Source organism: Streptomyces sp. 1222.5 (assembly GCF_900105245.1).
Lineage (GTDB): Bacteria > Actinomycetota > Actinomycetes > Streptomycetales > Streptomycetaceae > Streptomyces > Streptomyces albidocamelliae.
Map to the genome: position 1 here is coordinate 6,528,594 of NZ_FNSZ01000001.1, position 226,185 is coordinate 6,754,778.

Annotated in this window: 210 protein-coding genes, 3 rRNA genes and 1 riboswitch (2 of these 214 running past the window's edge); of the genes, 118 read left to right on the top strand and 95 right to left on the bottom strand. The window is 72.5% G+C overall.

The window, feature by feature from the left end:
• From BLW57_RS29485 to BLW57_RS29515, 7 genes are all read right to left on the bottom strand, one after another.
• On the bottom strand, positions 1–157 hold the 5' end (the start) of the coding sequence (locus BLW57_RS29485; RefSeq protein ID WP_093478663.1) for a TerD family protein. Its footprint begins 1,043 nt before the window's first position; 157 of the gene's 1,200 nt are visible here — the first part of the coding sequence; the start codon lies at positions 155–157; the stop codon falls past the left edge of the window.
• Positions 158–217: 60 nt separating this feature from the next.
• Entirely contained in the window at positions 218–1,207 is a 990-nt protein-coding gene (locus BLW57_RS29490) for a zinc-dependent alcohol dehydrogenase family protein (RefSeq protein WP_093478664.1), read from the bottom strand.
• Positions 1,204–2,028: a carbohydrate ABC transporter permease gene (locus BLW57_RS29495; RefSeq protein ID WP_093478666.1), complete on the bottom strand. Its 825-nt coding sequence runs from the start codon at positions 2,026–2,028 to the stop codon at positions 1,204–1,206. The genes BLW57_RS29490 and BLW57_RS29495 overlap by 4 nt, the downstream gene beginning before the upstream one ends.
• Positions 2,025–2,963: a carbohydrate ABC transporter permease gene (locus BLW57_RS29500; RefSeq protein ID WP_093478667.1), complete on the bottom strand. Its 939-nt coding sequence runs from the start codon at positions 2,961–2,963 to the stop codon at positions 2,025–2,027. Before BLW57_RS29500 ends, BLW57_RS29495 begins: the two co-directional genes overlap by 4 nt.
• A complete protein-coding gene (locus tag BLW57_RS29505) occupies positions 2,960–4,330 on the bottom strand; it encodes an ABC transporter substrate-binding protein (RefSeq protein WP_093478669.1) in 1,371 nt (456 codons plus the stop codon). The genes BLW57_RS29500 and BLW57_RS29505 overlap by 4 nt, the downstream gene beginning before the upstream one ends.
• Before the next feature lie 87 nt (positions 4,331–4,417).
• Positions 4,418–5,188: a DeoR/GlpR family DNA-binding transcription regulator gene (locus BLW57_RS29510; RefSeq protein ID WP_093478670.1), complete on the bottom strand. Its 771-nt coding sequence runs from the start codon at positions 5,186–5,188 to the stop codon at positions 4,418–4,420.
• A 297-nt stretch (positions 5,189–5,485) separates the two neighbouring features.
• Entirely contained in the window at positions 5,486–6,295 is an 810-nt protein-coding gene (locus BLW57_RS29515) for an NAD-dependent epimerase/dehydratase family protein (protein ID WP_093478672.1), read from the bottom strand.
• Positions 6,296–6,518: 223 nt separating this feature from the next.
• On the opposite strand from BLW57_RS29515, the gene BLW57_RS29520 reads away from it, so the two are divergent.
• Positions 6,519–7,460: a 5-dehydro-4-deoxyglucarate dehydratase gene (locus BLW57_RS29520; RefSeq protein ID WP_093478673.1), complete on the top strand. Its 942-nt coding sequence runs from the start codon at positions 6,519–6,521 to the stop codon at positions 7,458–7,460.
• Complete coding sequence (locus BLW57_RS29525) at positions 7,457–8,620, top strand: hypothetical protein (RefSeq protein WP_093478675.1); 1,164 nt, start codon at positions 7,457–7,459, stop codon at positions 8,618–8,620. The genes BLW57_RS29520 and BLW57_RS29525 overlap by 4 nt, the downstream gene beginning before the upstream one ends.
• Here the strand turns inward: BLW57_RS29525 and BLW57_RS29530 are convergent.
• Positions 8,557–9,789 (bottom strand): MFS transporter, encoded by a 1,233-nt coding sequence (locus tag BLW57_RS29530; RefSeq protein ID WP_093478676.1) that lies wholly within the window; start codon positions 9,787–9,789, stop codon positions 8,557–8,559. The genes BLW57_RS29525 and BLW57_RS29530 overlap by 64 nt on opposite strands.
• Positions 9,790–9,943: 154 nt before the next feature.
• Here BLW57_RS29530 and BLW57_RS29535 point away from each other — a divergent pair, with 154 nt between their 5' ends.
• The 9 genes from BLW57_RS29535 to BLW57_RS29575 all read left to right on the top strand — a co-directional run bounded on the left by BLW57_RS29535 (position 9,944) and on the right by BLW57_RS29575 (position 18,450).
• Positions 9,944–10,390 (top strand): DUF6010 family protein, encoded by a 447-nt coding sequence (locus BLW57_RS29535; protein ID WP_093478678.1) that lies wholly within the window; start codon positions 9,944–9,946, stop codon positions 10,388–10,390.
• A gap of 3 nt (positions 10,391–10,393) precedes the next feature.
• Positions 10,394–10,987 carry a TIGR03086 family metal-binding protein gene (locus BLW57_RS29540; RefSeq protein WP_093478679.1) on the top strand — a complete coding sequence of 198 codons (594 nt, stop codon included), beginning with the start codon at positions 10,394–10,396 and terminating at the stop codon, positions 10,985–10,987.
• 70 nt (positions 10,988–11,057) lie between these two features.
• Positions 11,058–11,435: a hypothetical protein gene (locus BLW57_RS29545; protein ID WP_093480946.1), complete on the top strand. Its 378-nt coding sequence runs from the start codon at positions 11,058–11,060 to the stop codon at positions 11,433–11,435.
• 119 nt (positions 11,436–11,554) lie between these two features.
• Complete coding sequence (locus tag BLW57_RS29550; RefSeq protein ID WP_093478681.1) at positions 11,555–12,316, top strand: MBL fold metallo-hydrolase; 762 nt, start codon at positions 11,555–11,557, stop codon at positions 12,314–12,316.
• 132 nt (positions 12,317–12,448) lie between these two features.
• Positions 12,449–13,126, top strand: a complete 678-nt coding sequence (locus tag BLW57_RS29555; protein ID WP_093478682.1) for a GntR family transcriptional regulator — start codon at positions 12,449–12,451, stop codon at positions 13,124–13,126.
• The gene (locus BLW57_RS29560) at positions 13,123–14,034 is read left to right on the top strand and encodes a dihydrodipicolinate synthase family protein (RefSeq protein WP_093478684.1); all 912 of its coding nucleotides are present in this window, start codon (positions 13,123–13,125) and stop codon (positions 14,032–14,034) included. Before BLW57_RS29555 ends, BLW57_RS29560 begins: the two co-directional genes overlap by 4 nt.
• Positions 14,031–15,764, top strand: coding sequence for an L-arabinonate dehydratase (araD, locus tag BLW57_RS29565; protein WP_093480947.1), 1,734 nt, complete (start codon positions 14,031–14,033; stop codon positions 15,762–15,764). Before BLW57_RS29560 ends, araD begins: the two co-directional genes overlap by 4 nt.
• Positions 15,765–16,011: 247 nt before the next feature.
• Positions 16,012–16,809 carry an HAD family acid phosphatase gene (locus BLW57_RS29570; protein ID WP_093478685.1) on the top strand — a complete coding sequence of 266 codons (798 nt, stop codon included), beginning with the start codon at positions 16,012–16,014 and terminating at the stop codon, positions 16,807–16,809.
• 189 nt (positions 16,810–16,998) lie between these two features.
• A complete protein-coding gene (locus tag BLW57_RS29575; RefSeq protein ID WP_093478687.1) occupies positions 16,999–18,450 on the top strand; it encodes an NCS2 family permease in 1,452 nt (483 codons plus the stop codon).
• Between the two features lie 69 nt (positions 18,451–18,519).
• Here the strand turns inward: BLW57_RS29575 and BLW57_RS29580 are convergent, their stop codons facing one another.
• The 3 genes from BLW57_RS29580 to BLW57_RS29590 all read right to left on the bottom strand — a co-directional run bounded on the left by BLW57_RS29580 (position 18,520) and on the right by BLW57_RS29590 (position 21,376).
• Positions 18,520–19,974 carry a peptidoglycan D,D-transpeptidase FtsI family protein gene (locus BLW57_RS29580; RefSeq protein ID WP_093478688.1) on the bottom strand — a complete coding sequence of 485 codons (1,455 nt, stop codon included), beginning with the start codon at positions 19,972–19,974 and terminating at the stop codon, positions 18,520–18,522.
• Positions 19,975–20,066: 92 nt separating this feature from the next.
• Positions 20,067–20,537, bottom strand: coding sequence for a GNAT family N-acetyltransferase (locus BLW57_RS29585; protein ID WP_093478690.1), 471 nt, complete (start codon positions 20,535–20,537; stop codon positions 20,067–20,069).
• A gap of 65 nt (positions 20,538–20,602) precedes the next feature.
• Complete coding sequence (locus BLW57_RS29590) at positions 20,603–21,376, bottom strand: IclR family transcriptional regulator (RefSeq protein WP_093478691.1); 774 nt, start codon at positions 21,374–21,376, stop codon at positions 20,603–20,605.
• A gap of 156 nt (positions 21,377–21,532) precedes the next feature.
• Here BLW57_RS29590 and BLW57_RS29595 point away from each other — a divergent pair, with 156 nt between their 5' ends.
• Positions 21,533–23,062: an aldehyde dehydrogenase (NADP(+)) gene (locus BLW57_RS29595; protein WP_093478693.1), complete on the top strand. Its 1,530-nt coding sequence runs from the start codon at positions 21,533–21,535 to the stop codon at positions 23,060–23,062.
• A gap of 50 nt (positions 23,063–23,112) precedes the next feature.
• Positions 23,113–23,721 carry a DUF1349 domain-containing protein gene (locus BLW57_RS29600; protein WP_093478694.1) on the top strand — a complete coding sequence of 203 codons (609 nt, stop codon included), beginning with the start codon at positions 23,113–23,115 and terminating at the stop codon, positions 23,719–23,721.
• A gap of 227 nt (positions 23,722–23,948) precedes the next feature.
• On the opposite strand, the gene BLW57_RS29605 is transcribed toward BLW57_RS29600, so the two are convergent.
• On the bottom strand, positions 23,949–24,911 hold the full coding sequence (locus tag BLW57_RS29605) for an SDR family NAD(P)-dependent oxidoreductase (RefSeq protein ID WP_093478696.1): 963 nt from the start codon (positions 24,909–24,911) through the stop codon (positions 23,949–23,951).
• A 155-nt stretch (positions 24,912–25,066) separates the two neighbouring features.
• Here BLW57_RS29605 and BLW57_RS29610 point away from each other — a divergent pair, with 155 nt between their 5' ends.
• Together BLW57_RS29610 and BLW57_RS29615 are read left to right on the top strand one after the other, a co-directional pair.
• The gene (locus BLW57_RS29610) at positions 25,067–25,789 is read left to right on the top strand and encodes a DsbA family oxidoreductase (protein WP_093478697.1); all 723 of its coding nucleotides are present in this window, start codon (positions 25,067–25,069) and stop codon (positions 25,787–25,789) included.
• A 95-nt stretch (positions 25,790–25,884) separates the two neighbouring features.
• Positions 25,885–26,946 carry an aminotransferase class V-fold PLP-dependent enzyme gene (locus tag BLW57_RS29615; RefSeq protein WP_093480948.1) on the top strand — a complete coding sequence of 354 codons (1,062 nt, stop codon included), beginning with the start codon at positions 25,885–25,887 and terminating at the stop codon, positions 26,944–26,946.
• A gap of 76 nt (positions 26,947–27,022) precedes the next feature.
• Here BLW57_RS29615 and thpD read toward each other — a convergent pair whose 3' ends face one another.
• From thpD to BLW57_RS29640, 5 genes are all read right to left on the bottom strand, one after another.
• Positions 27,023–27,925: an ectoine hydroxylase gene (gene thpD, locus BLW57_RS29620; protein ID WP_093478699.1), complete on the bottom strand. Its 903-nt coding sequence runs from the start codon at positions 27,923–27,925 to the stop codon at positions 27,023–27,025.
• 5 nt (positions 27,926–27,930) lie between these two features.
• On the bottom strand, positions 27,931–28,335 hold the full coding sequence (locus BLW57_RS29625) for an ectoine synthase (protein ID WP_093478701.1): 405 nt from the start codon (positions 28,333–28,335) through the stop codon (positions 27,931–27,933).
• 20 nt (positions 28,336–28,355) lie between these two features.
• Positions 28,356–29,627 (bottom strand): diaminobutyrate--2-oxoglutarate transaminase, encoded by a 1,272-nt coding sequence (gene ectB / locus BLW57_RS29630; protein ID WP_093478702.1) that lies wholly within the window; start codon positions 29,625–29,627, stop codon positions 28,356–28,358.
• A 13-nt stretch (positions 29,628–29,640) separates the two neighbouring features.
• Positions 29,641–30,159, bottom strand: coding sequence for a diaminobutyrate acetyltransferase (ectA, locus tag BLW57_RS29635; RefSeq protein WP_093478704.1), 519 nt, complete (start codon positions 30,157–30,159; stop codon positions 29,641–29,643).
• 580 nt (positions 30,160–30,739) lie between these two features.
• Positions 30,740–31,834, bottom strand: coding sequence for a pyridoxal-phosphate-dependent aminotransferase family protein (locus tag BLW57_RS29640; protein WP_093480949.1), 1,095 nt, complete (start codon positions 31,832–31,834; stop codon positions 30,740–30,742).
• Positions 31,835–32,029: 195 nt separating this feature from the next.
• Between BLW57_RS29640 and BLW57_RS29645 the strand changes: the two genes are divergently transcribed.
• From BLW57_RS29645 to BLW57_RS29665, 5 genes are all read left to right on the top strand, one after another.
• A complete protein-coding gene (locus BLW57_RS29645; RefSeq protein ID WP_093478705.1) occupies positions 32,030–32,878 on the top strand; it encodes a transporter substrate-binding domain-containing protein in 849 nt (282 codons plus the stop codon).
• A complete protein-coding gene (locus BLW57_RS29650) occupies positions 32,875–33,708 on the top strand; it encodes an amino acid ABC transporter permease (protein ID WP_093478707.1) in 834 nt (277 codons plus the stop codon). Before BLW57_RS29645 ends, BLW57_RS29650 begins: the two co-directional genes overlap by 4 nt.
• Entirely contained in the window at positions 33,705–34,499 is a 795-nt protein-coding gene (locus BLW57_RS29655) for an amino acid ABC transporter ATP-binding protein (RefSeq protein ID WP_093478708.1), read from the top strand. Before BLW57_RS29650 ends, BLW57_RS29655 begins: the two co-directional genes overlap by 4 nt.
• Before the next feature lie 18 nt (positions 34,500–34,517).
• Positions 34,518–35,609 carry an amidohydrolase family protein gene (locus tag BLW57_RS29660; protein WP_093478710.1) on the top strand — a complete coding sequence of 364 codons (1,092 nt, stop codon included), beginning with the start codon at positions 34,518–34,520 and terminating at the stop codon, positions 35,607–35,609.
• 180 nt (positions 35,610–35,789) lie between these two features.
• Complete coding sequence (locus BLW57_RS29665) at positions 35,790–36,698, top strand: SCO1860 family LAETG-anchored protein (RefSeq protein ID WP_093478712.1); 909 nt, start codon at positions 35,790–35,792, stop codon at positions 36,696–36,698.
• A gap of 73 nt (positions 36,699–36,771) precedes the next feature.
• Here BLW57_RS29665 and cobC read toward each other — a convergent pair whose 3' ends face one another.
• From cobC to cobM, 6 genes are read right to left on the bottom strand one after another with little or no spacing between them, the layout of a single operon-like run.
• Positions 36,772–37,842: an Rv2231c family histidinol phosphate aminotransferase CobC gene (gene cobC, locus BLW57_RS29670; protein ID WP_093478713.1), complete on the bottom strand. Its 1,071-nt coding sequence runs from the start codon at positions 37,840–37,842 to the stop codon at positions 36,772–36,774.
• Complete coding sequence (locus BLW57_RS29675; protein WP_093478715.1) at positions 37,832–38,764, bottom strand: sirohydrochlorin chelatase; 933 nt, start codon at positions 38,762–38,764, stop codon at positions 37,832–37,834. The genes cobC and BLW57_RS29675 overlap by 11 nt, the downstream gene beginning before the upstream one ends.
• Positions 38,761–39,348, bottom strand: coding sequence for a precorrin-8X methylmutase (locus BLW57_RS29680; RefSeq protein WP_093478716.1), 588 nt, complete (start codon positions 39,346–39,348; stop codon positions 38,761–38,763). Before BLW57_RS29680 ends, BLW57_RS29675 begins: the two co-directional genes overlap by 4 nt.
• Positions 39,345–41,036, bottom strand: coding sequence for a precorrin-3B C(17)-methyltransferase (gene cobJ / locus BLW57_RS29685; RefSeq protein WP_093478718.1), 1,692 nt, complete (start codon positions 41,034–41,036; stop codon positions 39,345–39,347). Before cobJ ends, BLW57_RS29680 begins: the two co-directional genes overlap by 4 nt.
• Positions 41,033–42,286 (bottom strand): precorrin-6y C5,15-methyltransferase (decarboxylating) subunit CbiE, encoded by a 1,254-nt coding sequence (cbiE, locus tag BLW57_RS29690; protein WP_093478719.1) that lies wholly within the window; start codon positions 42,284–42,286, stop codon positions 41,033–41,035. Before cbiE ends, cobJ begins: the two co-directional genes overlap by 4 nt.
• On the bottom strand, positions 42,283–43,101 hold the full coding sequence (gene cobM / locus BLW57_RS29695; RefSeq protein ID WP_093478721.1) for a precorrin-4 C(11)-methyltransferase: 819 nt from the start codon (positions 43,099–43,101) through the stop codon (positions 42,283–42,285). The genes cbiE and cobM overlap by 4 nt, the downstream gene beginning before the upstream one ends.
• Before the next feature lie 143 nt (positions 43,102–43,244).
• On the opposite strand from cobM, the gene BLW57_RS29700 reads away from it, so the two are divergent.
• The gene (locus BLW57_RS29700; RefSeq protein WP_093478722.1) at positions 43,245–43,979 is read left to right on the top strand and encodes a ZIP family metal transporter; all 735 of its coding nucleotides are present in this window, start codon (positions 43,245–43,247) and stop codon (positions 43,977–43,979) included.
• Positions 43,980–43,993: 14 nt separating this feature from the next.
• Here BLW57_RS29700 and cobI read toward each other — a convergent pair whose 3' ends face one another.
• The 10 genes from cobI to BLW57_RS29750 all read right to left on the bottom strand — a co-directional run bounded on the left by cobI (position 43,994) and on the right by BLW57_RS29750 (position 57,632).
• Positions 43,994–44,725: a precorrin-2 C(20)-methyltransferase gene (gene cobI / locus BLW57_RS29705; RefSeq protein ID WP_093480951.1), complete on the bottom strand. Its 732-nt coding sequence runs from the start codon at positions 44,723–44,725 to the stop codon at positions 43,994–43,996.
• Positions 44,722–46,098 (bottom strand): cobyrinic acid a,c-diamide synthase CobB, encoded by a 1,377-nt coding sequence (locus tag BLW57_RS29710; protein WP_093480950.1) that lies wholly within the window; start codon positions 46,096–46,098, stop codon positions 44,722–44,724. The genes cobI and BLW57_RS29710 overlap by 4 nt, the downstream gene beginning before the upstream one ends.
• Positions 46,095–46,694, bottom strand: a complete 600-nt coding sequence (cobO, locus tag BLW57_RS29715; protein WP_093478724.1) for a cob(I)yrinic acid a,c-diamide adenosyltransferase — start codon at positions 46,692–46,694, stop codon at positions 46,095–46,097. The genes BLW57_RS29710 and cobO overlap by 4 nt, the downstream gene beginning before the upstream one ends.
• Positions 46,694–48,697 (bottom strand): putative cobaltochelatase, encoded by a 2,004-nt coding sequence (locus BLW57_RS29720; protein ID WP_093478725.1) that lies wholly within the window; start codon positions 48,695–48,697, stop codon positions 46,694–46,696. Before BLW57_RS29720 ends, cobO begins: the two co-directional genes overlap by 1 nt.
• Positions 48,694–52,344, bottom strand: a complete 3,651-nt coding sequence (gene cobN / locus BLW57_RS29725) for a cobaltochelatase subunit CobN (protein ID WP_093478727.1) — start codon at positions 52,342–52,344, stop codon at positions 48,694–48,696. The genes BLW57_RS29720 and cobN overlap by 4 nt, the downstream gene beginning before the upstream one ends.
• Complete coding sequence (locus BLW57_RS29730) at positions 52,341–53,849, bottom strand: cobyric acid synthase (protein WP_093478728.1); 1,509 nt, start codon at positions 53,847–53,849, stop codon at positions 52,341–52,343. Before BLW57_RS29730 ends, cobN begins: the two co-directional genes overlap by 4 nt.
• On the bottom strand, positions 53,846–54,790 hold the full coding sequence (locus tag BLW57_RS29735; protein WP_093478730.1) for a cobalamin biosynthesis protein: 945 nt from the start codon (positions 54,788–54,790) through the stop codon (positions 53,846–53,848). Before BLW57_RS29735 ends, BLW57_RS29730 begins: the two co-directional genes overlap by 4 nt.
• Before the next feature lie 101 nt (positions 54,791–54,891).
• Positions 54,892–55,033: riboswitch (cobalamin riboswitch) on the bottom strand.
• Positions 55,034–55,177: 144 nt separating this feature from the next.
• A complete protein-coding gene (locus tag BLW57_RS29740; protein ID WP_073892368.1) occupies positions 55,178–55,405 on the bottom strand; it encodes a hypothetical protein in 228 nt (75 codons plus the stop codon).
• 34 nt (positions 55,406–55,439) lie between these two features.
• Positions 55,440–56,708 (bottom strand): inorganic phosphate transporter, encoded by a 1,269-nt coding sequence (locus BLW57_RS29745; RefSeq protein WP_093478731.1) that lies wholly within the window; start codon positions 56,706–56,708, stop codon positions 55,440–55,442.
• Between the two features lie 156 nt (positions 56,709–56,864).
• Complete coding sequence (locus tag BLW57_RS29750) at positions 56,865–57,632, bottom strand: lysozyme (RefSeq protein ID WP_093480952.1); 768 nt, start codon at positions 57,630–57,632, stop codon at positions 56,865–56,867.
• A gap of 885 nt (positions 57,633–58,517) precedes the next feature.
• On the opposite strand from BLW57_RS29750, the gene BLW57_RS29755 reads away from it, so the two are divergent.
• The 3 genes from BLW57_RS29755 (at position 58,518) to BLW57_RS29765 (ending at position 62,110) form a co-directional block, all read left to right on the top strand.
• Positions 58,518–59,246: a class II aldolase/adducin family protein gene (locus BLW57_RS29755; RefSeq protein ID WP_093478733.1), complete on the top strand. Its 729-nt coding sequence runs from the start codon at positions 58,518–58,520 to the stop codon at positions 59,244–59,246.
• Between the two features lie 151 nt (positions 59,247–59,397).
• Positions 59,398–60,525, top strand: coding sequence for an alpha/beta hydrolase (locus BLW57_RS29760; protein ID WP_093480953.1), 1,128 nt, complete (start codon positions 59,398–59,400; stop codon positions 60,523–60,525).
• A 169-nt stretch (positions 60,526–60,694) separates the two neighbouring features.
• Positions 60,695–62,110: a hypothetical protein gene (locus tag BLW57_RS29765; protein WP_176985773.1), complete on the top strand. Its 1,416-nt coding sequence runs from the start codon at positions 60,695–60,697 to the stop codon at positions 62,108–62,110.
• A gap of 16 nt (positions 62,111–62,126) precedes the next feature.
• Here the strand turns inward: BLW57_RS29765 and BLW57_RS29770 are convergent, their stop codons facing one another.
• Both BLW57_RS29770 and BLW57_RS29775 read right to left on the bottom strand, forming a co-directional pair.
• The gene (locus BLW57_RS29770; protein ID WP_093478736.1) at positions 62,127–62,540 is read right to left on the bottom strand and encodes a VOC family protein; all 414 of its coding nucleotides are present in this window, start codon (positions 62,538–62,540) and stop codon (positions 62,127–62,129) included.
• A gap of 69 nt (positions 62,541–62,609) precedes the next feature.
• Entirely contained in the window at positions 62,610–63,500 is an 891-nt protein-coding gene (locus tag BLW57_RS29775) for a KPN_02809 family neutral zinc metallopeptidase (protein WP_093478737.1), read from the bottom strand.
• A 355-nt stretch (positions 63,501–63,855) separates the two neighbouring features.
• Between BLW57_RS29775 and abc-f the strand changes: the two genes are divergently transcribed.
• From abc-f to BLW57_RS29790, 3 genes are all read left to right on the top strand, one after another.
• The gene (abc-f, locus tag BLW57_RS29780; RefSeq protein ID WP_093478739.1) at positions 63,856–65,454 is read left to right on the top strand and encodes a ribosomal protection-like ABC-F family protein; all 1,599 of its coding nucleotides are present in this window, start codon (positions 63,856–63,858) and stop codon (positions 65,452–65,454) included.
• 335 nt (positions 65,455–65,789) lie between these two features.
• Positions 65,790–66,011 carry a helix-turn-helix domain-containing protein gene (locus BLW57_RS29785; protein WP_010355597.1) on the top strand — a complete coding sequence of 74 codons (222 nt, stop codon included), beginning with the start codon at positions 65,790–65,792 and terminating at the stop codon, positions 66,009–66,011.
• Positions 66,012–66,157: 146 nt separating this feature from the next.
• Positions 66,158–66,961 (top strand): enoyl-CoA hydratase/isomerase family protein, encoded by an 804-nt coding sequence (locus BLW57_RS29790; RefSeq protein ID WP_093478740.1) that lies wholly within the window; start codon positions 66,158–66,160, stop codon positions 66,959–66,961.
• A gap of 159 nt (positions 66,962–67,120) precedes the next feature.
• On the opposite strand, the gene BLW57_RS29795 is transcribed toward BLW57_RS29790, so the two are convergent.
• Complete coding sequence (locus tag BLW57_RS29795) at positions 67,121–67,846, bottom strand: nucleopolyhedrovirus P10 family protein (RefSeq protein WP_093478742.1); 726 nt, start codon at positions 67,844–67,846, stop codon at positions 67,121–67,123.
• Between the two features lie 85 nt (positions 67,847–67,931).
• Here BLW57_RS29795 and BLW57_RS29800 point away from each other — a divergent pair, with 85 nt between their 5' ends.
• Genes BLW57_RS29800 through amaP form a run of 5 tightly spaced genes read left to right on the top strand, consistent with a single transcriptional unit; the run spans position 67,932 to position 70,224 of the window.
• Complete coding sequence (locus tag BLW57_RS29800) at positions 67,932–68,405, top strand: Asp23/Gls24 family envelope stress response protein (RefSeq protein WP_093478743.1); 474 nt, start codon at positions 67,932–67,934, stop codon at positions 68,403–68,405.
• 47 nt (positions 68,406–68,452) lie between these two features.
• Positions 68,453–68,647 carry a hypothetical protein gene (locus tag BLW57_RS29805; protein WP_073892346.1) on the top strand — a complete coding sequence of 65 codons (195 nt, stop codon included), beginning with the start codon at positions 68,453–68,455 and terminating at the stop codon, positions 68,645–68,647.
• A 4-nt stretch (positions 68,648–68,651) separates the two neighbouring features.
• Complete coding sequence (locus BLW57_RS29810) at positions 68,652–69,026, top strand: Asp23/Gls24 family envelope stress response protein (protein ID WP_093478745.1); 375 nt, start codon at positions 68,652–68,654, stop codon at positions 69,024–69,026.
• Positions 69,023–69,637 (top strand): DUF6286 domain-containing protein, encoded by a 615-nt coding sequence (locus tag BLW57_RS29815; RefSeq protein WP_093478746.1) that lies wholly within the window; start codon positions 69,023–69,025, stop codon positions 69,635–69,637. The genes BLW57_RS29810 and BLW57_RS29815 overlap by 4 nt, the downstream gene beginning before the upstream one ends.
• Entirely contained in the window at positions 69,634–70,224 is a 591-nt protein-coding gene (gene amaP, locus BLW57_RS29820; protein WP_176985774.1) for an alkaline shock response membrane anchor protein AmaP, read from the top strand. Before BLW57_RS29815 ends, amaP begins: the two co-directional genes overlap by 4 nt.
• A gap of 9 nt (positions 70,225–70,233) precedes the next feature.
• Here the strand turns inward: amaP and BLW57_RS29825 are convergent, their stop codons facing one another.
• The 6 genes from BLW57_RS29825 to BLW57_RS29850 all read right to left on the bottom strand — a co-directional run bounded on the left by BLW57_RS29825 (position 70,234) and on the right by BLW57_RS29850 (position 75,828).
• Entirely contained in the window at positions 70,234–70,989 is a 756-nt protein-coding gene (locus BLW57_RS29825) for an SDR family oxidoreductase (RefSeq protein WP_093478749.1), read from the bottom strand.
• A gap of 5 nt (positions 70,990–70,994) precedes the next feature.
• The gene (locus BLW57_RS29830) at positions 70,995–72,779 is read right to left on the bottom strand and encodes a glycoside hydrolase family 15 protein (RefSeq protein WP_093478750.1); all 1,785 of its coding nucleotides are present in this window, start codon (positions 72,777–72,779) and stop codon (positions 70,995–70,997) included.
• 95 nt (positions 72,780–72,874) lie between these two features.
• The gene (locus tag BLW57_RS29835; RefSeq protein ID WP_093478752.1) at positions 72,875–73,672 is read right to left on the bottom strand and encodes an SURF1 family cytochrome oxidase biogenesis protein; all 798 of its coding nucleotides are present in this window, start codon (positions 73,670–73,672) and stop codon (positions 72,875–72,877) included.
• A gap of 49 nt (positions 73,673–73,721) precedes the next feature.
• Positions 73,722–73,955 (bottom strand): hypothetical protein, encoded by a 234-nt coding sequence (locus BLW57_RS29840; RefSeq protein WP_093478753.1) that lies wholly within the window; start codon positions 73,953–73,955, stop codon positions 73,722–73,724.
• Positions 73,956–74,076: 121 nt separating this feature from the next.
• On the bottom strand, positions 74,077–75,060 hold the full coding sequence (locus BLW57_RS29845; protein WP_093480954.1) for a DEDDh family exonuclease: 984 nt from the start codon (positions 75,058–75,060) through the stop codon (positions 74,077–74,079).
• 123 nt (positions 75,061–75,183) lie between these two features.
• Positions 75,184–75,828, bottom strand: coding sequence for a TetR/AcrR family transcriptional regulator (locus BLW57_RS29850; protein ID WP_093478755.1), 645 nt, complete (start codon positions 75,826–75,828; stop codon positions 75,184–75,186).
• Between the two features lie 115 nt (positions 75,829–75,943).
• On the opposite strand from BLW57_RS29850, the gene BLW57_RS29855 reads away from it, so the two are divergent.
• From BLW57_RS29855 to BLW57_RS29880, 6 genes are all read left to right on the top strand, one after another.
• On the top strand, positions 75,944–76,747 hold the full coding sequence (locus tag BLW57_RS29855; RefSeq protein ID WP_093478756.1) for an acetoacetate decarboxylase family protein: 804 nt from the start codon (positions 75,944–75,946) through the stop codon (positions 76,745–76,747).
• On the top strand, positions 76,747–77,631 hold the full coding sequence (locus BLW57_RS29860) for an SDR family NAD(P)-dependent oxidoreductase (protein ID WP_093478758.1): 885 nt from the start codon (positions 76,747–76,749) through the stop codon (positions 77,629–77,631). Before BLW57_RS29855 ends, BLW57_RS29860 begins: the two co-directional genes overlap by 1 nt.
• A 13-nt stretch (positions 77,632–77,644) precedes the next feature.
• Complete coding sequence (locus BLW57_RS29865) at positions 77,645–78,940, top strand: amidohydrolase family protein (protein WP_093478759.1); 1,296 nt, start codon at positions 77,645–77,647, stop codon at positions 78,938–78,940.
• Entirely contained in the window at positions 78,937–80,166 is a 1,230-nt protein-coding gene (locus BLW57_RS29870; RefSeq protein ID WP_093478761.1) for an amidohydrolase family protein, read from the top strand. Before BLW57_RS29865 ends, BLW57_RS29870 begins: the two co-directional genes overlap by 4 nt.
• Positions 80,167–80,263: 97 nt before the next feature.
• Positions 80,264–80,974, top strand: coding sequence for a VIT1/CCC1 transporter family protein (locus BLW57_RS29875; protein ID WP_093478762.1), 711 nt, complete (start codon positions 80,264–80,266; stop codon positions 80,972–80,974).
• Between the two features lie 164 nt (positions 80,975–81,138).
• Entirely contained in the window at positions 81,139–82,188 is a 1,050-nt protein-coding gene (locus BLW57_RS29880; RefSeq protein WP_093478764.1) for a zinc-dependent alcohol dehydrogenase family protein, read from the top strand.
• A 4-nt stretch (positions 82,189–82,192) separates the two neighbouring features.
• On the opposite strand, the gene BLW57_RS29885 is transcribed toward BLW57_RS29880, so the two are convergent.
• The 4 genes from BLW57_RS29885 to BLW57_RS29900 form a co-directional block, all read right to left on the bottom strand.
• Positions 82,193–83,197 carry a CopD family protein gene (locus BLW57_RS29885; RefSeq protein ID WP_093478765.1) on the bottom strand — a complete coding sequence of 335 codons (1,005 nt, stop codon included), beginning with the start codon at positions 83,195–83,197 and terminating at the stop codon, positions 82,193–82,195.
• 100 nt (positions 83,198–83,297) lie between these two features.
• Positions 83,298–84,674 (bottom strand): CoA transferase, encoded by a 1,377-nt coding sequence (locus BLW57_RS29890; RefSeq protein ID WP_093478767.1) that lies wholly within the window; start codon positions 84,672–84,674, stop codon positions 83,298–83,300.
• Between the two features lie 73 nt (positions 84,675–84,747).
• A complete protein-coding gene (locus BLW57_RS29895; RefSeq protein ID WP_093478768.1) occupies positions 84,748–86,265 on the bottom strand; it encodes a S8 family peptidase in 1,518 nt (505 codons plus the stop codon).
• A gap of 75 nt (positions 86,266–86,340) precedes the next feature.
• Positions 86,341–87,867 carry a S8 family peptidase gene (locus BLW57_RS29900; RefSeq protein WP_093478770.1) on the bottom strand — a complete coding sequence of 509 codons (1,527 nt, stop codon included), beginning with the start codon at positions 87,865–87,867 and terminating at the stop codon, positions 86,341–86,343.
• A 287-nt stretch (positions 87,868–88,154) separates the two neighbouring features.
• On the opposite strand from BLW57_RS29900, the gene BLW57_RS29905 reads away from it, so the two are divergent.
• From BLW57_RS29905 to moaA, 3 genes are all read left to right on the top strand, one after another.
• Entirely contained in the window at positions 88,155–88,508 is a 354-nt protein-coding gene (locus BLW57_RS29905; RefSeq protein WP_093478771.1) for a DUF485 domain-containing protein, read from the top strand.
• Entirely contained in the window at positions 88,505–90,130 is a 1,626-nt protein-coding gene (locus BLW57_RS29910; protein ID WP_093478773.1) for a solute symporter family protein, read from the top strand. Before BLW57_RS29905 ends, BLW57_RS29910 begins: the two co-directional genes overlap by 4 nt.
• Positions 90,131–90,309: 179 nt before the next feature.
• Positions 90,310–91,299, top strand: coding sequence for a GTP 3',8-cyclase MoaA (moaA, locus tag BLW57_RS29915; protein WP_093478774.1), 990 nt, complete (start codon positions 90,310–90,312; stop codon positions 91,297–91,299).
• A 9-nt stretch (positions 91,300–91,308) separates the two neighbouring features.
• Here moaA and BLW57_RS29920 read toward each other — a convergent pair whose 3' ends face one another.
• A complete protein-coding gene (locus tag BLW57_RS29920) occupies positions 91,309–91,521 on the bottom strand; it encodes a hypothetical protein (protein ID WP_176985775.1) in 213 nt (70 codons plus the stop codon).
• Between the two features lie 228 nt (positions 91,522–91,749).
• The gene (locus BLW57_RS29925; protein ID WP_093478777.1) at positions 91,750–92,145 is read right to left on the bottom strand and encodes a DUF3099 domain-containing protein; all 396 of its coding nucleotides are present in this window, start codon (positions 92,143–92,145) and stop codon (positions 91,750–91,752) included.
• Positions 92,146–92,388: 243 nt separating this feature from the next.
• On the opposite strand from BLW57_RS29925, the gene BLW57_RS29930 reads away from it, so the two are divergent.
• Positions 92,389–92,670, top strand: a complete 282-nt coding sequence (locus BLW57_RS29930) for a GlsB/YeaQ/YmgE family stress response membrane protein (RefSeq protein ID WP_093478779.1) — start codon at positions 92,389–92,391, stop codon at positions 92,668–92,670.
• Positions 92,671–92,751: 81 nt separating this feature from the next.
• On the opposite strand, the gene tyrS is transcribed toward BLW57_RS29930, so the two are convergent.
• Genes tyrS through BLW57_RS29945 form a run of 3 tightly spaced genes read right to left on the bottom strand, consistent with a single transcriptional unit; the run spans position 92,752 to position 96,992 of the window.
• Positions 92,752–94,020 (bottom strand): tyrosine--tRNA ligase, encoded by a 1,269-nt coding sequence (gene tyrS, locus BLW57_RS29935; protein WP_093478780.1) that lies wholly within the window; start codon positions 94,018–94,020, stop codon positions 92,752–92,754.
• A gap of 57 nt (positions 94,021–94,077) precedes the next feature.
• Complete coding sequence (locus BLW57_RS29940; protein WP_093478782.1) at positions 94,078–95,472, bottom strand: metallopeptidase TldD-related protein; 1,395 nt, start codon at positions 95,470–95,472, stop codon at positions 94,078–94,080.
• Positions 95,469–96,992: a TldD/PmbA family protein gene (locus BLW57_RS29945; RefSeq protein ID WP_093478783.1), complete on the bottom strand. Its 1,524-nt coding sequence runs from the start codon at positions 96,990–96,992 to the stop codon at positions 95,469–95,471. The genes BLW57_RS29940 and BLW57_RS29945 overlap by 4 nt, the downstream gene beginning before the upstream one ends.
• Before the next feature lie 248 nt (positions 96,993–97,240).
• On the opposite strand from BLW57_RS29945, the gene fabG reads away from it, so the two are divergent.
• The 3 genes from fabG (at position 97,241) to BLW57_RS29960 (ending at position 99,277) form a co-directional block, all read left to right on the top strand.
• The gene (gene fabG / locus BLW57_RS29950) at positions 97,241–97,945 is read left to right on the top strand and encodes a 3-oxoacyl-[acyl-carrier-protein] reductase (protein ID WP_093478785.1); all 705 of its coding nucleotides are present in this window, start codon (positions 97,241–97,243) and stop codon (positions 97,943–97,945) included.
• Between the two features lie 5 nt (positions 97,946–97,950).
• The gene (gene fabI, locus BLW57_RS29955; RefSeq protein WP_093478786.1) at positions 97,951–98,718 is read left to right on the top strand and encodes an enoyl-ACP reductase FabI; all 768 of its coding nucleotides are present in this window, start codon (positions 97,951–97,953) and stop codon (positions 98,716–98,718) included.
• Positions 98,719–98,926: 208 nt separating this feature from the next.
• Entirely contained in the window at positions 98,927–99,277 is a 351-nt protein-coding gene (locus BLW57_RS29960; protein WP_093478788.1) for a hypothetical protein, read from the top strand.
• Here BLW57_RS29960 and BLW57_RS29965 read toward each other — a convergent pair.
• A complete protein-coding gene (locus BLW57_RS29965; protein WP_093478789.1) occupies positions 99,255–99,947 on the bottom strand; it encodes a FadR/GntR family transcriptional regulator in 693 nt (230 codons plus the stop codon). The two genes, BLW57_RS29960 and BLW57_RS29965, sit on opposite strands and share 23 nt — an antisense overlap.
• Positions 99,948–100,017: 70 nt before the next feature.
• Here BLW57_RS29965 and BLW57_RS29970 point away from each other — a divergent pair, with 70 nt between their 5' ends.
• The 4 genes from BLW57_RS29970 to BLW57_RS29985 all read left to right on the top strand — a co-directional run bounded on the left by BLW57_RS29970 (position 100,018) and on the right by BLW57_RS29985 (position 102,492).
• Positions 100,018–101,349: a CynX/NimT family MFS transporter gene (locus tag BLW57_RS29970; RefSeq protein WP_176985776.1), complete on the top strand. Its 1,332-nt coding sequence runs from the start codon at positions 100,018–100,020 to the stop codon at positions 101,347–101,349.
• Positions 101,350–101,399: 50 nt separating this feature from the next.
• Positions 101,400–101,519, top strand: coding sequence for an SGM_5486 family transporter-associated protein (locus tag BLW57_RS42570; protein WP_093478792.1), 120 nt, complete (start codon positions 101,400–101,402; stop codon positions 101,517–101,519).
• Positions 101,520–101,688: 169 nt separating this feature from the next.
• Complete coding sequence (locus BLW57_RS29980; protein WP_093478794.1) at positions 101,689–101,895, top strand: hypothetical protein; 207 nt, start codon at positions 101,689–101,691, stop codon at positions 101,893–101,895.
• A gap of 78 nt (positions 101,896–101,973) precedes the next feature.
• Positions 101,974–102,492 (top strand): SixA phosphatase family protein, encoded by a 519-nt coding sequence (locus BLW57_RS29985; RefSeq protein WP_093478795.1) that lies wholly within the window; start codon positions 101,974–101,976, stop codon positions 102,490–102,492.
• A gap of 114 nt (positions 102,493–102,606) precedes the next feature.
• On the opposite strand, the gene serB is transcribed toward BLW57_RS29985, so the two are convergent.
• Together serB and BLW57_RS29995 are read right to left on the bottom strand one after the other, a co-directional pair.
• A complete protein-coding gene (gene serB, locus BLW57_RS29990; RefSeq protein WP_093478797.1) occupies positions 102,607–103,815 on the bottom strand; it encodes a phosphoserine phosphatase SerB in 1,209 nt (402 codons plus the stop codon).
• A gap of 254 nt (positions 103,816–104,069) precedes the next feature.
• The gene (locus BLW57_RS29995) at positions 104,070–105,950 is read right to left on the bottom strand and encodes a streptophobe family protein (protein WP_093478798.1); all 1,881 of its coding nucleotides are present in this window, start codon (positions 105,948–105,950) and stop codon (positions 104,070–104,072) included.
• Positions 105,951–106,191: 241 nt separating this feature from the next.
• Between BLW57_RS29995 and BLW57_RS30000 the strand changes: the two genes are divergently transcribed.
• A complete protein-coding gene (locus BLW57_RS30000) occupies positions 106,192–108,762 on the top strand; it encodes an ABC transporter ATP-binding protein/permease (RefSeq protein WP_093478800.1) in 2,571 nt (856 codons plus the stop codon).
• An 88-nt stretch (positions 108,763–108,850) separates the two neighbouring features.
• Here the strand turns inward: BLW57_RS30000 and BLW57_RS30005 are convergent, their stop codons facing one another.
• The 3 genes from BLW57_RS30005 to BLW57_RS30015 form a co-directional block, all read right to left on the bottom strand.
• On the bottom strand, positions 108,851–109,624 hold the full coding sequence (locus BLW57_RS30005) for a transglycosylase SLT domain-containing protein (protein ID WP_093478801.1): 774 nt from the start codon (positions 109,622–109,624) through the stop codon (positions 108,851–108,853).
• A gap of 298 nt (positions 109,625–109,922) precedes the next feature.
• Positions 109,923–111,008, bottom strand: coding sequence for an S-adenosylmethionine:tRNA ribosyltransferase-isomerase (locus BLW57_RS30010; RefSeq protein WP_093478803.1), 1,086 nt, complete (start codon positions 111,006–111,008; stop codon positions 109,923–109,925).
• Complete coding sequence (locus BLW57_RS30015) at positions 111,005–111,700, bottom strand: SDR family NAD(P)-dependent oxidoreductase (protein ID WP_093478804.1); 696 nt, start codon at positions 111,698–111,700, stop codon at positions 111,005–111,007. The genes BLW57_RS30010 and BLW57_RS30015 overlap by 4 nt, the downstream gene beginning before the upstream one ends.
• A gap of 281 nt (positions 111,701–111,981) precedes the next feature.
• Between BLW57_RS30015 and BLW57_RS30020 the strand changes: the two genes are divergently transcribed.
• From BLW57_RS30020 to BLW57_RS30030, 3 genes are all read left to right on the top strand, one after another.
• Complete coding sequence (locus tag BLW57_RS30020) at positions 111,982–113,127, top strand: GAF domain-containing sensor histidine kinase (protein WP_093478805.1); 1,146 nt, start codon at positions 111,982–111,984, stop codon at positions 113,125–113,127.
• Positions 113,120–113,761 (top strand): response regulator, encoded by a 642-nt coding sequence (locus BLW57_RS30025; RefSeq protein ID WP_093478807.1) that lies wholly within the window; start codon positions 113,120–113,122, stop codon positions 113,759–113,761. Before BLW57_RS30020 ends, BLW57_RS30025 begins: the two co-directional genes overlap by 8 nt.
• Before the next feature lie 172 nt (positions 113,762–113,933).
• Positions 113,934–114,179: a chaplin gene (locus tag BLW57_RS30030; RefSeq protein ID WP_093478808.1), complete on the top strand. Its 246-nt coding sequence runs from the start codon at positions 113,934–113,936 to the stop codon at positions 114,177–114,179.
• Between the two features lie 73 nt (positions 114,180–114,252).
• Here BLW57_RS30030 and BLW57_RS30035 read toward each other — a convergent pair whose 3' ends face one another.
• The gene (locus BLW57_RS30035) at positions 114,253–115,041 is read right to left on the bottom strand and encodes a hypothetical protein (RefSeq protein ID WP_093478810.1); all 789 of its coding nucleotides are present in this window, start codon (positions 115,039–115,041) and stop codon (positions 114,253–114,255) included.
• A gap of 150 nt (positions 115,042–115,191) precedes the next feature.
• Here BLW57_RS30035 and BLW57_RS30040 point away from each other — a divergent pair, with 150 nt between their 5' ends.
• From BLW57_RS30040 to BLW57_RS30050, 3 genes are all read left to right on the top strand, one after another.
• Positions 115,192–115,989, top strand: a complete 798-nt coding sequence (locus BLW57_RS30040) for an ABC transporter ATP-binding protein (protein WP_093478811.1) — start codon at positions 115,192–115,194, stop codon at positions 115,987–115,989.
• Between the two features lie 104 nt (positions 115,990–116,093).
• Positions 116,094–116,525: an NfeD family protein gene (locus BLW57_RS30045; RefSeq protein WP_073892240.1), complete on the top strand. Its 432-nt coding sequence runs from the start codon at positions 116,094–116,096 to the stop codon at positions 116,523–116,525.
• 111 nt (positions 116,526–116,636) lie between these two features.
• Positions 116,637–117,602, top strand: a complete 966-nt coding sequence (locus BLW57_RS30050; protein WP_093478813.1) for an SPFH domain-containing protein — start codon at positions 116,637–116,639, stop codon at positions 117,600–117,602.
• Positions 117,603–117,666: 64 nt separating this feature from the next.
• Here the strand turns inward: BLW57_RS30050 and BLW57_RS30055 are convergent, their stop codons facing one another.
• From BLW57_RS30055 to BLW57_RS30065, 3 genes are all read right to left on the bottom strand, one after another.
• Positions 117,667–118,173, bottom strand: coding sequence for an HNH endonuclease (locus BLW57_RS30055; RefSeq protein WP_093478814.1), 507 nt, complete (start codon positions 118,171–118,173; stop codon positions 117,667–117,669).
• Positions 118,174–118,341: 168 nt separating this feature from the next.
• The gene (locus tag BLW57_RS30060; RefSeq protein ID WP_093478816.1) at positions 118,342–118,881 is read right to left on the bottom strand and encodes a YbhB/YbcL family Raf kinase inhibitor-like protein; all 540 of its coding nucleotides are present in this window, start codon (positions 118,879–118,881) and stop codon (positions 118,342–118,344) included.
• Positions 118,882–118,925: 44 nt separating this feature from the next.
• Positions 118,926–119,708 carry a sporulation protein gene (locus BLW57_RS30065; protein ID WP_093478817.1) on the bottom strand — a complete coding sequence of 261 codons (783 nt, stop codon included), beginning with the start codon at positions 119,706–119,708 and terminating at the stop codon, positions 118,926–118,928.
• 101 nt (positions 119,709–119,809) lie between these two features.
• Here BLW57_RS30065 and BLW57_RS30070 point away from each other — a divergent pair, with 101 nt between their 5' ends.
• From BLW57_RS30070 to rrf, 4 genes are all read left to right on the top strand, one after another.
• On the top strand, positions 119,810–120,460 hold the full coding sequence (locus BLW57_RS30070) for a DNA-3-methyladenine glycosylase (RefSeq protein WP_093478819.1): 651 nt from the start codon (positions 119,810–119,812) through the stop codon (positions 120,458–120,460).
• A gap of 598 nt (positions 120,461–121,058) precedes the next feature.
• Positions 121,059–122,584, top strand: a 16S ribosomal RNA gene (locus BLW57_RS30080).
• A 304-nt stretch (positions 122,585–122,888) separates the two neighbouring features.
• Positions 122,889–126,009: ribosomal RNA gene (locus BLW57_RS30085) — 23S ribosomal RNA — on the top strand.
• Between the two features lie 103 nt (positions 126,010–126,112).
• Positions 126,113–126,229 (top strand): 5S ribosomal RNA (gene rrf, locus BLW57_RS30090).
• Together the 16S, 23S and 5S rRNA genes form the textbook arrangement of a ribosomal RNA operon.
• Positions 126,230–126,258: 29 nt before the next feature.
• Here rrf and BLW57_RS41830 read toward each other — a convergent pair.
• Positions 126,259–127,086, bottom strand: coding sequence for a hypothetical protein (locus BLW57_RS41830; RefSeq protein WP_218138138.1), 828 nt, complete (start codon positions 127,084–127,086; stop codon positions 126,259–126,261).
• A 429-nt stretch (positions 127,087–127,515) separates the two neighbouring features.
• Here BLW57_RS41830 and BLW57_RS41835 point away from each other — a divergent pair, with 429 nt between their 5' ends.
• Entirely contained in the window at positions 127,516–128,343 is an 828-nt protein-coding gene (locus tag BLW57_RS41835; protein WP_256339853.1) for a hypothetical protein, read from the top strand.
• Between the two features lie 70 nt (positions 128,344–128,413).
• On the opposite strand, the gene BLW57_RS30100 is transcribed toward BLW57_RS41835, so the two are convergent.
• Positions 128,414–129,697, bottom strand: coding sequence for a DUF1015 domain-containing protein (locus tag BLW57_RS30100; protein ID WP_093478820.1), 1,284 nt, complete (start codon positions 129,695–129,697; stop codon positions 128,414–128,416).
• Positions 129,698–129,771: 74 nt separating this feature from the next.
• Between BLW57_RS30100 and BLW57_RS30105 the strand changes: the two genes are divergently transcribed.
• From BLW57_RS30105 to BLW57_RS30120, 4 genes are all read left to right on the top strand, one after another.
• On the top strand, positions 129,772–130,803 hold the full coding sequence (locus BLW57_RS30105) for an HAD hydrolase-like protein (RefSeq protein ID WP_093478822.1): 1,032 nt from the start codon (positions 129,772–129,774) through the stop codon (positions 130,801–130,803).
• 105 nt (positions 130,804–130,908) lie between these two features.
• Positions 130,909–131,952 (top strand): FecCD family ABC transporter permease, encoded by a 1,044-nt coding sequence (locus BLW57_RS30110; protein ID WP_093478823.1) that lies wholly within the window; start codon positions 130,909–130,911, stop codon positions 131,950–131,952.
• A complete protein-coding gene (locus BLW57_RS30115; RefSeq protein ID WP_093478825.1) occupies positions 131,949–132,995 on the top strand; it encodes a FecCD family ABC transporter permease in 1,047 nt (348 codons plus the stop codon). The genes BLW57_RS30110 and BLW57_RS30115 overlap by 4 nt, the downstream gene beginning before the upstream one ends.
• Before the next feature lie 74 nt (positions 132,996–133,069).
• Positions 133,070–133,873: an ABC transporter ATP-binding protein gene (locus BLW57_RS30120; RefSeq protein ID WP_093478826.1), complete on the top strand. Its 804-nt coding sequence runs from the start codon at positions 133,070–133,072 to the stop codon at positions 133,871–133,873.
• Here BLW57_RS30120 and BLW57_RS30125 read toward each other — a convergent pair.
• A complete protein-coding gene (locus BLW57_RS30125; RefSeq protein ID WP_093478828.1) occupies positions 133,857–134,204 on the bottom strand; it encodes a sterol-binding protein in 348 nt (115 codons plus the stop codon). The genes BLW57_RS30120 and BLW57_RS30125 overlap by 17 nt on opposite strands.
• Positions 134,205–134,246: 42 nt before the next feature.
• Here BLW57_RS30125 and BLW57_RS30130 point away from each other — a divergent pair, with 42 nt between their 5' ends.
• The 6 genes from BLW57_RS30130 (at position 134,247) to BLW57_RS30155 (ending at position 140,307) form a co-directional block, all read left to right on the top strand.
• Positions 134,247–134,552, top strand: a complete 306-nt coding sequence (locus tag BLW57_RS30130) for a hypothetical protein (protein ID WP_093478829.1) — start codon at positions 134,247–134,249, stop codon at positions 134,550–134,552.
• 7 nt (positions 134,553–134,559) lie between these two features.
• A complete protein-coding gene (locus BLW57_RS30135) occupies positions 134,560–135,375 on the top strand; it encodes a TlyA family RNA methyltransferase (RefSeq protein WP_093478831.1) in 816 nt (271 codons plus the stop codon).
• Positions 135,372–136,277: an NAD kinase gene (locus BLW57_RS30140; RefSeq protein WP_093478832.1), complete on the top strand. Its 906-nt coding sequence runs from the start codon at positions 135,372–135,374 to the stop codon at positions 136,275–136,277. The genes BLW57_RS30135 and BLW57_RS30140 overlap by 4 nt, the downstream gene beginning before the upstream one ends.
• Positions 136,278–136,352: 75 nt before the next feature.
• Positions 136,353–138,095, top strand: coding sequence for a DNA repair protein RecN (gene recN, locus BLW57_RS30145; protein WP_176985777.1), 1,743 nt, complete (start codon positions 136,353–136,355; stop codon positions 138,093–138,095).
• Positions 138,096–138,145: 50 nt separating this feature from the next.
• Positions 138,146–138,832: a hypothetical protein gene (locus BLW57_RS30150; protein ID WP_256339854.1), complete on the top strand. Its 687-nt coding sequence runs from the start codon at positions 138,146–138,148 to the stop codon at positions 138,830–138,832.
• A gap of 338 nt (positions 138,833–139,170) precedes the next feature.
• The gene (locus tag BLW57_RS30155) at positions 139,171–140,307 is read left to right on the top strand and encodes a glycosyltransferase family 4 protein (protein WP_093478835.1); all 1,137 of its coding nucleotides are present in this window, start codon (positions 139,171–139,173) and stop codon (positions 140,305–140,307) included.
• Between the two features lie 12 nt (positions 140,308–140,319).
• On the opposite strand, the gene BLW57_RS30160 is transcribed toward BLW57_RS30155, so the two are convergent.
• The 3 genes from BLW57_RS30160 to BLW57_RS30170 form a co-directional block, all read right to left on the bottom strand.
• A complete protein-coding gene (locus tag BLW57_RS30160) occupies positions 140,320–141,966 on the bottom strand; it encodes a PucR family transcriptional regulator (RefSeq protein ID WP_093478837.1) in 1,647 nt (548 codons plus the stop codon).
• 66 nt (positions 141,967–142,032) lie between these two features.
• Complete coding sequence (locus tag BLW57_RS30165) at positions 142,033–143,415, bottom strand: FAD-binding oxidoreductase (RefSeq protein ID WP_093478838.1); 1,383 nt, start codon at positions 143,413–143,415, stop codon at positions 142,033–142,035.
• Positions 143,416–143,484: 69 nt separating this feature from the next.
• Positions 143,485–145,287: a glycoside hydrolase family 15 protein gene (locus tag BLW57_RS30170; protein WP_093478840.1), complete on the bottom strand. Its 1,803-nt coding sequence runs from the start codon at positions 145,285–145,287 to the stop codon at positions 143,485–143,487.
• A 545-nt stretch (positions 145,288–145,832) separates the two neighbouring features.
• Here BLW57_RS30170 and BLW57_RS30175 point away from each other — a divergent pair.
• The 11 genes from BLW57_RS30175 to BLW57_RS30225 all read left to right on the top strand — a co-directional run bounded on the left by BLW57_RS30175 (position 145,833) and on the right by BLW57_RS30225 (position 158,971).
• A complete protein-coding gene (locus tag BLW57_RS30175) occupies positions 145,833–147,482 on the top strand; it encodes a CTP synthase (RefSeq protein WP_093478842.1) in 1,650 nt (549 codons plus the stop codon).
• A gap of 100 nt (positions 147,483–147,582) precedes the next feature.
• Positions 147,583–148,209: an NUDIX domain-containing protein gene (locus BLW57_RS30180; RefSeq protein WP_093478843.1), complete on the top strand. Its 627-nt coding sequence runs from the start codon at positions 147,583–147,585 to the stop codon at positions 148,207–148,209.
• A 163-nt stretch (positions 148,210–148,372) separates the two neighbouring features.
• Positions 148,373–150,430: a tetratricopeptide repeat protein gene (locus BLW57_RS30185; RefSeq protein ID WP_093478845.1), complete on the top strand. Its 2,058-nt coding sequence runs from the start codon at positions 148,373–148,375 to the stop codon at positions 150,428–150,430.
• A gap of 135 nt (positions 150,431–150,565) precedes the next feature.
• Entirely contained in the window at positions 150,566–151,690 is a 1,125-nt protein-coding gene (ald, locus tag BLW57_RS30190) for an alanine dehydrogenase (protein ID WP_093478846.1), read from the top strand.
• A gap of 414 nt (positions 151,691–152,104) precedes the next feature.
• Positions 152,105–153,238 carry a ParA family protein gene (locus tag BLW57_RS30195; protein WP_093478848.1) on the top strand — a complete coding sequence of 378 codons (1,134 nt, stop codon included), beginning with the start codon at positions 152,105–152,107 and terminating at the stop codon, positions 153,236–153,238.
• Entirely contained in the window at positions 153,223–153,774 is a 552-nt protein-coding gene (locus BLW57_RS30200; protein WP_093478849.1) for a hypothetical protein, read from the top strand. The genes BLW57_RS30195 and BLW57_RS30200 overlap by 16 nt, the downstream gene beginning before the upstream one ends.
• Before the next feature lie 537 nt (positions 153,775–154,311).
• Positions 154,312–155,424, top strand: a complete 1,113-nt coding sequence (locus BLW57_RS30205) for a segregation and condensation protein A (RefSeq protein WP_371127816.1) — start codon at positions 154,312–154,314, stop codon at positions 155,422–155,424.
• The gene (gene scpB, locus BLW57_RS30210) at positions 155,421–156,071 is read left to right on the top strand and encodes an SMC-Scp complex subunit ScpB (protein WP_093478851.1); all 651 of its coding nucleotides are present in this window, start codon (positions 155,421–155,423) and stop codon (positions 156,069–156,071) included. The genes BLW57_RS30205 and scpB overlap by 4 nt, the downstream gene beginning before the upstream one ends.
• Before the next feature lie 13 nt (positions 156,072–156,084).
• A complete protein-coding gene (locus BLW57_RS30215) occupies positions 156,085–157,146 on the top strand; it encodes a pseudouridine synthase (protein WP_093478852.1) in 1,062 nt (353 codons plus the stop codon).
• Between the two features lie 63 nt (positions 157,147–157,209).
• Positions 157,210–158,217, top strand: a complete 1,008-nt coding sequence (locus tag BLW57_RS30220) for an ADP-ribosylglycohydrolase family protein (protein WP_093478854.1) — start codon at positions 157,210–157,212, stop codon at positions 158,215–158,217.
• Positions 158,218–158,221: 4 nt separating this feature from the next.
• Positions 158,222–158,971, top strand: a complete 750-nt coding sequence (locus BLW57_RS30225; RefSeq protein WP_093478856.1) for a nucleotidyltransferase domain-containing protein — start codon at positions 158,222–158,224, stop codon at positions 158,969–158,971.
• Here BLW57_RS30225 and BLW57_RS30230 read toward each other — a convergent pair.
• On the bottom strand, positions 158,897–159,685 hold the full coding sequence (locus BLW57_RS30230; protein ID WP_093478857.1) for a nucleotidyltransferase domain-containing protein: 789 nt from the start codon (positions 159,683–159,685) through the stop codon (positions 158,897–158,899). The genes BLW57_RS30225 and BLW57_RS30230 overlap by 75 nt on opposite strands.
• Positions 159,686–159,707: 22 nt before the next feature.
• On the bottom strand, positions 159,708–160,172 hold the full coding sequence (locus BLW57_RS30235; protein ID WP_093478858.1) for a Rieske (2Fe-2S) protein: 465 nt from the start codon (positions 160,170–160,172) through the stop codon (positions 159,708–159,710).
• Positions 160,173–160,330: 158 nt separating this feature from the next.
• On the opposite strand from BLW57_RS30235, the gene aroH reads away from it, so the two are divergent.
• The 5 genes from aroH to der all read left to right on the top strand — a co-directional run bounded on the left by aroH (position 160,331) and on the right by der (position 164,778).
• Entirely contained in the window at positions 160,331–160,693 is a 363-nt protein-coding gene (aroH, locus tag BLW57_RS30240) for a chorismate mutase (RefSeq protein ID WP_093478860.1), read from the top strand.
• Positions 160,690–161,775, top strand: coding sequence for a prephenate dehydrogenase (locus BLW57_RS30245; protein WP_093478861.1), 1,086 nt, complete (start codon positions 160,690–160,692; stop codon positions 161,773–161,775). Before aroH ends, BLW57_RS30245 begins: the two co-directional genes overlap by 4 nt.
• Before the next feature lie 96 nt (positions 161,776–161,871).
• A complete protein-coding gene (gene cmk, locus BLW57_RS30250) occupies positions 161,872–162,567 on the top strand; it encodes a (d)CMP kinase (protein WP_093478863.1) in 696 nt (231 codons plus the stop codon).
• Between the two features lie 62 nt (positions 162,568–162,629).
• Positions 162,630–163,217: a lysophospholipid acyltransferase family protein gene (locus tag BLW57_RS30255; RefSeq protein ID WP_371127868.1), complete on the top strand. Its 588-nt coding sequence runs from the start codon at positions 162,630–162,632 to the stop codon at positions 163,215–163,217.
• A gap of 82 nt (positions 163,218–163,299) precedes the next feature.
• Entirely contained in the window at positions 163,300–164,778 is a 1,479-nt protein-coding gene (gene der, locus BLW57_RS30260; RefSeq protein WP_093478866.1) for a ribosome biogenesis GTPase Der, read from the top strand.
• A 70-nt stretch (positions 164,779–164,848) separates the two neighbouring features.
• On the opposite strand, the gene BLW57_RS30265 is transcribed toward der, so the two are convergent.
• Together BLW57_RS30265 and BLW57_RS30270 are read right to left on the bottom strand one after the other, a co-directional pair.
• Complete coding sequence (locus tag BLW57_RS30265) at positions 164,849–165,256, bottom strand: hypothetical protein (RefSeq protein WP_093478868.1); 408 nt, start codon at positions 165,254–165,256, stop codon at positions 164,849–164,851.
• A 76-nt stretch (positions 165,257–165,332) separates the two neighbouring features.
• Positions 165,333–166,124, bottom strand: a complete 792-nt coding sequence (locus BLW57_RS30270) for a hypothetical protein (protein ID WP_093478869.1) — start codon at positions 166,122–166,124, stop codon at positions 165,333–165,335.
• Between the two features lie 539 nt (positions 166,125–166,663).
• On the opposite strand from BLW57_RS30270, the gene BLW57_RS30275 reads away from it, so the two are divergent.
• From BLW57_RS30275 to BLW57_RS30285, 3 genes are all read left to right on the top strand, one after another.
• On the top strand, positions 166,664–167,356 hold the full coding sequence (locus tag BLW57_RS30275; protein ID WP_093478871.1) for a LysM peptidoglycan-binding domain-containing protein: 693 nt from the start codon (positions 166,664–166,666) through the stop codon (positions 167,354–167,356).
• A gap of 74 nt (positions 167,357–167,430) precedes the next feature.
• A complete protein-coding gene (locus tag BLW57_RS30280) occupies positions 167,431–168,450 on the top strand; it encodes a helix-turn-helix transcriptional regulator (RefSeq protein ID WP_093478872.1) in 1,020 nt (339 codons plus the stop codon).
• 324 nt (positions 168,451–168,774) lie between these two features.
• Positions 168,775–168,990 carry an I78 family peptidase inhibitor gene (locus BLW57_RS30285; protein ID WP_093478874.1) on the top strand — a complete coding sequence of 72 codons (216 nt, stop codon included), beginning with the start codon at positions 168,775–168,777 and terminating at the stop codon, positions 168,988–168,990.
• A gap of 110 nt (positions 168,991–169,100) precedes the next feature.
• On the opposite strand, the gene BLW57_RS30290 is transcribed toward BLW57_RS30285, so the two are convergent.
• The gene (locus BLW57_RS30290) at positions 169,101–170,123 is read right to left on the bottom strand and encodes a phosphatase PAP2 family protein (RefSeq protein WP_093478875.1); all 1,023 of its coding nucleotides are present in this window, start codon (positions 170,121–170,123) and stop codon (positions 169,101–169,103) included.
• 237 nt (positions 170,124–170,360) lie between these two features.
• Positions 170,361–171,728, bottom strand: a complete 1,368-nt coding sequence (locus BLW57_RS30295; RefSeq protein ID WP_093478877.1) for a mannosyltransferase family protein — start codon at positions 171,726–171,728, stop codon at positions 170,361–170,363.
• 260 nt (positions 171,729–171,988) lie between these two features.
• Between BLW57_RS30295 and BLW57_RS30305 the strand changes: the two genes are divergently transcribed.
• Positions 171,989–173,614 carry an MFS transporter gene (locus BLW57_RS30305; RefSeq protein ID WP_093478880.1) on the top strand — a complete coding sequence of 542 codons (1,626 nt, stop codon included), beginning with the start codon at positions 171,989–171,991 and terminating at the stop codon, positions 173,612–173,614.
• Positions 173,615–173,713: 99 nt separating this feature from the next.
• Positions 173,714–174,904 carry an acyl-CoA dehydrogenase family protein gene (locus tag BLW57_RS30310; RefSeq protein WP_093478881.1) on the top strand — a complete coding sequence of 397 codons (1,191 nt, stop codon included), beginning with the start codon at positions 173,714–173,716 and terminating at the stop codon, positions 174,902–174,904.
• A gap of 38 nt (positions 174,905–174,942) precedes the next feature.
• Here the strand turns inward: BLW57_RS30310 and BLW57_RS30315 are convergent, their stop codons facing one another.
• A complete protein-coding gene (locus BLW57_RS30315; protein WP_093478883.1) occupies positions 174,943–175,380 on the bottom strand; it encodes a cell division protein SepF in 438 nt (145 codons plus the stop codon).
• A 311-nt stretch (positions 175,381–175,691) separates the two neighbouring features.
• Here BLW57_RS30315 and BLW57_RS30320 point away from each other — a divergent pair, with 311 nt between their 5' ends.
• Positions 175,692–176,867 carry a DUF5685 family protein gene (locus tag BLW57_RS30320; protein WP_093478884.1) on the top strand — a complete coding sequence of 392 codons (1,176 nt, stop codon included), beginning with the start codon at positions 175,692–175,694 and terminating at the stop codon, positions 176,865–176,867.
• A gap of 22 nt (positions 176,868–176,889) precedes the next feature.
• Here the strand turns inward: BLW57_RS30320 and BLW57_RS30325 are convergent, their stop codons facing one another.
• Positions 176,890–177,837, bottom strand: a complete 948-nt coding sequence (locus BLW57_RS30325) for an ABC transporter substrate-binding protein (RefSeq protein WP_176985778.1) — start codon at positions 177,835–177,837, stop codon at positions 176,890–176,892.
• A 418-nt stretch (positions 177,838–178,255) separates the two neighbouring features.
• Here BLW57_RS30325 and BLW57_RS30330 point away from each other — a divergent pair, with 418 nt between their 5' ends.
• The 7 genes from BLW57_RS30330 to BLW57_RS30360 all read left to right on the top strand — a co-directional run bounded on the left by BLW57_RS30330 (position 178,256) and on the right by BLW57_RS30360 (position 186,153).
• Positions 178,256–179,113 (top strand): amino acid ABC transporter permease, encoded by an 858-nt coding sequence (locus BLW57_RS30330; protein ID WP_093478886.1) that lies wholly within the window; start codon positions 178,256–178,258, stop codon positions 179,111–179,113.
• Positions 179,110–180,870: an FAD/NAD(P)-binding protein gene (locus BLW57_RS30335; RefSeq protein ID WP_093478887.1), complete on the top strand. Its 1,761-nt coding sequence runs from the start codon at positions 179,110–179,112 to the stop codon at positions 180,868–180,870. Before BLW57_RS30330 ends, BLW57_RS30335 begins: the two co-directional genes overlap by 4 nt.
• 39 nt (positions 180,871–180,909) lie before the next feature.
• Positions 180,910–181,671 carry an amino acid ABC transporter ATP-binding protein gene (locus tag BLW57_RS30340; RefSeq protein WP_093478889.1) on the top strand — a complete coding sequence of 254 codons (762 nt, stop codon included), beginning with the start codon at positions 180,910–180,912 and terminating at the stop codon, positions 181,669–181,671.
• A gap of 52 nt (positions 181,672–181,723) precedes the next feature.
• Positions 181,724–182,818, top strand: a complete 1,095-nt coding sequence (locus BLW57_RS30345) for an LLM class flavin-dependent oxidoreductase (RefSeq protein WP_093480958.1) — start codon at positions 181,724–181,726, stop codon at positions 182,816–182,818.
• Between the two features lie 13 nt (positions 182,819–182,831).
• A complete protein-coding gene (locus BLW57_RS30350) occupies positions 182,832–183,614 on the top strand; it encodes a DUF1684 domain-containing protein (protein WP_093478890.1) in 783 nt (260 codons plus the stop codon).
• Positions 183,615–183,839: 225 nt separating this feature from the next.
• Positions 183,840–184,739, top strand: a complete 900-nt coding sequence (locus BLW57_RS30355; protein WP_093478892.1) for a S1 family peptidase — start codon at positions 183,840–183,842, stop codon at positions 184,737–184,739.
• Between the two features lie 331 nt (positions 184,740–185,070).
• A complete protein-coding gene (locus BLW57_RS30360) occupies positions 185,071–186,153 on the top strand; it encodes a S1 family peptidase (protein ID WP_093478893.1) in 1,083 nt (360 codons plus the stop codon).
• 510 nt (positions 186,154–186,663) lie between these two features.
• Here the strand turns inward: BLW57_RS30360 and BLW57_RS30365 are convergent.
• From BLW57_RS30365 to BLW57_RS30375, 3 genes are all read right to left on the bottom strand, one after another.
• A complete protein-coding gene (locus BLW57_RS30365) occupies positions 186,664–187,644 on the bottom strand; it encodes a DNA polymerase Y family protein (RefSeq protein ID WP_093478895.1) in 981 nt (326 codons plus the stop codon).
• Positions 187,641–191,093: a DNA polymerase III subunit alpha gene (locus tag BLW57_RS30370; RefSeq protein WP_093478896.1), complete on the bottom strand. Its 3,453-nt coding sequence runs from the start codon at positions 191,091–191,093 to the stop codon at positions 187,641–187,643. Before BLW57_RS30370 ends, BLW57_RS30365 begins: the two co-directional genes overlap by 4 nt.
• Before the next feature lie 183 nt (positions 191,094–191,276).
• Positions 191,277–191,651: a cupin domain-containing protein gene (locus BLW57_RS30375; RefSeq protein WP_093478898.1), complete on the bottom strand. Its 375-nt coding sequence runs from the start codon at positions 191,649–191,651 to the stop codon at positions 191,277–191,279.
• 99 nt (positions 191,652–191,750) lie between these two features.
• Here BLW57_RS30375 and BLW57_RS30380 point away from each other — a divergent pair, with 99 nt between their 5' ends.
• The gene (locus BLW57_RS30380) at positions 191,751–192,197 is read left to right on the top strand and encodes a MarR family winged helix-turn-helix transcriptional regulator (protein WP_093478899.1); all 447 of its coding nucleotides are present in this window, start codon (positions 191,751–191,753) and stop codon (positions 192,195–192,197) included.
• Between the two features lie 183 nt (positions 192,198–192,380).
• Complete coding sequence (locus tag BLW57_RS30385; protein ID WP_093478901.1) at positions 192,381–193,241, top strand: esterase/lipase family protein; 861 nt, start codon at positions 192,381–192,383, stop codon at positions 193,239–193,241.
• Between the two features lie 51 nt (positions 193,242–193,292).
• Here the strand turns inward: BLW57_RS30385 and BLW57_RS30390 are convergent, their stop codons facing one another.
• Positions 193,293–194,336: a lytic polysaccharide monooxygenase auxiliary activity family 9 protein gene (locus BLW57_RS30390; protein WP_093478902.1), complete on the bottom strand. Its 1,044-nt coding sequence runs from the start codon at positions 194,334–194,336 to the stop codon at positions 193,293–193,295.
• 165 nt (positions 194,337–194,501) lie between these two features.
• Here BLW57_RS30390 and BLW57_RS30395 point away from each other — a divergent pair, with 165 nt between their 5' ends.
• Positions 194,502–194,960 (top strand): GNAT family N-acetyltransferase, encoded by a 459-nt coding sequence (locus BLW57_RS30395; protein WP_093478904.1) that lies wholly within the window; start codon positions 194,502–194,504, stop codon positions 194,958–194,960.
• A gap of 15 nt (positions 194,961–194,975) precedes the next feature.
• Here BLW57_RS30395 and BLW57_RS42575 read toward each other — a convergent pair whose 3' ends face one another.
• Positions 194,976–195,110, bottom strand: coding sequence for a hypothetical protein (locus BLW57_RS42575; RefSeq protein WP_093478905.1), 135 nt, complete (start codon positions 195,108–195,110; stop codon positions 194,976–194,978).
• A 138-nt stretch (positions 195,111–195,248) separates the two neighbouring features.
• Between BLW57_RS42575 and BLW57_RS30405 the strand changes: the two genes are divergently transcribed.
• Positions 195,249–195,869, top strand: coding sequence for a class I SAM-dependent methyltransferase (locus BLW57_RS30405; protein ID WP_093478907.1), 621 nt, complete (start codon positions 195,249–195,251; stop codon positions 195,867–195,869).
• A 22-nt stretch (positions 195,870–195,891) separates the two neighbouring features.
• Here BLW57_RS30405 and BLW57_RS30410 read toward each other — a convergent pair whose 3' ends face one another.
• Positions 195,892–196,392, bottom strand: a complete 501-nt coding sequence (locus BLW57_RS30410; protein WP_093478908.1) for a ribonuclease FAU-1 family protein — start codon at positions 196,390–196,392, stop codon at positions 195,892–195,894.
• Positions 196,373–197,302 carry a GNAT family N-acetyltransferase gene (locus BLW57_RS30415; RefSeq protein WP_176985779.1) on the bottom strand — a complete coding sequence of 310 codons (930 nt, stop codon included), beginning with the start codon at positions 197,300–197,302 and terminating at the stop codon, positions 196,373–196,375. The genes BLW57_RS30410 and BLW57_RS30415 overlap by 20 nt, the downstream gene beginning before the upstream one ends.
• Positions 197,303–197,373: 71 nt before the next feature.
• On the opposite strand from BLW57_RS30415, the gene BLW57_RS30420 reads away from it, so the two are divergent.
• Complete coding sequence (locus BLW57_RS30420) at positions 197,374–197,742, top strand: GntR family transcriptional regulator (protein WP_073899886.1); 369 nt, start codon at positions 197,374–197,376, stop codon at positions 197,740–197,742.
• Positions 197,743–197,793: 51 nt separating this feature from the next.
• Here BLW57_RS30420 and BLW57_RS30425 read toward each other — a convergent pair whose 3' ends face one another.
• Both BLW57_RS30425 and BLW57_RS30430 read right to left on the bottom strand, forming a co-directional pair.
• Positions 197,794–198,564 carry a DUF72 domain-containing protein gene (locus BLW57_RS30425; protein ID WP_093478911.1) on the bottom strand — a complete coding sequence of 257 codons (771 nt, stop codon included), beginning with the start codon at positions 198,562–198,564 and terminating at the stop codon, positions 197,794–197,796.
• 15 nt (positions 198,565–198,579) lie between these two features.
• On the bottom strand, positions 198,580–199,674 hold the full coding sequence (locus BLW57_RS30430; protein WP_093478913.1) for a DUF5925 domain-containing protein: 1,095 nt from the start codon (positions 199,672–199,674) through the stop codon (positions 198,580–198,582).
• Between the two features lie 300 nt (positions 199,675–199,974).
• Here BLW57_RS30430 and BLW57_RS30435 point away from each other — a divergent pair, with 300 nt between their 5' ends.
• The gene (locus tag BLW57_RS30435) at positions 199,975–200,778 is read left to right on the top strand and encodes an SGNH/GDSL hydrolase family protein (protein WP_093478914.1); all 804 of its coding nucleotides are present in this window, start codon (positions 199,975–199,977) and stop codon (positions 200,776–200,778) included.
• An 18-nt stretch (positions 200,779–200,796) separates the two neighbouring features.
• Here the strand turns inward: BLW57_RS30435 and BLW57_RS30440 are convergent, their stop codons facing one another.
• The 4 genes from BLW57_RS30440 to BLW57_RS30455 form a co-directional block, all read right to left on the bottom strand.
• Entirely contained in the window at positions 200,797–202,440 is a 1,644-nt protein-coding gene (locus BLW57_RS30440; RefSeq protein ID WP_093478916.1) for a serine/threonine-protein kinase, read from the bottom strand.
• Positions 202,441–202,467: 27 nt separating this feature from the next.
• Positions 202,468–204,075 carry a HoxN/HupN/NixA family nickel/cobalt transporter gene (locus tag BLW57_RS30445; RefSeq protein ID WP_093478917.1) on the bottom strand — a complete coding sequence of 536 codons (1,608 nt, stop codon included), beginning with the start codon at positions 204,073–204,075 and terminating at the stop codon, positions 202,468–202,470.
• Positions 204,072–205,739: a tetratricopeptide repeat protein gene (locus tag BLW57_RS30450; protein ID WP_256339621.1), complete on the bottom strand. Its 1,668-nt coding sequence runs from the start codon at positions 205,737–205,739 to the stop codon at positions 204,072–204,074. Before BLW57_RS30450 ends, BLW57_RS30445 begins: the two co-directional genes overlap by 4 nt.
• A gap of 101 nt (positions 205,740–205,840) precedes the next feature.
• The gene (locus BLW57_RS30455) at positions 205,841–207,382 is read right to left on the bottom strand and encodes a DUF4331 domain-containing protein (RefSeq protein WP_093478919.1); all 1,542 of its coding nucleotides are present in this window, start codon (positions 207,380–207,382) and stop codon (positions 205,841–205,843) included.
• 208 nt (positions 207,383–207,590) lie between these two features.
• On the opposite strand from BLW57_RS30455, the gene BLW57_RS30460 reads away from it, so the two are divergent.
• From BLW57_RS30460 to BLW57_RS30470, 3 genes are all read left to right on the top strand, one after another.
• On the top strand, positions 207,591–208,133 hold the full coding sequence (locus BLW57_RS30460; protein WP_093478920.1) for a sigma-70 family RNA polymerase sigma factor: 543 nt from the start codon (positions 207,591–207,593) through the stop codon (positions 208,131–208,133).
• On the top strand, positions 208,130–208,945 hold the full coding sequence (locus BLW57_RS30465; protein WP_093478922.1) for an anti-sigma factor: 816 nt from the start codon (positions 208,130–208,132) through the stop codon (positions 208,943–208,945). The genes BLW57_RS30460 and BLW57_RS30465 overlap by 4 nt, the downstream gene beginning before the upstream one ends.
• Before the next feature lie 126 nt (positions 208,946–209,071).
• Positions 209,072–209,341 (top strand): hypothetical protein, encoded by a 270-nt coding sequence (locus BLW57_RS30470; RefSeq protein ID WP_093478923.1) that lies wholly within the window; start codon positions 209,072–209,074, stop codon positions 209,339–209,341.
• 110 nt (positions 209,342–209,451) lie between these two features.
• Here BLW57_RS30470 and BLW57_RS30475 read toward each other — a convergent pair whose 3' ends face one another.
• Genes BLW57_RS30475 through BLW57_RS30485 form a run of 3 tightly spaced genes read right to left on the bottom strand, consistent with a single transcriptional unit; the run spans position 209,452 to position 212,427 of the window.
• On the bottom strand, positions 209,452–210,648 hold the full coding sequence (locus tag BLW57_RS30475; RefSeq protein WP_093478925.1) for a CaiB/BaiF CoA transferase family protein: 1,197 nt from the start codon (positions 210,646–210,648) through the stop codon (positions 209,452–209,454).
• 43 nt (positions 210,649–210,691) lie between these two features.
• A complete protein-coding gene (locus tag BLW57_RS30480; RefSeq protein ID WP_093478926.1) occupies positions 210,692–211,474 on the bottom strand; it encodes an ABC transporter permease in 783 nt (260 codons plus the stop codon).
• Positions 211,471–212,427, bottom strand: coding sequence for an ATP-binding cassette domain-containing protein (locus tag BLW57_RS30485; RefSeq protein WP_093478928.1), 957 nt, complete (start codon positions 212,425–212,427; stop codon positions 211,471–211,473). Before BLW57_RS30485 ends, BLW57_RS30480 begins: the two co-directional genes overlap by 4 nt.
• Before the next feature lie 63 nt (positions 212,428–212,490).
• On the opposite strand from BLW57_RS30485, the gene BLW57_RS30490 reads away from it, so the two are divergent.
• Positions 212,491–213,201: a TetR/AcrR family transcriptional regulator gene (locus BLW57_RS30490; protein ID WP_093478929.1), complete on the top strand. Its 711-nt coding sequence runs from the start codon at positions 212,491–212,493 to the stop codon at positions 213,199–213,201.
• Here the strand turns inward: BLW57_RS30490 and BLW57_RS30495 are convergent.
• The 4 genes from BLW57_RS30495 to hmgA all read right to left on the bottom strand — a co-directional run bounded on the left by BLW57_RS30495 (position 213,198) and on the right by hmgA (position 216,897).
• A complete protein-coding gene (locus tag BLW57_RS30495) occupies positions 213,198–213,524 on the bottom strand; it encodes a hypothetical protein (protein ID WP_143051629.1) in 327 nt (108 codons plus the stop codon). The two genes, BLW57_RS30490 and BLW57_RS30495, sit on opposite strands and share 4 nt — an antisense overlap.
• A gap of 92 nt (positions 213,525–213,616) precedes the next feature.
• Positions 213,617–214,771 carry a type ISP restriction/modification enzyme gene (locus tag BLW57_RS30500; protein ID WP_176985781.1) on the bottom strand — a complete coding sequence of 385 codons (1,155 nt, stop codon included), beginning with the start codon at positions 214,769–214,771 and terminating at the stop codon, positions 213,617–213,619.
• Positions 214,772–214,796: 25 nt separating this feature from the next.
• Positions 214,797–215,546 carry a GntR family transcriptional regulator gene (locus BLW57_RS30505; RefSeq protein WP_093478934.1) on the bottom strand — a complete coding sequence of 250 codons (750 nt, stop codon included), beginning with the start codon at positions 215,544–215,546 and terminating at the stop codon, positions 214,797–214,799.
• A gap of 37 nt (positions 215,547–215,583) precedes the next feature.
• Positions 215,584–216,897, bottom strand: coding sequence for a homogentisate 1,2-dioxygenase (hmgA, locus tag BLW57_RS30510; protein ID WP_093478935.1), 1,314 nt, complete (start codon positions 216,895–216,897; stop codon positions 215,584–215,586).
• A gap of 151 nt (positions 216,898–217,048) precedes the next feature.
• Between hmgA and BLW57_RS30515 the strand changes: the two genes are divergently transcribed.
• The 8 genes from BLW57_RS30515 to BLW57_RS30550 form a co-directional block, all read left to right on the top strand.
• Positions 217,049–217,606, top strand: a complete 558-nt coding sequence (locus tag BLW57_RS30515; RefSeq protein WP_093478937.1) for a hypothetical protein — start codon at positions 217,049–217,051, stop codon at positions 217,604–217,606.
• A 64-nt stretch (positions 217,607–217,670) separates the two neighbouring features.
• Positions 217,671–218,297: a TetR/AcrR family transcriptional regulator gene (locus BLW57_RS30520; RefSeq protein ID WP_093478938.1), complete on the top strand. Its 627-nt coding sequence runs from the start codon at positions 217,671–217,673 to the stop codon at positions 218,295–218,297.
• A gap of 110 nt (positions 218,298–218,407) precedes the next feature.
• The gene (locus BLW57_RS30525) at positions 218,408–220,639 is read left to right on the top strand and encodes a molybdopterin oxidoreductase family protein (protein ID WP_093478940.1); all 2,232 of its coding nucleotides are present in this window, start codon (positions 218,408–218,410) and stop codon (positions 220,637–220,639) included.
• 124 nt (positions 220,640–220,763) lie between these two features.
• Positions 220,764–222,173, top strand: coding sequence for a CitMHS family transporter (locus tag BLW57_RS30530; RefSeq protein WP_093478941.1), 1,410 nt, complete (start codon positions 220,764–220,766; stop codon positions 222,171–222,173).
• 22 nt (positions 222,174–222,195) lie between these two features.
• Complete coding sequence (locus tag BLW57_RS30535) at positions 222,196–223,431, top strand: MFS transporter (protein WP_093478943.1); 1,236 nt, start codon at positions 222,196–222,198, stop codon at positions 223,429–223,431.
• Between the two features lie 102 nt (positions 223,432–223,533).
• Entirely contained in the window at positions 223,534–224,235 is a 702-nt protein-coding gene (locus BLW57_RS30540; RefSeq protein ID WP_093478944.1) for a hypothetical protein, read from the top strand.
• The gene (locus BLW57_RS30545) at positions 224,222–224,917 is read left to right on the top strand and encodes a class F sortase (protein ID WP_093478946.1); all 696 of its coding nucleotides are present in this window, start codon (positions 224,222–224,224) and stop codon (positions 224,915–224,917) included. The genes BLW57_RS30540 and BLW57_RS30545 overlap by 14 nt, the downstream gene beginning before the upstream one ends.
• A gap of 231 nt (positions 224,918–225,148) precedes the next feature.
• A protein-coding gene (locus BLW57_RS30550; RefSeq protein ID WP_093478947.1) for an ABC transporter ATP-binding protein crosses the window boundary here: on the top strand, positions 225,149–226,185 show its 5' portion. Its footprint extends 304 nt past the window's final position; only the first 1,037 of its 1,341 coding nucleotides appear in the window; its start codon is at positions 225,149–225,151; the stop codon falls past the right edge of the window.

A 226,185-nucleotide genomic window follows, 5' to 3' on the forward strand; every position in this document is an offset into this window, starting at 1 on the left:
CGGGGCCCGCCGGCTGGTTGTAGAAGATGAAGTCGTCGTCCGAGCGCACCTTGCCGTCGGCGGTGAGCAGCAGGCCCGACACGTCGAGCCGCACCGGGGCGGCGACGTCCACCGTCACGCGCGCGGCGGAGAGAGGGATGTTCGAGCCAGGGGTCATAGCTGTCATGCCGGGTGAACGAACGAGGTGGCTTTACCGTTCCCTTACCAGCCGATCGGCCTACGGCACCACGACGATCTTCCGTCCCACCCCGGCCGCGAACTGCTCCAGCGCCTGAGGGTAGCGCTCCAGCGGGATCCGGTCGCTGATGAAGACGTCCGGGTCCAGCACCCCGCCGGCGAACAGTTCGGCGGCCCGCTCGAAGCTGTGCAGCACGGCCATGGAGCCGGTGATGGTGATCTCCTGGTTGTAGACGCGGTACGGGTCGATGGTGACCCGGGTCGCGTAGTCGGCCACACCGAACTGCAGGAACGTCCCGGCCTTCGCGACCCGGTCCAGGCCGTCCTGGATGGCCGCCGCGTTGCCGGTCGCGTCGACCACCACGTCCCAGCCGTGCGGCCGGTCGAGTTCGTCCGCGCCGGCCGCCGCGCCCGAGACGCCGAGCCGGCGGGCCGTCTCCAGGCGGGCGGGGTTCACGTCGACCACGTCGACGCTCGCCGCGCCGGTCCGCTTGGCCAGTTCCAGCATCATCAGCCCCATGGTCCCGGAACCGTAGATCAGGACATGCGCGCCGAGGCGCGACCGGAGCACGTCGTAGCCGCGGACCGCGCAGGAGAGGGGTTCCACCAGGGCCGCGTCCTCGGTGCGCACGTGCTCGGGCAGCTTGACGCAGTTGGCCACCGGGGCGAGGGCGTACCGGGCCGCGCCGCCGGCCGTCGTCACGCCGATCGCGGCCCACCGTTCGCACAGGTTGTTGTGGCCGGTACGGCAGTACCGGCACTCGTAGCAGTACAGCGACGGGTCGACCGCCACCCGGTCGCCGACGGCGACCTCCGTGACCCGGGTGCCGACCCCGACCACCTCGCCGGCGAACTCGTGCCCCGGCACGATCGGCAGCTCGGGGGCGAACTCGCCCTGGAGGATGTGCAGGTCGGTGCCGCACAGGCCGCACGCGGCGACCTCGACGACGACCTCGCGGGGCCCTGGCGTCGGGTCCGGGACCTCGGTGACGACGGCGCGGCCCACGGACTCGATGACGGCGGCCTTCATTTCACGGCTCCCAACGACAGGCCCTGGACCAGTTTGTCCTGGGCGGCGAACCCCGCGGCGAGCACCGGCAGGGAGATGACGAGCGACGCGGCGCACACCTTCGCCAGGAACAGGCCCTGGCTGGTGATGAAGCCGGTCAGGAAGACGGGGGCGGTCTCGGCGACCACGCCCGTCAGGACCCGGGCGAAGAGCAGTTCGTTCCAGCTGAAGATGAAGCAGATCAGGGCGGTGGCGGCGATGCCGGGCAGGGCGATCGGGGCGACCACGCGCGCGAGGATCACGGGCAGTCGGGCGCCGTCGACGCGGGCGGCCTCGATGACGGCGACCGGCACCTCGGCGAGGAAGGACTGCATCATCCACACCGCGATCGGCAGGTTCATGGAGGTGTACAGGACGACCAGGAGCCAGATGTTGTCGAGCATTCCGGCGTTCTTGGCGAAGAGGTAGATCGGCAGCAGTCCCGCGACGGCCGGCAGCATCTTCGTGGAGAGGAAGAAGAACAGGACGTCGGTCCATTTCCGCACCGGGCGGATGGACAGGGCGTAGGCCGCCGGGAGGGCCAGCAGGAGGACGAGGAGCGTGGAGGCCGCGGACGCCACCAGGGAGTTGATCAGGGCGGGCCAGGGGCTCGCCCCGCCGCCGCTGCCGAAGAACTCGCGGTAGCCGTCGAGGGTCAGCGAGGCGGCGAAGGAGGGCGGATTGGCCGCCGCGTCGGCTTCCGAGTGGAAGGACGTCAGCGCCATCCACGCGATGGGCAGGAAGAACACGATCCCGGTCAGCCAGGCCATGAGGCCCAGGCCGCCTCGGCGCAGGGCACTCATGCGCGGGACACCTCCTCGCGGAACAGGGACGACACGACGCGCAGGGCGAAGGTCGCGATGACGATCGAGCCGACGACCACCAGGACGCCCGCGGCGGAGGCGAGCCCGTTCTCGTGGGCCTGGTAGAAGCTCTGGTAGACGGTGTAGGGCAGGTTGGCGGTGCCGAGGCCGCCGGAGGTGAGGGTGAAGACGGCGTCGAAGTTCTGCACGATGTAGATCGACCCGAGGAGGGCGCCGAGTTCGAGGTAGCGCCGCAGGTGGGGCAGGGTGAGATGGCGGAAGATCTGCCAGTCGCTCGCGCCGTCGACGCGGGCGGCCTCGATCTGCTGCTGGTCGCGGCTCTGCAGGCCGGCCAGCAGGATCAGCATCATGAACGGCGTCCACTGCCACACCAGGGAGGCCTCGACCGCGAGCAGCGGGGTCTTCGAGATCCAGTCCGGCTGCGGGCCGCCCACCATGTGCAGCAACCCGTTGAGCAGGCCGTACTCGGGGTTGTAGAGCACGTGCTTCCAGAGCAGGGCGGCGGCCACCGGTACGACCAGGAAGGGGGCGATGAGCAGGGTGCGGACGATGCCGCGGCCGCGGAACCTGCGGTCCAGCAGCAGGGCCAGCGCCAGCCCCAGGACCAGGCTGGCCAGCACCACGGCCGCCGTGAGCAGCACGGTCGTCCACACCGAGTGGCGCAGGTCCGTGTCGGTCAGCACCTGGCGGTAGTTGTCGAGGCCGGTGAAGTGACGGGCCTTCGGGTAGAGGGCGTTCCAGTCGAAGAAGGAGATCACCAGCGTGGCCACGAACGGCAGCTGGGTCACCACGATCATGAAGACCAGGGCGGGCAGCAGCGGGGCCCGGGTGGCCCAGGCGCGCAGCCGGGCCGGGGGCCGGCGTACCGTCCGTGCGGGAGTGGCCGTGAGCGGGGCCGTCGTCGTCGCTGTCATCGTCCCTCGTACTCCTCGGAGATCCGCTCGGCGAGCGCTTGAGACTTCTTCAGGGCCGTGCCGACGGACTGGCGTCCGGCGATGGCCGCGCTGATCTCCTGGGAGACCTTGGTGCCGAGGTCGGTGAACTCGGGGATGCCGACGAACTGGATGCCGGGCGCGGGGCGCGGCTGTACGCCGGGGTCGTTCGGGCGGGCGCTCTCGATGGCCTCCCTGGTCATCTCCTGGAAGGCGGCCGCCTCCTTGCGGTAGGCGGCGTTCTCGTACGTCGACGCGCGTTTGCCGGCCGGGACGTTCGACCAGCCGCCGGTGTCGCCGACCAGTTGCTCGTAGCCCTTGCCCGAGGCCCAGGAGACGAACTTCCAGGCCTTGTCGGGGTTGCGGGAGGCGTGCTGGATGCCCCAGGCCCAGGTGTAGAGCCAGCCGGAGGACCGGGTCTCCTGCACCGGGGCGGGCGCGTAGCCGAGCTTGCCCCTGACCGGGGAGCCGTCGGCCTCCAGCAGTCCGGCGGCGGAGGTGGCGTCGTACCACATGGCGACCTTGCCCTGCGTCATGTTGTTCAGGCACTCGGCGAATCCGGACTGGGCGGCGCCGGACTCGCCGTGCTCGCGGACGAGGCCGACGTAGAACTTCGTCGCCTTCTCGAAGGCCGGGGAGTCGAGGCGCGCCGTCCAGTCCTTGTCGAACCAGGTGCCGCCGAAGGTGTTCACGACCGTCGTCAGCGGTGCCATCAGCTCGCCCCAGCCGGGCAGTCCGCGCAGGCAGATGCCCTTCATGCCGGGCCGGGCGCCGTCCGCCTCGGCGGCGAGCGCGGCGACCTGCCGCCAGGTGGGGTGGGCCGGCATGGTCAGGCCCTTCGCCGCGAACACGTCCTTGCGGTACATCAGGAAGGACGACTCGCCGTAGAAGGGCTGCCCGTAGAGCTTGCCGTCGTCGCCGGTGAGGGACTGGCGCATGGGCTTCAGGACGTCCCCCTCGTCGTACGCGGGGTCCGCCGCGACGTACCCGTTCATCGCGTGCAGCCAGCCGTTGCGGGCGTAGATCGGTATCTCGTAGTTGGAGAGCGTGGCCACGTCGTACTGGCCCGCCTGGTTGGCGAAGTCCTGGCTGATCTTGTCGCGGACGTCGTTCTCGGGCAGCACCGTGAAGTTGACCTTGATGCCGGTCTCCTTGGTGAAGTGCGCGGCGGTCAGCTTCTGCAGCTCGGTCATCTGGGGGTTGTTGACCATCAGGACATTGATGGAGTCGCCGCCGGAACCGGTCCCGCCCGCACCGGCCCAGCAGCCGGAGATCAGCGGGGCGAGCAGCGTCCCTGCGGCGGCCATGGCGAGCGTGGCTCGCGGCCTCCGTCGGCTCGGGGTGCGCATGGATCGCTCCTGGAGGTATGGGGACATAGGGGGCGCTCGGAGGGGTGGCGCGCCCCCAGGGGAGGTGAGTGGAGGTGGGTGGGGCAGTCAGACCCGGATGACCTGCGGGCCCAGCAGGGAGTAGCGGTGGGCCTCGGCGGCCGGGAGCAGGGTGCTCGTCACGATCGCCTCCAGGGCGCCGACCTCGGCGAACCGGCAGAAGCTGACCGCTCCGAACTTGGTGTGGACCCCGGCGAACACGGTCCGCCGGGCGCCCCGGATCGCCTGCGCCTTGACCTCGCCGACGGCGGGGTCGGGGGTGGTCAGGCCGTGCTCGCGGGAGATGCCGTTGGCGCCGATGTAGGCGAGGTCGATGACGAAACCGGCCAGCATCTTCGTGGTCCAGTGGTCGACGGTGGCCAGGGTGCCGGGGCGGACCCGGCCGCCCAGCAGCAGGACGGAGACGTGCTCGGCCTCCACGAGGGCGCCCGCGACCGGCAGGGACGCGGTGACCACGGTCAGCGGCCGGTCCCGGGGGAGGGCCTCGGCGATGAGCTGCGGGGTGAAGCCCTCGTCGACGAAGACGGTCTCGGCGTCCCCGAGCAGCTCGGCCGCGGCACCCGCGATCCGGCGCTTCTCGGGCACGTGGCTGGTGGCCCGGAAGGCGAGCGTCGTCTCGAAGCCGGCGCTCTCCACCGGGCAGGCCCCGCCATGGGTGCGGCGGACCAGGCCGTGGTCCTCCAGCGCGCGCAGATCGCGCCGGACGGTCTCCTTGGCCACGCCCAGCTCGGCGGCGAGCGCGGTGACGTCCACCGAGCCGGTGGCGCGCGCGGCCCGCACGATCTCGCGCTGGCGTTCTTCCGCCGTCCTCGTGCTCATGCCGTCACCCGCTTCCCTGTGGAACTGCCCGTTCGGGCCCATGGAGGAAGTTCTACAGCGGGTGCGTGGCGCTGACCAGGTCTGTTGCGGGCCCGATACTGCCCGGGTGTGCCCGTTCGCCGCGTGCCGTGCCCGTCGCGGACCTGCGACGGCGTGTGCCGCGGGGTGGGAGCGGGCGGCGCGGATGCCCGAACGCGGCGCGGGCGGGCCCGTTCGGTGCCCGCCCACGCGCGTGGGCCGTCCGTTTCCGGCTTGCCGGGCCCGCCGGCGTCACGGCTGTCCGGAGCCGCCGGCGGCTCAGTACGGCCAGATCGGCGGGTCGGTCACGAAGTGCCCGCCGAGGCGGCTCTGGGCGGGGTCCGCCGGGTCCAGCTCGCCCTGCTCGGCGATCAGCTTCGCGGCCCACGGTTCGGAGTCGTCCCGCGGTTCGTAGCCCAGCGCCCGTGCCGAGGTGAGGTCCCACCACAGGCGGGTGTTGGCGGAGGAGCCGTAGACCACCGTGTGGCCGACGTCCTCGGCGGTCAGGGCCGCGTGGAAGAGACGGGCGCCGTCGGCCGGGCTCATCCACACCGAGAGCATGCGCACGCTGGTCGGCTCCGGGAAGCAGGAACCGATGCGGACGGAGACGGTCTCCAGGCCGTGCCTGTCCCAGTAGAGCTGTGCCAGGTCCTCGCCGAAGGACTTGGAGAGGCCGTAGAAGGTGTCCGGGCGGCGCGGCGTGTCGACCGGGATCAGCGGATCGCCCGCGCGCGGGGCGGGGGTGAAGCCGACGGCGTGGTTGGAGGAGGCGAAGACGATCCGGGGCACACCTTCCAGGCGGGCCGCCTCGTACAGGTTGTAGGTCCCCTCGATGTTCGACCGGAGCACGCTCTCGAAGGGGGCCTCCAGGGAGATCCCGGCGAGGTGGAGGACGGCGTCCACGCCCCGCACGGCCTCGCGCAGGGCCTCCTTGTCGGCGAGGTCCGCGGTGATCGCGTCCGGTGCGTCGTCCACGGGGCGTACGTCGAACAGGCGCAGTGTGTGGCCGTGCTCCGGCAGCAGGGACCGCATCAGGGTGCCGAGCCCGCCGGCGGCGCCGGTGAGCAGGACGGTGCGGGGTGCGGGCATCCTCGGTCTCCTTCGACGTCAACGGCCGCGTTCATGGACTGCATTCACATGCGTGGACACGCTAGGGAGCGCTGACTCGCCTCGTCAAGTGTGCCGTGAGCGGGGGAAATCCGCCGTCGATGCGCCCGTTCGCGCGCTTGACCCGCTCCGCGGACGGCCCGTAGCGTGAGATCGTTCAGAAATATAGACGACGATCAGAAGCATGCACCGACAGGGAGCGCTCGTGACGCCTGCCCCTCTCGCCGCCCGGCTCCGCCACCCGAGCGGGCCGCTCTTCTTCCCCGTCACCGCCTACGGCCCCGACGGCGCCCTCGACCTCGACGTCTTCCGCACCCATGTGCGCAGCGGCGTCGCGGCAGGTGCCGCCGCCGTGTTCGCCTGCTGCGGCACCGGGGAGTTCCACGCGCTGCTGCCGGAGGAGTTCGAGGCCTGCGTCCGGGCGGCCGTGGAGGCCGCCGAGGGGCGCGTCCCGGTCGTCGCGGGCGCCGGATACGGCACCGCGCTCGCCGTCCGCTACGCCCGTCTCGCCGAGGGCGCGGGCGCCGACGGCCTCCTCGCCATGCCGCCGTACCTCGTGCTCGCCGGACAGGAGGGGCTGCTGCGGCACTACCGCGAGATCGCCGCCGCCACCGCGCTGCCGGTGATCGTCTACCAGCGGGACAACGCCGTCCTCACCCCGTCGACGGCCGTGGAACTCGCCCGCACCGACGGCGTCATCGGCCTCAAGGACGGCCTCGGCGACCTCGACCTCGTGCAGCGCATCGTCAGCGCCGTCCGTACCGAGGCACCCGGCGAGTTCCTGTACTTCAACGGCCTGCCCACCGCCGAGCAGACCCAGCTCGCCTACCGGGCCCTGGGCATCACCCTGTACTCCTCGGCGGTGTTCTGCTTCGCCCCCGAGATCGCGCTCGCCTTCCACCGGGCGCTCGAAGCGGACGACACGGCAACCGTCCGGCGCCTGCTGGACGGCTTCTACCGGCCCTTCGTCGAACTGCGCGCCCAGGGCTGCGGCTACGCCGTCTCCCTCGTCAAGGCCGGCGTACGGCTGCGCGGCCTGGACGTCGGCGAGGTCCGCCCACCGCTGCACGAACCGGCCGAGGACCACGTCGAACAGCTCGCTCGGCTGATCGAGCGCGGGCACGCGCTGCTGGAGGAGGACGCGTGAGGGCGTCGGCGTTCGTCTACCCCTGGGACGTCAACGGGGACCCCGGGGCCGCGGCACGCATCGCCGGACTCGGCGTCGAGCAGGCGACCCTCGCGTCCGCCTACCACTCCACGCGCGCCCTGACCCCTCGCCACCCCCGCCACCGCGTCGTCACCGCGGAGTACGCGGCCGTCCTCTACCCGCCGGGCGACCGCTGGGCGGGCCGCGGCCTGCGCCCGTACCCCGCAGGCCGCTGGGCGCCCGGCAACGCCTACGGGGAGGCCGCCGACGCGCTTGCGGGCGCCGGTCTGGAGGTGCACACCTGGGTCGTCCTCGCCCACAACTCCCGCCTCGGTGCCGAGCATCCGGACACCTCCGTCGTCAACGCCTACGGCGACCGCTACCCCTGGGCGCCCTGCATCGCCCAGCCCGCCACCCGCGCCTACCTGGTCGACCTCGCCGCCGAGGCCGCGGTACGCCCGGGCGCGCACGGCACCGAACTGGAGTCCCTCGGCTGGTACGGGCTCCAGCACCTGCACGCGCACGACAAGACCTCCGGGATCGCCCTCGGTGACGCCGGGCAGTACCTGATGTCCCTGTGCTTCTGCCCCTCGTGCCGGGACGGGTACGACGCGTACGGCCTCGACGCGGACGGACTGGCGGCGGCCGTGCGCACCGCGCTGGAACCGCTGTGGCGGGGCACGGCGGACGACGGGGGCTGGCCCACGGTCGGCAAGCTGCTCGGCGAGGACACCGCGGCCGCCACGCGCGCGTGGCGTGAGGAAACGGCCGCCGGCCTCCAGGAGGAGGCCGTCTCCGCCGTACGTGCCGCCGCGCCCGAGGGCTTCCAGGTCCTGCTGCACGCCGACCCGGTCTCCTACCACTGCGGTGCCAACGCGGGTGTCGACCCCGCCCGCGTGCTCTCCGTGGCCGACGGCGTGGTGGTGCCCTGCACGGGTGGTACGGCCCTGTTGGCGCCCTTCGCCGACCACGCGGGGGAACGGACGGTGCTGGCCGCCAACCTCACGGTCGTCGCCGGCATGGGCGGCGGTCCCGGCACGCTCGCGGCGGACGCGGCACGCGCGCGTGCCGAGGGCGCGACGGAACTACGGCTGTATCACGCCGGGTTGGCGTCGGACGGCGACCTGGCGGCGGTGCGGGAGGCGCTGTCCGCGCGCTGAGCGAGCACCGCGGCCGTCGCGAGCAGGCCGATGCCGTACAGCGGCAACAGCAGCACGGGGGAGGCCAGTTCGACCAGCCCGGCACCCGCGCCCAGCCCGACGGCGTTGGGCGTGAACACGAGGGTGTTCGCACAGGCCGTCGCGCGGCCCAGCAACGGGCCGGGCGTCCGACGCTGGACGGCGGTGAACACCGCGACGAGCACACAGGGCAGGCCCAGGCCGATCCCCGCGGCGGAGGCGAGCGCGACGGCGTCGCAGGGCACCGCCCGCGCGGCGACCGAGAACGCCGTCAGCGCCGTTCCGGCCGCCGCGAACCGGCGCCCGCCGAGCCGCCGCAGCGCGGCCCCCGCGACGAGCCCGGCCGCCACCGAACCGGCGCCCTGGACGGCGGACAGCACACCCGTCCAGGCGGGGGAGTGTCCGAGGCGGTCCACGACGGCGTACGTAGTCGTGCTGCTCAGCGCGGCCAGCAGCATCGTCGTACCGCCCGCCGGGACCAGCGCGCGCAGCTCGGGGTCGCCCCACAGTTGCCGGACGCCCGCGGCGGTCTCCCGCGACCAGCCGGCGCCGGACCGGACGGGCCGTTCCTCGCGCACCCGAAGCAGCAGGCACAGACCGGCGGCCAGCACGAAGGTGACCGCGTCCAGACAGGCCACGGCCGGGCCGCCGAAGGCCGCGTACAGCGCCGCGCCGGTCAGCGGGGCGACGAGCTTCGTGCCCTCCGCCGCGGTCATCCGCAGCCCGTTGAAGTCGCCCAGGAGCCGGCCCGGGACGGCCGCGGTGACCAGGGCCGACTCCGCGGCCTCGGCGACGGCGCCGACGGTGCCGTACAGGAGCAGGACGGTGAACAGCAGCCACAGCCCGACGGGCGAGCGGACGGCGAAGAGCGTCGTGAGGACGGCGGCGAGCCCCAGGTTCAGGGCGACGAGCAGGGGCCTGCGGCGCACGCGGTCGGCGATCGTGCCCAGCGCCGGGCCGGCGAGGGTGGGCGCCCACGCGGCGAGCATGCACAGGGCGGGCAGGCTGTCGGACCCGGTCAGGTCCTTGACCCACACGCCGACCGCCAGCGACAGGGAGGTGGTGCCGAAGGCGGACACCACCACACTCGCGAGGTACAGCCCGGCGTTGCGGTCCCGCAGGACGCGGCGCACGGTCCAGGAAGTCGTCATGCCAGGTCATCGTGGGCCTGAGGCGGGCACCACCGGATCGGTGAGGTGCCCTATTCCGGGACGGGATCCGCGGCGGCCGCGGCGGCGACAATCCGTCGGAACCTGGCACGGACGCCCCTGGGGCGCAAGCGGGCGGAACCCTACCGTCGAGCGCATGCGCTACCTCGCTCCGGTCCTCATCGGCCTGCTCTACGTCGTCCTCATGTCCCTCGTCCCCGAGCCGCACCGGCGCCGCCTCAACGCCGTCATGGTGGCCGGTGCGGGCGCCGCCTACCTCAGCGGCGGCGGCCTCGGCGGCTGGGAGTTCGCGTTCACGGCGGTCGCCACCTGGGTCGCCTACCGGGGACTGGACTCCTGGACCTTCGTCGGCGTCGGCTGGCTGCTGCACACCGCATGGGACGTCGTGCACCACCTCAAAGGGCATCCGATCGCCCCCTTCGCCCACGACTCCTCGTTCGGCTGCGCGCTGTGCGACCCGGTGATCGCCCTGTGGTGCCTCCGCGGCGGACGCGCGCCGTGGATAGGGGGGCGCGGCACCGATGAGTTTCCGGCCGCCGCCCGGTCAGCACTGGGTACGGGTACCGCACCCTCGAAGGAGTGAGCCATGACCATGGTGGACCTCGGCCCGCAGACCAGGATCCTCGCGGGGCTCGCCGAGTCCGTGCCCGACGACCGGCTTGCGGACGCCACCCCCTGCCCGGATCTCGCGGTACGCAACCTGCTCGGCCATCTGCTGCATCTCTCCGTGGCCTTCCGCGACGCCGCCCGCAAGGACTTCGGGGCGACGACCGACACCAACCCGAACGCCACCCTGCCGGACATCGGCCCCGGCTGGCGCGCGGAACTGCCCAAGGCGCTGGACGAGCTGGCCGACGCCTGGCGCGACCCGGCCGCCTGGACCGGTGACACCCGGGCCGGCGGGGTGGACCTGCCGGGTGCGGTGGCGGGCGCCGTCGTCGCGGACGAACTGGTGATCCACGGCTGGGACCTGGCCCGCGCCGTCGGCGTGCCCTACGCCCCCGACCCGGACGCCCTCGCGTCCGCCCACGGCTTCCTGCAAGCCGCGGCCGACGACCCGAGCCGCGGCGGCGGCATCTTCGGCCCGGTCGTCCCGGTCCCGGCGGACGCACCGCTGCTGGACCGGGCGGTAGGCCTGAGCGGGCGGGACCCGGGCTGGCGGCCGGGGGCGCGCGGCTGAGTATCCGCTCGGCTCGGCATGAGTACCCGGGCCGGTGCGGTGGGCCACCCGGCGCCGGTTCACTGACCCCATGACGACACCGCACCGCACGACGGTCCGGGGCGCGGCGGCCGGGGACGAGCGGGACCCGCGGGCCTGGGTGGCCCCGACGGCCGCGACGGCCCTGATGGTCCCGCTCGGCCCCCTCGCCCTGCTCTTCGGCGGGCTGTCCGCCATGGCGACGGACAGCTGCGGCCCCGACGACTGCTCGACCGCCCTCCAGACCGCACTGGCCTGGATCTACGGCATCCTGCGCATCGGCGGCCCGATCACGTTCGGGGCCCTGCTCGCCGCCTGGCTGCTGCCCTGGAAGCGCCGCTGGTCGGCGGCGCGGGTCTGGGCGGCCCTCGCCGCGCTCGTGCCCCCGCTGGCCGTGCTGTTCCTGGTGTTCACCCTTCCCGCCCCCTGACCGGCCGGGCCGCGCCCCCCTGCGGCACGGCACCGCCGGGATCCGCCCGATCCGGCAACCGGTGTTCCGTTTGCCGGAGTGGCGGGGGTCCGGCCGGTCGGCGTCGTACGCTCCCTTCCATGCCGCTCACCCTCACCGTCCTCGGTACCGCCTCGCCCCACCCCGGGCCGGACCGGCCCTGCTCCGGGTACCTGGTGTCCGGCGGGGGCGCCGAGGTGTGGGTGGACGCCGGGCCCGGGACGTTCGCCGCGCTGCAGCGGCACACGGACCCGGCGCGGCTCACCGCGATCTGGATCTCTCACCTGCACGCCGATCACAGCGCCGACCTGCTGTCCGCCGCCTACGCGTTCGCCTTCGGCGGCGTGACCCCGCCCGCGCCGATCCCGCTGTACGCCCCGCAGGACTGCGCGCGGCGCCTCGCGGGCTTCTTCGGCCGCGCCGACGTCGACTTCCTGAAGGGCGTCTTCGACTTCCGGGCCCTGTACGACGGCTGCGACGTCCGGCACTGGAACCTCCGCCTGACCGCGCGGGCCGTCGTCCACGACACGGAGGCGTACGGGCTGCGCGCCGAGTCCCAGGGCAGCGTGCTGGCGTACTCGGGGGACACCGGACCCTGTCGGGCTCTCGCCGAAATCGCCGCCCGGGCCGACCTGTTCCTCTGCGAGGCGGACGTCGACGTGCATCGCGAGGGCGGACGCCCGCACCCGGTGCACCTGACACCGGAGGACGCCGGCCGGGTCGCCCACGACGCCCGGGTGCGCGAACTGCTCGTCACCCATGTCGGCCCCACGCTGACCCGCGAGTCGGCGACAGCCCGCGCCGGCGCCGTATTCGGCCGGCCGACACGCATGGCCGTCGAGGGCGACCTCCACACCCTCTGAGCGTCCTCCCGGTACCGCGCCGGCGTCCTTTTGTCAGAGGCATTGACGAAAGCCGGGCCCCCTCCTATCTTCAACGCGTCGTACTTCATACGTCATATATGAGACACGCCAGGTGAGATCCGAGAGGACGCCATGACCTCCCGCACGGCCTCTGTGCCCCCACCGATCCCCTCGCGCACGCAGTACGTGCTGGACGCGATCAGACACCGCATCCTCACGGGAGAACTGACGCCCGGCCGGGCGCTGGTCGAGTCGGAACTGGCCGCGCAGTTCGGGGTGTCCAAGACCCCCGTACGGGAGGCGCTGAAGACCCTCGCCGGGACCGGTCTCGTCGTGATGAACCAGTACAAGGGCGTCGCCGTGCGCACGGTGGACGCGGACATGGCGCGCGAGGTGTACGACGTACGGCTGCTGCTGGAACCCGAGGCCCTTCGACGGACCGTCCGGCGGGGCACCTCCCTCGACGCCGCCCGCGACGCGCTGACCCGCGCCGACGAGGCCGGCGACACCGCCGAACGCTCCCTGGCCAACCGGGAGTTCCACCGCGCCCTCTACCTGCCGTGCGGCAACCCGCTGCTCGGCCGGATGCTGGACGAGGTCCGCGACCAGGCCGCGCTCGTCTCCGCCGCCGCCTGGGCGGCCGACCCGTCCTGGGAGCGGGAGGCCGCGGAGCACCGCGAGATCCTGCGGCTCGCCCTCGGCGGCGACGCGGACGGCGCCGCGAGCGCCCTTCACGCGCACATCGCCTCGTTCGTGGAGCGGGCCTTCCCCCCGGACGCCGGGCCCCGGCCGGAGGAGGGCCGACGATGAGCACCCACACCTTCGAGACGCAACGGGCGGCCCTGGCCGACGTGGTGGCCATCCCGGTGACCCCCTTCGCCGCGGACGGCTCCGTCGACACCGGCACCCACCGGGTGCTGCTGCGCCGCCTGCTCGACGGCGGGGTCACCACCCTCACCCCCAACGGCAACACCGGCGAGTTCTACGCGCTCACCCCCGAAGAACGCCGCCTGGTCACCGAGACGACCCTCGAGGAGGCACAGGACCGCGCCGTCGTCCTCGTCGGGGTCGGGCACGACCTCCCCACGGCGACGGAATCCGCCCGGCACGCCCGCGACCTCGGCGCCCGGATGGTCATGGTCCACCAGCCGGTCCACCCCTACGTGTCGGCCGCCGGCTGGGTCGACTACCACCGCGCCGTCGCCGAGGCCGTACCCGGGCTGGGCGTGGTGCCGTACATCCGCGACGCCGGGCTGCCCGGCGCGCGCCTCGCCGAACTCGCCGGCCACTGCCCCAACGTCATCGGTGTGAAGTACGCCGTCCCCGACGCGGCACGCTTCGCGGCCTTCGCCCGGGACGCCGGCCTCGACCGCTTCGTCTGGGTCGCCGGTCTGGCCGAACCGTACGCCCCGTCCTACTTCTCCGCGGGCGCCACCGGCTTCACCTCCGGACTGGTCAACATCTCCCCGGCCGTCTCACGGAACATGCTGGAAGCCCTCCGGACCGGCGACTACCCGGCCGCCATGAATGTCTGGGAGCGGATCCGCCGCTTCGAGGAACTGCGCGCCGCCCACCGTTCCGCCGACAACGTCACCGTCGTCAAGGAGGCCCTCGCGGCGCTCGGCCTGTGCCGCCGGGACGTCCGCCCGCCGAGCAGTCCGCTGCCCGAGGAAGAGCGTGCCGAGGTCGCCGCCGTCGTCGCCGGATGGCCGACATGAGCACACCGCGCCGCGACCCCGCGGAACTGCGCAGCCACCAGTGGTACGGCACCGAGGGACTGCGCTCCTTCAGTCACCGGGCGCGCACCCGCCAGCTCGGCTACCTCCCCGAGGAACACCTCGGCAAGCCGGTCATCGCCGTCCTGAACACCTGGTCCGACATCAACCCCTGCCACGTCCACCTGCGCGATCGCGCGCAGGCCGTCAAGCGCGGGGTGTGGCAGGCGGGCGGCTTCCCGCTGGAGTTCCCGGTCTCCACCCTAAGCGAGACCTTCCAGAAGCCGACCCCCATGCTCTACCGCAACCTGCTCGCGATGGAGACCGAGGAACTGCTGCGCTCCTATCCCGTCGACGGCGCGGTGCTCATGGGCGGCTGCGACAAGTCGACCCCGGCGCTCCTCATGGGCGCCGCCTCCGCCGACCTGCCCGCCGTGTTCGTACCGGCCGGACCCATGCTCCCGGGGCACTGGCGCGGCGAGATCCTCGGCTCGGGCACCGACATGTGGAAGTACTGGGACGAGCGGCGCGCCGGCCTCATCGGCGACTGCGAGATGACCGAGCTGGAGAGCGGACTGGCCCGTTCGCCCGGCCACTGCATGACCATGGGCACGGCGTCCACGCTGACCGCCGCCGCCGAGGCGCTCGGAGTGACCGTGCCGGGTGCGTCCAGCATTCCGGCGGTGGACTCCGGGCACGACCGGATGGCGGCCAGGGCGGGGATGACCGCCGTCGAACTGGTCCACCGGGACCGGAAGCTGAGCCGCATCCTCACCCGCGAGGCGTTCGAGGACGCCGTCACCACCGTCCTCGGCCTCGGCGGCTCCACCAACGCCGTGATCCATCTGATCGCCATGGCGGGCCGCGCCGGGGTGCGGCTCACCCTCGACGACTTCGACCGCATCGCCCGCACGGTGCCCGTCCTCGCCAACGTCCGGCCCGGCGGACGGACGTACCTCATGGAGGACTTCCACTTCGCCGGCGGCCTCCCGGGATTCCTGTCCCGGATCCCCGACCTGCTCCACCTGGACCGGCCGACGGTCACCTGCGACACCCTGCGCGAGCAGATCGCGGGCGCCGTCGTGCACGACGACGACGTCATCAGGACCCGGGACCATCCGGTCGCGAGCGAGGGCGGGGTCGCCGTCCTGCGCGGCAACCTCTGCCCGGACGGCGCGGTCGTCAAGCACATCGCCGCGTCCCCGCACCTGCTCCGGCACACCGGCCCGGCCGTCGTCTTCGACGACTACCGGACCATGCAGCGCACCGTCGACGACCCGGCGCTCGGCATCACCGCCGACAGCGTCCTGGTGCTGCGCAACGCCGGCCCCAGGGGCGGCCCCGGCATGCCCGAGTACGGCATGCTCCCGATCCCCGGCCATCTGCTCGAGCAGGGCGTGCGGGACATGGTCCGGATCTCCGACGCCCGGATGAGCGGCACGAGTTACGGCACCTGCGTACTGCACGTGGCACCCGAGTCGTACGTCGGCGGACCGCTGGCGCTGGTCCGCACCGGGGACCTGATCACCCTGGACGTCGCCGCCCGCAGCCTGCGTCTGCACGTGACGGACGAGGAGCTGCGGCGGCGCCGGGCCGAGTGGTCCCCGCCGCCCGCCCGGTACGAGCGCGGCTACGGCGCCCTCTTCGACGAACAGATCACCCAGGCCGACACGGGCTGCGACTTCGAGTTCCTCACCCGCCCGGGCAGGACACCGGACCCGTACGCCGGCTGAGCCCCGGCCGCGCTCGCGTCCCGCTGCCGAACGGCGCGATGGCGACCGGCACTTGTGGAACCGGACACGGTCAGTCAAGTGAACGCCATGTGTGGGCAAGGGGGATGTAATGCTCCAGGTCGGTGGTGGTGCGGTCGGCGGCGGGGGTGCGTATCGATCGGGTAACAGGGCTCGCGATGTGGTTGTGATGCGCGTAGACAATCTCTGACCTGGTACATCACGTACTTTCACCAGATCCGGAGAATCCATGCGGAAGTCCCTCAGAGCGGCCGCCGCCGGCGCCGCCTGCGTCGTCGCCGGTGCCGCCCTGTACGGCGCGGGCGCGGCCACCGCCGGTCAGTCCACGGCCAACTCGACTCACGAGCCCTACAACATCGGGCTCCTGGTCAAGGACATCGACACCTACTACGGCACCACCGCCGACAGCAACGGCGTCTACCAGGCGTCCCCGGACAGCCCGTACGCCGAGGACCTGGCGGACATCGACGCCGACGCCAAGCGCTACATCGACAAGGCGGCCCGCAAGGCGCACCGCCACGGCGAGAAGCCGGCCGTCGTGTTCGACATCGACGACACGCTGCTGCTCAGCCTCGACTACGAGAAGCGCTACAACTACACGTACAACTCCACCACGTGGAGCGACTACGTGAACAAGGCCGACCGCCCGGCCGTCTTCGGCAGCCCCGAGCTCGTGCGGTACGCCGAGTCCAAGGGCGTCGAGGTCTTCTACAACTCCGGCCTCAGCGAGGCCCAGCGGGCCGGCGCGGTGGAGAACCTGAAGAAGGTCGGCGCCGACGTGAACCTCGACGCCGCCCACATGTTCCTCAAGGACAAGGCCAACCCGCCGGCCTACCTGAAGGACTGCGCCACCCCGGGCACCTGGAACTGCACGACCGTGCAGTACAAGGGCGGCACCCGCAAGCACATCGAGGACGACCTCGGCTACGAGATCATCGCCAACTTCGGCGACCAGTACTCGGACCTGGACGGCGGCCACGCCGACCGCAGGTACAAGCTGCCCAACCCGACGTACTTCGTCTCCTGACCGCCCCGGCGGCCTGCCGCAGGTCCTGAGCGGACGCTCGTGCCCGGCCCCCGTCACCGGCCCACCGTGCCGGTGACGGGGCCGCCCGCTGTCCATTCCGTAACACGGCGACAACCTGAAACAGACGTGGCGCGGGAACAATCCAGCCAGCAACCGCACACCCCTCACCAGGCACCGAGGAGTTGGACCATGTCCGAGTCGCAGAAGGTGGATCAGCGTCCCAGCACCGCGCCACCCGCCCGGAACGGCGTCGACCGGTACTTCCGGATCTCCGAGCGGGGATCCACGTTCGGCCGGGAGATACGCGGCGGCTTCGCCACGTTCTTCACCATGGCCTACATCCTTGTCCTGAATCCGATCATCCTGGGCAGCGCCAAGGACAAGTTCGGCCACTCCCTCGACACCGGCCAACTCGTCACCGCCACCGCGCTGGTGGCCTGTGTGATGACCGTCGTGATGGGCGTCGGCGGCAACCTCCCGCTCGCGATCGCCGCGGGCCTCGGCCTCAACGCCGTCGTCGCCTTCCAGCTCGCGCCGCTGATGAGCTGGTCCGACGCGATGGGCCTGGTCGTCCTCGAAGGCCTGGTCATCTGCCTGCTGGTCCTCACCGGCCTGCGCAAGGCCATCATGAACGCGATCCCGCAGCAGCTGAAGCAGGCCATCGGCGTCGGCATCGGCCTGTTCATCGCGTTCATCGGCTTCGTCGACGCGGGCTTCGTCAGCCGCATCCCGGACGCCGCGCACAGCACCGTGCCCGTACAGCTCGGCGCGGTCGGACGCCTCACCGGCTGGCCCGTCCTCGTCTTCTGCCTCGGCGTCCTGCTCACCATCGCCCTGCTCGCCCGCAAGGTGAAGGGCGCGATCCTCATCAGCATCGTGACGATGACCGTCGTCGCGATCGTCATCGACGCCGCCGCCGACATCAAGAGCTGGGGCCTGACCACCCCGAAGGTCCCGGACACGATCGTCGCCGCCCCCGACTTCGGACTCGTCGGTCACTTCAGTCTGTTCGGCGGCTTCGCCAAGGCCGGCGTCCTCACCGCCGTCCTGCTGGTCTTCACCCTCATCCTGTCCGACTTCTTCGACGCCATGGGCACGATCGTCGGCATCAGCGCCGAGGCCGGACTCCTCGACGACCGGGGCCAGGTGCCCGGCATCGGCCGTGTGCTGTTCATCGACGGCGCGGCCGCCGTCGCCGGCGGTGTCGGCTCGGCCTCCTCCAACACCGCCTACATCGAGTCCGCGGCCGGTGTCGGCGAGGGCGCCCGCACCGGCTTCGCCAACCTGGTCACCGGCGGCCTCTTCGGACTCGCCCTCTTCCTCACCCCGCTGCTCACCATCGTCCCGCTCCAGGCGGCGGCACCCGCGCTGATCGCGGTGGGCTTCCTGATGATGACCCATGTCAAGCACATCGACTGGGACCGCTACGAGATCGCCATCCCGGCGTTCCTGACCATCGCCGCGATGCCGTTCACGTACTCCATCACCGACGGCATCGGCGCGGGCTTCCTGTCCTACGTCGTGATCAAGGCGGTGCTGGGGAAGGCACGGGAGGTCAACTGGCTGCTGTGGGGCGTCTCGGCCCTGTTCCTCGTGTACTTCGCGATCGACCCGGTGGAGCAGATCCTCGGGGTGAAGTGAGGGACGTGAGGGAGCCGCGCGATCGGCCACGGTCCGCCGTGGCCGATCGCGCCCACCCGCCACGGGGCGCTACTTCAGCGCCGCCTGCATCATCGCCTTGGCCACCGGCGCCGCGAGACCGTTGCCGGAGACCTCGGAGCGCGCCGCGTCCGACTGCTCCACCATGACCGCCACGGCGACCTCCTTGCCGTTGCCGTCCGACTTGCCGTACGAGGTGAACCAGGCGTACGGCGTCTTGCTGTTGTTCTCACCGTGCTGGGCGGTACCGGTCTTGCCGCCGACCGTCACCCCGTCGATCAGCGCGTTCGTGCCCGTGCCGTCCTTGACGACCGTCTCCATGGCCGACTGGAGCTGCTCGGCCGTCGAGGAGCTGACGATCTCCTCGCTGTCCGCGCTGTCGTCGTAGTCCTTCAGCACCTCGCCGCCGCTGTCGGTGATCTGCGAGACCATGTGCGGGGAGACCAGCTTGCCGCCGTTGGCGATCGCCGCGGACACCATCGCCATCTGCAGCGGGGTCGCGGTGACGTCGAACTGGCCGATACCGGACAGCGCCGTCTGCGCCTCGTCCATGTCCGAGGGGTAGACGCTCGGGTGGGCCCGTACCGGGACGTCCTGCTCCTGCTCGTTGAAGCCGAACTTCTCCGCCATGGCCCTCACCTTGTCCTGGCCGAGCTGGACCGCCATGTGACCGAAGACGTTGTTGCACGAGTACCGCAGCGCCTCCCGGATCGGAGCGTTCTTGCACGGCGCCGATTTGCTCTCGTTCGGCAACTCGCGCACCGTGCCCGGCAGGGTGTACGGGTCGGGGCTGTCGGTGGGCACGTCCACGTTCTTGTACAGCCCGTCCTCCAGCGCGGCCGCCGCCACGACCAGCTTGAAGGTCGAGCCCGGCGGCAGCGGCTGACGCAGCGCGCGGTTGGTGAGCGGCTTGTCCTTGTCCGCGTTGAGGGACTTCCAGGCCTTCCCGGCCGTGTTCGCGTCGGTGAGCGAGGCGGGGTCGTACGACGGCGTCGAGACCGAGGCGAGGATCTTGCCGGTCTTCGGGTCGATCGCGACCGCCGCGCCCTTGTTGCCGCCGAGCGCCCTGTACGCCGCCTTCTGCACGGCCGGGTCGATCGTCGTCAGCACGTCGCCCGGCTCGGCACGCCGGCCGGTGACCGTGTCCATCACGGTCTTCAGCTGCGGATCGGTGCCGTTGAGCAGGTCGGTGTAGATGCCCTCCAGCTGGGTGGGGGCGTAGGCCTGCGAGGCGTAGCCCGTCACGGCCGCGTAGAGACTGCCGTTCTTGTACGTCCGCTTGTACGCGAGGTCGCTGCCCTTCGTCCGGGTGGAACCGGTGATCGCGTCGCCGGCCACGATGATGTTCCCGAGCGGCCGCGAGTAGGTCTCGATCGCGTTCCGCCGGTTGTCGTTGTCGTCCGCGAGGGCCTTGCCGTCGTAGAACTGCACCCATGTCGCCCTGCCCAGCAGAGCGAGCACGAGCAGCAGCGTGAAGACGGACGCCCGCCTGATCGTCTTGTTCATCCCGCTCGGAAGACGAGTGGGACCGGGGCGGACGTTCCCGATTTCACCGCATTCTCATCGAGGCTTCAGACACCCGGCCCCGTGCGCGATGATCAGTCCGCCAGGACCAGGACGACCTCGTCGATCTCTCGGCCGCGCCCGTTCGCGTACCCCCGGGCGCGGGCCGTCTCACGGAACCCGCACTTCTGCAGCACCCGCAGCGAGGCCGCGTTGTCGGCCGCCGCCCGCGCGTACAGAGGCCGCTCGGGCACCTCGGTGACCAGGGCCCGCAGGGCGGCCGTGGCCACGCCCCGCCCCCAGTACGCGCGGTCGATCCAGTACGTCACCTCGCGCTCGCCCGGCTCGCCGTAGACCGCCGTGCTGCCTGCCACCCGTCCGTCGGCCAGGACCGTGCGCACCACGTCGGATGAGGCCAGCAGCCGCTTCCAGCGGACGTCGAAGGCGTCCCGGTCACCGGGATCGGGTGTGCCGAACGCGGCCATCCGGGCGGCCTCCGGGTCGGTCATCTGCCGGAAGAACACCGTCAGATCGGCGTCCTCCACGGCCCGCAGCACGATCTCCATGGCTCCCGAGCCTACGACGTGACCCGGGCCGGGCCTACGACCCCGCGGGCCCGGCCGGCATCCCCTCAGAGCCTGCGCGTCGCCAGCGCGAGCCGGTCACGGGCGTCGAACAGCGCGTCCTTGATCAGCTGCTCGTGGGCGGGGGTCAGCCGGGCCACCGGGACCGAGCAGCTGATGGCGTCGCGGGCGGGGGTGCGGTAGGGGATCGCCACGCCGAAGCAGCGCAGGCCCAGGGTGTTCTCCTCGCGGTCGACCGCGAAGCCCTGCTCCCGGACCTGGCGCAGCTCCTCGATGAGCTCCTCGCGGTCGGTGAGGGTGTGCTCGGTGAGCGCGGGCAGCGTCTCCGGCAGCAGCTTGCGCACCTGCTCGTCGGTGTACGTGGCGAGGATCGCCTTGCCGAGGGAGGTGGAGTGGGCCGGCAGCCGGCGCCCGACGCGGGTGAAGGGGCGCAGGTAGTGCTGGGACTGGCGGGTGGCCAGGTAGACCACGTTGATGCCGTCGAGGCGGGCCAGGTGGATGGTCTCCGTGGTGTCGTCGGAGAGCCGGTCCAGGGTCGGCCGGGCGGCGGCCACCACCTCGTCGCCGTCGATGTACGAGGTGCCCACGAGCAGCGCCCGCACCCCGATGCCGTACCGCGTGCCCGTCGCGTCCGTCTCCACCCAGCCGAGCTCCACCAGGGTGCGCAGCAGCATGTACAGGCTGGACTTGGGGTACCCCACCGCCTCCTGCACGGCCGCGAGGGAGTGCATGCCGGGCCGGCCGGCGAAGTACTCCAGCAGTTCCACGGTCCGTACCGCGGACTTGACCTGCGCCCCGCCGCCTGCGTCGCCTGCCGTCATCGCCCTTGACCCCTTCGTTCGACGAGGACCTGGATATGTGAGGACCCAGATATATAGTCTCCGAGCAGGAAATTCATCATCAGAGACAGTGTTCAGTATATCGAACGCGGCTGATGGGTGACCGAGGAATTGCGGCCTTACTGGGAGGGACCCGCGGTGACAGCAGCACCAGTCTGGAGTGTCGACCCGCGTACCGGGAAGCAGCGTGAACAGGTCGGGGTGGAGGCCACGGCCCAGGAGGTGGACGCGGCGGTCCGCGCGGCCCACGACGCCCGCGCCGCCCTCGCCGACCGCGCGGTGCGCTCCGCGTTCCTGCGCACGGCCGCCGCGGGCCTGGACGCGGCCAAGGACGTCCTGATCGGGACCGCCGACGCCGAGACCGCCCTCGGCCCGGTCCGGCTCACCGGAGAACTCGCCCGCACCGCCTACCAGTTGCGGGCCTTCTCCGACATCGTCGACGAGGGCGCCTTCCTCGACGTCATCATCGACCACCCCGACGACACCGCGACCCCGCCCGTCCCGGACCTGCGCCGCTACAAGGTCCCGCTCGGCGTCGTCGCGGTCTACTCCGCCTCCAACTTCCCCTTCGCCTTCTCCGTCGCGGGCGGCGACACCGCCAGCGCCCTGGCCGCCGGCTGTCCCGTCGTCGTCAAGGCCCACCCCGACCACCCGGCACTGTCCGAGCTGGTCGCCGGGGTGCTGCGCCGGGCCGCCGCCGAGCACGGCATCCCCGAGGGCGTCGTCGGACTCGTGCACGGCTTCGAGGCGGGCGTCCGGCTGATCGAGCACCCGCTGGTCACCGCCGCCGGCTTCACCGGGTCCGTCCGGGGCGGCCGGGCCCTGTTCGACGCGGCCGCCGCGCGCCCCGTGCCCATCCCGTTCCACGGCGAGCTCGGCTCGCTGAACCCGGTCCTGGTGACCGAGGCGGCGGCGGCCGAGCGCGCCGAGGAGATCGGCGGCGGGCTCGCCGGGTCGATGACCCTCGGCGTCGGCCAGTTCTGCGTCAAGCCCGGTCTGGTCCTGGTGCCGTCCGGCGCGGGCGGCGACCGGCTGGTGAAGTCCCTCACCGACGCGGTCGGCGACACCGCCGCCGGGGTGCTGCTCGACCACCGGATGCGGGACAACTTCGTCGCCGGGGTGAGCGAGCGCGCCGCCCTGGCGGGCGTCGAGTCCCCCGTGCCCCCGGGCGCGGGCGGCGAGCACACGGTCAGCGCCGGGTTCCTGACGGTGCCGGCGGACCGGCTGACCGAGGGCGGCGGCTACGACCTGCTGCTGGAGGAGTGTTTCGGGCCGGTCACCGTGGTCGTGCGCTACTCCGACGAGACGGAGGCCGCGACCGTGCTGTCCCGGCTGCCGGGCAACCTCACCGCGACCGTCCAGCTCTCCTCCGAGGAGGCCGCCGGCCAGGGGCGGGGCCCGGAGATCCTCGCCGAGCTGACCCCGCTGGCCGGGCGCGTGGTCGTGAACGCGTGGCCCACCGGCGTGGCAGTGGCCCCGGCCCAGCACCACGGCGGTCCGTACCCCGCGACGACCTCCGGGTCCACCTCCGTGGGGGGTACGGCCGTCGAGCGGTGGCTGCGGCCGGTGGTCTACCAGAACGCGCCGCAGGCCCTGCTGCCGAGGGAACTGCGCGACGACAACCCCCTCGGACTGCCCCGGCGGTTCGACGGGGTGCTGGAGCGGTAGGCCCGCGGGGGCCCGGCCCGGCGCGAACGTGCTGCTGCGACAATCGGACGATGGACGTGGAACTTCCCGAACTGCCCTTCCCGCTTCGCACGTACGGGCCCGACGGGCACTGGTTCCACGAGGACGGTGTGCTGTCCGGATGGGCGGGCCCCCGGCAGGACCGGTTCGTCACGCCCACCGGCGAAGCCCTCGACCCGGCCTCCGACGCGCCCCGGCTGCTGGGCGCGCCCGAGGGCGACTTCCAGCTGATCGCCCGCGTCACCGTGGGATTCCGCGCCGCGTTCGACGCCGGGGTCCTCTATGTCCACGTCGGTGAACGGGCCTGGGCCAAGCTGTGCCTGGAGTACTCCCCGGACGTGCCCACCGTCTGCACGGTGGTCACCCGGGGACACTCCGACGACGCCAACTCCTTCACCGTGGACGGCAGCTCGGCGTGGTTGCGGGTCAGCCGGACCGGCCGGTCGTTCGCCTTCCACGCCTCCCGCGACGGCCGGCGCTGGACCTTCGTCCGGCTCTTCACCCTGGGCGACGAGAAGGAGACGGGCGCCGCGCTGGTCGGCTTCATGACCCAGTCCCCGCTGGGGGAGGGCTGCGTGGTCACCTACGACCACGTCGAGTTCCGTCCCGCCTGGCCGAGCGACCTGAGAGACGGCAGCTGAGGCAGGGAGCACCGGCATCGGCCGGCTGCGTCTGCTGTCCCGGCCGGCGCCCGACCGGGTGGTGGCCGACGGCTGCTTCGACGAGGGCGCGGCGTGCCGCCTGCCGGACCGGGAGTGTCTGCGGGACCGTCGGAGACGGACGGCCGGCCCCTGTTCGACGCGGTGGTGCCCCGGCCTCGGGCCCAGGGGCCGTACGCCGGTCAGGATCGTACGGCCCCTGCCGTCCGCTAGGCGGCGAACGCGTCGACGCCCGTCAGTTCCGCCGACAGCGCCCACAGCCGTGCCGCCTGCTCCGGGTCGGTCGCCCAGGCCTTGACGCCGGTGCGCTCCTCGCCCTCGGTGGCGGGCTCCGCGATGTCGCAGTCCTCCAGGTAGACGCCGCCGAGACCGTCCAGCTGGGGGGAGGTCGCCGCCCACACCTGGGTGGCCGCGCCCTGCGGCGGGGTCTTGAAGCCCTCGGGGTTGAGCGGGTTGCCGTCCTCGTCGATCCAGCCGCGCTCGACCATCTCCGCCTTGGGCAGGTGCCGCTGCAGCGGGGTGATGATGCCGCCGGGGTGCAGGGCGAAGGCGCGCACACCGGAGTCCCGGCCGAGCCGGTCGAGATGGACGGCGAACAGGACGTTGGCGGTCTTGGCCTGGCCGTAGGCCTCCCACTTGTCGTAACCCCGCCGCCAGTGGACGTCGTCCCACCGGATGCCGGAGAAGTGGTGGCCGCGCGAGGACACGGAGACGACGCGGGCGCCGCCCGGTGCGATCGCCGGCCACAGCCGGTTGACGAGGGCGAAGTGACCGAGGTGGTTGGTGGCGAACTGGGCCTCCCAGCCGGGCCCCACCCGGGTCTCCGGGCACGCCATGATCCCGGCGCTGTCGATCACGATGTCGAGGGTCCGTCCGGAGGCGAGGAACCGCTCGGCGAAGCCGCGCACGCTGTCCAGGTCGCCCAGGTCCAGCTCGTCGAGCTCGACGCCGGACAGTCCGGCCAGCGCCTGCTCGGCGGTGGCCGGACGGCGGGCGGGCACGACCACGTGCGCGCCGGCCTTCACCAGTGCGCGGGTGGTCTCCAGGCCGATGCCCGAGTAGCCGCCGGTGACGAGGGCGAGCTTCCCGGTCAGGTCGACGCCCCGCAGGACGTCGTCGGCGGTGCTGGTGGCGCCGAAACCGGAACCGATCTTGTGCTGTGCAGTGCTCATGCCCGGAACGCTACGAATTGGAGTGCTCTCGAAGTCAAGCGGAGCCCCGGGCCGGACGGGTGAGGCGGGGCCGGGGAATGAAGCGCGCTGTTTGAAGGTTCATGCACCGGGCGGAGAGAGCCTCCATGCCCGTACGACCGTGAGAGAGCCGGAGAATGCGCGTCGAGATCTGGAGCGACATCGCCTGCCCCTGGTGCTACGTGGGCAAGGCCCGCTTCGAGAAGGCGCTTGCTGCCTTCCCGCACCGCGACGAGGTCGAGGTGGTGCACCGCTCCTTCGAGCTGGACCCGGGCCGCGCCAAGGGCGACGTCCAGCCGGTGATCACCATGCTGACCGGGAAGTACGGCATGAGCGAGGCGCAGGCCCAGGCCGGCGAGGACAACCTGGGCGCGCAGGCCGCCGCCGAGGGCCTGGACTACCGCACCCGGGACCGCGACCACGGCAACACCTTCGACATGCACCGCCTGCTGCACCTCGCCAGGGAGCACGGCAGGCAGGACCAGCTGATCCAGGCCTTCTACCGGGCCAACTTCGCCGAGGAGCGGTCCGTCTTCACTGAGGGCGACGAGCGCCTGGTGGAGCTGGCCGTCGAGGCCGGACTGGAAGCCGACCGCGTCCGCGCGGTGCTCGCCGACCCCGACGCGTACGCCGACGCCGTCCGCGCCGACGAGCGCGAGGCCGCCCAGCTCGGCGCCAACGGCGTGCCCTTCTTCGTCCTCGACCGCACCTACGGCGTCTCCGGCGCGCAGCCGGCCGAGGTCTTCACCCAGGCGCTGAGCCAGGCCTGGGGCGAGCGCTCCCCGCTGCGGCTGATCGACGAGGGCGACGACGCCCAGGCGTGCGGCCCGGACGGCTGCGCGGTCCCGCAGCACGGCTGAAACCGCAGGTCGGAGGGCATGTATAAGGATCCCTAAGCGGATCCCCGCAAAATTTCGCAATGGACGGGGACTTCGCGGGACCGCAGAGTGGTCCCATGGAGACCACGGAGACGTTCGAGAGCCTCGTCCGCGCCGAGTTCGCCCCGAAGAGCACCTACCTCAACACCGCCAGCAACAGCCTGCTGCCCGCCCGTACCGTGGCCGCCCTCCACGAGGCGGCGCTGCTGCGTGCCGAGGGCCGGCCGCTGACCCCGTTGTACGAGGACGTCGAGGCCTGCCGGGCCGCGTACGCCCGGCTGGCCGGCGTACCGGCCGGCCGGGTCGCGCTGGGCGCCTCCGTCGCCGCGCACACCGGGGTGATCGCGGCCTCGCTGCCCGCGGGCGCCGAAGTCCTCACCGCCGACGACGACTTCACCTCCGTGCTCAACCCGTTCCACGTCCGGGGCGACCTCCTGGTCCGCACGGTCCCGCTGGAGCGGATCGCCGAGTCCGTCCGGCCGGGCACCGCGCTCGTCGCGGTCAGCGCCGCCCAGTCCGCCGACGGCCGCCTCGCCGACCTGCCCGCCCTGTGCGCGGCCGCCCGCGAGCACGGCGCACGCACCTACGTCGACTTCTCCCAGGCGGCGGGCTGGCTGCCGATGGACGCGGGGGCGTACGACTTCACCGCCTCCGTCTCCTTCAAGTGGCTGATGGGCCCGCACGGAACGGCCTTCCTCACCGTTCCCGAGGACTTCGGCGGGCTGCGGCCGGTGCTCGCGGGCTGGACGGCGGGCGAGAGGCCCTGGGAGAGCTGCTACGGCCCGGTGGACGAACTCGCCCGCTCCGCAAGGCGGTTCGACCTCACCCACGCCCTGTTCACCCTCGCGGGCCTGCGCCGCTCCCTGGATCTCGTCGAGGAACTCGGGGTGTCCGCGATCCACGCCCACGACGTCGCCCTCGCCGACCGCTTCCGGACGGGGCTCGCGGACCTCGGGCACAAGCCCGTGCCCGCCCCCGGCTCGGCGATCGTCTCGGTGCCCGGACTCGGCGCTCGGCAGCCCGAGTTGAGCGAGGCGGGCATCGAGATCTCGGACCGCGCGGGCAACCTGCGGGCGTCCTTCCACCTCTACAACACGGCCGCGGACGTGGACCGCCTGCTGGACGCCCTGTCCGGCTGATCCGGCCGGCCGCGGACACGACCGGGCCGGGGCCTCCCGTCCCACACGAGGAGGCCCCGGCCCGGTGCTCGGGGGGTCACTTCACCGGGGTCTGCCCGACCGGGGTGAAGTCGCGCGCGCCGATGAAGTCCGGCCTGCGCACCGGAGCCGAGAACGGCTCCACCGCCGTGTTCTCCACGCTGTTGAACACGATGAAGACGTTGCTGCGCGGGAACGGCGTGATGTTGTCGCCGGAGCCGTGCATGCAGTTGCAGTCGAACCAGGTCGCCGAGCCGGCCTTGCCGGTGAACAGGCGGATGCCGTGCTCGCTCGCCAGCTCGGTCAGCGCCTCGTCGGACGGCGTGCCCGCGTCCTGCATCTGCAGCGACTTCTTGTAGTTGTCCTCGGGCGTGGCGCCGGCGCAGCCCAGGAACGTCCGGTGCGAGCCCGGCATGATCATGAGCCCGCCGTTGGTGGCGAAGTTCTCGGTCAGCGCGATCGAGACGGACACCGTGCGCATGTTCGGCAGGCCGTCCTCGGCGTGCCAGGTCTCGAAGTCCGAGTGCCAGTAGAAGCCGCTCGCGCCGAAGCCCGGCTTGACGTTGATCCGGGACTGGTGGACGTACACGTCCGAGCCGAGGATCTGCCGGGCCCGGCCGACCACCCGGGGATCGCGCACCAGGTTCGCGAAGACCTCGCTGATCTTGTGCACCTCGAAGACCGAGCGGATCTCCTTGGACTTCGGCTCGACGATCGAGCGCTCGTCGGCGCGGATCGCCGGGTCGGTGACCAGGCGTTCCAGCTCACGCCGGTACACCTCGACCTCGTCCGGGGTGATCAGCTGGTCGACGGCGAGGAAGCCGTCCCGCTCGTACGCCTGGAGATCGGCGGTCGGGATCGGGCCCGGCGTGTCCGGGGAGCCCCAGACGACCGGGTCCTGCCGGGGGACGGTCACCTCGCTGGTGCCGCGGGTGGGGTACAGGTCGGTGACAGTGGTCATGGGTGTCACACCTCCTCGGGCTCGGTGAGCAGCGGGTAGACGCCGTTCTCGTCGTGGTCCTCCCGCCCGGTGACCGGCGGGTTGAACACGCAGATGCAGTGGAAGTCCTCCTTGACGCGCAGCGTGTGCCGCTCGTGCCCGTCGAGGAGGTACATGGTGCCGGGCGTGATCGTGTACGTCTTCCCGGCCTCGTGGTCGGTGAGTTCGGCCTCACCCCTGGTGCACACGACGGCCTCGATGTGGTTGGCGTACCACATCGACGTCTCGGTACCGGCGTACAGGATGGTCTCGTGCACGGAGAAGCCGACCCGCTCCTTGGCGAGGACGATGCGCTTGCTCTCCCACGTGCCGGACTTCGCCTTGACGTGCCGGTCGGTGCCTTCGATGTCCTTGAACGATCGGACGATCACGGTGCTGTACTTCCTCCTTGCTAGACGGTTTCACGGACGGAACGGGCGAGGATGCTCAGCCCCTCGTCCAGCTCGTCGGGGGTGATGGTGAGGGCGGGCAGCAGTTTGACGACCTCGCCCTCCGGGCCGGACGTCTCGATGAGCAGCCCGAGCTCGAAGGCGCGGCGGGCGACCCGCGAAGCCCTGTCCTTGTCACGGAATTCGAGACCCCACACGAGTCCCCGTCCGCGGTACTCCTTCACATCGGCGAGGTTCTCCTCGGTGATGGAGATCAGCGCCTGTTCGACCTGCTCGCCGCGGGTACGGGTCTGCTTCTCCATGGCGGAGCCGTCGGTCCAGTACGTCTCCAGGGCCGCGGTGGCCGTGACGAACGCCGGGTTGTTGCCGCGGAAGGTGCCGTTGTGCTCGCCGGGCTCCCAGACGTCCAGCTCGGGCCGGAACAGGCACAGCGACATGGGCAGGCCGTAGCCGCTGATCGACTTGGACACGGTGACGATGTCGGGGGTGATCCCCGACTCCTCGAAGGAGAAGAAGGCGCCCGTGCGGCCGCAGCCCATCTGGATGTCGTCGACGATCAGCAGCATGTCCTGCCGCTCGCACAGCTCCTTCAGCGCGCGCAGCCATTCGGGCCGGGCGACGTTGATGCCGCCCTCGCCCTGCACGGTCTCCACGATCACGGCGGCGGGCTTGTTCAGGCCGGAGCCCTGGTCCTCCAGCAGCCGCTCGAACCACAGGAAGTCCGGGACCTTGCCGTCGAAGTAGTTGTCGAACGGCATCGGGGTGCCGTGCACCAGGGGGATGCCGGCGCCGGCGCGCTTGAAGGCGTTGCCGGTGACGGCGAGGGAGCCGAGGGACATCCCGTGGAAGGCGTTCGTGAACGACACGATCGCCTCGCGGCCCTTCACCTTCCGGGCCAGCTTCAGCGCCGATTCGACGGCGTTGGTGCCCGTCGGGCCCGGGAACATGACCTTGTACGGCAGGTCGCGCGGGCGCAGCACCAGGTCCTGGAAGGTCTGCAGGAACGACCGCTTGGCCGTGGTCGACATGTCCAGGCCGTGGGTGACCCCGTCCCGGGACAGATAGTCGATCAACGCCCGTTTCAGTACCGGGTTGTTGTGGCCGTAGTTGAGTGAGCCGGCGCCGGCGAAGAAGTCGAGGTACGCGTGGCCGTCCTCGTCGTACATGCGGCTGCCCTGGGCACGGTCGAAGACGGCGGGCCAGCTGCGGCAGTAGCTGCGGACCTCGGACTCGAGGGTCTCGAACACGCTGAGGTCGGGCTGGGTGATGGTCACGGTGATTCGCTCCTCAGTGGGGGGTGGAGTCGGTCAGCGGGCCTATGCGGTACAGGACTTCGGGGTCGTGCGGGCCGTCCGGGAACAGGTCGGCGCCGAACAGCACCTCGCGGTCGACCTGTGCGCCGTGCCGGGCGGCGAACGAGGTGAACAGGCGCTCGGAGGCGGTGTTGCCGGGGGTGATCGTGGTCTCCACCTCGGTGATGCCGAGCTCGGCGGTGAGCCGTGCGGTCAGCCCGTCGAGCAGGGCGGCGGCGATGCCGTGACCCCGGTATGCGGAGTCGACGGCCACCTGCCAGACGAGCAGCGTCCGGGGACGGTCCGGTCGCACATAGCCGGTGATGAAGCCGACCGGCTCTCCGTCCGCACCACGCGCCACCGCCGAGGTGCCGGCGAAGTCCCGGCACCACAGCAGATAGCTGTACGAAGAGTTCAGGTCGAGGGTTTTCGAGTCCTGGGCGAGACGCCAGAGCGTGGCTCCGTCGGTCATCGCCGGTCGGTCGATGAGAAGGTCTGCGGGTGCGGCAGTCATGCGGCACGAATTTAGCGAGGCGAATTAGAAATTGCACGGGCGGTTCCGCTGTGCCGCGCAGGGGGTTGGGGGAAATGCCCGTATTACCCCACGGAAAATCGGGGCAAAGGTGTCTCGTTGTGGAGTGTGTCACAACACGGAAACCGTCCGAAACGCGCCGGAAAACTTCCCCGTTTAGCTCCGCGGAAAGCGGGCAGAAGAAGACGGGAAGCTATCGTCCGAAGAATTGGCGGAGTTTGTGAAATTGAATTGAATTCACGAGCCGCTGGTTTCGCCGATTCGTTCATGCAGAATGCGCGGGCCCGCCCGTCGTGCCGGGCATACTCCTCGGCTCCGCCCGGCGAACAGCTTCCGCCCCTCGCGAAGAGCCGCCGCCCCCGGAGATCTCACCGCCCATGCGGCGCCCGTGACGTCCGGGATGCCGGCTCACCCGGCCTGGCGATCGCCGTCGCCGGTGCACGGTCGGCCGGGGCCCGGCCGACCGATCGGGGGCTGCAGGGGCCCTCGGTCAGGTGAGCCAGGGTGGCGATACCCGGGTGCCGTGTCTGCGCCCCCGCCCGGGCAGGGGTGCTCGGAGGGCTCAGGTCGCGTTCACCGCTCGGGCGGCCGACTCGGTGTCCACCTGGGCCCCTGCCTCGGTCAGCGCGGCGCCCAGCGCGGTCAGGGATCGGCGGACCGTGTCCAGGGTGGCGTCGGGGCCGTAGTGGTTGACCCGGATCATCTCCTTGGCCAGGGCGCCGCCGCCCGCGGCCAGCGGCAGCGCCGGGTCGCCCTCCAGAGCCCGCGCCACCAGCTCCGAGGCCACCAGGTCCGACGGCACCCGGAGCGTCGTGGCGACCGGCGCCGCGTCCGCGACCTCGTACACGTACGGCTCCAGACCTCCGCCGAGCGCGACCGCACCCGCCCGCGTGGCCAGCGCGGCGCGCCGGTGCCGGGCCATCACCGTGTCCAGACCCGCCGACCCGATGCGCTCCAGGCACGCCTCCAGGGCCAGCATCTCCAACTGGGCGGGAGCGTGCGGCAGCACCTTGCGGCCGGCGTCGATCCAGCGGTCCTTCCAGTCGAGCAGCGACAGGTAGGAGCGGCGCGGCGCGTGCGGGTTCGCCGCCATCCGGGCCCACGCCCGCTCGCTCACCGAGATCGCCGACACGCCCGCCGGACCGCCCATCGCCTTCTGCGCCCCGATCACGCACAGGTCCACGCCCCACGCGTCCGGCAGCACCGGCTCGGCGCCCACCGAGGCGACCGCGTCCAGGTAGAACAGCGCGCCGTGCCGCCGTACCACCTCGCCGATCTCCGCGACCGGGTTGGTGTTGCCGGTGGCCGCCTCGGCGTGCACCAGCGACACGAAGTCGATCTCCGGGTGCTCGGCGAACGCCTGCTGGATCTGCCCGGCCGTCACCGCCGAGTGGAAGGGCACGGAGATGTCGTGCACGGTCGCGCCGGAGTCCCGGAGCCAGTTGCCGAAGGTCTGCCCGTAGGGGCCCGTGATCACGTTCAGGGCCACCGTGCCGGGACCGGCCGCCGCGCGGATCGCGCCCTCCAGCGGCAGCAGCGCCTCGCCCTGCGTGATCAGCACGTCCTGACGGGTGCCCAGCAGCCGGGCCACCCCGTCCTCGATGGCGGCGAAGCGCTCGGCACTCAGCGGGGGCAGATCGAGGAACGGGTGGGTCACGGCGGTGCTCTCTTCGCTCACGAGGGTTCACGGGCCGGCCGGAGGCCGACGCACCCGAGCGTAACCCTCACCACATTCGCGCCCGCGACCGGCGACTTCTCAGGCCGGACGGCATCGATGCCATCGGTTTGGTTTGAGTGACCCAAACATCTCCTTATAATCGGAACCCACAGTTCCCCCATAGGAGATCCCCCCATGAATACGCTCCTCGGGCGCCGGACCCGCCTTCTGGCCGCCACCACCGCGACCGCCGCACTCGTGCTCGTCGTGGCCGGCTGCTCCTCCAGCGACTCGGGGAGCGGCAAGACCACCGTCAAGGGCGTCCACCTGGCCAAGGGCGGCCAGCTGACCACCTGCACCCACCTGCCGTACCCGCCGTTCCAGTCGGAGGTCGACGGCAAGGTGCAGGGCTTCGACGTGTCCCTCATCGACCTCGTCGCCAAGGACCTGGGCGTCAAGCAGCAGATCCTCGACACGCCGTTCGAGAACTTCAAGACCGGCGCCTTCCTCAACTCCGGGCAGTGCGACCTGGCCGCCGCCGGCATGACCATCACCGCCGAGCGCAAGAAGAACGTCGACTTCTCCGACCCGTACTTCGAGGCCACCCAGGCCGTGCTGGTCGACAAGAGCAGCGGCGTCAACTCGCTCGCCGACGTCAAGGCCAAGGGCAAGAAGCTGGGCGCCCAGGCGCAGACCACCGGCGAGGACTACGTCAAGAGCAAGGGCTACGACCCGATCTCCTTCGAGTCCTCCGACGCGGTGCTCAACGGTCTGCGCACCGGCCAGGTCCAGGCCGTCGTCATCGACTACCCGGTCGTCCAGGGCTGGCTCAAGGACAAGGCGAACGCGGACAAGTTCAAGGTCGTCGACAACCTGAAGACCGGTGAGCAGTACGGCTTCACCGTGAAGAAGGGCAACACCGCGCTGCGCGACGCCATCAACAAGGCGATCAAGAACGCCAAGGCCGACGGCACCTACAAGAAGCTGTACGAGCAGTGGATCGGCCCGTACGACTCCTCCGTCGCCTCTCCCGCGGCCTCATGACCGACACGGACACGACCCTCCAGCCGAAGAAGAAGGGACTGACACGGCGCCAGAAGCGCGCCGTGTCCCGCGGGGTGCAGTACGCCGTCTTCGTCGCCGCCGTGATCGCCTTCGCGGTCTCGGCGGACTGGGGCCGGCTGCAGAACCAGTTCGCCCAGGCCGACATCGCCAAGCAGATGTTCCCGGACGTCATCACGCTGGCGCTGAAGAACACCGTGCTCTACACGCTGTCCGGCTTCGTCGTCGGGCTCGTCCTCGGCATGGTCGTCGCCCTGATGCGGCTGTCCTCGGTGGGCCCGTACCGCTGGCTGGCGGGCGTCTACATCGAGATCTTCCGCGGCCTGCCCGCCCTGCTGATCTTCATCTTCGTCGGCGTGGCCGTACCCCTCGCCTTCCCCGGCACGGAGATCCCCGGCGGGACGTACGGCAAGGTCGCCATCGCGCTCGGGCTGGTCTCGGCCGCCTACATGGCGGAGACCATCCGGGCCGGCATCCAGGCCGTGCCCAAGGGACAGATGGAGGCGGCCCGTTCGCTCGGCTTCTCGCCGGCGAAGGCCATGGTCTCGATCATCGTCCCGCAGGCGTTCCGGATCATCCTGCCGCCGCTCACCAACGAACTCGTCCTGCTCTTCAAGGACTCCTCGCTGGTGCTGTTCCTCGGGGTCACCCTGGAGGAGCGGGAGCTGTCCAAGTTCGGCCGCGACCTCGCCAGTACGACCGCCAACTCCACGCCGATCCTGGTCGCGGGCCTGTGCTACCTGCTGGTCACCATCCCGCTCAGCTTCGTCGTCCGCCGTATGGAATCCAAGGCCCAGGAGGCGATCCGGTGAGCCGCCCGGAGATCGAGGTACGCGGACTGCACAAGTCCTTCGGCGCCAACGAGGTCCTGCGCGGCATCGACCTGGAGATCGGCCAGGGCGAGGTCGTCTGTGTCATCGGCCCGTCCGGTTCCGGCAAGTCGACGCTGCTGCGTTGCGTGAACCTGCTGGAGGAGCCCTCCGAGGGGCAGGTCTTCGTCGGCGGCACCGAGGTCACCGACCCGGACGTCGACATCGACGCCGTACGCCGCCGCATCGGCATGGTCTTCCAGCAGTTCAACCTGTTCCCGCACCTGAACGTCACCGAGAACCTCGCGCTGCCCCAGCGCCGGGTCCTCGGGCGGGACAGGGCGACGGCCGCGAAGGTCGCCGCGGAGAACCTGGCCCGGGTCGGCCTGTCCGAGAAGGCGGACGCCTACCCGGCCTCCCTCTCCGGCGGCCAGCAGCAGCGCGTGGCGATCGCCCGGGCCCTCGCCATGGGCCCGCAGGTGATGCTGTTCGACGAGCCGACCTCCGCGCTCGACCCCGAACTGGTCGGGGACGTCCTCGCCGTGATGCGCAGGCTCGCGGAGGAGGGCATGACGATGATGGTCGTCACGCACGAGATGACCTTCGCGCGCGAGGTCGCCGACCGGGTCGTCTTCATGGACGGCGGGGTGGTCGTCGAGGACGGCAGCCCCGAGCGGGTCATCGGCGACCCGCAGCACGAGCGCACCCGGCACTTCCTGTCCCGGCTGCTCGACCCGGCGATGGCCGAGGTCGAGGAGGAGACCTCCGACCAGGTGGGCGAGGACACGCCCTAGGTCGTTAGGGTGCGGTGCATGAGCGATGGCGCGGTGCTGCACGTGAAGGGCCGGGTCCTGGCGGGACCCGAGGACGTCCGTGACGAGCTGTGGGTGGTCGGGGGGCGGGTCTCCTACGACCGTCCCGCCGGCGCCCGCGACATCACCACCGTGACCGGCTGGGCGCTGCCCGGACTGGTCGACGCGCACTGCCACGTCGGCCTCGGCGCGGAGGGCCCGGTGGACGCGGACACCGCCGAGAAGCAGGCCCTGACCGACCGCGGGGCGGGCACCCTGCTGATCCGGGACGCGGGCTCGCCGTCCGACACCCGCTGGGTCGACGACCGCCCCGACCTGCCGAAGATCATCCGGGCCGGCCGGCACATCGCCCGCACCCGCCGCTATCTCCGCAACTACGCCTGGGAGGTCGAGCCGGAGGACCTGGTGGCGTACGTCGCCCAGGAGGCCGGGCGCGGCGACGGCTGGGTCAAGCTGGTCGGCGACTGGATCGACCGCGACCTCGGCGACCTGGCCGCCTGCTGGCCCCGCGGGGCGGTGGAGGCCGCCATCGCCGAGGCCCACCGCCTGGGCGCCCGGGTCACCGCGCACTGCTTCGCCGAGAGCTCCCTGCGCGACCTGGTCGAGGCCGGCATCGACTGCATCGAGCACGCCACGGGCCTGACCGAGGACCTGATCCCGCTGTTCGCCGAGCGGGGTGTCGCGATCGTGCCGACCCTCGTCAACATCGCCACCTTCCCGCACCTCGCGGCCGGCGGCGAGTCCCGCTACCCGCGCTGGTCCGCCCACATGCGGCGGCTGCACGAACGCCGCTACGACACCGTGCGCGGCGCCTACGACGCCGGTATCCCGGTCTACGTCGGCACGGACGCCGGCGGCTCCCTGGCCCACGGGCTGGTCGCGGCGGAGGTGGCGGAACTGGTCACCGCCGGCATCCCGCCGGTGCAGGCCGTGTCCGCGACGAGCTGGGGCGCCCGCGCCTGGCTCGGCCGGCCCGGGCTGGAGGAGGGCGCACCGGCCGACCTGGTGGTGTACGAGGGCGACCCGCGGGCGGACGTACGGGTGCTGGCGGCGCCGCGGCGCGTGGTGCTCGACGGCCGGATCGTCGAATAGCGGGCGCTCCGGCGGACGGTGGGGCGGCGGGGTCCGGGGGAACGCCTGTGCCCGGTGATTCGAAGAGATGTGCTGAAACACCTCGATCGAGTGAAGTGACTCAGGATCGCTGACCGTTCACCCACAGTGCGTACAAGGTTGACGGGTCCCAAGCATGTTCCGTCTGGGGGTCCCACCGCCTTGAACAGCAACAACTTCCGCATGCCCGCCCGGCGGCTCGCCGCGGTCGCCACCGTCACCGCGCTCACCGCGGCGCCCGCGGTCCTGGGCGCGGGCGCCGCGCACGCGACCGGCGGTCACGGTCGCGCCTCCGCCGTCGTCCTGCGCACCGGGCTCGACGTGTCCCTGCTCAACAAGACCGTGAACGTCCCGCTCGCGGTGTCGCTCAACGAGGTCCAGGCACCGCAGAGCGCCGACAGAACGGCGCTGTCCGCCCGGCTCGACGGCGTGAACGGCGGGAAGCCGTTCACGGTGCTCGCCGCGGACGTCGCCTCGGCGAAGGCCACGGTGACCGCGAAGCGCGCCGAGGGCTCCGTCCGGCTCGTCCACGCCAAGCTGCACGTGCCCGGTCTGCCCCTGCTGTCGGTGATCGAGACCGACGACGTCACCGCCAAGGCGACCTGCGAGGTCGGCAAGGCACCCGTGGCCGCCGCGAACGTCCTGGGCGCCGTCACCGTCCTCGGCAAGCGCGTCACGCTGACCGCCGGCGGCCCGACCGTGGTGAAGGTGCCCGGCGTCGGCGAGGTGAGGCTCGACCTCGCCGAGCGGCGCACCACGACCCGTACGGCCGCCGCGACCGCCCTGCAACTCAAGGTGTCCGTCAACCCGTTGAAGCTCAACGTGGCCGACGTCGAAGGCACCGTCACCCTCGCCAAGGCCACCTGTGAGTCCCCGATGGCGGCGCCCACCAAGCACCCGGCGCCGAGCCACGACCCGGCCGCCGACGTGCGCCCGCAGGGCGCGCCCGCCAAGGCCGACCTCGCGGAGACGGGCGGCAGTTCGGCGACCCCGTACATCGCGGGCGGCGCGCTGGCGCTGCTGCTGGTCGGCGGGGGAGCGGTGACCGTGGCACGGCGCCGCAGGGGCTGACGGCGGACCGGCTCCGCCGGGCGGGGGAACCCGCCCGGCGGGCCGGGCCCGGTTCACCCGTCCGCGTCCCGGATCACTGTCGGCCGAGCGCGGTCAGCGCGGCCGACAGTGCCTCCACGAAGCCGTTCGCCGTCGCACGGTCCCGCACGGCGACCCGCACCCACTCCTGCCCGAGCCCCGGGAACGTGTCCCCGCGCCGGACCGCGTAGCCGAGGTCGCGCAACCGCCGTCGTACCGCGGCCGCCTGCTCCATGCGGACCAGTACGAACGGCCCGTGTGCCGGTTCCACCACCCGCACACCCCGGTCGGCGAGGGCGGCCAGCCCCGCCACCAGATGCGCCCGGTCCACGGCGACGCGATGCGCCGCGTGCCCGGCCTCCGCGAGCGCCCGCGGCGCCACGCACGCCTCGGCGGCGGCCAGCGCGGGCGTCGACACCGGCCACAGCGGCTGGGCCCGCTCCAGCGTGTCGACGGTCTCCGGGTCGGCCAGCACGTAGCCGATCCGCAGCCCCGCCAGCCCCCAGGTCTTGGTCAGGCTGCGCAGCACGACGAGACCGGGCACGTCGGTCCGCCCGGCCAGCGCCTCGCGCTCGCCCGGCACCGCGTCCATGAAGGCCTCGTCGACCACCAGCACCCGCCCGGGCCGGGCCAGCCGGGCGATCGCGCCGGCCGGGTGCAGCACGGAGGTCGGGTTCGTCGGATTCCCGATCACGACCAGGTCCGCGTCCTCGGGCACGGCCGCCGGATCCAGCCGGAAGCCGTCCTCCGCCCGCAACAGCACCCGGTCCACGGTGTGCCCCGCGTCCCGCAGCGCCGCCTCCGGCTCGGTGAACTGGGGGTGCACCACCACCGGCCGGCGCACCTTCAGCGCCCGGGCCAGCAGCACGAACGCCTCGGCCGCCCCGGCCGTCAGCAGCACCCGCTCCACCGGCAGCCCGTGCCGGGCCGCCACCGCCGCTCGCGCGGCCCGCCCGTCCGGGTAGGCCGCGAGCGACGGCAGGGACGCGGCGATCTCCTCCCGCAGCCAGACCGGAGGCGTGTCGGCACGGACGTTGACGGCGAGATCGACCAGACGGGCCCCCTCGTCCCGCACCTCGGCGTCCCCGTGGTGGCGCAGGTCGTGTCCGGCGTCCTCAGTGCGCATGACTGTGCGAGTGCCCGCCGTGATGGTGGTGCCCGTGCCCGTGGTGGTGACCGTCTTCGTCGGGGTGGAAGTGCGGCTGCTGCGGCAGCCCCACCTTGTCCTCGAAGCCCGGCAGCGCGATGCGGTACACGCACGAGTCGCAGTTCATCCGCAGGTCGCCCTTGACGGCCTCCTCGTAGCGCTCGATCACCAGGTCCAGCAGCTCCGGCTCCGGCCCGATCACGTCGGCCGACCGCACCTCGACCTCCGGGTGCGCGGCCGCCCAGCCCTCGGTCTGCTGCCGCACCCGGTCCGGCAGGATGCCGGTGAACAGGAAGTACGGCAGGACGACGATGCGCCGCGCCCCGAGCCTGGCGCACCGGTCGAGGCCGCTCGGCACGTCCGGCGCCGCCAGCGACACGAAGGCCGTCTCCACACCGGCGTACCCACGGCCCTCCCACAGCAGCCGCGCCGCCTTGTGCACCTCGGCGTTGGCGTCCGGGTCCGTCGAGCCGCGCCCCACGAGCAGCACCGTCACGTCGGCCCGGTCCTCGGGGGTGCGCGCCGCACCGCCGAGCGCCTCGTCCAGTCGCCGCTCCAGCACGTTCAGCAGCGCCGGATGCGGGCCGAGCGGGCGGCCGTAGGTGTACGAGATGCCTGCGTGCCGCTCCTTCTCACGGGCCAGCGCCGCGGGGATGTCCCCCTTGGCGTGCCCGGCGGACACCAGCATCAGCGGCACGGCCGCGAACCGGCGTACGCCCTTGCCGACCAGCTCGGCGACGGCCTCGCCCAGCGGCGGCGGGGACAGCTCGATGAAGCCGCCGGCGACGGGCAGGTCGGGGCGGCGGCGCCCCAGCTCGCGTACGAAGTCGCGGAACGCCTCGGCTCCGGCGTCGTCACGGGTGCCATGGCCGGCGATCAGCAGGGCGGGCGGGGTGGTCACGAGGTCTCCTCAGACGAAAGGGGGTGGTACAGCAGGGCGTTGAGCGCGGCGGAGGCGACCGCCGAGCCGCCCTTCTCGGACACGTTGCTCACGGCGGGCAGTCCGCTCGCGCGCAGCGCCTCCTTCGACTCGACCGCGCCGACGAAGCCGACGGGCAGGCCGATGACGAGCGCGGGGGAGGCGTCCAGGGTCAGCAGCTCCTCCAGGGCGGTCGGCGCGTTGCCGATCACCCACAGCGCGCCGGGCCCGACCTGCTCGTAGGCGAGCCGGATCCCGTGCGCCGAACGGGTCAGCCCGGGGCCGGCCGTGGCGTCCCTCAGCCGGCAGACGGACTCCCGCCGGGTGATGCCGGCCGCGACCATCTCCACGTCCACGACGACGGGCGCCCCGGCGTGCAGCGCCGCGTGCGCCGCCACCAGGTCCTCCTCCGCCATGACGAGGTCGCTCGCGTACTCCAGGTCGGCGGCGGAGTGGACGACCCGCTCCACCACCGCCCGGGTCAGCGGCGGGAAGTGCGTGGTGTCCAGGCGGGCGCGCAGCCGCCGGAAGGACTCCTGCTCGATGGGGTGGACCACTCGGTTCACCGGGCACCCTCCTGCCAGCGGTAGCCGCGCGGGGTCACCATGCGCCCCGCGACGGTACGGGTCGCCGTGTTGCCCACGGTCACGACCGTCATCATGTCGACCGTCGCCGGATCCAGTCCGGCCAGCGTGGTGACCCGGCTGGACTCGTCCGGCCGGGAGGCGTTGCGGACGACGCCGACCGGTGTGGCCGGGTCCCGGTGCCCGGCGAGGATGCCGAGCGCCTTCGGCAGCTGCCAGTCGCGGCCCCGCGAGCGCGGGTTGTAGAAGGTCACCACGAGGTCCGCCTCGGCCGCCGCGCGCACCCGGCGCTCGATGACCTCCCACGGGGTGTGCAGGTCGGACAGGCTGATGGACACGTGGTCGTGGCCCAGCGGCGCGCCCAGGACCGCGCCGGCGGCCAGCGCGGCCGTCACCCCGGGCACCCCGACCACGTCGATGTCGTCGGACGCCTCGGCGAGCGCCGGGGAGGCCATGGCGTACACGCCCGCGTCACCGCTGCCGATCAGCGCCACCGCGTGCCCGCGCCGGGCCTCCGCGACGGCCGTACGTGCCCGCTCCTCCTCGGCGCCGAGCCCCGACTCCAGCACCCGGGTGCCCGGTCGCAGCAGATCGCGGATCTGGTCCACGTACTGGTCGAGCCCGACCAGCACCGACGCCCGCCGCAGTTCGGCCGCCGCGCGCGGGGTGAGCAGGTCCCGGGCACCCGGCCCGAGCCCGACGACGGCGAGCCGCCCGCGCCCCGGGCGCCGTACGACGGCACAGGTCGCCATCGCCGGCCGCCCGTCGGCGCGCTCGGACTTCCGCTTGGGCACGAGGAGTTCACCGCCACCGGCCAGGGCGGCGGCCTCCGCGACCGACGGGGTGCCGACGGCGGCGAGGGGCGCGTCGGACGGGTTGGGCACCTCGACAGCCGCCAGCTCCCCGGCGGAGTACGTCACCAGCGGCACCCCGAGCCGTTCGGCGGCCGCCACGAGGCCGGGCTCCTCCGCCTTGGCGTCCACGGTGGCCAGTTCCGCCACCGACCCGGCGGACAGACCCGCCGCGCGCAGCGCCTCCCCGATCAGCCCGAGGACCTCCTCGGCCGGGGCGCCCCTGGACGCGCCGACCCCGACCACCAGGGACGGCGGCCGCAGCAGCACCTCACGCTCACCCGGCTCGACCGCCCGGTCGGTGAGCCGCACGGTGTACGCCCCCTCGGCCGAGAACGGCAGCGGCGGCAGCGGCCACGCCACCTCGGCCTCCAGCGCCACCGGCTCGCCGTCCAGCAGCGCACGGGAGACCGCGGCGACCGCACCCTCGTACGGCAGCCCGAGCGTGTCCAGGGCCGCCAGGCCGACGGCGTCCGTCGCGGTCGTCACCACGGGCTCGGCGCCCAGCAACCCGCCCACCTCGCGGGCGAGTTCGTTGGCGCCGCCGCCGTGCCCGCCGACCAGGGACACCGCGAACCGGCCGCCCTCGTCCACGCACACCACGCCCGGGTCGGCGGTCTTGTCGCCGAGCAGCGGCGCGAGCAGCCGTACCGCGGCCCCCGTGGCCAGGAAGCAGACCAACTGCTCGCACTCCGCGAACGCGGCCCGTACGGCCTCGCCGACGGGTCCCTCGTACACCCGGGTACGGTCCGGCCAGGCCGCGGCCAGCCGGTCCCGCGCCGCCGCCCCCGCCGCGGTGGCGGAAATGAGGCCGATCACTGGGCTACTCCTTCACTGGTTGCCCGGGGCCGGTCGCCCCAGAGCAGGAACACTGGATTGGTGGCCGCGAGCCGGGTCACGTCCCCGGGCAGCGGCGCCAGCCGCGACGACTGCAGGAGAACCCCGTCGCAGCGGAACCCGGCGGCCGTCAGCGCCTCGCGCGCCGCCGGCACCCGGTCCAGCGCGGCCACGGCGACGACCACGGTCCGCCGGGCCCGCCGTGCGCACGCGCCGACGACGGCCGGCAGTTCACGCCCCCCGCCGCCGACGAACACCGCGTCGGGATCGTCGGCCAGGCCGGACAGCGCGTCCGGCGCCACACCGTGCACCACCCGCACGTCGACACCGTGCGCCCGCGCGTTGGCGCGGACGCGCTCCACCCCGTCCGGGGTCTTCTCGACGGCGACGACGGCCGCGCCGAGCCGGGCGCACTCCACCGCCACCGAGCCCGACCCCGCGCCCACGTCCCACACCAGGTCGCCCGGGCGCGGCCCCAGCCGGGCCAGGGCCAGCGCCCGCACCTCGAACTTGGTGATCATCGAGTCCCGGTGCGCGAACGCGTCCTCGTCCAGCGCCCACCGGTCCGGTCCCGCCGGAACGCCGGCGACCGTGCGGACCGGCCCCAGCGCCCGGCGCTCGTCCAGACAGAGCACCACGCTGACCGACGTGCCCCAGTCCCGGGCCGCCGCCTCGGCGGGCGTCACCCGCTCCACCCGCTCCCGCTCCGGGTCACCGAGCGCCACCGCCACGACCAGGACGCGCGCGTCGGGATCCGTCCCCGGACCGGCGAGGGCGGCACCCAGCTCCGCGGGGCCGGCTCCCGGCCCGGTGAGGACCGCGACCTTGGGACGCGCCCGGCAGAGGTTCACCGCCGTGCGCAGATCCCGGCCGTGCGCGCTGACCACGACCGCGTCGTCCCAGGGCAGCCCGATCCGGGCGAACGCGGCGGCCACCGAGGACACGCCCGGCCGCACGTCCAGCGCACCGGCCCCGAACCGCTCGGCCAGCGCCCGGACGATTCCGAAGAACCCGGGGTCCCCGGAGGCCAGCACGACCACCGGCAGCTCCTTGCCGACGTACCCGGCGATCGTGTCCAGGGCGGGTGCCAGCGGCCCGAGCACGACCCGCTCGGCGCCCTCCGGCAGCGCCGCGGCGTCCAGGTGCCGGCGCCCGCCGACCACCAGCGCCGCCCGGTCGAGCACGCCGTCCGGCACCGGCGCCCCGGTCCCCGTACCGACGACGGTGATCAACTGTTCGCCCCCCGCTCGCGCAGCGCGCGCCGGGCCTGCGGGTCGGCCTTGCGGTACCCGTGGAAGTGCCCCGGGTGGTACAGGTGCGACCGGGTGCCGTGCGCGTCCAGCGCCGGGCCGACCAGGAAGAGCGTGTGCTTCCAGAGCTTGTGCTCCTTGACCGTCTCCTCCAGCGTGCCGATCGTGCACTTCACGACCAGCTCCTCCGGCCAGGTCGCCTGGTAGGCGACGACGACCGGGGTGTCGGTCGGGTAGCCGCCCTCCAGCAGCTCGCGCACCAGCTGCCCGCTGCGCGCCGCCGACAGGAACACCGCCATGGTGGTGCCGTGCCGGGCGAACTCGCGGACCTCCTCGCCGGGCGGCATCGGCGTCTTGCCGCCGCCCAGCCGGGTGAGCACGACGGACTGCGCGACCTCGGGGATCGTCAGCTCGCGCCGCGCCAGCGCGGCCACCGCGGAGAACGACGACACACCCGGTACGACCTCCGTGGCGATCCCGAGCTCCGCGCACCGGTCCAGCTGCTCCTGGGTGCCGCCCCACAGCGCCGGGTCGCCGGAGTGGATGCGGGCGACCCGCAGGCCCTCGGCCAGGGCCCGCTCGTAGACGGCGACGACGTCCTCCAGGGACATCGTGGCCGAGTCCAGGACCTCCGCGTCGGCACGCGCGTGTTCGAGCACCTCCGCCTGGACCAGGCTGGCCGCCCAGATCACCACGTCCGCCTCGGCGATCGCGCGCGCGGCACGGAACGTCAGCAGGTCGGCGGCGCCGGGGCCGGCACCGACGAACGTCACCTTGCCGGTGGGGGCATCGGCCATGGGAAGGGTCCTCTCGTACGGGAGACGCAAGCGGGAGACGCAAGCGGGAAACGCAAGTCGGAATCGGTGAAATGTCAGGGTCTGGGGGAGTGCGGCCGACGCCGGATGTGCGCGAAGGCACCTCCATCGGATAGCAAGGGCCTATGGCGGTCTTCGTCGCGCTCGGCGCGTTCCTGATGACGCTGGCCGGCGGCTGGACGGCACAGCGCGTGACCGACCGCAGGCATCTCGTCCTCGGACTCGCCGGCGGACTGATGCTGGGCGTGGTGGGCCTGGACCTGCTGCCGGAGGCGCTGCGGGCCGCGGACCGCGAGGTGTTCGGCGTACCCGCCGCCCTGTTGCTGTTCGTGGCCGGATTCCTGCTGGCCCACCTGGTGGAGCGCACCCTCGCCGCCCGGCAGGCCGCGCACGGCGGCGCCGAGGGACACAACCACCGCGCGCCCGAGGTGGGCCTCACGGCGGCCGCCGCGATGGTGGGTCACAGCGCCATGGACGGCGTGGCGATCGGCGCGGCCTTCCAGGTGGGCGGCGGCATGGGCACGGCCGTGGCGCTCGCCGTGATCGCGCACGACTTCGCCGACGGCTTCAACACCTTCACCCTCACGAGCCTGTACGGCAACGCGCGCCGGCGCGCCGTCGGCATGCTGGTGGCCGACGCGTGCGCCCCTCTCGTGGGCGCGCTGTCGACCGCCTTCTTCCACATCCCCGAACCGGTGCTCGGCGGCTATCTGGGCCTCTTCGGCGGCGTCCTGCTCTATCTCGCCGCCGCCGAGATCCTGCCCGAGGCCCACCACGAGCACCCCGCGCGTTCCACGCTGCTGTGCACGGTCGCGGGGGTCGCGTTCATCTGGCTGGTGGTCGGCCTCTCCGGCGCGTGACCACGGGCGCGGTGTCACAGCTTCCCGCCCCGCCCGCCGTCCCGGCGCGGGGGCGCGATCAGCGTCGACAGGTACGGCAGCGGTGTCCCGTCCAGCTCGGCGGCCGGCCGCACCGACTCCTCCGGCAGACCCAGCGCCGACCCCCACACCGCGTCCCCGAGCCGCCCGGTCTCCCGCAGCGCCTCGGCGACCTCCGCGGCCTGCCGGCCGAACTTGTAGGCGACGACGGTGCCCGGCCCGGCCAGCGCCTCCTTCAGCACCGCCGACCCGGCGGTGACGGGGACGAGGGTCAGCGGCTCGGTGCCCTCCGTCAGCACGGCACCGGACCGCGCGGCGAGATCCTGCATGGCGGTGATCCCGGGCACGGTTTCCACGACGACCCCGGGCACCAGCTCGGCGATGGTCTGCGCGAGATACGTGAACGTCGAGTACACGTTGGGGTCGCCGATGGTCGCGAAGGCCACGGAGCCGTGCTGCCGCAGCAGTTCCGCGACCCGTCCGCCGGCCGCGTCCCAGGCCGCCTCGCGGCGCGCCCGGTCGGTCCGCTCGTTCAGCGCGAACACCACCCGGACGATCCGGTCCGCGGGCACGTAGTGCGCCACGGTCGCCTCCGCCCGCCCCCGCTCACCGGTGTCCATCACCGGTACGACGACGACCTCGGCCGCACGCAGCGCATTGACTCCCTTGACCGTCACCAGCTCCGGATCACCGGGACCGACCCCGACCCCGACCAGCGTGTTGCTCATGACGTCCGGCACCTCTCCACGAACCGACGGGCGACACCGGGCTCGGACGCCCAGTGCGTGTGCAGATAACTCGCGTGCACGCCCTGCTGTACGAAACCTTCGACCCGCCGGACGGGAGCGCGCACGCCCCAGGCGGGAGCGGCCCCGGCGCCCGGTTCGACGACCGTGCGGTGGAACTCGTGCCCCCGCATCCGCGTCCCGGCGGGTGCCAGCACACTGTCGCCGACGGCCACCGCGTCCCGGTAGCCGAGAGTCAGCCGCTCGCTCATCCGCGCGGAGGCGTCGAGCACCCCGCACATGGGGCGCCCGTCCAACTCCCGGCACAGGTACAGCAGTCCGGCGCACTCCGCGGCCACGGGGGCGCCGCTCAGCGCGAGTTCGGCGACGGCCTTGCGCAGCGGCTCGTTGGCGGACAGCTCCGCGGCGTACACCTCGGGGAATCCGCCGCCGACGACCAGCCCGGCGGTGTCCTCGGGCAGCCGCTCGTCCCGCAGCGGATCGAAGGTGACCACCTCGGCACCGGCGGCGCCGAGCAGCTCGGTGTGCTCGGCGTAGGAGAACGTGAAAGCCGACCCGCCCGCGACGGCGACGCGCGGCGCCCGCTTCCCGGCCGGCGGCTCCGGCGGGCCGGAGGGGGGACCGGGGGTCCAGGGGGCGGAGTCCGCCGGCAGCGGGCCGGCGGCGCGTGCCAGCGCCTCCAGGGCCGCCAGGTCGCAGCCCTCGGACACCGTCGCGGCCATCGCCGCGACGGCCTCCACCGCGGCCGCGCGCCGCTCGGCGACCGGCACCAGACCCAGGTGGCGCGAGGGGGTCTCCACCGGGGCCGCCCGCCGCAGCACGCCGAGCACCGGCACCCCCGACTCGTCCAGTGCCTCCCGCAGCAGCGACTCGTGCCGGTCCGAGGCGACCTTGTTCAGGATCACGCCCCCGACCCGCACCCGCGGATCCCAGGACGCGAACCCGTGCACCAGCGCCGCCACCGACCGCGACTGCGACGACGCGTCCACGACGAGCACCACCGGCGCCCGCAGCAGCTTGGCGACATGGGCCGTGGACGCGAGTTCCCCCTCGCCCGCGGCCCCGTCGTACAGCCCCATCACTCCCTCGACGACCGCGAGGTCGCAGCCCCGGGCGCCGTGCAGGAACAGCGGAGCGACCAGCTCCGGCCCGCACAGGTACGCGTCCAGGTTGCGCCCCACCCGCCCGGTCGCCAGGGCGTGGTACCCGGGGTCGATGTAGTCCGGCCCGACCTTGTGCGGGGACACGGCGAGCCCCCGCGCGGCGAACGCGGCCATCAGCCCCGTGGCGACGGTGGTCTTGCCGCTGCCCGACGAGGGCGCGGCGATGACCAGCCGGGGCACCGACGTCGTCACCACTCGATGCCCTTCTGGCCCTTCTGCCCCGCGTCCATGGGGTGCTTGACCTTGGACATGTCGGTGACGAGGTCGGCGAGGTCCACCAGCTTCTCCGGCGCGTTCCGGCCGGTGATCACCACGTGCTGGGTGCCGGGGCGGTTCCGCAGCACCTCCACCACCTCGTCCGTGTCCACCCAGCCCCAGTGCATCGGGTAGGCGAACTCGTCCAGCACGTACAGCCGGTACGTCTCGGCGGCCAGGTCCCGCTTGACCTGCTCCCAGCCCTCCCGGGCCTTCTCCTCGTTGTCCATCTGCGCGTCCCGCTGGACCCAGGACCAGCCCTCGCCCATCTTGTGCCAGTCGACGGTCCCGCCCTCGCCGGAGGCGCCGAGCACCCGCAGCGCGTTCTCCTCGCCGACCTTCCACTTGGCCGACTTCACGAACTGGAACACCCCGATGGGCCAGCCCTGGTTCCAGGCGCGCAGCGCGAGCCCGAACGCGGCGGTGGACTTGCCCTTGCCGACCCCGGTGTGCACGACGACCAGCGGACGGTTCCTGCGCTGACGCGTCGTCAGACCGTCGTCCGGTACGACACTCGGCTGTCCCTGCGGCACTACGCGGCCCTCCTCGACGTCCCCTGCACATCCCTGACCAGACCGGCGATCGAATCGGCCCGCAGCCCGTCCAGCGTGACGGCCGCACCGCCCAGCTCACCCGCGAGCCGCCCCGCGAGACCGAGCCGCACCGGCCCCGACTCGCAGTCCACGACCACCGAGGCGACCTGCTCGGCCGCGAACAGCCGCGCCGCCCGCTCCGCGTGGCCGACCGGCTCCGGGCCGCCGGTGGCCCGCCCGTCGGTCACCACCACGACCAGCGCGCGCCGCGCCGGATCCCGCAGCCGCTCCACCCGCAGCACCTCGTGCGCCCTGAGCAGCCCGGCCGCGAGCGGCGTACGGCCGCCGGTCGGCAGCGACTCCAGCCGGGTGGCGGCCGCGTCGACGGACGAGGTCGGCGGCAGCGCGACCACGGCGTCCGCACCCCGGAAGGTCACCAGACCCACCTTGTCCCGCCGCTGGTAGGCGTCCAGCAGCAGCGAGAGCACGGCGCCCTTCACGGCGCCCATCCGCTGCCGCGCCGCCATCGACCCGGAGGCGTCCACCACGAACAGCACGAGGTTCCCCTCGCGCCCCTCCCGGGTCGCCTGCCGCAGGTCGTCCCGGCGGATCACCAGACCCGGACCGGACCGGCCGCGCGCCCGCTGGTGCGGGGCCGCGGCCTGCACGGTCGCCGCGAGGTGCAGCTTGGTCAGCGCGCCGCGGGGCCGCCGGGCCCCGGTCGTCCGCCCGTGCTCGGTCCGCGCCCGGGACCGCCGCCCGGCGGCGCCCTCGCCGATGCCGGGCACGCTTAGCACCTTGGCCCGGAACGGCTCGGAGGCCCGTGCGGCCGACTGCTCCTGCGAGCCGGACGCCTGCGGCTGCCCGCCCTCACCGGCCTCGGGCCGCGCGGCGCCGCCGGCGTCGTCCTGCGGGCCGCTGTCGGGCGCCGGCCGTCCACCGCCGCCACCGGGGCCGTCCGGATCGGGGTCGTCGTCGGTGCCGCCGTCGTCCCCGGAGAACTGCTCCAGCGTCTCGTCCAGCCTGTCCTCGTCCAGGCCCGGCGCGTCGAAGGGGTTGCGCCGGCGCCGGTGCGGCAGCGCGAGCAGCGCGGCCTGCCGCACGTCCTCGGCGAGGACATCGGTCCGTCCGGCCCACGCGGCCAGCGCGGTCGCCGTACGCGCCATCACGATGTCGGCGCGCATGCCGTCCACCTCGAAGGCCGCGCAGGTCGCCGCGATCTGCCGCAGCGCCCCGTCACCGAGCCGCACCTGCGGCAGCAGCCGTCGCGCCGCCACGATCCGCTGCCGTACGGCGGCCTCCTCCTCGGCCCACCGGGCCGCGAAGACGACCGGGTCGTCGTCGTACGCCAGCCTGCGGCGCACCACCTCGACCCGCTGCTCGGGCTCCCGCGAGGCCGCCACCTCCACGGTCAGCCCGAACCGGTCCAGCAACTGCGGCCGCAGTTCGCCCTCTTCGGGGTTCATGGTGCCGACGAGCAGGAAACGGGCCGCGTGCCGTACGGAGACACCCTCGCGCTCCACGTACGACGCACCCATCGCCGCCGCGTCCAGCAGCAGGTCGACCAGGTGGTCGTGGAGCAGGTTGACCTCGTCCACGTACAGGATCCCGCGGTGGGCGTCGGCCAGCAGGCCCGGCTCGAACGCCTTCACGCCCTCCGCGAGCGCCCGCTCGATGTCGAGCGCGCCGACCAGCCGGTCCTCGGAGGCGCCGACGGGCAGCTCGACCATCCGGGCGGGCCGCCGGGCACCCCCGCCCGGCTCGTGCGGACCGTCGGGGCACGACGGGTCCGGTGCCGCCGGGTCGCAGGAGAAGCGGCAGCCGGACACCACGTCGACCTCGGGCAGCAGCGCCGAGAGCGCGCGCACGGCGGTCGACTTGGCCGTGCCCTTCTCGCCGCGCACCAGCACACCGCCGACCGCCGGCGAGACGGCGTTCAGCAGCAGCGCGAGCCGCAGATCGTCCTGGCCGACAACGGCCGTGAACGGGAACGGGGTGGTCACTGGTCGTCCTCCAAGTCGCCTTCCAGCTCCAGATAGGTGGCGCGCAGCCGCTCCAGCGTGTCCGCGTCCGGCTCCGCCCACAGCCCGCGGTCCGCCGCCTCCAGCAGCCGCTCGGTGATCCCGCGCAGCGCCCAGGGGTTGGACTTCTTCATGAAGTCCCGGTTCTCCGGGTCGAAGACGTACTCCGCGCTGAGCTTCTCGTACATCCAGTCGTCGACCACGCCGGCCGTGGCGTCGTACCCGAACAGGTAGTCCACGGTCGCCGCCATCTCGAAGGCGCCCTTGTAGCCGTGCCGGCGCATGGCCGACATCCAGCGCGGGTTCACCACGCGGGCCCGGAACACCCGGTGGGTCTCCTCGCCGAGCGTGCGCGTGCGCACCTGGTCGGGTACGGCCGAGTCACCCACGTACGCCTCGGGGTTGGCGCCGGTCAGGTGCCGGACCATGGCCACCATGCCGCCGTGGTACTGGAAGTAGTCGTCGGCGTCGACCAGGTCGTGCTCGCGGGTGTCGACGTTCTTCGCCGCGACCGCGATCCGCCTGAACGCGGTCTCCATGTCACCGCGCGCCGCCCGCCCGTCGAGCCCGCGCCCGTAGGCGTAGCCGCCCCACACCGCGTACACCTCGGCGAGGTCGGCGTCGGAGCGCCAGTTGCGGGCGTCGATCAGCGGCAGCAGGCCCGCGCCGTACGCGCCCGGCTTCGAGCCGAAGATCCGGGCCGTGGCGCGGCGCCGGTCGCCGTGCTCGGCGGTGTCCTCGTCGGCGTGCGCCTTCACGAAGTTCCGGTCGGCCGGCTCCGCCAGCTCCGCCACCGCCCGCACCGCGTCGTCGAGCAGCCCGACCACGTGCGGGAACGCGTCCCGGAAGAAGCCGGAGATACGGACCGTGACGTCGATGCGCGGCCGGCCCAGTTCCGCGAGCGGGACCACCTCGAAGCCGGTCACCCGGCGGGAGGCGTCGTCCCACACCGGGCGGCAGCCCAGCAGCGCCAGGATCTCGGCGATGTCGTCGCCCTGGGTGCGCATCGCGGAGGTGCCCCACACCGTGAGCCCCACCGACTTCGGGTACTCGCCGGTGTCCTGGAGGTAGCGGGCGACGAGCGAGTCGGCGAGCGACTGCCCGACCTCCCAGCTCAGCCGCGAGGGGATCGCCTTGGGATCGACCGAGTAGAAGTTCCGGCCGGTCGGCAGCACGTTGACCAGACCGCGGGTCGGCGAGCCCGAGGGGCCGGCCGGGACGTAACCGCCGTCCAGGGCCCGCAGGATGTGCCCGATCTCGTCGGTGGTGCGGGCGAGGCGCGGGACGACCTCGGCACAGGCGAACTCCAGCACGGCCGCCGCCTCCGGGAGTTCGGTGCCCAGCACGTCCCGCAGGACGCCGGGTACCTCCGTGCCGCTCCAGGCCCCCGCCTCCATCCGCTCCGCGATCCGCCGGCACAGCTGCTCCAGCAGGTCGATCGCGTCGGACGCGGTCCGGGCCGGGCCCTCCACCAGGTCGGTCAGCTCCACCGGCACCTTCACCGGGGCGCCCGGCTCGGCCAGCAGGTCCTTCTCCACCAGCCCGAAGTACGCGGCCAGCGAGGCCCGCAGCCCCGGCAGCGCGTTCGCCTGCCCACCCCACACCTGCGAGGCGCGCAGCACCGCGAGGACCAGGTTCACGCGCGGCTCGCCGACCGGACCGCCGCCCAGGATGTGCAGACCGTCACGGATCTGCACGTCCTTGATCTCGCACAGGTAGCCGTCGATGTGCATGACGAACTCGTCGAACGCCTCGTCGTCCGGCTGCTCGGCCACGTGCAGGTCGTGGTGCAGCTCGGCGGCCTTGACCAGCGTCCAGATCTGCGCGCGGACGGCCGGGGCCTTCGCCGGGTCCAGGTCGGAGACGAGCGCGTACTCGTCCAGCAGCTGCTCCAGCTTGGCCAGGTCGCCGTACGTGTCGGCGCGCGCCATCGGCGGGACGAGGTGGTCGACCACCGTGGCGTGCCCGCGCCGCTTGGCCTGGGTGCCCTCACCGGGGTCGTTGACGATGAACGGGTAGATCAGCGGCAGCTCGCCGAGGACCGCGTCCGGTGCGCAGCCGGCGCTCAGGCCGAGGCCCTTGCCCGGCAGCCACTCCATCGTGCCGTGCTTGCCCATGTGCACGATCGCGTCGGCGCCGAAGCTGTTGTCCAGCCAGCGGTAGGCCGCCATGTAGTGGTGCGAGGGCGGCATGTCGGGGTCGTGGTAGATCGCGATCGGGTTCTCGCCGAAGCCGCGCGGCGGCTGGATCATCACGACGACGTTCCCGAACCGCAGGGAGGCGAGCACGATGTCGTCGCCGTCCACGTACAGGCCGCCCGGCGGCTCGCCCCACGCCTCGGTCATGGCGTCCCGCAGCTCCGGGTCCAGCTTCTCGAACCACGCCCGGTAGTCGGCCAGCGGAACCCGGGCGGGCGCTGCGGCCAGCTGGTCCTCCGTCAGCCACTCCACGTCGTGGCCGCCGGCCTCGATCAGCCGGTGGATCAGCTCGTCACCGTTGTCCGGGTACTCGGTGAGGCCGTACCCCGCCTCCCTGAGGGCGTCCAGGACGCGCACCGCCGACGCGGGCGTGTCCAGGCCGACCGCGTTGCCGACGCGCGAATGCTTGGTCGGGTACGCGGTGAAGACCAGGGCGATCCTCTTCTCCGCGTTCGGCTTGTGCTTCAACCGCGCGTGACGCAGGGCGATCCCGGCCACCCGCGCGGCCCGCTCCGGGTCGGCGACGTACACCGGGACGTCGTCGGGGCCCTGCTCCTTGAAGGAGAACGGCACGGTGACCAGCCGGCCGTCGAACTCCGGGATCGCCACCTGCATCGCCGCGTCCATGGGGGACAGGGCGGCGTCCGACTCCGCCCAGGCGGCCCGCGAGGAGGTGAGGCAGAGCCCCTGGAGGACGGGCACGTTCAGGTCGGCGAGGGCCCCGATGTCCCAGGCCTCCTCGTCACCGCCCGCCGACGCCTGAGAGGCGTGCGTGCCGCCTGCCGCGAGCACGGTCGCCACCAGCGCGTCCGCCCTGCCCAGCAGCTCGTACAGCCCGTCGTCCGCGCCGCGCAGCGAACCGCAGTACACGGGCAGCGCGTTGGCGCCCTTCGCCTCGATCGCCTCGCACAGCGTGTCCACGAAGCCGGTGTTGCCGCTCAGCTCGTGCGCCCGGTAGAAGAGCACGCCCACCGTCGGCCGGTCCGCGCGCAGTTCGTACGCCCCGTGCACGCCGTACTCCGGCATGCTGTGCGGGCCCTCGAAGCCCTCACCGGTCAGCAGCACCGTGTCCGACAGGAACCGGGACAGCTCCAGCAGGTTCGCCGGGCCGCCCTCGACCAGGTACTTCAGCGCCTCCGCCACCACACCGGCCGGCACGGACGACTCCGCCATCAGCTCGGCGTCCGGCACGGCCTCGCCACCCAGCAGCACGGTCGGCACGCCGGTCGCCTTCAGCGCGGCCAGCCCGTCCTCCCACGCGCGCTTGCCGCCCAGCAGCCGGACGACGGCGATGTCCGCGCCCTCGACCAGGCCCGGCAGTTCGGCGGCGACGTCGACCCGGGTGGGGTTGCCGATCCGGTACCCGGCGCCGCAGGCGCGGGCGGCCAGCAGGTCCGTGTCGGCGGTCGACAACAACAACACTGTGCTCATGCGGGCGCTCCCGGTGGAATGAAAGGCAGTCCTTGCGGCGCGCCCGACTCGATGAGCCGAAGGAGCGCGTCCGTGTCCGCGTGCTGTTCGATCAGATCGCCGAGCCGGTCGAGCTGCTCCTCGCGCAGCGCGGCGAAGGAAACGTCCGGCGCCGGTACGAAGCGGCGGCCCGCGGCGGCCGCCACCTCCCGCAGGAAGGCCCGCCGGAAACCGTCCGACTCCAGCGAACCGTGCCAGTGCGTGCCCCACGTCTGGCCGACCCGGCAGCCGTCCAGGAAGGGCTCGCCCCCGCCGACGGTGGCCACCCCGTGGTGGATCTCGTATCCCTCGACCGGTTCGCCGAGGGCCTCGCCGACCGGCCGGGTCAGCGTCTTCTCGCGGGCGAACCGCACCCGCACCGGCAGCAGTCCGAGCCCGGGGACCTCCCCGGCGCGCGACTCGACCTCGTCCTCGATGTGCTCGCCGAGGATCTGGAAGCCACCGCAGATGCCGAGGACCGGACGCCCCTCGGCGGCCCTCCTGGCGAGCGCCCGCGCGAGCCCGCGCTCCCGCAGCCACTGGAGCGCCCGTACGGTCCCGCGCGTGCCCGGGACCACCACGAGGTCGGCGTCCGCCAGCTCCTCCGGGCGGTCCACGAACCGCACCACGACACCCGGTTCGGCGGCGAGCGCGTCCACGTCGGTGAAGTTGGACATCAGTGGGATCGCGCACACGGCGACCCGCAGCACGTCCTCGCCGACCGGGGCAGCGACGGTGGACTCCCGGACCGTGCCGCGCAGCGAGACGCGCAGCCCGTCCTCCTCGTCGATGCCTAGGCCGTGCCGGTACGGCAGGACGCCGTAGGTGCGCCGCCCGGTGAGGCCGTGCAGCATGTCCAACCCCGGCTCCAGCAGGCTGACATCGCCCCGGAACTTGTTCACCAGGAACCCGGCGACCAACTGCTGGTCCTCGGGGGAGAGCAGGGCGACGGTGCCGAAGAAGGAGGCGAAGACGCCTCCCCGGTCGATGTCCCCCACCACCAGCACGGGCAGCCGGGCGCCCCGCGCGACGCCCATGTTGACGATGTCGGTCCGCCGCAGGTTGATCTCGGCCGGGCTGCCCGCCCCCTCACAGATCACCGCGTCATACGTGCCCCGCAACTCGGCCAGGCAGTCCAGCACCGTGCCCAGCAGCCGCTGCTGGCGCCCGCCGTGGTAGCCGCGCGCGCTCATCTCGCCCACCGGCCTGCCCAGCAGCACCACCTGGCTGCTCTGCTCGCCGCCCGGCTTCAGCAGCACCGGGTTCATCCGCGCGGTCGGCTCGATCCGGCACGCCTGCGCCTGCATGGCCTGCGCCCGCCCGATCTCCGCACCCTCACGGGTCACGAAGGAGTTGAGGGACATGTTCTGCGCCTTGAACGGCGCGACCTTCACCCCCTGGCGCACCAGCCACCGGCAGATCCCGGCCGTCACGACGCTCTTGCCGGCGTCGGAGGTGGTGCCGGCGACGAGGAGACCCCCGTTCACTTCCCACGTCCCTTCACGATTCGGCGCGCGGCGACGGTGAAGCCGAGCGCGAGCAGGCCGACGCGGCGGGAGAGCCGTACGGCCCGGTCGATGTCGGTGGCCCGGACGGCGCGCCCGGTCCGGCCGTTGAGCACCGGGCGGTGCTCGACCCGCCCGCCGTAGGAGAGCGTCCCGCCCAGGCGCACTCCGAGGGCGCCCGCGAACGAGGCCTCCACGGGCCCGGCGTTGGGGCTCGGATGCCGGTGCGCGTCGGCCTTCCAAGCGCGCAGGGCACCGCGCGGATCGGGGCCGGCCGCGGCGGCGAGTACGGCGGTCAGCCGCGCCCCCGGCCAGCCGGCGAGGTCGTCCAGGCGGGCGGAGGCCCAGCCGTAGCGCCGGTACCGGGGCGACTTGTGACCCACCATCGCGTCCAGGGTGTTGACCGCCCGGAAGCCGAGCAGTCCCGGCACTCCGGCGACGGCTCCCCACACCAGGGCGCCCACCACGGCGTCGGACGTGTTCTCGGCGACGGACTCGACCACGGCCCGGGCGATCCCGTCGGCGTCCAGGGCCTGCGGGTCCCGGCCGCACAGATGGGGCAGCCGCGCGCGGGCCGCGTCGACGTCCCCGGTCTTCAGGGCACGTCCGATGACGCGGGCCTCCCGGGCGAGCGAAGTCCCGCCGGCGACCGACCAGGTGGCGGCGGCGGTCAGCGCGGCGGAGGCGACGAAGGAGGGGCGTACGGCGCGTGCGGCCAGCGCGCCCAGGGCCACGGCGCCACCGGCGCACACGGTGGTGTGCAGCGTCCCCCAGCCGCGGTGGTCGTGCCACAACGCGCTCTCCACGGCCCCGGCCGCCCGTCCGAACGCGGCGACGGGATGCCCGCGGCGGGGATCGCCGAGGAGCAGGTCACCGAGAAGGCCGGCGGCGGCGCCGTACGCGTAGGAGCGATCGGCACCCATCGGCTCAGCCGGCCGTGGGCACAGGGGCAGGTCTGGTACTGGTCCTCGATCGGCAGCCGAGCATGGCGATACGTGTCCTCACTCAGGGTGTCCGCGCCCTGGTTCGACTGATCCGGCGGTGAGAGTTCCTGGCTCCCGGGGGTTCTTCCCCGGTCACAGTGGCGGGACCGCGCCGGATTCGCACCGGCTTCCTCTCTTGCCGCCGTACATGGCCTGGGCAGTCCACCACGCGCCCGGAAGGGCCGTCAACTTGCCTTTGACCTGCGTGGGGAGAGTGTGCCGATCCCCACATCGTGGGGCGGGCGAGCATGCCGAAGGCTCCCCTCCCGGGCGGGGAGGGGAGCCTCTGCGGTGCTCGTTCGCGTCCGCCGTGCGGCGGACGCCGGGTCAGGCCTTGGCGACGATGAGATACATGCCGTACGCCACCGCGGCCGCGCAGGCGGCGAAGCAGACGTACGCGCCGGTGACGGCGAGGGCGGCGGAGTCGCCCTGGGCCGCGGCCTGTTCGCGCCGGGCCAGGCCCTTGATACCGAGGGTGAACAGGGCCACCAGGCCCACCGTGACCACGAGGCTGACGCCGAAGACGGAGCCGAGGGCCGCCCAGTCGATCTTCATGGGGATGCTTCCTTCAGTAACCGGGGTGCCGGGGTCAGACGGTGGCGGCCGGCGGGGTGGCCGGGGCGGCGGCGGGGTCGGCGACCCGGCCCCGGCCGGTGGACTGGTGCGGGAAGGCGACGGCCGGGTCCTCGGCGACCGTGCCCGCGGGCGGCGGGATCACGGCGGCGATGGCGGTGGTCACCACGCCGGCCGGCTCCTCGGTCTCGGTGACGACGTTGGTGTGGTCGACGACCTCGCGGCGGGAGAGCTTCCAGATCGCGGCGCTGGCGGAGACCAGGAAGACCGCGACGACGGCGGTGCCCCAGTCACCCAGGTCCGTGACGGACTCGGCGCCCGCGCCGACCAGCGCGGCGGCCGGCAGGGTCAGCGCCCAGGCGACGAACATACGGGTCGCGGTGGACCAGCGGACCACACCGCCCTTGCGGCCCAGACCCGCACCCATCACCGAGCCGGAGACGACGTGGGTGGTGGAGAGGGAGAAGCCGAGGTGGGAGGAGGCCAGGATGGCGGTCGCGGCGCTGGTCTGGGCGGCGAAGCCCTGGCGCGGCTCCAGGTCGGTCAGGCCCTTGCCCATGGTGCGGATGATGCGCCAGCCGCCGATGTAGGTGCCGAGCGCGATGGCCAGGCCCGCGGAGAGGATGACCCAGGTGGGAGGGTTGGAGCCGGGGGAGATGGCACCGCCCGCGATCAGCGCGAGGGTGATGATGCCCATCGTCTTCTGGGCGTCGTTGGTGCCGTGGGCGAGGGAGACCAGGCCGGCGGAGGCGATCTGGCCGGCGCGGTAGCCCTTGCGCGTGGCCTCGGCCTCGGCCTTGCCGCCGATGCCGTACGAGAAGCGGGTGGCCAGCATCGCCGCGAGGCCCGCCACGATCGGCGCGGCGACCGCGGGCAGCAGCACCTTGGTCACCAGGACCTCGCCGTGGACCGCGCCGAAGCCGGCCGAGGCGACGGTGGCGCCGATCAGGCCGCCCATCAGGGCGTGCGAGGAACTGGACGGCAGGCCCACCAGCCAGGTCAGCAGATTCCAGAGGATCGCGCCGACCAGGGCGGCGAAGATGACCTCGGGACGGATGCCGGTCTCGTCGACGAGACCCTTGGAGATCGTGTTCGCGACCTCCACGGAGAGGAATGCGCCCACAAGGTTGAGGGCGGCGGACATGGTCACCGCGATCTTGGGCTTCAGAGCGCCTGTCGAGATGGTGGTGGCCATCGCGTTCGCGGTGTCGTGGAAACCGTTCGTGAAATCGAACGCGAGAGCGGTTACGACCACTATCGCGAGGATCAGCGAGAAGCTTTCCATTTACCCAGGCAATCGTTCGAGGTCATTGGCTGGTCGACCGTAGGCAACCTGGGTGAACGGAAGATGAACTGGGTCGGGCGCCATGGTGACTGTAACGAGTGTTCGGGGTTCCGCTTGTCCTTGTCCGACCGCGTCGGCTCAGGCGCCCCTTGGGTCTCAGCCCCGGGCGAAGCTCCGCAGCCGGCTCGCCGGGCCGTGGAAGAGATTCTGGTCACCCGGCAGCCCGCCCTTGATCCCGTACTGCCAGAAAGTCCAGCGCCGCCAGCCGCCGGGCAGCTTCCCCGGGCGCGAGCCGCCGTGCCGGGCGATCCACAGGGCGTGGGAGGAGAAGGCGCGGGTGTTCCCGGTGCAGAGCCGCCACCAGTGGGTCGTCGTGTAGATCACCGGGCGGCGGCCGGTCTCCCGCCGGATCTCGTCGCTGAACGACCGGATCCAGCGGACCATCCGCCGCTCGCCCAGCCCGTAGCACTTGTCCGTGCCCCCGTACGGGTTGTACTCGATGTCCAGCGCGGGCGGCAGCGTCCAGCCGTCCGCCCGCCAGTCGCCGCCGTGCCGCACGAAGTAGGCCGCCTGCCGGGCGCCGGAGGACCGGTCCGGCCGCGCGAAGTGGTAGGCGCCCCGGATCAGGCCGGCCTCGCGGGCGCCGTCGTACTGCCGGGAGAAATAGGGGTTGCGGTAGTCCGTGGACTCGGTCGCCTTCACGTAGACGAACCGCGCCCCCTCCGCGCGGGCCTCCGGCCAGTCGACGTGGTTCTGATGGGACGACACGTCATGCCCGTGCGACACCCGAGCCGCCGCTGCCCGGGGGGCGCGGGCACGGTGTGCGGTCGCCCTGGGTCCGGACGCCCGGGGGCCGGCCGCGAGGGGGGCGGCGTCGGCCTGGGGCTCGGCTGCGAAGGGGGTGGCGGCCTGGGGCTCGGACAGCCACGGGCCGGGCGCCCGGGGTTCTGCGTGGAGGCCGGCCGGGCGGGCTTCGAGCGCCTGCGGAGCGGCTGCCTCGGGGGCGGCTGCCACGAGACCGAGTGCCCGCGAGTCGGGTACGCCCGCCGCGGGGGCTTCCGCCCGGAGGGCGGCCGCGGAACGGGCGGTGGTCCGGGCCGGCGCCGCCTCGGGAGCGGCTGACCGAAGGCCGGGTTTCCGCGAGCCGGGCGCCTGAGGTGCTGCCGCCTCGGAGCCGGTCGCCCGGAGGCCGGGCGTCAGGAACCCGGCCCCTTCCGGCGCCGTCTGGCGGGCGGTGGCCCGGAGGCCCGGTGTCCGGAACCCGGAGGCTTGCGGTGCCGCTCCTTCGGAGGCGGTGGCCCGGTGGCCCGGTGTCCGGAACCCGGTGGCCCGTGGTGCCGCCGCTTCTCGGGTGGTCGTCCGGGCGCCCGGTGTCCGGGCTCCGCGCGCTGCCGTACCGGTCGCTCGGCGGCCCGCTTCCGCTTCGACCGCTCGGCGGCCCGCTTCCGCCCGGCCTCCGGCCTCCGACAGTTGCGCCGCCCGCAGTCCGGCCGCTTCCGGTTCGGCCGCCCGCGGGGCCGTCGCCGAGGCCGGGGCGGTGGCCGTGAGGGCGAGGGCCGCCGTCGCCGCCGCGAGGACACCGGCGCGGTGGCGGAGGGGGATGCGGTCACAGGCCATGCGTCGTCTCCCCGGAAGTGGCGGGCGGAGGATCACCGGGCGGGCAAGGGGGATCATTGAAGTCCCGCCGCCCGCCGGACCCACGTCCATCCCGGCGATGCGCGACGACTTCCGCCCGTTCGGAGGTACGGCCCCCGCCGTCGCCCCGACGGCCCCCTCACCCGGCGCGAACCCGGCTGGCAGGATCACCGCATGGCTGAAGAGCGACAGAGCACGGCGGGGGAAGCGGCGGTCGGCGACAAGGGGGAGTCCCGGCACGGTGGCCCGGAGCGAGGGGCGGAGGACCCGGCGCGCGTCTGGGAGGCGCTGGTCGCCACCGCCCGGCGCACCGTCGCCGACGGGCTGGTCGTCGGTACCTCCGGCAACGTCTCCGCACGCCTCGGCGACCTCGTCCTGGTCACCCCCACGGGCGTCCCCTACGACCGGCTCACCGCGGACGACATCACCGGCGTCGACATCACCGGACGCCAGGTCCTCGGCACCCTCGTACCGACCAGCGAGCTGCCCCTGCACCTCGCCGTCTACCGCACCACCGGTGCCCGCGCGGTCGTCCACACCCACGCCGTGCACGCGACCGCCGTCTCCACGCTCGTCCCCGAGCTGCCGGCCGTCCACTACATGGCGGGCGCCCTCGGCGGAGCCGTCCGGGTCGCCCCCTACGCGACGTACGGCACCGAGGAACTCGCCGAGAACATGCTCCGCGCCCTCGCCGGCCGCTCCGGCTGCCTGCTCCGCAACCACGGCACCGTCACCTACGGCGACACCCTCGACCAGGCCTACGACCGCACCGCCCAGCTGGAATGGATGTGCCGCCTGTGGCTGACGGCGTCCTCCGTGCCGGGTCTGACGCCGTCCCTGCTGACGGAGGCACAACTTGCCGAAGCCGGGGCACGCTTGAAGGGGTACGGCCAACGGAGGTGACCCCTTGCTGCCCAGCCCCCTGCTCCGCCCGCTGCGGGCCCCGCTCGCCCTGATCCGGCGCACGGTGACGAACCCGCCGGCGCCCGCGGCACGCTCGGCGCGTGCCGCCCTTCCACTGGCCGGTGGCCGGAACCGCCCCGACACTGGACACGTGGGCCCAGCCAAAGCGACCGCCACCGCACTCACCGCCGTCCTCGCCGCCGGCGCGGCATCCGTCGCCGCCGGCCGCCTCGCCAGCGACGCCGCCCTGAAGGCGCCCGCCGGCCGACCCCTCCCCACCGAGCCCCGGCTCACCGTGCACGGCACGGCACCCGGCCGGATCGCGCTCACCCGCGACCTGGCCTCGCTGCGCCCCGGCACCTACGGTCTCGCGGGCGACGGCTCCCACGCGGTCCTGGGCCCCGTCCTGGAGACGGCCCCGCACACCGCCGACGCCGTCGTACGCCGCCTGGAACGGGTCACGCACGGCACCTTCGCCGCCGGCGACCCGGTGTGGCTCACCCCGAACCTGTACGTCGGCGATCCGGCGGCCGCCCTCGGCCTCGACCACGCCGACATCGACGTGCCCGGCGAACTCGGCGCCCTGCCCGCCTGGTTCCTGCCCGGCGGCCGGGACACCTGGGTGATCGCCGTGCACGGTCTCGGCACCACCCGCGAGCAGACCATGAACGTCATGCGCTTTCTGCACGGCCGCCGCCTGCCGGTCCTCGCGCTCGCCTACCGCGGCGACCTCGGCGCCCCGCGCCCGCCCGACGGGCTGAACCACCTCGGCGAGACCGAGTGGCGGGACGTGGACGCGGCGATCCGCTACGCCGTCCGCTACGGCGCCCGCCGGGTCGTGCTCCTCGGCTGGTCCACCGGCGCCACCATGGCCCTGCGCGCCGCCGAGCACTCCGCGGTGCGCGAGCGCATCGCCGGGCTGATCCTCGACTCGCCGGTACTCAGCTGGGAGGCCACGCTGCGCGCCCTCGCCCGGGCCCGCCGCATCCCGCAGCCGCTGCTGCCGCTCGCGGTGCGGGCCGCCCAGGGCCGGGCCGGGCTGCACGCCGACCGGGTCGCCGAGATCGTCGACCCCGCCCGGCTCGCCGTGCCCACCCTGATCGTCCACGGCCCGGGGGACCGGGTCGCCCCCTGGGAGTTCTCCCGGCGGCTCGCGCACAGCCGCGCCGACCTGGTCACCCTGCACACCGTCCGCGACGCCCCGCACGCAGCGATGTGGAACGCGGACCCGAAGGAGTACGAGGAGCGCATGCGCCGCTTCCTCACCCCGCTGATGTAGGGACGGCCGGTCCCGCCCCCCACCCGGTCCCACCCATTCCGTTTAAGGCCGTACGGCTGGCCGGATCACGTCGGCTCACCCCTCGCCGCGCCCCGTGCGTTGGCCAGCCCCGTCGCCCCCGGTGACATTCCGTTTGGGTTTTCGGACCGTCAACCGGAAGACTGCACCCGTGACGTCCCGTATCCCGCGCGACTCCAGGCTTCGACTCGTCCGACCGCGACCCCTGGCCGCCGCCCCCAGAGCTGTGAACCAACGGCGCCCGAGCCGCCCCGCACCCCGGCCGCCGGAGGGCACGCCCGCCCCCGCCGAACTGGCCAGAATGGCACGCACCGGCCTGGCCGGCGCGGTCCGCGTCGCCCGCTGGGCCGATGCAGCCCTCGGCCCCGGCAGCGACGGCGCCACCGCCGACGGCAAGGCCACCCTCTCCGAGTCCACCGCCCGACGGGCCGCCGCCGACCTCGGCCTGAGCCCCGCTCAGGTCCGCGCCGACTGGGACACCGCCCGCCTCGCCGGCCTCGTCGAGGTGCACGGCGACAGCGCGCGCCCCGGCTGGCGGCTGCGCGCCTGGGACCGCGACGACAGCGCCGTGCTGCGCGGCTGGGTCGCCCTCTTCGACGCCTGGTCGCTCGCGCACCCGGAGCACGAGGAGCACGAGCCCGCCGCCGTCGCCGAGGTCGTCTCGGCCATGCCGCAGCTGCTCTCCTTCCTGCAGCTGTCCGCCGGGCCCGTCCCCGTCGAGCAGCTGCTCGACCTGCTTCAGCAGCGGGTCACCGAACTGCGCACCGAGCGGTGCGAGGTGCCCTACGAGCCCGGGACCGAACAGCCGGCCGGCTCCCCGGCCGCCGAGCCCGCCCCCGCCGCGGACGCCCCGCTCGATCCCCTGCTCGACTGGGCCCTCAAGGCCCTGGCCTCCGTCGGCGCGCTGACCTACGGCGCCGGCCAGGCCACCCTCACCCCGCTGGGCAGCTGGGCGGTCTGGGTCAAGCTGGAGCAGATCTGCGTGGCCGCGCAGAGCCCCGCCGGGAACATCGAGCAGTCCGCCGAGGACATGCTCCGCGGCTGCGCCCAGCTCCGCCCCAACGCGGCCCGCGCCGAGTACCGCGCCTGGCTCGCCGCCCGCCCCGTCGGCAGCGCGGTCACCCAGCTGATCGACGCCGCCCGTGGCGAGGACGCCCTGCTGCGCGGCCTGGCCTTCGAGGCGCTGCGGGTCGTCGGCGCCCCCGCCGAGCCGGACGTACGGGCCGTCGTGGTCGAGCCGGCGCTCAGACCGTACGCCCTGCTGTGGCTCGCCGAGCACGACGGCGTCGACCCGGAGGACGCCCACGAGGCACTCACCCGCAACGAGGCCACCTGGCTGTGGGTGGACACCGCCGCGGCCGTCGCCGACCACGGTGAGGCGCCGATGCTGGTCCGGCATCTGGAGGCCGCGGTGCAGCCCACCGTCCCCCAGCTGCTCGACGAGGTCCGCGCCGTGGGTCACCCCCGCACCGTGCAGGTGCTGGTCGCGCTCGCGGCCGCGCATCCCGACCCGGCCCTCGCCAAGGCCGTGCGCCGGGCGGCCTTCCAGGTGCACACCGGGGGATGAGCGGCGCGGGGGCCGCTCAGGCGCCGATCTCCGGCGCGTACGTCCCGAAGCTCCACAGATTGCCCTCGGCGTCCCGGGCCATGTAGTCCCGCGAGCCGTAGTCCTGGTCCGTCGGGGGCATCACGACCTCCACCCCGTGCTCCACGGCCCGCTGGTGGTGGGCGTCCACGTCGTCCACCACGACGTACACCCCGGCGGGTCCCGCGTCCTTCATCGCCGTGTCGAAGAGGCCGCCTCGGCCCTTGGAGCCGATCATCACCGCGCCGCCGCCCTGGACCAGCTCGGCGTGCATCACCTTGCCGTCCTCCGTCTCGTACACCGAGAGCTCGGTGAAACCGAGGGCCTCCGTCAGCTGCCTGATCGCCGCCTTCGCGTCCGCATACAGCAGCGTGGGGTAGATGCTCGGCCGTCCAGCGCCCGTACCCGCCATGCCGATCACTCCTTCGTGCGTCGGTTCTGTGGCCTGCCGCCCAGTCTCGCAGCCGGCACTGACAACGCGTCAGCGGAACGTGTCGCACTGCCGCATGTCGCCCGTCCGGTACCCCTGCGTGAACCACTGCTGCCGCTGTTTCGCCGACCCGTGCGTCCAGGTCTCCGGCGTCACCCGGCCCTGGAAGCGCTCCTGGATACGGTCGTCGCCGACGGCCGCCGCCGCGTCCAGGCCGTCGCGGACGTCGGCGGCCGTAAGGCTGGTGATCAGCGGACGGCCCGTCGACTCGTCCGGGGTGGTCGTCGCGTGCCGTGCCCACACGCCCGCGTAGCAGTCCGCCTGGAGCTCGGTGCGCACCGAGTTGCTGTTCGCCCCGGTCAGCCCGTCCTGGGACCGGCCGAGGACACCCAGCAGGTCCTGCACGTGGTGGCCGTACTCGTGCGCCACCACGTACGCCTGTGCGAAGGGGCCGCCGGTGGAGCCGAACCTCGTCCGCAGGTCGTCGAAGAAGCCCAGATCCAGGTAGACCTTGCGGTCGCCCGGACAGTAGAAGGGCCCGACCGCCGAGGTGGCCGCCCCGCACGCGGTGCCGACCCGGCCGCTGAAGAGCACCGTCGGCGAGCCGGTGTACGTCCCCCGGCGCCGCTGGAACTCCTGCGTCCAGTAGTCCTGCACGCTGTTGACGACCGCCACGATCCGGCAGTCGTCCCTCGTGTTGGCGTCCCGCCCGGTACGGCAGGTCTGCTGCACCTGCTGGAGCGAGGAGGCCGCCGGCTGCGGGGTGTCACCGCCGGAGGACAGCCCAAGCTCGTCCGGGCCCACACCGAAGAACAGTCCGATCAGCAGGGCGATCAGCCCGGCGATGCCGCCGCCGACCGTCGCGCGGCCGCCGGGGATCCGGCTGCCGCGCACGTCCTGCACTTCGGAGGTGTCCAGATTGGCGTCGTCGTCGAACTGCACGCGTCACCGCCCTACGTCCCGGTCCCGAGCCTGTGCTTCCCACAGCCGCGAGTCCTGGTACCCGCCGCCCCGCACCGGACACCGGCCGTCACCCGCGACCACCCACCACCAGCATCCGGCCCCGCCCCCCACCCCGCATCCCCCACCCCCGTCCGACCCCTGCGGCGCCCCGTACCAGGTCGGAGCGCCGCAGGGGCGGGGAACGATCCAGCGTGGCGAGCCGAACACCTGGACGTAGAAAAACCGCTTGCCCGGCCCCGTTAGACTGTCGTCATGGCCATTCTCCTCGCGCATTAGACGGCGGGAACGTCCTCAGCCGCCCACCTGCCAATCCTGTACGCCCTGGAGTCTGTCCGTGATCTCCGCCTCCGGTATCGAGCTGCGCGCCGGTGCGCGCGTCCTCATCGAGAACGCCACCTTCCGTGTCGCCAAGGGCGACCGCATCGGCCTCGTCGGCCGCAACGGCGCAGGCAAGACCACCCTCACCAAGGTCCTCGCCGGCCAGGGCATCCCCGCCGCCGGCACCGTCACCCGCTCCGGCGAGGTCGGCTACCTCCCGCAGGACCCCCGCACCGGCGACCTCGACGTCCTCGCCCGCGACCGCGTCCTGTCCGCCCGCGGGCTCGACGTCCTGATCCGCAAGATGCGCGAGAACGAGGAGCGCATCGCCAACGGCAAGGGCGCCACCCGCGACAAGGCGATGAAGCAGTACGAGCGCCAGGAGACCGAGTTCCTCACCAAGGGCGGGTACGCCGCCGAGGCCGAGGCCGCCACCATCGCCGCCGCGCTCAACCTGCCCGACCGCGTGCTCGGCCAGCCGCTGCACACCCTCTCCGGCGGTCAGCGGCGCCGTATCGAGCTGGCCCGCATCCTCTTCTCGGACGCCGACACCCTGCTCCTGGACGAGCCGACCAACCACCTCGACGCGGACTCGATCATCTGGCTGCGCGACTACCTGAAGACCTACCGCGGCGGCTTCATCGTGATCTCCCACGACGTCGACCTGGTCGAGACGGTCGTGAACAAGGTGTTCTACCTGGACGCCAACCGTTCCCAGATCGACGTCTACAACATGGGCTGGAAGCTCTACCAGCAGCAGCGCGAGGCCGATGAGAAGCGCCGCAAGCGCGAGCGCGCCAACGCCGAGAAGAAGGCCGCCGCCCTGCACTCGCAGGCCGACAAGATGCGCGCCAAGGCCACCAAGACGGTCGCCGCGCAGAACATGGCCCGCCGCGCCGACAAGCTGCTCTCCGGGCTGGAGGCGGTCCGCCAGTCCGACAAGGTCGCCAAGCTGCGCTTCCCGGAGCCCGCGCCCTGCGGCAAGACCCCGCTGACGGCCGAGGAACTGTCGAAGTCGTACGGCTCACTGGAGATCTTCACCGACGTCGACCTCGCCATCGACAAGGGCTCCCGGGTCGTCATCCTCGGTCTCAACGGCGCCGGCAAGACCACCCTGCTGCGCCTGCTCGCGGGCGTCGAGAAGCCGGACACCGGCCAGGTGGTCCCCGGTCACGGGCTCAAGCTCGGCTACTACGCGCAGGAGCACGAGACGCTGGACCCCGACCGCACGGTCCTGGAGAACATGCGTTCGGCCGCACCCGACATGGACCTGGTCGAGGTCCGCAAGGTGCTGGGCTCGTTCCTGTTCTCCGGGGACGACGTCGACAAGCCCGCCGGTGTGCTCTCCGGCGGTGAGAAGACCCGGCTCGCGCTGGCGACCCTGGTCGTCTCCTCGGCGAACGTGCTCCTCCTCGACGAGCCGACGAACAACCTCGACCCGGCGAGCCGCGAGGAGATCCTCGGCGCCCTGCGCACCTACAAGGGCGCGGTCGTCCTCGTCACCCACGACGAGGGCGCCGTCGAGGCGCTCCAGCCGGAGCGGATCATCCTGCTGCCGGACGGCGTCGAAGACCTGTGGGGTTCCGACTACGCGGACCTCGTCGCCCTGGCGTGATCGAATGACTGATCCACTGCGTATGGATCATTCGGCCGATCGGTGATCCATCATCTGTGTGAGATCTCCTCGTATCGAGGTGTGTCATACACGGATTTTCCGGCCGATCCCTTGGTGGCCAAGGGATCGGCCGCTTCGCGTCCCTGACCTGGTACTTCGCGGAACCACCCGTTCGGCCCCGCCGACGCGATCTGTTGGAATGGTCCATTCCGTTTGTGGGGACGCGCTCCCGTCGTCACAGCGATGTCTCACGGACCTTGCCGAATGGGTGGCCATCGGGCCCGGAAGGGGTGATCATGAGGAGACCAGAGCGCACTTCCCATGAGGAGGCACGGGTGGCCGAGACTCTGAAGAAGGGCAGCCGGGTGACCGGCGCCGCGCGCGACAAGCTCGCGGCAGACCTGAAGAAGAAGTACGACTCCGGTGCGAGCATCCGGGCGCTGGCCGAGGAGACCGGCCGCTCGTATGGCTTCGTGCACCGGATGCTCAGCGAGTCGGGCGTCACGCTGCGTGGGCGTGGCGGAGCGACCCGGGGCAAGAAGGCCGCGACGTCCTGACTCCGGGCGGCCCATCGGCTTCGATGGTGGCCACCCGGTCGGCCGGCTGATCGACCGGGTGGTTACTGTGCAGTCACTTAAGCGTGCCCCCGCACGCGAGCGTGCCCACGGCACGTGCTGCTGACCGCACCCATCGGAGGCGCCCCATGGCTTCGCCCGACCAGGACCTCGCTCCTGTACTCGACAAGGACGGCGTACGGCTCACCGTCGACGACGCGCTCGCGACGGTGACGCTGACCAACGCGGCCAAGCGCAACGCGCAGAGCCCCGCTCTGTGGCGGGCGCTCGCCGAGGCCGGTCGGCTGCTGCCGGGCTCCGTCCGGGTCGTCGTGCTGCGTGGCGAGGGCAAGTCCTTCTCCGCCGGGCTGGACCGTCAGATGTTCACCCCGGAGGGGATTCCGGGCGAGCCGACCTTCATCGATCTCGCGCGCCGTGACGACGCCGGGCTCGACGCGACCATCGCCGAGTTCCAGGAAGCGTTCACCTGGTGGCGGCGCAACGACCTCGTGTCCGTCGCCGCTGTCCAGGGGCACGCCATCGGGGCGGGCTTCCAGCTCGCGCTGGCCTGCGACCTCCGCGTGGTCGCCGACGACGTCCAGTTCGCCATGCGCGAGACCAGCCTCGGCCTCGTGCCCGACCTGACCGGCACGCATCCGCTGGTCGGTCTCGTCGGGTACGCCCGCGCGCTGGAGATCTGCGCGACCGGGCGGTCCGTCGGTGCCGAGGAGGCGGTGGCCGCCGGGCTGGCCAACCTCGCCGTGCCCGCGGACGAACTCGACGCCGCGGCGCGCGACTTGGCGGCGGCGCTGCTGGCCGCACCGCGCGACGCCGTCGTGGAGACGAAGGCGCTGCTGCGGGGCGCCGTGGACCGCACGTACGACGAGCAGCGTGCGGCCGAGCGGGCTGCCCAGGCGCGGCGGCTGAGGGACCTCGCCGGCGTGGGGGAGTGACCCCCACGCACGGCTGACGAGCACCCCCTCCCCGAGGGGGGCCCGTCCACGGCCGCCGACGCACGTGCGACGACCGGCGCGCGGGGGAGCCGCCGAGCGCCGTGCCGGCGTCTGATCCACGCGCCCGGCTGAGCGACCCGTCGCCTTCGCCGACCGGGGTCAGTCCACGGCCGTCACCAGGACCGCCACCGTGGGCCGGCCCTCCAGCGCCTCCCGTACGGCCGCGCGGACCTGCCGGGCCACGTCCACGGTCCGGCGGTCCGCGGCCACCGCCAGCTCCACCCGGACATGCGGGTGCGGCAGTGCGGCCTCACCGGCACGCTCCTCCACATGGACCGCCCGGCCGAGCCCGCCCAGCGACCCCGTCAGGCCCGTCACCCCGGGCACGGCCAGCGCGGCGGCGGCCACCCGGGCCTCGTCCGGGTCGGTGACCTCACGGGCGGGCGCCGGACGCGGCGCGCGTACCGTCTCGCCCCTGTCCCCGTCGGCCTCCAGCAGGTCCGTCACCCGCAGATCCACCTCCGTCACCGCGAGACCGAGCCGCTCGTGCGCGGCCGTGGCCAGTGCCAGCCGCAGCCGGGCGGCCACCGCCGGCAGCGGTTCGGCGGCCGTCGCCGCGAAATCCGCCGTCACCCGCAGCGCACCGGGCGCCAGCGCCCCCGGCGGAGGGGGCACGACGGGCTCCGGCGCCGCCTCGGGGTCGGCCGGCGCGATCCGCAGCGCGCCCAGCCGCACCCCGGGCACCTCGACCGCCACCACCCGCGCCAGCACCGCCCCGGCCGCGCCCTCCGCGAGCCACGCGCCGTCGCGCGGGCCGCCGAGCGGCAGCAGTCTGCCGAGTCCCACCTGCTGCCGCACCGCCTGTGTCCACCAGTCCGCCGTCATTCCTCCAGCCTGCCCCATCCTGGGGCACAACGGGCGAACCTTGCATACGGTGGTCGAAGGACGACGACCGGAGGGACGTACGGCGATGACCGACATGACGACGAGCCCAGAGGACGGCCAGGAGCCGCAGGTGTCGACCCGCAAGGCCGTTCGGCGCGGCGGCGGCGATCCCGCTGCGCGCGGACGGACCACCATCGCCGACGGCGTCGTGGAGAAGATCGCCGGGCTGGCCGCCCGGGACGTCCTCGGCGTCCACACCATGGGCAGTGGACTCGCCCGCACCTTCGGTGCCGTGCGCGACCGGGTGCCCGGCGGGGCCAAGTCCGTGACCCGGGGCGTGAAGGCCGAGGTCGGTGAGGTGCAGACCGCGCTGGACCTGGAGATCGTCGTGGACTACGGCGTCTCGATCACCGATGTCGCGAGCGTCGTGCGGGAGAACGTGATCGCCGCGGTGGAACGCATGACCGGACTCGACGTGGTCGAGGTCAACATCGCGGTCGGCGACGTCAAGCTGCCCGATGAGGAGGAGGAGGAGCCCGAACCGCCCCGGATCCAGTGAGAGTCACGCGTCCGGCACCGCACATCCCTTGACTCGAGGAGCGCTGCATGAGCATGGCCGTGGCCGGCATGATCGCCGGGATGGCGCTGGGATTCGCCGGCTATTTCGGGGGGTTCGGCGCCTTTCTGCTGGTGGCGGCCCTCGGTGCCGTCGGCTTCGTCGTGGGCCGGTTCGCCGAGGGCGACCTGGAACCGGGCGAGTTCTTCCGTATCCGCGGCGACCGGCGCGACCGGCGGCGGTGACCCGGTGAGCGCCGAGAGCGGCACGCTGCGACCCCCGTCGCCCCTCGTGCCGCCGGGCGAGCGCGGCGCCACCCGGATCGCCGACCGGGTGGTGGCGAAGATCGTCGCACAGGCCGCCCGCGAGGCGCTGCCGCCCCCGCCCAGGGAGGCGGCGGCCCCGCACGCCACCGTCGTCGTGCGGCACGGAACCGCCCGCGTCCGCGTCCACCTCGCGCTCGGCTACCCGTGCGACATCGGCGCCCGCTGCGCCGCCGTCCGCCGCCGGGTCACCGAACGGGTGGGCGGGCTGGCGGACCTGGAGGTGGCCGAGGTCGCCGTGCGGATCGAACGGCTGCACCTCCCCGCGGCCCCGGGCACGGTCGGCGGGAGGGCGCGATGAGCGAGCCAGGGGCCACCCCGGCCCTCGACGGGGACACCGCCGTCGAGGAGCCCGAGGCCACGCCCGTGAGCAGCCGGCGCTTCTGGGCCCCGCGCCGGGTCCCCGCCGTCGTCGTCGCGCTGCTGCTGGCGGCGGCGTGCGCACTCCTCCTCTACGACGTCGTCGCCGTCCGCGCCGGACACCCGGCGATGCGCTGGCGCCGCGCGCTGGCCCACCAGCTGGCCGAGCGGCAACTGGACGACATCTGGGTGCTGGTGGGCGCGGGCGTCGCCGCCGCCCTGGGCCTGTGGCTGATCGTCCTGGCCGTCACCCCCGGGCTGCGCGACCTGCTGCCCATGTGGCGCCCGCGCCCCGACGTCCGCGCCGCCCTCCGGCGCGACGCGGCGGCGCTCCTGCTGCGCGACCGGGCCCTGGAGGTGTCCGGGGTGCGCGCGGCACGGGTACGGATGCGCCGCCGGAAGGCCGACGTACGGGCCGTCGCCCACTTCCGCGAACTGGACGACGTACGCACCGATCTGGAGGCCTCGGTCACCGACACGATCCGGGGCCTCGGCCTGGCCCGGCCGCCCGCGCTGTCGGTGCGCGTGGCCCGGCCCGGACGGAAGGGATGAGGACGATGCGCATCGGTCGCGTCCACCGGGTGCTGCTCGCGCTCGTGGGCCTGCTGCTCCTCGCGGGCGGCGGTTCGGTCATGGCCGTCGGCCTGGGCGTACGGCCGCCCTTCCGGTGGCTCCACACCGGCCCGCACGACGTCCTGCTCAGCAAGGCCGAGCGCACCCACTGGCGGGGCACCGGCTGGTGGTGGCCGGTGGTCATCGCCGCCCTGGCCGTCCTGCTGCTGCTCGCCCTGTGGTGGCTGCTGGCGGCCCTGCGCCGGCGCCGGCCGGCCGAGATCCCGGTCGACACCGGGGACGGCGAGGGCGCGGTACTCCTCGGCGGCGCCCTGGAGTCGGCGCTCACCCAGGACGCGGCCCGGCAGGAGGGGGTGGCCCGGGCCCGGATCCTCCTGCGGGGCCGTCGGGGCGCCCCGACGGCCAGGGCCTGGCTGCAACTGGAACCGGACGTGGATCCGGCGCCGGCCCTGGCCGACTTCACCCGTCAGGCCCTGGCGCACGCACGCGAGTCGGCGGGTCTCGCGTCGCTCCCCGCCGAGGTACGGCTGGGAGCGGTCGGGCACCGCGCGGAGCGGGTCACCTGAGGGCCGCCCTCAGAATCCGTGCCGCATGCCCCCGTCCACCGGCAGCATGATCCCGGTCAGGTAGGAGGCCGCAGGCGACAGCAGGAACGCCGCCGCCTTCCCGAACTCCTCCGGAGTCCCGTACCTGCGCAGCGGGATCCGGGACTCGTTCGCGGCCCGGGTCGCCTCCGGGTCGGCGGACAGTCCGTCCAGCTCGCGCACGCGATCGGTGTCGATGCGCGCCGGCAGCAGTCCCACCACCCGGATGCCGCGCGGCCCCAGCTCGTCCGCCAGGGACTTGGCGAACCCGGCGAGCCCGGGGCGCAGCCCGTTGGAGATGGTCAGCGCCGGGATCGGCTCGTGCACCGACCCCGACAGCACGAACCCGATGACCCCGCCCTCCTCGAGCTCGGCCGCCGCCGCGCGGGCCAGCCGGACCGCACCGAGGAACACCGACTCGAACGCGTTCCGCCACTGTTCGTCGGTGTTGTCGGCGAGGAACCCGGGCGGCGGGCCGCCCACGCTCACCAGCACCCCGTGGAAGCCGCCGAAGTGCTCGCGGGCGGCCGCGATCAGCCGCTCGGGAGCCTGCTCGTCGGCGTTGTCCACGGCCACACCGACCGCGTTCGGGCCCAGTTCGGCGGCGGCGTCGGCGACCCGCTTCTCGTCGCGGCCGGTGATCACCACCTTCGCCCCGTCGGCGACGAGCTCCCGCGCGGCGGCGTTGCCCAGCCCGCGGGTTGCTCCGGTGACGACGTACACCCGGTCCTTCAGTCCAAGATCCATAGCCCCTATCCTGCCTCCTCGTCCCCGAACAGCGTGAGGGCGGTGTTCACCAGACCGACGTGACTGAAGGCCTGGGGGAAGTTGCCGAGCTGACGGCGGTGCACGGGGTCGTACTCCTCGGCGAGCAGACCCACGTCGTTGCACAGGCCCACCAGCCGCTCGAACAGCTCCCGGGCCTCCTCGGTCCTGCCGGTCATGTGCAGCGCGTCGGCCAGCCAGAACGAGCAGACGAGGAAGGCGCCCTCGCCGCTCGGCAGGCCGTCGACGACGGAGTCCTCGGTGGCGTAGCGGCGCAGGAAGCCGTGGTGGCCCAGGTCGTCCCGGATGGCGTCGACCGTGCCCACGACCCGCGGGTCGTCGGGCGGCAGGAATCCGACGCGCGGGAGAAGCAGCAGCGCGGCGTCGAGTTCGCGGGAGCCGTAGGTCTGGGTGAAGGTGTTGCGCTCGCGGTCGAAGCCCTTCTCGCAGACCTCCCGGTGCACCTCGTCGCGCAGTCGGCGCCAGCCCTCCAGATCGCCCTCCAGCTCGTCGTACCGCTCCAGGGTCCGCACGGCCCGGTCGGCGGCCACCCACACCATGATCTTGGAGTGCACGAACTGCTGCCTGCCGCCGCGTACCTCCCACAGGCCCTCGTCCGGCTGCCGCCAGGCGGACTCGAGAAACTGCATCAGGGAGCGCTGTATGGCCCACATGTGCGGCCGGGTCGGCAGCCCCGCGGCGCGGGCGAGGAACAGCGAGTCCATCACCTCGCCGTAGACGTCGAGCTGGAGCTGGTCGACGGCGCCGTTGCCGGTCCGTACCGGTGTGGACCCGGCGAAGCCGGGGAGCCACGGCAGTTCGGTCTCCGGCAGCCGGCGCTCGCCCGCGACGCCGTACATGATCTGGAGGTCGGCCGGATCGCCCGCGACCGCGCGCAGCAGCCAGTTGCGCCAGGCCTCGGCCTCCTGGCGGTAGCCCGCGGCGAGCAGCGCGCCCAGGGTGAGCGTGGAGTCGCGCAGCCAGCAGTACCGGTAGTCCCAGTTGCGCACGCCACCGGGTTTCTCGGGCAGGGAGGTGGTCGCCGCGGCGATGATCCCGCCGGTCGGGGCGTAGGTGAGGGCCTTCAGGGTGAGCAGGGAGCGGACGACGACGTCCCGGTGCGGGCCGTCGTAGTCGCACTGCCGGGCCCATCGCCGCCAGTCGGCGACGCTGCTCTCCAGGGCCTCGTACGGGTCGATGAGCGGGGGACGGGGCTCGTGCGAGGGGTGCCAGGTGAGCACGAACGCGACCCGTTCGCCCTCGGCGACGGTGAACTCGGAGTGGGTGCCGTAGTCCTCGCCCCAGGTGTGGACGTCCGGCTCGGCGCGCAGCCACACCGAGTCGGGGCCCGCGACGGCCACCCGGTGGCCGTCCGAGCGGCGCACCCACGGCGTGATGGAGCCGTGGTCGAAGCGCAGGCGCAGCGTGCTGCGGACGGTGACGCGGCCGCTGACCCCTTCCACGATGCGGACGACGTCGGGGGCGTGCTCGCGTTGCGGCATCAGGTCGGTGACGCGGACCGTGCCGTCCCCGGTCTCCCACTCGGTGTCGAGCACCAGGGTGTCGGAGCGGTAGGCGCGGCAGCTGCAGGTGTCCGCGCCCTCCGGTGCGATCCGCCAGTGGCCGTGGTCCTCGTCGCCCAGCAGTCTGGCGAAGCAGGAGCCGGAGTCGAAGCGGGGCAGGCAGAGCCAGTCGATCGAGCCGTCCTTGCCGACCAGGGCCGCCGTCTGCTTGTCACCGATGAGGGCGTAGTCCTCGATGCGCGGTGTCACGCGTTCCGGCTTCCCGGCCTGCCGGGGGCCAATCAGGTGGTGCGCCGGGGGAGTGATCCGGACCCGGGGAGCCTGTGCGCCGTCCGCGGGACCGGTCAGACCGTGGCCGGTTCGCTCTCCTCGGGCTGCTCCTCGGCGGCGGCCTCCTCGCGGTCGCGGATCTCGCGCCGGACCAGGAACCACCAGCCGACCGGTACGGCGGCGGCGAACAGCCACCACTGGATCATGTACGCGTAGTTCAGCGGGGCGTCCTCGCTGCCCGGGTCGGAGATCTGCTCCGGGGACCCGTCCTTGGCCGCGGGTGCCGTCTGCTCCACGTAGCCGCCGAGCACGTCGGCGCCGAGCCGCCGTGCTTCTTCCGCACTGTTGATCAGCATGATCTGCCGGTCGGGGAGACCCGTGACGTTCTTGATCCCGCTCGCCGCGGTCGTCTCGTCGGACTTCAGCCGCCCGGTGACGGTGGTCCGGCCGGCCGGCGGGGCGGGGATCTTCGGGAAGTCGGTCTGCGCGCCGTTCGCGGGGATCCAGCCGCGGTTGACGAGGAGCACCTTGCCGTCCGTGAGCACGAACGGGGTGAGCACGTGGAAGCCGACCTCGCCGTCGGCGTTGGTCCGGCGCCGGACCACGACCTCCCGGCCGGTGTCGAAGGTGCCGGTCGCGGTGACCGTTCGGTACTTCTCGGTGCGGGTGATCGAGTGCCCGGGGGAGGTCAGCCGCTCGACCGGAACCGGGTCGGCGTGCAGCGCGGTGGAGACCAGGTCGTTGCGGGCGGTGCGCTCCTGGTACCGGTGCTCCTGCCAGAAGCCCAGTCTGATCATCGTCGGGATCAGCGCGATCGCCACGAGAGTGAGGATCACCCACTGGAGGGAGAACAGGAAGCGGTAGCGGTGCACCCCACGACGGTACCTCCGGGCCGTGGGGTGCAATCGGGCGGGTACCGGGTCACACCCGGTCCACCACGCCCGCCTTTCCTTCCGCGCGGGCGCAATGGGCGCCGCAGTACCAGTGGCCCTCCACCTCGACGCCCTGCCCGATGATCTGCACCCGGCAGTGCTCGCAGAGGGGGGCCATGCGGTGGATCGCACAGGAGAAGCAGTCGAACACGTGCACAGCGCCCTGTGCGTGGACCTCGAAGGTCATTCCGTAGTCATTGCCGCAAACTTCGCATGTCGCCATGCGCCACAGGGTGAGCCGTCGCCGACCCGCGGGCGAGCGGCCACCGGGTGAGTCGTACGCCAATCACCCATTCGTGCGATCACCTGCCCGTCCGGTCGGCCGTGTCCGCGCCCGTGCGCGGTCAGCCGTCGGCCGGCTCCACGTCCCTGAGGAGCTGGCCGAAGGCCGCCTCGTCCACGATCGGCGTGCCGAACTGCCGCGCCTTGACCGTCTTCGACGTGCCCGAGTCCGGGTCGTTGGTCACCAGCAGACTCGTCAGGCGCGAGATGCTGGAGGCCACGTGCAGACCGCACTCGGTCGCCCGGTCCTCCAGCAGCTCCCGCTCCGTGGAGGTGTCGCCGGAGAACGCCACCCGCATGCCCTGTCTGAGGCGTTTGCCGTCCTCGTACCGGCCGGGGTTGGGGTAGGGGCAGGCGGGCCGCTTCCGCGAAGGCCGCCAACCGCCCGCCCGGTGGCCGCCGTAGCCGCCGGAGGCCTGGCGGGGCACGGGACGGTCCGACCACTCCGTCAGCGGCCGGCACTCCAGCAGCGGCAGCCGTACGTCGCCCGCCGCCGCGGCCAGCAGGCTGGGCCGGAACGCCTCCGCCAGCACGCGCGCGTCGTCCAGCGCGTGGTGCGCCCGCTGCTGCACGACCCCGAAGTGCGCCGCGAGCGACTCCAGTTTGAAGTTGGGCAGCGGCAGGCCCAGCTCCTTCGACAGCGCGATGGTGCACAGCCGCTGCCGCACCGGGGCCTCCCGGCGCGCACGCGCGTACTCCCGGGCGATCATCTGCCAGTCGAAGACGGCGTTGTGCGCCACGAGCACCCGGCCGTCCAGCCGGGCGGCGAACTCCTCGGCGACGTCCGTGAACAGGGGTGCCCCTTCGAGCACGTCGCTCGTCAGGCCGTGTATCCACACGGGTCCCGGATCGCGCTCCGGGTTGACCAGCGTGTACCAGTGGTCCTCGACCTCGCCGCGCGCGTCCAGCCGGTAGACGGCCGCCGAGATGATCCGGTCGTCCCGGGCCAGGCCGGTGGTCTCCACGTCAACGACCGCGTATCCCTGGGGATACGCGGCCGGCCACTGGGTGGGGGAGGACACTGCGGTCGCACGGTCTTCGAGCATGGTCATTGAGGATACGGGCCACGACCGACAGCGCCGTCCCTCAGGTGCCGCCCGGCGCTCCGGGATCCGCCCGCGCGGTCGGCCGCCGTACGCGCGTGCGTGCCCGCGGTCGCCCTCGCGCCGTCACACCGCGCCGGTTCCGTCCCGCGTCAGCAGGGCCCGTACCAGCGCCTCCACGGCCGTCGCGAAAAGCCGCTCCGTGTCCACCGGGCCCGCCAGCGCGCGGGCCAGCGCCGGATCGTCACCGGCGGCCCCCGCACCCCACAGCTCCTCCTCGCCGGGGTGCTGCGCCGGGGCCCGCTCGCGGTTGCGCTCGACCAGCACGTGCCCCACGACCTGGAACTGCACGGCCCGGACGAACTCGGCGGCCCGTGCCCCGCGCAGCCCGGCCGCGTGCGCCTCGCGTACCAGTGCCTGCTGTGCGGGCAGGAACATCCGCTCGGTCAGGCCCCGTTCGTGCACCAGGGCGACCAGGTGCGGGTGCTCGCGCAGCCGGCGGCGCAGGGTGTGCGCGACCGACACGACGCGCTCGCCGGGGCCGGCGCCGGACGGGCGGATCTCCCCGAGGCCGGCCATGGTCCGCTCCACGAGCGCGTCCAGCAGGGCCTCCCGCCCGCCGACGTGCCAGTAGATGGACGTCACCGCGGTGCCCAGCTCGGCGGCGAGCCCGCGCATGGTGAGGGCCTCCGGGCCGTGCCTCCGCACCAGCCCGGCGGCGGCGTCCAGCACCGTGTCCCGGGTCAGCGCGCCCCTCGTCCCGCTCGCCATGCGCCCCGACTCCCCTCCGCGGTACCGACTTCGCCCCGCACGTCTTTACCCCGCACGGAGTCTGCTGTAACTGTGTTACAGGTGACGCTCCGTCAGGAGAAGGGCGGTACGGCGTATGGCACGCGTACGGTACGGCGCACGGACCGAGGAGGAGATCGCCGCCGCGCGCACCGCGAGCGGCCGGCTCCCCGAGATCTGGTCCACGGGCGTGGTGGCCGTCTGGGAGACCGACCCGGAAGCCGTGGCCGCGGTGCTGCCGCCACCCCTGAAACCCACCGGCAGCCCCCTCGTCAGGGCGACCATCAGCACCGTCCACCTGCCCGGACAGCCGCTCCCGCTCGGCGCGGGCTCCCTCGCGGTTGCCGCCGCCCACGGCCCGGTCGAGGGCTGGTACCCGCTGGTCATGCCGATGACCCAGGAGCGGGCCCTCACCGGCGGGCGCGAGGTCTTCGGGGAACCCAAGAAGCTCGGCGAGGTGACCCTGGAGCGCGACGGAAGCGCCGTCACCGCGGCGCTGGCCCGGCACGGCGTCGCCTTCGTGGCGGTACGCGGCACGGTCACCGGTGAGCTGCCCCTGCCGGAGCCCGCGCGCAGGACCGACTTCTACTTCAAGTTCCTCCCCGCGGTGGACGGTTCCGGCTTCGACACCGACCCCGCCCTGGTGCACTGCCTGCGCCGGGAGAGGACGCGCCGGCTGGAGCGGGTCGACGGGGAGGTCGTCCTGCGGGAGTCGCCGTACGACCCCGTGGCCGATCTGCCGGTGCTGCGCCTGCGGGAGATCACCCTCGGCGAGAAGACCACCGGGCAGAGCGGACGGGTCGTCGAACGGGTCGACCCCGACGCCCTGCTGCCCTACGTCCACCAGCGGTACGACGACCCGCTGCAGATCCTCGACGCGCCGGCCGGCGGGAGTCGCTGATGGACCTCGAAGCGGGACAGGTCGCCGTCGTCACCGGTGCGGCGAGCGGGATCGGACTCGCCCTGGCCCGGCGGTTCGCGGCCGAGGGCCTGAAAGTGGTCCTCGCCGACGTCGAGCCGGCCGCCCTCGACAAGGCCGCGGCCGAACTCCGCGACCGGGGCGCCGACGTGCACGCGCGCGTGGTCGACGTCGGGGTGCGCGAACAGGTCGTGGAACTGGCCGAGTCGGCGTACGAGGCGTACGGCGCCGTGCACGTGCTGTGCAACAACGCCGGTGTCGGCTCCGGCGCCGAGGGCCGGATGTGGGAGCACGAGCCGAACGACTGGCGCTGGGCCTTCGCCGTCAACGTGTGGGGCGTCTTCCACGGCGTCCAGGCGTTCGTGCCCCGGATGATCGCGTCCGGGGCGCCCGGTCACGTGGTCAACACGTCCTCCGGCGACGGCGGGATCGCCCCGCTCCCGACCGCCTCCGTCTACGCCGTCACCAAGGCCGCCGTCGTCACCCTCACCGAGTCCCTGTACGCCCACCTCCGCGCCGAGCACGCGCGCGTGAGCGCGTCGGTGCTCTTCCCGGGGCCGCACATGCTGCGTACGGGCCTGTGGGAGTCGCACCGCAACCGGCCCGGGCGGTACGCCAAGGAGCGCCCGCGCAGGACGCCGTACCGCAGCCTCGGCCAGTGGGAGGCGGCCATGCGCGCGGCGGGCCGGGACGTCCGCTTCACCCCCGTCGAGGACGTCGCCGGACTCGTCGTCGCCGGCATCCGGGAGGACCGCTTCTGGATGCTGCCGCCGAGCGAGCACAGCGACGCGCAGATCCGCGCGCGGGCCCGCTCGATGCTGGACCGCGCCAACCCGTCGTACCTCGAGAACTTCATTCTGGATTGACCGGGAGGCCGCAGTGACCGACGCCGATTCCGGCCAGGACCCCTACCTGATCATCTCCTCCGACTGCCACGCCGGACTGCCCACCGAGGAGTACCGGCCCTACCTGGAGTCCCGCTTCCACCGGGACTTCGACGAGTTCCTTGCCGGACGCGACCGCCGCCGGGAGGAGATGACCCGGCTCGGCGTCCGCAACGAGGAGTTCGCCGACCGCTGGTTCCACGACAACGAGGAGGGCCTGCGCGGCGGCTGGGACTCCGTCCAGCGCCTGAAGGAGCTGGACGGTGACGGGGTGGCCGCCGAGGTCGTCTTCCCGGACGCGGACGCCGTCGACAGCCGGACCGCCGCACCCTTCGGCGTGGGCCTCGGCCTCTCCGGCGACCAGGACCCCGAACTCGGCATGGCCGGCGCCCGGGCGCACAACCGCTGGCTCGCCGACTTCGTCTCCGCGCACCCCGAACGGCACTGCGGGGTCGCCCTGCTGCCGGTCACCGCCCCCGTGGACCGGGTCGTCGCCGAGATCCACCGCGCCAGGGAGTCCGGTCTCGGCGCCCTGATGATCCCGTCCATGTGGGAGGGCAGGGAGCCGTACCACGACCGCCGCTACGATCCGGTGTGGGCGGCCGCCGCCGAGTGCCGGATGCCCGTGCTCACCCACTCCGGAGCCGCTCCCCGCCACGAGTACGGCGACCATCTCGGCATCTACGTCTCCGAGGTCACCTGGTGGCCCGCCCGCCCGCTGTGGTTCCTGCTCTGGTCCGGTGTCCTCGAACGCCACCCGGGGCTGCGCTTCGGCGTCGCCGAGTCCGGCTGCTGGTGGCTGCCGAACCTGCTGTGGTTCATGGACCGCCTCTACCTCGGCGCCCACGGCGGCAAGAAACTCTCCCCGTTCGAGGAACTGAGGCGCCCGCCGCACGAGTACCTGGACCGGCAGGTGTTCGTCTGCGCCACCAACACCAAACGGCGCGAACTGGCCCAGCGGTACGAGATCGGCGTCGACAACATCCTCTGGGGCAGCGACTTCCCGCACCCCGAGGGCACCTGGCCCGACACCCGCGCATGGCTGCGCCGCACCTTCCACGACATCCCGGTCGCCGAGACCCGCCGCATGCTGGGCCTCGCCGCGGCCGACGTCTTCGGCTTCGACACCGACCGGCTGACGCCCCTGGCCCGCCGCATCGGGCCGACCCCCGCCGACCTCGGCCAGCCGGCCGACCAGACGGCCGTGGAGGCGTCCTGGGCCCGCTCGCGCGAGACCGGCCGGCACTGGCTGACCGGCGAGGACTTCCCGGCACTGGGGGTGACCCGATGACCGACGACCGCTGCACCGTGATCTCCGCCGACTGCCACGCCGGCGCGGACCTGCTGGACTACAGGCCCTATCTGGAGAAGCGGTACCACGACGACTTCGACGTCTGGGCCGCCACCTACGTCAACCCCCACGAGGACCTGCTCGCCGACTCCGCCGACCGCAACTGGAACTCCGAGCGGCGCCTCGCGGAACTGGAGGCGGACGGGATCGTCGCGGAGGTGATCTTCCCGAACACCATCCCGCCGTTCTTCCCGTCCGGCTCGCTCATGGCCCCGCCCCCCGGCGCCGAGGACTTCGAGCGGCGCTGGGCGGGCCTGCGCGCCCACAACCGCTGGCTCGCCGACTTCTGCGCGGCCGCGCCGGGCCGCCGCGCGGGCGTCTTCCAGATCCTCCTGGGCGACGTCGGGCAGGCCGTCGAGGAGGTGCGGTGGGCCGCCGCCGCCGGCCTCAAGGGCGGTCTGATGCTGCCCGGCACCCCGCCCGGCTCGGGCCTGCCGGAGCTGTACTCGCGCACGTACGACCCCCTGTGGGCCGCCTGCGCGGAACTCGGCGTCCCGGTCAACCACCACGCCGGCTCGGCCTCGCCGCCGCTCGGCGAGGAACCGGCCGCCCGCGCGGTCTTCATGGTGGAGACGACCTGGTTCTCCCACCGCGCCCTGTGGCACCTCGTCTTCGGCGGCGCCTTCCGCCGTCACCCGGCGCTGAGGCTGGTCCTGACCGAGCAGGGCTCGGGCTGGATCCCCGGCGTGCTCGGCATGCTGGACTACTACCACGGGCGGCTGGTCGCGGCCGCGTCCGGGGCCGGCACCGCGGAGTCGAAGTTCGGCGCCGGACTGGCCGCGGGCATGGGCGCGCCGCCCTCCGAGGTGTGGCAGGACAACTGCTTCGTCGGCGCCAGCTTCATGCGCCCCCACGAGGTGACGCTGCGCGAGCGCATCGGCGTCGACAAGATCATGTGGGGCAGCGACTACCCGCACGACGAGGGCACCTTCCCCTACACCAGGGAAGCGCTGCGCTTCGCCTGCGCGGGCGTCCCGCGCGCGGAGCTCGCGGCCATGCTCGGCGGCAACGCGGCCCGCGTCTACGGCTTCGACCTCGCCCTCCTGGACGCCGTCGCCGCGAAGGTGGGCCCCACGGTGACGGAACTCGCCGAGCCCCTCCGGACCCCACCGCCCGACGCGACGAGCCCGGTGTTCGCCCGGGGGGCGTCCCTGCGGGTGTGGTGAGACCGGGGCACCGCGCACCACGGCACCCGGCACCGCACCGGAGGCCGGGGAGCGTCGGTGCGGTGCCGGTTTCCTCCGGGGTGCGATCCTCCCTGCTGTGACGGAACCCACGCACGACGAGACCCACGGCGGCGCGCTCGGCTCCCGGCTGAACTGGCTGCGGGCCGCCGTGCTGGGCGCGAACGACGGCATCGTCTCCACCGCGGGACTGGTCGTCGGCGTGGCCGGCGCGACCGAGAGCCGGGCCGCCCTGCTCACCGCCGGTCTGGCCGGCCTGCTCGCCGGGTCGATGTCCATGGCGGCCGGCGAGTACGTCTCCGTCTCCACCCAGCGCGACTCCGAACTGGCCGCGCTGGCCGTGGAGAGACGGGAACTGCGCGAGCAGCCGGAGGCCGAACTGCGGGAGCTGACCGACCTGCTGGCGGCGCGCGGCCTGTCCCGCGAGGTCGCCCGCGAGGCCGCCGTACAGCTCACCGAACGGGACGCGCTGCGGGCCCACGCGCGCGTGGAGCTGGGCATCGACCCGGACGAGCTGACCAACCCCTGGCACGCGGCCTGGGCGAGCTTCCTGTCGTTCACCGTCGGCGCGCTGCTGCCCCTGCTGGCCATCGTCCTGCCCCCGGCCGGCTGGCGGCTCGCCGTCACGGTCCTCTCCGTCCTGGCCGCGCTCGTCCTCACCGGCTGGAGCAGCGCCAGCCTCGGCGCCGCGGACCCGAGGCGGGCGATCGTGCGCAACGCGGTGGGCGGGGCACTGGCGATGGCGGTCACCTACGCGGCGGGAAGCCTGCTGGGCGCGGCGGGCGTCTGAGCCGGCAGGGCACGGCGGCCGGAGCACGGTCCCTCGGCGCCCGGCCCGCGGGCACCCTCGCCGCGCGGGCCGCGACGGCCGCGGCGTACCGTGAAGTGCGCGCTCGACCACCCCCTGAGCGCGCCGTACGTCTCCGCACACCCTGCACGAGAAGGACCCCCGCCATGCGCGCCACCACCATCCACGCCCCGTTCGACATGCGCGTGGAGGACGTTCCCGAACCCATGGTGCAGCTGCCCACCGACGCCGTGGTCCGGGTGCTGCGCGCCTGCATCTGCGGCAGCGACCTGTGGGCGTACCGCGGTGAGGCCGCCCGGCAGCCGGGGCAGCGCATCGGGCACGAGTTCCTCGGCATCGTCGAGGAGACCGGCTCCGAGGTGGCCACCGTCCGCCGCGGCGACCTGGTGGTCGCGCCCTTCATGTGGTCCGACGGCGTCTGCGACTACTGCCGCGAGGGACTGACGACGTCGTGCGAGCACGGTGGCTTCTGGGGCTCAGTGGGCTACGACGGCGGCCAGGGCGAGGCCGTGCGCGTGCCGTTCGCCGACGGCACCCTCGTCCAGCTGCCCAAGGAGGCGGCCTCCGACGACCGTCTGCTGTCCGCCCTGCTGACCCTCTCCGACGTCCTCGGCACCGGCCACCACGCCGCCCTCGGCGCGGGCGCCCGCCCCGGAGCCACGGTCGCCGTCGTCGGTGACGGCGCCGTCGGCCTGTGCGCGGTGCTGGCCGCCAAGCGACTGGGTGCCGAGCGGATCATCGCGCTGGGCCGGCACGAGGTCCGCACCGACATCGCGCGCCGTTTCGGCGCCACCGACGTGGTCGCCGAGCGCGGCGAGGCGGCCGTCGCGGCCGTCCGCGAGCTCACCCGCGGTCAGGGCGCCCACGCCGTCGTCGAGGCGGTCGGCACCGAGCAGTCCATGCGGACGGCCGTCGACATCACCCGTGACGGCGGCGCCATCGGCTTCGTCGGTGTGCCCCACGGCAGCGGCACCGGCCTGGACCTCGGCGTCATGTTCGACCGGAACATCGCCCTGCGCGGCGGTGTCGCCCCGGTCCGCGCCTACATCCCGGACCTCATGCCCGACGTCCTCGACGGCGCCGTCGACCCCTCGCCCGTGTTCGACATGACCGTCGGCATCGAGGGCGTGCCGGACGGCTACAAGGCGATGGACGAGCGCACCGCGCTGAAGGTGCTCGTCACCAACGACCGGTGAACCGCTAGGACCAGCGGATCGGCAGCGGCAGCGCGGTGAGCAGCCCCGAGACCGCGACCAGCGCGCCCAGGGCGGCCACCTCGGCCCGCGCGGGCGTGCACGCGGTCAGCGGGTCGGCCGCCCGGCCGAGCCGGATCCGCGCCCACAGGGCGAGCACGGCGACGACGGCGACCAGGACCACCTTGGCCAGCAGGGTGCGTCCGTACGCCGTCGTCGTCAGCTGTCCCAGAACGGTGTCCGGCGGCATCCGGCGCAGCGCACTGCACACGCCGGTCGCCGTGACGAGCGCGAGCAGCACGGCCGCCACGCGCGCGTAGCGGCCGAGCAGCGCCGCCCCGGCCGCGTGGCCGCGCCACAGCCGCAGGGTCCGCAGGGCGTACGGCAGACCGCCGGCCCACAGGGCCGCGCACGTCAGGTGCACCAGCGTCAGACCCGAGCCCGCCAGGGCACCGGACTCGCCGGCCGGGTGCGCGCGCAGCGCCTCGGCGACCACCACCGCGGCCAGTGGCCACACGTGGGCGGCCCGGCGCCGCGCGAGCACCACCGCCAGCAGGAAGGCGTTCACCTCCAGCAGGGCCAGCCTGCCGTCCCGGGAGTCGTAGAGGCCGCCGACGTCGATCTGGCCCGGGCTGTGCGGGACCAGGTTGCCGGTGGACACCACCGACGCCAGCGCCAGCGCGGCGAGCAGACCGGCCGTGTTCGCGAACCGGGCCCAGCTGCGCGGCACTTCGGTCAGGGCGCCGGGCAGCCGCCTGGCGAGCCGGTGCACGAACAGCTCGCCCAGGGAGACCGACAGGGCCGCGAACAGCACCGCGCGCAGCAGGGCGATGCCGCCCACCCCGGGGGCGGCGGCCTCCCCGGTGCCGTGCAGCGCCGCCGACGGCCCCAGCAGGGGGACCAGGGCGCCCAGGGTCACCAGGACCAGGACGGCCGCTGCCCGGCGGGTGCCCTGCCGCCGGGAGGTGCCGTCCGCGCCGGTCGCCCCGCCGGTCGGTCGTATCAAGGTCACCCCATGATCTTCACCAGTCGCCGCAGAGCCGGGCAAGTCCGGGAAAACAACTGACGGTACGGCATTCCACCGATCCGTACGTTTCCGGCCGCCGGTGCGCTCACCGCCAGGCGGCCGCGTCCGAACCCCAGGGCACGGCGGGCCGGGCCCAGTCGGCCGGACCGCCCGCGAAGGACACCGGCGGCCGGGCGTACCGCAGCCGGCCGAGGGGGCTGTCCGTCTCGGCCAGCCAGGCGTCCGGGCCCGCGTACGGAGGGCCGGTGGCCGGCTCCGGCCGGATCACGTCCGTCAGCCAGTGCGCGGTCCGCGCGAGCGCCAGCCGTACGCACCGGCCGTACCCGTCGTACGACTGCTCGGTCAGCGCCCGCAGGACGGCCGCCGCCAGCAGATAACCGGTGCCGTGGTCCAGCGCCTGCGCGGGCAGCGCGCCCGGCTTCCCGGCCGAGCCCTCGGTGACCGCGATGCCCGTCGCGACCTGGACCAGGCTGTCGAAACCGCGCCGGGCACCCCAGGGCCCGTACGCGCCCCACGCGGAGATCTGTGCCACGACCAGCCCCGGCCGCCGCGCTGCCAGTGCCCGCGGGGAGAGGCCGAACCGGTCGAGGGCGGCCGGCCGGTAGCCGGTGACCACGACGTCCGCCGAGGCGAGCAGTTCCTCGAACCGGTCCCGGCCGGCGGCGAGATCGAGGGTCGCCGAACGCTTGCCGAAGCCCGTGTCCGCGTGCTGGTCCGGTAGTTCGGGCAGCCAGGGGGCGTCCAGGCGCAGCACGTCCGCACCGAGCAGGGCGAGGGTGCGGGTGGCCACCGGTCCGGCGAGGACCCGGGTCAGGTCCAGCACGCGCAGTCCCGCGGCGGGCAGCAGCACGGCGGCGGCCGGATCGAGCGGAGGGAGCGCGCGTGCGCGGGAGGTGTCCAGCCGTTCGCGCTCGACCAGCGGCCGGACGGAGACCTCGGCGGACTGTTCGTGCGCCTGCCACTGGCCCGGGGTGCGCAGGGCCACGGCCAGGCCGCCCGCGCCGTGCACGGTCGCCTCCGCCTCCAGGGAGGGGAGTTCCGCGAACCGCGCGGCCACCTCGTCGGCCGGGGAGTCCTCGGTGAGGTCCAGCGCGGCGAGCAACCGGGCCCGGTGGTGCGGGTAGTTGCCGTGGGTGCGCACCCAGCCGTCCGCCGTCCGCCAGAACCGGGACAGCGGGGCGAAGGCGACCGGGGCGCGCCCGTCGACCTGGAGCAGACGATCGCTGTGGAAGGCGGCCGCGACCGCGCCGTCGTCGACCCGGACGGCGGGCGGGTCACCGAGTCCGGCCCGGCGGGCCGCCAGCTCCGCGGCGGCCAGCGCGCACGCGCCGACGCACGCCCGGGCGAGCTCCCGGGCGGGAAGGCGCGCCGGGAGCGCGCCTTCCCGCGTGACGGTGGTGAGCCGTGCCGGGTGGGCGGGATCGCCGCCCAGGGCGGACCACGCGTACTCGATAGCAGTCATGACTGCACTATGCAGTATTGACTCAATCAATATGTCTGTCGCGCGGTCCGCCTGCGGACCCGGGTGCCGGGATCTACCTGGTGACGGCGGCCAGTGCGTCCGCCGTGCCCCAGCCGTAGAAGCCGTTGTGGTTCCTCGACCCCTCGCACACCGCGTCGACCTTGCCGTCACCGTTGATGTCGTACGGGTCGGTGCACGGCGTCGGGTTGGCCTCCGCGTACAGCAGCGCCTTCACCAGGGACGCGGGGGCGTGCGGATGGGTCGACTTGATCAACGCGGCGACACCCACGACATGCGGCGTCGCCATCGACGTGCCGGCCATGTAGCCCCACTTGCCGCCGGGCAGCGGGCCCAGGATGAGACCGCTGGTCGCCGGGGGCTCCGGCTTCTGGTACGCCGTGGAGTCGCCGCCCGGCGCGGCGATGTCGATCACGCCGAGGCCGTAGTTGGAGAAGGACGACTTCAGGCCCTTGGCGCCGGTCGAGGCGACCGTCACGACACCCGGCAGCTGGGTCGGTATGTCGTAGCACTTGTGCGGGTCGATCACCCGGTCCGACGGGGTGCCGTCGTTCGGGGAGACCGGGTCGGTGATCGAGTCGGACGCGAGGTCGTAGCTCTCGTTGCCCGCCGCGGCGACGTTGACCGTGCCCCTCTTCTCCGCGTACCGCGAGGCCCGGGTGACGGCGTCCACCAGCGCCCGCTGGTCCGGGTCGTTCTTGCAGTTGAAGTACCACGGGTCGGTGTAGTAGCTGTTGTTGGTCACGTCGACGTGGTGCTCGGCGGCCCACATGAAGCCGCAGACCACGGCCTCGGTGTAGAAGTACCCGTCCGGGTTGGCGACCTTGATGCCCGCCACCTTGACGCCCGGCGCGACACCGGTGACGCCCACGCCGTTCTTCGCGGCCGCGATCTCGCCCGCCACGTGCGTGCCGTGCGGGCTCTCCGCCGCGCTCGGCCGCCACGACCCGTCCGTCGTGTCCGCCTTGCCCGACACGCAGTTGGCCGACGCCGCGCGGTCGAAATTGGGCGCGATGTCCGGGTGGGTGTCGTCGACGCCCGTGTCGATGACGGCGACCGTGACGTCCGGGCTGCCCAGCGTCTTCTCGTGCGCCTTGTCCGCCTTGATGGCCGGCAGATCCCACTGCAACGGCTCCAGCGGGTCCTGGCCGTCGGCCGCCTGCGCGTCGGCGACCTCCTCGGCGGTCAGCACCTTCGGTGTGCCCATGTCGGTGGTGGACTGTGCGGGCAGCGGCGCGTTGCGCGTGGCTCCCGCCGAGTCGACCCCGTGCACCTTGCGGATCTCCTTGGCGAAGTCCGGGTTGGCGGAGTGGACGACGATCACGCCGATCCGGTCGTAGGAGACCACCACCGAGCCGCCGGCCCGGGCGATCGCCTTCTGGACGTGGGCCGATACCCCGTGTCCCGGGCCGACGTTGACGACGTAGCTGAGCGCGGGCCCGTCGGCCGTGGCCGCCGGAGCGTTGTCCGCGGCGGAGGCGGTGACGTTGGGCAGGAACGCGAGTGCCGTCGCCAGGGCCATCCCCGCGGGGATCGCGAGGGCGCGGCGGTAGCGCTGCTTGGGCGCTGTCATTCAGTTCTCTCCAGTTCGTTCGCGGTACGAGCGTGCCGTGCGGGACGTCCTCGCCGTGCGACGTCCACCCGCCGGCTACTTGACTGCACGCAGGGCGTCGACGATGCCGAACCCGTAGAAACCGTTGACCCGCTTGTTGCCGACACAGGTCGCGTCCACGACCCCGTCGCCGTCCCCGTCGTAGGGGCCGGCCGGGCAGCCCGGGTTGTCCGCCTGGGCCTTCAGCAGCGCCTGCAGCTGGGCGGGAGTGGCGTGCCGGTGCGCCGACTTCAGCAGCGCGGCCACCGCGGCCACGTGCGGGGACGCCATCGAGGTCCCCTGCAGGAATCCGTACTGGTTGTCGGGCAGCGTGGACAGGATGCGGCCGTTCTTCGACGGGGTGTCCGGGATCTGGTACTTGTCGCCGCCCGGGCCCGCCACGTCGACGACGCCCCGCCCGTAGCTGGAGTAGTAGGACTTGGCGCCCCGCACGCCCACCGCGCTGACGGTCACCACACCGGGCAGCTGGGTCGGCACGTCGAAGCACTCGTGCGGATCGACCGTGCGGGGGGTCGCCGTCGAGTCGTCCGGGCTGGAGTCGTCCACCAGCGCGTGCGAGTCCAGGTCGTCGTTGGAGTTGCCCGCCGAGGCCACGTTGAGCGTGCCCTTGCGCTGGGCGTACAGCTGCGCCCTGTTGACCGCGTCCACGATGGCACGCTGATCGGGGTCGTCCATGCAGTTGTACAGCCACGGGTCGACGTAGTAGCTGTTGTTGGTGATCTCGATGCCGTGGTCGGCGGCGAACACGAAGGCGCAGACCACGCTCTCCGGGTAGAACAGCGACGACGGGTCCGGCTGCGCCACGGTGATGCTCGCGACCTTCACCCCGGGCGCCACACCGGCCACGCCGACGCCGTTGCGGGCCGCCGCTATCTCACCGGCCACATGGGTGCCGTGGTAGTGGCCGGCGTCCACCGGCCGCCACGCGCCGTACGTCGTGTCCGGCTTGCCGCTCACACAGTTCGCCGACTGGGAGGCGGAGAAGTTCGGGGCGATGTCCGGGTGGGTGTCGTCGACGCCCGTGTCGATCACGCCGACGGTCACGCTCCTGCTGCCAGGGTCGATCCGCGCGGCCTTGTCGGCGCCGATCGCCCGCAGGTCCCACTGGTCCGCCTCCAGCGGCTCCTCGCCCGCCGCGGCGCCCTTCGCGAGCCGCGCGGCCTCCGCCTTGGAGAGGACCTGGACCGCGCCCTCGTCCGTCGTGCCCGCCGCGCTCAGCGGCACCGTACGCGTGGCGCCCGCCGACTGCACGCCGCGCACCGCGCGCATGCGCGCACCGAAGTCCGGGTCCGCCGAATGGGCGACGATCACGCCGATCCTGTCGTAACTGACCACGACGCTGCCGCCGTTGAGGGCGATCGCGCGCTGTACCGATTCGATCGTGCGGTGATCCGTCCGGGTGTTGACCACGTACGCGAGGTTCGTGCCGTCCGCCGCCCGCGCCGCCGCCGGCGCGGCGGGTGCCGCCGAGGCCGCCGCCGGCAGGAAGCCGAGCGAGGCGGTCAGCGACAGCACGACCGGCACGGCGAGCGCGAGCCGGCGTCTGGAACGCAGATGAGCCATGGGGTCTCCACATCATCCGAAAACGAAACCTGCCCGAGACACAGGTGGTGCTCGGGCAGGTGCATGACGGGTGGTGCAGGCCGAAGCTATCTTCCGCGCCCGGTCTCCGAAAGAGTCCGACCGGCTTGAACCGCTCCGCGCGTGGCGCCGTGACCGTGGACAGGGGGCCCAGCAGGATCGTGGCCCCCGCCGGAATCACACGGCGGAGTCGGAAACTGACTTTCGGTAACGTGATCCCGATCCCGTGAGGTCCGACATCGCGCATGTCCGTCACCCGAGGAGACTCCGTGGCCACCGAGACACCGCCCCCCGCGCGGGGGACCACACTTCCCTCCACCGAGGAGTTCACCGAGGTGCAGCAGAGCGCGGAGTTCGGTGAACTGCGCCGCGCCTACCGCTCCTTCGCCTTCCCGCTGACCGTCGCCTTCATCGCCTGGTACCTGCTGTACGTGCTGCTGTCCAACTACGCGGGCGGCTTCATGGGCACCAAGGTGGCCGGCAACATCAACGTGGCCCTCGTGCTGGGCCTCGCCCAGTTCCTGACCACCTTCCTCATCGCCTGGTGGTACGCGCGGCACGCCGCCGCCGAGCTCGACCCCAAGGCCGAGGCCATCAAGACCCGGATGGAGGGCGGCGCATGAGCCCCGTACAGCACACCCTGCTGGCCGCCGGAGAGGCGAGCGAGCACCGCACGCTGATCATCACGCTGTTCGCGGTGTTCGTCGCCGCGACCCTCGTCATCACCGTCTGGGCGGGCCGCCAGACCAAGGACGCCGCCGACTTCTACGCCGGCGGACGCCAGTTCACCGGCTTCCAGAACGGCCTCGCCGTCTCCGGCGACTACATGTCCGCCGCGTCCTTCCTCGGCATCGCCGGCGCCATCGCCCTCTTCGGCTACGACGGCTTCCTGTACTCCATCGGCTTCCTGGTCGCCTGGCTGGTCGCCCTGCTCCTCGTCGCGGAGCCGCTGCGCAACTCCGGCCGCTACACGATGGGCGACGTGCTGGCCTACCGGATGCGCCAGCGGCCGGTCCGCACCGCCGCGGGCGCCTCCACCATCGTCGTCTCGATCTTCTACCTGCTGGCCCAGATGGCGGGCGCCGGCGTCCTCGTCTCGCTCCTGCTGGGCATCACCAGCGACGGCGGCAAGATCGGCATCGTCGCCCTCGTCGGCGTCCTGATGATCGTGTACGTCACCATCGGCGGCATGAAGGGCACCACCTGGGTGCAGATGGTCAAGGCCGTGCTGCTGATCATCGGCGCCCTGCTGCTGACCTTCCTGGTCCTGCTGAAGTTCGACTTCAACATCTCCGACCTGCTCGGCAAGGCCGCCGACAACAGCGCCAAGGGCTCGGCGTTCCTGGAGCCCGGTCTGAAGTACGGCGCCTCCGGCACCACCAAGCTGGACTTCCTCTCGCTCGGCATCGCCCTGGTCCTCGGCACCGCGGGCCTGCCGCACATCCTGATCCGCTTCTACACGGTCCCCACCGCCAAGGCCGCCCGCAAGTCCGTGATCTGGGCGATCGGCCTGATCGGCGCCTTCTACCTGATGACCCTCGCCCTCGGCTTCGGCGCTGCCGCGCTGATCAAACCGGACGAGATCATCGCCTCCAACAAGGCGGGCAACACCGCCGCCCCCCTGCTCGCGCTGCACCTCGGGGGAGTGGACTCCAACTGGGGCGCCGTGCTGCTGGCCACCATCTCCGCGGTCGCCTTCGCCACGATCCTCGCGGTCGTCGCCGGCCTCACCCTGGCCTCCTCGTCCTCCTTCGCGCACGACATCTACGCGAACGTCATCAAGAAGGGGCAGGCGACCGAGAAGCAGGAGCTGGGCGCGGCCCGCTGGGCCACGGTCGGCATCGGAGCCGTCTCGATCGTGCTCGGTGCGCTCGCCCGCGACCTGAACGTGGCCGGACTCGTCGCCCTCGCGTTCGCGGTCGCCGCCTCCGCCAATCTGCCGACCATCCTGTACAGCCTGTTCTGGAAGCGGTTCACCACCTCGGGCGCCCTGTGGTCGATCTACGGCGGCCTGGTCACCGCCGTCGGCCTGGTGCTGTTCTCCCCGGTGGTCTCCGGCAAGCCGACCTCGATGTTCCCCGACGCCGACTTCCACTGGTTCCCGCTGGAGAACCCCGGGATCATCTCCATCCCGGTCGGATTCCTGCTGGGCGTCGTGGGCACTTGGCTGTCGAAGGAGGTCCCGGACGCCGGCAAGTACGCCGAACTGGAGGTGCGGTCCCTGACCGGTACCGGAGCGCACTGAGCTTCGTACGGACGGCCGCGTCGTCCCGGACTGTACGGTCCTACGACGCGGCCGGGTCGTACCTCGTAAGATCGGGTCGCTGCCCGGTGTCGGCGATGTCACGTAGGCTCGCTAGTGACGGGTGACTCACCTCGCCCGTGCGGAACCAAGTGTGACCGGGAGAGAGGGAGGGGGCCCACGTGCTCATCGACACCTACGGCCGAGTGGCCACCGACCTGAGGGTCTCGCTGACCGACCGGTGCAATCTGCGGTGCGCCTACTGCATGCCCGAGGAGGGGCTGCAGTGGCTGGCCAAGCCCAACCTGCTCACCGACGACGAGATCGTCCGCCTCATCGACATCGCGGTCCGCACGCTGGGCATCGAGGAAGTCCGCTTCACCGGCGGCGAACCCCTGCTCCGCCCCGGCCTGGTCGGCATCGTCGAGCGCGTCGCCGCGCTCGACCCGCGCCCCCGGATGTCCCTCACCACCAACGGCATCGGCCTCCGGCGCACCGCGTCCGCCCTGAAGGCGGCGGGCCTGGACCGGGTCAACGTCTCCCTGGACACCCTCCGCCCGGACGTCTTCAAGACGCTCACCCGCCGTGACCGCCACAAGGACGTCCTCGAAGGCCTGGAAGCCGCCCGCGAGGCCGGCCTCACCCCGGTCAAGGTCAACTCGGTGCTGATGCCGGGACTCAACGCCGACGAAGCCCCCGACCTGCTGGCCTGGGCCGTCGAGCACGACTACGAACTGCGGTTCATCGAGCAGATGCCACTGGACGCCCAGCACGGCTGGAAGCGCGACGGCATGGTCACCGCCGGGGACATCCTCGACTCCCTGCGCACCCGTTTCGACCTCACCCCCGAGGGTGCCGACGAGCGCGGCTCGGCACCGGCGGAGCGCTGGCTGGTCGACGGCGGCCCGCACCGGGTCGGGGTGATCGCGTCGGTCACCCGCCCGTTCTGCGCGGCCTGCGACCGTACCCGGCTGACGGCCGACGGTCAGATACGGACCTGCCTCTTCGCCACCGAGGAGACCGACCTCCGCGCCGCCCTGCGCTCCGGCGCCCCGGACGAGGAGATCGCCCGCCTCTGGCGTCAGGCGATGTGGGGCAAGAAGGCGGGCGCGGGGCTGGACGACCCGTCGTTCGTCCAGCCCGACCGGCCGATGTCCGCCATCGGCGGCTGACGGACCCCGTCAGGGACGCGGGTCCTCCCAGTCGCCGAGCAGGACGACGTCCTTCAAGAACCCGCGCACCCCGAGGAACTGCGACAGATGCTCGCGGTGTTCCTCGCAGGCGAGCCACGTCTTGCGCCGCTCCGGCGTGTGGATCTTCGGGTTGTTCCACGCCAGCACCCACACGGCGTCGACGCGACATCCCTTGGCCGAACAGACAGGCGTCTCACTCACAGGTCCGTCACTGGTTCCGTCTCGCAAAGCCCCCCGGAAACAAGGCGACGCCGAGCAGCCACGGGGGGAGCTGCCCGGCGTCGGTCCGTCGCTCCGACGGGGGATGCGGAGCGCGTACGCAGTATGTCATGGGTCACCCGCCGCACGGCACCGGAACAGCATGATTGATCTGAGCTTTTCTTGAGCTTCCCGGGTGGCCGCGTTCCGCTTCCACCGCGTCGGCCGTGGTCACACCGGGTCGGCCCGCTCACCCCGCGCTCCGGCCGCCGGGTCCGGGGGCGCGCCCTCCGCCGCGGGCTCCGTCCGCTCGTCCTCGCCACGCGGCGCATTGATCATGGGGCGCGTGGGTGTCGTCACGAACGTGGAGGGCAGCGTCGGCGGCCGCTCCCGGCCGGCGTTCGCGATCACTACCGCGACATAGGGGAGGACGCCACCGAGCACCAGCGCCACGACGGCGACGTACCGCTCGACGTTCCACAGCGTCGCCGCGAGGATCACGGAGACCGTACGGATCGACATCGAGATCACATACCGCCGCTGCCGGCCCCGCACGTCCTCGGCGAGCCCGGTCCGGGCCCCGGTGATCCGGAATACCTGGGCGCTTCCGCCGTGCTGTTTCCGCATCACATTCCACCATCCGCGTGCATCGGACTCACCCCGGCCCGCACCGTCGTCACACCCGGCGCGGAACCGGCCCGGGCATCTCTTACGGTACGCCGCGCCCGCGCCGCCCACGAGACCGGGTCACCGCCCTGCCAGCGGGAACGCCATGGGCCCGGCCCCGTAGGGGGGAAGCCGACATGCGCCGAACGGTGTACACAACCACACTGGCGGTAGTGCTCACGTCGAGCCGTACGAGGAGGAGCCATGGGCTGGTTGTGGGCGATCATCGTGGGATTCGTGCTGGGCCTGATCGCCAAGGCGGTCATCCCGGGCAAGCAGCACAGCCCTCTGTGGCTGACGACCATCTGCGGCATCCTGGGCGCCATCGCGGGCAACGCCGTCGCCAGTGCCCTCGGCGTCGCGGAGACCCGGGGCATCGACTGGAGCCGGCACTTCTTCCAGCTCGTGGCCGCGATCATCATCGTCGCGCTCGTCGACGCCCTCTACATGGCGACCCTGGGGAAGAGGAAACAGCAGCGGGCCTGATCCGGCCGCACCGCTCTTGAGCGAGCCGGACCGTTCCCGAGCGAGGGGCGCGCCTCCGTACGGGGCGCGCCCCTCGTCGTGCTAGGCGGGGACGACCTCGACCGCGGCGAGGTTCTTCTTCCCGCGGCGCAGTACCAGCCACCGTCCGTGCAGCAGGTCCTCCTTCGCCGGGACGGCGTCCTCGGAGGCGACCTTCACGTTGTTCACGTACGCGCCGCCCTCCTTCACCGTCCGCCGCGCGGCGGACTTGCTGGCGACGAGCCCGACCTCGGCGAGCAGGTCGACGACCGGACCCAGCTCGGCGACCCGCACGTGCGGCACCTCGGAGAGCGCCGCGGCCAGCGTCGGGCCGTCCAGCTCCGCCAGCTCGCCCTGCCCGAACAGCGCCTTGGACGCCGCGACGACCGCCGCGGTCTGGCCGGCGCCGTGCACCAGCGTCGTCAGCTCCTCGGCGAGCGCGCGCTGCGCGGCCCGGGCCTGCGGACGCTCCTCGGTCTGCCTCTCCAGCTCCTCCAGCTCCTCGCGGGACTTGAAGGACAGGATGCGCAGGTACTTGGAGATGTCCCGGTCGTCCACGTTCAGCCAGAACTGGTAGAACGCGTACGGCGTCGTCATCTCCGGGTCGAGCCAGACGGCGCCGCCCTCGGTCTTGCCGAACTTGGTGCCGTCCGCCTTCGTCATCAGCGGGGTGGCCAGGGCGTGGACCTCGGCACCCGGCTCCAGCCGGTGGATCAGGTCCAGCCCGGCCGTGAGGTTCCCCCACTGGTCGCTGCCGCCCTGCTGGAGCGTGCAGCCGTGGCGGCGGTAGAGCTGGAGGAAGTCCATGCCCTGGAGGATCTGGTAGCTGAACTCCGTGTAGCTGATGCCCTGGTCGGACTCCAGGCGGCGGGCCACGGAGTCTTTCGTCAGCATCTTGTTGACACGGAAGTGCTTGCCGACGTCCCGCAGGAACTCGATCGCGGAGAGGTTCGCGGTCCAGTCGAGGTTGTTGACCATGACGGCCGCGTTCTCACCCTCGAAGGACAGGAACGGCTCGATCTGCGAACGCAGCTTGCCGACCCAGCCGGCCACCGTCTCCGGGTCGTTCAGCGTGCGCTCCGCGGTCGGGCGGGGGTCGCCGATCAGACCCGTCGCGCCGCCCACCAGCGCCAGCGGCCGGTGCCCGGCCTGCTGGAGCCGGCGCACGGTGAGCACCTGCACGAGGTGCCCCACGTGCAGGGACGGCGCCGTCGGGTCGAAGCCGCAATAGAACGTGACAGGACCGTCCGCGAGAGCCTTGCGCAAGGCGTCCTCGTCGGTGGACAGGGCGAACAGCCCACGCCACTTCAGCTCGTCGACGATGTCCGTCACGGTTCTCGTGTCTCCTCGGTGATCTTCGGGGCGGTCGGGTGACAGCCGACTACGAGGTTATACGCCCTGACTGACAGAGCTCATATTGAAATCGGGGATCCGCAGCGCGGGCATCGCGGCCCGCGTGAACCAGTCGCTCCACTCCCGCGGCAGCGTCTTCTCCGTGCGTCCGGCCTCCGCGGCCCGGCCCAGCAGGCCCACCGGGGACTCGTTGAACCGGAAGTTGTTCACCTGCCCGGTCACCTCGCCGTTCTCCACGAGGTAGACGCCGTCCCGGGTCAGACCGGTGAGCAGCAGCGTCGCCGGGTCGACCTCGCGGATGTACCACAGGCAGGTCAGCAGCAGCCCGCGCTCGGTGTCCGCGACCATCTGGTCCAGCGAGCGGTCGCTCCCGCCGTCCAGGATCAGGTTCCCGAGCGCCGGGGCGACCGGCAGCCCCGTCAGGCCCGCGCTGTGCCGGGTGGTGGTCAGGTGCTTCAGCACCCCCTCGTCGACCCACTCGGTCGCGTGCGTGGGCAGTCCGTTGTCGAACACCGACTGGTCGCCGCCGGAGGAGTGGGCGACGACGAAGGGCGGGCACTCCAGGCCCGGCTCGTTCGGGTCGCTGCGCAGGGTCAGCGGCAGCTCGCTCAGCTTCTCGCCGACGCGGGTGCCGCCGCCCGGCTTGGAGAACACCGTCCGCCCCTCGGCCGCGTCCCGGCCCGACGCCGACCACAGCTGGTAGATCAGCAGGTCCGCGACCGCGGTCGGGGGCAGCAGCGTCTCGTAGCGGCCGGCGGGCAGCTCCACGCGCCGCTCCGCCCAGCCGAGCCGTACGGCGAGCTCGGCGTCGAGCGCCCCGGGGTCGACGTCCTTGAAGTCCCGCGTGGACCGGCCGGCCCAGGCCGAACGGGTGCGGTCGGGCGACTTGGCGTTCAGCTCCAGCGTGCCGGTGGGCTGGTCGTGCCGCAGGCGCAGCCCGGTGGAGGTGCCGACATACGTGGAGACCAGCTCGTGGTTGGCGAAGCCGTACAGCTCCCGGCCGCCCGCACGCGCGCGTGCGAACGCCTCGCCGAGCGCCGGGGCGAAGTCGGCGAACACCGCGGAGGAGGTCTCGGCGGGCGCGTCCGTGAAGTCCGGCGACCGGGGCACGCCGCCGACCAGCGGCTGCGCGTCCTCCGCCGGTGCGGCCCCGCGCGCGGCGGCCTCGGCGGCCCGTACCAGGGGCTCCAGCTCGTCCGCGGTGACCGCCGACCGGGACACCACCCCGGAGGCGGTGCCCTCCTTGCCGTCCACGGTCGCGATCACGGTGAGCGTACGGCCGCGCGTCACGCCGTTCGTGGTGAGCGCGTTGCCGGCCCAGCGCAGGTTGGCGGTGGAGTGCTCGTCCGCGATGACGACGCAGCCGTCGGCACGTGACAGCGCCAGGGCCTGCTCGACGATCTCGTGCGGCTTGTGGGTGCGGGCGCTCATCGACCGGCCTCCTGCGTGGTGTTGAGAATGTTGACGCCCCGGAAGAGCGCGGACGGGCACCCGTGGGACACGGCGGCCACCTGGCCCGGCTGGGCCTTGCCGCAGTTGAAGGCGCCGCCGAGGACATAGGTCTGCGGTCCGCCGACCGCCGCCATGGACCCCCAGAAGTCGGTGGTCGTCGCCTGATAGGCCACGTCCTTCAGCTGTCCGGTGATCCGCCCGTTCTCGATCCGGAAGAAGCGCTGCCCGGTGAACTGGAAGTTGTACCGCTGCATGTCGATGGACCAGGACCGGTCGCCGACGACGTAGATGCCCCGGTCGACGCCCCCGATCAGGCCCTCGGTGGACAGCCCCGCGGGATCCGGCTGCAGGGAGACGTTCGCCATGCGCTGCACCGGCACATGGCCGGGGGAGTCGGCGAACGCGCAGCCGTTGGACCGCTCGAACCCGGTCAGCCGCGCGATCCGCCGGTCCAGCTGGTAGCCCACCAGCGTGCCGTCCTTCACCAGGTCCCAGGACTGCGCCTCGACGCCCTCGTCGTCGAAGCCGACGGTCGCGAGGCCGTGCTCGGCGGTGCGGTCACCCGTGACGTTCATCAGCTCGGAGCCGTACTTCAGCTTGCCGAGCCGGTCGAAGGTGGCGAAGGAGGTGCCGGCGTAGGCGGCCTCGTAGCCGAGGGCGCGGTCCAGCTCCGTGGCGTGCCCGATGGACTCGTGGATGGTCAGCCACAGGTTGGACGGGTCGACGACGAGGTCGTACAGGCCGGGGTCAACGCTGGGCGCACGCATCTTCTCGGCGAGCAGCTCGGGGATCCGCTCCAGCTCGGCGTCCCAGTCCCAGCCCGTGCCGGTCAGGTACTCCCAGCCGCGTCCGGCCGGCGGCGCGATGGTCCGCATCGAGTCGAACTCGCCGCTGGACTCGTCCACCGACACCGCGGTCAGCTCCGGGTGCAGCCGCACCCGCTGCTGGGTGGTGACGGTCCCGGCGGTGTCGGCGTAGAACTTGTTCTCGTGCACGGTGAGCAGCGAGGCGTCGACGTGGTCGACGCCGTTCGCCGCCAGCAGCCGGGCGCTCCACTCCGCCAGCAGCGCGGCCTTCTCCTCGGCGGGCACGGAGAACGGGTCGATCTCGTACGACGAGATCCACGTCCGCTCCGCGTGCACGGGCTCGTCGGCGAGCTCCACCAGCTCCTTCGACCCGGCCGCCTTGATCACCTGCGCGGAGAGCTTGGCCATGGCCACCGCCTGCGAGGCGACCCTCGCGGCGGCGTCCATGGTCAGGTCGACCCCGGACGCGAAGCCCCATGTACCGCCGTGCACGACCCGCACCGCGTACCCGAGGTCGGTGGTGTCCGACGATCCGGCGGGCTTGGCGTCCCGCAGCCGCCAGGAGGCGCTGCGCACCCGCTCGAACCGGAAGTCCGCGTGCTCGGCCCCCAGCGCACGCGCGCGGGCGAGCGCGGCGTCGGCGAGGGCCCGTAGGGGAAGCGCCGTGAAGGCTTCGTCGATGGAATGGGGCACGGAGATCTCCCTGCTGTCGTGGCCTGTCGGCTCCGATCATGTCGCGCGACCCGCCCGGCGGACCACATGTTTCCGTCCGTCTCCGGGCGTTTCTGTAGGGACCCGACAGTGACTCCCCCCAGCCACTGTCGGTGCCCGATTGCCCGCGGCAGGGGCGCGACCGATAGGTTTTTGGATGAAGCCGCCTGTCACCAGGTGTTCGGGCGGGCTGTCGGACCGCTGCAGACCGCTATCGAAAGGGTGATCCGTTGAGCCGCTCGGTTCTCGTCACCGGAGGCAACCGGGGCATCGGCCTCGCCATCGCCCGTGCATTCGCCGACGCCGGCGACAAGGTCGCGATCACGTACCGCTCCGGGGAGCCGCCGGCCGGCTTCCTCGCGGTCAAGTGCGACATCACCGACCCGGAGCAGGTGGAGCAGGCCTACAAGGAGATCGAGGAGCAGCACGGTCCGGTCGAGGTTCTCGTCGCCAACGCCGGCGTCACCAAGGACCAGCTCCTGATGCGCATGTCCGAGGAGGACTTCACCTCGGTCATCGACACGAACCTCACCGGCACCTTCCGCGTCGTCAAGCGTGCGAACCGCGGCATGCTGCGCGCCAAGAAGGGCCGCGTCGTCCTCATCTCGTCCGTGGTCGGTCTGCTCGGCTCGGCGGGGCAGGCGAACTACGCCGCCTCCAAGGCCGCCCTGGTCGGCTTCGCGCGCTCCCTCGCCCGTGAGCTGGGTTCGCGCAACCTCACCTTCAACGTCGTCGCGCCCGGCTTCGTCGACACCGACATGACCAAGGCGCTCACCGACGAGCAGCGCGGGAACATCGTCTCGCAGGTGCCGCTCGGCCGTTACGCGCAGCCGGAGGAGATCGCCGCGGCGGTGCGGTTCCTCGCCTCGGACGACGCCTCGTACATCACTGGAGCCGTCATTCCCGTTGACGGCGGACTGGGAATGGGTCACTGATCACCATGAGCGGAATTCTCGAGGGCAAGCGCATCCTGGTCACGGGCGTGCTGATGGAGTCCTCCATCGCCTTCCACGTCGCCAAGCTGGCCCAGGAGCAGGGCGCCGAGATCATCCTGACCGCGTTCCCGCGGCCCACGCTGACCGAGCGCATCGCCAAGAAGCTGCCGAAGCCCACCAAGGTCATCGAGCTGGACGTCACGAACGACGAGCACCTCGGCCGCCTGGCCGACGTCGTCGGCGAGGAGCTGGGCGGACTGGACGGCATCGTCCACTCCATCGGCTTCGCCCCGCAGGACGCGCTCGGCGGCAACTTCCTCAACACGCCGTTCGAGTCGGTCTCCACCGCCATGCACGTCTCGGCGTTCTCGCTGAAGTCGCTGACCATGGCCTGCCTGCCGCTGATGCAGAACGGCGGCTCGGTCGTCGGTCTCACCTTCGACGCCCAGTACGCCTGGCCGCAGTACGACTGGATGGGCCCGGCCAAGGCCGCCCTGGAGGCGACCAACCGCTACATGGCGCGTGACCTCGGCAAGCAGAACATCCGCTGCAACCTCATCTCCGCGGGCCCGATCGGCTCCATGGCCGCCAAGTCCATCCCGGGCTTCGGCGAGCTGGCGTCCGTGTGGGACACCCGCTCTCCGCTGGAGTGGGACCTGAAGGACCCGGAGCCGGCGGGCAAGGGTGTCGTCGCCCTGCTCAGCGACTGGTTCCCGAAGACCACGGGCGAGATCATCCACGTCGACGGCGGTCTGCACGCCATCGGCGCCTGATCACCGCGACCGGCGCCCGACCGCCGCATCCGATCGCCGGCGAGGCCCGCACCCCTTCGAGGGGTGCGGGCCTCGGCCGTACGGGGGATTCCCCTCGGGCGTCACCCGTTCGGCCCACCGGCCGGGCCGCCGGGGCACCGGCGGAGCACCCTGGATTACGCGTTCACCTCGCGATTTCCCCACCGCAGCCCGGCGAGGAGGTCCCCTTGTGCGCCTGTCCCGCAGCCTGGCCCCGCTGACCGTGGCCGTGGCCCTCGTGCTCTGTCTGCCGTACGACGCGATGTCGCACGTCCGCGCGGGTGACGGCAAGCCTCCCGCGCCCGGACTGTTCGGCGCCGCCTGCCGGACCTCGGTCGACGGCTCCCACGTGGTCGCCTACTGCCACAACCCCTATGTCGACACCGACCGCGTGCGCCTGCACATCGAGTGCGCCCGCTGGTGGGACATCGACACCGACAGCGCCCCGGTGGACGCCGGGCCCGCGATGACCGTCCGGCTCACCGGCCGGTGCTGGAAGGACGTCGGTTCGGTCTGGGTCAGCCACCAGAAGGTCCGCTGAACCTGTCCGGACGGCACAGGAAGGGGTAGCTGGCGGCCTCCACCGCCGCCGCCTCGGCGTCCCGGGTGCGGATCGCGTCCACCAGCCGGGTGTGGTCCATGTGCGTCTCCGGGGTGAGCTCCGCGCCGACGTCCGCGCGCAGCCAGTCGCGCAGCACCTCGCCCAGGTCGGCGTACATGGCGGTCATGGCGTCGTTGTGGGACGCGGCCACGACGGCCAGGTGGAACGTGGCGTCGGCGGTCACGAATGCCTCCGCCTCGCCCGTCTCCCACGCCTCCTCGCGCCGCGCGAGGAGCGCGTCCAGCTGCTTGAGGTCCTTCTCGGTGCGCCGCTCGGCGGCCAGCTTCGCCGCGGCCGACTCCAGCGTGGAGCGCAGCTCGGCGATGTGCCGGGGGTCGGCGTCGGCGAAGCGCCGGTGCATCACCCCGGCCAGCTCGCTCGTCGCCACCACATAGGTTCCCGAGCCCTGCCGGATGTCCAGCAGTCCGTTGTGCGCGAGCGCGCGGACCGCCTCGCGGACCGTGTTGCGGGCCACTCCGAGCTGCTCGACCAGCTCCGGCTCGGTCGGGATGCGCGAGCCGACCGGCCACTCGCCGGAGGTGATCTGGTGGCGCAGCGCGGCGATGACCTGCTCGGACAGCGCCGAACGGCGCGGGTGGCTCAGGGGCATGGCCCACCTTCGCACGAGAGGCCCGGGAGGGGACGTCCCGGGAATGGACAACCAATCATCCCATGATTCTATGATGGACCTCATGGCTAGTGAGAAGTTCCGGACAGTGGACACCCGTACGGCGATGTCACCCACCGAACGCGGTACGGACGCCGTTGCGGGCACCGAGGAGACGAACCCCGGCGCGGGCCGTACGCGCGCGTGGGCGACCCGGCTGGTCGTCGCCGGCATCCTGCTGTCCGCCCTGAACCTCCGTCCGGCCATCACGAGCCTCGGCGCCCTCCTGGAGGAGGTGCGCGACGATCTCGGCATGAGCGGCAGCGTGGCCGGGCTGCTCACCTCCGTGCCCCCGTTGTGCTTCGCCGTCTTCGGGGTCACCGCGCCCCGGCTGGCCCGCCGCTTCGGACCGGCCGCGGTGATCTGCGCCGGCATGGCCGCCATCGCCGCGGGCCTGCTGATACGCCCCTACGTCGGCGGCACCGCCGGCTTCCTGGCCGCCAGCGCGCTCGCCCTCATGGGGATCGCCGTCAGCAACGTCCTGATGCCGGTCGTCGTCAAGCGCTGGTTCCCCGACCGGGTCGGCTCCATGACCGGCCTGTACTCGATGGCCCTCGCCCTCGGCACGTCCCTCGCGGCCGCGGTGACCGTCCCGCTGACCGGCGCCCTGGGCGGCAGCTGGCGGTCCGGCCTCGCCGTCTGGGCGGCTCTCGCCGCGGCCGCCGTGCTGCCCTGGCTGCCGCTCGTGAGGGACCGCGGCACCGCGCCCGCCCCGTCCCGGCAGCAGACGGCCGGGACGGCTGAGCAGCACGCCCCGCTGCGGATGGCCCGCAGCCGCACCGCCTGGGCGCTCGCCGTCTTCTTCGGCCTCCAGGCAACCGCGGCCTACATCACCATGGGCTGGATGCCGCAGATCTTCCGCGACGCCGGGGTCCCGGCGGGCACCGCGGGCGTCCTCCTCGCCGTCACCATGGTGATGGGTGTGCCGCTGGCCTTCGTCATCCCGCGCGTCGCCACGCGGCTGCCCCACCAGGGGCCGATCGCGCTGGTCCTGGGCGCCTGCGGGCTCGCCGGATACGCCGGTCTGTACTTCGCGCCGGCCGCCGGCGCCTGGGCCTGGGCCCTGCTGCTCGGCGTCTCCAACTGCGCCTTCCCGCTCGCGCTGACGATGGTCGGCATGCGGGCCCGCAGCGGACCCGGCGTGGCCCAGCTGTCCGCGTTCGCGCAGAGCACCGGCTACCTGATCTCCATCCCCGGCCCGCTGCTGGTCGGCGTGCTCTACCAGCGGAGCGGCGGCTGGGGACTGCCGATCGCCCTGATGGCGGCCCTCATGGTGCCCCAGATGGTCATGGGCGTCCTGGCGGGCCGCAACCGCACGGTCGAGGAGGAAGCGGCGGTGCGCTGACCGGCAGACCCCGGCGGCACTCTCCGGACGAAGGGTGCGAGACTGGGCGCATGCAGCCTGTGCTCGACCCGAACCCGAAGGACGGCCAGAAGAAGATGCTGCTCGTCTTCGGCTCGTTCCTCGCCATCTTCGTGATCATCGCCGTCATCGCGACCATCGCGTCACCCTGACGGCGGCCCGCACCCGCCGATGGTGGTGCTGGCCCCCCCAACCCCTAGGGGGTCAGGTTCAGGGTCAACTGGGTGGACTTCCGGATGGGTTGGCCGACCCGTGATCCGTACCTTCGAGATGTGACCGCACGACGCGGTCACGGACCCGCTCGAAGACACGGAGGCGACCATGCCGGCTCGCACCCACTCCCGGCCCCACCCGGCGACCACGGGCGGCGTCGACATCCGGCTGCCCTGGTGGGCCCTCGCCCTGCCCGCGCTCGCCTTCATGGCGCTGCTCGCGCTGATACTGAACCCGTCGGACGCCCACGCGGCGACCGGCGACCCGGCGATCACCCACCTCCTGGAACGCGCCCAGCGGCTCCTCGCACGCTGACCCGGAGCCTCCGCGCGCGGTGAATCCGCATGTCAACTCCCTGCGCCGCGTGGCCTGTTTCATGCGAAGCTGGGTCACATGAGCGCCGCAGAACCCCGCAGGATCGCCCTCTTCCGGCATGCGAAAGCAGACTGGCCCCAGGTGTCCGACCATGAGCGCCCGCTCGCCGAGCGCGGCCGCATGGATGCCGCGGTCGCCGGACGGAAGCTGGCCGACACCGCCATCACCTTCGACCTGGCCCTGTGCTCCACCGCGGTCCGGACCCGCGAGACCTGGAAGCTCGCCGTCCACGAACTGTCGCACCGGCCGAAAACCATCTACGAGGAGCGGGTCTACGAGGCCTCGCCCGGTGAGCTGATCGCCGTGCTCAACGAGATCCCGGACGACGTGCGGAACGTGATCATGATCGGTCACAACCCCGGCATCCACGGCCTGGCCGACATCCTGTCCGGCGCCGCGGAGGGAGATGCCCGCGACCGGATGAACCGCCGCGGCTTCCCCGCCGCCGGCTTCGCGCTGCTCTCCTACGACGGCCCCTGGAAGAGCCTCGAGCCCGCCGTCGCCACGCTGACGGAGTACTGGGCGCCCTCGGAGTGAGCCACGGACGGCCCGGCGTGTCCGGTACGCGGGAGGGCCCGGCGCCTCAGGGGTGCCGGGCCCTCCCGCGTCCGCACCGCCGGTGCGGGACCGGACGGGTGCGGGTGCCGGCGTTCAGTCCTCGTCGTGAGTGTCGGCGGTCTCGACCTCTTCGCGGGTGACGCCGAGCAGGTAGAGGACGGTGTCGAGGAAGGGGAAGTTCACCGCGGTGTGCGCCGCCTCGCGGACCACCGGCTTGGCGTTGAAGGCGACACCGAGACCGGCCGCGTTCAGCATGTCCAGGTCGTTGGCGCCGTCACCGATCGCCACCGTCTGCGACAGCGGCACCCCGGCCTCCGCGGCGAACCGGCGCAGCAGCCGCGCCTTGCCCGCCCGGTCCACGATCTCGCCGGTGACCCGGCCGGTCAGCTTGCCGTCGACGATCTCCAGCGTGTTGGCCTGGGCGAAGTCGAGCCCGAGCCGCTCCTTCAGATCGTCCGTCACCTGGGTGAAACCACCGGAGACGACACCGACCTGGTAGCCGAGGCGCTTCAGGGTGCGGATCAGGGTACGGGCGCCCGGCGTCAGCCGCACCTCGTCGCGCACCTTCTCCACCACCGAGGCGTCCAGCCCCGCCAGCAGCGCCACCCGCGCGTGCAGCGACTGCTCGAAGTCCAGCTCCCCGCGCATCGCCGCCGCCGTCACCTCGGCGACCTTGTCCTCGCAGCCGGCGTGCGCGGCGAACAGCTCGATGACCTCGTCCTGGATCAGGGTGGAGTCCACGTCCATGACCACCAGCCGCTGGGCCCGCCGGTGCAGACCTGCCGAGACGACGGCGATGTCGACACCCAGTGCCGCCGCGTCGGAGGCCAGGGCCGTGCGCAGCGGCTCGGTCTCCACCCCGGAGACGGCGAACTCCACCGCTGTCACCGGGTACTTGGCCAGGCGGAAGATGCGGTCGATGTTTCCGCCTGCCTTCGCGATGCGCGCGGCGATGGCGGCCGTCGACTCGGCGGTGAGCGGATGACCGAGCACGGTCACCAGGGAGCGCCCGACACCGCGCGGACGGTTGTCGCCGTGCCCCGAGAGGATCTCCGCCTGCATCTTCATCGACTCGGCCCAGCTGTGCACGGTCGCCCGCAGGTCGCCCTCCCGGCCGGCCGGCGGCTGGGTGACCAGCACGCACAGCACCAGGCGGCCCCGGGTGACGACCTGCTCGATGTCGACCACGTCGACGTAGTAGGCGGCCAGGGTGTCGAAGAGGCCGGCCGTGATGCCTGGCCTGTCCTTGCCGAAGATCTTGACGAGGAGAGTGGGGACCTCGGAGGTCTGCGAAGCGCTCATGGTGTCACCACCGTATCCGGCACCCAGTGCCGCACGCCGCCGAGGTCCGCCTGCCGGACAGGGAACAGTGGGTGTCGGCCCGATGTCAGGAATCTTGCCACCGGAGGACGGCACGGCCACCCGCCCGCGTGTCTCCGGCCCCACCACGACTGTGCCACGGGACGCCTCCGAAGGCAGTTCCAAGGCCGCCGCCCTCACCGGACCGGCGGGGCGGTCTCCTTCCCCTGCGTCGCGTGCTTCCGGGGCGGCGGGTCTCACCCGCCGCGTTTCGGCCTCCCCGGTGGCGGCGGCGGAGGCGGTGGCGGCGGCCACTCGGAGCCGTCCGGCCCCGGCGGGCGCTCGCCCGACCGCGCGGCCGGGCGTTTCCGCGGTCGCGGGGGAGTCTGGCCCAGCGGACGGACGACGGTCGGGGCGCCGTACACGTCGTCCCCCGCCCGGGGCGCCGGGGCGTCCCGCACCTCCTCCGGGACCCGCAGATAGGGGTTCGTGTCGGGGTTCGGCGGCCGGTGGGGCCGGCCCGGCACGTACGGCCCGGCCTCGCCCTCCGGCCCGGTGGGACTTCCGCCGGGCACCCGGCCGCCACCCCCGGACGCCGGGCCGCACACGCCGGGCCGCCCCTGCTCCGCCACGTACCCGGACACGGCCGGGCTCCCGGCGCCCCGGGTCCCGTTCCCGGCCGCCGCCCATGCCCCCGCCGCCCCGGTCGCCCGGGCGAGCAGCGCTCCCACCGCTCCGGCCCCGGCCCCCCACACGGCTCCGAGGAGCAGGGCCGCGCCGAGGTGCCCGTGCAGGGTGACACCCGCGCCGAAGGCGTCGAAGCCGAGGACGGACAGGGAGGCGTCCACGGACACGTCCGTCAGCCGGGCGAGCAGCGGCAGGGCGAGCGCGGTCGCGACCCCCAGCCGCAGCGCGCACCGTCCCGCCAGTCCCAGAGCACTGTCGGCGGCCCCGAAGCCACGCCTCCCGCCGCCGCTCGTCCCGGCCGCCGACGCGGGACCCCCGGCCGCCCCGGCCGCCCCGGACCCACGGACCACCGGCGTCCGCAGGGCCGTCAGCACCCCGGCGAGCAGCATCGTCAGCGCGGACGCCACCGCCAGCAGCCACACCCGGTCGTCCAGTCCGGCCAGCCGGCCAAGGGTCACCGGCTCGTCTGAGCCCCCGCCGAGGAGCTGGTCCAGGGGATGGGGGAGCAGCTTGCCGAGGACGCCGGTGGCGCGGCCGTCCCAGGGGACGAACAGGCCGAGCGGGAGGCCCAGCCAGACCCCGTTCGGCGTACCGAGCAGCGCCGCGCCGGCGATCCGCCTCGGGTGGTCGTCGCCGATGGCCGCGTACGCCGCGGCGGCGGCCCCCGCCAGCACGGCCAGCAGCAGCACCGTCACGAGTGCCGAGACCGCCGGCCGGACCACCCGGTGCAGGGGAGCCCAGCCCGGCGGCAGGGGGGCGCGGCGGGAGGCGAACAGTGCGATCAGCAGGATCCCGACGCACCAGCCGAAGCCGCCGAGGAGCGTGGCCGGGGTGTCCACGGTGAAGCCGACGGCCGCCTTGGCGTGGACCAGGTCACCGATCTTGTCCGGCAGCAGCCCGCCGAGGTCCCCGAGGCCCGGGACGCTCAGGCCGCCGCCGCCCTTCCCGCCTCCGCCCGGCAGCCGGTCCAGGCCGAGCGAGTCGCCGTCGATGGTGACGACGTCGTGACCGGCCCAGGCGAGTCCGCCCAGCATCGCCACGAAGAGCGCGATCACCGCGCCCGCGCGCGCGAGGAGTTCGGCGGGCGCGACGGCAACTCCGGCCGAGCGCAGGGACCGTAGGAAGAACCACGACAGCAGCAGCGCACCGACCAGGCCCACCCCGAGTGGCGTGATCTCGATGGCGGTGTGCGCCTCGGCGCCTTTCAGCCCGAACATGGACACATCGCCGGACGGCGAGACCGAACCACCCGCACCCAGCGCCACAACGGCCGCCGTCATGGGGCCCAGTGAGGCCGAGGAGTCGGCCTGCAGCAGGTGCAGGCCGAGCGCGGCTGTGCCCGCCATTCCGATCAACGCCCAGCTCACCGTGGCGATCGCGGACACGGCGATGTCCGTCCAGGGCAGCCCGGTACCGCGTCGTGCGGTCCCGACGTCCATGGCAGTGCTCATGGCAGACCCCCCGATCCGCGGCGCGGCATCGCAGCCGCGCTGGTCCCCCTCGTGGGGGATTACCACTCTCCGGCCCGGTTTCAACCCCGTCAACGGGGCGAGTTGGTGCGCGCACCGTTGTTGTTCGCAAGGCCCGAGTTTCGGTCAGAGGGCCGAGCCTGAAATAGTTCCCCACGATGTTCGACATCCCTAGACTCCCTGTGATGGGGGTAACTCGGGGGACAACTCAGTGGGGCATGGAGTGCCGGAACTCGTACTGGAATCAAACGGACGGACCTGGACGCTCGACACGTCCAGGTCCTACACCCTCGGCCGCGATCCGCAGGGTGACATCGTCTTCGACGACGCCAGGGTCTCCTGGCGGCACGCCACGGTCAGTTACAACGGCCGCAGTTGGGCCATCGAGGACCACGGCAGCACCAACGGCACGTTCGTGCAGGGCCAGCGGATCCATCAGATGGAGATCGGCCCGGGCTCGTCGCTGCACCTCGGCAACGCGACGGACGGACCGCGGCTGAACCTGTCCGGGGCCGCCGCCCCGGTCGGCGGGCAGCCGCAGGGGGCGGCGCCGTACGCGGCCCAGGGAGCCGGCGCACCGGGCTGGGCCCCGCAGCAGTCCGCGCCGCCGCAGTCCGTGCCGCATCAGGCACCGGCGCAGCAGAACCCGCAGCCCGGCTGGCAGCAGCCGCAGGCGGGGGCCGGCTTCCCGCAGCAGCAGTCGGGACCGCCCGACCAGTACGCGCAGAAGACGCCCGGTGGAGGCGCGGGGGCGCCGCCGGTGTACGGCGACCGCAGCCCGACCACGTTCCACCAGTTCTCCATCGGCCGCGTGATGCGCATCGGCCGTTCCCTGGAGAACGAGCTGGTCGTCTCCGACCTGCAGGTCTCGCGGCACCACGCCGAGTTCCACTCGACGCCCGACGGCCGCATGGAGATCCGCGACCTGGGCTCGCACAACGGCACCTACGTCAACGGTCAGCCGATCGCCAAGGGCGGCTCGGCGCTGCTCGGCCCGAACGACATCGTCGGCGTCGGCCACTCCACCTTCCGCATCGTCGGCGACCGCCTCGAGGAGTTCGTCGACACCGGTGAGGTCTCCTTCTCCGCACGCCACCTCACCGTCACGGTCGACGGCGGCAAGCAGATCCTGAAGGACGTCTCCTTCGGCGTCCCGGAGAAGTCCCTGATCGCGGTCATCGGCCCGTCCGGCTCCGGCAAGTCGACCCTGCTCAAGGCGCTCACCGGCTACCGGCCCGCCAACCAGGGCGAGGTCCTCTACGACAACCGCAACCTGTACAAGCAGTTCGCCGAGCTGCGCCAGCGCATCGGTCTGGTCCCGCAGGACGACATCCTGCACAAGGAGCTGACCGTCAAGAAGGCCCTGAAGTACGCGGCCAAGCTGCGCTTCCCGGCCGACACCACGGCCCAGGAGCGCGACGCCCGGATAGACGAGGTGCTGCGCGAGCTGAAGCTGGACATCCACAAGGACAAGAAGGTCACGTCCCTGTCCGGCGGTCAGCGCAAGCGTGTCTCGGTGGCGCTGGAGCTGCTCACCAAGCCGTCGCTGATCTTCCTGGACGAGCCGACCTCCGGTCTCGACCCGGGCATGGACCGTGACGTCATGCAGCTGCTGCGCGGCCTCGCCGACGACGGCCGTACGGTCCTGGTGGTCACCCACTCGGTGGCCGAGCTGGCTCTGTGCGACAAGCTGCTGGTGATGGCGCCGGGCGGTGCCGTCGCCTACTTCGGGCCGCCGGAGGAGGCGCTGAACTTCTTCGGCTACGACAGCTGGGCCGACGTCTTCTCCGCCTTCGAGAACTACCGCGACTACGACTGGGCCGGCCGCTGGAAGGGCTCGCAGCACTACCAGATGTACGCCGCCGACATCGACGCGGTGGCGCCGCAGTCCGTACACATGCCTCCGCCGCAGGCGATGAAGCCGCCCAAGCCGCAGGGCTGGGGCTCGCAGCTGATCACCCTGATCCGGCGCTACGTGTCGGTCATCGCGTCCGACAAGGGCTTCCTGGCGCTGACGGTGATCCTGCCGGCCGTGCTCGGCGCGGTCAGCCTGCTCATCGACTCGGACAAGGGCCTGCTGGTCAACCCGGTCAACCCGCGCACCCATGTGCCGATCCCGAACGGCACGGCGACCACCGTCCTGCTGATCCTCGCGGTCGGCGCCTGTTTCGCGGGCGCCGCGAACTCCGTGCGTGAGCTGATCAAGGAACGGGTCATCTACGAGCGGGAGCGGGCGACCGGCCTGTCCCGGTCGGCGTACCTGATGTCCAAGGTGGTCGTGCTGGGCGCGGTCACCGTGCTGCAGGGCCTGATGGTCGGCCTGATCGGCTTCTCCAGCCGGGAGATCCCCGCCGAGGGGGTCGTCCTCGGCAACTCGACGCTGTTCGAGCTGTGCCTGCCGATCATGGCGCTCGGCTTCACCTCGATGATGTTCGGCCTGGTGATCTCCTCGCTGGTGAAGACCGCGGAGAAGACCATGCCGCTGCTGGTGATGTTCGCGATCATCCAGGTCGTCTTCACCGGCTGCCTCTTCACCCTGCACGGCACCGTCGGCGTCAACGAGTTCTCGTACCTGATGCCGTCGCGCTGGGCGGTGGCCGCGGCCGGCGCCACGCTGGACTTCAACAACATCGCCCCGAACACCGACGACCCGGGCAGCACCGACCCGCTGTGGGACCACGCGGCCTCGGCCTGGGGCATCGACATGGTCGCGCTGATCGTGCTCGGTGTGGCCTGCGGCTTCCTCGTGTCCCGCTTCCTGCGCCGGCACGAGCCGGAGGTCATGCGGAAGTAACCGCGACACCGCGTCCGGACGACGTGAAGGGCGGCATCCCCCCGAGGGGTGCCGCCCTTCCGCGTTACGTCAGAGGTCCGCGCCGACCTCAGTACGCGCTGTTCACGTTGTCGATCGAACCGTACTTGTCGGCCGCGTAGTTGGCGGCGGCGGTGATGTTCGCGACCGGGTCGTAGATGTTCCACGAGGTGCCGGCGACGTGGTACGCGTTGAAGGTCGGCGGGATGACCTGCAGCAGGCCCTTGGACGGGATGCCGTTGATCGCGTTGATGTCCCAGTTGTTGATGGCCATCGGGTTGCCCGAGGACTCACGCATGATGTTCTTGTGCAGGCCGTGGTAGGAGCCCGGGATGCCCTTGGTCTTCATGATGTCCAGGGCCTGGCGGATCCAGCCGTCCAGGTTGTTCGTGTACGTCTTCGCGGCGACCGGCTGGATCTCGACGCGTTGCGTGGAACGGCTCGCGGCGGCCTGGACGGCGTGCGCCTGCGCGGCCGTCTTCGCGGCGGCCTGGACGGCGGCCTTCTTGGCGGCGGCGTCCGCGGCCTTCTTCGCGACGGCGGCGTCGGCGGCCTTCTTCGCGACGGCGGCGTCGGCGGCCTTCTTCTGGGCCGCGAAGGTGTCGAGCTTGACCGTCTGGGTGGCGAGCTGGTCGGTGACCGTGCCGTGGACGTTCTTCAGGGCCGTGCCGGTGGCGACCTGGGCGGCCGTGGCCGGGGCGCCGGTGGTGACCGTGTCGGCGTTGCTGGGGACGGCCGAGGCGGCGATGGCGGCGACGCCGAGAGCGGCGACACCGGCGATCGCGATCTTGTGCTGCTTGGTCAGGTTGCGACTATGAGCTCGACCGAGAATGTTCTTGGGCATGGCTGAAGGACCTCTTCTGTAGCGCGGAGGTCGCTCTTGCGTCCGCCGTGGGGATCGGTTCCTCCCACACGAACGCCGCGGGGCGGAACCCACGGCGCTGAGCGACGGAAGCAATTCTTAGCTGGCGCAAAATCCCCAGGCAAAGGTGTGACGTACGATCCCCCATAGTGGATCAGGGAAGGGCAAATCGGGACAGACGAGACCGTCTGCCCCGTTCGTAGGGGGCGGTTTATCTCCTATGCCCTTTCGTACGTGATGTGGGCCCTATGTGCGGGCTCACACCGGCCACCCACCGGTCTCACCAGGAGTTGCCGCAGCAATTCGCTGCGTGAGGATCCTCCTCCCGCAGGAGGAGGTGCACGTCGCCGAACTCGTGCCACAGGTAGAGGCCGCGCAGCGCCTCGTCGTAGGCACGCTCGACCGCGGGCCGTCCGGCGACCGCCTCCAGCATCAGCAGATGCGAGGCCTCCGGCTCGTGCAGTCCGGTCAGCAGCCCGTCCACCACCCGCACCCCACGCCCCGGCGTGACCACCAGATCCGTCCATCCCCGCGCCGCCCGGACCACCCCGTCCGCCCCCACCGCCGACTCCACGGCCCGCACCGCCGTCGTCCCCACGGCGATCACCCGGCCCCCACCGGCCCTGACGGCTTCGATCAGCCGCGCCGAGGCCGCAGGCACCGCGAACCGCTCCGGGTAGGGCGGCTCGTGCGCCTCCGCCGACGCCACCCCCGTGTGCAGGGTGACCGGCGCGAACCGCACCCCCCGGCTCACCAGCTCCGCCACCGTCCGCGCGGTGAAGGGCCGCGCCGCGCTCGGCATCTCCGCGCTGCCCGACCCGTCCGGCGCGGGCAGCGCGAACACCGTCTGGTAGACCGACAGCGGCTGGTCCCGCTCCGTATAGGAGTAGCGAATGGGCCGCCCGTGCTCCCGCAGCACCTCCGGTACGGCCGCACCGGCGGCGCGCGCCCACCACAGCCGCTCCCCGCGCGGGCTCAGCGGCTCCTCCAGCACCAGCCGGCCCCCGCCCGCCAGCACCACCTCCGTCCGGGTGCGCGTGCCCGGACGCGCGCGTGTAGTACCGCGCCCGTCCGGCTCCCGCAGCTCCACAGCCCACCGCCCGTCGTCCCCGGGCGTGGAGAAGTGCACCACCACGCGCGCGTGACCCACCCGTCCGTCCACCGCGGCGGCCAGCGTCGGGGAGGTGTTCACGACCAGGAGATCCCCGGCTCGCAGCAACCGCGGCAGCTCGGGGAAGGCGTGATGCGTCACCTCCGTACCGCGCGACACCAGCAGCCGTACGGCGTCCCGGTCCAGCCCCGGCCCCCGCTGCTCGGCCGGCACCCGCGCGGACAGCTCCTCCGGGACCCGCACGTCGACGGTCACGGCGCCTCCAGCAGCGCCGGCGCCGCGTACCGGCCACTGGCCGGCCGCTCGTCCAGCAGCCGCAGGAACGCCGGCACCACCCCGGCGGGCGCCGGACGTGGACCGTGGTCGTCCGGTACGGCCGCCGCGTACAGGTCGGTGGCCATGTCCCCGGGATCCACCGCCCACACCCGCAGCCCGGGCTCCTCCACCCCCAGCACCGCCGCGAGCTGGTCCAGGGCCGCCTTCGAGGCGCCGTAGCCGCCCCACGTCCCGTACGCCTCGGCCGCCGCGTCCGAGCTGACCGCGATCACCGCACCCGCCGGCGACTCCCGCAGCAGCGGCAGCACCCCCTGGACGAGGCCGAGCGCGGCCGTCACATTCACCTCCAGCGCCCGCCGCAGCCCCTCCAGGGGCAGCTCGGCCAGCCGCACCAGCGGCTCGGCGCCCAGCGCGCTCGCGTTGTTCACCAGCAGATCGGCACCCCCGAACTTCTCCGCGGCGGCCACCAGCTCCCCCCGGTGCTCCGCGTCCGTGACATCACCGGGCAGGGCCGCCACCCGCGTCCCCTGGCCGGCGACCGCCTCGGCGGTCTCCGCCAGGGCCCCGGCACCCCGGGCGTCGAGCACCAGATCCCAGCCGCGCGCGGCCAGCGCCTCGGCGAGCGCTCGCCCCAGGCCCTTCGAGGCCCCCGTGATGATCGCTACCGGCATGACAACCGTCCCCTCGTCGCTCACCGCCCGCGCCGGGCGGTGACCACAACCTAGGAACGGCACGGTCCCCGCCGCCTCGGACGCGGGCCGCAGAGCACGCGGTCCCTTCGGCGTACACCGCACGCCCGGGGCCGCAGGACGTACACCGCGGGCCCTGCGACGCAGGACCTGCGCCCGGCCCGGCCTCCCGGGCGTACATCTCCCGCCCTAGGCCCAGCGGCCCGGCCCCTGCCGCCACAGGTCCGATCCGCACCGCCGGACCCCGCCGGTACCGTGAGGACATGAGTCAAGGCCCCCGGTCCGGCCTCGCCGCGGTCAGCTCCGCGCTGCTGGCCATGAGCAGGCACCTGGAGGTGCGCGACGTCCTCAAGACGATCGTCGCCTCCGCCCGCGAGCTGCTCGACGCGCAGTACGCCGCCCTCGGCGTCCCCGACGACCACGGAGGCTTCGCCCAGTTCGTCGTCGACGGCGTCAGCGACGCCCAGTGGAAGGCCATCGGCCCGCTGCCCCGCCAGCACGGCATCCTCGCCGCGATGCTGCACGAGGCCCGCCCCGAGCGCCTCGCCGACGTGCGCACGGACCCCCGCTTCGAGGGCTGGCCGGCCGCGCACCCCGAACTGGCCGACTTCCTGGGCCTGCCCATCCGCGACGGCGACGAGGTCATCGGCGCCCTGTTCCTCGCGAACAAGAACTGCCCCAAACAGCAGGGAAGCTGCGGGTTCACCCAGGAGGACGAGGATTTGCTCGGCATCCTCGCCCAGCACGCCGCCATCGCCCTCACCAACGCCCGTCTCTACGAGCGCAGCCGCGAGCTGACCATCGCCGAGGAGCGCTCCCGCCTCGCCCACGAACTGCACGACGCGGTCAGCCAGAAGCTGTTCTCGCTGCGCCTGACCGCACAGGCCGCGGCGGCCCTCGTCGACCGCGACCCCGCCCGCGCCAAGGGGGAACTGCACCAGGTGGCCGTCCTCGCCGCCGAAGCCGTCGACGAACTGCGCGCCGCCGTGGTGGAGTTGCGGCCCGCCGCCCTCGACGAGGACGGCCTGATCGCCACCTTGCGCACCCAGACGCAGGTCCTCGACCGCGCCCACACCGCGCGCGTGACCTTCTCCGGCAACGGGTTCCGTGCCCTGCCCGCCGCCCAGGAGGAGGCCCTGCTGCGGGTCGCCCAGGAGGCCCTGCACAACGCCCTGCGCCACTCCGGCGCCGGACACGTCGACGTCAGCGTGGCGCGCCGCGGCGGCGGAGCGGTCCTGCGCGTCACCGACGACGGCGGCGGCTTCGACCCGCAGACGGTCCGCCGCGCCGGCCGCCACCTGGGTCTGGTCTCGATGCGGGACCGGGCGAGCGGGGTCGGCGGCACGCTGACCGTGGAATCGGCGCCCGGCAAGGGCACCACGATCGAGTTGGAGGTCCCCGGTGGGTGAAGCGATCAGAGTGCTGCTGGTCGACGACCACCAGGTCGTCCGCCGGGGGCTGCGCACCTTCCTGGAGGTGCAGGACGACATCGAGGTGGTCGGCGAGGCCGCCGACGGAGCCGAGGGAGTCGCCAGCGCCGAGGAACTGCGGCCCGACGTCGTCCTCATGGACGTCAAGATGCCGGGCATGGACGGCATCGACGCCCTGCGCAGACTCCGCGAACTCGACAATCCCGCGCGGGTGCTGATCGTCACCAGCTTCACCGAGCAGCGCACGGTCGTCCCCGCCCTGCGCGCGGGCGCCGCGGGATACGTCTACAAGGACGTGGACCCCGACGCCCTCGCCGGCGCCATCCGCTCGGTGCACGCCGGGCACGTGCTGCTCCAGCCGGAGGTGGCCGGCGCCCTGCTCTCCCAGGAGGAGGCCAACTCCGGCCAGGGCCGCGGCGGATCGCTCACCGAACGCGAGCGCGAGGTGCTCGGTCTCATCGCGGACGGCCGCTCCAACCGGGAGATAGCCCGGGCCCTCGTCCTGTCGGAGAAGACCGTCAAGACGCACGTCTCCAACATCCTGATGAAACTCGACCTCGCCGACCGCACCCAGGCCGCGCTGTGGGCCGTACGGCACGGCGTGACCGGCTGACACCGCACTCCACGGGGGGCCGGCCCCCGGCTGTGCGAGGGGTTCCGTTCCGGACTGAGATTCATACCGTCGTGGGAATGTCACCCGGATGGCGCATCCTCCGGCGATCTCCGCCGTTCTCCAGTGCGTGCCGCGGCGGACCGCCGCGGTGATCGCCTAGGAGGGGTTGAAAGTGAAGAACCTGAAGAAGGCAGCGGCCGTGACGATGGTGGCCGGTGGCCTGATGGCCGCCGGTGCGGGGATGGCCTCCGCCACGGACGGTGCCTGGGCCGGCGGCGCCGCCCACGGCTCCCCGGGCGTGGGCTCCGGCAACGTCGTCCAGGTCCCGGTGCACGTCCCGGTGAACGCGGTCGGCAACAGCGTGAACGTCATCGGCCTGCTGAACCCGGCCTTCGGCAACCTCGGCCTCAACCACTGAGGTCCCCGACCCCCGAGGGTCCCGCGTGACGCCGGCCGGGCCCAGCCCGTCCGGCGTCGCCGCACGCCCGCGCTCAGCGGACCCCCCGCTCCCGCTCCTCCACGACGGAGTTGTACGCCGCCACCTGCGCCCGCCGGGCCGTCCGCTCCACCGGCCGCAGCGCCGCACCCCGCGCCGCCATCTCCCCGGCGCTCACCGCACCGCCGTGCCCGCGGTCGTATGCCAGCGAGACCAGCAGCCCCACCCGCTGGGCCAGCTCCAGGACCCGCACCGCACGCGACGGATACCCCGGCGCCAGCACCTCCCGCCCCCGCTCGGAGCGCGCCCGGTACGCGTCGATGGCCGCCTCCGCCACGGGCCCCGAGCCGGCGACGTCCAGCTTCGACAGGACCTCGGTGGCATCCCGCAGCGCCTCCGCCAGCTCCCGCTCCGCCTCGCCCAGCGAGGGCACGTCGGCGGGCGGCGCCTCACGCACCGGCAGCACCGACCAGACCACCTCGACATGGACATCACCTTCGGGCCCGGCCTCGTGCACCGCCGGCACCAGCCCGAACGCGGCACCGAAGCAGACCACCGCCTCCTCGGCCTCCAGCGCCCGCGCATTGAAATCGGGCGGACCGCTCAGCCCCAGCGGATGACCGGGCGCCGGCAGCGCGACCCGCAGCCCGGTCGTCCCCAGCGTCCGCAGCCGCCCCAGCGCGAGGGTGAGCCCGACCTGCCCGGATTCACCGGGCAGCCCCTCCACCCGGTGCACCGCGTCCTCGCCCACGATGGCGAGTGCGGCGTCGTCCGGAGAGACAAGTCCGGCCAAAAGGGCGTTTCCCCAAGCGGCGAGGCGTCCTGAACGCGGTTCCGAGAGCATGCCCCCACCCTAAGGACCGGACCGATGGAATGGAGCCGAGCACTCGTGGCGTAGATTTCATATGGGCTGCGCCCACCGGCGCGGCGGACCGAGCCACAGGCGTACGCCAGAGCCGAGACCGGCCACACTGCAAGGGGAGACAACGCGCTCATGAGCGATGTTCTGGAGCTTCAGGACGTATCCGTGGTCCGTGAGGGCCGGGCTCTTGTGGACCAGGTCTCCTGGTCGGTGAAGGAGGGGGAGCGCTGGGTCATCCTCGGCCCCAACGGCGCCGGCAAGACCACCCTCCTGAACGTCGCCTCCAGCTACCTCTACCCCAGCAAGGGCACCGCCACCATCCTCGGCGAGACCCTCGGCACCCCCGGCACCGACGTCTTCGAGCTGCGCCCCCGCATCGGCGTGGCAGGCATCGCCCTGGCCGAGAAGCTCCCCAAGCGCCAGACGGTCCTGCAGACGGTCCTCACCGCCGCCTACGGCATGACCGCCGGCTGGCAGGAGGAGTACGAGGATGTCGACGAGCAGCGCGCCCGCGCCTTCCTCGACCGCCTCGGCATGAGCGACTACCTCGACCGGAAGTTCGGCACCCTCTCCGAGGGCGAGCGCAAGCGCACCCTGATCGCCCGCGCCCTGATGACCGACCCCGAGCTGCTCCTCCTCGACGAGCCCGCCGCCGGCCTCGACCTCGGTGGCCGCGAGGACCTGGTGCGCCGTCTCGGCCGCCTCGCCCGCGACCCCATCGCACCCTCGATGATCATGGTCACGCACCACGTCGAGGAGATCGCCCCCGGCTTCACCCACGTCCTCATGATCCGCCAGGGCAAGGTCCTCGCCGCGGGCCCGATCGAGCTCGAACTCAGCTCCCGCAACCTGTCCCTCTGCTTCGGCCTGCCGCTCGTCGTCGAGCAGGTCGGCGAGCGCTGGACCGCCCAGGGTCTGCCCCTGTCCTGACCCGCGGACGCCCCGCCGCTCAGGGGCGTTCCGAGCCAACGGTGCCCGGCCCGCTCCCTTTTGCGCCCTGTCCGCCGCCCGACCGCGGTCCTACCATGACCCGTGTGAACGACATCGACGCATGGGTGTGGTGGCTCGTCGGCGCGGCGGCGCTCGGAATCCCGCTCGTGGTCACCGCGATGCCGGAGTTCGGCATGTTCGCGGTGGGAGCCGTCGCGGCCGCGGTCGTCGCCGGTCTCGGCTTCGACGCCGTGATCCAGGTGCTCACGTTCGTCGCCGTCTCCGTCGCGCTCATCGCCGTCGTCCGGCCCATCGCGGCCCGCCACAGCAACCAGCGCCCCCAACTCGCCACCGGCGTCGAGGCGTTGAAGGGCAAGCAGGCCGTCGTGCTGGAACGCGTCGACGGCTCCGGCGGCCGGATCAAACTCGCCGGGGAAATATGGTCGGCACGCGCCCTCGACACCGGCAGCGCCTACGAGGTCGGCCAGGAGGTGGACGTCGTGGACATCGAAGGAGCCACCGCGATCGTCATCTGAGGCATCCGGCCCCCGAGTCGGGCGACGGTCTGTCAGACTCGACCAGCAAGATCTTCAACATCCGCGAGATCTGCCGACGGTGCCGAGGCGGAGAGGGGTACGGGGAACACGATGGAACCGGTCATCATCGTCCTGGTCATTCTGGTGGTGTTGGTCTTCATCGCCCTGATCAAGACCATCCAGGTCATCCCACAGGCCAGCGCGGCCATCGTCGAGCGCTTCGGCCGCTACACGCGCACGCTGAACGCGGGACTCAACATCGTGGTCCCGTTCATCGACACCATCCGCAACCGCATCGACCTGCGCGAGCAGGTCGTGCCCTTCCCGCCCCAGCCGGTGATCACCCAGGACAACCTGGTCGTGAACATCGACACCGTCATCTACTACCAGGTGACCGACGCCCGGGCCGCCACCTACGAGGTCGCCAGCTACATCCAGGCCATCGAGCAGCTCACCGTCACCACGCTGCGCAACATCATCGGCGGCATGGACCTGGAGCGCACCCTGACCTCCCGCGAGGAGATCAACGCGGCCCTGCGCGGCGTCCTCGACGAGGCCACCGGCAAGTGGGGCATCCGCGTGAACCGCGTCGAGCTGAAGGCCATCGAACCGCCCACCTCCATCCAGGACTCGATGGAGAAGCAGATGCGTGCCGACCGGGACAAGCGCGCCGCGATCCTCACCGCCGAGGGCACGCGCCAGGCGGCCATCCTCACCGCCGAGGGCGAGAAGCAGTCGCAGATCCTGCGCGCCGAAGGTGAGGCCAAGGCGGCCGCCCTGCGCGCCGAGGGCGAGGCCCAGGCCGTCCGTACGGTCTTCGAGGCCATCCACGCCGGCGACCCGGACCAGAAGCTGCTGTCCTACCAGTACCTGCAGATGCTCCCGAAGATCGCCGAGGGCGACGCCAACAAGCTCTGGATCGTCCCCAGCGAGATCGGCGACGCCCTCAAGGGGCTCTCCGGAGCCATGGGCAACTTCGGCCCCCTGGGCGGCGGCGGCAACGGAGGCGGCGCCTCCGTCCCGCCCCAGAACAGCGGCCCCGCCACCGGCCGCCGCGAAAAGCCCAGCATCGACTAGGGGTCGCACAAGGACCCGCCGCCGGTTTCCTTCCGCGCCCCTCGGGGGCGCGGGGGCCCGTCGGCTAGGCCGCGTCCCTGGCGAGCCACGCCGGAAGCGCCTCGAAGTCCTCGGCACCCAGAGCCAGCAGCATCGCGTCCGCCGGCGTCGGCTCGAACGGCTCCCGCAGCAGAGCCATCCCGGCCTCGTCCGGCGTCCGGTTCGCCTTCCGGTGATTGTCCTCCGCACACGCGGCCACCGTGTTCAGCCACGTGTCCTGCCCACCCTGCGACCGCGGCTGCACGTGGTCCACGGTCGTGGCCCTGCGCCCGCAGTAGGCGCACCGGTGCCGGTCCCGTACCAGCACCCCCCGCCTCGACCACGGGGCTTGTCTTCGGAACGGCACCCGTACGTACCTGCACAGCCTGATCACCCGGGGCGCGGGTATGTCCACATCGGCACCGCGCATGCGCAGTTCGGGATGGGCCTGCTCGACGACGGCCTTGTCCTGGAGGACCAGGACGACGGCTCGGTTCAGAGTCACCGTCGACAGCGGCTCGAAGCTCGCGTTCAGCACCAGCGTGTCACGCATCCAGCCCACCTCCCGTGTGCACCTGCCCACCCCCCGGCGGGCTCGGATCAACTCTGTACGGGCGCGCCGAGATGGACAACGCAATAAAAAATGCCCGCCTCCGATCACTTCCAAGACCGGAGGCGGGCAAACGTTCAATGAACGCTCGGCTGAATCGACGCGGTGCGGTCAGCCCTTGCCGGGGTTCTCGTACTCCCCGATGAGCTGGGCACGCGCGATCGCGTGGAACCGCAGATTGAAGCCGACGACGGCGGGAGAGGCGTCCGAGTCCGGACCGAGCTTCTCCTGGTCCACCGCGTACACCGTGAAGACGTACCGGTGCGGACCGTCCCCGGGCGGCGGGGCGGCCCCGCCGAATTCCTTCGTTCCGTAGTCGTTCCGCGCGTGCACGGCACCGTCCGGCAGTCCCTCGAACTTGCCGCTGCCCGCACCCGCCGGCAGCTCCGTCACCGAGGCCGGGATGTCGAACAGGACCCAGTGCCAGAACCCGCTGCCGGTCGGCGCGTCGGGGTCGTAGCAGGTCACGGCGAAGCTCTTGGTCTCCGGCGGGAAGCCCTCCCACCGCAGCTGCGGTGAGGTGTCGCCCTCTGCCTGGACCTGAGCGCCGCCCAGCGTCGCGCCCTCCTCGATGTCCGTGCTCGTCACCGTGAACGACGGCACGGGCGGATGGAAGTCGTGGGGGAGCGGCCGCCGCTTGTGCTCGGTCACCTCGGTACCTCCTGATCGATGACGGTAGTCAGCAGCTACCGAGCCTAGAACCAGTTCCGCTTGCTGCCGACCTCGGACAGCCACTGGTTGAGGTAAGCCGCCCAGTCGGTCCCCTGCCAGTCGTTCAGACCCACCTGGAAGGACCGGAAGGTGTCCGAGCCCTCGCTGAAGAGCCCCGGCTTCTTGTCCATCTCCAGTACGACGTCCATCGCGTGCTCGTCGGCGACGAAGCTGACCTCGACCTGGTTCAGGCCGCGGTACTGCGACGGCGGGAAGAACTCGATCTCCTGGTAGAACGGCAGCCGCTGCCGCGTTCCCCGGATGCGGCCGCGCTCCATGTCCGCGTTCTTGAAGCGGAAGCCCAGCTGGATGAAGGCGTCGAGGATCGCCTTCTGCGCAGGCAGCGGGTGCACGTTGATCGGGTCCAGGTCGCCGGAGTCGACGGCCCGCGCGATCTCCAGCTCGGTCGTCACACCGATGTGCATCCCCCGCAGCGCCTGGCCGTCGATCGTCGTGACCGGCGTCTCCCAGGGGATCTCCAGGCCGAACGGCACCGCGTGCACCGCGCCGGCCTGCAGCTCGAAGGCACCACCGAGCCGCACCTTGGTGAACTCGATGTCCTGCTTGTACTCCTGGTCGCCGCTCTCCACCTCGACCTTGGCCTGCAGGCCCACGGAGAGACCTTCGATGTTCTGGTTCACGGACCCGCCCTGGATCCGAACCTCACCCTGGACGACACCGCCCGGTACGACGTTGATCTCCGTCAGCACCGTCTCGACCGAGGCCCCACCGGCCCCGAGGCTCGCGAGCAGCTTCTTGAACGCCATTGACTCTCCCTTTGCGAATGGACCCTCGCCCCGTACAAACGCGATCCACCCCCCGCCGGTTCCGCGGGGACGCCGACCCGTCTGGACTACCCTCGGACGGCATGATCGCGCCCCCGGACCGTACGCCACTGCCCCGAGAGTTCTTCGACCGCCCGGTCCTGGAGATCGCCCCCGACCTTCTCGGGCGCATCCTGGTCCGGACTACTCCCGACGGCACGATCGCACTCCGTCTCACCGAGGTCGAGGCCTACGACGGCCCGAACGACCCGGGGTCGCACGCCTATCGCGGTCGTACCGCCCGCAACGAGGTGATGTTCGGTCCGCCCGGACACGTGTACGTCTACTTCACCTACGGCATGTGGCACTGCATGAACCTCGTCTGTGGTCCGGAGGGCCGGGCGAGCGCCGTCCTGCTCCGCGCCGGCGAGGTGGTCGAGGGCGCCGAGCCGGCCCGCAAGCGTCGACTTTCGGCCCGCAACGACAAGGAACTGGCCAGGGGGCCCGCTCGTCTGGCCACGGCCCTGGGGGTCGACCGCTCCCTGGACGGCACGGACGCGTGCGCACCGGACGGGACCCCGCTGAGGATGCTGACGGGCGCCCCCGTCCCTTCCGACCAGGTACGCAGCGGTCCGCGCACCGGAGTGGCGGGCGCAGGCGGAGACGGTGAGCTGTACCCGTGGCGCTACTGGGTGGCGGACGATCCGACTGTGAGCCCCTACCGGGCGCACGTGCCGCGGCGCCGACGAAGTTGACTCGCCCCCGCGAGGTGCGTAATGTATCCCGAGCCGCTGAACCGGGTACGGCGATCGCCTGCAGCCGGAGCGGCCAACCCACTACCTAGCTACAGCCCTTAGACGGGGTCGATTCCGGCGCGCCCGCGCGCCCGAATTCGAACTCGGGGGACTCGATTATGAGTCGCCGGGGGAATCGGCTAACGTAGTGAATGTCGAAAGGCCGACGAGCGAAAGCCCAAAGCCCCAGACAATCCCGCCGACCGGGAATCGGACGCCGAAAGGATCTGATAGAGTCGGAACCGCCGGAAAGGGAAAAGCGAAAGCGGGAACCTGGAAAGCACCGAGGAAATCGGATCGGAAAGATCTGATAGAGTCGGAAACACCGAAGGGAAGCCCGGAGGAAAGCCCGAGAGGGTGAGTACAAAGGAAGCGACCGTTCCTTGAGAACTCAACAGCGTGCCAAAAATCAACGCCAGATTAGTTGATACCCCGTCTCCGGTCATCACGATCGGGACGAGGTTCCTTTGAAAAAACACAGCGAGGACGCTGTGAACCATCGGACTATTCCTCCGGTGGTTCCGCTCTCGTGATGTGTGCACCGGATTACCGGTAAACATTCACGGAGAGTTTGATCCTGGCTCAGGACGAACGCTGGCGGCGTGCTTAACACATGCAAGTCGAACGATGAACCACTTCGGTGGGGATTAGTGGCGAACGGGTGAGTAACACGTGGGCAATCTGCCCTTCACTCTGGGACAAGCCCTGGAAACGGGGTCTAATACCGGATATCACTCCTGCAGGCATCTGCGGGGGTCGAAAGCTCCGGCGGTGAAGGATGAGCCCGCGGCCTATCAGCTTGTTGGTGAGGTAGTGGCTCACCAAGGCGACGACGGGTAGCCGGCCTGAGAGGGCGACCGGCCACACTGGGACTGAGACACGGCCCAGACTCCTACGGGAGGCAGCAGTGGGGAATATTGCACAATGGGCGAAAGCCTGATGCAGCGACGCCGCGTGAGGGATGACGGCCTTCGGGTTGTAAACCTCTTTCAGCAGGGAAGAAGCGAAAGTGACGGTACCTGCAGAAGAAGCGCCGGCTAACTACGTGCCAGCAGCCGCGGTAATACGTAGGGCGCAAGCGTTGTCCGGAATTATTGGGCGTAAAGAGCTCGTAGGCGGCTTGTCACGTCGGGTGTGAAAGCCCGGGGCTTAACCCCGGGTCTGCATTCGATACGGGCAGGCTAGAGTGTGGTAGGGGAGATCGGAATTCCTGGTGTAGCGGTGAAATGCGCAGATATCAGGAGGAACACCGGTGGCGAAGGCGGATCTCTGGGCCATTACTGACGCTGAGGAGCGAAAGCGTGGGGAGCGAACAGGATTAGATACCCTGGTAGTCCACGCCGTAAACGGTGGGAACTAGGTGTTGGCGACATTCCACGTCGTCGGTGCCGCAGCTAACGCATTAAGTTCCCCGCCTGGGGAGTACGGCCGCAAGGCTAAAACTCAAAGGAATTGACGGGGGCCCGCACAAGCAGCGGAGCATGTGGCTTAATTCGACGCAACGCGAAGAACCTTACCAAGGCTTGACATACACCGGAAACGTCTGGAGACAGGCGCCCCCTTGTGGTCGGTGTACAGGTGGTGCATGGCTGTCGTCAGCTCGTGTCGTGAGATGTTGGGTTAAGTCCCGCAACGAGCGCAACCCTTGTCCTGTGTTGCCAGCATGCCCTTCGGGGTGATGGGGACTCACAGGAGACCGCCGGGGTCAACTCGGAGGAAGGTGGGGACGACGTCAAGTCATCATGCCCCTTATGTCTTGGGCTGCACACGTGCTACAATGGCCGGTACAATGAGCTGCGATACCGTGAGGTGGAGCGAATCTCAAAAAGCCGGTCTCAGTTCGGATTGGGGTCTGCAACTCGACCCCATGAAGTCGGAGTTGCTAGTAATCGCAGATCAGCATTGCTGCGGTGAATACGTTCCCGGGCCTTGTACACACCGCCCGTCACGTCACGAAAGTTGGTAACACCCGAAGCCGGTGGCCCAACCCCTTGTGGGAGGGAGCTGTCGAAGGTGGGACTAGCGATTGGGACGAAGTCGTAACAAGGTAGCCGTACCGGAAGGTGCGGCTGGATCACCTCCTTTCTAAGGAGCACTTCTTACCGGGCTTGCCCGGTCAGAGGCCAGTACATCGGCGAATGTCCGGTGCTGGTTGCTCATGGGTGGAACGTTGATTATTCGGCACGATCCAGGATGGATCAGGCGCTAGTACTGCCCCTCGGGGCGTGGAACGCAGATCTGATCGGCTGATCGTGCCGGGCACGCTGTTGGGTGTCTGAGGGAATGTTCTTCCTTCAGTCGCCGGCCCCAGTGAACTCGAGCCTGTTGGTTCGGGGTGATGGGTGGCTGGTCGTTGTTTGAGAACTGCACAGTGAACGCGAGCATCTGTGGCCAAGTTTTTAAGGGCGCACGGTGGATGCCTTGGCACCAGGAACCGATGAAGGACGTGGGAGGCCACGATAGTCCCCGGGGAGTCGTCAACCAGGCTTTGATCCGGGGGTTTCCGAATGGGGAAACCCGGCAGTCGTCATGGGCTGTCACCCGCTGCTGAACACATAGGCAGTGTGGAGGGAACGAGGGGAAGTGAAACATCTCAGTACCCTCAGGAAGAGAAAACAACCGTGATTCCGGGAGTAGTGGCGAGCGAAACCGGATGAGGCCAAACCGTATGCGTGTGAGACCCGGCAGGGGTTGCGCATGCGGGGTTGTGGGATCTCTCTTCTGCGGTCTGCCGGCCGTAGGACGAGTCAGAAACCGTTGATGTAGGCGAAGGACATGCGAAAGGTCCGGCGTAGAGGGTAAGACCCCCGTAGTCGAAACGTCAACGGCTCGTTTGAGAGACACCCAAGTAGCACGGGGCCCGAGAAATCCCGTGTGAATCTGGCGGGACCACCCGCTAAGCCTAAATATTCCCTGGTGACCGATAGCGGATAGTACCGTGAGGGAATGGTGAAAAGTACCGCGGGAGCGGAGTGAAATAGTACCTGAAACCGTGTGCCTACAAGCCGTGGGAGCGTCGGATGCAGCTTGCTGTATCTCGTGACTGCGTGCCTTTTGAAGAATGAGCCTGCGAGTTTGCGGTGTGTTGCGAGGTTAACCCGGGTGGGGAAGCCGTAGCGAAAGCGAGTCCGAACAGGGCGATTCAGTAGCACGCTCAAGACCCGAAGCGGAGTGATCTAGCCATGGGCAGGTTGAAGCGGAGGTAAGACTTCGTGGAGGACCGAACCCACCAGGGTTGAAAACCTGGGGGATGACCTGTGGTTAGGGGTGAAAGGCCAATCAAACTCCGTGATAGCTGGTTCTCCCCGAAATGCATTTAGGTGCAGCGTCGTGTGTTTCTTGCCGGAGGTAGAGCACTGGATAGGCGATGGGCCCTACCGGGTTACTGACCTTAGCCAAACTCCGAATGCCGGTAAGTGAGAGCGCGGCAGTGAGACTGTGGGGGATAAGCTCCATGGTCGAGAGGGAAACAGCCCAGAGCATCGACTAAGGCCCCTAAGCGTACGCTAAGTGGGAAAGGATGTGGAGTCGCACAGACAACCAGGAGGTTGGCTTAGAAGCAGCCACCCTTGAAAGAGTGCGTAATAGCTCACTGGTCTAGTGATTCCGCGCCGACAATGTAGCGGGGCTCAAGCGTACCGCCGAAGTCGTGTCATTGCAGCAATAAGCCCCAACGGGTGCTGTGATGGGTAGGGGAGCGTCGTCTGCCGGGTGAAGCAGCACCGGAAGGTAGTTGTGGACGGTTGACGAGTGAGAATGCAGGCATGAGTAGCGATACAAACGTGAGAAACGTTTGCGCCGATTGACTAAGGGTTCCTGGGTCAAGCTGATCTGCCCAGGGTAAGTCGGGACCTAAGGCGAGGCCGACAGGCGTAGTCGATGGATAACCGGTTGATATTCCGGTACCCGCTGTGAAGCGTCAAACATCGAGCATCGTGATGCTAAGGCCGTGAAGCCGCCCTGATCTCTTCGGAGTTGAGGGGAGTGGTGGAGCCGCCGAACCAAGCGGTTAGTAGGTGAGTGATGGGGTGACGCAGGAAGGTAGTCCATCCCGGGCGGTGGTTGTCCCGGGGTAAGGGTGTAGGACGCAAGGTAGGCAAATCCGCCTTGCACACAGTCTGAGACCTGATGCCGAGCCGATTGTGGTGAAGTGGATGATCCTATGCTGTCGAGAAAAGCCTCTAGCGAGTTTCATGGCGGCCCGTACCCTAAACCGACTCAGGTGGTCAGGTAGAGAATACCGAGGCGTTCGGGTGAACTATGGTTAAGGAACTCGGCAAAATGCCCCCGTAACTTCGGGAGAAGGGGGGCCACGCTCGGTGATCCGATTTACTCGGTGAGCTGGGGGTGGCCGCAGAGACCAGCGAGAAGCGACTGTTTACTAAAAACACAGGTCCGTGCGAAGCCGTAAGGCGATGTATACGGACTGACGCCTGCCCGGTGCTGGAACGTTAAGGGGACCGGTTAGCTCCATTTCGGTGGGGCGAAGCTGAGAACTTAAGCGCCAGTAAACGGCGGTGGTAACTATAACCATCCTAAGGTAGCGAAATTCCTTGTCGGGTAAGTTCCGACCTGCACGAATGGCGTAACGACTTCTCGACTGTCTCAACCATAGGCCCGGTGAAATTGCACTACGAGTAAAGATGCTCGTTTCGCGCAGCAGGACGGAAAGACCCCGGGACCTTTACTACAGTTTGATATTGGTGTTCGGTTCGGCTTGTGTAGGATAGCTGGGAGACTTTGAAGCAGCCACGCCAGTGGTTGTGGAGTCGTCGTTGAAATACCAGTCTGGTCGTGCTGGATGTCTAACCTGGGTCCGTGATCCGGATCAGGGACAGTGTCTGATGGGTAGTTTAACTGGGGCGGTTGCCTCCCAAAGGGTAACGGAGGCGCCCAAAGGTTCCCTCAGCCTGGTTGGCAATCAGGTGTTGAGTGTAAGTGCACAAGGGAGCTTGACTGTGAGACCGACGGGTCGAGCAGGGACGAAAGTCGGGACTAGTGATCCGGCGGTGGCTTGTGGAAGCGCCGTCGCTCAACGGATAAAAGGTACCCCGGGGATAACAGGCTGATCTTCCCCAAGAGTCCATATCGACGGGATGGTTTGGCACCTCGATGTCGGCTCGTCGCATCCTGGGGCTGGAGTCGGTCCCAAGGGTTGGGCTGTTCGCCCATTAAAGCGGTACGCGAGCTGGGTTTAGAACGTCGTGAGACAGTTCGGTCCCTATCCGCTGTGCGCGTAGGAATATTGAGAAGGGCTGTCCCTAGTACGAGAGGACCGGGACGGACGAACCTCTGGTGTGCCAGTTGTCCTGCCAAGGGCATGGCTGGTTGGCTACGTTCGGGAGGGATAACCGCTGAAAGCATCTAAGCGGGAAGCCTGCTTCGAGATGAGTATTCCCACCTCCTTGAGAGGGTAAGGCTCCCAGTAGACGACTGGGTTGATAGGCCAGATATGGAAGCCGGGCAACCGGTGGAGTTGACTGGTACTAATAGGCCGAGGGCTTGTCCATTGATGCTCGCGTTCACTGTGTTGGTTCTGAGGCAACGACCGTTGCCGGTTTGAGCAGAACGCATAACAAAAAAGTGTGCTTGTTCGCTCGAAACCATTAGGGTTTCGGTGGTCATAGCGTGAGGGAAACGCCCGGTTACATTCCGAACCCGGAAGCTAAGCCTCACAGCGCCGATGGTACTGCAGGGGGGACCCTGTGGGAGAGTAGGACGCCGCCGAACAATCTTTGGAGGACCCCTGGTCCCAGCGTTCAGCTGGGACCAGGGGTCCTTTTGTTTTTACAATGCTTGCGGTACCGAAGACAGGAGTCACCATGTCCACCAACTCTCCCGATGATCGACCGGAGCGCGACCAGCGGCGACGGGACAGTGGTGACCGTGGCGACCGGGGCGGCTACCGCAGTGACCGTGGCGACCGCGGTGGCTTCCGCCGGGACAACGACCGTCGCGACGACCGGGGTTACGGCCGGCGCGACGACCGCGCCGGCCATGGCGGCCGACGCGATGACCGCGGGGGCGACCGTCGTGACGACCGCGGGGGCGACCGTCGTGACGACCGCGGGGGCGACCGCGGTGACCGTGGTGGTTTCCGCCGCGATGACCGCCGTGATGATCGTCGTGACGACCGTCGTGATGACAACCGTGGTGGTGGCTACCGCCGTGAGGGCGACCGGGGTTCGCGCCCGGCGTACCAGCGTGACGACCGGGACCGCGGTGACCGCGGTGGCTTCCGCCGCGACGACCGTGGCGACCGCGGAGGCCACGGCGGCTTCCGTCGTGACGACCGGCGCGACGACCGCGGGGGCGACCGTCCCTCGTACCGTCGCGACGACGACCGCGGTGGCTTCCGGGGCCGTGACGACCGCGGTGGTTACGGCGGCCGGCGTGATGACCGCGGTGGCGACCGTCGTGATGACCGTCGTGATGACCGTCGTGACGACCGTCGTGACGACAACCGTGGTGGTGGCTACCGCCGTGAGGGCGACCGGGGTTCGCGCCCGGCGTACCAGCGTGACGACCGGGACCGCGGTGACCGCGGTGGCTTCCGCCGCGACGACCGTGGCGACCGCGGAGGCCACGGCGGCTTCCGTCGTGACGACCGGCGCGACGACCGCGGGGGCGACCGTCCCTCGTACCGTCGCGACGACGACCGGGGCGGCTACGGCCGCCGCGACGACGACCGCGGCGACCGTGGGGGCTTCCGTCGTGACGACCGGCGCGACGACCGCGGGGGCGACCGTCCCCCGTACCGTCGCGACGACGACCGCGGTGGCTTCCGGGGCCGTGACGACCGGGGCGACCGGGGCGAGCGTGGTGGCTTCCGTGGACGTGACGACCGCGGTTCCCGTGGGCCCCGTCGTGACGACCGGGGCGGTCGCCCCGGTGGCTACCGGGGCCGTGACGACCGACGTGACGACCGACGTGACGACCGTCGGGACGACCGGCGGGGCGGTGGCCGCTTCCGCGACGAGCGTGACCGCGACCGCGACCGCGAGCCGATCAAGCGGCTGCCCATCCCGGAGGACGTCACCGGCGACGAGATCGACAAGGACGTCCGGCAGGAGCTGCAGAGCCTGCCCAAGACGCTCGCGGAGGACGTCGCCAAGAACCTGGTGATGGTCGCCCGGCTCATCGACGAGGAGCCCGAGAGGGCCTACGGCTACTCCAGGGTCGCCCTGCGCCTGGCCTCCCGCGTGGCCGCCGTGCGTGAGGCCGCCGGCTTCGCCGCCTACGCCAACCAGAAGTACAGCGAGGCCCTCGCGGAGTTCCGGGCCGCCCGGCGTATGACCGGCACCGTGGACCTGTGGCCGATGATGGCCGACTGCGAGCGTGGGCTCGGGCGTCCCGAGAAGGCGCTGGACATGGCCGGTGCCCCGGAGGTGCAGAAGCTGGACAAGGCCGGTCAGGTCGAGATGCGGCTCGTCGCCGCCGGTGCCCGGCGCGACATGGACCAGCTGGACGCGGCCATCGTGACCCTGCAGAGCCCGGAGCTGGCCTCCAACTCGGTCCAGCCGTGGACCGCGCGACTGCGCTACGCGTACGCCGACGCCCTGCTGGCGGTCGGCCGCGAGAGCGAGGCGCGGGAGTGGTTCGCCAAGGCCGTCGAGGCCGACCGGGACGGCAGCACGGACGCCTCCGACCGGCTCGCCGAGCTGGACGGCGTGGAGTTCGTCGACGCCCTCCACGAGGACGAGGACGAGGACGAGGCAGAGGCCCCGGCCGAGACCGCCGCCGAGCCCGCGAAGGCGGACGCCGACACGTCCGAGAACGCGAGCGCGAACGACGGCGACGCCGAGTCCACCGCCCCGGCCGAGGACGACGGCGACAAGGACTGACCAGGACCGATGAGAAAAGGGCAGGCCCCGTGGGCCTGCCCTTTTCCATGTGCTGACCTCGTGCGCCGGCTCAGATCTCCAGCGCCCGCAGTACCAGCCCCGTCGCCGGCTTCGGTCCGAAGGACGTCGACTTGCGGGGCATCGTCACTCCCTGGCGGGCCAGGTCCCGTACGACCTCCTCGCGCACCGGGTGCATCAGGACGGCGGTCGAGCCGTCCCGTTCGGCCTTCTCGACCGTGGCGGCCGTGTCGTGGATGTAGGCGATGTGGGCCGGCGAGTCCTCGGGGATGTGCCAGACGTGCTCGAGGAGCGTGGCGTGCAGGACGGTGGCGTCCAGCGAGCGCCAGGCGGCCGGCCGGTCCGCCGGGATCGTCCGGGCGAGCAGAGCGGGGTCGGCGTGGTCGAGCAGGTGGAAGGCGCCGTCGCCGGCCAGCAGGAAGGCGTTCCCCGCGCAGGACGCGTCCGCCAGGGCCGCCTGGGCCTCCGCGAGCGGCGTGTCGAGGTGCCGTACCCGGAACAGGCCGTCCACGGCGGCCAGCGCGTCCGCGACGGGCAGGCCGTGCAGCAGCCGGTGGATGGCACGGACGCGCAACGGATAGCGGGCGGTGTCGACCAGGAGGACCAGGCCGTGGTCCCAAGGGCTCGGGGAGGGGTGCTCCGCGCGCAGCCGGCGGTAGGTGGCCCAGCGGTGGTGGCCGTCGGCGATCAGCGCCTGCCGGTTCGCCAGGTCGGACTGGATGAGGCCGAGTTCGGCGGGGTCGGTGACCGCCCACAGCCGGTGCCGGTAGCCGTCCTCGGTGGTCGTCGCCAGCAGGGGCGGGCGCTCGACGGTACGCTCGACGACGTCCGCCGCCGCGCCGTTGCCGCGGTAGGTCAGGAGCAGCGGTTCCAGGTTGGCGCGCGTGGCGCGCATCAGGGCCGCGCGGTCCGCCACCACGGGCGGCATGACGTCCTCGTGCGGCAGGACCACGCCGTCCTCGGGGTCGGAGACCCGCAGTGCGCCGATGACACCGCGTTGGATCATGCCGTCGCCGTCCTGCTGCTCGTACACGTAGAGGCCCGGCTCGGGGTCGGCGGTGAGGATGCCCTCGTCCAGCCAGCGGCGCAGGGTGTCGGCGGCCTGTTCGGTGCGGGCGCTCGGGGTGCCGGCCTGCGGCAGAATCAGCCGGACGATGTTGTGCGGATCCGCCGACTGGAGGTGGTGCACCCCGTCGGGGCGTACGACCACGTCGTACGGCGGAGAGGTGACGGAAGCCAGGCTGCCGACCCGGTCGGGGTCGTACCGGAGGCCCCGGAACGGGGTGAGTTCCAGTCCTCGGCGCGCCGTTGCTTCCGAGTGACCTGCAGTGTTCATCCCGGCATCGTACGTGTGTCGGTGGCATGCGGGATGATCGGGGGAAAGGCGAGTGAACGAGGAGCGATGTGGACATGAGCCAGGGCGTCAGGACGAGTCCCGAGGGCAGTGGGCGGCCCCTGAGCGAGGCGTACGACACGGCGCTGCTCGATCTGGACGGGGTGGTGTACGCGGGCGGTAACGCGATCGCGCACGCTGTGGACTCCCTGGAGGCGGCACGCTCGGGCGGGATGCATTTGGCGTACGTCACGAACAACGCGCTGCGCACGCCGGACGCCGTGGCCGGCCATCTGACGGAGCTGGGCATACCGACCGGGGCCGCGGACGTCATCACCTCGGCGCAGGCCGTCGCGCGGCTGATCAGCGAGCAGGTGCCCGCCGGGGCGCGGGTGCTGGTGATCGGCGGTGAGGGGCTGCGGGTGGCGCTGCGCGAGCGCGGGCTGACGCCGGTGGAGTCGGCGGACGACGACCCGGTGGCGGTGGTGCAGGGGTACGGCGGACCGGATCTGCCGTGGGGGCGTTTCGCCGAGGCGTCGTACGCCGTCGCGCGTGGCGTGCCGTGGTTCGCGTCCAACACCGACCTGACGATCCCGAGCGGGCGCGGCATCGCGCCGGGCAACGGGGCGGCCGTGGAGGTCGTGCGGATCGCGACCGGTGCCGAGCCGCAGGTGGCGGGCAAGCCGCTGCCTCCCATGCACAAGGAGACGATCATCCGGACCGGTGCGAAGCGGCCGCTGGTGGTCGGGGACCGGCTGGACACGGACATCGAGGGCGCGTTCAACGGCGGGGTGGACTCGCTGCTCGTGCTGACCGGTGTCACCGACGGGGCGCAGCTGCTCGCGGCGCCGCCCCGTCACCGGCCGACGTACGTCGACGGCGATCTGCGCGGACTGCTCGCCGCGCAGCCGGAGGTGACGCGCGACGGGGACGGATTCCGGTGCGGCGAGTGGACGGCGCGGGCCGGCACGGGGCGGCTGGAGGTCGACGGCGGCGGCACGGCCGCGATGGACGGACTTCGTGCCCTGTGCGCGGCGGCCTGGGCGGCGGCCGGTGACGGGGCGTGCGAGCAGGACGGTGAAAAGGCGCTGGCCCGTCTCGGCCTGTGAGCGAACGCCGCCCCCCGGCCCACGGACCGGGCCGGGGGGCGGACCGGACGAACGGAGGGCGACCGGGGATCGAGATCCCATGCGAGGGTAGGCTAACCTAACCACGTGTTGGTCGACAGTCCTCCGGAACAGCGCGCGGAGACCGCCCCCGCGCCCCCAACCCGCCGGGCGGCGCGGGCCTTTGGGTTCCTGCTCTCCGTCGCGATCCTGGTGCTCGTCGCCGTGGCGAGCATCGCGGTCGGGGCGAAAGCCCTGTCGCTGGACCAGGTCTGGCACGGCCTGTTCCACGACACGGGGACGTACGGGGACGTCGTCGTGGACGAGCGGCTCGCGCGCACGGCCCTCGGTCTGCTGGTCGGCGCCGCGCTCGGGCTCGCCGGCGCGGTGCTGCAGGCGCTCACCCGCAATCCGCTGGCCGACCCCGGACTGCTCGGCATCAACGCCGGTGCCTCCGCGGCCGTCGTCACCGCCATCAGCTTCTTCGGCGTCACCAGCCTGACGGGCTATGTGTGGTTCGCCTTCCTGGGCGCGGCGGCGGTCGGTGCCCTGGTGTGGTTCCTCGGCGGCAGCCGCGGCGCCACCCCCGTACGGCTGGCGCTCGCCGGCACGGCCATCAGCGCGGCCCTCTACGGGTATCTGCAGGCCGTGATGATCCTGGACGACGCGGCGCTGAGCAGGATGCGCTTCTGGACGGTCGGTTCGCTGGCGTCGGCCACCGACTCGACCATCGTGCAGGTGCTGCCCTTCCTCGCGGTCGGCACGGTCCTCGCGCTCGTGCTGGCCCGGCCGCTGAACGCCGTGGAGATGGGCGACGACACCGCCCACGCCCTCGGCGCCGACCTCAACCGCACCCGCGCCCTGGCCATGCTGGCCGCCACCGTGCTGTGCGGTGCCGCGACCGCCGCCTGCGGACCGATCCTGTTCGTCGGCCTGATGGTGCCGCACGTCGTGCGCTCCTTCACCGGACCCGACCTGCGCTGGATCCTGCCGTACGCGACGGTCCTGTCACCCGTGCTGCTGCTCGGCGCCGACGTGATCGGCCGGATCGCGGCCCGGCCCTCGGAGCTCCAGGTCGGCATCGTCACCGCGGTCATCGGCGGTCCGGTCTTCATCCATCTCGTACGACGGCGGAGGACGGCCCAGCTGTGAAGACTCGCTCCACGAGCCGTGCCGTACGCACCCCCGGCGGGTTCTCGCTGCGCCTGGACCCGCGCGCGCTGATCGTCGTCGTCCTGCTGCTGGCCGCCGCGCTCGCCGCGGCCGTCGCGCTGATCGGCACGGGCGACGCGAAGATCCCCGCGGCCGACGTGCTGCGGACGCTCGCCGGGAACGGCACCGCGTACCAGGACTTCATCGTCAACGAGCTGCGGCTGCCGCGGGTGCTCGTCGGCCTGCTGGTCGGCGCCTCGCTCGGGCTGGGCGGCGCCCTGTTCCAGGCCGTCTCCCGCAACCCGCTGGGCAGCCCGGACGTGCTCGGTCTGTCGCAGGGTTCGACGGCCGGCGCGCTCGTCGTGATCGTGCTGATGTCCGGCAGCGCCACCCAGGTGACCGCCGGTGCGCTGATCGGCGGTCTGGCGACCGGACTCGCGATCTACCTGCTCGCCTGGAAGCAGGGGGTGCACGGGTACCGGCTGGTCCTGGTCGGCATCGGCGTGTCCGCCGTCGTCACGGCGGTCAACGGCTATCTGCTCACCAAGGCCGACCTGGTCGACGCGGCCCGCGCGGTCGTGTGGATGACGGGCTCGCTCAGCGGCCGCGACTGGTCGCAGGTGTGGCCGCTGCTCGCCCTGTGCGCGGTCCTCGTCCCGCTGGTCCTCGCCAACGCGCGCGGTCTCCGGATGATGGAGATGGGCGACGACGTCGCGGGCGCCCTCGGTGTGCGCGTGCAGCGCGTCCGGCTCGTGCTGATGGTCTGCGCCGTCCTGCTCACCGCGGCCGCGACCGCCGCCGCCGGGCCCGTCAGCTTCGTCGCGCTCACCGCGCCCCAGCTCGCCCGGCGCCTGACCCGCTCGCCCGGGCCGAACCTGGTGGCCTCCCTCTGCATGGGCGCCGCGCTGCTCGTCGCCGCCGACTGGGCCTCGCAGCGGGCCTTCGGCGCCGACCAGCTGCCCGTCGGCGTGGTCACCGGCGTCCTCGGCGGCGGCTATCTCCTGTGGCTGCTCGTCACCGAGCGCAGGGCGGGCCGGATATGAGCGGCGCGGAACCCGAGACGAGCGGCACGGAGCCGGCTGTGCGCGATCCGCGCCCGAACACCCCTAGGAGCACTGTGAACCGCCTGTCCGCCGAGAACGTCACCCTCGCCTACGACCAGCGCGTGATCGCCGAGGAGCTCTCGGTGGAGATCCCCGACAACTCCTTCACGGTGATCGTCGGCCCCAACGCGTGCGGCAAGTCGACGCTGCTGCGGGCGCTGTCCCGGATGCTCAGGCCCAGCCAGGGCCGGGTGCTGCTCGACGGGCAGGCCATCCGGGCGATGCCCGCGAAGAAGGTCGCGCGGACCCTGGGGCTGCTTCCGCAGTCGTCCGTCGCACCCGACGGCATCACGGTCGCCGACCTCGTCGGCCGGGGCCGCTACCCGCACCAGGGGCTGCTGCGCCAGTGGTCCGCGGAGGACGAGCGGGTCGTCCGGGATTCGATGCGGCAGACCGGCGTCGCCGAACTCGGCGACCGGTACGTGGACGAGCTGTCCGGCGGGCAGCGTCAGCGCGTGTGGATCGCCATGGCACTGGCCCAGCAGACCCCGCTGCTCCTGCTCGACGAGCCGACCACCTACCTCGACATCCAGCACCAGATCGACGTCCTCGACCTGTGCGCCGACCTGCACGAGACCCAGGGCCGCACCCTCGTCGCCGTCCTGCACGACCTGAACCACGCGGCGCGCTACGCCACCCACCTGATCGCCCTGCGCGGTGGCCGGGTCATCGCCGAGGGCGCCCCGAACGAGATCGTGACCGCCGAGCTCGTGGAGGAGGTCTTCGGGCTGCGCTGTCAGGTCATCGAGGACCCCGAGACCGGAACCCCGCTGGTCGTGCCGGCCGCGCGCAGGGCACGGGTCACAGCAGCTTCCTGAGCCGGAACAGGTCCAGCAGGTTCGCCTCCAGCCGCACCCGGCCCTTGCCCCAGGCCGTCGCGAAGTTCAGGTCGCCGCCCACCAGGGCCACCAGGTCGTCGCCGGCCATGGCGAGCCGGATCTGCGCCTTCTCGCGGGGCGGCCCAGGGTGGGTGTCGTCCACCTCGATCCGGCCGCCGGTCATCCGGCCCTCGAAGGTGATGTCGAGATCCGTGATGTGACAGCTCACCGAGCGGTCCAGGGCGGCGGCCGCGCGCACGTCGCCCTCGGCGCCCCGCATGTTGTCCGAAAGCTTTCCCAGTGCCGCCCGGCACTCCTCGATCGTGGCCATCGCCACCGACGGTACCCCAGTGGTTCGCGGTAGCGTCTGGGCATGAGCGAGTCCGTGTCCGAGGCCCAGGCCGTCACGCAGGCCGCGGCGATCGTCACCGAGGCGGAACCGGAGCCGGAGTACGACCCCGCAGCCCCGGCCCCCGTGAACGTCCCCCGCACCTCCACCGGCAACGCCGAGGTGGACGCCCAGCTGGAGCGGGTGGCCGACGTCGACCACCTCGCCACCGACGGCCACATCGAGGTGTACGAGGATGTACACCGGGGGCTGCGTGACGCGCTCACCGCGCTCGACGCCCGCCCGGGACCTCCGGGGCCCTCACCGACGTACCACCAGAGCAGGAGCTGAACCGAACGTGGCAGGAGTCGCACGCCGCCGTCTCGACGCGGAGCTGGTCCGCCGGAAGCTCGCGCGTTCGCGCGAGCACGCCAGCCAGCTGATCGCCGCCGGGCGGGTCACCGTCGACAGGACCGTCGCGACCAAGCCGGCCACGCAGGTCGAGACCGCCGCCCCGATCGTGGTGCAGGCCGACGACAGCGACCCCGACTACGTGTCCCGCGGCGGCCACAAGCTCGCCGGCGCGCTGGCGGCCTTCGTCCCGCTGGGGCTCGTCGTCGAGGGCCGGCGCGCGCTGGACGCCGGCGCCTCCACCGGCGGCTTCACCGACGTCCTGCTGCGCGCGGGCGCCGCGCACGTCGTCGCGGTGGACGTCGGTTACGGCCAACTCGCCTGGACTCTGCAGAGCGATGAACGCGTCACCGTCAAGGACCGTACGAACGTACGCGAGTTGACGCTTGAGGCGATCGATGGGGAACCTGTGGATCTTGTCGTGGGCGATCTGTCCTTCATCCCGCTCGGGCTGGTGCTGCCCGCCCTGAAGCGGTGCGTGAAACCGGACGCCGACCTGGTGATGATGGTCAAGCCGCAGTTCGAGGTGGGGAAGGAACGGCTCGGCAGCGGGGGTGTCGTACGGAGTCCGCAGCTGCGGGCGGAGGCCGTGCGGGGAGTGGCCGACAAGGCCTGGGAGCTCGGGCTCGGGGTGCGGGGGGTCACCGCGAGTCCGCTGCCCGGCCCGTCGGGCAATGTGGAGTACTTTCTCTGGCTGCGGTCCGGGGCACCCGCACTGGACCCGGCCGACGTCGACCGTGCAGTGGCGGAGGGGCCGCGTTGACACAGAACCTGGCGCGTACGGTTTTCCTGCTGGCCCACACCGGGCGGCCCGCGGCGATCCGCAGTGCGGAACTCGTCGTCAAGGGCCTGGTGCGGCACGGCATCGGGGTGCGGGTGCTGGAGGAGGAGGCCCGCGACCTGCCGCTGCCGGACGAGGTGCGGCTGGTCAAGGAGGCGACCCCGCAGTGCCTCGACGGCTGCGAGCTGCTGATCGTCCTCGGCGGTGACGGCACGCTGCTGCGCGGAGCCGAGTTCGCCCGGGCCTCCGGGGTGCCGATGCTCGGCGTCAACCTCGGGCGCGTCGGCTTCCTCGCGGAGGCCGAGCGGGACGACCTGGACCGGGTCGTCGACCGGGTGGTGGCGCGGTCGTACGAGGTCGAGGAGCGGATGACCGTCGACGTCGTCGTGCACCGCAACGGCGACATCGTGCACACGGACTGGGCGCTGAACGAGGCGGCCGTGCAGAAGGCCGGCGCGGAGAAGCTGCTCGAGGTCGTGCTGGAGATCGACGGGCGTCCGGTGACGGGGTTCGGCTGCGACGGAGTGGTGCTGTCCACGCCCACCGGGTCCACGGCGTACGCGTTCTCCGCCGGCGGTCCTGTGGTGTGGCCCGAGGTGGAGGCGCTGCTGATGGTGCCGATCAGTGCCCACGCACTGTTCGCGAAGCCGCTGGTGACCTCGCCGGACTCGGTGCTCGCCGTGGAGGTGCTGCCGCACATTCCGCCGGGCGTGCTGTGGTGCGACGGCCGCCGGACCGTCGAGCTGCCGCCCGGGGCGCGGGTGGAGGTGCGGCGCGGCGCCGTACCGGTGCGGCTGGCCCGGCTGCACCACTCGTCCTTCACCGACCGGATCGTGGCGAAGTTCGCGCTGCCCACCACCGGCTGGCGGGGAGCGCCCCACTAGCGTCCGCCGACGGATCGGGACCACTCGCCGGGGTGATAGGGGCGGCCTGTGTGCACTCCCCGCCCCGGACCTCGTATGGTCTGTTCCGTGTTGGAGGAGATGCGGATACGGTCACTCGGGGTCATCGACGATGCCGTCGTCGAGTTGTCACCGGGGTTCACCGCCGTCACCGGTGAGACGGGTGCGGGCAAGACCATGGTGGTCACCAGCCTCGGGCTGCTGCTCGGCGGCCGGGCGGACCCGGCGCTGGTGCGGATCGGGGCCGACAAGGCGGTCGTGGAGGGGCGGATCGCCGTGCCCGCGGGTGCCTCCGCCGTCGTACGGGCCGAGGAGGCCGGCGCCGAGCTGGACGACGGGGCCCTGCTGATCAGTCGCACCGTGTCCGCCGAGGGCCGCTCCCGGGCGCACCTGGGCGGGCGCAGCGTGCCCGTGGGACTGCTCGCCGAGCTGGCCGACGACCTGGTCGCGGTGCACGGGCAGACCGACCAGCAGGGGCTGCTGAAGCTGTCCCGGCAGCGGCAGGCCCTCGACCGGTACGCGGGCGACACCGTCGCCGTGCCGCTCACCAAGTACAGCGAGGCCTACCGGCGCCTGCGGGCCGTCGCCACCGAGCTGGAGGAGATCACCACGCGCGCGCGGGAGCGTGCGCAGGAAGCCGACATGCTGCGGTACGGCCTCGAGGAGGTCGCCGCCGTCGAGCCGCGGGCCGGGGAGGACACGGAGCTGGCCGAGGAGGCGGAGCGGCTGGGGCACGCCGAGGCGCTGTCGTCCGCCGCGACGGCCGCGCACGCCGCCCTCGCGGGCATCCCCGAGGACCCCGAGGGGATCGACGCCTCGACCCTCGTCGCGGGCGCCCACCGGGCCCTGGAGGCCGTGCGGTCGCACGATCCGGCGCTGGCCGCGCTCGCCGACCGGATCGGGGAGATCGGCATCCTGCTCGGTGACGTGGCCGGTGAGCTGGCCGGATACGCCGACGATCTCGACGCCGATCCGCTGCGGCTCTCCGCGGTGGAGGAGCGCAGGGCCGCGCTGACCGCGCTGACGCGCAAGTACGGCGAGGACGTGAACGCGGTCCTCGCGTGGGCCGAGCAGAGTGCCGCGCGGCTCACCGAGCTGGACGGCGACGACGAGCGGCTCGGCGAACTGACCGCCGAGCGGGACGCCCTGCGCACCGAGCTGGGCGGGCTGGCGCAGGCGCTGACCGACGCACGGACCGAGGCCGCCGAACGGTTCGCGGCCGCCGTGACCGCCGAGCTGGCCTCCCTCGCCATGCCCCACGCGCGCGTGTCCTTCGCCATCCGGCAGACCGAGGACCCCGAGGGCGTCGAGGTCGGCGGGCGCGCGGTTGCGTACGGGCCCACGGGCGTCGACGAGGTGGAACTGCTGCTCGCCCCGCATCCGGGGGCACCGCCGCGACCCATCGCCAAGGGTGCCTCCGGCGGTGAGCTGTCCCGTGTGATGCTGGCCGTGGAGGTCGTGTTCGCGGGCACCGACCCGGTGCCGACGTACCTCTTCGACGAGGTCGACGCGGGTGTCGGCGGCAAGGCCGCGGTGGAGATCGGGCGGCGCCTGGCGAAGCTCGCCCGGACCGCGCAGGTCGTCGTCGTCACCCACCTGCCCCAGGTGGCCGCCTTCGCCGACCGGCAGCTGCTGGTCGAGAAGACCAACGACGGGTCGGTCACCCGGTCCGGCGTGAAGGTCCTGGAGGGCGAGGAGCGCATCCGCGAGCTGTCCCGCATGCTGGCGGGCCAGGAGGACTCCGAGACGGCCCGCGCGCACGCGGAGGAACTCCTGGAGACGGCCCGGACGGACCGGTGACGAGCCGCACCGGCTCCTTCGCCCTCGCCGCCGCCGTCACCGGCGCGGGCATGGCCGCCCTGCGCGCCCACGCTCCCGGCAGCCGGGCACGCTGGGAGCGGAGGAACCACGCCGGGCGGGCGGTCGGGCTGTACGCCGGTCCCGCGTCGGCGCTGGGCGCGGCGGTGGGAGCCGCGCGGGTCCACCCCGCCGCCGGGCTCGCGGTGCTGGCGGCCGGGGTCTGCGGCGCGTACGACGACGTCGCCGGGGACCACCGGCGCGGGTTCCGGGCGCATCTCGGTGCCCTCCGGAGCGGCGAGGTCACCAGCGGCGCCGTCAAGCTGTTCGGCATAGCGGCCGCGGGGCTGCTGGCCGGTGCACTGATGAAGGAACGGCCCGCCGACAGGGTGCTCGCCGGGGTCGTGATCGCCGGGTCCGCCCACTTCGCCAATCTCCTCGACGTCCGCCCCGGACGGACCGCGGGCGCGGTGCTCGCGCTCGGGGCGCCCGGACTGCTGCGGAAGGGGCCGGGCGGCGAACTGACCGCGGCCGCCCTGGGCGCCGCCGCGGCCGTCCTGCCCGACGACGCCGGCGAGCGCGTGATGCTCGGGGACACCGGGGCGCACGCGCTCGGAGCGGCGCTCGGTACCGCCGTGGTCGCCCGCAACCGGCGCGCGGGTCTCCTCGCGCACGCCGTCGCCGCCGTGGCCGCCGCCGCGTACGGGGACCGGGTGTCCGCGTGGGCGCGGGCCCTGTGAGCGGCCGGGGCGGTCGTACCCGCGTGTGCTGAGCGTTCGCCCGTCGCCTCGGCGGCGGCCGTTCGGCCGCGGCGGGGTTTCTCTCACCCGTGTGGGTGACGTGCTCCGGCGCATTGCCCCGGCCCGCCGCGGTATGCGCCCTCCCGTGTTCCCGCAACGGCCGGGCCGCCTGGCATGCTTGACGGGGAACAGGGGGCGGGCGGCGATCCGGAGCGGTCCGCGCCGCAGGCACGCGGGGTACGTCCTTCAGCCCCCCTGAGCCCGCTACCTTCTGTACGTTTCCTCGTGACCACCCGCGTCGTCGTGATCACCCCCGCCGAACCAGGAGCCCCGGCCCGTTGAGCCCCGTGAGCAGCAACGCACCGCACGGCCAGTCGCTGCTGCGCACCGTGCAGGTGCTGGGCGGAGGCAACGCCGGCAGCAGCGCGCACGTGCGCTCCCTCGCCGGGGGACTCGTCGCGCGGGGCGTGCGGGTCACGGTGTGCGCCCCCGTCGAGGCCGACCGTACCTACGACTTCACCGGGTCCGGCGCCGAGCACGTCCACGTGCCCCGCAGCAGCGACCCCGCCTCGGTGGCCGCGCTCCGGGCGGCCTGCGCCGACGCCGACCTGGTGCACGCGCACGGGCTGCACGCCTCCTTCCGGGCCGTGCTCGCGCTCGGCGGACGCGACACCCCGCTGGTGGTCACCTGGCACAACCGGGCACGGGCCGAGGGCGCGCGGGCGCATCTGCTGCGGCTGCTGGAGCGGCGGGTGGTGCGGACGGCGGCGGTGGTGCTCGGCACCAGTTCCGACCTGGTCGACCGGGCGCGGAGGCACGGTGCGCGGGACGCCCGGCTCTCGGCGGTCGGCCTGCCGGGCCGGCGCGGGCCCGTCGGGCACGAGGACCCCGACCGGCCGCGGCCCAAGGTGCGCGCCGAACTCGGCACCACCGGCCGCCCGTTGCTCCTCGCCGTCGGCTCGCTCGACGGGCACCGCGGCTACGAGGTGCTGCTGGACGCGGCCCGCGCCTGGCGCGACCTGGACCCGGTGCCGCTGGTCGTCGTCGCGGGGGAGGGGCCGCTGCGTCCGCTGCTGCAACGGCGCATCGAGGACGAGGGGCTGCCGGTGCGGCTCCTCGGTCACCGTGAGGACGTGCCCGAGCTGCTCGCCGCCGCCGATCTGGCCCTGGTCACCAGCAGCTGGGAGTCGCGGTCCGTGCTCGCCCAGGAGGCGCTGTACGCGCGCGTGCCGCTCGTCGCGACCCGCGTCGGCGGTGTCCCGGACCTGGTGGGCGACGCGGCCGAACTCGTCCCGTACGGCGACGCGGAGACGCTCGCGCGATGCGTGGTGGGGCTGCTCGGTGATCCCGAGCGCCGGGAGCTGCTGCGGGAGCGGGGTGTCCGGCAGGCCGCCACCTGGCCGACGGAGGACGAGACGGTCGCCCAGGTGCTCAGCGTGTACGACGAGTTGACGCAGCCCCGGCCGCTCGCCTAGAGCCGCCCGGCCCTAGGGGACGTGGCGGCGGGCGCGCAGGGCCAGGCTCAACGCCAGGACCGTCTGCGGGTCGTCGAGGTCGGTGCCGAGCAACTCGCCGATGCGGGCCAGGCGGTTGTAGAGCGTCTGCCGGTTCAGGTGCAGTTCCCGGGCCGTCTCCGCCTTGCGGCCGGCGTGTGCCAGATAGGTCTCCAGGGTCGGCAGCAGCGGCGGCCTGGAGCGGCGGTCGTGGTCGCGCAGCGGGCCGATCGCGCGGTCCACGAAGGCCGCCAGGTCGGGATGGTCGCGCAGCCGCCACAGCAGTAGGTCGATGTCGAGGCGGCGGGCGTCGTACCAGGGCCGGTCGGTCAGTCCCTGGGCCGCCGTCGCCGTCTCCGCCGCGTGCCGCAGCCCCGCCGAGGCCGCGGCCCAGCCGCCGGCCACACCGACCACGACCACCGGCGGCGGGGAGCCCGGCCGCCGCATCCCGGCGCGTTCCACACCCGCGCGCAGTGCCGCCGCCACCCGGTCCGCGATCGCCGGCCGTTCGGACTCCGCGCGCAGCCCCAGCAGCACCAGGACCCGGCCCTCCACCGGTCTGACGCCGAGCAGCACCGGCACGCCCACCGCGGCCAGTTCCTCGGAGACCGCCCGGGCCAGCACGGCCCAGCCGCCGCCGGGCGACAGGGAGTCACCGATCCGCATGACGACGGGCAGCAACGGGCTCTCGCCGGGCCGGAAGCCGAGGACCCGGGCCTGTGCCGGGGCGTCCTCCGCCGCGATACGGCCCTCCGCGAGGTCGGTGAGGAAGTCCCCGCGTCCGCGCGCCGCGAGTTCCTCCTCCTGCCGGGCCTGCATCAGCACCACGGCCAGGATGCCCGCGGCCCGGTCGGCGGCGATCCGGTGCACCGGCGACAGCGGTGAGCGGACCGGCAGCAGGACGAGCCGGGCACGGACCGAACCCGCCGTACCCGGACCGCCCCCGGGCACGTCCACCAGGACGGAACCGGCGGGCGGCGGGGCGTCCTTGTGCGGGCCGCGCAGTCCCTCCCACACCTGCAACGGGTCCGCGCCCTCCGGCCCGGACCCGGCGGCGTACAGCAGCCGGCCGTCGGCGGTCTCCAGGAACACCGGGTTGTCACCGAAGTCGGCCAGGATGCCCAGCACCTGCGGCACCCCGCCGCCGCCCAGCAGAGCCTCGGTGCAGCGCCGGTGCACCTCGTCGGCCCGCTGGAGCAGCGCGTAGTGCCCGTTGACGATCTCCGTGTGGATCTCCTCGGTCACCGTCACGAACGGCACCTCGCGGTGCAGCTGGACCAGCGGCAGACCGGCCGTCCGGGCCGTGTCCACCAGGGCCGAGGGCAGCCGGGTGAAGCGCGGGCCCAGCTCCACCACCAGCGCGGCGATCCCGCGCTCGGCGAGGGTCCGGACGAAGGCCCGCTGCTCGGCCGGACGGGTGCCGAGGCCGTAGCCGGTGGTGAGCAGCAGCTCGCCGCCCTTGAGCAGCGAGGCGATGTTCGGCACCTCGCCCGCGTGCACCCAGCGCACCGTGCGCCCCAGCCGGTCGGCGCCCGCCAGGATCTCCGGCAGACCACTGCGCAGACCAGGCAGCTCCAGCGCCCGCTGCACGGTGATCCCGGCGCCCTGGGTGTCGAATCGGTTGTCCGTACGGCTGTCCATGCAGCGGACGCTACCTGCGCAAACGCCCCGGGGACAGCTTCGGCACCGGGCCGTTCGCGGCGGTCGCTACACGGGCCTGATGTTGTGGTTGAAGCGGAACACGTTGTCCGGGTCGTACTGCCGCTTCACCTTCTCCAGGCGCAGCGTGTTCTCCTCGCCCAGGCCCGCCCGGACCCGCTCCCGGCCCTCGTCGCCGATGAAGTTGAGGTAGACCGCCCCGGTGCTCCACGGCCGGACGTCCGCCCGCACGTCCCGGACCCAGGCGACGGCCCGCTCGTCGTCGGCCGGATCCGCCCAGATGGCGAACGGGTGCGCGGCCCACGCCGCGTCCCGGTACGGCACCGGGTACTCGTGCGGGCCTGCGGCGATCGCGCCGCCCTGCGGGAACAACAGGTGCTGGGTGCTGGTCGGCACCGGCATGCTGTCGGCGCGGGCGCAGAAGACGTCCACCAAGTCGTCCGGCAGCCCGGTCAGATACTCCGCGGACCAGTAGTTCCGCAGCCCGGGCGGATCGTCGAGCATGCACTGCACGTCGGCGTACGGCATGTCACCGGCCAGCTCCACCTCGTGCGGCAGCGCCAGCAGCGGCTCGGCGAGCTTGCGCAGGTCGTCCTCGCCGCCCGCGTAGGTCAGCAGGGCGGCGCACACCAGCTTGCCCACCAGCTCGGGCGGCGTGAACTCCTCTGGCGGGCCGGTGATGTACAGCGCCGCGCCGCTCAGCTCGTCCGGTCCGGTGCGGATGACCTCGCGGTAGGTGCGGATCACGTCCGGCCCGAACTGCGGCTGGTACATCAGCAGCACGATCGAGAACTCCGGCAGTTCGTGCAGCTGAAGGGTGAGCGCGGTCGCGATCCCGAAGTTGCCGCCCCCGCCGTGCAGGGCCCAGAACAGCTCGGGGTTCTCGTCGGGGTTCGCGTGCACGCGCTCGGCGTCGGCGGTCACCAGCTCGACGCCGATGAGGTTGTCGACGGCGAGTCCGAAGGCCCGGTCCAGCCAGCCGGTGCCGCCGCCCAGGACGAACCCGCCCACACCGGTGGTGGAGGCGCGTCCGCCGGTGGTCGCGAGGCCGTGGCGCTGGGTGGCCCGGTCCAGATGGCTCATCGTGGCACCGCCCTCGACCCGGGCCGCCTCGGCAGCCGGGTCCACGGTCACCTGATGCATCCGGCGCAGGTCCACCACCAGCGCACCGTCGCCGAGCGCCGACCCGGCCACGCTGTGGCCGCCGCCGCGTACCGCGATGTGCAGGTCCAGTTCCCTGCCGAAGCGCACCGTGCGGACCACGTCCGTGGTGTCCGCGCACTGGGCGATGACCGCCGGCCTGCGGTCGATCATCGCGTTGAAGACCGTACGGGCCTCGTCGTAGCCCGGGTCCCCTGGGGCGAACACGGCGCCGACCAGATCCTCGCGCAGCGCGGCGAGGGCCGCGCCCGCCTTCGATGAGGGAGCCATGGCCGCCCCCTTCCGTGCAGGGGCTGGGTGACTCTCCCAGCGTAGGCGCGCGCGGCCCGGTGCTCCTGCTCAGCCGCCGTAGGCGCCCGAGGCCGTCAGCCGCAGCGCGGTGTCGATCAGCGGAACGTGGCTGAAGGCCTGCGGGAAGTTGCCGACCTGCCGCTGCAGGCGGGGGTCCCACTCCTCGGCGAGCAGCCCGAGGTCGTTGCGCAGCGCGAGGAGCTTCTCGAACAGTTTGCGGGCCTCGTCCACCCGGCCGATCATCGCCAGGTCGTCCGCCATCCAGAACGAGCAGGCGAGGAACGCGCCTTCGTCGCCGGGCAGGCCGTCGACGCCCTCGTGCGCACCCTCGGTCGGGTAGCGCAGGATGAACCCGTCCGTCGTGGACAGCTCGCGCTGGATCGCCTCGATGGTGCCGATCACCCGCTTGTCGTCCGGCGGCAGGAAGCCCATCTGCGGGATGAGCAGCAGCGCGGCGTCCAGCTCCTGCGAGCCGTAGGACTGGGTGAAGGTGTTGCGCTCCTTGTCGTAGCCCTTCTCGCACACGTCCCGGTGGATGTCGTCGCGCAGTTCCTTCCAGCGCTCCAGCGGGCCGTCCGCGTAACCGGACTCGATCAGCTTGATGGTGCGGTCGACGGCGACCCAGGCCATGACCTTGGAGTGCACGAAGTGCCGGCGCGGGCCGCGCACCTCCCAGATGCCCTCGTCGGGCTCCTGCCAGTGGTCCTCCAGGTAGCGGATCAGCTTCAGCTGGAGCAGCGAGGCGTAGTCGTGGCGGGCCAGGCCGGTCATGTGGGCCAGGTGCAGGGCCTCGGTGACCTCGCCGTACACGTCCAGCTGGAGCTGGTGGGCGGCGCCGTTGCCGACCCGGACCGGGGCCGAGTTCTCGTAGCCCGGCAGCCAGTCCAGCTCTGCCTCGCCCAGCTCCCGCTCGCCGGCCAGGCCGTACATGATCTGCAGGTTCTCCGGGTCCCCGGCGACCGCGCGCAGCAGCCACTCGCGCCAGGCGCGGGCCTCCTCGCGGTAGCCGGTGCGCAGCAGCGAGGACAGGGTGATCGCCGCGTCCCGCAGCCAGGTGTAGCGGTAGTCCCAGTTGCGCACCCCGCCGATGTCCTCGGGCAGCGAGGTGGTCGGAGCGGCCACGATGCCGCCCGTGGGGGCGTACGTCAGCGCCTTCAGGGTGATCAGGGAGCGGACCACCGCCTCGCGGTACGGGCCGTGGTACGTACAGTGCTCGACCCACTCGCGCCAGAAGTCCTCCGTCGCCACCAGCGAGGTCTCCGGCTCGGGCAGCGGCGGCGCCTCCTTGTGCGAGGGCTGCCAGGAGATGGTGAAGGCGATGCGGTCGCCCGCGGCGACCGTGAAGTCGGAGTAGGTGGTCAGCGACTTCCCGTAGGTCTCCGCCTCCGTGTCGAACCACACCGAGTCGGGGCCCGCGACGGCCACCGTGCGGCCCTCGTGCTTGTGCACCCACGGCACGACCCGGCCGTAGGAGAACCGCATCCGGAGGGCCGAGCGCATCGGCACCCGGCCGGTGACGCCCTCCACGATCCGGATCAGCTGGGGGGCGCCGTCACGCGGCGGCATGAAATCGGTCACGCGGACCGTGCCGCGCGGGGTGTCCCACTCCGATTCCAGGATCAGCGAGTCGCCGCGGTAGGTCCGCCGGGCGGCCGTGGGCGGCTCCACGTCGGCGGCGTGCGCCGGGCCGAGCCGCCAGAAACCGTGTTCCTCGGTGCCCAGCAGGCCGGCGAAGATGGCATGCGAGTCGAAGCGGGGCAGGCACAGCCAGTCGACTGTGCCGTCCCGGCAGACCAGTGCGGCGGTCTGCATGTCTCCGATGAGTGCGTAGTCTTCGATGCGCCCGGCCACGTGCAACTCCAGTCGAACGGCCACGTCACCCCCGCGCAGGGGGGCTGTCGCTAGTGCGGTCAAGGGGTCGTTGTTATGCGTCGTTGAGCGGTGAAGCAAAGCAGTCCGCCGAGCCCTGGGGCAACACGACAGTCCTTGCTCAACGAACTGCCGCGCTCTCGTTGTTCCGGATGATGGTGGCGGGGGTGTGCCGTCGTTCCGGCCGGGCTCGGCAGCGAGTGTCCGAGCAGGATACGACGCACGTAGATGATCTGCGCGCCGCTCCGGGCAACCCGTGTGGGCCGAACGAGTGAGCAGCGGGTGAAACCAGTGTGACCCGCGCGCGTCCGTGATGACAGGTGTCGCGCGCCACGCCGTAGCCGGGGGAGCGCGGAGTGTGGCCGGAAGCCATCGGGCTCGGGCGCTGATACCCTGGTAGCCCGTGGACCGGTGGGCCCGAAACCCCCGAACCGCAGCGACGGCACCGACGGCCGGAAGCACAGTGTCTTCCGGGCCGGAAGCCGTACCGCACGACAGCCAGCGACCACGGGAGCCCCCTCTTGGCCATGCCGCCGAAATCTACGACGACCAAGCACATCTTCGTCACCGGGGGTGTTGCCTCCTCTCTCGGCAAGGGCCTCACCGCCTCCAGCCTGGGCATGCTGCTCAAGGCCCGCGGCCTGCGCGTCGTGATGCAGAAGCTCGACCCGTACCTGAACGTCGACCCGGGCACGATGAACCCCTTCCAGCACGGTGAGGTGTTCGTCACCAACGACGGCGCCGAGACCGACCTGGACATCGGCCACTACGAGCGCTTCCTCGACCGGGACCTGGACGGCACCGCCAACGTCACCACCGGCCAGGTGTACTCCACCGTGATCGCCAAGGAGCGGCGCGGCGAGTACCTGGGCGACACCGTGCAGGTCATCCCGCACATCACCAACGAGATCAAGCACCGCATCCGCCGCATGGCCACCGACGAGGTGGACGTCGTCATCACCGAGGTCGGCGGCACGGTCGGCGACATCGAGTCGCTGCCGTTCCTGGAGACGGTCCGCCAGGTCCGCCACGAGGTCGGCCGGGACAACGTCTTTGTGGTGCACATCTCGCTGCTGCCGTACATCGGCCCGTCCGGCGAGCTGAAGACCAAGCCGACCCAGCACTCCGTCGCCGCCCTGCGCAACATCGGTATCCAGCCGGACGCCATCGTGCTGCGCTGCGACCGCGAGGTCCCCACCGCGATCAAGCGCAAGATCTCGCTGATGTGCGACGTGGACGAGGCCGCCGTCGTGGCCTGCCCCGACGCCCGGTCGATCTACGACATCCCGAAGACCGTGCACGGCGAGGGCCTGGACGCCTACGTGGTGCGCAAGCTCGACCTGCCCTTCCGGGACGTCGACTGGACGACGTGGGACGACCTGCTCGACCGCGTCCACAACCCCGACCACGAGATCACCCTCGCCCTGGTCGGCAAGTACATCGACCTGCCCGACGCCTACCTGTCGGTCACCGAGGCCCTGCGCGCCGGCGGTTTCGCCAACAAGGCCCGCGTCAAGATCAAGTGGGTCACCTCGGACGACTGCAAGACCCCGGCCGGCGCCAAGGCCCAGCTCGGCGACGTGGACGGCATCTGCATTCCCGGCGGGTTCGGCGAGCGCGGTGTGACCGGCAAGGTCGGCGCCATCCGTTACGCCCGCGAGAACAAGATCCCGCTGCTCGGCCTCTGCCTGGGCCTGCAGTGCATCGTGGTCGAGGCCGCCCGCAACCTGGCCGACATCCAGGACGCCAACTCCACCGAGTTCGACCCGGCCACCGCCCACCCGGTCATCTCCACCATGGCCGAGCAGATGGACATCGTCGCCGGCGAGGGCGACATGGGCGGCACCATGCGGCTCGGCATGTACCCGGCCAAGCTGGCCGACGGCTCCATCGTCCGCGAGGTGTACGACGGCAAGGAGTACGTCGAGGAGCGGCACCGCCACCGCTACGAGGTGAACAACGCCTACCGCGCGGAGCTGGAGAAGAAGGCGGGCATCCTGTTCTCCGGCACCTCCCCGGACGGCAAGCTCGTCGAGTACGTGGAGTACCCGCGCGACGTGCACCCCTACCTGGTCGCCACGCAGGCGCACCCCGAGCTGCGCTCGCGGCCGACGCGTCCGCACCCGCTGTTCGCCGGCCTCGTGAAGGCGGCCGTCGAGCGGAAGACTTCGAAGTAACACACCAGTTGTACGGTGGCCGGGGTGCGAACCTTCAAAGGTGGGCACCCCGGCTTTCGTATCGGCCGGTTTCTCACTTGCACGTGTGGAAGGACAGGGCATGACGATCAAGGACACCGCCGAGGCGTGGGAGATCCGGGCGACGGACACCCCCTTCGTGGGCAACAAGACCTCCGTCCGCACGGACGACGTGGTCATGCCCGACGGCTCGGTGGTCCGCCGCGACTACCAGGTCCATCCGGGCTCGGTCGCCGTCCTCGCCCTGGACGACGAGGACCGGGTCCTGCTGATCAACCAGTACCGGCACCCCGTGCGGCACAAGCTCTGGGAGATCCCGGCCGGCCTGCTCGACGTGCCCGGCGAGAACCCGCTGCACGCGGCCCAGCGCGAGCTGTACGAGGAGGCGCACGTCAAGGCGGAGGACTGGCGGGTCCTGACCGACGTCTACACCACGCCCGGCGGCTGCGACGAGGCGGTACGGATCTTCCTCGCCCGCGACCTGTCCGAGGTCGAGGGGGAGCGCTTCGAGGCGGAGCACGAGGAGACCGACATGGAGCACGCGCGCCTGCCGGTCGACGAGCTGGTGCGCCTGGTCCTCGCCGGTGACCTGCACAACAACTGCCTGGTCGTGGGCGTCCTGTCGCTGGTCGCCGCCCGCGGCGGGGACGGCCTGGACGCCCTGCGGCCCGCCGACGCGCCCTGGCCGGCGCGCCCCTTCACCTCCTGAACCCGCCGCGTCCGCGCATTGGTGTGACCATCGCCTGATCCGATCGGGCGACCCGTCCGCCGCGCTCCCCACGGATCGTCGCAGAGCGTGAACTAGGCTCTGGAAACGCCCGTACCGGAAGATCCGGCGGGCTTGCGCGTGCGGTGGGACGGGAGTGTGGCCCGTGACGGATCAGGCGGTGGACACAGACGATGCGCGGCTGTCCGCGCGTACGGCCGCGGGGGACGGATTCCTGGGCCGCACAAGGGAGTTGAAGGAGCTGCGCGCCGACATCGAGCGCGCGGGCCTGGACACCCTCTCCGGCCGCAAGGCCCCGCGAGCGCGGGTGCTGCTGGTCGCCGGCCGGCCCGGTTCCGGACGGACCGCGCTCGCCGAGGAACTCGTCCGCCAGGTCGCGGGGCGTTACCCCGACGGGGTGCTGCGGGCACGGCTCGGCGAGCCCGACGGCACCCCCGTCCCGGTCGAGCGCGCCGCCCGCGAACTGCTCGGCGCCCTGGGCCTGCCGACCCCCGCCGGAGCCGCCGAGGACGACCTGACCGAGGCACTGCGCGCCGCTCTCGCCGACCGGCGGACGCTGCTCCTGCTGGACGACGCCCCCGGCGCCGAACAGGTCGACGCGCTGCTCCCGGAGGCCCCCGACTGCCTGGTCGTGGCCGTCTCCGGCGGACCGCTCACCGGTATCGCGGACGTCCGTCCCTGCACCCTCGGCGGCCTGGACACCAAGTCCGCGGTGGAGCTCCTTGCCCGGTTCACCGGCTCGGTGCGCATCACCGTCGACCCGCGCTCCGCCGAAAGCCTCGCCGAGGCCTGCCAGGGCCATCCGGCGGCCCTGGTCCTGGCCGGCGGCTGGCTCGCCGCCCGCCCCCAGGCCGCCGTCTCCGACCTCGCCAAACGCCTGCACGCCGACACCGACGACGGCACCCCGCTCGCCCGCGTCCTGCGGCTCGTCCACGCCCAGCTGCCCGGCCCCGCCGCCCGGATGCTGCGCATGCTCTCCCTCGCCCCGGCCGGCCTGGCCGACCCGCACACCGCCTCGGCCCTGGCCGGCTGCTCGGTCGAGGGCGCGCGGGCGGTCCTCGACGACCTCGTCGCCCTCGGCCTGCTGCGCACGACCGGCTCCCCCCTGCCCCAGTACGAGGTCCCCGGCTGTCTGCACCCCCTGCTGAAGGCCCTCGCCGAGACCCACGAGAGGCCCGCGGAGCTCCAGCTGGCCCGGGCCCGGATGCTGGAGCGGACCGTCCGGCTCCTCCAGGCCTGCCGGACGATCACCGAGACGGACAGCCCGCAGGCCCGCGAGAAGCTGAACGCCATGCCCCGCGAGGTGCGCTTCCCCACTCCGAGGGCCGCCGCCGACTGGCTGCGCGTCCGCCGGCCCGCGCTGCTGGCCTCCGCCCGGCTCGCGGTCGCCGACGGGGAGCTGGACACGCTGGCCAGGCGGCTGCTGTCACAGCTGGTCAGGGCCGTCGCGGCGCATGTCGGCACCCGGGCGGCCGCGGCGGACCTGTACGGCGTCCACGGCCTCGTCCTCGACGTCGCCGAGCGGCGCGGACTGTCCCGGGAGAAGGCAGCCGCCCTGCTGAACCTGGGCGATCTCGACGCCCAGACCGGTCGCACCCGGGACGCCCTCGCCCGCTACCGGTCGGCGCTGGACGCCGGCCGGGAGGCGAACGACCCGTACGCGACCGGCCGCGCGATGGAATCCGTAGGCGGCGCGTACCAGGAGCTCGGGGATCACGACCGGGCCGCCGACTGGTACGGCCGCGCGCTGTCCGAGCGGCTGGCGCGGGGCGAGCGCGAGCAGGCCGCCCGGCTGTACGGCCGGATCGCCACCGCGCACACCTACGCGGGCCGCTACGGCGAGGCGCTCAGGAACTGGCGGGCGGCCGTGGCCGGCTACCGCAAGAGCGGCGATGTCGCCGCCCAGGCGCGGGCGTTGAGCGAACTGGCCCGGGTGCAGGAGTACGCGGGACGGCCCGAGGAGTCACTGCGCACCTGCCAGGAGGCGGTGGAGTGGGCGCGGCGCGCCGAGGACGTCCGGCTGCAGGCCGCCCTGCAGCTCAGACTGGCCGACACGCTGGAGCACCTGGGCGACCCCGCGTCGGCCCACCTGCACCGTGCCGCGGCCGAGCGCATGCTGGACGAAGAGCCGTCGGAGGACGGCGCAAGCCTGGAACACGACGTTAGCGCCTGCGAAATCCGCAGTGCCGCGAGCGAAGATTGATGCAATGAAAGGCTAGACAGCCGGAACACCTTCATTAGACTGGCTCTGCCGCACACTCCAGCGGTGTCTCCCGGTATGCCCCCGCATGTCTGGGTACGTCTGTAATGCACCCCCATACCCTCTGAGCCAAGGACCGTGATCCACGTGAAGGTCGGCATCCCCCGCGAGGTCAAGAACAACGAGTTCCGGGTGGCCATCACCCCCGCCGGTGTGCACGAGCTGGTGCGCAACGGGCACCAGGTCGTCGTCGAGCGGGGCGCCGGCCTCGGTTCCTCGATCACGGACACCGAGTACGTGGCCGCCGGTGCCGAGATCCTCGAGACGGCGGACGAGGTCTGGACGGCCGCCGACCTGCTGCTGAAGGTCAAGGAGCCCATCGCGGAGGAGTACCACCGCCTCCGCAAGGACCAGATCCTCTTCACCTACCTGCACCTGGCCGCCTCCAAGGAGTGCACGGACGCGCTCGTCGAGTCGGGTACCACGGCCATCGCCTACGAGACGGTCGAGCTGCCGAGCCGCGCCCTGCCGCTGCTCGCCCCGATGTCCGAGGTCGCGGGCCGCCTGGCCCCGCAGGTCGGCGCCTACCACCTCATGCGCGCGGCCGGCGGCCGTGGCGTGCTGCCGGGCGGCGTCCCGGGCGTGACCCCGGCGAAGGCCGTCGTCATCGGCGGTGGCGTCTCCGGCTGGAACGCCACCCAGGTCGCCGTCGGCATGGGCTTCGACGTGACTCTGCTGGACCGCGACATCAACAAGCTGCGCGAGGCCGACAAGATCTTCGGCACGAAGGTCAAGGCGATCATGTCCAACACCTTCGAGCTGGAGAAGGCCGTCCTCGACGCCGACCTCGTCATCGGCGCGGTCCTCATTCCGGGCGCCAAGGCCCCGAAGCTGGTCACCAACGAGCTGGTGTCCCGGATGAAGCCCGGAAGTGTCCTTGTCGACATCGCGATCGACCAGGGCGGCTGCTTCGAGGACTCGCGTCCCACCACGCACGCCGAGCCGACCTTCGAGGTCCACAACTCGGTCTTCTACTGCGTCGCCAACATGCCGGGCGGTGTGCCGAACACCTCCACCAACGCCCTCACCAACGCCACGCTGCCGTACATCGTGTCGCTGGCCAACAACGGCTGGGTCGAGGCGCTGCGCCGCGACGCCGCGCTCGCCAAGGGTCTCAACACCCATGACGGCAAGGTCGTTTACAAGGAGGTCGCCGAGGCCCACGGCCTGGAGCACGTCGAGCTCGAGACCCTGCTGGGCTGACCTCCGTGACCTGGTGAGTCGTTAAGTCGTCCCCGGTCAAAAGGCGATTCGTCAACACGTCTCGTCAACATCGCACGCCCGGCCGGACCTTGCCCGACAAGGTCCGGCCGGATGTGTGTATGGTCACTTTGCGACTCTCGGTCAACTCGCCTCGAACGTAACCCTTCGACCGATTCGCACACCGGTGAAACCTGCTGTGCGACGGCCGTACGCCCTTGACAGCGAGATGTTTCATTGCCGACACATCCTGCCGGGTCCGGCGGATTGTGTTGCTGCGGACCGCCGACACGCCATAGAGTCGCCAACCGTCGGCATGGTGCCACGCTGACCTTGTCTAGAAGTTTCCTGGTCACCAAGGAGGTAAGACGACTTGTGAATGAGTCGACATTTTCTCCCGGGGGTGGTCAACCAGGAATGCCCGCACGGGGCCATGGCCCCGCGGGTGTCGAGGCTGTCGGCTCCGTAGCTGTGCGCACCTTCGCAGCCCACCAGAGTCCGAGGCCGCAGATCGCCCGGACAGCACACCAGAGCATGGATGGCCATCACGTGAACGCCATGGCCGGCGACGGAAGTGGCGCGCCCCACAACCACTTCGCCGACTACGACGAACTGCCCGAGGGGCACTTCTACGACCCCGACGCCGAGTACGAGCCCGATCCCGAGTACGCGGCCACGCTGGCGCCCGACGCGGCCCGCCAGCGCCGTGAGCGCATCGGTCCGACCGGACGCCCGCTGCCGTACTTCCCGATCCCGGGCCCGCTGACCGACCACGGCCCCGCGAAGATCATCGCGATGTGCAACCAGAAGGGCGGCGTCGGCAAGACGACGTCGACCATCAACCTGGGTGCCGCGCTCGCGGAGTACGGCCGGCGCGTGCTGCTCGTGGACTTCGACCCGCAGGGCGCGCTGTCGGTGGGTCTCGGCGTCAATCCGATGGAGCTCGACCTCACCGTCTACAACCTGCTCATGGAGCGGGGCATGTCGGCGGACGAGGTCCTGCTGAAGACGGCGGTCCCCAACATGGACCTGCTGCCGTCCAACATCGACCTGTCGGCCGCGGAGGTCCAGCTGGTCTCCGAGGTCGCCCGCGAGTCGACGCTCCAGCGGGCGCTCAAGCCGCTGCTGCCCGACTACGACTACATCGTGATCGACTGTCAGCCCTCGCTCGGCCTGCTCACGGTCAACGCGCTGACGGCCGCGCACAAGGTGATCGTGCCGCTGGAGTGCGAGTTCTTCGCGCTGCGCGGTGTGGCCCTGCTGACCGAGACCATCGAGAAGGTCCAGGAGCGGCTCAACCCCGAGCTCGAACTGGACGGCATCCTCGCCACGATGTACGACTCGCGCACCGTGCACAGCCGTGAGGTGCTCGCGCGTGTCGTCGAGGCGTTCGACGACCACGTCTACCACACGGTCATCGGGCGCACGGTCCGCTTCCCGGAGACCACGGTCGCCGGTGAGCCGATCACCACGTACGCCTCCAACTCCGTCGGTGCCGCCGCCTATCGCCAGCTTGCCAGGGAGGTGCTCGCCCGGTGTCACGCCGAGTGAGTCTGCCGGGGGCCGACGAACTCTTCCGCACGACAGGGGGAATGGCGCTTCAGCCGTCGAGTCCCCGGCGCGGGGCCAATGGTGAGGCTCGGGTGCCGGCTCCCGCGGGGGAGAGCGACGAGGCGGCCGCCACGGAGGACGCACCGCAGTCGGTGCCCGTCCGGGGCGGCGACGGAGAGGGCGCGGAGCATGTCGCGGCGGTCGAGACGGAGCCGGCCGAGGCCGGCGAGTCCCGCACTCGTCCGGCGCGACGGCAGGCTCCGCAGGAAGGTTCTGCCGCCGCGCAGCCGCGCAAGCGGGGACGGGCGGCGAACCGGCGGCCCAGCGGGCGCGAGCGGCACGACGAGAAGATCACGGTGTACGTGTCGGCCGAGGAGCTGATGGACCTGGAGCACGCGCGTCTCGTGCTCCGAGGTGAGCACGGTCTCGCCGTCGACCGGGGCCGCATCGTCCGCGAGGCGGTGGCCGTGGTCCTGGCCGACCTGGAGGCCCGCGGGGACGCGAGCATCCTCGTACGACGGCTGCGCGGGCGGTAGCGGTAGCCTGCGGGGGCCATGACCTCGAACGACGCCCCCGCCCCTGCCTCCGGCCCAGGAGCCGGCCGCCGGCGTGCGCTGGGCCGGGGACCGGGAATGCCGTCGGCTCCGCCACCCGAGCGTCCCGAGAAGCCCTCACCGACAGCGTCCGAGCCCGTACGGGCTGCCGAACCGGTGGCGGTATCTGGGTCTGGGGCGGGTAGCCAGCCGGACGCGGCCGCCGAGACGGTGGGACGCACCGAGCCCGCGCGGGCTGCCCAGGCAGTGGCGGCTTACGAGCCTCCAGGGGACACCGAGCCGGTCGAGGTCGCGGAGACGCTGGTGGGCACCGAGTCCGCCGGGGCCGCCGAGCCCGCGGCGGACACCGAGCCCGCGAGAGGCACTGACCCGGCGGGGTCCGCCGGACCGGTGGTGGCGCCCGAGCCTGCGTCGGACGGCGAACCCGTGCGGACTGCCGAGGCGGTGATGGCTCCCCAGCCTGTATCGGGCACCGAGCCGGCCGCGGGCGCCGAGCCCGCGGGGGCTGACGAACCGACGGTGGCCCCCGCACCTGCGGCGGACAGCGAGTCCGTCACGGTCGCCGAGGCGCTCGTGGCCTCTGGGTCTGGGGCGGGCACCGAGCCCGCGGTGGCTCCCGAGCCTTCGGCGGGCACCGAGCCTGCGCGGGCTGCCGAGCCCGTACCCGGCACGGGGTCGGTCGCGGTGGCCGAACCGGCGGTGGCCTCCGAGCCCGGGGTGCTTCCCGGGGACCGGGCCGCCTCTGTCGCCGCGCCCATGCCGGGGGTCGGTGCTCCGGAGTCCGGGGGCTTCGGGTCGGCGGCTGGTGGTCGCGAGGTTCCCGACGGGGTCTTCAAGGTGCGGCTCGCGAACTTCGAGGGGCCCTTCGACCTGCTCCTCCAGCTGATCTCCAAGCACAAGCTGGACGTCACCGAGGTCGCCCTGTCGAAGGTCACCGACGAGTTCATGGCACACATCCGGGCCATGGGACCGGACTGGGACCTGGACCAGACGACCGAGTTCCTGGTCGTCGCCGCCACCCTGCTCGACCTGAAGGCGGCCCGCCTGCTGCCCCGCGCCGAGGTCGAGGACGAGGCCGACCTGGCGCTCCTGGAGGCGCGCGACCTGCTCTTCGCCCGGCTGCTCCAGTACCGCGCCTACAAACGGATCGCGGACATCTTCAACGAGCGCCTCGCCGAGGAGGCCCTGCGCCGGCCCCGTACCGTCGGCCTGGAACCCGAGCACGCCGAGCTGCTGCCCGAGGTCGTCATCAGCATCGGCCCCGAGGGGTTCGCCAAGCTCGCCGTCAAGGCGATGCAGCCCAGGCCCAAGCCGCAGGTCTACGTCGACCACATCCACGCCCCGCTGGTCAGCGTCCAGGAGCAGGCGGGCATCGTGGTGGCACGGGTGAGGGAGCTGGGGGAGGTCAGCTTCCGGGTGCTCGTCGAGGACACCGACGACACCCTCACCGTCGTCGCGCGGTTCCTTGCGCTGCTGGAGCTGTACCGCGAGAAGGCGGTCGCCCTGGAGCAGGAGACCGCGCTCGGGGAGCTGGTCGTGCGCTGGACCGGCGGGGACACGGACGCGGCGCCGCGGGTCACCGACGAGTTCGACCGGCCGCCCGAGGAGCCCAAGGAGGAGAGGAAGCCATGAGCGAGGAGACCGCGGAGCTCCCGGCGGGCCCGCAGGGCGCCGCCGACCTCGAGCTGAAGCCCGCCCTGGAGGCGATGCTCATGGTCGTGGACGAGCCCGCGACCGAGGAGCACCTCGCCCGGATCCTGGAGCGGCCCAAGCGGCGGATCGGGGACGCGCTGCGCGAGCTGGCCGACGAGTACACCGTGCAGGGTCGCGGCTTCGAGCTGCGGTACGTCGCCGGCGGCTGGCGCTTCTACACCCGGGCCGCCTACGCGCCCGCGGTCGAACGGCTCGTGCTGGAGGGGCAGACCGCCCGCCTCACCCAGGCGGCGCTGGAGACCCTCGCGGTGGTCGCCTACCGCCAGCCGGTCAGCCGCAGCCGCGTCTCCGCCGTGCGCGGAGTGAACTGCGACGGCGTGATGCGCACCCTCCTCCAGCGCGGTCTGGTCGAGGAGGCGGGCGCGGAACCCGAAACAGGTGCGATCCTGTACAGGACGACGAACTACTTCCTGGAGCGGATGGGCCTGCGGGGCCTGGACGAACTTCCGGATCTCGCGCCCTTCCTCCCGGAGGCGGAGGCGATCGAGGCCGAGACCCAGGAGGGAGTCCCGTCGTTCGACCCGGACGCGCCCGACGCGCCCGGCGGTCAGGACGCAGACGACTAAGACGGAAACCTTGATGCGAAGCAGCGGCAGCGGCAAGAGCGGCGGGCGCGGTAACTACCGCGGTGCCGGCAACGACAGGGACCAGAAGCAGGGGCAGGGCCGGCCCCGCAAGCCCCGCCCCGAGGAGCGCCGCTACGACGTGGGCCCCGGGGCCACCCAGGACGGCCCCAAGTCCGGGCGCGGCGGCGCGGCCCGCGGCGGCGCCAAGGGCGGGCCGAAGAAGCCCCAGCAGGGCGGTCGTACGGCCCCCGCGCGCTCGCGTGAGTACGAGACGCGGGTCGAGGAGCGCAACCGGGAGCGGTACGCGGGCAAGAAGGACGTCAAGCTGCCCAAGACCTTCCCCGGCGCCGAGCAGGAGGGCGAGCGGCTGCAGAAGGTGCTCGCGCGCGCGGGCTACGGCTCCCGGCGCGCCTGCGAGGAGCTGATCGAGCAGGCCCGGGTCGAGATCAACGGCGAGATCGTGCTGGAGCAGGGCCGCCGGGTCGACCCGGAGAAGGACGAGGTCAAGGTCGACGGCCTGACGGTCGCGACGCAGTCGTACCAGTTCTTCTCGCTGAACAAGCCCGCCGGTGTCGTCTCCACCATGGAGGACCCGGAGGGCCGCCAGTGCCTCGGTGACTACGTCACCAACCGTGAGACGCGGCTCTTCCACGTCGGCCGGCTCGACACCGAGACCGAGGGTGTCATCCTGCTCACCAACCACGGCGAGCTGGCGCACCGGCTGACGCACCCCAAGTACGGCGTGAAGAAGACCTACCTCGCCGCGATCGTGGGCCCGATCCCGCGCGACCTCGGCAAGCGCCTGAAGGACGGCATCCAGCTGGAGGACGGCTACGCGCGCGCGGACCACTTCCGCGTCGTCGAGCAGACCGGCAAGAACTACCTGGTCGAGGTGACCTTGCACGAGGGCCGCAAGCACATCGTGCGGCGCATGCTCGCCGAGGCCGGATTCCCGGTCGAGAAGCTGGTCCGCACCTCCTTCGGCCCGATCACCCTGGGCGACCAGAAGTCGGGCTGGCTGCGCCGCCTGTCGAACACCGAGGTCGGCATGCTGATGCAGGAAGTCGATCTCTAGACCGGCCTTGCGCCGTTCACCGTCCCCCTTTATTGTCACTGTGACGATAAAGGGGGGCGCTGTATGTCCAAGCAGCCGGCGACCGGAGCACTGATCGGCCTCGCCCTCGGGGACGCCCTGGGCTTCCCGACCGAATTCGACGACGTGCCCTCGATCCTCGCCAAGTGCGGGCCCTGGCGGGAGATGGAGCTGCCCGAGCGGGCCTTCGTGTCCGACGACACCCAGATGACCCTCGCCCTCGGGCGCGGACTCCGCACCGCCATGGAGCGCGGTCACCTGGCGCCCAAGCGGCTGGAGCGGCCGCTGCGCGAGGAGTTCGTGGACTGGTACCACTCGCCGGAGAACAACCGCGCCCCCGGCCGCACCTGCCTGACCGCCTGCGCCCTGCTGAACGACGAGAACCGGCGCTGGCAGGACGCCGGCCAGATCGGTTCCAAGGGCTGCGGCGCCAACATGCGAGTCGCCCCCATCGGGCTCGCGCCCGGCCTCAGCGACGAACAGCGGTCCGGCGCGGCCCAGTTGCAGTCCGCGCTGACCCACGGCCACCCCACCGCGCTCGCCGCCTCCGACCTCACCGCACGCGCCGTGCACCTGCTCGCGCGGGGCGTGGACCCGGCCGGCCTGGTCGGGCGCCTGCGCTCCTACGCGCTGGAGAACCGGACCCGTTACGACCACACCTGGCTCGGCGACCTGTGGACCCGCTCCCAGGACCCCGGCCCCGAGCACTTCATCAGCCGCGGCTGGGACGAGTGCCTGGACATCCTCGACCGCCTCCAGGAGGCCGTGCGGACCGTCTCCCCGGAGACCGACCCGTGCCTGGCCACCGGAGAGGGCTGGATCGCCGAGGAGGCCCTCGCCACCGGACTGCTGTGCTTCCTGCTCTTCCCGGACGAGCCCGTCACCGCGCTGCGCCGGGCCGCCTGCTCCAAGGGCGACTCCGACTCCATCGCCTGCCTGACCGGTGCCTTCGCGGGCGCCTGGCTGGGCGCGGACGCCTGGCCCGCCGACTGGGCCGAGCGGATCGAGTACCGAGGCGACCTGTTGGCCCTGGGAACGCTCTGGGACGCTTAGGCCCATGATCGAAGACCTCGACATCGACCTCGCCCCCGTGGTCGCCGAACAGCCCGACCCGCTGCTGTTCGCGACCGTCTCCGGCGCCCACCTGTACGGCTTCCCCTCGCGGGACTCGGACGTGGACCTCCGGGGCGTCCACCTGCTGCCGACGGCCGACCTCGTCGGGCTGCGCGAGCCGGAGGAGACCCGCTCGCGGGCCTGGGTGCGGTTCGGTGTCGAACTCGACCTCGTCACCCACGACCTGCGCAAGTTCGTCCGGCTGATGCTCCGACGCAACGGATACGTCCTGGAGCAGCTGCTCTCGCCGCTGGTCGTGCGCACCTCGGACGCGCACCGGGAACTGGCCGCGCTCGTCCCGGGCGTCCTCACCGGCCACCACGCCCACCACTACCGGGGGTTCGCGGTGACCCAGTGGCGGCTGTTCGACAAGACCGCCGAACTCAAGCCGCTGCTCTACACGTTCCGGGTGCTGCTCACCGGCATCCACCTGATGCGCAGCGGAGAGGTCCAGGCCCACCTGCCCACGCTCCTCGGCCTGGTGGACGCCCCCGGGTATCTGCCCGAGCTGATAGCCGCCAAGGCCGAGCGCGAACACGGCACCGCGCGGATCGACCACGCGCGCGTGGAGGCCGACGTGGAGCGGCTGCACGCCGTGCTCGACGAGGCCCAGTCGGCCTCAGTCCTGCCCGACGCGCCCACCGCGTACGACGCCCTGCACGACCTGGTGGTGCGGCTCCGCGTCGAGGGCTGAGGCGCGGCGCACGCGGTGCAGGAAGTCGGCCACCCGTGCGCGGTCCGGCTCCGGCGGCAGCGGGGTGCCCCGCTCGGCCTCCTCGGTCTCGGCCGCCAGCCGGACCATCCACCCCTCGACCTCCGCCCACGGCACCTCGCCGCGCTTCACCGCGAGCAGGAATTCCCGCCGGTCGCCGACGTCGATCCGCAGCTCCCCGGTGCGCAGCAGGTCGCGGGCGCTGATCAGCAGCCGCAGCAGGTGCATCGCGTGCTTCCAGCGCGGTGCACCCGTGGCGCGGACGTCGGCGTCCAGCTTGCGCCGCTGGCCGAGCGCGTAGCGGGTGAAGGTGCCGTGGACCTGGCGGGAGAGGAAGGCGCCGCGCAGGGACAGCAGCTCGCGGCCGGTGCCGTCCACGCGCTCGACCAGGGGCGAGTGCAGGCACTCCAGGATGTTCGGGTTGCCGCGCAGCGCCAGCTCGCAGAACCGCTCCAGCTCCCAGGAGAACTGCTCCTCGCCCGGACCCTCCACATGCGTCGGCGGCTTCTCGAACCGCCAGAACAGGGGGGTGGGGGCGAGGAACACACCCCGCCGGTCGGTGTCGCTGCCGTCCGTGGCCAGGCCGAAGGCCCGCGAACCCATGACACAGGCGTAGATCGTGTGGTCGCGCACCAGCTGCACAGCGCTTTCGCCGCTCTCGGGGTTCGCGGGGCTCTTCGGGTTCTCGGACTGCATGCGCGGAGCGTACGCGGGGCCGTCACGTCAGGCGGATCGAATTTCCCTCCACCTTGATCGACTTCTTCGGCAGCGGCTTCGTGGCCGGGCCGTGGGCCACCGAGCCGTCGGTGACGTGGAACCTGCTGCCGTGGCAGGGACAGTCGATCGTGCCGTCCGCCACTTTGGCCACCGTGCAGCCCTGGTGCGTGCAGATCGCCGAGAAGGCCTTGAACTCGCCCTTCTTCGGCTGGGTGACCACGACCTTCTGCTTCTTGAAGATCTTGCCGCCGCCCTGCGGGATGTCAGTGGTCTTCGCCAGCTCCTCCTGGGTGAAGGAGTCGGCGGCGGGGGAGGCGGACGCCGAGGACGTGGCCGGAGCGGGGGACGCCGAGGTGTCCGAGGCCGGGGAGCTCTTGTCGTTGTCGGCGCCGCATCCCACGCATCCCACGGCGAGCGCCGCCGCGCTCGTCGCCAGAACCGTGCGCCGCGTCGTGGGCTGGGTCATGTCACCACTCCGTACATACGTTGGGGGCAGAAAGTGAAACCGGTACATACCGGGGCGTTCGCATCGTCTCAGTGATCGGGCGCCGCGCGCCCCGCCCGCGCGGGCTGACTACGCTGGACGGATCAGCACAGACACACCTGTCAGCGAGGAGCAGCGCCGTGGCGGTACGAGCGGTCCGGGGGGCCGTCCAACTCGAACGGGACGAGGCCGGACACATGGACGAGCAGGTCGGAGCCCTGCTCACCGCCGTCCTGGAGCGGAACGGGCTGACCGCCGACGACCTGATCAGCATCTGGTTCACGGCCACCCCCGACCTGCACAGCGACTTCCCGGCCGCCGCCGCACGCAAGCTCGGCATCGTCGACGTCCCGCTGATCTGCGCCCAGGAACTGGACATCGAGGGCGCCATGCCCCGCATCGTGCGGATCCTCGCGCACATCGAGTCGGACCGGCCCCGCGCCGAGATCGCCCACGTCTACCTCGGCGCCGCGGCCGCCCTGCGCAAGGACATCGCCCAGTGAGAACCGCACTCGTCATCGGAACGGGCCTCATCGGCACCTCCGCCGCCCTGGCGCTGGTCCAGCGCGGCGTCACGGTCCACCTCGCCGACCACGACCCGCAGCAGGCCCGTACGGCCGCCGCCCTGGGCGCCGGCACCGAGGAGGCCCCCGACGGCCCGGTCGACCTGGCGATCGTCGCCGCCCCGCCCGCGCACGTCGCCGGGGTGCTCGCCGACGCCATGCGCCGGGGCGTGGCCCGCGGTTACCTGGACGTCGCCAGCGTCAAGGGAGGCCCGCGCCGCGAGCTGGAGGCACTGGGCCTGGACCTCACGGGCTACCTCGGCACCCACCCCATGTCGGGCCGGGAGAAGTCCGGCCCGCTGGCCGCCACCGGCGACCTATTCGAGGGCCGGCCCTGGGTGCTCACCCCGACCCGGGACACCGACACCGAGGTGCTGAACCTCGCCCTGGAGCTGGTCTCCCACTGCCGGGCCGTCCCGGTCGTCATGGACGCCGACGCCCACGACCGCGCCGTAGCCCTCGTCTCCCACATGCCCCACCTGGTGTCCAGCATGGTCGCCGCCCGCCTGGAGCACGCCGAGGAAGCGGCCGTACGGCTGTGCGGGCAGGGCATCCGGGACGTGACGCGGATCGCCGCCTCCGACCCGCGCATGTGGATCGACATCCTGTCCGCGAACCCGGGCCCGGTCGCCGACCTGCTCGCCGACGTCGCCGGCGACCTGGACGAGACGGTGCGGGCCCTGCGCGCCCTGCAGTCCTCCGACGAGGACAAGCGGCGCGACGGCACGGCAGGCGTCGAGGACGTCCTGCGCCGCGGGAACGCGGGCCAGGTGCGGGTACCCGGAAAGCATGGCAGCGCGCCCCGGGTGTACGAGACCGTCGTCGTCCTCATCGACGACCAGCCCGGACAGCTGGCCCGCATCTTCGCGGACGCGGGACGGGCCGGGGTCAACGTCGAGGACGTGCGCATCGAGCACGCCACCGGTCAGCAGGCCGGCCTGGTCCAGCTCATGGTCGAGCCGAAGGCGGCGGCGTCCCTGAAGGAGGCACTGCGCGAGCGGGGCTGGGCCCTGCGGCAGTGAGCCCGGTGAGGGCCCCTCGCGCGAGCCAGTAACCTTGTGCGGGGCGCCCTCGCGTCCCCACCCGCCCACCACCCTTCACCAGGAAGGTGCCCTCCCGTGGAAAACGGCGCCGCCCCGACCGCCAAGCCCGTGATCGTCGCGATCGACGGCCCCTCCGGCACGGGCAAGTCGAGCACGTCGAAGGCCGTCGCCGCCCAGCTCGGCCTGAGCTACCTGGACACCGGCGCCCAGTACCGCGCCATCACCTGGTGGATGGTGAACAACGGCATCGACCTGGCGGACCCGGCCGCCATCGCCGACGTGGCCGGCAAGCCCGAGATCATCTCCGGCACCGACCCGTCCGCCCCGACCATCACGGTCGACGGCGTCGACGTGGCCGGCCCGATCCGCACCCAGGAGGTCACCTCCCGGGTGAGCGCGGTCAGCGCGGTGCCCGAGGTGCGCGCCCGGATCACCGAGCTCCAGCGCACCCTCGCCACCGGCGCGGACAAGGGCATAGTGGTCGAGGGCCGGGACATCGGTACGACCGTCCTGCCGGACGCCGACCTGAAGATCTTCCTCACCGCCTCGGCGGAGGCCCGCGCGGCCCGGCGCAGCGGCGAGCTCAAGGGCGCCGACGTCCAGGCCACCCGGGAGGCCCTGATCAAGCGGGACGCGGCCGACTCCAGCCGCAAGACCTCGCCGCTCGCCAAGGCCGGCGACGCCGTCGAGGTGGACACCACCGAGCTCACCCTCGCCCAGGTCATCGAGTGCGTCGTCACCCTGGTCGAGGAGAAGCGGGCCGGAAAGTGACCGAGCCGTCCCTCCCCTCGGAGCGGGGCGCCGAGGTCGGGCGGCGCATCGGCGTCGGCCTGATGTACGGGCTGTGGAAGCCCCGGGTGCTCGGCGCCTGGAAGGTGCCCGCGACCGGCCCGGTGATCTTCGCGGTGAACCACTCGCACTACGTCGACGGCCCGATGGTCATGGGCGTGGCGCCCCGGCCGACGCACTTCCTGATCAAGAAGGAGGCGTTCGTCGGCCCGCTGAACCCCTTCCTGACCGGGATCGGCCAGGTGAAGGTCGACCGCGCCTCCGCCGACCGCACCGCCATCGGCCGGGCCCTCGGCGTGCTGGAGGCCGGGGGAGTCCTGGGCATCTTCCCGGAGGGCACCCGCGGCACGGGCGACTTCGCCTCCCTGCGCGCCGGGCTCGCGTACTTCGCGGTCCGCAGTGGGGCGCCGGTCGTGCCCATCGCCGTACTGGGAAGCTCCGACAGGCGCGGACGGCTGATCAAGGGGCTCCCGCCCCTGCGGTCCCGCGTCGACGTCGTCTTCGGCGACCCCTTCGAGGCGGGCGACGGCAGCGGGCGGCGCACGCGCAAGGCCCTGGACGAGGCGACCGAGCGCATCCAGAAGCAGCTCACCGCGCACCTGGAAAACGCCAGGCGCCTGACCGGCCGCTAGGCGACACTTGAGTAGTGGATCAGCCGGGAGAAAACCGGTCGATCCACCGACCACCACGAATGAACAACGAGGTACGGACTTCATGAACGACCAGAACCAGCCCGGCGGCTCGGCTGAGCACGAGTACGACCACGGGGCGCTCGGCGACGCCGAGTACGCGGAGTTCATGGAGCTCGCCGCGGAAGAGGGCTTCGACATCGAGGACGTCGAGGGCGCCATCGAGGCGGCGGGCCACGGCCCGCTGCCCGTGCTCGCCGTCGTCGGCCGCCCCAATGTCGGCAAGTCGACCCTGGTGAACCGGATCATCGGCCGCCGCGAGGCGGTCGTCGAGGACAAGCCGGGCGTCACCCGCGACCGCGTCACCTACGAGGCCGAGTGGTCCGGCCGCCGCTTCAAGGTCGTCGACACCGGCGGCTGGGAGCAGGACGTCCTCGGCATCGACGCCTCCGTGGCCGCGCAGGCCGAGTACGCGATCGAGGCCTCCGACGCCGTCGTCTTCGTCGTGGACGCCAAGGTCGGCGCGACCGACACCGACGAGGCCGTCGTACGGCTGCTGCGCAAGGCCGGCAAGCCGGTCGTGCTGTGCGCCAACAAGGTCGACGGCCTGAGCGGCGAGTCGGACGCGGCCTACCTGTGGTCCCTCGGCCTCGGCGAGCCGCACCCGGTCTCCGCCCTGCACGGCCGCGGCACCGGCGACATGCTGGACGCCGTCCTGGAGGCGCTGCCGGAGGCCCCGGCGCAGACCTTCGGCACGGCCGTCGGCGGTCCGCGCCGCATCGCTCTGATCGGCCGCCCGAACGTCGGCAAGTCCTCGCTGCTGAACAAGGTCGCCGGCGAGGAGCGGGTCGTCGTCAACGAGCTGGCGGGCACCACTCGCGACCCGGTCGACGAGCTGATCGAACTCGGCGGCACCACCTGGAAGTTCGTCGACACCGCCGGTATCCGCAAGCGCGTCCACCTCCAGCAGGGCGCCGACTACTACGCCTCCCTGCGCACGGCCGCCGCCGTGGAGAAGGCCGAGGTCGCCGTCATTCTGCTGGACGCCTCCGAGAACATCTCGGTGCAGGACCAGCGCATCGTCACCATGGCCGTCGAGGCCGGCCGTGCCGTGGTGCTCGCCTTCAACAAGTGGGACACCCTCGACGAGGAGCGCCGCTACTACCTGGAGCGGGAGATCGAGACCGAGCTGGGCCAGGTCGCCTGGGCCCCGCGCGTGAACGTGTCGGCCCGCACCGGCCGCCACATGGAGAAGCTGGTCCCGGCGATCGAGGCCGCGCTCGCCGGCTGGGAGACCCGCGTGCCCACCGGCCGCCTCAACGCCTTCCTCGGCGAGCTCGTCTCCGCCCACCCGCACCCGGTCCGGGGCGGCAAGCAGCCCCGCATCCTGTTCGGCACGCAGGCCGGCACCAAGCCCCCGCGGTTCGTGCTCTTCGCCTCCGGCTTCATCGAGGCGGGCTACCGGCGCTTCATCGAGCGCCGGCTGCGCGAGGAGTTCGGCTTCGAAGGCACCCCGATCCATATCTCGGTCCGGGTGCGCGAGAAGCGCGGCAAGAAGAAGTAGTCCGCACGGCAGCGGCCGTACGGACGTGAAGGGCGGCCCCCGGAGCACCGGGGGCCGCCCTTCACGTCCGTCACGCGCCGCGGCGCGGCCCGGGCGGCAGCGGCAGGCCCGCCGGGACGTAGTGCATCCCGGTGTCCTGCTGCCGCCCGAGGGTGCCGACGCGCTGCCACTGCGACTGCTGCCGGGCGCTGTACGCCCCGGCGCTGTAGGCGCTGTAGGAGCTGCTGAACGACCCCGCCCGGTGGCCGCCGAACGACCCGACACCGTCCGGGATGTCCCCGAAGGCGCTGAACCTGAACTCCTCCTCGCCGCTGCGGTCGCCCGGCAGCGTACGGAAGGCCTTGACCCACTCCGCGTAGAGCGAGTCGTAGATCGGCGTGGCCGACGGCCCGCCGACGCCCTCCCGCGCCGCCCGGGCGGACGGGACGGAGGCGAAGGAGGACCGGCGAGGAGGAAGGGGGGTGTCGTATGCGTGCACGTATGTCCAAACGACGGCGCCCGCAAAGGGATGCGGTTGTCCGGCCCGCCTTCGGGGGCGCGGGGCGGCGCCGGACTCAGGTGCCGGCGAGCGGCAGCGCCGCGGCGACCAGCTTCCCGTTCACGGCGGCCTTGTCCAGCGCGTCCCGCAGCAGATCCTCCCGCGGCTGCCGACCGATCGAGCCCACCGGCGCCGCGAACATGAGCACCTGCTGGTGCTTGTTCGCCGCCGCCCGCCAGCTGTCGGTCACCTGGAGCGGCTGGTGCGCCTGCCACCAGGCCACCGGCTGACCCCCGTTCGGGCCGGGCTGGAGCACCGCGTGCAGCTGGCCCACGGCGAGCAGGCACGACCAGCCGTGCAGCACCGGCGGCACCGAGGCCAGCGCGGTCACCGGCATGAAGCCCTGCTCGATGAGGAGCGCGAGGAAGTCGTCACCCGCGCCGGTGCTGCCCGGGCGCACGATCGGCGAGGTCGGCTCCACCACGAGCGCGGGGTGCAAGTCGCCGTCGAGCAGGACGAGTCCGCTGGTCACACCCAGCACCGCCTGCTGGGGCGCGGCGCTGTGCGGCTCGGCGCCGGCGAAGTCGGCACCGGAGCCGCCGATCGAACGGACGGCGCCCTGCAGCTGCTCCTCGGTGACCTGGACCACCTGCGAGGGCAGACAGCCCGCGTGGGCGAAGGCGAGAACGGCGGTCTCGTCGCCGATGAACAGGACGGTGCTGGTGCGCTCCTGCTCGGAGTCGCCCGGGGTGCGACAGGACGTGCAGTCGTAACTGCCCGGGGCGTTCTCTCCGGCGAGCAGCCGGTCGGCTTCTTCGTCGCCGATCTCGGCGCGTACGGCGTCACTGACGTCGAGCATGCGCGGCACGGGTGGCTCCCTCGGATGCGGTGCTGGGTCGGCCGGGTGGCTCCCGGCCGATGAGCCCCGGGGTTCCGGGCTCATGAAGAAGACAACGGACGTCCTGTGGTGGGGGTCACGCCCCGCGGGAAACCGGTTCGCACCTTCCACCGCAGTGGGTCACCTTTTGTGCGGAACCGGTCACTCACCGTCAACTAGGCGCCACGTCAAGGAACTTGAACGGGTGAAGTGGGTCACAGATCGCCTGAACAGTTGGTCGACAAATCACGAAATCCACGGACGAACTGGGTGGCCGAAAATCGCCGATACTCGCGGTAACCGGCAACTGGCCTCGCACGACGGGGAGTTGGTTGATTCCGGCCGCTCGACCTCCCTACATTCCTCCGCCGTGTGCAACGAGCACCGCTCGGGTTCGTCCGCCACCCGGCACCGGCAGAGCACGATCGCCGGCACCGGGGGCGCGGACGGGGCGGGCGCGGGGGACCGCGGTGATCCGCGGGAAGACGCGCTCCGCCCGGGGGAGCCCGGGTTCGTGGAGAGGGAAATACATGTCCGAGTGTGCCGATACCACCCGCAGCACCGCCCGTGACGACAGCGCCCGCAAGGGCCGTACGACGGCCGCGCTCGCCGGAGCCGCCCTGCTGGCCCCGCTGGGCCTGCTGGCCGCGACCGGCAACGCCGCAGCGGCGGACAACGGAGTGTGGGACCGCATCGCCCAGTGCGAGAGCGGCGGCAACTGGCACATCAACACCGGTAACGGCTACTACGGCGGGCTGCAGTTCTCCGCCGGCACCTGGCGCGCGTACGGCGGCTCCGCCTACGCCCCGACGGCCGACCAGGCCTCCAGGAGCGCCCAGATCGCCGTCGCCACCAAGGTCCAGCAGGCCCAGGGCTGGGGCGCCTGGCCGGTCTGCTCGGCCCGGGCGGGAGCATCCGGCGCGGCACCGGCGGCGGCCTCCACCGGGTCCGCGGGCGGAACCGCCTCGAAGGGCGTGACGACGAAGTCCGCCCCGGCGAGGTCGGCCCCCGCGAAGTCCGCCCCGGCCAAGACGCAGGACCGTCCGGCGGCGCAGACGGGCCGCAGCGCGTCCCGCGGCGACCACATCGTCCGCCAGGGCGACACCCTGAGCACCATCGCGGCCACCCACGGCACCACCTGGCAGCGGATCTACGCCGCCAACAAGGCCGTCATCGGCGGGGATCCGAACCTGATCGTGCCCGGCCAGCGCCTGGACCTCTGAGCACACGCGGGCCCTGGCAGCCGCTGTTCCGACGAGGACAGCGGCTGTCCGCGTCCGCTGGCAGACTCGGCCCCATGTTGGAGACCTCGGCACGGCTGCTGCGTCTGCTCTCCCTGCTCCAGGCCCACCGCGAGTGGTCCGGACCCGAACTCGCCGAACGGCTGGGCGTCACCCCGCGCACCGTCCGCCGGGACGTGGACCGGCTGCGCGAGCTGGGCTACCCGGTCAACGCCAGCCCGGGCACCGGCGGCGGCTACCAGCTCGGCGCGGGCGCCGAACTGCCGCCGCTGCTGCTGGACGACGACGAGGCCGTCGCCGTGGCCGTGGGTCTGCGCACCGCCGCGGGACAGGGCATCGAGGGCATCGGCGAGACCTCCGTACGCGCCCTCGCCAAGCTGGAGCAGGTGCTGCCGAACCGGCTGCGCCGCCGGGTGAGCGCCCTGAACGCCTTCACGGTGCCGATGCTGCGCGGCGGCCCGCCGCTCTCCCCGGTCGACCCGGGCCTGCTCACCGAACTCGCCCATCTGTGCCGGGACGCCGAGCGGTTGCGCTTCGACTACGAGAGCCACGAGGGCACCGCGAGCCGCCGTACCGTCGAACCGCACCGGCTGGTGTGCACCGAGCGGCGCTGGTACCTGGTCGCCTGGGACGTCGACCGGGCGGACTGGCGGACCTTCCGCGTCGACCGCATCACCACCAGGCCGCCGCACGGGCCGCGCTTCCCCCCGCGCGAACCGCCCGCCGAGGACCTCGCCGCCTATGTGTCCAGGGGCGTCTCCACGGGCGCGTACGCCACGCACTCCACGGTCCGGCTGCTGGTGCCGCTGCACGAGGCCGCCGAGCGGGTCTCGCCGTCCGCGGGGACGCTGGAGCCCGACGGGGAGGAGGCGTGCCTCCTGCGCAGCGGTGCCGCGAGCCTGGACGTGATGGTCGTCCACATCATGATGCTGGGCCTGCCGTTCGAGGTGCTGGAGCCCGCCGAGCTGACGGACGCGGTCAGGAGGATTCGCGACCGGCTCGACGAGGCGCTGGCCCGGGTCACGGAACCCGGGCCGCGCCCTCCGGGTGGTCGGGGGCGAACGCCGGCGCCGTAGCCCGGGGGCGTCGGTGGGGGCGTACCGCGCTCGTGTGCGGAAACGGTGAAATTCCTATGCCGCGTCAGCTGCGGTGACGCGCCCGCGGATTGTCGGGACAATCGTGCCCGCGGCCTCCGTGATGCGCGCGGAGGCGCTTTCCGGTCAGGAATTTCGGAGCGGCCTCGCGACACGCGTGAATTCTGTTCGATTACCCCGGTAAGCGGTACGGAAACCCCCGTACGTGTGACGGAGTTCGAGTAGAACCGGCCCCCGGTGCTGTGACAGAAGCGTGACGGAGTGGGGACGCTTCTCCTACTCGGGCGTGCCGACTAGCCTGGCGGCATGGCACCGATTCCCACTCCGCCGGCGGAGCCCCAGGACAGCCCCGACGGGTACGTCGGCCTCGACGCCCCGGCCGCCGAGCGGCTCGCTCGGCAGCGGGGGTGGTCGACGGTACGGTCGTTGCCGCCGGGCGCGATCATCACCATGGAGTACCGGGCCGGGCGGCTGAACTTCGAGGTCAGGGACGGTCTGGTGGCCCGCGCCTGGAAGGGCTGACTCCGGCCCCCGCTACGTGTGTACGGCGAAGGCCCCGCCCCCGGGAGGGGGCGGGGCCTTCGCCGTGGCGCGGGCTGGTCGTGCGTACCGGACCCGCCGCCTGTGTGCCGTCAGCCTCCCGTCAGGGGGCGGGCCGGCTGGGACGTACCGCGCGGGTGGCGGTCGGCGTGCGGCGGCCGGCGGCTGCCCACCGGGGTGACCGGGGTGCGCTCCGAACGGGCCGTGTGCGGTCCCGGGGCCAGGTGCACCGGGCCGCGGGAGGCGCGCGTCGAGGAGACGGGCTCGCGCACCGACGGGTTGTCGGCCGGCGCGCCGCGCGGTGTGAGCGGCACCGGCGTGACCGGGACGAGCGGTTCGGTGGCGGGCCGGCTGCGACGGGCGCGCCAACGGTCGCGCAGGTCGAAGAGGGCGGTCTCGGCCTTGGTGATCAGCGGCTCGCACCAGGGCAGGGCGAGCAGGATCAGCAGGCCGGCGGCCCAGCCCAGCAGGACGTCGCTCAGCCAGTGCGTACCGAGGTAGACGGTGGTGAGGCCGACGCCGAGCGACGTGACCGCCGACAGTGCGGACAGCCAGCGCCTAGCTCGGGGGCTGGAGGCCAGATACGCCAGGATGCCCCAGGTCACCACCGCGTTGGCGGTGTGGCCGCTGGGAAATATATCGCCGCCCAGGCCCATCTCGTTCGAGCCGATGGTGGTCGCGTAGTGCGGACCGAGCCGCCCCATGCCGAGCTTGGCGGCGCCGACCGTGATGTTCAGCAGCAGCAGTGAGGCGGCCAGGGTCAGCAGCGGGCGGAGGGTGTGCTGCCGCCAGGAGCGCCAGCCGAGCCAGGCCGCGACCATCACGGCGGTGGGGCCGCGCTGGCCGAGCACCACGTAGTAGTCGAGGAACGCGTGGATCTGCGGCCACTGCTGGTAGGGCCGGAAGAACATGACCTGCCAGTCCAGCCGGACCAGCCACGAGCTGATCACGACGGCCCACACGATCGCGAGGTAGAAAGCCAGGGTCGCGGTGAACAGAACGACCCGGTGCCGGCTCATCCTCGGCACATCGATGTGGGCCGGTCGTTCCGGCTCACGGTCCAGTCTGGCGAACACCCGGTCCAGACGCCGGGTGAGGTTTCGTTCGGTACGCACCCAATCGACGTTACAGCGAGTGAGCTGTGTTCCCGGTCGAAACAGGGGCTTTGTGATGACGATGTGATGTGGGAAACCTCTCAAGGGCGGCCCGAATTCACGGGATTCCGCAATCCCGTGGGGCCGCTCCCTTCAATTCCTTTGATCATGCCGGGTGTTGTTTATATGGCGCTTATGAATGCGTTAACCCGGACCTGGGGCGGAATTCTCCGGGACGTCATCGTCCGGCGGATTGGATCACGGCGGGCCGGAGCCGTTCAGCCAGAACGCCCCGTAGGCCGCCGAAGCGACCGCCAACCCCGCCGTGACCAGCGTCGATCGGGAGGTGCGGAGCCGGGCCAGGGCGCAGGCGAGCGGCAGCAGCACCGGGAAGGCCGGCAGCAGCAGCCGGGGCTTGGAGCCGAAGTAACTGGACGCGCACAGGGCGAGCGCGAGCACGACACCGGTGTACACCAGGAGTTCGACGGGCTGACGCGCGCGGACACCGTTGACGTACAGCCAGATCAGCAGGGCCACACCGATGATCAGGCCGGTGCCGGCGAGGGCGGACGGAAATGACGTGAACTTGTCGGCCACGAATCGGGCGAACGCGTACCCGCCGTCGAACCCGTTGCGCCATCCGGCCTGGACGTCCAGGTATCCGAGCGGGCCCCGGCCGGTGTGCCGGCCCACCCAGAGGACGTAACCCGCGGCACCGAGCGGGGCGAGCGCCATGCCCAGCGCGCGGCGCGTGGGGGAGGAGTGCGGAGCGGTCTGTACGCCGGGGGCGGGCGAGGGGGCTCGTGTGACAGCTGGGGTGTTTGCGGCGCTTGAGTCGGAAGTGGGCGAAGGGGCGGCATTTGCGTCGGGGGCGTGTGGCGTTCCCTGCGCGCCGTCCATTATCTGATCGCGCCCCGCGCGTGCGCTCCGCTCCTGCGCCGAGGCGTGTTCGGCGTCGCGCGCGCCGTGCGAGTCGCCCGTGCTTCGGTCTCGCACGAAGGAGAGCACCCCCGCGACCCACACCGCCGCGACCACCGCCACGCCCACCGGCCGGGTCAGCCCGGCGAACGCCGCCAGCAGACCCGCGCCGACCCAACGCCCGGTCAGCAGCGCGTACAGCGACCAGGCCGCCAGCGCCGTGAACAGGGACTCGCTGTACGCCATCGACTGCACGATCCCGACCGGCAGCACCGCCCACAGCAGCACCGCGCAGACCCCGGCCCGCCGCCCGTGCACCAGGTCGGCGACGGCGAAGATCCCGGCCGCGGCGGCCACCGAGGAGAGCAGGGCGACGACGAGGCCCGCGTCCGCGTACGACAGCGGGGCGACCGCGTGCAGCAGCCGCTCCAGCCACGGAAGCAGCGGGAAGAACGCGAGGTTGGAGTGGACGTCGCCGTTCGGCAGCCGCACCTCGTAGCCGTACCCCAGTTCGGCGACCCGCGTGTACCAGAGCGAGTCCCAGCGCGCGGTGAGCAAGGTGGACGCGCTCTTGCCGCGCGCGGCGCTCCACACCGCCAGCACGAGCAGCCCCAGGGCACGGACCGCCGCATAGCCCAGGAGGGCGGGCGCCGCCCGGCGCAGGAGGGGGGCGTGGGCCGGTGCCACGCGCGTCTCAAGGTCGGTCACGGGCTCGATTATCGAGGGGCGGGGGAACCGGACGGTTCACCGGGGCGTGGTCAAGAGGAGACGGTGTGGCGTACGCCACACGGGTTCCGTCGAGCGTGTGAGAGGTCCGCCACGTGACCGGGCGGTGAACTCGCGTACGCTGACGAGTCACCTGCGTGGGTTTGCGCGGGTCGGAGACCCCGCTCCTCTCCGGCCGTACGACAGGGAGTCCCCACCCCGTCGCTCCGCCCCACGCGAGGGATCATCTGGGAGGTACGTACATGTCCGGGACGACCACGGCTGCCGTACGGCCGCGCCGTCGGACGGCCGGGGCCGGTGCCAACCGCTGGGTCGTCCTCGTCGTCCTCTGCGTGAGCCTGCTGCTCGTCGCCCTCGATGCGACGGTGCTGCACGTGGCGGTCCCCGCCGTCACCGAGGACCTCAGACCCGGTGCCGTGGAACTGCTCTGGATCGTCGACGTCTACCCCCTGGTGTGCGCCTCCCTGCTGATCCTCTTCGGCACCCTCGGCGACCGCGTCGGCCGCAGACGGATCCTGCTGCTCGGCTACTCCCTCTTCGGTGTCGCCTCCGCCGTCGCCGCCTTCGCGCCGACCGCCGAGGCCCTGATCCTCGCCCGCGCGCTGCTCGGCGTCGGCGGTGCGATGATCATGCCCGCGACCCTGTCCATCCTCCGGCAGGTCTTCCCCGACCGGCGCGAGCGCGCGCTGGCCATCGGCATCTGGAGCGCGGTCGCCGCCGTCGGCGCGGCGGTCGGGCCGCTGCTCGGCGGCTTCCTGCTGGAGCACTTCTGGTGGGGCGCGGTGTTCCTGGTGAACATCCCGCTGATGCTGGTCAGCCTGCCGGTGGGCCGGATCCTGCTGCCCGAGTCCCGCGGCGACGGGCGCGGCCCCTGGGACGTGACCGGCGCGCTGATGGCGGCGGCCGGTCTCTTCGGTGCCGTCCTCGGGGTCAAGCGGGTAGGCGGCGGCGAGGCGGTGCTGAGCCCCTTCACCCTGCTGCCCCTGCTGGGCGGCGCGGCCCTCCTCCTTCTCTTCGTACGGCGTCAGCGCCGGCGCCCCCATCCGCTGGTGGACCTGCGGATGTTCCGCCGGCCCGCGTTCAGCACCTCCGTGGGCTGCATCGTGCTGGCCATGCTGGCGCTGGTCGGTCTGGAGCTGATCGCCGCGCAGTACCTGCAACTGGTGCTCGGCCTCTCGCCCCTGCAGACGGGCCTGCGGCTGCTGCCGCTGACCGTCGCCGCGATGGGTGCGGGGCTGGCGGGCGCGCGGATGCTGCGCCGCTTCGGACCGCGCCGGATGGTGTGCCTCGGCTTCTGCCTGACGGCCGCCGCGGTGCTGACCCTGACGGCGATGGGCGCCACCGACGACACGGCACTGCTGCTGGCCGGCTTCGTGCTGCTGGGCTTCGGCCTGGAGACCACCCTCTTCGGCGCCTACGAGTCGATGCTCAGCGAGGCCCCGTCCGAGCAGGCCGGCGGCGCGGCGGCCATCGGCGAGACGTCGTACCAGTTGGGCGCCGGCATCGGCATCGCGCTGCTCGGCAGCGTGATGAACGCGGCGTACGCGCCGGGGCTGCGGTCGGTGCCGGGCGTGCCGCGGCACGCGTCGGCCGCGGCGGGCCACTCGCTCGGCGAGGCCTACGAGATCGCCGGGCGCCTCGGCGGGTCCGCCGGGGCCGCGCTGCGCCGGGCGGCGCGGGACTCCTTCGTGCACGGACTCCACGTGACGCTCCTGGTGAGCGCGGGTCTGCTGCTGCTGGGCGCGGTGATGGCGCTGCGGCTGCCGCGGACCATGCAGTGCGGCGAGGAGCAGGCCGGGGCCGAGGTGGGGCTGCCGGCGCCCCGGGGGGCGGAGCGGGCGGCCGCGAAGCCGCGGGTCTCCGCCTGATCCCCTCTGGACGTGCGGGACACTGCACCGTAACGTCGGCCGGAGAGCCGTAACTAGCGCTGCTAGTTTTGCTGAGTCCCGTGTCCCGGAGGGTGTTCCATGTCCGCGTCCGCGAAGCTGCCCCCGTTCGATGCCGCCGACCCGCTCGGGATCGACGACCTGCTGGACCCGGAGGACCTGGCCGTCCGGGACACCGTCCGGAGCTGGGCCGCCGACCGCGTGCTGCCGTACGTCGCCGACTGGTACGAGAAGGGCGAGCTGCCGCAGATCCGCGAGCTCGCGCGGGAGCTCGGCGCCATCGGCGCGCTCGGCATGTCCCTTACCGGCTACGGCTGCGCGGGCGCGTCGGCCGTGCAGTACGGGCTGGCCTGCCTGGAGCTGGAGGCCGCCGACTCGGGCATCCGCTCCCTGGTCTCGGTGCAGGGCTCGCTCGCCATGTACGCGATCCACCGGTTCGGCAGCGAGGAGCAGAAGCAGGAGTGGCTGCCCCGCATGGCGGCCGGCGAGGTGATCGGCTGCTTCGGCCTGACCGAGCCCGACCACGGCTCCGACCCCGCCTCCATGCGCACGTACGCCAAGCGCGACGGCGACGACTGGGTGCTCAACGGCCGCAAGATGTGGATCACCAACGGCTCGGTCGCCGGCGTGGCCGTGGTCTGGGCGCAGACCGAGGAGGGCGTGCGGGGCTTCGCCGTACCCACCGACCGGCCGGGCTTCTCGGCGCCCGAGATCAAGCACAAGTGGTCCCTGCGCGCCTCCGTCACCAGCGAACTCGTCCTCGACGACGTACGGCTGCCCGCCACCGCCGTGCTGCCGGAGGTCACCGGACTGCGCGGGCCGCTCAGCTGCCTGTCGCACGCCCGCTACGGCATCGTCTGGGGTGCGATGGGCGCCGCGCGCAGCAGCTTCGAGGCGGCCGTGGAGTACGCGAAGACGCGCGAGCAGTTCGGGCGGCCCATCGGCGGCTTCCAGCTCACCCAGGCCAAGCTCGCCGACATGGCGGTCGAACTGCACAAGGGAATCCTGCTCGCCCATCATCTGGGGCGGCGGATGGACGCCGGCCGCCTGCGTCCCGAGCAGGTCAGCTTCGGCAAGCTCAACAACGTCCGCGAGGCCATCGAGATCTGCCGGACGGCGCGGACGATCCTCGGTGCCAACGGGATCTCCCTCGAATACCCCGTGATGCGGCACGCGACCAACCTCGAGTCGGTGCTCACCTACGAGGGCACCGTCGAGATGCACCAGCTCGTGCTGGGCAAGGCGCTCACCGGGCTCGACGCCTTCCGGTGAACCCCCGGGGGGAGGCAGGGCCGACGGGCGGCCCTGCCTCAGCTCTGGTTGAAGAATCCGTCCTCGCGGCGTGACGCCGGCTCGCCGCTGATGATCTCCGTGTTGGAGGGCGTCAGCAGGAAGACCCGGTTGGCGACCCGCTCGATCGTGCCCCGCAGGCCGAAGGTCAGCCCCGCGGCGAAGTCCACGACGCGCTTGGCGTCGGCGGGCTCCATCGCCGTGAGGTTCATGATGACCGGGACCCCGTCCCGGAACAGCTCGCCGATGGCGCGGGCGTCCCGGAAGCTGTCCGGGGTCACCGTGCCGATCCGGCGGCCCTTGTCCTCGGCCGTGTCCGTGGCCACCTTCACCCGGGGGTCGGTGACCCAGGCGGCCCCGGACTCGGTGCCCTCGGAGTAGTCGTCGTCGTAGTAACGCTCGTCATCGTTGTCGTCGACGAGGCCGAGCCACGCACTCGCCTTGCGTACCGATCCCATGGACGCCTCCTCTCACAGCGGTCTTTCTTGCTTTCCGCATCCCTATGGTCATCCATGATGCGGACGGTGCGCCAAGTGGATAGACGCCGCGCGGGGGGTTTGTGACGGTACTGGTGCACAGCGGATCCGTCGAGAGTCCTTGTGCCCCAAGGGCCGAGACTCATACGGATGCTGACTGTGAGTGAAATATGATTGTCAGGGGCGGATGGGTGACGCGCGGGGCGTACGGGTGAACGAGGGTCCTGATACGACCCGACAGTCGGCCGATACGATGCCGAGCTCAACGTTGTGGCGCGGCACGGGGGATCGAAGTGTTCGGAATCATCAGGCCCTGCTCCCACCGGCTCGGGGAGCACCTCAAGACCCAGTGGATGGCGCACTTGTGCGGGCTCTGCCTCGCACTGCGCCGCGACCACGGACAGTTCGCACGCATCGTGACGAACTACGACGGCCTGCTCATATCGGTTCTGACGGAGGCTCAGGCCGAAACGACGGCCGGCTCCCGGCGCACGGCCGGGCCCTGCGCCCTGCGCGGGATGCGCACGGCCTCCGTCGCCCAGGGCGAGGGCGCGCGGCTCGCCGCCGCCGTCTCGCTGGTGCTCGCCTCGGCGAAGGTGCGCGACCATGTCGCCGACCGTGACGGCCTGCTGGCGCGCAAGCCCGTGGCCGCCGCCGCGCGCCGGGTCGCCGCGGGCTGGGGCCGCGCGGGCGCGCACAGCGGAGCCGCGGTCGGGTTCGACACCGGCGTCCTCGTCGACGCGGTCGACCGGCAGCTCGGCATCGAGAAGCTCGCCGGTCCCGGCACCCCGATCCTGACGGTCACCGAGCCGACCGAGACCGCGACCGCCGCCGCCTTCGCGCACACCGCGGTGCTCGCCGGACGGCCGGGGAACGCGCGGCCCCTCGCGGAGGCCGGGCGGCTCTTCGGCCGGCTCGCCCACCTGCTGGACGCCGTCGAGGACCAGGGTGCCGACGCGCTGTCGGGTGCGTGGAACCCGCTCACCGCGACCTGCACCTCCCGGACCGAGGCGCGCCGGCTCGCCGACGACGCCCTGCACGGCATGCGGCTGGCGCTGCGGGAAGCCGAGTTCAGCGACGGGAAGCTCGTCCATCTCCTCCTGGTCCACGAACTCCGGCGCTCCGTCGACCGGGCGTTCGGCACGGGGGCGTGCGGACACGGACCCGAGGCCTCCTTCGGACCGCCCCCGGGACACCACGCGCCCCCCGCGCCGGGCAACCCCTACGGCACCCCCTTCGGCGGCGAACCGCCGCGCCCGGACAAGCGGGGCTTCTGGGCCGGGTGCGCGGCCGCCGTCGGACTGTGCTGCACCTGCAAGGTCTGCTGCGCCGACGAGTACGAGGGGCCGTGGTCCCGCAAGAAGCGCGAGGGCTGGTGCGGCAACTGCGACTGCGACTGCTCGTGCTGCGAGGCCTGCCAGTGCTGCGAGTGCTGTGAATGCTGCTCGTGCTGCGACTGCGGGGTCTGAGGCACGCCCGTCCTTCGGTTCCTCAGTTCCTCAGCTCCGGCGGGGAGATGCGCGACGTGGTGATCGCGGACCCGGACGTGCCCCACTTCTTCAGGATCCTGTCGTACGTGCCGTCGGCGATCAGCTTGTTCACCGCCGCCCGGAAGGCCGGGGCCAGCCGGGTGCCCTTCTTGAAGGCGAAGCCGACGTCGAGGCGGTGGAACTCGTTGAGGAATCTCAGGCCCGGCTGGTGGGCGACGGCGTACCGCAGGCCGTTGATCGTGGACATCACGACATCGCTGCGGCCCTGCTGGAGCGAGGACCAGACCGCGCCGGACTCGGCGTACGTCTGCACCTCGTACGCCTTCTCGCCCGCGTCGGTGCACACGTGCCTGCCGGCCTCCAGGGTGGCCTCGAACGTCGTGCCGGCGCCGGTCGCGACGTTCAGGCCGCACAGCTGCTTCAGGTCGGTGATCTTTTTCAGCTTGCTGTCCTCGCGGGTGGCGAAGCCCTGGCCGTCGTTGACGTAGGTCACGAAGTCGATGGTCCGGCGGCGCTCGTCCGTGACGCCGAAGTTGCTCGCCCCGAAGTCGTACTTGCCGCTGTCCAGGGCGGGCAGGATCGCCTCGAAACTCGCCTGCTCCACCTTCAGGCGGACGCCGAGGACGTTCGCCACCGCCTTGGTGACGTCGACGTCCTGACCGGTCAGGGTCCTGCCGTCGGACAGATAGGTGGTGCCGGGCGGGGTGCCGCCCACACTGACGGCGACGGTGAGGCTCCTGGTGCCGGCCGGCAGCAGTCCCGCGGCCGCGTCGTCCTTCTTCTCCGCGGACACGACGTCCGCGGTGGGCACGTCGTCGGACGCGGCCGCCACACCTGAGGCGTCCGCGCCGCCCGGACCGCCGGATCCGGAGCCGCAGGCGGTCAGCAGCAGAGTGGCCGACGTGATGGCGAAAAAGGGCAGGAAATGGCGACGAACCGGCGTACGCATCGGGAAGCGGTCTCCTGGAGCAGAAGGATGTGAGGCAACGCGAGGGAGGAAGCGCGAGGGGAGGGGTGCGCGTGTGAAGGCGTGGCGGAACACGGGAGAACGCGAAGACACCCGCCGCGAGGCGGGGGCGCGCAGGGGGTCAGCTCAACAGGAGGAGGACCACACGCGACCGAAGTCGATGTGGGAGCGGGTGACCAGCCACTGCTGCGGATGCATGGGCCAAGTGGAACAGGCATCCGATGACCCGTCAACCGGCTTGAGACGTACGGCTCACAGTATGGACATCCTTGACAGCGCACCGAAACGGACGCGTACTCTCGGTGCACGGCCCTGCTGAGGGGCTCGGCCGTGTCCCGCGCCGCTGGGCGCGCCCGTGTGAAGGCACCACCCCTGACTCTTCGTGTCACGGAGCCTTCGCATGTCATCCGACACCCTCGCCAAAGTCCCCACCGCACCGGAGAAACCCGGGCCCGCGGACGCGCCCCGGATCGTCCCGCAGCGCCGGTACGGGCAGTGGGCCGCCGCCGTCCTGGTGCTCGCCCTGCTCGGTGCCGCCGTCACCTCCGTCCTGCGCAACCCGGCGTTCCAGTGGGACGTCGTCGCCGACCACTTCGCCTCGGACTCCGTCCTGCGCGGACTGTGGCTCACGCTGTGGCTGACCGCGGTGGTGATGGTCCTCGGGTTCGCCCTCGGCACCCTGCTCGCCACCTTCCGGCTGTCCGCCAACCCCGTGCTCAGAGCGGTGAGCCGGGGCTATGTCTGGCTGTTCCGGTCGATTCCGGTCCTGGTGCAGCTGCTGCTCTGGTTCAACATCGGGGCGCTGTACCCGAAGCTGTTCGGCGTGCGGACGGTCGACCTGCTCAGCCCGGTCGCCGTCGCGATCATCGGGCTCACCCTGCACGAGGCCGCCTATGCCGCCGAGGTCGTCCGGGGCGGCATCCTCTCCGTGGACCGCGGGCAGATCGAGGCCGCCCAGGCGCTCGGGCTGAGCCGGTGGCGGCGCGGGTGGCGGATCGTGCTCCCGCAGGCCATGCGCGCCATCGTGCCGCCGGCCGGCAACCTGCTCGTCGGCACCCTCAAGGGGACCTCGATCGTCAGTGTCATCGCCGTCAACGACCTTCTGTTCTCCACCCAGTTGATCTACCACCGCACCTACCAGGTGATCCCGCTGCTGATGGTCGCGACCCTCTGGTACGCCGTCGTCACCTCCCTGCTCGGCATCGGCCAGTACTTCGTCGAGAAGCACTACGCGCGCGGCACGGGGGACGCGCGATGAGGCCCCAGCTGGTGATCGTGGGAGCCGGGCCGCGGGGGACCGGCATCCTCGAACGCCTCGCCGCCAACGCCCCCGAGCTGTACACCGGTACCGGCCTCGACATCCACCTGGTCGACCCGCACCCGCCGGGCGGCGGGCGTATCTGGCGCGAGGCCCAGTCGCCGCTGCTGTGGATGAACTCGCACGCCGAGGACGTCACCATGTTCACCGACGACACGGTGCTGATGGACGGCCCGGTGCGCGAGGGCCCCACCCTGCACGAGTGGGCCGCGCTGGGCGGCCGTACCTTCGCCGACCGGCGGCTCCAGGGCCGCTATCTGCGCTGGGTCCACGAACAGGCACTCGCCGAGCTGCCGCCCGGCGTCACCGTCCACCACCACCCCCGCCGCGCACTGCGGATCACCGGCTCGGCCGAGGGCCGCCAGCAGGTGTGGCTGGAGGACCGCCCGCGCCCCCTCCACGCCGACCTGGTGATCCTCGCCGTCGGCCATCTGGACGCCGAACCGGACCCGTCACAGGCCGGGCTGGCGGCGTACGCCCGGGCGCACGGCCTGGTGCACCTGCCGCCCGACTTCACCGCCGACAGCGACCTGTCCGTCCTGCGGGCCGGCGAGCCCGTGCTGGTGCGGGGCTTCGGGCTGGCCTTCGTCGACCTCATGGTGCTGCTCACCGAGGGACGCGGCGGACGGTACGAGGGGGACACCTACCTCCCCTCCGGGCGGGAGCCCGTGCTGTACGTCGGCTCACGGCGCGGGGTGCCGTACCACGCGAAGATCGGCTACGACTGGACCGGCGACCGGCCCCCGCTGCCCCGCTTCCTCGGCCCCGCCGAGGTGCGCGGGCTGCTGGCCCGTCCGGACGGGTTCGACTTCCGGCGCGACGTGTGGCCCCTGGTGGAGAAGGAGCTGGGGTTCGCCCACTACCACCGGCTGTTCACCGCCCACCCCGAGCGCACCGCGATGCCGTGGACCGCCTTCGAGGAGAAGTACGCGCTCGCCGACGGACCCGCCGAGGCCGGCGCGCTCATCGCCGCCGCCGTACCGGACCCGGCCGACCGGCTCGACCTCGCCGCGCTCGACCGTCCGCTCGACGGCGTGCGCCACACCTCCCACGAGGCGTTCCAGGAAGGGCTGCGCGGCTACATCGAGGACGACCTGGCCCGCCGTCACGATCCGGCGTACAGCGCCGACCTGGGGGTCTTCCTCGGGCTGCTCTCCGTCTACGGGCAGCTCGTGCGGCTCGGGAACACCGGCACCCGGTGGCACGGGTTCTTCAGCTACCTGGCCTCCGGGCCGCCCGGGCCCCGGCTGCGGCAGATGCTCGCGCTGTCCCGGGCCGGCCTGCTCAGGTTCGTCGGCGCCGACATGACCGTCACCGCCGAGGACGGGCTGTTCCGGGCCACCAGCCCCACCGTGCCCGACTTCCGCGTCGAGGCCCGCGCGCTGGTCGAGGCCCGGCTGCCCGAGCCCACCGTGGGACGGGCCCGCGACAGCCTGCTGCGCGAACTGCACGCCGACGGCGCCGCCGAGACCCCCGACGGCCTGCTCCGGGTCGACCCCGGTGACTGCCGGATCCTCGACGGCACCGGGCGCCCGCACCCGCGGCGCTTCGCCCTCGGCCCGTACACCGACGCCCGTACCCCCGGCGCCTTCACGCGGCCCCGCACCGGTGGGCCCGCGTTCCGGCAGAACGACGCCGTCGCCCGGGCGGTGCTGACCTTCGTGCGGGACCGGGCGGCCGGACGCGCCGCAGCCTGAGCCACCCCCTTCCGTGAACTCGTAAAGGAAACGCATGCGATGACCGTCATGGTCGACATCAGGTCGGTGCACAAGAGCTTCGGCTCGCTCGACGTGCTCAGGGGCATCGACCTCCAGGTACGCGCCGGAGAGGTCACCGTCGTGCTCGGTCCCTCCGGCTCCGGCAAGTCCACGCTGCTGCGCACCGTCAACCACCTCGAGAAGGCGGACCGGGGCGAGATCCACGTGGACGGCTCCCTCGTCGGATACCGGCGCGCCGGGGACAAGCTGTACGAACTCCCCGAGCGCCAGGTGCTCCGACAGCGCACCCGGATCGGTTTCGTCTTCCAGAACTTCCGTCTCTTCCCGCACCTCACCGTCCTCGACAACGTCGTCGAGGCACCGGTGTCCGCGCTGAAGCGGCCGCGGAAGGAGGCCGAGGCGAGCGCGCGCCGGCTGCTGGCGCGCGTCGGGCTCGCCGACAAGGCCGGCGCCTATCCACGGCAGCTGTCCGGGGGGCAGCAGCAGCGGGTCGCCATCGCGCGGGCCCTCGCGCTGGAACCCCGGCTGCTGCTGTTCGACGAGCCGACCTCGGCCCTCGACCCCGAGCTGGTCGGCGAAGTCCTCGACGTCATCCGGGACCTGGCCGACCGGGGCACGACGATGATCGTCGTCACGCACGAGATCGGGTTCGCCCGGGAGATCGCCGACACGGTCGTGTTCATGGCCGACGGGAGGATCGTCGAACAGGGCCCACCGGAGGAGGTGCTCGGCGCTCCGCGGGAGGAGCGGACGCGGGCGTTCCTCTCGAAGGTGCTGTGAGGATGGCCGGCTCGTGGCCGTCACCGCGGAACGGCATGCGGAGGCGCGGGGCATGAGCAGTCTGCTGCACCTCGCCGCCGCCCTCGACCAGCCGGACGTCCAGGACGCCGGAAGCTACGTCGAACTCGCCCGGCTCGCCGAGCGCGGCGGGCTGGACTTCGTCACGCTGGAGGACTCCCCGGACCCACCCGGTACCGACGCCCTCGCGGTGCTGTGCCGGGTGGCGCCCGCGACCCGGCGGATCGGCCTGGTCCCGACGCTCACGACCACCCACACGGCGCCGTACCGCGTGCGGGCGGCCGTGGCCACCCTGGACCGGCTCGGCCGGGGGCGGGCCGGCTGGCGCGTCGACGTGTCCGGCGACACGGAGGAGGCTCGGCCGTCCGGCGGCCGGCCTGCGGCGCCGGACGGGACACCGCGGTACGGGACGGGCGAGGACACCGGCTCGGCGACGAGACCGTGGGAGGGGCGGGAGGACGGCACGGCGGTGAGACCGGGGGGCGGAGCGGTCGTGCGGGACCCGGCGGCCGGCCGGCTCCCCGGCCATGACCGGGCGCACCCGGCCGGTTCCGCCGCCACCGCCCTCCAGGACCGCGGCCCCATGCCGCTGCCGGGTCCGCTGCCGGGCGACTGCGTCCGCGTGGTCGACGCCACCGACGAGCGGACCTGGAGCGGTGCCGCCCGGCACGCGGACGTGGCCCTGGTCCGGGCGGCGACCCCGGCGCGGGCCGTCGCCGTACGCGACGAACTGCGCGCGCGTGCGGCCGGGCACGGACGGCGGCCGGACACGCTGCGGGTCCTGGTGAGCCTGTTCGTGGATCTCGGGGACGGCGAGTACGCGGCCGCACCGGGACACGGGGGAGGGGGCCCGCGGCCGACCGCGCGGGGTCCGCTCTACCGGGGCGGCCCGGTCGACCTCGCGGAACTGGTCGCCTCCTGGCACGCCGACGGCGTCACCGACGGCTTCCACCTGCTGCCCGCCGAACCGCGCCGCGATCTCGAGCGGCTGGTCAACGGCACGGTGGCGCTGCTTCAGCACCGCGGACTGTTCCGTACGTTCTACCCGGGCAGCACCCTGCGCGAGCACCTGGGCCTCGCCGCACCGGCGTACCGGACGGCCCCGCGGGGGAAGGCCGAACACCGATGAGAGGAAAGACGGCATGACGACGGACGCGCCCGAGGCGTGGAAGCGGTGGCACGAGCAGCGGGTGGAAACGGTTTCCGCGCCCTACGGACCGCTCGCCCTGACCGCCACCCACTGGATCGAGGACTATCCGGAGGGGCGACTTCCGGACATTCCCGGGATCTGGGCCACGGACGGTGCGGGAGTCGTGCTCACCGCCGCCGAAGCCGACGGCCTCACCGTGGACGGCCGGCCCTTCACCGGCGGGCTCCCGCTCACGGCCGACGGCGGGCCGGCGGCCGGGTCGCGCGTCGCGCTCGGCCGGAAACGGTTGTTCGTCCTGGTCCGGGAGGGTGTCTGGGGTGTCCGGGTCTACGACCCCGAATCCGCGGCCCGACGCGCCTTCCGGGGCATCGAGGCCACCTCCTACGATCCCCGCTGGTCGGTGCCGGGGCGCTACACGCCGTACGACGGCCCCCGTACCGTGCGGGTCGGCAACGCGGACGGCCGGGAACGCGGGCTCGCACTCGCCGGCGAACTCGCCTTCACCCTCGCCGGGCGGGATCGGACGCTGCAGGTGGCACGGCAGGGCGACGGGCGGCTGTGGGCGGTGTTCGCCGACACCACGAGCGGCGACACCAGCTTCCGGTTCCGCTTCCTCCATCCCGAGGCGCCGGACGGCGACGGCCGTACCGCGGTCGACTTCAACCGGGCCCAACTCCCGCCGTGCGCCTTCGCCGACCACTTCATCTGCCCTTTTCCGCCACCCGGCAACACGCTGGACCTGGCGGTGACCGCGGGGGAGCGCGCGCTGACCTGACGTCAGGGAGGAGCCGGGGGCAAGCGCTTGCCGGGGCGGGCGCACCGAGATGGTTCAAAGTCCAACGGCCGAAAGGCACCCTTGTGCCGACCGGCCGTTCGGCCGAATACTCCCCCTCAGCGCTTGTCAGGGGCATGCGTGTTCGGAAACCAGCCGCGCCCCTGGCTGCGCCTCACGGGCCCCGACCCCACGCGGGCCCCCGACTTCCCTTGGAGGGAACGAAACGTGAGGATCAAGCGCACCACTCCCCGCAGCGGCACCGCTAGACGGACCCGGCTCCTCGCCGTGGCCACCGGCTTCCTGGCCGCGGCGGCGTTCGCCGCCCCCACCGCGAACGCCACTGACGCCCACACGTTCAGCGCCACCCAGCTCAGCACGGCGAGCGCCTCCGTGCTCAAGGCCGACGTCCCCGGTACGGCCTGGGCGGTGGACGGCAAGACCAACCGCGTCGTCGTCACCGTCGACAGCACGGTGTCCAAGGCCGAGATCGCCAGGATCAAGAAGCAGGCCGCCGGCAACGCGGGCGCGCTCACCATCAAGCACACGGCCGGCAAGTTCAACAAGCTGATCAGCGGCGGCGACGCGATCTACGGCGGCTCCTACCGCTGCTCGCTCGGCTTCAACGTACACAGCGGCAGCACCTACTACTTCCTGACCGCGGGTCACTGCGGCGAGGTCGCCTCCACCTGGTACAGCAACTCGGGGCACACCACGGTGCTGGGCACCAACGTCGGCTACAGCTTCCCGGGCAACGACTTCGCGCTGGTGCGGTACACCAACTCCTCGGTCGCTCACCCGAGTGCGGTCGGCAGCCAGACCATCAGCCGCGCGGCCACCCCGTCCGTGGGTACGACCGTCTACCGGCGCGGTTCCACCACCGGCACGCACAGCGGCCGGGTGACGGCACTGAACGCCACGGTCAACTATGGCGGCGGTGACATCGTCTACGGCCTGATCCAGACCACCGTGTGCGCCGAGGGCGGCGACAGCGGCGGTCCGCTCTACTCCGGGTCCACGGCCTACGGTCTGACCTCCGGCGGCAGCGGCAACTGCAGCTCCGGCGGCACGACCTTCTTCCAGCCGGTGACCGAGGCGCTGAGCTACTACGGGGTCACGCTTCCCTGACGGTTCCCCTTCCGGATTCACCGGGCCCCCGCATGCCGTGCCGCGTGCGGGGGCTCGCCGTTGCGCGCTCCAGGAGCGGTGGTTTTCGGCCAGGCGTGACGGTCACCGTCCGCCGAGCGGTTACTCGCTCGTAGTGTTTGCAGCGCGAACTTCCAGGCGTGCGCGGGGACCTGAACGCGAGACGGCGCGTGCGCACCGCCTCCGCGCGCGTCCTGAAGTCGACCTTGTGTGCTCCCTGTGCCGTTAGGAAGAGTAGGCGCCCGTCAACCAGCCTTCCGGCCCGTCAGGTCCCCACAACCCGACCGGTCGACCCCCCACAGGAGGACACGAGTTGAAGCACCGACGCATATCCGGGCGGCGCGCGGCCATGGCGGGCGGCGCCGTGGCCGCACTGGCCGCCGCGGGTGTCACCTTGCAGAATGCGAACGCCAGCGAACCCGCCCCGTCCGCCCCGGAGCTACGGATCCTGTCGGCTCCGGCGGCCGGAAAGCTCGCCTCGACCCTCGGCAGTGACCTCGGCGCCGACTCGGCCGGCAGCTACTACGACGCCCGGGCGAAGAGCCTCGTCGTGAACGTCCTCGACGAGACCGCGGCGAAGACCGTCGAGGCGGCCGGGGCCAAGGCCAGAATCGTCGCCAACTCCCTCGCCGAACTGGGCGCCGCGCGCACCACGCTGAAGACCGACGCGACCATCCCCGGCACCTCCTGGGCGACCGACCCGGTCAGCAACAAGGTCGTCGTCACCGCGGACCGGACGGTGTCCGGTGCGAGGTGGGACAAGCTCAGCAAGGTCGTCGACGGTCTCGGCGGAAAGGCCGAACTGAAGCGGTCCACGGGGAAGTTCAAGCCCTTCATCGCCGGTGGCGACGCGATCGACGGATCGGGCGGCCGCTGCTCGCTCGGCTTCAACGTGGTCAAGGGCGGGCAGCCGTTCTTCCTGACCGCCGGCCACTGCACCCAGGCCATCTCCACCTGGACGGACTCCAGCGGCAAGCAGATCGGGAAGAACGAGGAGTCCCATTTCCCGGGGACCGACTTCGGCCTGGTCAAGTACACGGCCCAGGTGGACCACCCCAGCGAGGTCGACCTCTACGACGGTACCTCCCAGAAGATCACCGGCGCCGCCGAGGCCACCGTCGGCATGAAGGTGACCCGCAGCGGTTCGACGACCAAGGTGCACTCCGGCACGGTCACCGGCCTGAACGCCACGGTCAACTACTCCGAGGGCTCGGTCAGCGGTCTGATCCAGACCGACGTGTGCGCCGAGCCCGGCGACAGCGGCGGCGCGCTCTTCTCGGGCAGCGACGCCGTCGGCCTGACCTCCGGCGGCAGCGGGGACTGCACCGCTGGCGGAGAGACCTTCTTCCAGCCCGTCACCGCGGCCCTCAAGGCCACGGGCACGCAGATCGGCTGACCTCCGACGGCCCGACACCACGCCCCGCCCCGGCCTCCGGGGCGGGGCGCGGTGCCGTGACACCGGGCCGGGTGGACCTGCAACGCCCGCGCCCCTCCGGCGAGCGGCGCCTCCGGCCGGTGGTCCGCTGCGGCTTCGGGCGGGTGCTCGTCCGTCACGGCGGCCCTGACGGCGGCAGTCCGGCTGACCCACCGGCAGCCCGGTGCGAAGTCCCGGCCGGGCCTTCGAGGGCGGGGCGTGCCGGGGCGCCCGGGCCGGCCGGTGCTCGCGTACCTCGCGGCAGGTGGCCGGCCATCGGCCCCGGCCGCCGCCGGCGCGCGGCAGAGGTCGGTCCGCGAGTGCGCCGCTGCGGCTTCGGGCGGGTGCTCGTCCGTCACCGCGGCCCTGGCGGCGGCAGTCCGGCTGACCCACCGGCAGCCCGGTGCGAAGTCCCGGCCGGGCCTTCGAGGGCGGGGCGTGCCGGGGCGGCAGGTGGGTGGCCGGGCATCGCGAGGCCCCGGCCGGCGGTGGTCACTCCGCCAGTGCGGCCGGCCGTACCGCCTGTGGTCCGAAACGTCGGCGTGCCCGGTCCGCGGCGGCTTCGGCCGCCCGTGCCCGCCCGTCGCCGGGGTCCAGCGAGAGCTGGCGGTAGGCGCCGCCGGCCGGCAGCAGGCCGTCGGCGCGGATCGCGAAGGCGCGGACTCTCGCCCGCTGCAGCCCGAGGGCGGTGAGCAGCCCGAGGGCGGTCGCGGCGAGGGCGGGGGAGTGGTCGGTCGCCTCCGGCAGCGTGCGGGAGCGCGCGGTGGAACTGCGGTCGGCGTAGCGCACGGTGAGGGTGAGCCGGCCGGCGACCTGCTTCTCGCCGCGCAGGCGCTGGCCGATCCGGTCGGCGAGGCCCAGGACGGCCCGGTGCTGCTGCGCCGGGTCGAGGCAGTCCCGGTCCAGCACGACATCCGCGGTCAGGTGCGCCGCCGGTTCCGCGGGGGCGACCGGGCGGGGGTCGCGGCCGCGGGCGCGCTCGGCCAGCAGGCGCGCCGAGCCGGCGCCGAGGAGCCGTTGGAGGGTCGCCATGGGGAGGTCGGCGATCTGGCCGATGGTGTGCAGCCCGTACCTGCCGAGCGTGTCCGCCGTGGCCCGGCCGATCCCCGGCAGCGCGGTGACCGGGCGGGTGTACAGCCAGTCGGCGGCCCGGTCGGCGGGGACCCAGGTGGCGTGTCCGGGCGCGGCGGTGTCGGCCGCCATCGCCGCCAGCATGCGGTTGCCCGCGAGCCCGGCGCTGCTGTCGATGCCGTAGAGGAGCTTCAGCCTGAGCTGGGTCGTCTGGATCAACTCGTAGGGAGACAGGTCGAAGTACCTGAGCGCCGAGGTCAGGTCCAGCTGGACGGCGTCGGGCGGAACGGCCTGGACATGGGGCGTGACACCGGACATCAGTTCGATTATGTCGTCGTAGCGGGTCTCCCCCGGTGCGGCGTGCAGATGGATGTGGGCGATGTGCCGCTGACGCGTCGTCATCCTGCGCTCCCCTGACTGGTGTACCCGAACTTCTTCAGGTCCGCCGAACGGCTGCCGGCGGGCTGCAGATCGGCGTACGGATGCAGCCGGGCGCCCGTGGTGCCGTTGGCCAGGGTCCGCCCCGGCTGGGCGGGAGTCGGATGCGGATGACGGGAGCCGATGAGGGCGAGCGCGGCCTCCGGGCCGTTGTCGCGGCGGGCGGCGGCGATCTCGTCCAGGTCCCAGGCCATGGTGCCGACCACGGTCCGGCGGGTGCCGCGCACCTGGACCGTGCCGCGGACCAGCAGCAGCCCGCTGTGGAAGACGGTGTACGCGCAGGCCGGGTGGGAGTCCTCGAAGAACGCCAGGTCGACCAGGCCCGAGCCGTCCTCCAGGGTGACGAAGATGATCCGCTTGCCGCTCGCGATCGGCGGTGTCTGGGTGGAGGCCCGCACACCGGCGACGAGGACCTGCTGACCGGCGCGCAGTCCGGCCAGGTGGGCCGCGTCGGTCGCGCCGATCTCGCGCAGCAGCCGGTGGTGGTGCTCCATCAGGTGCTTGGAGACGTCGATGCCGAGGGTGCTCAGTTCGGCGCTCAGGGCCTCGCGTCCGGTCAGCTCCGGCAGGCCGCTCGGCTCCGCCCCGCCGACCGCGTGCGTGTCGAAGGGCAACTGACCCTTGCCCGCCGACCTGCTGCGGGACTGCCGGTGGAGTTCGGCGATCTGGAGCAGCAGGTCGCGCCGGGTGAGGTGGCCGTCGTGGAGGGAGTTCAGGGCGCCGATCTCCGCGAGGCGTTCGGCGACCGGCCTGCTGGGCCGCCCCCGCTGCCAGAAGTCCGACAGCGATCCGTACGGCTGCCCCTCCTCGATCCGGGTGCACTCCTCCTCGCTGATGCCGTGCACCGCGGAGAGGGCGAGACGTACACCCCACTGTTCCCCGTCGGCCTTCTCCACGGTGTGTTTCACCCCGGAGTGGTTGACGTCGACGGGCAGCACCGGCACACCGCGCCGGCGGGCGTCGGAGACGAGGACCCGCTTGGGCCACATGCCCGGGTCGTGTTCGAGGAGGCCGGCCAGCAGGAACGCCGGATAGTGCGCCTTGAGCCAGGCGCTCTGCAGGGCGGGTACGGCGAAGGCGACCGCGTGCGCCCGGCAGAAGCCGTAGGCGCCGAAGGCCTCGACGGTCTTCCAGACCTGGTCCCGCACCTCCTCGGAGTAACCACGCGCCTTCGCCCGCTGGTGGAACCAGTCCCTGATTTCCGGCATCCGCTCCTTGTCGCCGAGCGCCCGCCGGGCCATCTCGGCCAGGGCGCGGTCGCAGCCCGTCATCACCGACAGCGTCTCGATGATCTGCTCGTGCCAGATCGTCACGCCGTAGGTGTCGGAGAGCACGGGTTCGAGGTCCGGGTGGGCGTACCGGGGTGTGCCGCCGTGGCGTGCGGCGATGTACCGCTCGGGCATGCCCCCGGCGACCGGTCCGGGACGGAAGAGGCTGATGTCGGCGATGACGTCCTGCGGATCGCGGGGCTGCAGCCGGGACAGCAGGTCCTGCTGGCCGGGCGACTCCAGCTGGAACAGCCCCAGGGTCTGGCTCTCCTGGATCAGCTTGAACGCGAAGACGTCGTCGAGCGGCACCTGCTCGGGGTCGTCCAGGTCGATGTGGTTGCCGGTGGTCCGCTCGATCTCGGTGACGGCGTGGGCCATCGCCGACTGCATACGGACCCCCAGCACGTCGAGCTTGATGTTGCCCAGCGCCTCGATCTCCTCCTTCGCCGCCATGGCCATGGGGTAGTCGCCCTGGGGGGTGGGCTGCACCGGCAGCCGGTCCAGGAGGGTGGCATCGCTGATGACCACGCCGCACGGGTGCATGGCCATGCCGTGGACCAGGGAGTCGAGGCCTTCGGCGAGTTCCCACAGCGGTCCGTACCGGTCGGCCTCGGCGGCCAGTTGCCGCAGTTCGGGCAGTTCGGCGAGCGCGCCGCTGATGTCGGAGGCCCGCAGGTGCGGAAAGCTCTTGGCGATCCGGTCGACGTCCGCGGGCGCGATGCCGAGGGCCAGGCCGGTGTCCCGCAGGGCCCGGCGGGCCCGGTAGGTCTCGGGCATCGCGGTGACCGCCACCCGCTCCTTGCCGAACCGCTCGAAGATCGTGTCGTAGCACTCCAGCCGCCGGGCGGACTCCACGTCGATGTCGATGTCGGGCAACGACGCCCGGCGCACGCTGAGGAAGCGTTCGAACAGCAGGCGGTGGTCGAGCGGGTTGGCCGTGGCGATCCCCAGGGCGTGGCAGACCATCGACCCGGCGCCGGAGCCGCGGGCCGCGACCCGGATGCCCTTCTCCCGGATGTCGGCCACGACCTGGCCGACGGCGAGGAAGTACGAGTCGTAGTCCAGCTCGGAGATCACGCCGAGTTCGTCGTCCAGCCGGTCCAGGGCCGCCCGGTCGCGGTCGAGGCCGCGTCGGACCAGGCCGGCCTCGCACCGCGCGCGCAGCAGTCGCGCGGCGCCCTCCGTGCCGGGGCCGGCGCCGAAGAGCGACGGCTCCGGGAAGTGCGGCCTGCCCAGGCCGAGGTCGGCCGCGGGGTCGACGGTGCACAGGTCCGCGGTGGCGGCGGTGTCCGCCAGCAGCCGGCCGGCCCGCCGGGCGTCGGCTCCGGCGCACTCGGTGATCATCAGCGCGGTGGCCGCCATGCTCTTCTCGTCCTTGAGCCAGCGTTGCCCGCTGTCCAGCCGGCGCCGGTCGATCGGACGCAGCAGTCTCGCGGCGTCCAGGACGTCGGCCAGCCGGTGCTGGTCCGGGTCGGCGTAGCGGACGGAGTTGGAGAGCACCGCGGTGGTGCGGGTGCGGTCGGCGAGCGCCAGGGTGCGGGCGGCGAGGCGGAGTGAACCGGGTCCGGTGCCGAAACGTTTATGCACCACGGCTTCCAGCCTGGTCCCCTCGCCGAAGATCTCCTGCCACGGCGCCAGCAGCCGCACGGCCGCGTCCTCCCGGCCGGCCGCCAGGGCCCGTACCGGTTCCGAGAGCGGTCCGAGCAGCACGGTCAGACCGGGGCCGCCGTACTCGCGCAGCGCCTCCCACGGCACCACCGGAGGCGTACCGGACACCGCGCCGACATGGCCGGCCGACGTGACGCGGCACAGCCGGGCCCATCCCTCCCGGTTCTGCGCGAGCAGCGTGAACCGCAGCGGCGGCTCGACGACATGTGCGCCACCGCGCGCGGGGGTGCGGTGGCGCTGGGCGGGCGGTGGCGGCGCGAGGGCCGCCACCGCGAGGTCGATCCCGAAGATCGGCCGTATCCCCGCTCCGGCGCACGCCTCGGCGAACCGGACGGCGCCGGTGACGGTGTCCCGGTCGGTGAGCGCGAGCGCGGTCATGCCCCGCTCGGCCGCCCGCCGGGCGAGATGCTCGGGCTGGGCGGCGCCGTAGCGGATGGAGTAACCGGACGCGACGTGCAGATGGGCGAAGCCCGCCATGCCGCACCTCCCTCACTCCACCCCTTTTCCGCCATACGTCCGATACGTACATCGTACGCTCGTTCGATTACTGTAACCCCACCCGCATCGGTCGGGCGACCAGAAATCGAACGTGTCAGCGATTATCTTCCGGGATGGAGTGCCGGTGGAGCGGGATCCCCGTGATCCGGCGGGGGAGTGGGCTCAGTTGGCCCAGGGCGGGGAGAGGCGGGTGCCGTCGGCCAGCCGGGCTTCCAGGCCGACCGAGGTGGTGACCCAGGAGATCGCGGTGTGCTCGGTCGGATTGGTCACGGCCAGGGTCGCCCCCGGATTGATGATCACCGTGTCGCCGGCGGTGATCCGGTCGGTCCGGCCGTCGAGCATGATGAGCAGCTCGCCGACGAGCAGGTGGAAGATCTCCTCACGGTTGACGGTGTGGGCGGGGGCCTCGGTGCCCGGCGGTATCTCGCCGCGCCACGCGCAAAGCTCCTTGCTGCCGGTGGGCGGGGTGGCGTACGAGACGAACCGGGCGCCGTGGATCTCGTGGGTCACGGCTTCCGAGGAGCGGACGACGGGCATGACGGTGTCTCCTTTTGCGAAAAGTGGTCAAGCTGCTTGACCATCTCTCCGTATGGTCAAGCAGCTTGACCAAATCGTCAAGGGTGTTTCAATGCCTCCGTGCAGAACTCCGACGCCATGGCCCTGTCCGCCGCCCTGCTCGCCGTGGCGGGCGACCTCACTCAGCGCATCCATGACGGGGTCGTGGCCCGCGGCTTCACCGACCTCCGGCCCGCCCACGGCTTCGCCTTCGCGCGGCTCGCGCCGGACGGCGCCACCGTCACCGACCTCGCCGCTCACCTCGGGGTGACCAAGCAGGCGGCGAGTCAGCTGGTGGACGAGATCGTGCGCAAGGGGTACGCCGAGCGGCTGCCGCACCCGGAGGACGCGCGCGCCCGGCTGATCGTGCTGACCGGGCGGGGGTGGGCCTGCACCCGGGCGGCGGAGGAGGCGGCCGCCGAGGTCGTGGAGCGATGGGCCGAACTGCTGGGCGAGGGTGAAGTGCGCGTGTTGCGGGACCGTCTGGCCCGGATCGCTCCCTACGGTCCGATCAGGCCTTCCTGGTGACGGTCCGTCAGGGCGCCGAAGCGACGCGCCGGTGAGGCTCCGGTTATCACTGGAAGTTTTTACTGACGCGTAACTTCACACTTCCACTACTCGTCCGTAACTTGACGAGTGAACAGCATCCTCGTGATCCGGATCACAGGGTAAGGCCGTCGCACCTCCCTTGAGCCGCAAGGAGATCACACGATGCTGCCCTGGAAGCGAGTGCTCAGACCCCTCGCCGCGCTGCTCCTCACCGCCGCCGTCGCCACCCTCCCCGCCGCCACCGCCCAGGCCGCCTCCGCCCCGAGCAGCGGCTGGAACGACTTCTCCTGCAAGCCCTCCGCCGCCCACCCCCGCCCGGTCGTCCTGGTCCACGGAACCCTGGGCAACTCGATCGACAACTGGCTCTCCCTCGCCCCCTATCTGAAGGACCGCGGGTACTGCGTCTACTCCCTGGACTACGGCCAGTTGACCGGCGTCCTGCTCTTCCACGGCCTCGGGCCCATCGACAAGTCGGCCGAACAGCTGTCCGCCTACGTCGACAAGGTGCTCGCCGCCACCGGAGCCGCCGAGGCCGACCTGGTCGGCCACTCCCAGGGCGGCCTGATGCCCCGCTACTACCTCAAGTTCCTCGGTGGGGCCGGCAAGGTGAACGCCCTCGTCGGCATCGCGCCCGACAACCACGGCGCCACCCTGAGCGGGCTGACCAACCTGCTGCCGTACTTCCCCGGCGCCGCGGACCTGATCAAGGCCACCACCCCCGGCCTCGGTGACCAGATCCCCGGCTCCGCCTTCCTCACCAAGCTCAACGCGGACGGCGACACCGTCCCCGGAGTGCACTACACGGTCCTCGCCACCAAGTACGACGAGGTGGCCACCCCCTGGCGCAGCCAGTACCTGACCGGCCCCGACGTCCGCAACGTCCTGCTGCAGGACCTGTGCCCGCTCGACCTCTCCGAACACGTGGCGATCGGCCTGTTCGACCGGATCGCCTTCCACGAGGTGGCCAACGCGCTCGACCCGGCCCACGCCACCGCCACCACCTGCGCGTCGGCCTTCAGCTGACGCGCCGCCGGGGCCTGTCCGGCCTGAGCCGCCGGACGGGCCCCGGAACCCTCACCCGCGGCGGCCGCCCGCGGCGCGCCGCCGCACCGACAGGAACAGCGCCGCCGAACCGAGCGCCAGCGCGGCCGCGCCGCCGATGGCCGCGTACGAGGTGCCGGTGGACGCGCCGGTCTCGGCGAGGTTCTCCGAACTCCCCTCGGCCTGAGGCCGGTTGGGCGCGGCGGCGGGCTCCGCGGAGGTGCTCGCGTCGTCGTCGCCGTGACCGTGGTGCTCGACCGTCGACCTGTCCTCGCCGGCCGTGATCTGCTCGTCGGACGGCGCGGAGGCGACCGGAGCCGGGGTGGACCCGGCGGATCCGGTGCTCTCCGTGCCGCCGGAGCCGGAGCCGGAGCCGGTGTCTTCGGTGCTGCCCGTACCGCCGCCGCTCCCCGTGCTCCCGGTGCCACCGGTGCCTGCGCCGAAGTCCACGTCCGAGCAGGAGTAGAACGCCTCCGGGCTGTCCGAGCGCTGCCAGACCGCGTACAGCAACTGCCGTCCGGACCGCTCGGGGAGCCTGCCGGAGAAGGTGTAGAAGCCGCCCGAGGCGGTGGGGTCGGTGACCGTCGCCACCGGGTGCTCCAGATCCAGGGCGGACCAGGCCAGCGGCTTCGCGGGGTCGTAACCGGGCTTGGTCGCATAGACCTTGAAGGTCCCCCTGTGCGGCGCGGTCACCCGGTACTTGAAGGTGTACGACCCGCTGCGCACGCTCGTCGCCGGCCAGTCGGAGCGGGCCAGGTCGAGGCCCTTGAACTCGGCGTGGCCCGCGCTGCACAGCCTGCCGTCCGGGATCAGCCGCTGGTGCCGGCCGTTCGCGTCGCCGATCCGGATGCCGTTCCAGTCGTACAGGGCCTGGGCGCCGCCGGCCGTCACGGCCGCCCTGCACGCGGCCGACTTCGGGCTCTCCGGTCCCTCCGCGTAGCACTGCGAGACCCGGCTGACCGGGTCGCCCATCGAGCCGTGCGCGGACGCGGGGGCGGCGGCGAGCGCGGTCAGGGCGAGCGGCGCCGTACCGAGTACGGCGACGGCGGCGGCCTTGCGGTGGGCGCGAGCGGGCATGCGGAACTCCTCCGAACGGTCCGTGGGGGTGGGGGGATCCCGTGGGGTGATCCGAAACTAGCCCCGAAAGACCGTGGAATCGCCTGCTGGAGGCGGGTGGAGGAGATCCTTATGGTCCCCTTAAGGGGGTGCTCAGACTGCGCTCAGGTAGCTACCGTGCGCGGCATGGACGACCAGGAGAACGCGGGGGTCCGGCCGGCCCGCGCCGCCGACGTACCGGCCGTGCGCGCGGTGACGGACGCGGCCTACCGCCCCTACATCGAGCGCATCGGCGTGGTGCCCCAACCCATGGAGGCGGACCATGAAGCGAACGTGGCCGCCGGCCGGGTGTTCGTCACCGCAGACCCCGTCGTCGGGCTGGTGGTGGTCGAGGAGTTCGCCGACCACCTCTTCCTGGACAGCGTCGCCGTCCATCCCGCCGCCCACGGCACGGGTGTGGGGCGGCGGCTGCTGCGCTTCGTGGAGACGCGCGCGCGTGAGCTGGGGCTCGGTGAGATCAGGCTCTACACGAACGCGATGATGTGGGAGAACCGGAAGATCTACCCGAAGTACGGGTACGAGCTCGTGGAACGCCGCGTCGACGGCCCCTACGACCGGATCCACTACCGCAAGCTGCTGGGCTGAGGGCCCCGGACGGCGTCAGCCGTCGGGCCACCAGGTGCGCGCGATGTCCTTGCGCACTTCGGGGCGCCCCGCGGGGCGCTCCTCGGCCTCTTCGCGGATCCGGCGGGTGTCCGTCCTCTTCAGGGGCTTCTGCACGATCGAGCGGCGCATGGCTGCCTCCTTCAGTGCCTACCGGGTTCCGCGATGTCACGGAGATAGACGCTTTTGGCGAGAGTTCCTCATCGGTGCCGGTCTGTCAGTGGCGGCTGTCACGTCCGCGTTGTCAGTGGTGTGTGTCACTCTCCGGGGATGACGAGCGAGAGTGGACGCACGGTTGCGGATGCCCCGAACGAGGACTGGGATGCCCGGGCCGCCGCGTTCGACGACGAGCCGGACCACGGCCTGCGCGACCCCGAGGTCCGCGCGGCCTGGTCGGACCGGCTCCGCGCCTGGCTGCCCGAGGACCCTGCCGATCTCCTCGACCTCGGCTGCGGCACCGGCAGCATGTCGCTCCTCGCGGCCGGCCAGGGTCACCGGGTGACGGCCGTCGACCTGTCCCCGGCGATGGTCGAGCGGGCCCGGGCCAAGCTGGCCGGCCACGACGCGGTGGTGCTGCGCGGAGAGGCCGCCGAGCCGCCGGTGGGGGAGCGGCGCTTCGACGTGATCCTCGTACGCCATGTGCTGTGGACGCTGCCGGAGCCCGCCCGGGTCCTGCGGCACTGGCGGGACCTGCTGCGGCCCGGAGGCCGCTTCGTGCTGGTCGAGGGCGTCTGGGGCACCCTGCACCCCGTAGGCCTGTCCGCCGGGCGGCTCACCGCCCTGCTGGAGCCGCTGACGGCCGCCCTGCGCGTGGAGCGGCTGTCCGGCGACCCGCTGCTGTGGGGCAAGGACGTGGACGACGAGCGGTACGCCCTGATCGCCACCGTGTGAGCACGCCCGGTGGCCGGGGACGTCAGGCGAGCAGCTCCTCGAAGCCGCCCTCACGGGCCAGCGCCTCCAGCTCGCCGAGGGCGGCGAGGGCGGCCGACGCGGCCTCTGGGTCGCGCTCCGCCAGACCGCTCTCGGCGAACTCGTCCTCGTCCAGCCGCCGCACGTCCGAACCGTCGGCGGACCGCCACAGGTCAAGGTCGAGGTCCTCCACGACCAGTTCGCCGCCGGAGACGAGCGCGGGCCGGGTGATGTCGCAGTACCAGCCCTTGAGGGAGCCGTCCGCGGCACGCACCTCCTTCACCGAGTACCAGCGGTCGCGCCAGTAGTACTCGGTGAAGACGTCGCCCGGCTCGAACCGCACGAAGCCGAAGTCGCGGACTCCGGAACCCGCCCAGGGTGCCCGCACCGCGATCCGGGTGCCGTCGTCCCCGAGCGCGTCGGCCGGGTAACGGATCTTCGTACGGCCCGCCTTGACCAGGACGACCTCCAGACGGGCCGCCGGATCAGCCGAGTTCACGGACATGGCGCACCTCCGTGGCGCAGATCTCGTACCCGAGCCACTTGTTGATCGCGATCATCGGGTCGTTCCCCGCGTCGTTCCCGGTGAACGCCTCGGTGATGCCGGCGGCACGGGCCCGGTGCAGGGACTGGGTCTTGGCGAGCTTGGCCAGGCCGCGGCCGCGGTGGGCGCGGGCGGTGCCGGTCATCGCCGTGGAGTAGCGGCCGCCGCCGTCGGTGTAGGCCACGCTGAAGGCGACCGGGCGGCCGTCGACGCACGCGGCCACCGTCAGGTCGCGGTCCAGCAGCGGATGCTTCCAGTACTGCTCGATCCAGGCGTCGTAGTCGGTGTACTCGAAGTCGATGTCTCCGGGCTCGTCCCGCATCGTCTCCGCGTCCAGCTCGAACAGCGGGCGCGGGTCGTCCGCGAAGTCCGCGGCCGTACGCAGCTCGACACCCGCCGGGGTCTCCGGGATCGCCGGGAGGGCGGCGCCCGCCAGGTCGAGGCGGAGGAAGTGGGAGGAGCGGCTGCCGCGATAGCCGTGCCGCTCCGCGAAGGCGCGGTGCGCCGGCTCGTCGAGGACCCAGGTGAGCAGCCGGGTGGCACCTTCGGCGATGAGGTGTTCCTCGGCCGCGCGCAGCAGCAGCCCGCCCGCGCCACGGCCGGTCCGGTCGGGCCGTACGTAGATGTTCACCAGGCCCTGGCCCGGCTCGGGGCTGTCGTGGGCCAGGTGGACCTGGGCCGTACCGATCACCTCGCCGTCCTCCTCCGCGACCAGCGGGCGGTACCGGGCCTCCGGCGGGACGTGGACGGCGTTGTGGCGGACCGATTCCGAGGTGAACAGGATGTACGGCAGGGCGAGCCGCCGCACCCGGGCGAAGCCCTCGGTGTCGGCCGGGACGTCGGGGCGGAGGTCGCGCACGATCACTGTCATGGGCAGGCACCGTACGCGGCGGACATCCCCCGGTGCCTCTGATTTTCCGGCGGGTGCGGGACAATCGCCCCGTGAGCCTGAAGATCCGCATCGACGACAGCGCGCCCCCCTACGAGCAGGTACGGGCGCAGATCTCCGAGCAGGCGCGGTCCGGGTCTCTCCCGGTGGGGTACCGGCTGCCGACCGTGCGCGGGCTCGCCGAGTCCCTGGGGCTCGCGGTGAACACGGTGGCCAAGGCGTACCGGGCCCTGGAGGGCGACGGGGTGATCGAGACGCGGGGGCGCAACGGCACGTTCGTGGCCGCCGCCGGCTCGGCCGCCGAGCGTGAGGCGTCGTCGGCCGCACAGGCGTACGCGGAGCGGGTGCGGCGGCTGGGCCTGGGCGAGGACGAGGCCCTGGCCGCGGTCCGCGACGCCCTACGCGCGGCCTACGGCGAGTAGCCGGGCACCGCGGTACGGCCGGGGCGGCTCCGGCACCGGGCCGCACGGCGGTCACCGGTGCCGCGCCGGCTCCGGAAACCGTGTCACCGTCAGGCCCGCCCGGCCCGCCGCCCTGCCGAAGACCACCGCGTCCCGGACCGCCGCGCCTCCCGGGTCGTTGTTGAAGAACGCGTACACGTCCTGCGTGCCGCCGAACGTCGTCGCGATCCGGTCCACCCATGTCTCCAGCGACCGCCGGCCGTAGCGCGGCCACGGCTGGGCGCGGCCCTGGTGGAAACGGACGTAGCCCCAGCCGGTGGTGCGCCACAACGGGGCGACCGGGCGGGCCAGGACGTCCGCCCAGCACAGGGCCGCGCCCCGGGACTCCAGCACCGCGCGTACCTCCGGCGTCCACCACGAGTCGTGGCGCGGCTCGACCGCGACCCGCGTACCGGTCGGGAAGCAGGCCAGGCAGGCGTCCAGCAGGGCCGGGTCGGCACGCAGGGTGGGCGGGAGCTGGAGGAGGACCGGGCCCAGCCGGTCGCCGAGCCCCGCCGCGTGGCTCATCAGCCGCTCCACCGGCTCCCCGGGATCCTTCAGTCGCTTGATGTGGGTGAGGTAGCGGCTGGCCTTGACCGCGACCACGAAGTCCGGGGGCACCCGCTCGCGCCACGCCTCGAAGTTCTCGCGCGTCGGCAGCCGGTAGAAGGCGTTGTTGATCTCCACCGTCGCGAACAGCCGGGTGTACTCCTCCAGCCACAGCCGCGCCGGGACCCCGGCCGGATAGACGAGGTCCCGCCAGTCCTTGTACTGCCACCCGGAGGTGCCGACGAACAAGGTCATGGCACCATCAAAGCACTACAGGTACAGGCCCGCGTCCGCCCCTTCCCGGGCGCCCGGCACCGACGTCGGCGTCGTGCCCCTGCGCAGCGCGTACAGCTCGGCGAGGGTCGCCCCCTCCCGGCCGACACCCTCCTCCGTGCCCAGCCAGTTCACCGCCTCGCCGCGGGTCAGCGGGCCCACCTCGATGCGGGCCAGACAGCGGCCGGGGCGGACCACCGCCGGGTGCAGCCGCTCCAGGTCCTCGTTGGTGGTGACGCCCACCAGGACGTTGCGGCCCTGGCCGAGCAGCCCGTCGGTGAGGTTCAGCAGCCGGGACAGCGCCTGGCCCGCCGTGTGCCGGGCCTCGCCGCGGATCAGCTCGTCGCAGTCCTCCAGCAGCAGGAGCCGCCAGCGGCCCTTGCCGGCGCCGTCGTCCTCGCCGATCGCGATGTCCATCAGATAGCCGACGTCGGAGAAGAGCCGCTCCGGGTCGAGCACGCAGTCGACCTGGCACCAGTCCCGCCAGGAACGGGCCAGGGTGCGCAGTGCCGAGGTCTTCCCGGTGCCGGGCGGTCCGTGCAGCAGGAGCAGCCGCCCGGCGATGTCCTCCGGGGTCGTCTTCATCAGACGGTCCATCGCGTCCGCCACCGGCGCGGTGTAGTTGGGCCGGATCTCGTCCCAGGTGCCCGCCGAGATCTGCCGGGTGGTGCGGTGCGGGCCGCGCCTCGGCGAGACGTACCAGAACCCCATCGTCACGTTCTCCGGCTGCGGTTCGGGCTCGTCGGCCGCGCCGTCCGTGGCCTGGTCGAGGATCCGCTTCGCCAGTTCGGCGCTGGTCGCGGTGACCGTGACGTCCGCACCCCGGTTCCAGCGCGACACCAGCAGGGTCCAGCCGTCGCCCTCGGCGAGGGTCGCGCTGCGGTCGTCGTCGCGGGCGACCCGCAGCACACGGGCGCCGTCCGGCACCAGGGTCGCGCCGGAACGCACGCGATCGATGTTCGCCGCGTGCGAGTACGGCTGCTCGCCCGTCGCGAAGCGGCCGAGGAACAGCGCGTCGACGACGTCGGACGGCGAGTCGGAGTCGTCGACGTGGAGCCGGATCGGCAGAGCGTCGTGTGGGTTCGCAGACATGCCGCCATGATCCGGCACGGATGTCCTCCGCGCACGGCATTTCCGCCGCTTGTTCCGGGTGTTCCAGAACTGTTCCGGGTGTTCCCGGGGAGCTGACCGGCGCCCTCCGGTGCCACCGGTACGGCCGAGGCCGCCGCCTGACGGCCCGTCAACGCTCGGTCCAGGCATGCGCAATAGATGAGCAGTGAACGTTTCGCGTTGATCCTGTTGAGACCCCAAAAGTCTTGGCATGGACACTTCCCGTCAACACGCGTAGTTGCTACGACAGTTGTGGCAGAGATGCTGCTAAAGGGAGGTTCCATGAGACGTTCCCGACTTACCGGATTCGTGACCTCGCTCCTCCTCGCCGCCGGCCTCGGTCTCACCGGGGCCGCTTCGGCGCAGGCGTCCACGACCGCCGCCGGTGGCTACGTGGCCCTCGGCGACTCCTACTCCTCCGGGGTGGGATCCGGCAGTTACATCAGCTCCAGCGGCAGTTGTGACCGCAGCACCAAGGCGTATCCGTACCTGTGGAACGCCGCCCACAGCCCGTCGTCGTTCGCCTTCAACGCCTGCTCGGGCGCCAAGACGGACGACGTGCTCGCGGGCCAGCTCGGCTCGCTGAACTCCTCCACCTCGCTGGTGTCCCTCACCATCGGCGGCAACGACGCCGGCTTCGCCGACGTCATGACGACCTGTGTGCTCCAGTCCGACAGCGCCTGCATCTCCAAGATCAACACCGCCAGGGCGTACGTCGCCAACACGCTTCCCGGCAAGCTGGACACCGTCTACGACACGATCAGCGCCAAGGCCCCGTCCGCCCGGGTGGTCGTCATCGGCTACCCCCGCTTCTACCTGCTCGGCCAGTCCTGCCTCGGCCTCTCCGAGACCAAGAGGTCCGCGATCAACGACGCGTCCGACTTCCTCAACACCACCATCAAGGCCCGCGTCGCCGCCCACAGCTTCGTCTTCGGCGACGTCCGGACCACGTTCTCCGGTCACGAGATCTGCTCGAGCAACTCCTGGCTGCACAGCGTCAACTGGCTCAACATCGGCGAGTCCTACCACCCCACCGCGGCCGGCCAGTCCGGCGGCTACCTGCCGGTGCTCACGAACAACGCGTGACCCGTTCGGGCTCGCCCCTCAGGGTGAACTTGCCGGCGAGCCCGAGGCGGATGCGGAGGCCCCGTCCGACGGGGTCTCCGTCGGGGTGCAGGTCACCGAGAACGGCACGGAGTTCGAGGTCGTCCGCACCGGACCGCGCACCTCCACGCTGATCTCGTTCTCGACCGTCCCACCCCCTTCGGGGTACGCCGTGACCGTCACCCGCACCTGCTTGGTCCGGCCGGCGCCCTCCGCGAAGGACAGCGTCTGCCACCCCGGGTCCGACACCGAACCGTGCGCCGGCACCCACCGGTACTCCACGTCGGCGGGCAGCCGCCCCACCGTGAACGTCGCCGTGAACGCCGGCGTGCCGGCCGACGGCGGCGGACAGGGCCCGGAGTACGTCGTGTCCGTACCGGTCAGGGCGACGTGCACGGACTGGGCCGGCCGGCTGCTCGCCGACGCGCTGCTGCGCGTGGGCGGCGCCGGTGCCGCCGTGTCCGCGTCGGTGCTGCCGGTGGAGGCGGGGGAGTGCGCGGTGCCGCTCGCCCGGCCGGTGCTCGCGGTGTCCTTCCCGCCGTCGCCGTCACCGCCCTGGTGCAGCAGCGCGTACGTCAGTCCCGCCAGTGCCAGGACGACCGCGAGGACGCCGGCGACCAGGACGAGTGCGGCACGGCGGTTCCGCCCGGTCCCCGTATCCGGCTGCGCGGCCGTGGTCGCGGGGTCCGGATACCCGGTGGGCAGCGGCATCGGCGGGGTGCCGGAGGGCTGCGGCGACCGGGACACCGTCGTCGGGGCGTACGGCGACACGACGGCCGCCGTCTCCGTCCGGGACGTGCCGCCCGCCGCCACCAGCCGCAACTCCCGCTCGGCCTGCTCCGCGGACAGCCTCTCGGCCGGGTCCTTGCGCAGCAGCCCGGCGATCACGGGCGCCAGCGGACCCGCCCGGCGGGCCGGCGGCAACTCCTCGTCCACCACGGCCCGCAGGGTGCTCAGCGGGGTGTCCTGCCGGAACGGGGTGACGCCTTCCACAGCGGCGTACAGCAGCACGCCCAGCGACCACAGGTCCGACTCCGGCCCCGGCGTGCGCCCCAGCGCCCGCTCCGGAGCGAGGAACTCGGGTGAGCCGATCACCTCGCCGGTCATCGTCAGCGCGGACGTGCCCTCGACCGTGGCGATCCCGAAGTCGGTGAGGACCACCCGGCCGTCGTTGGCCAGCAGCACGTTGGCCGGCTTCACGTCGCGGTGCAGCACCCCGGCCGCGTGCGCGCCGCGCAGCGCCGAGAGGACCTCGGCCCCGATGTGCGCGGCCCGCTGCGGCGCCATCGGACCCTCCGCCTCCAACTGGTCGGCGAGGGACAGGCCGCGCACCAGCTCCATCACGATCCAGGGCCGGCCCGCCTCCATCGCCACGTCGTACACGGTGACCACGTTGCGGTTCGCGACCCTGGCCGCCGCCCACGCCTCACGCTCCAGGCGGGCGTACATCCGCTCCACGTCCGAGGCCGGCAGCCCGGCCGGGGCCCGCACCTCCTTGACGGCCACCTCCCGGTGCAGCGCCTCGTCACGGGCGCGCCACACCGTTCCCATGCCGCCCTCGCCCAGCGGGGACAGCAGGCGGTAGCGGTCCGCGATCACACGTTCACGGCCCGGCTCTTCGGACACGGGCGCCCCCCAAGGCATCTCGCGCGAATTCTCCACAAAAGTAGCTCAGCCGAGCGCGGATGCGGCCCCCTTGAGCACCAATCCGATACCCAGGGCCAGCACCACCGACGCGGAGACGAGCGGCAGGGTCCGGCGGACGAGGGCGGTCAGCGGGTGGGCCGTCCAGCGCGGGCGCCGGTCCAGTACCCGGGTGGCGCCGGCACCGAGCCGTACGACGGCGAACCCGGCCGCGCTGAGCGTCAGCGCGAGCCCGGCCCCGTACGCGACGACGAGCAGCAGCCCGAACCAGGCCTTGCCGAGCGCCGCGGCGCCGACCAGCACCACCACGGCGGACGGGCTGGGCACCAGCCCACCGGCGAACCCGAGCAGGATCGTGCCGCGCAGGGTGGGCGCGGTGGGGTGGCTGTGCGTGTGACCGCCGTGGGTGTGCACCACACCGCCGTGGTGGTGATGCCCGCCGTCGTGGTCGTGGTCGTGATCGTGATGGTGGTCGTGGTGCCCGTGCCGGTGGGTGCGTCCGTCGTGGCCGTGGTGGTGTCCCGCACCCGCGGCCCCCGGGTGCGCGCCGACCAGTGCCAACGGGCGTTCCCCGGCGGCCTCGTGGGAGTGCGCCTCGGGACGCGGGTGCATGTGTGCCCGGCTGTGCCAGGCCCGGCGTACGAGGTTGACGCCGGCCACGAGCACCAGCACGCCGCTGGCGATGCCCAGCCAGGCGATCACCGAGGGCGTGGCGGCCGAACCGGCCGTGACGAGCAGGCCCAGCGCGACGACGCCGAGGGTGTGGGTCACGGTGACCGAGGCGGCCAGGGGCAGTACGTCCCGCAGCCGGGCCCGGCCCCCGCGCGCCGCCGCCGTCGCGGCCATCAGCGTCTTGCCGTGGCCCGGGGCGAGCGCGTGCATCGCGCCCAGGGCGACCGCGATGAGCAGGGCGAGCGCGGCGAAACCGACGGTGAGGTCATGGCGGGCCACCAGGTCGTCCAGGGCCCGGGTGAAGCGGTCGGCACCCCGGGGCAGCACACCGGCGCCCGGGGCGTCCTGCCGATCCCCGGTGAGCGCCGGGCCGCCGGGGCGCACCCGCAGCGAGGCGCCGGTGGTGTCGGCGGGCGAGGACAGCAGGTCCTTCGGGTATGTCGTCAGTTCGTGGGAGACCGACGTCTTCGGCACGTCCGTCGCGGTGAGCGTCATGCGGTCGCCGCGCGCGGTGATCTCGCGCCAGCCGGGGCCGCCGTCCGCGCCCGCGCCGTGGAAGCCGAGGGCGACGGTGCGGCCGCGGGGGAGCGGGGCGGTCAGCCGGCACTCCAAGCGGAGGGTGCGCAGACCGGCCTGACCGGGACGCAGCCGTGCCGTGCTCCGACCGGCCGTGAGCGTTGCCGGCCGCCCGCCGACGGTGAGCCGGCTGCCCTCGGCGGCCCGGGCGCACCGCTGCCGCGCCCAGCCGGCCAGGCCCAGCCGCTTCAGGTCCGGGGCGGCCTGGGTGGCCGGGATCTCGGCCAGGTCCTCCACGTGGTCGACGCGGAGCCGACCGGGAGCGGCGACCAGGCCGTCGTAGCGGTTGACCGTGAAGTTGCCGAGGGGGTGGGCGCTCGCGGTGCCGGCGGGCAGGAGCCCGAGGGCGCAGACAGCGAACAGGACGAACAGCAGACGCGGTTTCACCGGGCGGCCTCCAGGGCCTTGCGGGCCCGCTCGGCGCCCAGCGGCGAGAAGCCGGGGTTCAGCTTCAGGGCCGCGTTCAGCGAGGCGCGGCCGGCCGTCCGGTGGCCCGTGGCCAGCTCGATCACGCCGCGGTGGTAGAGGAAGGCGGCGTTGCGGTAACCGGTGGCCCCGGCCCGGCGGGCGTACGGCAGGGCCTCCTCGTCGCGGCCGTTGACGTGCAGGGCCCAGGCGAGGGCGTCCGCGGTGTGCACGGTGTGCCTGCGGGCCCATTCGGCGCGGGCCGCCCGCAGTGCGGCCCTCCGGTCGCCGTGGTCGGCCGCGGCGAGCGCGGTGTCCAGGTCCGCGTCGACGCCGTTGGCGCGGGCCAGCGCGATCCACGCGTCCACGAGGGCGTACTGCCGCCGGGCCCGCGCCCGGTCGCCGGCCGCGCCCCGCGCCTCGTACAGCTCGCCCAGTTCGACGAGCGGTCCGGGCAGCGGATACTGCGCGACCACCGTCTCCAGTCCCTTGATGGCCGCCGCGCGGTCACCGGTCGCCGCCTGCGCGCGGGCCCGGCCCTCCAGCGCCGGCAGATAGGTGTCGTCCGCGGCGAGTGCGCGGGCGTAGTAGGTGAGGGCCGCCTTGTGGTCGCCCTGGTTCCAGGCGAGCTGGCCGAGCTGCGCGGCCACGTACGCCGTGTCGCCGGGCGAACTCGCGACGGACAGCGCCTGCTTCAGGACCCGGCGGGCCGTCCGCACGTCGCCCCGCAACTCGTGGACGTAGGCGTAGCGGGTGAAGACCGGCACTCCCGGCTTGCGCGCGTCGGCCGTCGTGGCCGCCTCGGACGCCTCGGCGTACCGGCCGAGTTCGACCAGGGCGTCGAGGCGGGAGGACAGCGCGCGCTCGCTGTACGGGTTCTGCCGGAGGGCCTCGTCGGAGTGGACCAGGGCGTGCTCGAAGTCGTGCCGGGCCGCGGCGAGAGCGGCGCGTCCGGCCAGCGCCTGGTCGTTGTCCGGTGCGAGCGACAGGGAACGCCGCAGTGCCTTCTCCGCCTGCGGGTACCGGGAGGGATCGCCCTTGGTCCGCGCCTGCTCGACGTAGGCGAGGCCCAGGGTGGCCCAGCCGCCGGCGTCCCTGGGCTGGGACCGCAGGTGGGCCTGGAGCGCGGCGATGCTCGCGTCCAGGTTCCCGCCGCCGAGGACACCGGGGTCCACGGCACGGGAGGCGACCGGCACCGACGCGGGCGCCCGGTCGGTACCGAGGGCGATCGCCCCACCGGTCATGGCCACCGTCAGCAGCACGCCGCACACCGCGAGCTGAGCCCCTCGCCAGTGGCGCCCGGCACCACGCACCCGCCGGACGGCGGCCACACGGTCGTCGGGGCCGGGAGCTTCGGGCTCGTCGGCGCCGGTCGCGGGCTCGCCGGTGTCCGCGGGGGAGGGTGCGTCGTGATCGGCGCCGGCGGAGTGGTGGTCCTCGGCGCCGCCGACGGGCTCGCCGCCGTCCGTGGCGGAAGCGTCATGCGCGTCGCCGCCGGGAGCCGCGTTCTCGCCGGCCGGCGGTTCACCGGCGGTCGGGCCGGACGGTTCACCGGCGTCCGGGCGGGCGTCGGAGGGCCCGCGTGCGCCGGAGCCGGCGGTCACCGTTTCCGTCGCGTCTCCGATGTCGTTCCTGCGCGGGGCCATGCCCTCTCCTCGGTCGCCCGGTGGTGTCGGAAGGGGAAGGCGCGGCCCGCCGTGGGGGAAGGGAACACGGGCCGCGCCGGTTTGGGGGGGGGGAGTGCGGGTCAGTACGGGCGCTGCATGCGCCGGCGCCACCATGCGAAGGCGGTGCCGATCAGCAGGATCCCGGCCGCACCGGAGGCCGCGGACGCGGCGATCAGCACCGTGTCGTCGGACCCGCCCGCGGACGCGCCGGCCGGCTGGAGGGCGTCACCGAGCTGGCTGCGCACGTCCGTACCCGCCGTCGTGCCCTTGGCGAGCTTGCCGCGCGAACCGGCCGTCGGCTGGGCGACGTACGGGAAGTAGTTCTCGAACGACTTGTCGTTCTTGTCGACCGCGTCACCCAGGTCGTTCTTGGAACCGACCAGTTCACCCTCGACGACCTGGAGCGCCTCGTCGATCACGTCGTCCGTGAGCCGGCGCCCGTTCGGGAAGCCCGCGTTGTCGCCGTCCAGCACACCGAGCCGCTTGGGGTGCATGGCCGGCTTGATCGACGTGTTCAGCCGCAGCTGCTCCGAAGGCTTCACGTTGGGCGGCTGGTTGAGGCCCTTGACGCCCTTCAGGAAGACGTCGACGAGGTCGTTGCGCGGCTCGGCCGGAGCCTTGATCTTGTAGATCGACTCTATGAGCTTCGGCAGCTCCGGATTGGTCACGTTCTTCAGGAACTGCCCGTCGTAAGCGGGCTGGGACGCGTTGAACTTGTCCTTGTCCTTCTGCGGGTTGACGACCTCGTTGACCAGCGGGTTGCCGAGGCGCGAGACCTGCGAGTAGTAGCCCTGCGCGTTGCGGCGCTGGGTCGTGGACCAGATGCCGACGATCGGCTGCTTGGCGGACTCGCGGATCAGCGCGTTCGGGACCTGCAGTGCGATCGAGTTGACGTTGTAGCCCTTGAGCGTGTCCCGGCCGACCTCCGTGAGGTTCCCGCCGTACAGCAGGTCGAAGACCCGCAGGTCCAGGAAGAAGGGGTCGTCGGCCTGGCCGGCGAAAGTGGCCGCGCCGCCGGCCGTCTTGTACACGGCCTGCGCGCGCAGCTTGCCGTAGTCGGGCATGGACGCCTTGCCGACGTTCGACGGGGCCACCGGTACGTCGTCCGCGAGCTTCGTCTTCGACATCACGTGCTGGTTCTTCAGCCGGATCAGGTCGATGTCGTACGTCTGCGTGATGTTGAGGTCCGGGTCGTCGAGGCTGGTGACCGGACCGGTGTTGTAGAGGAAGGTGTTGCCGTTCTTGGTGTGCGTCTTGAAGGTGTAGCGGAACAGCAGCTCACCCTGCGCGTCACCGTTGCTGTCGACGTGGATGTCGTACTGGGCGTCGTCCGCGAACGTGTAGAAGTTCGGCCCGCCCGCCGGTTCCTCGAACGGGATCCAGTTGGCCACGATCGTCGTCGTGTCGGGCTTGTCGGGGCTGACGAACGCGTACAGGTCCGTGTTGTCGTACTGCGGGGTGCCCGAGATCAGCGGGGCCTCCCGGTGGGAGGAGGCGGATGCCGCCCCGGGTTCCAGCGCGGTGACGCCGGCGGCTGCGAGCCCCCCGGCGGCCAGCGCACCGCAGATGAGCGTGACCAGGCCCTTGCGACCTGTGCCGCTCCTGGAGAAGAGAGGTGTCATGCCGTCCGTCCTCAGTGCCGACTTGCCTTTGACGGACGGGTATACGGAGCGGAACCCCCGATCGGCTTGGTCGGACGCCGAAAATCTTTTCACGACTTCGCACCCGCGTTTTCGGCCCGCGGATCCGTAACACCTCGGGGAGGTGTGTGCGGTGCGGATGCGCGGTGCGCGGGGAAGAGCCGGCTGCGGCCACGGAGAGGGGGCCCGGATGGCGGCCGACGATCTGCTGGTGCTCGTGGCGGGCGGCGACCAGAGGGCGTTCGAGGAGCTGTACGGGCTGGTGTCCGGGCCGGTGTACGGACTCGTACGACGGGTGGTGCGCGACCCCGCCCAGTCCGAGGAGGTCGCCCAGGAGGTCCTGCTCGAACTGTGGCGCTCCGCCGCCCGGTTCGACCCCGGCCGGGGCAGCGCCCTGTCCTGGATCCTCACGCTCGCCCACCGCCGCGCCGTCGACCGGGTGCGCAGCGCCCGCGCGGCCGGCGAACGCGAGCAGCGGGAGGCGCTGCGGGCCGGGGAGCCCGCCTTCGACCAGGTCGCCGAGGAGGTCGAGGCCGGTCTGGAACGCGAATGGGTGCGCCGCTGCCTGAAACGGCTCACGGCCCTGCAACGCCAGTCGGTGACCCTCGCCTACTACGACGGCTACACCTACCGTGAGGTGGCGGAGCGGCTGTCGCTGCCGCTCGGCACGGTCAAGACGCGGATGCGCGACGGACTCACCCGGCTGCGCGAGTGCCTGGGAGGTGCCGCATGAGCGTGCTCGGCAGGCTGCTCGGCCGCGACGACCCGCACTCCCTGGCCGCGCCCTACGCGCTCGACGCCCTGGAACCGGGCGAGCGGCACCGCTTCGAGAAGCACCTGCGCGGCTGCGACCGCTGCGCCGCCGAGGTGCGGGAGCTGGCCGAGGACGCGGTGCGTCTCGCCTGGTCCACGGCGGCCCCGCCGCCCGCCGCCCTGCGCGGCCGGGTGCTGGCCGCCGTCCGCGCCACCCCGCAGGAGCAGGCGGCGCCCACGCGTGAACACGCACCCCGACTGCCCCCGCACGTATGGGGAGTCCAGCCGCCGCCGGGACGCGCCCGTGCGACGGCCAGGCGTCCCCTGCTCGTGCCCTTCGCGACGGCCACCGCCGCCGCGGCCCTCGTCGTCGCCTCGCTCTTCGCGGTCCAGGCGCACCGCACCGAGGACCGGCTCGACGCCGAGCAGGCCCGGGCACGTGAGATCGCCCACGTTCTCGCCGCCACCGACGTCCGCGTCACGAGCAGCGCGGATCCGCGGGGACGCGGTATCGGAGTGATCGCTTCCGCGTCCGAGGGGGAAGCCGTCGTCACGCTCAGCGGATACGGCACCCCGCCCGGCGGGCGCGTGCACCAGCTCTGGCTCATGCGCCCCCGCGTGCAACCGCGCTCCCTCGGGCTCTTCGCGGGCGACACGCCCTTGGTGGCGAAGGGGCTCGGCAAGTCCTCGGCGTCACTCGCCGTAACCGTCGAGCCTGACGGAGGGTCAGCCCGACCCACCAGCCAGCCCATTGTCCAACTCACCCTGAAATCGGTCGGATTCGGAGAGTAGTCAAAGAGGGATGGTCAACCCCCTTGCAGGGAAGGTGAATCCTGTGGCCGAGATACCCGCGTGCCCCGCCGGGACGGTAGGGTTACCCTGCCCGGGCCGGGTGGACTCGTACGGGTGGGGAGTGACATGGAGCAGATAACGATGCACAGCAGGGCCAGGGTCCCTGCGATCACGTGCGGGAGCAGCGCGACCAGTTCGCGCCTCGACCGCCATCTGTCGGTGCTGGGCGGACCCGCCATACCGCAGCGTGAGACGGTCGAGGCGACGTCGCTGATGCGCGAGCTGACGGCGCGTGACACCGTGCACGAGCGCAGCGACCGGGTCAGGCGCGTCCGTCGCGTCTCCCTCTTCGCACCGCTGCGCAGGCTGCGCCGCTCGCTCTTCGGCGGCCACTGAGCCGCCCCGAGGGGCCCCCGGCCGGTCGCCGGCCGGCCGTCGAGCACCCTCGCTGAGTACCGGCACCGAGCGGACCGGCACGCTCGGAGTCCGGTCCTTCCTGCCCGCGCTCAGGCCGCCACGCCGTCCCGGCGCAGCGCTGCGATCTCGTCGTCCGTCATTCCCACGGCACGCAGCAGCGCCTCGGTGTGCTGACCGAGCGCGGGCACCTCACCCATCCGCGCCTCCTCCCCGCCCGGCAGCGTGATGGGAGGCAGCAGCGCCCTCAGCGGCCCGACCGGCGAACCCACCTCGCGCCACCGCTCCCGGGCCGCGAGCTGCGGATGTTCCGCCAACTCGGGCAGATCCCGCAGTCGCGCGCAGGCGATGCCCGCCTTCTCCAGCCGGGCCTGCGCCTCGTCCGCGTCCAGCAGGCCCAGCGCCCCGGCCACCAGCTCGTCGGTCCGCTCCCGGTTCGCCACCCGCGCCGCGTTCGTCGCGAAGGCGGGGTCCGTGCCCAACTCCGGCCGCCCCACGACCTGTTCGGCCAGACGCCGCCACTCCCGGTCGTTCTGCACCGACAGCAGCACCCGTCCGCCGTCCGCCGTCGCATAGGCGTCGTAGGGCGCGATCACGGCGTGCGCGAGCCCGGTGCGCGCCGGCGCCTCACCCCCGTGCATCGTGTGGTGCAGCGGATGCCCCAGCCACTCGGCGAGCGCCTCCAGCATGGACACCTCCACCGGCCCGCCCCGCCCGGTCGTCCCGCGCCGCACGAGGGCCGCGAGCACGCCCGAGAACGCGTACATGGCGGCGGCGATGTCCGCCGCCGGGACGCCCGCCTTCACCGGCTGCTCCGGGGTCCCGGTCACCGACACGAGCCCCGCCTCGCACTGCACGAGCATGTCGTACGCCCGCTTGTCCGCGTACGGCCCCGAGCCGCCGTAGCCCGAGATGTCGACCGCGACGAGTCCCGGGTGCGCGGCGCACAGGGTGGCCGCGTCGAGGCCCAGCCGGGCCGCGGCCCCGTGCGCGAGGTTCTGCACGAACACGTCCGCGTCCGCGATCAGCCGCCGTACGACGGCGAGTCCGCGCGGGTCCTTCAGGTCCAGCGCGAGGGACTCCTTGCCGCGGTTGCACCACACGAAGTGCGAGGCGAGACCGCGGGCCGCCGTGTCGTAGCCGCGCGCGAAGTCGCCGCCGTCGACCCGCTCGACCTTGATGACCCGGGCGCCCAGGTCGGCGAGCTGCCGGGTCGCGAAGGGTGCGGCCACGGCCTGTTCGACGGCGACGACGGTGATGCCCTCCAGGGGCAGGGGCTGCTGGTCCATGCCCCGGATCATGCCGGTGACCGGCGCGTTTGTCAGCAGCCCGTCAGCGCTCGCCGCGTGCGTACCGGCGTACGGCGAGCGGCAGGAAGACCGCGGTCAGGGCGAGGCTCCACAGCAGCGACCCGGCGACCGGATGTGCCACCGGCCAGGCGGAGTCCGCCGGGACCGCCGCGTTGCCGAAGAGGTCCCGCAGGGCCGTCGTCACCGCGCTGATCGGGTTCCAGTCGGCGAGCGTGCGCAGCCAGCCGGGCAGGTTGCCGGTAGGGATGTACGCGTCGGACAGCAGCGGCAGCACGAAGGAGGCGGCGCCGAGCTGGCCGGCCGCGTCCTCGCTGCGGGTGAGCAGCCCGAGGAAGATCCCGGCGCAGGTGCAGGCGAACCGGAAGAGCAGCAGCAGCCCCACGGCGCCGGCCGCCCCGGCCGCGGACCCCTCGATCCGCCAGCCCACCGCGAGACCGACGAGCAGCAGCGGCACGGTTCCGACGGTGGTCACGACGAGGTCCGCGACGGCCTGCCCGAGCGGTACGGCGGCCCGGCTCACCGGCATGGTGCGGAACCGGTCCATCACGCCCCGGTGGGTGTCCTGGGCGGCCTGGAACATACCGGTCATCAGCCCGCCCGCGGCCGTCGCGACGAGCAGCCCGGGCACCAGGAAGGAGCGGTACTCGCGGCCGGGCGTCGCCAGCGCGCTGCCGAACACGTAGCCGAAGAACAGCAGCATGTTGACCGGCATCAGCTGGGTCAGGATCGCCAGGCCCGGATTGTTGCGGACCCGGCGCAGCTGCCGGCCCGTCATCGCCAGTCCGTCGTACACCGTCGCGATCATGCGGCGAGCTCCTTGCTGTCGGCGGACTCCCCGGTGAGCCGCAGGAAGACGTCGTCGAGCGTGGGCGGCCGCAGGCTCGCGTCCAGCAACGGCACGCCCGCCGCGTCGAGTTCGCGCACCAGGCGCGGCAGGGTCAGGGTGGTGTCGGTGGTGGCCGCGCCCACCGCGTGCCGCTCGCGGTCGAACACGGGCGCACTGCCGGTGAGCCGGTCGAGGACGCCCGCCGCCTTCGACAGTGCCTCCCCGTCCGCGACCACGGCCTCCGCGTACGAGCCGACGAGCGCCTTGAGCCGGGCGGGCGAACCGGTGTGGGCGATCCGCCCCCGGCCCATCAGGGCGACGGTGTCGGAGAGCCGGTCCGCCTCCTCCAGGTACTGGGTGGTCAGCAGCACGGTCGTGCCGTCCGCCCGCAGTTCGCGCACCGCCTCCTGGATCCGGGTGCGGGCCGCCGGGTCGAGGCCCGTGGTCGGCTCGTCGAGGAAGAGCACCTCGGGCCGGCGGATCAGGCTCGCGGCGAGGTCCAGCCGGCGCCGCATCCCGCCCGAGTAGACCGACGCCCTGCGGTCCGCCGCCTCGGTGAGACCGAAGCGCTCCAGCAGTTCGTCGGCCCGGGCGGCGGGCCCGCGCACCCGGTGCAGCCGTGCGAACAGCCGCAGGTTCTCCCGGCCCGTGAGGTCCCCGTCGACGGACGCGTACTGCCCGGTGACCGCGATCCGGCGGCGCACGGCCGGTGCCTCCCGGACGAGGTCGTGCCCCGCGATCCGCGCCGAGCCCGCGTCCGGCCGCAGCAGCGTGGTCAGCAGCCGTACCGCCGTCGTCTTCCCCGCCCCGTTCGGTCCGAGCAGACCGCAGACCGTGCCCTCGGCGACGGCCAGATCCAGCCCGCGCAGGGCGTGCACAGCGCCGAAGCGCTTCTCCAGACCTTCACTAAGTACAGCGTACGTAGTAGTCATGCGGAGACCATAGCGCACTACGTACGGTGTACGTAACTACGATGGTGGCCGAGGTGATGTCCGATGGCAGTCCGAGGGGCCGTTCCCGAGGTGATCTGGGCGCGCCCCGAGCGCACCGGCCGGGGCCCGAAGCCGGCGTACACACGCGACGACATCGCGGCGGCGGCCGTCCGGATCGCCGACGCGCAGGGGCTCGACGCGGTGTCCATGCGGCATGTCGCGGCCGAACTGGGCTGCGGCACCATGTCGCTGTACAACTACGTCCCCCGCAAGGAGGACCTGCACGAACTGATGGTGGACGCGGTCAGCGCCGAGCACGTCCTGTGGGAGCCGAGCGGCGACTGGCGGGCCGACATGCTCCGGGTGGCGGCCCGGACACGGGAGCTGATGCACCGCCATCCGTGGATGCCGCGGCTGATGTCCCCGGTGTACGGCTTCAGCCCGCACGCCCTGCGCTACCTGGAGCACTGCCTGGCCTGCCTGGACCCGCTGGAGGCGGCCTACGGCACCAAGCTGGAGCTGATCGCGATGCTGAACGGCATCGTCACGACCTACGTCCGCAACGAACTCGACACCGCCGAGCGGGTGCGGGCGCTGCCCTGGTCGGAGGACGAGGAGAACGCGGTGCGGATCGCCTACCTCGGCGGCCGGATCGCCTCCGGCGCGTACCCGAGGATGGCGGCGGCGTTCCTGGAGGACGCGGGCCCGATCGATCTGGAGGCGGTCTTCCAGCGGGCCCTGGAACGGGTCCTGGACGCCTTCACGCCGCGTTAGGCCGGCGCGGCGGTGGGGGTGTGACCGACCGGGAACGTGTTCGGCGGCAGCTCGACGTCATCGCGGAGGCGCTGCGCGGAGGCCGGGCGGTGGACGTCTCCCTCGGGCGGTGACCCGGAACCACGGGAGGCCGGGGACGCGGACGTCCTGGACAGCGGCTTCACGCCGGTCGCCGGGGACGCGGCGGGCCGGGTGGTCGTCGCGGGCGGACCCTGGGTGAGGACGCCCTGGCCGGAGGGGTTGCCGAACGGCGGTACGGGGCGCATCGGGGCCCTGGAGGCGCCCCTCGTCGCGCCCGTCGCCCACATCGAGATCAAGCGCATGATGCCCGTCCTGGACCCCTCCCGGCCGCGCCGGGCCGAGGACGCGAGGACATCGCGCGCCCGGAGGCCGCCCTGCGCCGCCGCGGGGCCGGCTAGAGCAGGGCGAACTGGCCGTCCGGGCCCTCCTCGTGGTGGTCCAGGACGGAGGCGGGGCGGCGGGACGGCTCCGGCGGAGGCAGGACGCCCGCCTCCCGCAGGTCGGCCGCCGTGACCGCCGACGGCACGTCGAAGCCGGCCCGCCGGGCCCGGAGTTCCGCCAGCAGGGCGAGAACCGTGATCAGCTCCAGCAGCTCCGAGGTCCAGGTCTGCGGCCAGGTCGCCGGGCGGATCGCGGCCAGCGTGCCCGGTTCGGCCGGGGCGGTGCGGGCGGTGAACCAGGCCTGAAGGACCCGCACTCCGGCCACCTCGTGGTCCCAGGCCGCCGGCGGGACCGGTGCGATGCGGCCCTCGTCGAGATGCAGCGTCTCCTCGTCGCGGTCGTAGTGCAGGGTCAGCGGGCGGCTCGGCAGCGGGGCACGGACGTAGGGGCGGCGCCCGCCGGGCAGCTTGGGGCGCTCGCCGTCCCGGCGCAGCAGCCACAGCAGGCGGCGGCCCAGGTCCACACCGGACGCCCACAGCCCGGGGTCGCCGGTGAGCGGGACGGTGCGGTCCGGCCGGGCCGTCGCCAGCACCCAGGCGAGCACGTCCGGCGCCGTGAGGCGCTCGCCGAGCCGGGCGGACAGGTGGTCCAGCAGGCCCGGGGCCAGATTCGGTTCCGTGCCGCCGGGGCGGCGCCACAGCGGGCGGATCCGGCCGGCGCGCAGCGTCGGCAGGAGCGAGGTCGCCAGCAGGGGGGCGTCCTCGTCGCCCGTCTCCACCACGAAGACCTGGTGCGGGTCGGTCACGCGCCACAGCTCCGGGCGGGCCGTGTCCAGCAGCCGGTGGTCCGGGATCAGCCACTGCTCGTCGAAGGGCGCCGCCAGCACCCGTACCGGATCCGCGCACGGCCCCTCGGCGCGCGCCAGGCGCCGGGTGCCGGTGGACTGGCCGGGCAGCTGGCCCACGGCGGAGTGCGGCGTACGGGCGCGGGTCGGCTGGAACAGGGCCTCGCGGTCGGGCCCCTCCGCCTTCAGCAGGGCGTCCCAGCGGGCCTTCAGGGAGGCCGGGTCGGGTCCCGTCGGCCAGGCGCGGCCCGGCCGCAGCGGTGCGACGGACCACGGCATGAGGTCCGCCAGCGGCGGAGCGTCGTCGTGCGTCACGCGAGGCATCGTACGGCCTGGGCGGGGCCCGGGATCAGGTCGCCTCCAGCGTGACGGTGAACGAGAAGCGGTCGCCCCGGTAGTGGATCACCGCCACGTCCAGCACCCGGCCGGCCGCGTCGTACGTGACACCCGTGTAGTGCAGGATCGGGCTGAGCAGGGGCACTTGCAGCAGACGCGCGGTGTCCGGGTCGGCGAGCCGGGCCTCCACGGTGTCCGTGATACGGCTGATGTCCGCCTTCACGACGTCGCGCAGCACCTTCGTCATCGGCCAGCGGGCCAGGTCGTCCGGGTCGACGCGCGCGGCCAGTTCGGGACGCACGTGGTTGACGGCGTGGTTGGTCGGCTCGCCGGTCTTCTCGTCGCTGCGCAGCCGGTGGTAGGTCGCCACCTCGTCGAGGTCCGGGAAGTACTCGGCGAACGCGGCGGGCACCGGTGTGCGGCCGTGGTCCAGCAGTTCGGTCGTCATGCCGGACTGCTGGGCCACGATCGCGTCCACCGAGCCCAGGAGCCGGACCGGGGCCCCGCGCCGGACCCCGGGCTCGATGAAGGTGCCGCGCCGCCGGTGCCGGCTGATCAGCCCCTCGTCCTCCAGTTCCTTCAGTGCCTGCCGCATGGTCAGCACGCTGACGCCGTAGTGCTCCGCCAGCCGCTCCTCGGTGGGCAGGCGCAGCGGGTCCTCGGGCGCACGGCCGAGTATCGAGGCGCGCAGGGACTGCGACACCTGATACCAGAGCGGCAGCTTGCGGTTCAGGACGATCGAGTCCGGAGCGAAGGAGGTCACGCGGCTATCCGTACTTGTTGGAGAACGTCCAGTCCAGTCACCGGGCGCGGAAGTGACGTTCCAGACCCTGCCAGACGTCGTCGTAGCGCTGCTGGAGGTGTGTGGCGCCGGCGGCGTGCGGGGTGAGGGTCACCGGCCAGCGGGTCTCGAACATGAACGCCAGTCCGTCGTCGACCTTCTGCGGCCGCAGCTCGGCCGCGCTCGCCCGGTCGAACGTCTCCCGGTCCGGGCCGTGCGCGGACATCATGTTGTGCAGCGAGCCGCCGCCCGGCACGAAGCCCTCGGCCTTGGCGTCGTAGGCGCCCTCGATCAGGCCCATGTACTCGCTCATCACGTTCCGGTGGAAGTACGGCGGCCGGAAGGTGTCCTCGCCGACCAGCCAGCGCGGGGCGAAGACCACGAAGTCGACCCCGGCCAGACCGGGGGTGTCCGACGGGGAGGTCAGGACCGTGAAGATGGACGGGTCCGGGTGGTCGTAGGAGATGGTGCCGATCACATTGAAACGGCGCATGTCGTAGACGTACGGCACGTGGTTGCCGTGCCAGGCGACCACGTCCAGGGGGGAGTGGTCGTAGGTGGCCGTCCAGAGGTTGCCGCAGAACTTGTTCACCACCTCGACGGGGCCCTCGACGTCCTCGTACGCGGCGACCGGTGCCCGGAAGTCCCGGGCGTTGGCGAGCCCGTTGGCGCCGATCGGCCCGAGGTCGGGCAGCTGGAACGGCGCCCCGTAGTTCTCGCACACGTACCCGCGGGCGGACTCGTCGAGCAGCTCCACCCGGAAGCGCACCCCGCGCGGGATCAGCGCCATGTCGCCCGGTTCCGCGTGCAGCCGGCCGAACTCGGTGTGCAGCAGCAGCCCGCCCAGCTCCGGCACGATCAGCAGCTCGCCGTCCGCGTCCGAGAAGACCCGCTCCATCGAGGCGTCGGCGCGGTACAGGTGCACCGCCATCCCGGTGCGCTGGGCGGCGTCGCCGTTGCCGCCGAGCGTCCACAGCCCGGCGAGGAAGTCCGTCCCGGCGGGCGGCTCGGGCAGCGGGTTCCAGCGCAGCCGGTTGGGGTCGGGCACCGTCTCGGTGAAGGGGGCCGTGCGGATCGCCCCGTTGCCGGTGCGGGTGAACGCGGGATGCGCGGCCGACGGGCGGATGCGGTACAGCCAGGAACGGCGGTTGTGCGCCCGGGGCTCGGTGAAGGCCGTACCGCTCAGCTGCTCCGCGTACAGGCCGAGCGGCGCGCGCTGCGGCGAGTTGCGGCCCTCGGGCAGGGCGCCCGGCACCGCCTCCGAGGCGTGCTCGTTGCCGAACCCGGTCAGATACGACAGCCCCTCGGCGGTCTTCCGTGCGTCCCCGCTCATGCTCGCTCCCTTGCGCTCCTGATTCCTATGCATCACCGTAGGAATGCGCGGTGATCCGCGCAAGAGGGTCCCGCGTACTCCTGGCGGGGGACGGGGAGAACCAGACTTCAGGGGGATCCGGTTGACGGAGCCTTGCCCTAATGTCCGGAGCATGACGAGAACGTCGTGGACGCGCAGGTCGCTCGCCGCGCTCGCGGCCTGCGTCCTGCTGTCGTGCGCGGTGGCGGGCTGCGGCACCGGCGGGCCGGACAGGGGTACGGCGGCGCCCTCCCCGGTGGGCAAGGTGCTGGACGGCACCGACGGCGGGGGCCGTCATCTGCGCGAGGTCGCCGAGGGGGACGCCCCCGAGGTCGGCGTCGAGGTGACCCCGGAGTCCGGCGGCGGCTGGGAGGTCCGGCTGACCTTCCGCCGCTTCCACTGCTCCGCGCCCGGCGCCGGGCCGGAGGCGGCCCCGGGACGCGGGCTCGCCCACCTCTTCGTCGACGGCCGGCGGGTCGCCCGGCTGCGCGCGCACGAATACCACCTGCCCGGCCGGCTGGTCCCGCACGGCACGCACCACGTGACCGCGCGCCTGTACGCCGACGACGGCACCGTGTGGGCCGTGCACGGCAAGCCGGTGCAGAGCACCGCCGACATCACCGTGTCCGACACGGAGGCGGACGCGCCCGGGCCGTCGGCAGGGACCGGCACACCGCCTCCCGCCACATGAGTGCACGGGCCACCTTTCCGCGTACTGGAGGGCGAGGTTCACCGGATCCCGGCGGAGAGGCATCATGAAACCCGTGCCCCACGCGACATCCCTCCGCCGCGCGCCGGTCCAGCGACGCAGCGCCGAACGGCTGACCCGCATCCTCGACGCGTGCGCCGAACTCCTCGACGAGGTCGGCTACGACGCGCTGAGCACCCGCACGGTCGCCCTGCGCGCCGGCGTGCCCATCGGCTCGGTCTACCGGTTCTTCGGCAACAAGCGGCAGATGGCCGACGCCCTCGCCCAGCGCAACCTGGAGCGCTACACCGAGCGCGTGGTGGAGCGGTTGAAGGAGGCCCGCGCGGGGGACTGGCGGGCCGCCATGGACGCGGTCCTGGACGAGTACCTGGCCATGAAGCGCACCGCGCCCGGCTTCTCCCTGGTCGACTTCGGCAACCAGATCCCGGTCGGTTCCCGCCAGGCCGAGCCCAACACCCGCGTCGCCGACCGCCTCATCGGACTGATCTCGGCCTTCCTCGACCGCAGTCCCGACGAATCGCTGCACCGCGTCTTCCTCGTCGCCGTCGAGAGCGCGGACAGCCTCGTGCAACTGGCATTCCGCCTCGACCCGCAGGGCGACGAGGCGATCATCGCCGAGACCCGGGAACTGCTGCGGGCCTACCTGGCGCGCGTCCTCGACCGGACGGCGTAGCCGTGCGGCCCCGCAACGGAGGCCGTCGGGGGCTCCCCTCCATGCCTACCGGTCGGTATGCTCGCGGCAGCTCGTGCGACACCGCCGCCGCCGACCCTCCGGGAGGACCCGTGTCCCGCACCGCCCTGCGTATCTGCCCCCTGTGCGAGGCCACCTGCGGGCTGACCCTGACCCTCGACGGCCCCCGCGTCACCGGTGCCCGCGGGGACCGCGAGGACGTCTTCAGCAAGGGCTTCATCTGCCCCAAGGGCGCCTCCTTCGGCGCCGTCGACGGCGACCCCGACCGGCTGCGCACCCCGCTCGTCCGGGAGAACGGCACCCTGCGCGAGGCCACCTGGGAGGAGGCCTTCGACGCGGTCGCCGCCGGCCTGCGCCCGGTGGCGGAACGGCACGGCCCGAACGCCGTCGGCGTGGTCCTCGGCAACCCCAACGTGCACACGGTGGCCGGCGCCCTGTACCCGCCGGTCCTGCTCGCCGCCCTCGGCACCCGCAGCCTGTTCACCGCCTCCACGGTCGACCAGATGCCCAAGCACGTCTCCAGCGGACTGCTCTTCGGTGACGCCAACGCCATCCCGGTGCCGGACCTCGACCGCACCGACCACCTGCTCCTCATCGGCGCCAACCCCCTGGAGTCCAACGGCAGTCTGTGCACCGCGCCCGACTTCCCGGGCAGGCTCAAGGCGCTCAGGGCCCGCGGCGGCCGGCTCACCGTCGTCGACCCGCGCCGCACCCGCACCGCGAAGCTCGCCGACCGGCACCTCGCGATACGCCCCGGCACCGACGCCCTGCTGCTCGCCGCGATGGCCACCGTGCTGTTCGAGGAGGGCCTGACCGACCTGGGGGACCTCGCCCCGCACGTCGAGGGCGTCGAGGAGGTCCGGCGGGCCCTGGCCGACTTCACCCCGGAGTCGGTGGCCGCGGCCTGCGACCTCGACGCCGACGTCGTCCGCACCCTCGCCCGCGAACTCGCCGCCGCCCCCACCGCCGCCGTCTACGCCCGCATCGGCAGCTGCACCGTCCCGCACGGCACCCTGGCGAGCTGGCTGGTCGACGTCCTCAACATCCTCACCGGCAACCTCGACCGGCCCGGTGGCGCCCTCTTCCCGCAGGCCGCCACCGGCAAGGCACCCCGCCCGGCCGGCCCCGGCCGCGGGTTCGCCCTCGGGCGCTGGCACTCCCGGGTGAGCGGACACCCCGAGGCGAAGGGCGAGTTGCCGCTCGCCGCGCTCGCCGAGGAGATCGACACCGCCACCGACGAGGGCGTACCGGTCCGTGCGCTGATCGTGGTCGCCGCCAACCCCGTCCTCTCCGCGCCCGACGGCGACCGCCTCGACAAGGCCCTTACGTCCCTGGACTTCATGGTCAGCGTCGACCCCTACCTCAACGAGACCTCGCGCCACGCCGACGTCGTCCTGCCCCCGCCCCCGCCGTCCCAGAGCCCGCACCACGACTTCGCCTTCAACACCCTCGCCGTGCGCAACCAGGTCCGCTACACCCGCCCCGCGGTCCCCCTGGAGGCCGACCGCATGGCCGAGAGCGAGATCCTCGCCCGGCTGGTCCTCGCCGCCACCGGCATGCACGGCACCGATCCGGCGGCCGTGGACGCGATGGTCGTCGAGCAGACCCTCGGCAGGGCCGTACAGGACGAGCACTCGCCCGTGCACGGCCGCGACCCGCGCGAACTCGCCGGCCGGCTCACCGGGGACAACGGGCCCGAGCGCCGCCTCGACATGATGCTGCGCCTCGGCCCGTACGGTGACGGCTTCGGCGCCCGCCCCGACGGACTGAGCCTGGACCGGCTGCTCGCCCACCCGCACGGCATCGACCTGGGCCCGCTGCGCCCGCGCCTGCCGCAGCCGCTGCGGACCCGCAGCGGCAGGGTCGAACTGCTGCCGGGGCCCATCGCCGACGACCTGCCCCGGCTCAGGGCGGCCCTGCGCGAACGCCCCGCCGGACTCGTCCTGATCGGCCGCCGCCATCTGCGGTCCAACAACAGCTGGATGCACAACGTGCCCGCCCTCACCGGCGGCACGAACCGGTGCACCCTGCACATCCACCCCGAGGACGCGGACCGCCTCGGCGTCCGGGACGGGGCGGACGTACGGGTCAAGGGCGCCGGGGGAGAGGTGGTCGCGCCCGCGGAGGTCACCGACGGGGTCCGGCCGGGTGTGGTGAGCCTGCCGCACGGCTGGGGCCACGACCGGCCCGGCACCCGGCTCAGCCACGCCTCCACCGCCCCCGGCGTCAACGTCAACCAGCTCCTGGACGGCAGCCTGCTCGACCCGCTGTCGGGCAACGCCGTCCTCAACGGCATCCCGGTCAGCCTGACCGCAAGCCTGTGACCAGGACTTTCGCGCTTATTGCTCGCACGCCGACCTCTTGCTGACGCCGGACGACGGGACCTAACGTCAACCCACCGCCGACACCCAGGTGCGATGTTCAAAGGCGAACGTTAGGTATCCATTCATGCTGACCATCCTCGGCTTCGCCATGATCGCGACCTTTCTGGTCCTGATCATGCTGAAGAAGATGTCGCCGATCTCGGCGCTCGTGCTGATCCCCGCGCTGTTCTGCGTGTTCGTCGGCAAGGGCGCCGAGCTCGGCGACTACGTCATCGACGGCGTCACCGGCCTCGCGCCCACCGCGGCGATGCTCATGTTCGCGATCGTCTACTTCGGTGTGATGATCGACGTCGGGCTCTTCGACCCGATCGTGCGGGGCATCCTCAGGTTCTGCAGGGCCGACCCGATGCGCATCGTCGTCGGCACCGCGGTCCTCGCCGCCATCGTCTCCCTGGACGGCGACGGCTCGACCACCTTCATGATCACCGTCTCGGCGATGTACCCGCTCTACAAGCGCCTGAAGATGTCCCTGGTCGTGATGACCGGCGTCGCCGCCATGGCCAACGGCGTGATGAACACGCTGCCGTGGGGCGGCCCGACCGCCCGCGCCGCCACCGCCCTCAAGGTCGACGCCGGCGACATCTTCGTGCCGATGATCCCCGCACTGGCCATGGGCCTGGTGTTCGTCCTCGCCCTCGCGTACGTCCTCGGCCGCCGCGAGCGGAGGCGGCTCGGCGTGCTCACGCTGAACGAGGCGCTGGTGGAGGAGACCGAGACGGTGCTCGTGGGTGCCGGAGTCGGTGTGGGTGCCGGGGCGGGGACCAAGTCCTCGGGAGGTGCCGGCTCCGGCACCGACGCCCCGCGTGCGGAGCCGGCGCCCGGGGGCGACGGTTTCCAGGGCCTCGACCCGCACCGCGCCACCCTGCGCCCCCGGCTGTACTGGTTCAACGCCCTGCTCACCGTCGGGCTGCTGACCGCCATGATCATGGAGTTGCTGCCGATCCCGGTGCTCTTCCTGCTCGGCGCCGCGCTCGCCCTGGCCGTCAACTTCCCGCACATGCCGGACCAGAAGGCCCGGATCGCCGCCCACGCCGAGAACGTCCTCAACGTCTCCGGCATGGTCTTCGCCGCGGCCGTCTTCACCGGCGTCCTTCAGGGCACCGGCATGGTCGACCACATGGCCGACTGGCTGGTCGGCAACATCCCCGACGGCATGGGCCCGCACATGGCCCTCGTCACCGGCGTGCTGAGCATCCCGCTCACGTACTTCATGTCCAACGACGGTTTCTACTTCGGCATCCTGCCGGTGCTCGCCGAGGCGGGCCAGGCGCACGGCGTCTCCTCGCTGGAGATCGCCCGCGCCTCGATCGTCGGCCAGCCCCTGCACATGTCCAGCCCGCTCGTCCCCGCCGTCTACGTCCTGGTCGGCATGGCCAAGGTCGAGTTCGGCGACCACACCCGGTTCGTGGTCAAGTGGGCCGCCCTGACCTCACTGGTGGTGCTCGGGGCAGGACTTCTCTTCGGCATCATCTGAATCCCCCAGGGAGGGAACGTCCATGGCGCCCGGTCCGAACCGTGGCTGGCTGCTCCGCCTCGTCCTCGCCTTCGGCTTCGCGCAGGGGGCGGTGTCGATGGCCCGGCCCGCGGTCTCCTACCGGGCGCTCGCGCTGGGCGCCGACGAGCGGGCCGTCGGCGTCATCGCCGGTGTCTACGCGCTGCTCCCGCTCTTCGCGGCCGTACCGCTCGGCCGGCGCACCGACCACGGCCGCTGCGCGCCGCTGCTCCCGGCGGGCGTGGTCCTCATCGCCGGGGGCTGTGCGCTGAGCGGGCTCGCCGGCACGCTGTGGGCGATGGCCCTGTGGAGCGGGGTGATGGGCCTCGGCCACCTCTGCTTCGTGATCGGCGCCCAGTCCCTGGTCGCCCGCCAGTCCGCACCGCACGAACAGGACCGCAACTTCGGTCACTTCACCATCGGCGCCTCCCTCGGTCAGTTCGTCGGCCCCGCCGCCGCGGGCGCCCTCATCGGGGCCCCCGACATGGCCGGCAGCAGCGCGCTCGCCCTCGTCGTGGCCGGGGCGGGCGCCGCGGTGGCGTTCACCTCGCTGTGGCGCATCGAGGACCGTACGGCGCTCGGGTCCCCTTCCCCGCGGGGCGGCAGGGTGCCGGTAGGTGGCATCCTGCGGGCCCGGGGGGTCCCAGCGGGGATTCTCATCAGCCTCTCTGTGCTGTCCGCCACCGACATCCTCACCGCCTACCTGCCGGTGGTCGGCGAGCACCGCGGCATCTCGCCCTCGGTGGTCGGCGTCCTGCTCAGCCTGCGGGCCGGCGCCACCATCGCCTGCCGGCTCGTCCTCACCCCGCTGCTGAGGCTTCTCGGCCGGCCGGCGCTGCTCACCGTGACCTGCCTGCTGGCGGCCGTCCTCTGCGCCGGGATCGCCGTGCCGGTGCCGGTGTGGGCGCTCGGTCTGACGCTCACCGTGCTCGGCTTCTGCCTCGGCGTCGGGCAGCCGCTGTCCATGACGACGGTCGTCCAGGCCGCGCCCGACGGAGCCCGCTCCACCGCGCTCGCGCTGCGCCTGACGGGCAACCGGCTCGGCCAGGTGGCCGCCCCGGCCGCCGCCGGTCTGGTCGCGGGGGTGGCGGGCGCGGCCGCGCCGTTCGTGATGCTCGGGGCGCTGCTGCTGCTGTCGTCCGGGGTGGCGCTGCGGTCGCCGGGGCGGCCCGAGTGGGCCGGCCGGCCCGCGCCGGAGCGGCCGAAGCGGTCGGGATTGCGCCGCACGAGCGATTTCTGACGGCGCGCCGGGCGTTGTTGTCGCGGTCCGCGCACCCCATGAAGGAGAGTCCAGGCGAAAGAGCGATTTGTATGAAAATCGTCTGAACTCGGAGGATTGCGCATGCCCACCCTGACACTCCCACGTGCCGTCGGCTCCCGCGCGGGCGCCTCCGTCGTCCTCACCGCCCTCGCCGCGGCGGGCGCGTCATGGGTGGCGGCGCCGAACGCGATGGCCGCGGGTGAGAACGGCGACATCAGGATCCACCGCGCCGACGTGTGGCCCGCCTCGGGCGGCAAGGACGATCCGCTGGTCTGCCGCTTCTACCTCGACGCCGTCAACTTCGACGTCCTCACCAGCGTCTCGTACACCATCACGCCGCAGCCCCCGCTGCCGAGCGCGGCCACCGTCTCCGGCAACATCCAGCTCGCCGGCGGCGCCGGGCACACCGATCCGCTGGGGCTGGCGGACGGCCAGTACAAGATCAGCTGGACGGTGCCGCTTGCTCCGGGCATCCCTCCGACCACCCCTCCCACCACGAAGGAGAAGGTCTTCCGGGTCAACTGCCGTGAGGCGCAGCACGACGGCGCGCAGGGGCCGGGCGGTCAGATCGAGGACCACCAGCAGCAGCAGGACAACGGCGCCTGGGGCGGCCACAACGACCAGCAGCCCCCCAAGGGCGGTGTGCACGCGGGCGGCGGCGGTCTCATCGACACGGCGGCCGCGTACTCGCCGGTGGCCGGCGCCGCGGCCGTGGGTCTGATCGCGGTCTGCGGTGTCGTGTACTTCCGGCTGATCCGCCGTCGGCCCCATGGTGCCGCGTAGGCGCCGACGCAGGCCCTGGTACCGGACCCGCGCCTACCGCCTCGCCAGGACGGCCCTGCTCGTGGTCGTCCTGGTGACGACGGTGAACCGGTGCGGGGGCGGCGCGGCCACCGGGCCCGCGCAGGCGGGCGGCGCGGACGAGGGGGGCGGGCCGCACTCCGCGCGTACGGACGGACGCGGACCGGGCCGGCCGGACGCGGCCCCGGAGCCCCCGCCGCGCCCGCTGTCGCGGTCCCGGCCGACGTCCTTCCATGTCCCCTCGCTGGGGATCGACGCCCCGGTCATCCCCCTCCGGCTGGGCCGGGACCGGCAGTTGGAGACACCGCCCGTCGACCGGCCCAAGCTGGTCGGCTGGTACCAGGCCGGCGCCACACCCGGCGAGTCGGGCACCGCGATCGCCGTCGGGCACCGTGACACGACGACCGGACCCGCGGTGTTCGCCGGGCTCGCCCAGATCAGGCCCGGCAAGCACGTCGAGGTCGCCCGCGCGGACGGCCGCAGCGCCGTCTACTCGGTGGACCGGGTGAAGGTCTTCGACAAGACCGGCTTCCCCGACAAGGAGGTCTACGGCCGCACCGGGCGCCCGGAGCTGAGGATCATCACCTGCGGCGGCCTCTTCAGCCGGCGGACGGGGTACACCAGCAACGTCGTCGTCTTCGCCCACCTGACCGCGACCAAGTGACCCGGGGGGCGGCCCCGTTCCCGCGCCCCCCGGCTCCCGCCCGAAACCCCGGCCTCCGTTTCCGTCGCCGCCTGGGCCGGAGCGTCCCGGGGTGCGGGATGTCCGTCCGGCGTCTTCCCCGGCCGGGCACATTCCGTTAACTTCCGTGACCCACGGGCCCCGTGCGACTCGCACCGGACCTTCGGACCCACGGAGCAGCGGCGCTCCGGACAGCTCCCGGGGGCGGCAGCCATGACACGCGCCATCTCTCTGCACGACGTGAACAAGACCTACGCGCGCGGCCCGCGCGTGGTGGACCGGCTCTCGCTGGACATCGCACCCGGCGAGTTCCTGGTCCTGCTCGGGCCCTCCGGCTGCGGGAAGTCCACCGTGCTGCGCATGATCGCCGGGCTGGAGGAGATCGACGAGGGCCGGCTGCTGCTCGACGGCGAGTACGCCAACGACTGGCAGCCCTCCGAGAGGGACATGGCCATGGTGTTCCAGAGCTTCGCCCTCTACCCGAGCATGACCAGCCGCGACAACATCGGCTTCCCGCTGCGCATCGAGTCCCCCGGCGCGGACCCCGGCCCACGGGTCACGGCCACGGCGCGCATGCTCGGCATCGAGGACCTGCTCGACCGCTTCCCCAGCCAGCTCTCCGGCGGCGAGCGGCAGCGCGTCGCCATGGGGCGGGCGATCGCCCGGCACCCCTCCGCCTTCCTGATGGACGAGCCGCTGTCCAACCTCGACGCCAAGCTCCGCAACCACCTCCGCGCCGAGATCGCCCAGCTCACCCGCGAACTGGGCGTCACCACGGTCTACGTCACCCACGACCAGGCCGAGGCCATGTCCCTCGGCGACCGGGTGGCCGTGCTGCGCGGCGGCCTGCTCCAGCAGGTCGGCAGCCCGCGCGAGGTCTACGCCCTGCCCCGCAACGTCTTCGTCGCCGCCTTCATCGGGACCCCGCGCATCAACCTGCTGCGCGGGCTGGTCCGCGCCCCGCTGGACGGCGCCATGACCGTCAGCCTGGGCAAGCAGGCCCTGCGCCTGCCCGAACCCCTGTCCCTGGACCACCAGTTGCTGAGGGTGCAGCAGGGCCGCGAGGTCATCGTCGGGCTGCGCTCGGAGGCGGTGCGGATCGCCGCGCACGGCACCGCCCGGCCCGGCGAGGTGCCGCTCACCGGACTGGTCGAGCACGTGGAGTTCCAGGGGCACGAGGTCCTCGTGCACTTCGACACCGGCTCGCGGCCCGCCGTCGTACCCGAACTGGAGGCCCCGCGTCCCGCCCC

Coding starts and splice junctions, on each gene's coding strand:
- BLW57_RS42570 (WP_093478792.1), top strand. CDS start 101,400: ATGCAGCCTGTGCTCGACCCGAACCCGAAGGACGGCCAGAAGAAGATG.
- BLW57_RS30485 (WP_093478928.1), bottom strand. CDS start 212,427: ATGACTACTACGTACGCTGTACTTAGTGAAGGTCTGGAGAAGCGCTTC.
- BLW57_RS29740 (WP_073892368.1), bottom strand. CDS start 55,405: ATGAAGATCGACTGGGCGGCCCTCGGCTCCGTCTTCGGCGTCAGCCTC.
- BLW57_RS29540 (WP_093478679.1), top strand. CDS start 10,394: ATGACCATGGTGGACCTCGGCCCGCAGACCAGGATCCTCGCGGGGCTC.
- BLW57_RS29930 (WP_093478779.1), top strand. CDS start 92,389: ATGGGCTGGTTGTGGGCGATCATCGTGGGATTCGTGCTGGGCCTGATC.
- BLW57_RS42575 (WP_093478905.1), bottom strand. CDS start 195,110: ATGCGCCGCTCGATCGTGCAGAAGCCCCTGAAGAGGACGGACACCCGC.
- BLW57_RS29985 (WP_093478795.1), top strand. CDS start 101,974: ATGAGCGCCGCAGAACCCCGCAGGATCGCCCTCTTCCGGCATGCGAAA.
- BLW57_RS29555 (WP_093478682.1), top strand. CDS start 12,449: ATGACCTCCCGCACGGCCTCTGTGCCCCCACCGATCCCCTCGCGCACG.
- BLW57_RS30125 (WP_093478828.1), bottom strand. CDS start 134,204: ATGGCCACGATCGAGGAGTGCCGGGCGGCACTGGGAAAGCTTTCGGAC.
- BLW57_RS30160 (WP_093478837.1), bottom strand. CDS start 141,966: ATGGACAGCCGTACGGACAACCGATTCGACACCCAGGGCGCCGGGATC.
- BLW57_RS30065 (WP_093478817.1), bottom strand. CDS start 119,708: ATGGCGTTCAAGAAGCTGCTCGCGAGCCTCGGGGCCGGTGGGGCCTCG.
- BLW57_RS29645 (WP_093478705.1), top strand. CDS start 32,030: ATGAATACGCTCCTCGGGCGCCGGACCCGCCTTCTGGCCGCCACCACC.
- BLW57_RS30285 (WP_093478874.1), top strand. CDS start 168,775: ATGGCACCGATTCCCACTCCGCCGGCGGAGCCCCAGGACAGCCCCGAC.
- BLW57_RS30375 (WP_093478898.1), bottom strand. CDS start 191,651: ATGCCCGTCGTCCGCTCCTCGGAAGCCGTGACCCACGAGATCCACGGC.
- serB (WP_093478797.1), bottom strand. CDS start 103,815: ATGAGCGCTTCGCAGACCTCCGAGGTCCCCACTCTCCTCGTCAAGATC.
- recN (WP_176985777.1), top strand. CDS start 136,353: ATGGTCTGTTCCGTGTTGGAGGAGATGCGGATACGGTCACTCGGGGTC.
- BLW57_RS30500 (WP_176985781.1), bottom strand. CDS start 214,771: ATGCCTCGCGTGACGCACGACGACGCTCCGCCGCTGGCGGACCTCATG.
- BLW57_RS30540 (WP_093478944.1), top strand. CDS start 223,534: ATGCCCACCCTGACACTCCCACGTGCCGTCGGCTCCCGCGCGGGCGCC.
- BLW57_RS29850 (WP_093478755.1), bottom strand. CDS start 75,828: ATGGCGAGCGGGACGAGGGGCGCGCTGACCCGGGACACGGTGCTGGAC.
- BLW57_RS30385 (WP_093478901.1), top strand. CDS start 192,381: ATGCTGCCCTGGAAGCGAGTGCTCAGACCCCTCGCCGCGCTGCTCCTC.
- BLW57_RS30180 (WP_093478843.1), top strand. CDS start 147,583: ATGACGATCAAGGACACCGCCGAGGCGTGGGAGATCCGGGCGACGGAC.
- BLW57_RS29770 (WP_093478736.1), bottom strand. CDS start 62,540: ATGGCGGGTACGGGCGCTGGACGGCCGAGCATCTACCCCACGCTGCTG.
- BLW57_RS30475 (WP_093478925.1), bottom strand. CDS start 210,648: ATGGACCAGCAGCCCCTGCCCCTGGAGGGCATCACCGTCGTCGCCGTC.
- BLW57_RS30215 (WP_093478852.1), top strand. CDS start 156,085: ATGCGAAGCAGCGGCAGCGGCAAGAGCGGCGGGCGCGGTAACTACCGC.
- thpD (WP_093478699.1), bottom strand. CDS start 27,925: ATGACCACTGTCACCGACCTGTACCCCACCCGCGGCACCAGCGAGGTG.
- BLW57_RS29580 (WP_093478688.1), bottom strand. CDS start 19,974: ATGAACAAGACGATCAGGCGGGCGTCCGTCTTCACGCTGCTGCTCGTG.
- BLW57_RS30305 (WP_093478880.1), top strand. CDS start 171,989: ATGTCCGGGACGACCACGGCTGCCGTACGGCCGCGCCGTCGGACGGCC.
- BLW57_RS30225 (WP_093478856.1), top strand. CDS start 158,222: ATGATCGAAGACCTCGACATCGACCTCGCCCCCGTGGTCGCCGAACAG.
- BLW57_RS29890 (WP_093478767.1), bottom strand. CDS start 84,674: ATGACTGCTATCGAGTACGCGTGGTCCGCCCTGGGCGGCGATCCCGCC.
- BLW57_RS29495 (WP_093478666.1), bottom strand. CDS start 2,028: ATGAGTGCCCTGCGCCGAGGCGGCCTGGGCCTCATGGCCTGGCTGACC.
- BLW57_RS29545 (WP_093480946.1), top strand. CDS start 11,058: ATGACGACACCGCACCGCACGACGGTCCGGGGCGCGGCGGCCGGGGAC.
- BLW57_RS30315 (WP_093478883.1), bottom strand. CDS start 175,380: ATGGGATCGGTACGCAAGGCGAGTGCGTGGCTCGGCCTCGTCGACGAC.
- BLW57_RS30430 (WP_093478913.1), bottom strand. CDS start 199,674: ATGTCTGCGAACCCACACGACGCTCTGCCGATCCGGCTCCACGTCGAC.
- BLW57_RS30020 (WP_093478805.1), top strand. CDS start 111,982: ATGAGTCAAGGCCCCCGGTCCGGCCTCGCCGCGGTCAGCTCCGCGCTG.
- BLW57_RS30165 (WP_093478838.1), bottom strand. CDS start 143,415: ATGGCTCCCTCATCGAAGGCGGGCGCGGCCCTCGCCGCGCTGCGCGAG.
- BLW57_RS30535 (WP_093478943.1), top strand. CDS start 222,196: ATGGCGCCCGGTCCGAACCGTGGCTGGCTGCTCCGCCTCGTCCTCGCC.
- BLW57_RS29530 (WP_093478676.1), bottom strand. CDS start 9,789: ATGACGACTTCCTGGACCGTGCGCCGCGTCCTGCGGGACCGCAACGCC.
- BLW57_RS29615 (WP_093480948.1), top strand. CDS start 25,885: ATGGAGACCACGGAGACGTTCGAGAGCCTCGTCCGCGCCGAGTTCGCC.
- BLW57_RS29895 (WP_093478768.1), bottom strand. CDS start 86,265: ATGACAGCGCCCAAGCAGCGCTACCGCCGCGCCCTCGCGATCCCCGCG.
- BLW57_RS30440 (WP_093478916.1), bottom strand. CDS start 202,440: ATGCCTTGGGGGGCGCCCGTGTCCGAAGAGCCGGGCCGTGAACGTGTG.
- BLW57_RS30150 (WP_256339854.1), top strand. CDS start 138,146: ATGGCCGCCCTGCGCGCCCACGCTCCCGGCAGCCGGGCACGCTGGGAG.
- BLW57_RS29600 (WP_093478694.1), top strand. CDS start 23,113: ATGGACGTGGAACTTCCCGAACTGCCCTTCCCGCTTCGCACGTACGGG.
- BLW57_RS29605 (WP_093478696.1), bottom strand. CDS start 24,911: ATGAGCACTGCACAGCACAAGATCGGTTCCGGTTTCGGCGCCACCAGC.
- BLW57_RS30465 (WP_093478922.1), top strand. CDS start 208,130: ATGAGCGTGCTCGGCAGGCTGCTCGGCCGCGACGACCCGCACTCCCTG.
- BLW57_RS29995 (WP_093478798.1), bottom strand. CDS start 105,950: ATGAGCACTGCCATGGACGTCGGGACCGCACGACGCGGTACCGGGCTG.
- BLW57_RS30415 (WP_176985779.1), bottom strand. CDS start 197,302: ATGACAGTGATCGTGCGCGACCTCCGCCCCGACGTCCCGGCCGACACC.
- araD (WP_093480947.1), top strand. CDS start 14,031: ATGAGCACACCGCGCCGCGACCCCGCGGAACTGCGCAGCCACCAGTGG.
- BLW57_RS30365 (WP_093478895.1), bottom strand. CDS start 187,644: ATGACGACGCGTCAGCGGCACATCGCCCACATCCATCTGCACGCCGCA.
- BLW57_RS29795 (WP_093478742.1), bottom strand. CDS start 67,846: ATGACGGCGGACTGGTGGACACAGGCGGTGCGGCAGCAGGTGGGACTC.
- BLW57_RS30100 (WP_093478820.1), bottom strand. CDS start 129,697: ATGAACACTGCAGGTCACTCGGAAGCAACGGCGCGCCGAGGACTGGAA.
- BLW57_RS29610 (WP_093478697.1), top strand. CDS start 25,067: ATGCGCGTCGAGATCTGGAGCGACATCGCCTGCCCCTGGTGCTACGTG.
- BLW57_RS29755 (WP_093478733.1), top strand. CDS start 58,518: ATGGCTGAAGAGCGACAGAGCACGGCGGGGGAAGCGGCGGTCGGCGAC.
- BLW57_RS29940 (WP_093478782.1), bottom strand. CDS start 95,472: ATGAGCGCCCGCACCCACAAGCCGCACGAGATCGTCGAGCAGGCCCTG.
- BLW57_RS30230 (WP_093478857.1), bottom strand. CDS start 159,685: ATGCAGTCCGAGAACCCGAAGAGCCCCGCGAACCCCGAGAGCGGCGAA.
- BLW57_RS30405 (WP_093478907.1), top strand. CDS start 195,249: ATGACGAGCGAGAGTGGACGCACGGTTGCGGATGCCCCGAACGAGGAC.
- BLW57_RS29925 (WP_093478777.1), bottom strand. CDS start 92,145: ATGCGGAAACAGCACGGCGGAAGCGCCCAGGTATTCCGGATCACCGGG.
- BLW57_RS30425 (WP_093478911.1), bottom strand. CDS start 198,564: ATGACCTTGTTCGTCGGCACCTCCGGGTGGCAGTACAAGGACTGGCGG.
- BLW57_RS30325 (WP_176985778.1), bottom strand. CDS start 177,837: ATGCGTACGCCGGTTCGTCGCCATTTCCTGCCCTTTTTCGCCATCACG.
- cobN (WP_093478727.1), bottom strand. CDS start 52,344: ATGAGCACAGTGTTGTTGTTGTCGACCGCCGACACGGACCTGCTGGCC.
- BLW57_RS29825 (WP_093478749.1), bottom strand. CDS start 70,989: ATGGATCTTGGACTGAAGGACCGGGTGTACGTCGTCACCGGAGCAACC.
- BLW57_RS29505 (WP_093478669.1), bottom strand. CDS start 4,330: ATGCGCACCCCGAGCCGACGGAGGCCGCGAGCCACGCTCGCCATGGCC.
- BLW57_RS30040 (WP_093478811.1), top strand. CDS start 115,192: ATGAGCGATGTTCTGGAGCTTCAGGACGTATCCGTGGTCCGTGAGGGC.
- BLW57_RS29660 (WP_093478710.1), top strand. CDS start 34,518: ATGAGCGATGGCGCGGTGCTGCACGTGAAGGGCCGGGTCCTGGCGGGA.
- BLW57_RS29535 (WP_093478678.1), top strand. CDS start 9,944: ATGCGCTACCTCGCTCCGGTCCTCATCGGCCTGCTCTACGTCGTCCTC.
- BLW57_RS30035 (WP_093478810.1), bottom strand. CDS start 115,041: ATGCTCTCGGAACCGCGTTCAGGACGCCTCGCCGCTTGGGGAAACGCC.
- BLW57_RS30435 (WP_093478914.1), top strand. CDS start 199,975: ATGAGACGTTCCCGACTTACCGGATTCGTGACCTCGCTCCTCCTCGCC.
- BLW57_RS29900 (WP_093478770.1), bottom strand. CDS start 87,867: ATGGCTCATCTGCGTTCCAGACGCCGGCTCGCGCTCGCCGTGCCGGTC.
- BLW57_RS29500 (WP_093478667.1), bottom strand. CDS start 2,963: ATGACAGCGACGACGACGGCCCCGCTCACGGCCACTCCCGCACGGACG.
- BLW57_RS29735 (WP_093478730.1), bottom strand. CDS start 54,790: ATGGGTGCCGATCGCTCCTACGCGTACGGCGCCGCCGCCGGCCTTCTC.
- BLW57_RS30470 (WP_093478923.1), top strand. CDS start 209,072: ATGGAGCAGATAACGATGCACAGCAGGGCCAGGGTCCCTGCGATCACG.
- BLW57_RS30330 (WP_093478886.1), top strand. CDS start 178,256: ATGTCATCCGACACCCTCGCCAAAGTCCCCACCGCACCGGAGAAACCC.
- BLW57_RS29870 (WP_093478761.1), top strand. CDS start 78,937: ATGACCGACGACCGCTGCACCGTGATCTCCGCCGACTGCCACGCCGGC.
- BLW57_RS29910 (WP_093478773.1), top strand. CDS start 88,505: ATGAGCCCCGTACAGCACACCCTGCTGGCCGCCGGAGAGGCGAGCGAG.
- BLW57_RS29585 (WP_093478690.1), bottom strand. CDS start 20,537: ATGGAGATCGTGCTGCGGGCCGTGGAGGACGCCGATCTGACGGTGTTC.
- BLW57_RS29510 (WP_093478670.1), bottom strand. CDS start 5,188: ATGAGCACGAGGACGGCGGAAGAACGCCAGCGCGAGATCGTGCGGGCC.
- BLW57_RS30195 (WP_093478848.1), top strand. CDS start 152,105: ATGCCCGCACGGGGCCATGGCCCCGCGGGTGTCGAGGCTGTCGGCTCC.
- BLW57_RS29805 (WP_073892346.1), top strand. CDS start 68,453: ATGAGCATGGCCGTGGCCGGCATGATCGCCGGGATGGCGCTGGGATTC.
- BLW57_RS29965 (WP_093478789.1), bottom strand. CDS start 99,947: ATGCCCCTGAGCCACCCGCGCCGTTCGGCGCTGTCCGAGCAGGTCATC.
- BLW57_RS30450 (WP_256339621.1), bottom strand. CDS start 205,739: ATGGCCCCGCGCAGGAACGACATCGGAGACGCGACGGAAACGGTGACC.
- BLW57_RS30275 (WP_093478871.1), top strand. CDS start 166,664: ATGTCCGAGTGTGCCGATACCACCCGCAGCACCGCCCGTGACGACAGC.
- BLW57_RS29840 (WP_093478753.1), bottom strand. CDS start 73,955: ATGGCGACATGCGAAGTTTGCGGCAATGACTACGGAATGACCTTCGAG.
- BLW57_RS29650 (WP_093478707.1), top strand. CDS start 32,875: ATGACCGACACGGACACGACCCTCCAGCCGAAGAAGAAGGGACTGACA.
- BLW57_RS30280 (WP_093478872.1), top strand. CDS start 167,431: ATGTTGGAGACCTCGGCACGGCTGCTGCGTCTGCTCTCCCTGCTCCAG.
- BLW57_RS30255 (WP_371127868.1), top strand. CDS start 162,630: ATGTACGGGCTGTGGAAGCCCCGGGTGCTCGGCGCCTGGAAGGTGCCC.
- BLW57_RS30410 (WP_093478908.1), bottom strand. CDS start 196,392: ATGTCCGTGAACTCGGCTGATCCGGCGGCCCGTCTGGAGGTCGTCCTG.
- BLW57_RS29515 (WP_093478672.1), bottom strand. CDS start 6,295: ATGCCCGCACCCCGCACCGTCCTGCTCACCGGCGCCGCCGGCGGGCTC.
- BLW57_RS30105 (WP_093478822.1), top strand. CDS start 129,772: ATGAGCCAGGGCGTCAGGACGAGTCCCGAGGGCAGTGGGCGGCCCCTG.
- BLW57_RS30455 (WP_093478919.1), bottom strand. CDS start 207,382: ATGACACCTCTCTTCTCCAGGAGCGGCACAGGTCGCAAGGGCCTGGTC.
- BLW57_RS29590 (WP_093478691.1), bottom strand. CDS start 21,376: ATGACGGCAGGCGACGCAGGCGGCGGGGCGCAGGTCAAGTCCGCGGTA.
- cobC (WP_093478713.1), bottom strand. CDS start 37,842: ATGCGCACTGAGGACGCCGGACACGACCTGCGCCACCACGGGGACGCC.
- ectA (WP_093478704.1), bottom strand. CDS start 30,159: ATGACTGCCGCACCCGCAGACCTTCTCATCGACCGACCGGCGATGACC.
- BLW57_RS29845 (WP_093480954.1), bottom strand. CDS start 75,060: ATGCTCGAAGACCGTGCGACCGCAGTGTCCTCCCCCACCCAGTGGCCG.
- BLW57_RS29880 (WP_093478764.1), top strand. CDS start 81,139: ATGCGCGCCACCACCATCCACGCCCCGTTCGACATGCGCGTGGAGGAC.
- BLW57_RS29800 (WP_093478743.1), top strand. CDS start 67,932: ATGACCGACATGACGACGAGCCCAGAGGACGGCCAGGAGCCGCAGGTG.
- BLW57_RS30335 (WP_093478887.1), top strand. CDS start 179,110: ATGAGGCCCCAGCTGGTGATCGTGGGAGCCGGGCCGCGGGGGACCGGC.
- BLW57_RS29700 (WP_093478722.1), top strand. CDS start 43,245: ATGGCGGTCTTCGTCGCGCTCGGCGCGTTCCTGATGACGCTGGCCGGC.
- hmgA (WP_093478935.1), bottom strand. CDS start 216,897: ATGAGCGGGGACGCACGGAAGACCGCCGAGGGGCTGTCGTATCTGACC.
- BLW57_RS29860 (WP_093478758.1), top strand. CDS start 76,747: ATGGACCTCGAAGCGGGACAGGTCGCCGTCGTCACCGGTGCGGCGAGC.
- BLW57_RS30545 (WP_093478946.1), top strand. CDS start 224,222: ATGGTGCCGCGTAGGCGCCGACGCAGGCCCTGGTACCGGACCCGCGCC.
- BLW57_RS29855 (WP_093478756.1), top strand. CDS start 75,944: ATGGCACGCGTACGGTACGGCGCACGGACCGAGGAGGAGATCGCCGCC.
- BLW57_RS29790 (WP_093478740.1), top strand. CDS start 66,158: ATGGCTTCGCCCGACCAGGACCTCGCTCCTGTACTCGACAAGGACGGC.
- BLW57_RS30515 (WP_093478937.1), top strand. CDS start 217,049: ATGACGAGAACGTCGTGGACGCGCAGGTCGCTCGCCGCGCTCGCGGCC.
- BLW57_RS30370 (WP_093478896.1), bottom strand. CDS start 191,093: ATGGCGGGCTTCGCCCATCTGCACGTCGCGTCCGGTTACTCCATCCGC.
- BLW57_RS30350 (WP_093478890.1), top strand. CDS start 182,832: ATGACGACGGACGCGCCCGAGGCGTGGAAGCGGTGGCACGAGCAGCGG.
- BLW57_RS29575 (WP_093478687.1), top strand. CDS start 16,999: ATGTCCGAGTCGCAGAAGGTGGATCAGCGTCCCAGCACCGCGCCACCC.
- BLW57_RS29970 (WP_176985776.1), top strand. CDS start 100,018: ATGATGGACCTCATGGCTAGTGAGAAGTTCCGGACAGTGGACACCCGT.
- BLW57_RS30310 (WP_093478881.1), top strand. CDS start 173,714: ATGTCCGCGTCCGCGAAGCTGCCCCCGTTCGATGCCGCCGACCCGCTC.
- BLW57_RS30235 (WP_093478858.1), bottom strand. CDS start 160,172: ATGACCCAGCCCACGACGCGGCGCACGGTTCTGGCGACGAGCGCGGCG.
- BLW57_RS30130 (WP_093478829.1), top strand. CDS start 134,247: ATGAGCGAGTCCGTGTCCGAGGCCCAGGCCGTCACGCAGGCCGCGGCG.
- BLW57_RS29560 (WP_093478684.1), top strand. CDS start 13,123: ATGAGCACCCACACCTTCGAGACGCAACGGGCGGCCCTGGCCGACGTG.
- BLW57_RS30050 (WP_093478813.1), top strand. CDS start 116,637: ATGGAACCGGTCATCATCGTCCTGGTCATTCTGGTGGTGTTGGTCTTC.
- BLW57_RS29490 (WP_093478664.1), bottom strand. CDS start 1,207: ATGAAGGCCGCCGTCATCGAGTCCGTGGGCCGCGCCGTCGTCACCGAG.
- cobM (WP_093478721.1), bottom strand. CDS start 43,101: ATGGCCGATGCCCCCACCGGCAAGGTGACGTTCGTCGGTGCCGGCCCC.
- BLW57_RS30055 (WP_093478814.1), bottom strand. CDS start 118,173: ATGCGTGACACGCTGGTGCTGAACGCGAGCTTCGAGCCGCTGTCGACG.
- BLW57_RS30070 (WP_093478819.1), top strand. CDS start 119,810: ATGATCGCGCCCCCGGACCGTACGCCACTGCCCCGAGAGTTCTTCGAC.
- BLW57_RS30460 (WP_093478920.1), top strand. CDS start 207,591: ATGGCGGCCGACGATCTGCTGGTGCTCGTGGCGGGCGGCGACCAGAGG.
- BLW57_RS30490 (WP_093478929.1), top strand. CDS start 212,491: ATGGCAGTCCGAGGGGCCGTTCCCGAGGTGATCTGGGCGCGCCCCGAG.
- BLW57_RS30530 (WP_093478941.1), top strand. CDS start 220,764: ATGCTGACCATCCTCGGCTTCGCCATGATCGCGACCTTTCTGGTCCTG.
- cobI (WP_093480951.1), bottom strand. CDS start 44,725: ATGAGCAACACGCTGGTCGGGGTCGGGGTCGGTCCCGGTGATCCGGAG.
- amaP (WP_176985774.1), top strand. CDS start 69,634: ATGAGGACGATGCGCATCGGTCGCGTCCACCGGGTGCTGCTCGCGCTC.
- BLW57_RS30345 (WP_093480958.1), top strand. CDS start 181,724: ATGAGCAGTCTGCTGCACCTCGCCGCCGCCCTCGACCAGCCGGACGTC.
- BLW57_RS30340 (WP_093478889.1), top strand. CDS start 180,910: ATGACCGTCATGGTCGACATCAGGTCGGTGCACAAGAGCTTCGGCTCG.
- scpB (WP_093478851.1), top strand. CDS start 155,421: ATGAGCGAGGAGACCGCGGAGCTCCCGGCGGGCCCGCAGGGCGCCGCC.
- BLW57_RS29745 (WP_093478731.1), bottom strand. CDS start 56,708: ATGGAAAGCTTCTCGCTGATCCTCGCGATAGTGGTCGTAACCGCTCTC.
- BLW57_RS30175 (WP_093478842.1), top strand. CDS start 145,833: ATGCCGCCGAAATCTACGACGACCAAGCACATCTTCGTCACCGGGGGT.
- der (WP_093478866.1), top strand. CDS start 163,300: ATGAACGACCAGAACCAGCCCGGCGGCTCGGCTGAGCACGAGTACGAC.
- fabI (WP_093478786.1), top strand. CDS start 97,951: ATGAGCGGAATTCTCGAGGGCAAGCGCATCCTGGTCACGGGCGTGCTG.
- BLW57_RS30480 (WP_093478926.1), bottom strand. CDS start 211,474: ATGATCGCGACGGTGTACGACGGACTGGCGATGACGGGCCGGCAGCTG.
- BLW57_RS30220 (WP_093478854.1), top strand. CDS start 157,210: ATGTCCAAGCAGCCGGCGACCGGAGCACTGATCGGCCTCGCCCTCGGG.
- BLW57_RS30395 (WP_093478904.1), top strand. CDS start 194,502: ATGGACGACCAGGAGAACGCGGGGGTCCGGCCGGCCCGCGCCGCCGAC.
- BLW57_RS29550 (WP_093478681.1), top strand. CDS start 11,555: ATGCCGCTCACCCTCACCGTCCTCGGTACCGCCTCGCCCCACCCCGGG.
- BLW57_RS30015 (WP_093478804.1), bottom strand. CDS start 111,700: ATGCCGGTAGCGATCATCACGGGGGCCTCGAAGGGCCTGGGGCGAGCG.
- BLW57_RS30520 (WP_093478938.1), top strand. CDS start 217,671: ATGAAACCCGTGCCCCACGCGACATCCCTCCGCCGCGCGCCGGTCCAG.
- BLW57_RS30005 (WP_093478801.1), bottom strand. CDS start 109,624: ATGCCCAAGAACATTCTCGGTCGAGCTCATAGTCGCAACCTGACCAAG.
- BLW57_RS29570 (WP_093478685.1), top strand. CDS start 16,012: ATGCGGAAGTCCCTCAGAGCGGCCGCCGCCGGCGCCGCCTGCGTCGTC.
- BLW57_RS30495 (WP_143051629.1), bottom strand. CDS start 213,524: ATGCGCTTGATCTCGATGTGGGCGACGGGCGCGACGAGGGGCGCCTCC.
- BLW57_RS30390 (WP_093478902.1), bottom strand. CDS start 194,336: ATGCCCGCTCGCGCCCACCGCAAGGCCGCCGCCGTCGCCGTACTCGGT.
- BLW57_RS29980 (WP_093478794.1), top strand. CDS start 101,689: ATGCCGGCTCGCACCCACTCCCGGCCCCACCCGGCGACCACGGGCGGC.
- BLW57_RS29815 (WP_093478746.1), top strand. CDS start 69,023: ATGAGCGAGCCAGGGGCCACCCCGGCCCTCGACGGGGACACCGCCGTC.